The 226,957-nt window shown below is 64.0% G+C and carries 198 protein-coding genes, 1 pseudogene and 2 riboswitches (2 of these 201 only partly in view); of the genes and pseudogenes, 99 read left to right on the forward strand and 100 right to left on the reverse strand.

Annotated elements, in window-relative coordinates:
* The 9 genes from AC1PPK_RS06070 to AC1PPK_RS06110 form a co-directional block, all read left to right on the forward strand.
* Positions 1-92 carry the 3' end of a chemotaxis protein CheA gene (locus AC1PPK_RS06070; RefSeq protein ID WP_481116940.1) on the forward strand. It extends 2,104 nt beyond the left edge of the window, so only the last 92 of its 2,196 coding nucleotides appear in the window; its start codon lies off the left edge, out of view; the stop codon is at positions 90-92.
* A gap of 27 nt (positions 93-119) precedes the next feature.
* A complete protein-coding gene (locus tag AC1PPK_RS06075; RefSeq protein ID WP_481116941.1) occupies positions 120-2,852 on the forward strand; it encodes a methyl-accepting chemotaxis protein in 2,733 nt (910 codons plus the stop codon).
* 20 nt (positions 2,853-2,872) lie between these two features.
* Positions 2,873-3,445 carry a chemotaxis protein CheW gene (locus AC1PPK_RS06080; RefSeq protein WP_481116942.1) on the forward strand — a complete coding sequence of 191 codons (573 nt, stop codon included), beginning with the start codon at positions 2,873-2,875 and terminating at the stop codon, positions 3,443-3,445.
* Positions 3,446-3,464: 19 nt separating this feature from the next.
* A complete protein-coding gene (locus tag AC1PPK_RS06085) occupies positions 3,465-4,055 on the forward strand; it encodes a chemotaxis protein CheD (protein WP_481116943.1) in 591 nt (196 codons plus the stop codon).
* A gap of 41 nt (positions 4,056-4,096) precedes the next feature.
* On the forward strand, positions 4,097-4,903 hold the full coding sequence (locus AC1PPK_RS06090; protein ID WP_481116944.1) for a CheR family methyltransferase: 807 nt from the start codon (positions 4,097-4,099) through the stop codon (positions 4,901-4,903).
* A complete protein-coding gene (locus AC1PPK_RS06095) occupies positions 4,900-5,403 on the forward strand; it encodes a chemotaxis protein CheD (protein WP_481116945.1) in 504 nt (167 codons plus the stop codon). Before AC1PPK_RS06090 ends, AC1PPK_RS06095 begins: the two co-directional genes overlap by 4 nt.
* A complete protein-coding gene (locus AC1PPK_RS06100; RefSeq protein WP_481116946.1) occupies positions 5,400-6,500 on the forward strand; it encodes a protein-glutamate methylesterase/protein-glutamine glutaminase in 1,101 nt (366 codons plus the stop codon). The genes AC1PPK_RS06095 and AC1PPK_RS06100 overlap by 4 nt, the downstream gene beginning before the upstream one ends.
* Positions 6,501-6,740: 240 nt before the next feature.
* Entirely contained in the window at positions 6,741-10,565 is a 3,825-nt protein-coding gene (locus tag AC1PPK_RS06105; RefSeq protein WP_481116947.1) for a PAS domain S-box protein, read from the forward strand.
* Positions 10,562-10,711 (forward strand): hypothetical protein, encoded by a 150-nt coding sequence (locus AC1PPK_RS06110; protein ID WP_481116948.1) that lies wholly within the window; start codon positions 10,562-10,564, stop codon positions 10,709-10,711. Before AC1PPK_RS06105 ends, AC1PPK_RS06110 begins: the two co-directional genes overlap by 4 nt.
* Before the next feature lie 50 nt (positions 10,712-10,761).
* Here the strand turns inward: AC1PPK_RS06110 and htpX are convergent, their stop codons facing one another.
* The 3 genes from htpX to def all read right to left on the reverse strand — a co-directional run bounded on the left by htpX (position 10,762) and on the right by def (position 13,211).
* Positions 10,762-11,613, reverse strand: a complete 852-nt coding sequence (gene htpX, locus AC1PPK_RS06115; RefSeq protein ID WP_481116949.1) for a zinc metalloprotease HtpX — start codon at positions 11,611-11,613, stop codon at positions 10,762-10,764.
* Between the two features lie 174 nt (positions 11,614-11,787).
* Complete coding sequence (fmt, locus tag AC1PPK_RS06120; RefSeq protein WP_481116950.1) at positions 11,788-12,708, reverse strand: methionyl-tRNA formyltransferase; 921 nt, start codon at positions 12,706-12,708, stop codon at positions 11,788-11,790.
* Complete coding sequence (def, locus tag AC1PPK_RS06125; RefSeq protein WP_481116951.1) at positions 12,708-13,211, reverse strand: peptide deformylase; 504 nt, start codon at positions 13,209-13,211, stop codon at positions 12,708-12,710. Before def ends, fmt begins: the two co-directional genes overlap by 1 nt.
* Before the next feature lie 143 nt (positions 13,212-13,354).
* Here def and AC1PPK_RS06130 point away from each other — a divergent pair, with 143 nt between their 5' ends.
* From AC1PPK_RS06130 to AC1PPK_RS06145, 4 genes are all read left to right on the forward strand, one after another.
* Complete coding sequence (locus AC1PPK_RS06130) at positions 13,355-14,452, forward strand: LysM peptidoglycan-binding domain-containing protein (protein WP_481116952.1); 1,098 nt, start codon at positions 13,355-13,357, stop codon at positions 14,450-14,452.
* 13 nt (positions 14,453-14,465) lie between these two features.
* Positions 14,466-15,554 (forward strand): DNA-processing protein DprA, encoded by a 1,089-nt coding sequence (gene dprA / locus AC1PPK_RS06135; protein WP_481116953.1) that lies wholly within the window; start codon positions 14,466-14,468, stop codon positions 15,552-15,554.
* 29 nt (positions 15,555-15,583) lie between these two features.
* The gene (locus AC1PPK_RS06140; RefSeq protein ID WP_481116954.1) at positions 15,584-16,060 is read left to right on the forward strand and encodes a Smg family protein; all 477 of its coding nucleotides are present in this window, start codon (positions 15,584-15,586) and stop codon (positions 16,058-16,060) included.
* A gap of 150 nt (positions 16,061-16,210) precedes the next feature.
* The gene (locus tag AC1PPK_RS06145; protein ID WP_481116955.1) at positions 16,211-18,736 is read left to right on the forward strand and encodes a DNA topoisomerase III; all 2,526 of its coding nucleotides are present in this window, start codon (positions 16,211-16,213) and stop codon (positions 18,734-18,736) included.
* A gap of 121 nt (positions 18,737-18,857) precedes the next feature.
* Here the strand turns inward: AC1PPK_RS06145 and AC1PPK_RS06150 are convergent, their stop codons facing one another.
* Entirely contained in the window at positions 18,858-19,715 is an 858-nt protein-coding gene (locus tag AC1PPK_RS06150) for an HDOD domain-containing protein (protein WP_481116956.1), read from the reverse strand.
* A gap of 154 nt (positions 19,716-19,869) precedes the next feature.
* Between AC1PPK_RS06150 and AC1PPK_RS06155 the strand changes: the two genes are divergently transcribed.
* The 4 genes from AC1PPK_RS06155 (at position 19,870) to AC1PPK_RS06170 (ending at position 28,979) form a co-directional block, all read left to right on the forward strand.
* Positions 19,870-20,382, forward strand: a complete 513-nt coding sequence (locus AC1PPK_RS06155) for a hypothetical protein (protein ID WP_481116957.1) — start codon at positions 19,870-19,872, stop codon at positions 20,380-20,382.
* 71 nt (positions 20,383-20,453) lie between these two features.
* Positions 20,454-22,424 (forward strand): DUF1631 family protein, encoded by a 1,971-nt coding sequence (locus AC1PPK_RS06160; protein WP_481116958.1) that lies wholly within the window; start codon positions 20,454-20,456, stop codon positions 22,422-22,424.
* Positions 22,425-22,525: 101 nt separating this feature from the next.
* On the forward strand, positions 22,526-28,045 hold the full coding sequence (uvrA, locus tag AC1PPK_RS06165; RefSeq protein WP_481116959.1) for an excinuclease ABC subunit UvrA: 5,520 nt from the start codon (positions 22,526-22,528) through the stop codon (positions 28,043-28,045).
* A gap of 4 nt (positions 28,046-28,049) precedes the next feature.
* Entirely contained in the window at positions 28,050-28,979 is a 930-nt protein-coding gene (locus AC1PPK_RS06170; RefSeq protein ID WP_481116960.1) for a LysR family transcriptional regulator, read from the forward strand.
* A gap of 97 nt (positions 28,980-29,076) precedes the next feature.
* On the opposite strand, the gene AC1PPK_RS06175 is transcribed toward AC1PPK_RS06170, so the two are convergent.
* Positions 29,077-30,330, reverse strand: a complete 1,254-nt coding sequence (locus AC1PPK_RS06175) for a Bcr/CflA family multidrug efflux MFS transporter (protein WP_481116961.1) — start codon at positions 30,328-30,330, stop codon at positions 29,077-29,079.
* A gap of 202 nt (positions 30,331-30,532) precedes the next feature.
* Positions 30,533-30,621, forward strand: a riboswitch (cyclic di-GMP riboswitch).
* A 78-nt stretch (positions 30,622-30,699) separates the two neighbouring features.
* Here AC1PPK_RS06175 and AC1PPK_RS06180 point away from each other — a divergent pair.
* Positions 30,700-33,075 (forward strand): S53 family peptidase, encoded by a 2,376-nt coding sequence (locus AC1PPK_RS06180; protein ID WP_481116962.1) that lies wholly within the window; start codon positions 30,700-30,702, stop codon positions 33,073-33,075.
* A 384-nt stretch (positions 33,076-33,459) separates the two neighbouring features.
* On the opposite strand, the gene AC1PPK_RS06185 is transcribed toward AC1PPK_RS06180, so the two are convergent.
* From AC1PPK_RS06185 to AC1PPK_RS06210, 6 genes are all read right to left on the reverse strand, one after another.
* Positions 33,460-35,898 carry an ABC transporter substrate binding protein gene (locus AC1PPK_RS06185; protein WP_481116963.1) on the reverse strand — a complete coding sequence of 813 codons (2,439 nt, stop codon included), beginning with the start codon at positions 35,896-35,898 and terminating at the stop codon, positions 33,460-33,462.
* Positions 35,899-35,973: 75 nt separating this feature from the next.
* Positions 35,974-37,143 carry an ABC transporter permease gene (locus AC1PPK_RS06190; RefSeq protein WP_481116964.1) on the reverse strand — a complete coding sequence of 390 codons (1,170 nt, stop codon included), beginning with the start codon at positions 37,141-37,143 and terminating at the stop codon, positions 35,974-35,976.
* Positions 37,140-38,294, reverse strand: a complete 1,155-nt coding sequence (locus AC1PPK_RS06195; protein ID WP_481116965.1) for an ABC transporter permease — start codon at positions 38,292-38,294, stop codon at positions 37,140-37,142. Before AC1PPK_RS06195 ends, AC1PPK_RS06190 begins: the two co-directional genes overlap by 4 nt.
* Complete coding sequence (locus AC1PPK_RS06200) at positions 38,291-40,249, reverse strand: ATP-binding cassette domain-containing protein (RefSeq protein ID WP_481116966.1); 1,959 nt, start codon at positions 40,247-40,249, stop codon at positions 38,291-38,293. Before AC1PPK_RS06200 ends, AC1PPK_RS06195 begins: the two co-directional genes overlap by 4 nt.
* A gap of 8 nt (positions 40,250-40,257) precedes the next feature.
* Positions 40,258-41,325, reverse strand: a complete 1,068-nt coding sequence (locus AC1PPK_RS06205; protein WP_481116967.1) for an HlyD family secretion protein — start codon at positions 41,323-41,325, stop codon at positions 40,258-40,260.
* A gap of 12 nt (positions 41,326-41,337) precedes the next feature.
* Positions 41,338-42,678, reverse strand: a complete 1,341-nt coding sequence (locus tag AC1PPK_RS06210) for a TolC family protein (RefSeq protein WP_481116968.1) — start codon at positions 42,676-42,678, stop codon at positions 41,338-41,340.
* Between the two features lie 136 nt (positions 42,679-42,814).
* Here AC1PPK_RS06210 and AC1PPK_RS06215 point away from each other — a divergent pair, with 136 nt between their 5' ends.
* Entirely contained in the window at positions 42,815-43,348 is a 534-nt protein-coding gene (locus tag AC1PPK_RS06215) for a M48 metallopeptidase family protein (protein WP_481116969.1), read from the forward strand.
* A gap of 64 nt (positions 43,349-43,412) precedes the next feature.
* Here the strand turns inward: AC1PPK_RS06215 and AC1PPK_RS06220 are convergent, their stop codons facing one another.
* The 9 genes from AC1PPK_RS06220 to AC1PPK_RS06260 all read right to left on the reverse strand — a co-directional run bounded on the left by AC1PPK_RS06220 (position 43,413) and on the right by AC1PPK_RS06260 (position 51,053).
* Positions 43,413-44,492, reverse strand: coding sequence for a ComEA family DNA-binding protein (locus tag AC1PPK_RS06220; protein ID WP_481116970.1), 1,080 nt, complete (start codon positions 44,490-44,492; stop codon positions 43,413-43,415).
* 169 nt (positions 44,493-44,661) lie between these two features.
* Entirely contained in the window at positions 44,662-46,116 is a 1,455-nt protein-coding gene (gene rng / locus AC1PPK_RS06225) for a ribonuclease G (protein WP_481116971.1), read from the reverse strand.
* 160 nt (positions 46,117-46,276) lie between these two features.
* Positions 46,277-46,876: a Maf family protein gene (locus AC1PPK_RS06230; RefSeq protein WP_481116972.1), complete on the reverse strand. Its 600-nt coding sequence runs from the start codon at positions 46,874-46,876 to the stop codon at positions 46,277-46,279.
* Between the two features lie 4 nt (positions 46,877-46,880).
* On the reverse strand, positions 46,881-47,351 hold the full coding sequence (gene rlmH / locus AC1PPK_RS06235; protein ID WP_481116973.1) for a 23S rRNA (pseudouridine(1915)-N(3))-methyltransferase RlmH: 471 nt from the start codon (positions 47,349-47,351) through the stop codon (positions 46,881-46,883).
* Positions 47,352-47,397: 46 nt separating this feature from the next.
* The gene (gene rsfS, locus AC1PPK_RS06240; RefSeq protein ID WP_481116974.1) at positions 47,398-47,775 is read right to left on the reverse strand and encodes a ribosome silencing factor; all 378 of its coding nucleotides are present in this window, start codon (positions 47,773-47,775) and stop codon (positions 47,398-47,400) included.
* Between the two features lie 4 nt (positions 47,776-47,779).
* Positions 47,780-48,433 (reverse strand): nicotinate-nucleotide adenylyltransferase, encoded by a 654-nt coding sequence (gene nadD / locus AC1PPK_RS06245; protein ID WP_481116975.1) that lies wholly within the window; start codon positions 48,431-48,433, stop codon positions 47,780-47,782.
* A complete protein-coding gene (locus AC1PPK_RS06250) occupies positions 48,420-49,193 on the reverse strand; it encodes a BPSS1780 family membrane protein (protein WP_481116976.1) in 774 nt (257 codons plus the stop codon). The genes nadD and AC1PPK_RS06250 overlap by 14 nt, the downstream gene beginning before the upstream one ends.
* Before the next feature lie 4 nt (positions 49,194-49,197).
* Positions 49,198-49,998: a BPSS1780 family membrane protein gene (locus AC1PPK_RS06255; protein WP_481116977.1), complete on the reverse strand. Its 801-nt coding sequence runs from the start codon at positions 49,996-49,998 to the stop codon at positions 49,198-49,200.
* Positions 49,999-50,105: 107 nt separating this feature from the next.
* Positions 50,106-51,053, reverse strand: coding sequence for a homoserine kinase (locus tag AC1PPK_RS06260; RefSeq protein WP_481116978.1), 948 nt, complete (start codon positions 51,051-51,053; stop codon positions 50,106-50,108).
* Positions 51,054-51,192: 139 nt separating this feature from the next.
* Here AC1PPK_RS06260 and AC1PPK_RS06265 point away from each other — a divergent pair, with 139 nt between their 5' ends.
* A complete protein-coding gene (locus AC1PPK_RS06265; RefSeq protein ID WP_481116979.1) occupies positions 51,193-53,190 on the forward strand; it encodes a UvrD-helicase domain-containing protein in 1,998 nt (665 codons plus the stop codon).
* A 17-nt stretch (positions 53,191-53,207) separates the two neighbouring features.
* Here the strand turns inward: AC1PPK_RS06265 and AC1PPK_RS06270 are convergent, their stop codons facing one another.
* The 8 genes from AC1PPK_RS06270 to AC1PPK_RS06305 all read right to left on the reverse strand — a co-directional run bounded on the left by AC1PPK_RS06270 (position 53,208) and on the right by AC1PPK_RS06305 (position 60,233).
* Positions 53,208-53,687 carry a NuoB/complex I 20 kDa subunit family protein gene (locus tag AC1PPK_RS06270; protein ID WP_481116980.1) on the reverse strand — a complete coding sequence of 160 codons (480 nt, stop codon included), beginning with the start codon at positions 53,685-53,687 and terminating at the stop codon, positions 53,208-53,210.
* Positions 53,688-53,726: 39 nt separating this feature from the next.
* On the reverse strand, positions 53,727-54,617 hold the full coding sequence (locus tag AC1PPK_RS06275; protein ID WP_481116981.1) for an AraC family transcriptional regulator: 891 nt from the start codon (positions 54,615-54,617) through the stop codon (positions 53,727-53,729).
* An 89-nt stretch (positions 54,618-54,706) separates the two neighbouring features.
* The gene (locus tag AC1PPK_RS06280) at positions 54,707-56,407 is read right to left on the reverse strand and encodes a DUF6765 family protein (RefSeq protein WP_481116982.1); all 1,701 of its coding nucleotides are present in this window, start codon (positions 56,405-56,407) and stop codon (positions 54,707-54,709) included.
* A gap of 276 nt (positions 56,408-56,683) precedes the next feature.
* Entirely contained in the window at positions 56,684-57,682 is a 999-nt protein-coding gene (locus AC1PPK_RS06285; RefSeq protein WP_481116983.1) for a PEP-CTERM sorting domain-containing protein, read from the reverse strand.
* Between the two features lie 249 nt (positions 57,683-57,931).
* A complete protein-coding gene (locus tag AC1PPK_RS06290) occupies positions 57,932-58,594 on the reverse strand; it encodes a DUF799 domain-containing protein (RefSeq protein WP_481116984.1) in 663 nt (220 codons plus the stop codon).
* 37 nt (positions 58,595-58,631) lie between these two features.
* On the reverse strand, positions 58,632-59,015 hold the full coding sequence (locus tag AC1PPK_RS06295; RefSeq protein ID WP_481116985.1) for a DUF4810 domain-containing protein: 384 nt from the start codon (positions 59,013-59,015) through the stop codon (positions 58,632-58,634).
* A complete protein-coding gene (locus AC1PPK_RS06300) occupies positions 59,012-59,686 on the reverse strand; it encodes a CsgG/HfaB family protein (RefSeq protein ID WP_481116986.1) in 675 nt (224 codons plus the stop codon). The genes AC1PPK_RS06295 and AC1PPK_RS06300 overlap by 4 nt, the downstream gene beginning before the upstream one ends.
* A gap of 94 nt (positions 59,687-59,780) precedes the next feature.
* Positions 59,781-60,233 (reverse strand): hypothetical protein, encoded by a 453-nt coding sequence (locus AC1PPK_RS06305; protein ID WP_481116987.1) that lies wholly within the window; start codon positions 60,231-60,233, stop codon positions 59,781-59,783.
* A gap of 581 nt (positions 60,234-60,814) precedes the next feature.
* Here AC1PPK_RS06305 and AC1PPK_RS06310 point away from each other — a divergent pair.
* Positions 60,815-61,096: a hypothetical protein gene (locus AC1PPK_RS06310; RefSeq protein ID WP_481116988.1), complete on the forward strand. Its 282-nt coding sequence runs from the start codon at positions 60,815-60,817 to the stop codon at positions 61,094-61,096.
* Positions 61,097-61,181: 85 nt separating this feature from the next.
* Here AC1PPK_RS06310 and AC1PPK_RS06315 read toward each other — a convergent pair whose 3' ends face one another.
* The 22 genes from AC1PPK_RS06315 to ubiU all read right to left on the reverse strand — a co-directional run bounded on the left by AC1PPK_RS06315 (position 61,182) and on the right by ubiU (position 83,501).
* Positions 61,182-61,664, reverse strand: coding sequence for a YfbM family protein (locus AC1PPK_RS06315; RefSeq protein ID WP_481116989.1), 483 nt, complete (start codon positions 61,662-61,664; stop codon positions 61,182-61,184).
* Positions 61,665-61,680: 16 nt separating this feature from the next.
* Entirely contained in the window at positions 61,681-62,073 is a 393-nt protein-coding gene (locus AC1PPK_RS06320; RefSeq protein WP_481116990.1) for a hypothetical protein, read from the reverse strand.
* Positions 62,074-63,003: 930 nt separating this feature from the next.
* Positions 63,004-65,313: a PhnD/SsuA/transferrin family substrate-binding protein gene (locus tag AC1PPK_RS06325; RefSeq protein ID WP_481116991.1), complete on the reverse strand. Its 2,310-nt coding sequence runs from the start codon at positions 65,311-65,313 to the stop codon at positions 63,004-63,006.
* Positions 65,314-66,068: 755 nt separating this feature from the next.
* The gene (locus AC1PPK_RS06330) at positions 66,069-66,605 is read right to left on the reverse strand and encodes a lipocalin family protein (RefSeq protein ID WP_481116992.1); all 537 of its coding nucleotides are present in this window, start codon (positions 66,603-66,605) and stop codon (positions 66,069-66,071) included.
* An 821-nt stretch (positions 66,606-67,426) separates the two neighbouring features.
* Positions 67,427-68,584, reverse strand: a complete 1,158-nt coding sequence (locus AC1PPK_RS06335) for an ABC transporter substrate-binding protein (protein WP_481116993.1) — start codon at positions 68,582-68,584, stop codon at positions 67,427-67,429.
* Between the two features lie 128 nt (positions 68,585-68,712).
* Positions 68,713-69,939 carry a hypothetical protein gene (locus AC1PPK_RS06340; RefSeq protein WP_481116994.1) on the reverse strand — a complete coding sequence of 409 codons (1,227 nt, stop codon included), beginning with the start codon at positions 69,937-69,939 and terminating at the stop codon, positions 68,713-68,715.
* A 10-nt stretch (positions 69,940-69,949) separates the two neighbouring features.
* Entirely contained in the window at positions 69,950-70,714 is a 765-nt protein-coding gene (locus AC1PPK_RS06345; RefSeq protein WP_481116995.1) for a hypothetical protein, read from the reverse strand.
* A gap of 18 nt (positions 70,715-70,732) precedes the next feature.
* On the reverse strand, positions 70,733-71,242 hold the full coding sequence (locus AC1PPK_RS06350; protein ID WP_481116996.1) for a hypothetical protein: 510 nt from the start codon (positions 71,240-71,242) through the stop codon (positions 70,733-70,735).
* The gene (locus tag AC1PPK_RS06355) at positions 71,239-71,517 is read right to left on the reverse strand and encodes a DnaJ domain-containing protein (protein ID WP_481116997.1); all 279 of its coding nucleotides are present in this window, start codon (positions 71,515-71,517) and stop codon (positions 71,239-71,241) included. The genes AC1PPK_RS06350 and AC1PPK_RS06355 overlap by 4 nt, the downstream gene beginning before the upstream one ends.
* Before the next feature lie 5 nt (positions 71,518-71,522).
* Positions 71,523-72,380 carry a methylenetetrahydrofolate reductase [NAD(P)H] gene (metF, locus tag AC1PPK_RS06360; RefSeq protein WP_481116998.1) on the reverse strand — a complete coding sequence of 286 codons (858 nt, stop codon included), beginning with the start codon at positions 72,378-72,380 and terminating at the stop codon, positions 71,523-71,525.
* Positions 72,381-72,427: 47 nt separating this feature from the next.
* The gene (gene ahcY / locus AC1PPK_RS06365; RefSeq protein ID WP_481116999.1) at positions 72,428-73,840 is read right to left on the reverse strand and encodes an adenosylhomocysteinase; all 1,413 of its coding nucleotides are present in this window, start codon (positions 73,838-73,840) and stop codon (positions 72,428-72,430) included.
* Between the two features lie 101 nt (positions 73,841-73,941).
* A riboswitch (S-adenosyl-L-homocysteine riboswitch) is annotated at positions 73,942-74,049 on the reverse strand.
* Between the two features lie 85 nt (positions 74,050-74,134).
* A complete protein-coding gene (gene dsbD, locus AC1PPK_RS06370) occupies positions 74,135-75,961 on the reverse strand; it encodes a protein-disulfide reductase DsbD (RefSeq protein WP_481117000.1) in 1,827 nt (608 codons plus the stop codon).
* 87 nt (positions 75,962-76,048) lie between these two features.
* Positions 76,049-76,384, reverse strand: a complete 336-nt coding sequence (gene cutA, locus AC1PPK_RS06375; RefSeq protein WP_481117001.1) for a divalent-cation tolerance protein CutA — start codon at positions 76,382-76,384, stop codon at positions 76,049-76,051.
* A gap of 7 nt (positions 76,385-76,391) precedes the next feature.
* Positions 76,392-77,192 carry an ABC transporter permease gene (locus AC1PPK_RS06380; protein WP_481117002.1) on the reverse strand — a complete coding sequence of 267 codons (801 nt, stop codon included), beginning with the start codon at positions 77,190-77,192 and terminating at the stop codon, positions 76,392-76,394.
* 6 nt (positions 77,193-77,198) lie between these two features.
* Entirely contained in the window at positions 77,199-78,155 is a 957-nt protein-coding gene (locus AC1PPK_RS06385; protein WP_481117003.1) for an ATP-binding cassette domain-containing protein, read from the reverse strand.
* On the reverse strand, positions 78,155-78,763 hold the full coding sequence (locus AC1PPK_RS06390; RefSeq protein WP_481117004.1) for a glutathione S-transferase: 609 nt from the start codon (positions 78,761-78,763) through the stop codon (positions 78,155-78,157). The genes AC1PPK_RS06385 and AC1PPK_RS06390 overlap by 1 nt, the downstream gene beginning before the upstream one ends.
* Before the next feature lie 13 nt (positions 78,764-78,776).
* Entirely contained in the window at positions 78,777-79,415 is a 639-nt protein-coding gene (locus AC1PPK_RS06395; protein ID WP_481117005.1) for an alpha/beta hydrolase, read from the reverse strand.
* A gap of 2 nt (positions 79,416-79,417) precedes the next feature.
* Complete coding sequence (locus AC1PPK_RS06400; protein WP_481117006.1) at positions 79,418-79,726, reverse strand: (2Fe-2S) ferredoxin domain-containing protein; 309 nt, start codon at positions 79,724-79,726, stop codon at positions 79,418-79,420.
* A gap of 94 nt (positions 79,727-79,820) precedes the next feature.
* The gene (locus AC1PPK_RS06405; RefSeq protein ID WP_481117007.1) at positions 79,821-80,900 is read right to left on the reverse strand and encodes a VanZ family protein; all 1,080 of its coding nucleotides are present in this window, start codon (positions 80,898-80,900) and stop codon (positions 79,821-79,823) included.
* A 108-nt stretch (positions 80,901-81,008) separates the two neighbouring features.
* Positions 81,009-81,479, reverse strand: coding sequence for a ubiquinone anaerobic biosynthesis accessory factor UbiT (ubiT, locus tag AC1PPK_RS06410; protein ID WP_481117008.1), 471 nt, complete (start codon positions 81,477-81,479; stop codon positions 81,009-81,011).
* Positions 81,480-81,498: 19 nt separating this feature from the next.
* Positions 81,499-82,404, reverse strand: a complete 906-nt coding sequence (locus tag AC1PPK_RS06415) for a U32 family peptidase (RefSeq protein ID WP_481117009.1) — start codon at positions 82,402-82,404, stop codon at positions 81,499-81,501.
* Between the two features lie 83 nt (positions 82,405-82,487).
* Positions 82,488-83,501: a ubiquinone anaerobic biosynthesis protein UbiU gene (ubiU, locus tag AC1PPK_RS06420; RefSeq protein WP_481117010.1), complete on the reverse strand. Its 1,014-nt coding sequence runs from the start codon at positions 83,499-83,501 to the stop codon at positions 82,488-82,490.
* A 312-nt stretch (positions 83,502-83,813) separates the two neighbouring features.
* Here ubiU and AC1PPK_RS06425 point away from each other — a divergent pair, with 312 nt between their 5' ends.
* The 4 genes from AC1PPK_RS06425 (at position 83,814) to AC1PPK_RS06440 (ending at position 89,746) form a co-directional block, all read left to right on the forward strand.
* Positions 83,814-86,732 (forward strand): EAL domain-containing protein, encoded by a 2,919-nt coding sequence (locus tag AC1PPK_RS06425; RefSeq protein WP_481117011.1) that lies wholly within the window; start codon positions 83,814-83,816, stop codon positions 86,730-86,732.
* A 90-nt stretch (positions 86,733-86,822) separates the two neighbouring features.
* Positions 86,823-88,331, forward strand: a complete 1,509-nt coding sequence (locus tag AC1PPK_RS06430; RefSeq protein WP_481117012.1) for a high affinity choline transporter 1 — start codon at positions 86,823-86,825, stop codon at positions 88,329-88,331.
* 90 nt (positions 88,332-88,421) lie between these two features.
* Entirely contained in the window at positions 88,422-89,051 is a 630-nt protein-coding gene (locus tag AC1PPK_RS06435; protein WP_481117013.1) for a flavin prenyltransferase UbiX, read from the forward strand.
* A 92-nt stretch (positions 89,052-89,143) separates the two neighbouring features.
* Entirely contained in the window at positions 89,144-89,746 is a 603-nt protein-coding gene (locus AC1PPK_RS06440; protein ID WP_481117014.1) for an LON peptidase substrate-binding domain-containing protein, read from the forward strand.
* Positions 89,747-89,779: 33 nt separating this feature from the next.
* Here the strand turns inward: AC1PPK_RS06440 and mutY are convergent, their stop codons facing one another.
* Positions 89,780-90,835 (reverse strand): A/G-specific adenine glycosylase, encoded by a 1,056-nt coding sequence (gene mutY / locus AC1PPK_RS06445; protein WP_481117015.1) that lies wholly within the window; start codon positions 90,833-90,835, stop codon positions 89,780-89,782.
* A gap of 101 nt (positions 90,836-90,936) precedes the next feature.
* Here mutY and AC1PPK_RS06450 point away from each other — a divergent pair, with 101 nt between their 5' ends.
* The 5 genes from AC1PPK_RS06450 (at position 90,937) to AC1PPK_RS06470 (ending at position 94,010) form a co-directional block, all read left to right on the forward strand.
* A complete protein-coding gene (locus tag AC1PPK_RS06450; protein ID WP_481117016.1) occupies positions 90,937-91,428 on the forward strand; it encodes a flavin reductase family protein in 492 nt (163 codons plus the stop codon).
* 3 nt (positions 91,429-91,431) lie between these two features.
* Positions 91,432-92,229, forward strand: coding sequence for an alpha/beta fold hydrolase (locus AC1PPK_RS06455; protein WP_481117017.1), 798 nt, complete (start codon positions 91,432-91,434; stop codon positions 92,227-92,229).
* Between the two features lie 20 nt (positions 92,230-92,249).
* Positions 92,250-92,621, forward strand: a complete 372-nt coding sequence (locus AC1PPK_RS06460) for a diacylglycerol kinase (RefSeq protein ID WP_481117018.1) — start codon at positions 92,250-92,252, stop codon at positions 92,619-92,621.
* Positions 92,622-92,636: 15 nt separating this feature from the next.
* On the forward strand, positions 92,637-92,840 hold the full coding sequence (locus tag AC1PPK_RS06465; protein ID WP_481117019.1) for a hypothetical protein: 204 nt from the start codon (positions 92,637-92,639) through the stop codon (positions 92,838-92,840).
* Positions 92,841-93,002: 162 nt separating this feature from the next.
* The gene (locus AC1PPK_RS06470; protein WP_481117020.1) at positions 93,003-94,010 is read left to right on the forward strand and encodes a nucleoid-associated protein; all 1,008 of its coding nucleotides are present in this window, start codon (positions 93,003-93,005) and stop codon (positions 94,008-94,010) included.
* Between the two features lie 3 nt (positions 94,011-94,013).
* On the opposite strand, the gene AC1PPK_RS06475 is transcribed toward AC1PPK_RS06470, so the two are convergent.
* The 3 genes from AC1PPK_RS06475 to AC1PPK_RS06485 form a co-directional block, all read right to left on the reverse strand.
* Positions 94,014-94,712, reverse strand: coding sequence for a PepSY-associated TM helix domain-containing protein (locus AC1PPK_RS06475; RefSeq protein ID WP_481117021.1), 699 nt, complete (start codon positions 94,710-94,712; stop codon positions 94,014-94,016).
* A gap of 10 nt (positions 94,713-94,722) precedes the next feature.
* Positions 94,723-96,834, reverse strand: a complete 2,112-nt coding sequence (locus AC1PPK_RS06480; protein ID WP_481117022.1) for a TonB-dependent receptor — start codon at positions 96,832-96,834, stop codon at positions 94,723-94,725.
* Between the two features lie 288 nt (positions 96,835-97,122).
* Positions 97,123-98,160 carry an RNA methyltransferase gene (locus AC1PPK_RS06485; protein WP_481117023.1) on the reverse strand — a complete coding sequence of 346 codons (1,038 nt, stop codon included), beginning with the start codon at positions 98,158-98,160 and terminating at the stop codon, positions 97,123-97,125.
* 174 nt (positions 98,161-98,334) lie between these two features.
* Between AC1PPK_RS06485 and AC1PPK_RS06490 the strand changes: the two genes are divergently transcribed.
* The 3 genes from AC1PPK_RS06490 (at position 98,335) to AC1PPK_RS06500 (ending at position 100,316) form a co-directional block, all read left to right on the forward strand.
* Positions 98,335-98,748, forward strand: a complete 414-nt coding sequence (locus AC1PPK_RS06490; protein WP_481117024.1) for a VOC family protein — start codon at positions 98,335-98,337, stop codon at positions 98,746-98,748.
* 39 nt (positions 98,749-98,787) lie between these two features.
* On the forward strand, positions 98,788-99,189 hold the full coding sequence (gene arfB / locus AC1PPK_RS06495; protein ID WP_481117025.1) for an alternative ribosome rescue aminoacyl-tRNA hydrolase ArfB: 402 nt from the start codon (positions 98,788-98,790) through the stop codon (positions 99,187-99,189).
* Between the two features lie 257 nt (positions 99,190-99,446).
* Positions 99,447-100,316, forward strand: coding sequence for a PA4780 family RIO1-like protein kinase (locus AC1PPK_RS06500; RefSeq protein WP_481117026.1), 870 nt, complete (start codon positions 99,447-99,449; stop codon positions 100,314-100,316).
* 19 nt (positions 100,317-100,335) lie between these two features.
* On the opposite strand, the gene AC1PPK_RS06505 is transcribed toward AC1PPK_RS06500, so the two are convergent.
* From AC1PPK_RS06505 to AC1PPK_RS06575, 15 genes are all read right to left on the reverse strand, one after another.
* Positions 100,336-101,199, reverse strand: coding sequence for a Dyp-type peroxidase (locus tag AC1PPK_RS06505; protein WP_481117027.1), 864 nt, complete (start codon positions 101,197-101,199; stop codon positions 100,336-100,338).
* 59 nt (positions 101,200-101,258) lie between these two features.
* Positions 101,259-101,861 carry a methionine biosynthesis protein MetW gene (gene metW, locus AC1PPK_RS06510; RefSeq protein ID WP_481117028.1) on the reverse strand — a complete coding sequence of 201 codons (603 nt, stop codon included), beginning with the start codon at positions 101,859-101,861 and terminating at the stop codon, positions 101,259-101,261.
* Positions 101,862-101,864: 3 nt separating this feature from the next.
* A complete protein-coding gene (gene metX, locus AC1PPK_RS06515) occupies positions 101,865-102,989 on the reverse strand; it encodes a homoserine O-succinyltransferase MetX (RefSeq protein WP_481117029.1) in 1,125 nt (374 codons plus the stop codon).
* Positions 102,990-103,163: 174 nt separating this feature from the next.
* Positions 103,164-104,885: a phosphoenolpyruvate--protein phosphotransferase gene (gene ptsP, locus AC1PPK_RS06520; RefSeq protein WP_481117030.1), complete on the reverse strand. Its 1,722-nt coding sequence runs from the start codon at positions 104,883-104,885 to the stop codon at positions 103,164-103,166.
* Positions 104,886-104,949: 64 nt separating this feature from the next.
* Positions 104,950-105,219, reverse strand: a complete 270-nt coding sequence (locus AC1PPK_RS06525; protein ID WP_481117031.1) for an HPr family phosphocarrier protein — start codon at positions 105,217-105,219, stop codon at positions 104,950-104,952.
* Between the two features lie 60 nt (positions 105,220-105,279).
* Positions 105,280-105,663, reverse strand: a complete 384-nt coding sequence (locus tag AC1PPK_RS06530) for a PTS sugar transporter subunit IIA (protein ID WP_481117032.1) — start codon at positions 105,661-105,663, stop codon at positions 105,280-105,282.
* 121 nt (positions 105,664-105,784) lie between these two features.
* On the reverse strand, positions 105,785-106,837 hold the full coding sequence (locus tag AC1PPK_RS06535) for an FAD:protein FMN transferase (protein WP_481117033.1): 1,053 nt from the start codon (positions 106,835-106,837) through the stop codon (positions 105,785-105,787).
* On the reverse strand, positions 106,828-107,769 hold the full coding sequence (gene gshB / locus AC1PPK_RS06540; protein WP_481117034.1) for a glutathione synthase: 942 nt from the start codon (positions 107,767-107,769) through the stop codon (positions 106,828-106,830). Before gshB ends, AC1PPK_RS06535 begins: the two co-directional genes overlap by 10 nt.
* A gap of 39 nt (positions 107,770-107,808) precedes the next feature.
* A complete protein-coding gene (gene gshA / locus AC1PPK_RS06545; RefSeq protein WP_481117035.1) occupies positions 107,809-109,107 on the reverse strand; it encodes a glutamate--cysteine ligase in 1,299 nt (432 codons plus the stop codon).
* Positions 109,108-109,204: 97 nt separating this feature from the next.
* Entirely contained in the window at positions 109,205-110,473 is a 1,269-nt protein-coding gene (locus tag AC1PPK_RS06550) for an Eco57I restriction-modification methylase domain-containing protein (RefSeq protein ID WP_481118187.1), read from the reverse strand.
* A 34-nt stretch (positions 110,474-110,507) separates the two neighbouring features.
* Complete coding sequence (gene hemW, locus AC1PPK_RS06555; RefSeq protein ID WP_481117036.1) at positions 110,508-111,731, reverse strand: radical SAM family heme chaperone HemW; 1,224 nt, start codon at positions 111,729-111,731, stop codon at positions 110,508-110,510.
* Positions 111,732-111,756: 25 nt separating this feature from the next.
* A complete protein-coding gene (gene rdgB, locus AC1PPK_RS06560; protein ID WP_481117037.1) occupies positions 111,757-112,350 on the reverse strand; it encodes an RdgB/HAM1 family non-canonical purine NTP pyrophosphatase in 594 nt (197 codons plus the stop codon).
* 22 nt (positions 112,351-112,372) lie between these two features.
* Positions 112,373-113,119 (reverse strand): ribonuclease PH, encoded by a 747-nt coding sequence (rph, locus tag AC1PPK_RS06565; protein ID WP_481117038.1) that lies wholly within the window; start codon positions 113,117-113,119, stop codon positions 112,373-112,375.
* Complete coding sequence (locus tag AC1PPK_RS06570; RefSeq protein ID WP_481117039.1) at positions 113,116-114,024, reverse strand: PP2C family protein-serine/threonine phosphatase; 909 nt, start codon at positions 114,022-114,024, stop codon at positions 113,116-113,118. The genes rph and AC1PPK_RS06570 overlap by 4 nt, the downstream gene beginning before the upstream one ends.
* On the reverse strand, positions 114,021-114,971 hold the full coding sequence (locus AC1PPK_RS06575) for a serine/threonine protein kinase (protein WP_481117040.1): 951 nt from the start codon (positions 114,969-114,971) through the stop codon (positions 114,021-114,023). The genes AC1PPK_RS06570 and AC1PPK_RS06575 overlap by 4 nt, the downstream gene beginning before the upstream one ends.
* Before the next feature lie 86 nt (positions 114,972-115,057).
* Between AC1PPK_RS06575 and AC1PPK_RS06580 the strand changes: the two genes are divergently transcribed.
* From AC1PPK_RS06580 to AC1PPK_RS06605, 6 genes are read left to right on the forward strand one after another with little or no spacing between them, the layout of a single operon-like run.
* Positions 115,058-115,924 (forward strand): YicC/YloC family endoribonuclease, encoded by an 867-nt coding sequence (locus AC1PPK_RS06580; protein WP_481117041.1) that lies wholly within the window; start codon positions 115,058-115,060, stop codon positions 115,922-115,924.
* A gap of 9 nt (positions 115,925-115,933) precedes the next feature.
* Positions 115,934-116,548, forward strand: coding sequence for a guanylate kinase (gene gmk, locus AC1PPK_RS06585; protein WP_481117042.1), 615 nt, complete (start codon positions 115,934-115,936; stop codon positions 116,546-116,548).
* A 1-nt stretch (position 116,549) separates the two neighbouring features.
* Positions 116,550-116,765 (forward strand): DNA-directed RNA polymerase subunit omega, encoded by a 216-nt coding sequence (gene rpoZ / locus AC1PPK_RS06590; protein WP_079434420.1) that lies wholly within the window; start codon positions 116,550-116,552, stop codon positions 116,763-116,765.
* A gap of 26 nt (positions 116,766-116,791) precedes the next feature.
* On the forward strand, positions 116,792-119,002 hold the full coding sequence (locus tag AC1PPK_RS06595) for a RelA/SpoT family protein (protein ID WP_481117043.1): 2,211 nt from the start codon (positions 116,792-116,794) through the stop codon (positions 119,000-119,002).
* 39 nt (positions 119,003-119,041) lie between these two features.
* Entirely contained in the window at positions 119,042-119,230 is a 189-nt protein-coding gene (locus AC1PPK_RS06600) for a DUF3460 family protein (RefSeq protein ID WP_481117044.1), read from the forward strand.
* 7 nt (positions 119,231-119,237) lie between these two features.
* The gene (locus AC1PPK_RS06605; RefSeq protein WP_481117045.1) at positions 119,238-120,641 is read left to right on the forward strand and encodes an exonuclease domain-containing protein; all 1,404 of its coding nucleotides are present in this window, start codon (positions 119,238-119,240) and stop codon (positions 120,639-120,641) included.
* A gap of 131 nt (positions 120,642-120,772) precedes the next feature.
* On the opposite strand, the gene lysA is transcribed toward AC1PPK_RS06605, so the two are convergent.
* A complete protein-coding gene (lysA, locus tag AC1PPK_RS06610) occupies positions 120,773-122,035 on the reverse strand; it encodes a diaminopimelate decarboxylase (RefSeq protein WP_481117046.1) in 1,263 nt (420 codons plus the stop codon).
* Positions 122,032-122,220 carry an LPS translocon maturation chaperone LptM gene (gene lptM, locus AC1PPK_RS06615; protein ID WP_481117047.1) on the reverse strand — a complete coding sequence of 63 codons (189 nt, stop codon included), beginning with the start codon at positions 122,218-122,220 and terminating at the stop codon, positions 122,032-122,034. Before lptM ends, lysA begins: the two co-directional genes overlap by 4 nt.
* 47 nt (positions 122,221-122,267) lie before the next feature.
* Between lptM and cyaY the strand changes: the two genes are divergently transcribed.
* On the forward strand, positions 122,268-122,588 hold the full coding sequence (cyaY, locus tag AC1PPK_RS06620) for an iron donor protein CyaY (RefSeq protein WP_481117048.1): 321 nt from the start codon (positions 122,268-122,270) through the stop codon (positions 122,586-122,588).
* Positions 122,589-122,605: 17 nt separating this feature from the next.
* On the opposite strand, the pseudogene AC1PPK_RS06625 reads toward cyaY, so the two are convergent.
* A pseudogene (locus tag AC1PPK_RS06625) lies at positions 122,606-124,889 on the reverse strand (penicillin-binding protein 1A).
* A gap of 175 nt (positions 124,890-125,064) precedes the next feature.
* Between AC1PPK_RS06625 and AC1PPK_RS06630 the strand changes: the two are divergent.
* The 11 genes from AC1PPK_RS06630 to AC1PPK_RS06680 all read left to right on the forward strand — a co-directional run bounded on the left by AC1PPK_RS06630 (position 125,065) and on the right by AC1PPK_RS06680 (position 141,368).
* Positions 125,065-126,141 (forward strand): pilus assembly protein PilM, encoded by a 1,077-nt coding sequence (locus AC1PPK_RS06630; RefSeq protein WP_481117049.1) that lies wholly within the window; start codon positions 125,065-125,067, stop codon positions 126,139-126,141.
* On the forward strand, positions 126,138-126,746 hold the full coding sequence (locus tag AC1PPK_RS06635; protein ID WP_481117050.1) for a PilN domain-containing protein: 609 nt from the start codon (positions 126,138-126,140) through the stop codon (positions 126,744-126,746). Before AC1PPK_RS06630 ends, AC1PPK_RS06635 begins: the two co-directional genes overlap by 4 nt.
* 32 nt (positions 126,747-126,778) lie before the next feature.
* Complete coding sequence (locus AC1PPK_RS06640; protein ID WP_481117051.1) at positions 126,779-127,417, forward strand: type IV pilus inner membrane component PilO; 639 nt, start codon at positions 126,779-126,781, stop codon at positions 127,415-127,417.
* A gap of 5 nt (positions 127,418-127,422) precedes the next feature.
* Positions 127,423-127,950, forward strand: coding sequence for a pilus assembly protein PilP (locus AC1PPK_RS06645; RefSeq protein WP_481117052.1), 528 nt, complete (start codon positions 127,423-127,425; stop codon positions 127,948-127,950).
* 2 nt (positions 127,951-127,952) lie between these two features.
* Positions 127,953-130,133, forward strand: coding sequence for a type IV pilus secretin PilQ (locus AC1PPK_RS06650; protein ID WP_481118188.1), 2,181 nt, complete (start codon positions 127,953-127,955; stop codon positions 130,131-130,133).
* Positions 130,134-130,156: 23 nt separating this feature from the next.
* Positions 130,157-132,211, forward strand: a complete 2,055-nt coding sequence (locus AC1PPK_RS06655; RefSeq protein ID WP_481117053.1) for an autotransporter outer membrane beta-barrel domain-containing protein — start codon at positions 130,157-130,159, stop codon at positions 132,209-132,211.
* Positions 132,212-132,259: 48 nt separating this feature from the next.
* Positions 132,260-132,787, forward strand: coding sequence for a shikimate kinase (locus AC1PPK_RS06660; protein ID WP_481117054.1), 528 nt, complete (start codon positions 132,260-132,262; stop codon positions 132,785-132,787).
* On the forward strand, positions 132,775-133,854 hold the full coding sequence (gene aroB, locus AC1PPK_RS06665; RefSeq protein ID WP_481117055.1) for a 3-dehydroquinate synthase: 1,080 nt from the start codon (positions 132,775-132,777) through the stop codon (positions 133,852-133,854). The genes AC1PPK_RS06660 and aroB overlap by 13 nt, the downstream gene beginning before the upstream one ends.
* Before the next feature lie 11 nt (positions 133,855-133,865).
* The gene (locus AC1PPK_RS06670) at positions 133,866-134,990 is read left to right on the forward strand and encodes a deoxyguanosinetriphosphate triphosphohydrolase (RefSeq protein WP_481118189.1); all 1,125 of its coding nucleotides are present in this window, start codon (positions 133,866-133,868) and stop codon (positions 134,988-134,990) included.
* A 235-nt stretch (positions 134,991-135,225) separates the two neighbouring features.
* Positions 135,226-139,902, forward strand: coding sequence for a glutamate synthase-related protein (locus tag AC1PPK_RS06675; RefSeq protein WP_481117056.1), 4,677 nt, complete (start codon positions 135,226-135,228; stop codon positions 139,900-139,902).
* A 2-nt stretch (positions 139,903-139,904) separates the two neighbouring features.
* Complete coding sequence (locus AC1PPK_RS06680; RefSeq protein WP_481117057.1) at positions 139,905-141,368, forward strand: glutamate synthase subunit beta; 1,464 nt, start codon at positions 139,905-139,907, stop codon at positions 141,366-141,368.
* A 134-nt stretch (positions 141,369-141,502) separates the two neighbouring features.
* Here the strand turns inward: AC1PPK_RS06680 and AC1PPK_RS06685 are convergent, their stop codons facing one another.
* Together AC1PPK_RS06685 and AC1PPK_RS06690 are read right to left on the reverse strand one after the other, a co-directional pair.
* Entirely contained in the window at positions 141,503-142,702 is a 1,200-nt protein-coding gene (locus tag AC1PPK_RS06685; protein WP_481117058.1) for an acetate/propionate family kinase, read from the reverse strand.
* Entirely contained in the window at positions 142,699-144,108 is a 1,410-nt protein-coding gene (locus tag AC1PPK_RS06690; protein WP_481117059.1) for a bifunctional enoyl-CoA hydratase/phosphate acetyltransferase, read from the reverse strand. The genes AC1PPK_RS06685 and AC1PPK_RS06690 overlap by 4 nt, the downstream gene beginning before the upstream one ends.
* A gap of 203 nt (positions 144,109-144,311) precedes the next feature.
* Between AC1PPK_RS06690 and glmU the strand changes: the two genes are divergently transcribed.
* Both glmU and glmS read left to right on the forward strand, forming a co-directional pair.
* Positions 144,312-145,676, forward strand: coding sequence for a bifunctional UDP-N-acetylglucosamine diphosphorylase/glucosamine-1-phosphate N-acetyltransferase GlmU (glmU, locus tag AC1PPK_RS06695; RefSeq protein WP_481117060.1), 1,365 nt, complete (start codon positions 144,312-144,314; stop codon positions 145,674-145,676).
* Positions 145,677-145,736: 60 nt separating this feature from the next.
* Complete coding sequence (gene glmS / locus AC1PPK_RS06700; protein WP_481117061.1) at positions 145,737-147,575, forward strand: glutamine--fructose-6-phosphate transaminase (isomerizing); 1,839 nt, start codon at positions 145,737-145,739, stop codon at positions 147,573-147,575.
* 95 nt (positions 147,576-147,670) lie between these two features.
* Here glmS and AC1PPK_RS06705 read toward each other — a convergent pair whose 3' ends face one another.
* The 6 genes from AC1PPK_RS06705 to AC1PPK_RS06730 form a co-directional block, all read right to left on the reverse strand.
* Positions 147,671-147,811 carry a hypothetical protein gene (locus AC1PPK_RS06705; RefSeq protein ID WP_481117062.1) on the reverse strand — a complete coding sequence of 47 codons (141 nt, stop codon included), beginning with the start codon at positions 147,809-147,811 and terminating at the stop codon, positions 147,671-147,673.
* A gap of 159 nt (positions 147,812-147,970) precedes the next feature.
* Positions 147,971-149,965, reverse strand: coding sequence for a hypothetical protein (locus tag AC1PPK_RS06710; RefSeq protein WP_481117063.1), 1,995 nt, complete (start codon positions 149,963-149,965; stop codon positions 147,971-147,973).
* Between the two features lie 125 nt (positions 149,966-150,090).
* Positions 150,091-150,705, reverse strand: coding sequence for a hypothetical protein (locus tag AC1PPK_RS06715; RefSeq protein ID WP_481117064.1), 615 nt, complete (start codon positions 150,703-150,705; stop codon positions 150,091-150,093).
* Positions 150,706-151,095: 390 nt separating this feature from the next.
* Complete coding sequence (locus tag AC1PPK_RS06720) at positions 151,096-151,581, reverse strand: hypothetical protein (RefSeq protein WP_481117065.1); 486 nt, start codon at positions 151,579-151,581, stop codon at positions 151,096-151,098.
* Between the two features lie 9 nt (positions 151,582-151,590).
* Positions 151,591-152,715, reverse strand: a complete 1,125-nt coding sequence (locus AC1PPK_RS06725) for a hypothetical protein (RefSeq protein WP_481117066.1) — start codon at positions 152,713-152,715, stop codon at positions 151,591-151,593.
* Positions 152,716-153,231: 516 nt separating this feature from the next.
* Positions 153,232-153,630: a helix-turn-helix domain-containing protein gene (locus AC1PPK_RS06730; protein ID WP_481117067.1), complete on the reverse strand. Its 399-nt coding sequence runs from the start codon at positions 153,628-153,630 to the stop codon at positions 153,232-153,234.
* A gap of 72 nt (positions 153,631-153,702) precedes the next feature.
* Here AC1PPK_RS06730 and AC1PPK_RS06735 point away from each other — a divergent pair, with 72 nt between their 5' ends.
* The 5 genes from AC1PPK_RS06735 (at position 153,703) to AC1PPK_RS06755 (ending at position 160,525) form a co-directional block, all read left to right on the forward strand.
* Positions 153,703-153,993 carry a DNA-binding protein gene (locus AC1PPK_RS06735; protein ID WP_481118190.1) on the forward strand — a complete coding sequence of 97 codons (291 nt, stop codon included), beginning with the start codon at positions 153,703-153,705 and terminating at the stop codon, positions 153,991-153,993.
* Between the two features lie 187 nt (positions 153,994-154,180).
* Positions 154,181-155,167: a PDDEXK family nuclease gene (locus AC1PPK_RS06740; RefSeq protein WP_481117068.1), complete on the forward strand. Its 987-nt coding sequence runs from the start codon at positions 154,181-154,183 to the stop codon at positions 155,165-155,167.
* A 9-nt stretch (positions 155,168-155,176) separates the two neighbouring features.
* Entirely contained in the window at positions 155,177-157,315 is a 2,139-nt protein-coding gene (locus AC1PPK_RS06745) for a hypothetical protein (RefSeq protein WP_481117069.1), read from the forward strand.
* Positions 157,312-158,763, forward strand: a complete 1,452-nt coding sequence (locus AC1PPK_RS06750; RefSeq protein WP_481117070.1) for an ATP-binding protein — start codon at positions 157,312-157,314, stop codon at positions 158,761-158,763. The genes AC1PPK_RS06745 and AC1PPK_RS06750 overlap by 4 nt, the downstream gene beginning before the upstream one ends.
* On the forward strand, positions 158,747-160,525 hold the full coding sequence (locus AC1PPK_RS06755) for a TnsD family Tn7-like transposition protein (RefSeq protein WP_481117071.1): 1,779 nt from the start codon (positions 158,747-158,749) through the stop codon (positions 160,523-160,525). Before AC1PPK_RS06750 ends, AC1PPK_RS06755 begins: the two co-directional genes overlap by 17 nt.
* Here AC1PPK_RS06755 and AC1PPK_RS06760 read toward each other — a convergent pair.
* Both AC1PPK_RS06760 and AC1PPK_RS06765 read right to left on the reverse strand, forming a co-directional pair.
* Positions 160,452-161,594 carry a TniQ family protein gene (locus tag AC1PPK_RS06760; protein ID WP_481117072.1) on the reverse strand — a complete coding sequence of 381 codons (1,143 nt, stop codon included), beginning with the start codon at positions 161,592-161,594 and terminating at the stop codon, positions 160,452-160,454. The two genes, AC1PPK_RS06755 and AC1PPK_RS06760, sit on opposite strands and share 74 nt — an antisense overlap.
* On the reverse strand, positions 161,591-161,950 hold the full coding sequence (locus AC1PPK_RS06765; RefSeq protein ID WP_481117073.1) for a helix-turn-helix domain-containing protein: 360 nt from the start codon (positions 161,948-161,950) through the stop codon (positions 161,591-161,593). The genes AC1PPK_RS06760 and AC1PPK_RS06765 overlap by 4 nt, the downstream gene beginning before the upstream one ends.
* Positions 161,951-162,058: 108 nt before the next feature.
* Here AC1PPK_RS06765 and AC1PPK_RS06770 point away from each other — a divergent pair, with 108 nt between their 5' ends.
* Positions 162,059-162,763, forward strand: a complete 705-nt coding sequence (locus AC1PPK_RS06770) for a hypothetical protein (protein WP_481117074.1) — start codon at positions 162,059-162,061, stop codon at positions 162,761-162,763.
* A 120-nt stretch (positions 162,764-162,883) separates the two neighbouring features.
* Here the strand turns inward: AC1PPK_RS06770 and AC1PPK_RS06775 are convergent, their stop codons facing one another.
* The 5 genes from AC1PPK_RS06775 to AC1PPK_RS06795 form a co-directional block, all read right to left on the reverse strand.
* Positions 162,884-164,779, reverse strand: a complete 1,896-nt coding sequence (locus AC1PPK_RS06775) for a heavy metal translocating P-type ATPase (RefSeq protein WP_481117075.1) — start codon at positions 164,777-164,779, stop codon at positions 162,884-162,886.
* Between the two features lie 26 nt (positions 164,780-164,805).
* A complete protein-coding gene (locus AC1PPK_RS06780; protein WP_481117076.1) occupies positions 164,806-168,045 on the reverse strand; it encodes a CusA/CzcA family heavy metal efflux RND transporter in 3,240 nt (1,079 codons plus the stop codon).
* Complete coding sequence (locus AC1PPK_RS06785; protein ID WP_481117077.1) at positions 168,042-169,205, reverse strand: efflux RND transporter periplasmic adaptor subunit; 1,164 nt, start codon at positions 169,203-169,205, stop codon at positions 168,042-168,044. Before AC1PPK_RS06785 ends, AC1PPK_RS06780 begins: the two co-directional genes overlap by 4 nt.
* Positions 169,202-170,503 carry a TolC family protein gene (locus tag AC1PPK_RS06790; RefSeq protein WP_481117078.1) on the reverse strand — a complete coding sequence of 434 codons (1,302 nt, stop codon included), beginning with the start codon at positions 170,501-170,503 and terminating at the stop codon, positions 169,202-169,204. Before AC1PPK_RS06790 ends, AC1PPK_RS06785 begins: the two co-directional genes overlap by 4 nt.
* Positions 170,504-170,598: 95 nt before the next feature.
* Positions 170,599-170,976: a hypothetical protein gene (locus AC1PPK_RS06795; RefSeq protein WP_481117079.1), complete on the reverse strand. Its 378-nt coding sequence runs from the start codon at positions 170,974-170,976 to the stop codon at positions 170,599-170,601.
* A gap of 106 nt (positions 170,977-171,082) precedes the next feature.
* Here AC1PPK_RS06795 and AC1PPK_RS06800 point away from each other — a divergent pair, with 106 nt between their 5' ends.
* Positions 171,083-171,352, forward strand: coding sequence for a metal-sensing transcriptional repressor (locus tag AC1PPK_RS06800; RefSeq protein ID WP_481118191.1), 270 nt, complete (start codon positions 171,083-171,085; stop codon positions 171,350-171,352).
* 268 nt (positions 171,353-171,620) lie between these two features.
* Here AC1PPK_RS06800 and AC1PPK_RS06805 read toward each other — a convergent pair whose 3' ends face one another.
* Together AC1PPK_RS06805 and AC1PPK_RS06810 are read right to left on the reverse strand one after the other, a co-directional pair.
* A complete protein-coding gene (locus AC1PPK_RS06805; RefSeq protein ID WP_481117080.1) occupies positions 171,621-172,487 on the reverse strand; it encodes a hypothetical protein in 867 nt (288 codons plus the stop codon).
* Between the two features lie 300 nt (positions 172,488-172,787).
* On the reverse strand, positions 172,788-173,252 hold the full coding sequence (locus tag AC1PPK_RS06810) for a hypothetical protein (RefSeq protein ID WP_481117081.1): 465 nt from the start codon (positions 173,250-173,252) through the stop codon (positions 172,788-172,790).
* A gap of 74 nt (positions 173,253-173,326) precedes the next feature.
* Here AC1PPK_RS06810 and AC1PPK_RS06815 point away from each other — a divergent pair, with 74 nt between their 5' ends.
* Positions 173,327-173,536, forward strand: a complete 210-nt coding sequence (locus tag AC1PPK_RS06815) for an efflux RND transporter permease subunit (protein ID WP_481117082.1) — start codon at positions 173,327-173,329, stop codon at positions 173,534-173,536.
* 111 nt (positions 173,537-173,647) lie between these two features.
* The gene (locus tag AC1PPK_RS06820; protein ID WP_481117083.1) at positions 173,648-173,941 is read left to right on the forward strand and encodes a CNNM domain-containing protein; all 294 of its coding nucleotides are present in this window, start codon (positions 173,648-173,650) and stop codon (positions 173,939-173,941) included.
* A 58-nt stretch (positions 173,942-173,999) separates the two neighbouring features.
* On the opposite strand, the gene AC1PPK_RS06825 is transcribed toward AC1PPK_RS06820, so the two are convergent.
* On the reverse strand, positions 174,000-175,094 hold the full coding sequence (locus tag AC1PPK_RS06825; RefSeq protein WP_481117084.1) for an IS5 family transposase: 1,095 nt from the start codon (positions 175,092-175,094) through the stop codon (positions 174,000-174,002).
* 43 nt (positions 175,095-175,137) lie between these two features.
* Here AC1PPK_RS06825 and AC1PPK_RS06830 point away from each other — a divergent pair, with 43 nt between their 5' ends.
* Entirely contained in the window at positions 175,138-176,286 is a 1,149-nt protein-coding gene (locus AC1PPK_RS06830; RefSeq protein WP_481117085.1) for a hemolysin family protein, read from the forward strand.
* A 6-nt stretch (positions 176,287-176,292) separates the two neighbouring features.
* Here AC1PPK_RS06830 and AC1PPK_RS06835 read toward each other — a convergent pair whose 3' ends face one another.
* Entirely contained in the window at positions 176,293-177,336 is a 1,044-nt protein-coding gene (locus AC1PPK_RS06835) for a DMT family transporter (RefSeq protein WP_481117086.1), read from the reverse strand.
* Between the two features lie 113 nt (positions 177,337-177,449).
* Between AC1PPK_RS06835 and AC1PPK_RS06840 the strand changes: the two genes are divergently transcribed.
* From AC1PPK_RS06840 to AC1PPK_RS06885, 10 genes are all read left to right on the forward strand, one after another.
* Positions 177,450-178,388 carry a chromate resistance protein ChrB domain-containing protein gene (locus tag AC1PPK_RS06840; RefSeq protein ID WP_481117087.1) on the forward strand — a complete coding sequence of 313 codons (939 nt, stop codon included), beginning with the start codon at positions 177,450-177,452 and terminating at the stop codon, positions 178,386-178,388.
* Positions 178,385-179,755, forward strand: a complete 1,371-nt coding sequence (gene chrA, locus AC1PPK_RS06845) for a chromate efflux transporter (protein WP_481117088.1) — start codon at positions 178,385-178,387, stop codon at positions 179,753-179,755. The genes AC1PPK_RS06840 and chrA overlap by 4 nt, the downstream gene beginning before the upstream one ends.
* 390 nt (positions 179,756-180,145) lie before the next feature.
* Positions 180,146-180,601 (forward strand): chromate resistance protein ChrB domain-containing protein, encoded by a 456-nt coding sequence (locus tag AC1PPK_RS06850; RefSeq protein ID WP_481117089.1) that lies wholly within the window; start codon positions 180,146-180,148, stop codon positions 180,599-180,601.
* On the forward strand, positions 180,598-181,815 hold the full coding sequence (locus AC1PPK_RS06855) for an MFS transporter (protein ID WP_481117090.1): 1,218 nt from the start codon (positions 180,598-180,600) through the stop codon (positions 181,813-181,815). The genes AC1PPK_RS06850 and AC1PPK_RS06855 overlap by 4 nt, the downstream gene beginning before the upstream one ends.
* 917 nt (positions 181,816-182,732) lie before the next feature.
* Entirely contained in the window at positions 182,733-183,971 is a 1,239-nt protein-coding gene (locus AC1PPK_RS06860; protein ID WP_481117091.1) for a hypothetical protein, read from the forward strand.
* A 6-nt stretch (positions 183,972-183,977) separates the two neighbouring features.
* Positions 183,978-184,409, forward strand: a complete 432-nt coding sequence (locus AC1PPK_RS06865; RefSeq protein WP_481117092.1) for a hypothetical protein — start codon at positions 183,978-183,980, stop codon at positions 184,407-184,409.
* Positions 184,410-184,450: 41 nt separating this feature from the next.
* Positions 184,451-186,727 (forward strand): ATP-binding protein, encoded by a 2,277-nt coding sequence (locus AC1PPK_RS06870; protein WP_481117093.1) that lies wholly within the window; start codon positions 184,451-184,453, stop codon positions 186,725-186,727.
* Between the two features lie 40 nt (positions 186,728-186,767).
* Positions 186,768-188,987 carry an OsmC domain/YcaO domain-containing protein gene (locus tag AC1PPK_RS06875; RefSeq protein WP_481117094.1) on the forward strand — a complete coding sequence of 740 codons (2,220 nt, stop codon included), beginning with the start codon at positions 186,768-186,770 and terminating at the stop codon, positions 188,985-188,987.
* Between the two features lie 504 nt (positions 188,988-189,491).
* Positions 189,492-190,031, forward strand: a complete 540-nt coding sequence (locus AC1PPK_RS06880; RefSeq protein ID WP_481117095.1) for a J domain-containing protein — start codon at positions 189,492-189,494, stop codon at positions 190,029-190,031.
* An 8-nt stretch (positions 190,032-190,039) separates the two neighbouring features.
* On the forward strand, positions 190,040-190,357 hold the full coding sequence (locus AC1PPK_RS06885) for a hypothetical protein (protein ID WP_481117096.1): 318 nt from the start codon (positions 190,040-190,042) through the stop codon (positions 190,355-190,357).
* 91 nt (positions 190,358-190,448) lie between these two features.
* Here the strand turns inward: AC1PPK_RS06885 and AC1PPK_RS06890 are convergent, their stop codons facing one another.
* Complete coding sequence (locus AC1PPK_RS06890) at positions 190,449-191,432, reverse strand: SLAC1 anion channel family protein (protein WP_481117097.1); 984 nt, start codon at positions 191,430-191,432, stop codon at positions 190,449-190,451.
* A 176-nt stretch (positions 191,433-191,608) separates the two neighbouring features.
* On the opposite strand from AC1PPK_RS06890, the gene AC1PPK_RS06895 reads away from it, so the two are divergent.
* Positions 191,609-192,580 carry a GlxA family transcriptional regulator gene (locus AC1PPK_RS06895; RefSeq protein ID WP_481117098.1) on the forward strand — a complete coding sequence of 324 codons (972 nt, stop codon included), beginning with the start codon at positions 191,609-191,611 and terminating at the stop codon, positions 192,578-192,580.
* A gap of 176 nt (positions 192,581-192,756) precedes the next feature.
* Here the strand turns inward: AC1PPK_RS06895 and AC1PPK_RS06900 are convergent, their stop codons facing one another.
* A complete protein-coding gene (locus AC1PPK_RS06900; RefSeq protein WP_481117099.1) occupies positions 192,757-193,176 on the reverse strand; it encodes a DUF2917 domain-containing protein in 420 nt (139 codons plus the stop codon).
* 150 nt (positions 193,177-193,326) lie between these two features.
* Between AC1PPK_RS06900 and AC1PPK_RS06905 the strand changes: the two genes are divergently transcribed.
* Positions 193,327-194,775: an aminotransferase-like domain-containing protein gene (locus AC1PPK_RS06905; RefSeq protein ID WP_481117100.1), complete on the forward strand. Its 1,449-nt coding sequence runs from the start codon at positions 193,327-193,329 to the stop codon at positions 194,773-194,775.
* Here the strand turns inward: AC1PPK_RS06905 and AC1PPK_RS06910 are convergent.
* Positions 194,772-195,035, reverse strand: coding sequence for a hypothetical protein (locus AC1PPK_RS06910; RefSeq protein WP_481117101.1), 264 nt, complete (start codon positions 195,033-195,035; stop codon positions 194,772-194,774). The two genes, AC1PPK_RS06905 and AC1PPK_RS06910, sit on opposite strands and share 4 nt — an antisense overlap.
* 211 nt (positions 195,036-195,246) lie before the next feature.
* Between AC1PPK_RS06910 and AC1PPK_RS06915 the strand changes: the two genes are divergently transcribed.
* Positions 195,247-195,393 (forward strand): hypothetical protein, encoded by a 147-nt coding sequence (locus AC1PPK_RS06915; RefSeq protein ID WP_481117102.1) that lies wholly within the window; start codon positions 195,247-195,249, stop codon positions 195,391-195,393.
* Positions 195,394-195,419: 26 nt separating this feature from the next.
* Positions 195,420-196,616, forward strand: a complete 1,197-nt coding sequence (locus tag AC1PPK_RS06920; protein WP_481117103.1) for an ATP-binding response regulator — start codon at positions 195,420-195,422, stop codon at positions 196,614-196,616.
* An 18-nt stretch (positions 196,617-196,634) separates the two neighbouring features.
* Here AC1PPK_RS06920 and AC1PPK_RS06925 read toward each other — a convergent pair whose 3' ends face one another.
* Entirely contained in the window at positions 196,635-197,543 is a 909-nt protein-coding gene (locus AC1PPK_RS06925) for a hypothetical protein (RefSeq protein ID WP_481117104.1), read from the reverse strand.
* A 460-nt stretch (positions 197,544-198,003) separates the two neighbouring features.
* Between AC1PPK_RS06925 and AC1PPK_RS06930 the strand changes: the two genes are divergently transcribed.
* The 3 genes from AC1PPK_RS06930 to AC1PPK_RS06940 are packed head-to-tail and all read left to right on the forward strand — an operon-like array spanning position 198,004 to position 200,752.
* Positions 198,004-198,822, forward strand: a complete 819-nt coding sequence (locus AC1PPK_RS06930; protein ID WP_481117105.1) for a class II glutamine amidotransferase — start codon at positions 198,004-198,006, stop codon at positions 198,820-198,822.
* A 33-nt stretch (positions 198,823-198,855) separates the two neighbouring features.
* Positions 198,856-200,166, forward strand: coding sequence for a sulfite dehydrogenase (gene soxC, locus AC1PPK_RS06935; protein ID WP_481117106.1), 1,311 nt, complete (start codon positions 198,856-198,858; stop codon positions 200,164-200,166).
* Positions 200,159-200,752 (forward strand): c-type cytochrome, encoded by a 594-nt coding sequence (locus AC1PPK_RS06940; protein WP_481117107.1) that lies wholly within the window; start codon positions 200,159-200,161, stop codon positions 200,750-200,752. The genes soxC and AC1PPK_RS06940 overlap by 8 nt, the downstream gene beginning before the upstream one ends.
* Before the next feature lie 99 nt (positions 200,753-200,851).
* Here AC1PPK_RS06940 and ftrA read toward each other — a convergent pair whose 3' ends face one another.
* Complete coding sequence (ftrA, locus tag AC1PPK_RS06945) at positions 200,852-201,847, reverse strand: transcriptional regulator FtrA (RefSeq protein ID WP_481117108.1); 996 nt, start codon at positions 201,845-201,847, stop codon at positions 200,852-200,854.
* 141 nt (positions 201,848-201,988) lie between these two features.
* On the opposite strand from ftrA, the gene AC1PPK_RS06950 reads away from it, so the two are divergent.
* Complete coding sequence (locus AC1PPK_RS06950; RefSeq protein WP_481117109.1) at positions 201,989-204,418, forward strand: TonB-dependent receptor plug domain-containing protein; 2,430 nt, start codon at positions 201,989-201,991, stop codon at positions 204,416-204,418.
* Positions 204,419-204,446: 28 nt separating this feature from the next.
* Positions 204,447-205,775 (forward strand): aminotransferase class V-fold PLP-dependent enzyme, encoded by a 1,329-nt coding sequence (locus AC1PPK_RS06955; RefSeq protein WP_481117110.1) that lies wholly within the window; start codon positions 204,447-204,449, stop codon positions 205,773-205,775.
* A gap of 99 nt (positions 205,776-205,874) precedes the next feature.
* Here AC1PPK_RS06955 and fghA read toward each other — a convergent pair whose 3' ends face one another.
* Both fghA and AC1PPK_RS06965 read right to left on the reverse strand, forming a co-directional pair.
* Positions 205,875-206,723 (reverse strand): S-formylglutathione hydrolase, encoded by an 849-nt coding sequence (fghA, locus tag AC1PPK_RS06960; RefSeq protein ID WP_481117111.1) that lies wholly within the window; start codon positions 206,721-206,723, stop codon positions 205,875-205,877.
* A gap of 65 nt (positions 206,724-206,788) precedes the next feature.
* The gene (locus AC1PPK_RS06965; protein ID WP_481117112.1) at positions 206,789-207,907 is read right to left on the reverse strand and encodes an S-(hydroxymethyl)glutathione dehydrogenase/class III alcohol dehydrogenase; all 1,119 of its coding nucleotides are present in this window, start codon (positions 207,905-207,907) and stop codon (positions 206,789-206,791) included.
* Positions 207,908-208,030: 123 nt separating this feature from the next.
* Here AC1PPK_RS06965 and AC1PPK_RS06970 point away from each other — a divergent pair, with 123 nt between their 5' ends.
* The 6 genes from AC1PPK_RS06970 to AC1PPK_RS06995 all read left to right on the forward strand — a co-directional run bounded on the left by AC1PPK_RS06970 (position 208,031) and on the right by AC1PPK_RS06995 (position 215,867).
* A complete protein-coding gene (locus AC1PPK_RS06970) occupies positions 208,031-208,933 on the forward strand; it encodes a LysR family transcriptional regulator (RefSeq protein WP_481117113.1) in 903 nt (300 codons plus the stop codon).
* A gap of 221 nt (positions 208,934-209,154) precedes the next feature.
* Positions 209,155-210,324 (forward strand): sensor histidine kinase, encoded by a 1,170-nt coding sequence (locus AC1PPK_RS06975; RefSeq protein WP_481117114.1) that lies wholly within the window; start codon positions 209,155-209,157, stop codon positions 210,322-210,324.
* Complete coding sequence (locus AC1PPK_RS06980) at positions 210,321-210,953, forward strand: response regulator (RefSeq protein ID WP_481117115.1); 633 nt, start codon at positions 210,321-210,323, stop codon at positions 210,951-210,953. The genes AC1PPK_RS06975 and AC1PPK_RS06980 overlap by 4 nt, the downstream gene beginning before the upstream one ends.
* A gap of 260 nt (positions 210,954-211,213) precedes the next feature.
* Positions 211,214-212,836 (forward strand): methyl-accepting chemotaxis protein, encoded by a 1,623-nt coding sequence (locus tag AC1PPK_RS06985; protein WP_481117116.1) that lies wholly within the window; start codon positions 211,214-211,216, stop codon positions 212,834-212,836.
* Positions 212,837-212,898: 62 nt separating this feature from the next.
* Positions 212,899-213,669 carry an oxygen-binding di-iron domain-containing protein gene (locus tag AC1PPK_RS06990; RefSeq protein ID WP_481117117.1) on the forward strand — a complete coding sequence of 257 codons (771 nt, stop codon included), beginning with the start codon at positions 212,899-212,901 and terminating at the stop codon, positions 213,667-213,669.
* The gene (locus AC1PPK_RS06995; RefSeq protein ID WP_481117118.1) at positions 213,666-215,867 is read left to right on the forward strand and encodes a putative bifunctional diguanylate cyclase/phosphodiesterase; all 2,202 of its coding nucleotides are present in this window, start codon (positions 213,666-213,668) and stop codon (positions 215,865-215,867) included. Before AC1PPK_RS06990 ends, AC1PPK_RS06995 begins: the two co-directional genes overlap by 4 nt.
* Positions 215,868-215,888: 21 nt before the next feature.
* On the opposite strand, the gene AC1PPK_RS07000 is transcribed toward AC1PPK_RS06995, so the two are convergent.
* Complete coding sequence (locus AC1PPK_RS07000) at positions 215,889-216,824, reverse strand: LysR family transcriptional regulator (RefSeq protein WP_481117119.1); 936 nt, start codon at positions 216,822-216,824, stop codon at positions 215,889-215,891.
* A gap of 123 nt (positions 216,825-216,947) precedes the next feature.
* Between AC1PPK_RS07000 and uraH the strand changes: the two genes are divergently transcribed.
* The 4 genes from uraH to puuE are packed head-to-tail and all read left to right on the forward strand — an operon-like array spanning position 216,948 to position 220,041.
* Entirely contained in the window at positions 216,948-217,298 is a 351-nt protein-coding gene (uraH, locus tag AC1PPK_RS07005; RefSeq protein ID WP_481117120.1) for a hydroxyisourate hydrolase, read from the forward strand.
* 40 nt (positions 217,299-217,338) lie between these two features.
* Positions 217,339-218,532 (forward strand): urate hydroxylase PuuD, encoded by a 1,194-nt coding sequence (locus AC1PPK_RS07010; RefSeq protein WP_481117121.1) that lies wholly within the window; start codon positions 217,339-217,341, stop codon positions 218,530-218,532.
* Positions 218,533-218,575: 43 nt separating this feature from the next.
* A complete protein-coding gene (uraD, locus tag AC1PPK_RS07015) occupies positions 218,576-219,091 on the forward strand; it encodes a 2-oxo-4-hydroxy-4-carboxy-5-ureidoimidazoline decarboxylase (RefSeq protein ID WP_481117122.1) in 516 nt (171 codons plus the stop codon).
* 17 nt (positions 219,092-219,108) lie between these two features.
* Positions 219,109-220,041 carry an allantoinase PuuE gene (puuE, locus tag AC1PPK_RS07020; protein WP_481117123.1) on the forward strand — a complete coding sequence of 311 codons (933 nt, stop codon included), beginning with the start codon at positions 219,109-219,111 and terminating at the stop codon, positions 220,039-220,041.
* 27 nt (positions 220,042-220,068) lie between these two features.
* Here the strand turns inward: puuE and AC1PPK_RS07025 are convergent, their stop codons facing one another.
* Entirely contained in the window at positions 220,069-220,731 is a 663-nt protein-coding gene (locus AC1PPK_RS07025; protein WP_481117124.1) for a GntR family transcriptional regulator, read from the reverse strand.
* Between the two features lie 286 nt (positions 220,732-221,017).
* Here AC1PPK_RS07025 and AC1PPK_RS07030 point away from each other — a divergent pair, with 286 nt between their 5' ends.
* The 7 genes from AC1PPK_RS07030 to AC1PPK_RS07060 form a co-directional block, all read left to right on the forward strand.
* Positions 221,018-222,382, forward strand: coding sequence for a C4-dicarboxylate transporter DctA (locus AC1PPK_RS07030; protein ID WP_481117125.1), 1,365 nt, complete (start codon positions 221,018-221,020; stop codon positions 222,380-222,382).
* A gap of 126 nt (positions 222,383-222,508) precedes the next feature.
* A complete protein-coding gene (gene alc / locus AC1PPK_RS07035; protein WP_481117126.1) occupies positions 222,509-223,552 on the forward strand; it encodes an allantoicase in 1,044 nt (347 codons plus the stop codon).
* Positions 223,553-223,561: 9 nt separating this feature from the next.
* A complete protein-coding gene (locus tag AC1PPK_RS07040) occupies positions 223,562-224,062 on the forward strand; it encodes an ureidoglycolate lyase (protein WP_481117127.1) in 501 nt (166 codons plus the stop codon).
* A 10-nt stretch (positions 224,063-224,072) separates the two neighbouring features.
* Positions 224,073-224,855, forward strand: a complete 783-nt coding sequence (locus AC1PPK_RS07045; RefSeq protein WP_481117128.1) for a class II aldolase/adducin family protein — start codon at positions 224,073-224,075, stop codon at positions 224,853-224,855.
* 56 nt (positions 224,856-224,911) lie between these two features.
* The gene (locus AC1PPK_RS07050; protein ID WP_481117129.1) at positions 224,912-225,103 is read left to right on the forward strand and encodes a 4-oxalocrotonate tautomerase; all 192 of its coding nucleotides are present in this window, start codon (positions 224,912-224,914) and stop codon (positions 225,101-225,103) included.
* Between the two features lie 870 nt (positions 225,104-225,973).
* The gene (locus AC1PPK_RS07055; protein WP_481117130.1) at positions 225,974-226,294 is read left to right on the forward strand and encodes a hypothetical protein; all 321 of its coding nucleotides are present in this window, start codon (positions 225,974-225,976) and stop codon (positions 226,292-226,294) included.
* Positions 226,295-226,603: 309 nt separating this feature from the next.
* A protein-coding gene (locus tag AC1PPK_RS07060) for a winged helix-turn-helix domain-containing protein (protein ID WP_481117131.1) crosses the window boundary here: on the forward strand, positions 226,604-226,957 show its 5' portion. Its footprint extends 3 nt past the window's final position; 354 of the gene's 357 nt are visible here — the first part of the coding sequence; it begins with the start codon at positions 226,604-226,606; the stop codon falls past the right edge of the window.

Raw genomic sequence — 226,957 nt, forward strand, 5'->3', positions numbered from 1 at the left:
TGGCCCTGATCCTCGATATTTCTGCCCTCATCAAGATTTCGGGGCAGGCCGAGCAGCGTCTGCTGGCCCGCCCCGAGCAACGTAGCGCCTGACCTTGCTGTCCTACCCGGAGATTCATCATGTTCAATAACCTAAAAATAGGTGTTCGTCTGGGGATCGGCTTTGCCGTCGTCCTGCTGATGCTGGTGGCGATTTCGATCGTGTCGATCACGCGTATCAACGAACTCAATGACGGGATCGACGATCTGGCAGAAGGTCGCTTGCCCAAGATCGTGCTGGCCGACGAACTGAAGTACAACCTGCAGCTCGTTGGTCGTTCCGTCCGGAACATGATCCTCACGACGGACAAGAGTCTTGAAAAGCAGAACCTCGAGGCCATCGTCAAACTGCGTCAACGCAACGGCGAGATCATCGAACAGCTCACGCCCTTGGTTAGCAGCGAAAAGGGCAAGGCATTGTTGGCCAAGGTGGCGGAGACGCGTGCCCGCTACAATCCGATAACGGATCGAACACTGCAGCTTGCGGATACTTCGTCGCCCCAGTACAACCAGGAAAAGGCTGTTCAGATGTTGTTCGGCGAGTATAAGGATGCCGCTGAAGCCTACATCAGCGCCTTGTCCGATTTCGGTGGTTTCCAGATCGAGGCTGCCAAGAAGTCTGGCCAGCACGCGGTGGATCTGGCCCAGTCGTCACGGACACTGGTGATAACGCTTGCGCTGATTGCGGTCCTGCTGGCTGCAGGTGTTGCGCTGTGGCTGACCCGAAGCATTACCCGCCCGGTTGGCCAAGTGGTGGATGCCGCCAAGAAGATGGCGGTCGGCGATTTCAACTTCACGCTGAAGAGCGATGCAAAGGATGAGGTCGGTCAGGTGGTTCAGGCGGTCGGGGCAATCCAGCAATCGGTCCAGGCCATGGCTTCCGACGCTTCGATGCTGTCCAAGGCCGCGGTGGAAGGCCGTCTGGCTACTCGTGCGGATGCGAGCCAGCACCAGGGTGATTTCCGCAAGATCGTGGAAGGCGTCAACAACACCCTCGACGCGGTGATCGGGCCGCTGAACGTGGCCGCCAACTACGTGGATCGCATCTCCAAGGGCGACATCCCGGCGAAGATCACCGATAACTACAACGGCGACTTCAACACCATCAAGAACAACCTGAACACCTGCATCGAGGCGGTGAACAAGCTGGTGGCCGATGCGGGCGTGCTGTCCAAGGCCGCGGTGGAGGGCCGTCTGGCCACCCGTGCGGATGCGAGCCAGCACCAGGGTGATTTCCGCAGGATCGTGGAAGGCGTCAACAATACCCTTGACGCGGTGATCGGGCCGCTGAACGTGGCCGCCAACTATGTGGATCGCATCTCCAAGGGCGACATCCCGCCGAAGATCACCGACAACTACAACGGCGACTTCAACACCATCAAGAACAACCTGAACACCTGCATCGAGGCGGTGAACAAGCTGGTGGCCGATGCGGGCGTGCTGTCCAAGGCTGCAGTGGAGGGCCGTCTGGCCACTCGTGCGGATGCGAGCCAGCATCAGGGGGATTTCCGCAGGATCGTGGAAGGCGTCAACAACACCCTCGATGCGGTGATCGGGCCGCTGAACGTGGCCGCCAACTACGTGGATCGCATCTCCAAGGGCGACATCCCGCCGAAAATCACCGACAGCTATAACGGCGACTTCAACACCATCAAGAACAACCTGAACACCTGCATCGAGGCGGTGAACAAGCTGGTGGCCGACGCCAACACGTTGTCTGCGGCTGCGATTGCCGGACGCCTGGAAACCCGTGCGGAAGCCGGTCAGCACCAGGGTGATTTCCGCAAGATCGTGGATGGCGTGAATGGCACGCTGGATGCCATCGTCGGGCCGATCAACGAAGTGCGCCGCATCATGAGCGCGATCGAGCAGGGCGATCTGACCCAGAATATCGCGCATGACTACCAGGGCGATTTCAAGGCGCTCAAGGAGGCGGTGAACAACACCGTCAGCAAGCTCTCCGACACCATCACCCAGGTGCGTACTGCCGCCGATGCGCTGACCAACGCGTCCGGCCAGGTCTCGGCAACTGCCCAGTCCCTGTCCCAGTCGTCGTCCGAACAGGCTGCCAGCGTGGAAGAGTCGTCCGCGTCCGTCGAGCAGATGTCGGCCTCGATCAAACAGAACGCCGATAACGCCAAGGTCACCGACAACCTGGCCTCGAAGACTGCAGTGGAAGCCACCGAGGGCGGCGATGCAGTGAAGAACACCGTCGATGCGATGAAGAAGATTGCCCAGAAGATAGGCATCATCGACGACATCGCCTACCAGACCAACCTGCTGGCTCTCAACGCTGCTATCGAGGCGGCGCGTGCCGGTGAGCACGGCAAGGGTTTCGCCGTCGTGGCAGCGGAGGTGCGCAAGCTGGCCGAGCGTTCGCAGGTCGCGGCGCAGGAAATCGGTGGGCTGGCGGGTGATTCCGTCGGCCTGGCCGAGCGTGCCGGTCAACTGCTTGATGAGATCGTGCCGTCTATCCGTAAGACGTCCGATCTGGTGCAGGAGATCGCCTCCGCGTCCCAGGAGCAATCGTCCGGTGTCGCCCAGATCAACAACGCGATGAACCAGCTCAATCAGGCTACGCAGCAGAATGCGTCGGCGTCCGAAGAACTGGCCGCCACTGCGGAAGAACTGGGTGGCCAGGCCGAGCAACTGCAGCAGCTGATGCAGTTCTTCACGATCGATGAGCGCAATATGGGCCGGATTCTGGCCGCGGCACCGTCGGCAGCTTTGGGGCGTGCCACCGTCAGCAAGGCCCGGACGCCGGCCAAGGTAGCGGGCTTCGCGTTCAACGAAGGCGACTTCGAGAAGTTCTGAACGGCGAAAGGAGCTAGAGCATGACCACGCTGCCCACGCCGGCGGCCGTCGCCGGGGCCAAGGCCCCGGCGGTGGTCGAAACCAGTCCGGCCCAGTACCTGACCTTCCTGCTCGGCGGCGAGATGTTTGCCGTCGGCATCCTCAATATCAAGGAGATCATCGAATACGGTACGGTCACCGAGATCCCGATGGTGCCGCCCTTCATCCGCGGGGTCATCAACCTGCGCGGCGCGGTGGTGCCGGTGATCGACCTGGCCAGCCGCTTCGGCGGCAAGCGCTCCGAGGTGTCGCGACGGACCTGCATCGTCATCATCGAACTGACCGAGAACGATGAGCGCCAGGACGTTGGCGTGGTGGTCGATGCGGTATCCGAGGTACTGGAGATCCCGGCCTCGGAGATCGAGCCGCCGCCGTCCTTTGGAGCCAAGATCCGCGCCGACTTCATCAAGGGGATGGGCAAGGTGAATGGCAAGTTCGTCATCATCCTGGAGGTTGAGAAAGTCCTCTCGGTCGATGAGATCGCCACGCTGGCCCGTGTCACTTCGGATGGTGGCGCGGCCGACCTGGTGGGGGGAAGTACGCCGTCGGCTTGAGCGCTGCGGGGTGAGGACGATGGATTACGCCAGCCTACCGGCGCGGGAGATCGAGCGCCTGGCGCGCAATGTGGCGCCCGGTGCCTGGGCGGTAGAGCGGGAGCGGCCGCTGGCGACTCTGTTAGGGTCCTGTGTGGCGGTCTGCCTGTTCGATCCGCAAACGCGTATCGGCGGCATCAACCACTTCATGTTGCCCAACCTGCAGCGTAGCGCCCATGGCGAGGTGGATGCGCTGCTGGCGGGGGACTATGCGATGGAAGCTCTGCTCAACGCGCTGCTGGTCCAGGGGGCCCGCAAGGCACGCCTGCAGGCCAAGGCTTTCGGCGGTGGTACCATCATCGAAACCTCTGGTCAGTCCTTGGCCATCGGTCAGCGCAACGCGCGCTTTGCGCGGGACTGGTTAAAGCGGGAAGGCATTCCGCTGCTGGCATCGGATTTTCTCGGCCCTTGGTCGCGCAAACTGCTGTTCCTGCCAAGTAACGGGGATGCCTGGTGCAAGCGCATCGTCACGTCCCACGCGACCGCCGAGGTGATCGCTCGGGAAGAACAGGCTTATGCAGCCACATTGAACAAGCCCGCCGAGCCGGATAACAACGTCGAACTGTTTTGAGGATCGCCATGGAGCGGGTTCGCACCCCTGTCGGGAGCCCCATGGGTTCCGCCATCACCAACGAGGAATTTGCGCTGTTTCAGCGGCTGATCTACAAGATCGCTGGCATCAGCCTTTCCGATGCGAAGAAGGTGCTGCTGGTTGGCCGCTTGTCCAAGCGCCTGAAGCACCACAACTTCGACACCTTTTCCCAGTATTACCGGCTGCTCAGCTCCGGCCAGCATCCGGAGGAACTGCAGGTCATGGTGGATCTGCTGACCACCAACGAAACCTATTTCTTCCGCGAGCCGGGCCACTTCGCCTTCCTGAAGAACGAGGTGATCCGCGCCCGTCGTCCCGCCGGGACCTTTCGCGTATGGAGCGCCGCCTGCTCCACCGGCGAGGAGGTGTATACGTTGGCGATGCTGCTGGCCGATTCGCTGCCGCAGTCCCCGTGGGAGGTGGTGGGCTCGGACATCAGCACCCAGGTGCTGGCCAAGGCCGCCGCTGCGCATTATCCGCTCGACCGGAACGAGGGCATCCCGCCCGAGTTCCTGACCCGCTACTGCCTGAAAGGCGTGCGCAGCCAGAGCGGGACCTTTCTGATCACCCCCGAGCTCAAACGTCACACGCACTTCCGGCAGGTCAACCTGACCCTGCCGGTGCCGGCCGACATCGGCGAGTTCGATGTGATCTTCCTGCGTAACGTGATGATTTATTTCGACATGGACACCAAGCGTAAAGTCGTTGCCAACCTGTTGCCGCGCCTCAAGTTGGGGGGCTATCTGTTCATCGGCCATTCCGAGACGCTCAACGGCATCCAGCAGGGGCTGGACCTGGTGAAGGCGACGATCTATCGCAAGCCATGATCGAGTGCGGTGACGATATCCGGGAGGTCTTCCTGCAGCCCGGTGGATTCTTCTTCGGTGGTGGCCGCACGCGTATCTCGACGCTGCTCGGTTCCTGCGTGTCCATCACCCTGTGGCATCCGCTGCGCCTGATCGGCGGCATGTGCCATTACATGCTGCCGAGTCGTGGGTGGACCGACGGGAAAGCGCTGGATGGGCGCTACGCGGACGAGGCGCTGGCTCTCTTCGACCACGAAGTGATGAAGGCGGGCAGTCGGCCGGTGGATTACCAAGTGAAGGTCTTCGGCGGCGGCAACATGTTGAACCACGATGCCGCTCGACCTGCGGTCATGGACATCGCCCGTCGCAATGTGGACGCGGCGGATGCGCTACTGGTAAAGCATGGCTATCGCCCGAACGTCACCCATTGCGGGGGGACGGGGCACCGCAAGCTAATCTTCGACCTGTGGACCGGTCATGTGTGGCTGGCCCATCGTCCCATCGACGAGGTGAGCCCATGAGATCCCGCCCGATTCGCGTGATGATCGTCGACGATTCGGCGATCGTGCGCCAGGTCGCCAGCGAGGCGATCAATGCCCAGCCCGACATGACCGTACTAGCCACCGCGGTCGACCCCCTGTTCGCCATCGATAAGATGCGCAAGGAATGGCCCGACGTGGTCGTCCTCGACATCGAGATGCCGCGCATGGACGGCCTGACCTTTCTGCGCAAGCTGATGGCCGAGCGGCCGACGCCGGTGGTGATCTGCTCGACGCTGGTGGAGAGCGGCGCCAAGGCCAGTTTCGAGGCGCTCTCTGCCGGAGCGGTCGGCTTGGTGACCAAGCCCAAGGTCGGCCTCAAGCAGTTTCTGCAGGACGAGAGCGATAGCCTGGTGGCTGCCGTCCGTGCGGCGGCAAGTGCCCGCCTGCATCCGGCCAAGGCCAAGGCCAGGATCACGCCGGCGGCGGAGGTGGCGCCACGCCCGAAGCTGACCCTCGGCGATCTGCCGCGTGGGCCGCGTCTGGCGTCCGGCGGTGACCGGACGCGCATTGTGGCCATCGGTACGTCCACTGGTGGAACGTTGGCGCTGGAGGCCGTGCTGACAGCGCTGCCCGAGGAGGTGCCGGGTATCGTGGTGGTGCAGCATATGCCGGCCGGTTTCACCGAGATGTTCGCCCGCCGCCTCAACGGCTTGTGCCGCATTCAGGTGCGCGAGGCACGCCATGGCGACCGCATCGAATCCGGGCTGGCGCTGATCGCACCGGGTGGGCGCCACCTGCAGGTGGCGCGGGATGGCAATGGCTATTTCGTCGGCGTCATGGATGGCCCGTTGATCAATCGGCACAAGCCGTCCGTGGACGTGCTTTTCCGTTCGGTGGCTCGGGTCGCCGGCGGTAACGCGTTGGGGATCATCATGACCGGCATGGGTGATGACGGTGCCCTCGGTCTGAAGGAGATGCGGGATGCGGGGGCGGCGACGATCGCCGAGGCCGAAGAAACCTGTGTCGTTTTCGGCATGCCGAAGGAAGCCATCCTGCGTGGTGCCGCCGGGAGCGTGCTGCCTCTGCATGACATCCCGGGCGGGCTGTTGGCCTGGAGCCATGGGAAAGCGGGTTGAGTCAGGCCAGATGCACAGATCTGTGGCAATGCTTCATGTTAATGTCAGCGTCCTGATCTCGTTTGTCCTGTGCCGTCCTCGCTGTTTGGCAGCCGCGCTGGGCCGGCTTTAACCCGCGACCGTAGAGGGTCCTGTTTCATCATGTGCCTGCAGCCGGAGACATCGAGTTCCCAAACTGTTCCCGCAGACTCTCCGACGCCAGCGGACAGGGGGCGTCCGGGCCCCTTGCTCGAGGCCCTTGTGCGTACCCTGCCGGACCTCGTCTGGCTGAAGGATCCGGAGGGCGTGTATCTGGCCTGCAATTCGCGCTTTGAGCTGTTTTTCGGCGCTAGAGAGGCAGACATCATTGGGCGCAGGGACCACGATTTTGTGCCACAGGAGTTGGCCGAGGTCTTTCGCCGGAACGATCAGGCGGCCATGGCGGCGACGGAGCCTGTACGTAACGAAGAGACTGTTACCTTTGCGTCAGACGGTCACCAGGAGACACTGGAGACCATCAAGACGCCTATGTACGACCAAGATGGGCGGCTGATCGGTGTGCTTGGGGTTGCCCGCGACATCACAGCGGGCAAGCGAGTCGAAGCCGGCTTGCGGCGGGCCAACCGGGCCTTGCTGATGGTCAGCGAATGCAATCAGGCTGTCGCGCGGGCTATCGATGAGCATGCGCTGTTGCAGGATGTCTGCCGTTTGATGGTGGAGTTCGGTGGTTACCGAATGGTCTGGGTCGGCCATCCGGAACACGATGTACGCCGGCAGGTACGGCCGGTGGCCCAGTTCGGCTGTATCGAAGGTTATTTCGACTCGGTCTTCGTTTCATGGTGCGATGGCGAGGACGGTGCAGGGCCCACCGGTACGGCAGTTCGCAACAGACTCCCGCAGGTGTGTCGCGACATCCTGAGCGATCCACGCTTCGAACGTTGGCGGGAGGCGGCGGTACGCAACGGCTACGCATCTTCCTGCGCGCTTCCCTTGCTGGATGCCGATGGACATTGCTTTGGTGTCCTCAGCGTCTATTCAAGCGAGGCCGATGCTTTTGTTGAAGAGGAAATGCGTCTGCTATCCGACCTCGGGGGCGATCTGGCCTTCGGCATCCGCGCTCTGCGCGACCGGGCGGCAGGCGAGGAGGCTCAGCGTCGCCAGGTGGCCGCTGAGCGCCAGTTGCGCCATTTGGTGGAGGCCAGTCCAACCATCCTTTATGCGATGCGGCGGGAGGCTGGGCGCTGGGTGTCGGCGATGGTCGGCGACAACATTCAGCGTATCTTCGGCTACATGCCGGAGGAAGTGCTGGAGCCGGGCTGGTGGCAGGCCGGGCTGCATCCCGATGACCGCGAGGCTGCGAAGGCTGCCTGGCGTAGTCTTCGGGTTGGTGGGCAACTGGGCCTCGAGTACCGCTTTGCCCATCGGGACGGGCGCTATTTCTGGGTGCGCGACGAGTTGCGTATGGCCGGCAGTGATGCAGAGGATGGAGAGGAAATCGTCGGCTCGTGGACCGATGTGACAGTCCGCAAGCAGGGCGAGATCTACCTGGAGACCCAGCGCCATATTCTGGAAATGGTGGCGTCCGGCGCTGCGCTGCGCAATACGCTGGAAACCCTGGCTCTCGGTGTGGAGGCACAACTGCCTGACGTGAGGGTGTCGATCCTCTTGCTCGACGCGAATGGCGTCCACTTACGCCATGGCGCTGCGCCCAATCTACCCGATGGTTACAACCGCGCCGTGGATGGTGTGCCCATCGGAGAGGCCGTGGGCTCCTGCGGGACCGCGGCGTGGCGGCGCAGTCCGGTGATAGTCAGGGACATCGCCACCGCCCCCCTCTGGAAGGATTATCGCGAGCTGGCCGCTGAATATGGTCTGGTGGCGTGCTGGTTGACACCGATTTTCAGTCGTGAGGGCGTGGTGCTTGGGACTTTTGCGCTGTACCCGGACAGCACGTTGGGGCCGGCCGAACGTCATCTTCAGCAGGTGGCCCTGGCGACCGACCTGGCGGCAATTGCTGTTGCCCGCCACCGGGAAGAGTCCGCCTTGCGGGAGAGCGAGGCACGTTTCCGTCAGTTGTTTGAAGTGGCGCCTTTGCCGCTCAGCCTTGTCAATCGCGAGGGGCGGATCATCGATATCAATCGCCGCTTCGTGGAGAGCTTCGGTTACAGCCGCCGGGAAATTCCCGATGCGGAGTGCTGGTGGCAGCTGGCCTATCCCGATCCGGATTATCGGGCTTGGGGGCGGAGTTCTTGGCAGGCTGCCGTCAGTCAGGCTCGTGCAGCAGGACGTCCTGTCGAGCCACGGGAATTCCGCGTCACCTGCAAATCCGGCGAGCAGCGGACCTTGTTGGTGTCGGGGTCGGACGTGGGCGATTTCTTCATGACGACCTTTTTCGATATCACCGAGCTGCGCGAGCGGGATGCCCAACTGGCCGTCTATCACCACCATCTTGAGGATCTGGTGGCCGAGCGCACCGAGCAGCTGGCCGAGGCCCGTCGGCGCGCCGAGTCCGCCAGTCAGGCGAAGAGCGCATTCCTGGCCAACATGAGCCACGAGATCCGCACGCCGATGAATGCCATCCTCGGCTTGGCCCGCCTGCTGGAGCGCAGCCCCCTCGATGCGCCCCAGCGCGACCGTCTGAACAAGATCCGTCATGCGGGGGCACATCTGCTGTCGATCATCAACGACATTCTCGACATCTCGAAGATCGAGGCCGGCAAGCTGTTGCTTGAGTCCATCGACTTCTCTCCGGAAGCCCTGTTCAATCAGGCTCATTCCCTGATCCACGAACGCCTCGCCGCCAAGCATCTGAGTTTTCATTCCGATACGGACGGCCTGCCGCCGGTGCTGCGGGGTGATGTGACTCGCTTGCGCCAGGCATTGCTCAACTATCTCGGCAACGCGGTGAAGTTTACCGAGCGGGGTGGGGTCAGTCTCACGGCCAGAATTCTGGAGGAGGGGGAACAGGACATGCTGGTCCGCTTCGAGGTGAGTGACAGCGGTATCGGCATTGCGCCCGACCAGTTGTCACGCCTCTTCCAGTCTTTCGAGCAGGCCGATGCATCGACTACCCGCAAGTACGGAGGCACTGGTCTTGGCTTGGCTCTGACCCGCCATCTGGCGGCCTTGATGGGAGGCGAAGCCGGGGTGGAAAGTCGCCTGGGGCAGGGAAGCTCTTTCTGGTTTACTGCACGCCTGCAAACCCGGCCGGGGATCAGTCTGCCCGTCGTGGGCGGTGATGCACGGACTGATCTGCTAGCCGAAGATGTGCCTGCGCTGCAGGGGCGGAGAGTCCTGCTGGTCGAGGACAATCAGCTCAACCAGGAAGTGGCGGTGGACATGCTGGACGATCTGGGGCTGGTCGTGGAGTGCGCCGAAAACGGTCAGCAGGCCGTGGCGTGCGTGCAAAGCGGCGATTACGATCTGGTGCTGATGGACATGCAGATGCCGGTTATGGATGGGTTGGAGGCCACCCGTACCATCCGTGCCCTGCCTGACCAGGACGCTTTGCCTATCGTCGCCATGACCGCCAACGCCTTTGAGGAAGACCAGGATGCGTGCCGGATGGCGGGTATGAACGATTTCCTGGCCAAGCCAGTGGAGCCGGAAGACCTGCGTCGCGTGCTGCTCAAATGGTTGGTGCAGGGAGGTGCGGATACCTTGCCTGAGCCCGTGCTGCCCCCTGTTTCCGACGCTACGTCCGATGCGTGGGCCACTCGCCTGCAAGGTATTGCCGGACTCGACGCAGAGAGGGGAGTGAGGCTGGTGCGTGGCAAGTGGCCAACCTATGGACGGCTGCTTGGCATCTTCGCCAGCAACCATGGTGATGCGGCCGATCGCCTCAATGCTTGTCTGGCTGCTGGTGATCTGGCGGCCATCGCACACCTATCCCATACCTTGAAGGGGGCTGCGGGTAACGTGGGCGCAGTGGATGTCTTCGCGCTGGCCGACAGAATCTCTCGGACCGTGCGCAGCGGCAATGTGGATGCGCTGGCAGACCAGTTGGTGACGCTGGGACAGGTGTTGCCGCCGTTGGTCGGTGCAGTCCGCCGCGCCCTTGAGGGGGCTACGTCGGGGCACTCATGAGCATGCCGTTGAAAAGCGCGCCCTGCCAGTGGATGGATTGTTTCGAAGCCGGCTTTGCCATGGTGGACGGCCGGCATCGCAACCGTGGCCCTGATCAACGCGCCGTCATTGCCACGGCCACGCGGATTCCGGTAATACCGCAATGATCGTGGAGAGGCCGATCTCGATGACATCCGCGAGGCATTGAGAGGAAGCCTCAGCGGCGGCCGGCCATCGCTCGCAGGCGGGAAACCCGTTCCTCGGTGGCCGGGTGGGTGCTGAACAGCCCGGCAAGGCCGCGGCCCGACAGGGGGTTCATGATCATCATCTGGCCGGTTTCCGGGTGGGCCTCGGCAGTCGGCATCGGGATGCCGCGGGCGAAGGCGTCGATCTTCATCAGCGCGTCGGCCAGGGCGTGCGGGTCGCCCGAGATTTCTGCGCCGCCACGGTCGGCCTCGAACTCGCGGGCGCGGGAGATCGCCATCTGGATCACGCTGGCTGCCAGTGGGGCGAGAAGGGCCACCGCGATGGAGGCGAGCGGGTTGGCCGGGCGGCCTTCAGAGTCTCGGCCACTGAAGAACATTGCGAAGTTGGCCAGCGCCGAGATCGCCCCGGCCATTGTGGCCGAGATCGTCGAAATCAGGATGTCCCGGTGCTTCACGTGGGTCAGCTCGTGGGCCATCACGCCGCGCAGTTCACGCTGGCTGAGCATCTGCAGGATGCCGGTGGTGGCCGCTACCGCGGCGTGCTCGGGGTTGCGACCGGTGGCGAAGGCGTTCGGCTGGTCCTCGTGGATGATGTAGACGCGCGGCATCGGCAGCTGGGCGCGGCCGGCCAGTTCGCGGACCATGCCGTAGAGGTAGGGGGAGCTGGTTTCGTCCACTTCCTGTGCGTTGTACATGCGCAGGACCATCTTGTCGGAGAACCAGTAGGAGAACAGGTTCATTGCGCCGCCGAAGACCAGCGCGAGCACCATCCCCGACTTGCCGCCGATGAGGCCGCCGATCACGCCGAACAGCGCGATGATGGCTGCCATCAGGATGGATGTCTTGAGCCAGTTGCCGAGCATTGGGTGTAACCGTCCTTTCGGGATTGATTGGGAAACGCTGGTTAGATGGGGCTGCACACCAAAAATTCAAGAATTTTTAAATGCTTGCGTAAAAACCTGTAAGCGGGAGCGGCATGCTGAATGAAAAAGGCCCGCGTTGGACGCGGGCCTTTGGGGAGGTTGCTGCAGCGCTGTTTAGTCGAAGCGGCTGCTTACTGTAATAGCCGTGCCGCGCACGAAGTCGGCCGCTGCCAAGCGCTTGCCACCGGGTTTCTGCAGTTCGGTGATGCACAGCGCGCCCTCCCCGCAGGCGACGATCACACCGGCGCCTTCGGCCAGCAGTACTTCGCCGGGGGCGCCGCTGGCGTCGATGGCACGGGCGCGCCACAGCTTGATCGGTGTGCCCTGGTAGGTGCCCAGCGCGCCGGGGAAGGGGTTGAAGGCGCGGATGGCGCGTTCGATCTCGGTGGCCGGGCGGGTCCAGTCCACGGTGGCCTCGGCCTTGCCGATCTTGGCCGCGTAGGTGACCCCGTCGGCCGGTTGCGGCGTGGCCGTAAGGCCATCGGGCAGGGCCCGCAGGGCATCGACGATCAGCTCGGCGCCGAGACCGGCCAGGCGGTCGTGCAGGCTGCCCGTGGTGTCGTCGGACTCGATGGCCGTGCTGCGCTTGAGTAGCATCGGGCCGGTGTCGAGGCCGGCATCCATCTGCATGATGGTGATGCCGGTTTCCGCGTCGCCGGCTTCGATGGCCCGGTGGATCGGTGCGGCGCCGCGCCAGCGAGGCAGTAGCGAGGCATGGATGTTGAGGCAGCCGTAGCGCGGCAAGTCGAGCACCGCCTGGGGCAGGATGATGCCGTAGGCGGCTACCACCAGCACGTCGACGCCGGCTTCGGCCAGTGGTGCCTGCTGTTCCGGCGTGCGCAGCTTTTCCGGCTGATGCACCGGGATGCCGGCGTCGACGGCGACCTGTTTGACCGGACTGGGTTGCAGCTGCATGCCACGCCCTGCGGGGCGGTCCGGCTGGGTCAGGACCAGCGGTACTTCGAAACCGGCAGCGAGGATGGCTTGCAGCGCGGCAGCGGCGAATTCGGGGGTTCCGGCGAAGGCGACTTTCATCAGGCGGTGATCCGGGCTTTTTTGGCCAGCTTGCCCTTGATGCGGGTCTGCTTGAGCTGGGACAGGTATTCGACGAAGACCTTGCCTTCCAGGTGGTCCAACTCGTGCTGGATGCACACCGCGAGAAGGCCATCGGCCTCCATCTCGAAGGTCTCGCCCTTCTGGTTGAGGGCACGTACCTTGACCCGTTCGGCACGGACGACCTTGTCGTAGATGCCGGGGACGGACAGGCAGCCTTCCTCGCCGAGGTGCTCGCCGGAGCGTTCGAGGATCTCCGGGTTGATCAGCGCCAGCAGCTCGGACTTGTCTTCCGAGACATCGATGACGACGACCCGCTTATGGACGTCCACCTGGGTGGCGGCCAGACCAATGCCGGGGGCCTCGTACATGGTTTCCGCCATGTTGGCGATCAGCCGGCGGATTTCGTCGTTCACTTCGCGTACCGGGGTGGCACGGGTATGCAGACGAGGATCGGGATAACGGAGAATGGGTAGCAGGGCCATAAATATTGCCGGATGAAGACTTTACGTGCAGAATTTTGAGCCAAATCTACGATGCTCGCATCTTGCAAGGCGGGTATCGGCTCCGCAACACAGGCAGCCCTTTGCCGGGTGGTGCCTGTTCGCCGAAAGCGAGTGCTCTTCCGATGATCCGCATTATATCCGCCCTCCTGATCGGCGTCGCAGCCCTGGTGCCCGCGGCTGCCGGTGCAGCAAGTCCCATCCGCCTGGCCGACGACGCGCCGGACAGCCACGTCGTGGTGCCCGGCGATACCCTGTGGGGCATCTCCGGCAAGTTCCTCAAGGAGCCCTGGCGCTGGCCCGAGGTGTGGCGCCTGAACCGGGAACAGATCCGCAACCCGCATCTCATCTATCCGGGCCAGATCATCGTCCTCGACCGCAGCGGTCCGACCCTCAAATTTGGCAAGCGTGTCAGTGGCCCCATCGATCGCCCGCTGTACGAAAAGCGTTTCCCGCAAGTCTATTCCCAACCGGATCAGGCTGCGATCCAGAGTATTCCACTCCGTGCCATCGCCCCCTTCCTGACCGAGCCAGTGGTGGTGTCCGACAAGGACGACGCGACCGCCGGCGTGTTGGTCGCCACCCAGGAAGGACGTGTTTTCACCGGGGCCGGCGATACGATCTTCGCTACGCGCATCACGCCGGATGTCAAGACCTGGAATGTGTACCGCAAGGCCAAGCCCTTGAAGGATCCGATAAGCGGAGAGGTCCTCGGCTATGAGGCCGCTCACCTCGGGGTGGCGCGGGTGAGCGCTGACCCGGACGAAGGCCCGCAGGAGTCCGTCGAAGGAAAGTCGGATGTCATGGTGCCGACCAGCCTTCTGGTGTTGAGTGCCAAGCAGGAAATCGGCAAGGGTGATCGTTTGCTGCCGGCGGGACGCCCTGAGCTGCCCAGCTATGTGCCCCATGCTCCGGACGAGGACGTGCGCGGACATGTGGTGTCCATTTATAACGGCGTGACTGAAACCGGCCGCTATAACGTGGTGTCGATCAGCCTCGGCAAGCGCGATGGCATGGAGGTCGGCCATGTGCTGGCGCTGCACCGCAATCGCGGAGAAGCCGTTTACCGGGAGGATAACGTAGGGCCTGCCCAGCGGTTCCGCCTGCCGGAGCAGCGCTATGGGCTGGTCTTCGTGTTCCGAGTCTTCGACCGGCTGTCCTATGCGCTGGTGATGGACAGCAAGGGGCCGGTCGCCGTTGCCGACAGCGCCCGCAAGCCCTGAGTGTCGAAGCATCTTGCCGGCCGCCCATCCCCTCTCCGGCTGGCTGCGTCTGACTCTCACGCCGGGCCTGGGCCCGGCGAGCCAGCGCCAGCTGCTGGCGGCCTTCGGGCTACCGGAGGCCATTTATTCCGCTACGCCGGGGGCGCTGGCGGCCGTTGTCGGTGAGCCCACGAGCCGCTTGCTGCTTGAGCACGATGCCAGCAGGGCGGTGGATACCGCGCTGGCCTGGCTGGCCGAGTCCGGCAATACCGTACTGACCCTTGGTGACGCAGCCTATCCGGCAGCATTGCTGGAAATTCCCGACCCGCCGGTGCTGCTCTACGTCAAGGGCGAAGCCGGTCTGCTGAGTTGCCCGTCCATTGCGGTGGTCGGCGCCCGCAATGCCACACCCCAGGGGGAGGCCAACGCGGAAGCTTTTTCCGCGGCATTGTCTGCCACTGGACTGTGTATCGTCAGTGGCCTGGCGTTGGGCATCGACGCGGCTGCCCACCGGGGCGGCCTGGCGGGAGACGGACGTACGGTGGCAGTGATCGGCACTGGCGCCGATCGCATCTATCCGGCCCGCAACGCGGCGCTGGCCCGGCGAATTGCCGAGGTGGGCGCCATCGTCAGCGAGTTTCCCCTCGGCAGCGGTCCGTTGGCCCACCATTTTCCGCGCCGTAACAGGTTGATTGCCGGTCTGTCCCGTGGCGTGCTGGTGGTCGAGGCGGCGGTGAAGAGCGGTTCGCTGATCACTGCACGCTTGGCCGGTGACTGCGGCCGGGAGGTCTTTGCGATTCCCGGCTCCATCCACTCGCCACTGTCCCGAGGTTGCCATCGCCTGATCCGCGACGGTGCCAAGCTCGTCGAATCTGCCAATGACATACTTGAGGAGCTGCGCTTGCCTGAGCGGGAAGTGGCGCCGCAGCAAGCCTCCAGCCCGGTCGAGGGCGGCGGAGACGAAGGCCACGTGCTCACGGCGCTGGGGCATGACCCGGTGGATATCGAGACTCTTGTGCACCGCACCAGCTTGACGCCGGAGGCGCTCTACGCCATTCTGCTTACGCTGGAACTCGACGGACGGGTCTCCCGCCTGCCCGGAGGGCGCCTCCAGCGCCTCTGAAAAACCACCGGCCTCAGGCCCTACGCGCCATGTTCGATATCCTCGTGTACCTCTTCGAGAACTACGTCCACGCCGACGCATGCCCCGAACCCGCGCAGCTGGCCCGAAAGCTGACGGCCGCCGGTTTCGAGGAAGAAGAAATCACCGACGCCCTGGAATGGTTGTCCGGCCTGCGCCAGCTGTCTGATGGCGAGCGTCCGGCCCAGTGTGCCCGTGCCGGTTCCTTGCGCATCTACGCTGACGACGAGCTGGTTCGTCTGGGCGTGGAGTGTCGCGGCTTCCTGCTCTTCCTTGAGAATGCCGGCATTCTCGACGCGGAGTGCAGGGAAGTGATCATCGAGCGAGCCCTGGCTCTCGATGATCCGGAAATCGAGCTGGAGAACCTCAAGGTCATCGTGCTGATGGTGTTGTGGCAGCAGGATCGCCCGATCAATGGCCTGATCCTCGACGAGCTGCTCAATGAAGGGCTCGAGGACGAAGAGCCGGCTGCATTCCCGGTGCATTGAGCGGCCCGGCTTGCACGCCCGGCGCAGGCTTCCGTATGATGCGCCGCTCCTCCAACAACCTGAATCAGGCGCCATGTTGCGCACTACAGGCATGAGCCGGCCGGCCGCCCCCACGGCGAGGACCGGAGTGAGCAGCACGAAGGTACTCCAATGAGCAAGCAGCTGATCATCGCGGAAAAGCCCTCGGTCGCGGCGGACATCGCCCGCGCCCTAGGTGGTTTCACCAAGGAAAAGGACTATTTCGAGTCGGAGCACTACGTGCTCTCCTCGGCGGTCGGCCATCTGCTCGAACTCACGGTACCCGCCGAATTCGAAGTCAAGCGCGGCAAGTGGTCCTTCGCTCACCTGCCGGTCATCCCGCCCCATTTCGCCCTCAATCCGATCGAGAAGACCGAGGACCGCCTCAAGCTGCTGACCCGTCTGATCAAGCGCAAGGACGTCACGGGCCTGATCAATGCCTGTGATGCGGGCCGCGAAGGGGAGCTGATCTTCAGCTTCATTGTGCAGCACTCGGGCTCGGCCAAGCCGGTGCAGCGCCTGTGGCTGCAGTCGATGACCGCCGGCGCGATCCGCGACGGTTTCGCCCAGCTGCGGGCCGCTGCCGACGTGGAAGGTCTGCGTGAAGCGGCTGTGTGCCGTGCCGAGAGCGACTGGCTGATCGGCATCAACGGCACCCGCGCGATGACCGCCTTCAACTCCAAGACAGGCGGCTTCCACCTGACCACGGTCGGGCGCGTACAGACCCCGACGCTAGCCATTGTCGTCGAGCGTGAGGAGAAGATCCGCGCCTTCAGGCCTACCGACTACTGGGAGTTGGAGGCCAGCTTCGGCTGCCAGGCCGGAGCCTACGCCGGCCGCTGGTTTGACGAGGGTTTCAAGAAGCCAGAGGAAAGCACGCCGCTCGCTGAGCACGCCACGGCCTTCCGTCTGTGGGACAAGGCCCGCGCCGAAGCCATCAAGGCCAAGTGTGAGGGCAAGGTCGGCACCGTCGAGGAAGAGTCCAAGCCGACCACCCAGCTGTCGCCGCTGCTGTTCGACCTTACCTCCCTGCAGCGCGAGGCCAACGGCCGTTTCGGCTTCTCGGCACGCACCACGTTGCAGCTGGCCCAGGCCCTGTACGAAAAACACAAGGTCCTGACCTACCCGCGGACCGACGCCCGCGCATTGCCGGAAGACTACGTCGGCCAGGTCAAGGGCATCCTCGGAGGCCTGCCGGACGCCTACGCGCCGTTTGCCAATGAGATCGTCAAGCACGGCTGGGCCAAGCCCAACAAGCGCATCTTCAACAACGCCAAGATCTCCGACCACTTCGCGATCATCCCCACCGGCACGGCGCCCAAGAGCCTGTCCGAGGCCGAGGCGAAGATCTACGACCTGGTGACCCGGCGCTTCCTGGCGGTGTTCTACCCGGCCGCCGAGTACCGCGTGACCACCCGCATCACCCGCGTCGCAGGCGAGGCCTTCAAGACCGAGGGCAAGATCCTCGTCAATCCGGGCTGGCTCGCCATCTACGGCAAGTCCGCGGCGGTAGCGAGTGATGAAGAGGGCGGCGGTACGCCGCAGCTGGTGGCCGTCGAGCCCGGCGAGAAGGTCAGCACCGACGAGATCCTGGTCAAGGCACTGGTCACCAAGCCGCCCGCACGCTTCAACGAAGCCACGTTGCTGTCGGCGATGGAAGGTGCCGGCAAGATGGTGGACGACGAGGAGCTGCGCGCCGCGATGGCCGGCCGTGGTCTCGGTACGCCGGCGACCCGCGCACAAATCATTGAAAACCTGATCGGCGAGACCTACATGCTGCGGGACGGCAAGGAGCTGATCCCGACTGCCAAGGCCTTCTCGCTGATTACGCTGCTGCGCGGCCTCGGTACCAACGAGCTGACCTCGCCGGAACTTACCGGAGAGTGGGAGCACAAGCTGGCGCAGATGGAGCGCGGGGCGCTGTCGCGGGCCGAGTTCATGGAGCACATCCAGGCCATGACCCGCGACATCGTCGAGCGCGCCAAGCGCTACGAGTCCGACACCGTGCCCGGTGACTTCGCCACGCTGCAGACGCCATGCCCCAAGTGTGGCGGCCAGGTGAAGGAGAACTACAAGAAGTTCTCCTGCCAGAGCTGCGACTGGAGTGCCTGGAAGATCGTCGCCGGCCGCCAGTTCGAGATCCCCGAGATCGAGGCCCTGCTGTCCACCGGCCGGGTCGGTCCGCTGCTGGGCTTCCGCAACAAGATGGGGCGTCTGTTCAACGCCGAGATCCGTCTCAACGACGACAAGCAGCCGGAATTCGATTTCGGTCAGCCGAAGGAAGACGAAGCCGCCGAGGCGGTGGATTTCTCCGGCCAGGACTCTCTGGGCTTGTGCCCGAAATGCAGTGCCCAGGTGTATGAGCACGGGTTGTCCTACGTGTGCAGCAAATCGGTGGGGCCGGAGAAATCCTGCGATTTCCGTTCCGGCAAGATCATCCTGCAGCAGCCGATCGAGCGCGAGCAGATGCAGAAGCTGCTCGACACAGGGCGCACCGACCTGCTACGCGGCTTCGTATCGAGCCGCACCAAGCGCAAGTTCTCTGCCTTCCTGGTGCGCGGTGATGATGGCAAGGTCGGCTTCGAGTTCGAGAAGAAGGAACCCAAGGCTGCGGCCGCCAAGAAGCCGTCCGCCCGCAAGAAGGCCGAAGCCGAGTAAGCTCGAGCCTGCTCCAGAAAAATGCCCGCCAAAACATGGCGGGCATTTTTTTCGTGCCGAGGGGACGAGGATTTCGAGTTTGCCGATGGCGCGTGCTCATCGGCCCCTTTAGGGGGCTTCGTTAGGCCAGCGCCGCGGCGACGATTTCGCGGAACTCGTCCAGGTCGTGGTCTGCCGTGCCGAGGAAGGTACGGGCATCTTCGAAGGCGCGTTGGTTCACGTTCTGGGCGGTGCCGCTGAGCTCGGCAATGATGCATTCGGCGAGCTGGGTGACGGCGATCAGCGCCAGCGCATGCGATGGCAGTTCTTCTTCCGGAAGGATGTAGCGTTCCGGATTGTGGTGGTGCTGGATCGCCGATGCGATCTTTGGTGGCAGGCCCCAGTTGCGGGCCAGCAGCCAGCCGACCACCGCGTGGTCGCTGTGAAAGTGCGCCCGCTCCAGCGCGACCAGATGATCCCCATGCTCGCCGGCGCGTGCATAGAGTTCGGCATAAGTGGAAAAGTGCTGCATCAGTACCGGCACGGCGGCGTTCTGGAACAGTCCATAGGTGTAGGCATCCTCCGGCGGGATGCCCACATGCTTGCGTGCCAGCAGGCCGGCGCACAGGGCCCGGGAGGCTGCCATGTCCCAGAAATGCTGCAGGAAGTCGGCCGGCAGGCCGTCGACCGAGCTGCGCAGTGCGGCGGCGACTACGATGTTCAGGACGTTGCTGGTGCCGAGGCGGTTGATGGCTTGTTGTACGCTCTTGACCTGCGCGGCAGAGCCGAACATCGGGGAGTTGGCGAGCTTGACCGCCATTGCCGACATGCCGACGTCGGACGAGATGATGCGGGCCAGGATCTTGAAATTCGGTTCGTCCTTGCGGGCCTCCCGCAGTACCTCGGTGACCACGGCTGGGCAGGCGGGAATGCGGATTGCGGCCAGATCGGCCGCCAGTTGTTCGCTGCTGGGGAGTGAAGCTTGAGTGGCGCTTGTCATGATCGGATACTGACTGCGGGCTTGTTTGATAAATTTATTAAAAATTATAATTTTATTATTTTAAAATGAAAATGCCGATAGGCAATTGCTGCTTTGCCGCATGTGTGACTATTACACACTCATGCAGTGAAGGTGATCGGCCGGAGCAGGAAAAATGGCACGCAGATCCCTTTTGCTGACGGGGTTGGCGGGAGTCGCGGTGGTGGTGTCCCAAGTGCATCTGGCCTACGTCTTGGGTGATCGTCATCCCAACATCATTTGCTTGCAACTCAGCTTCAGCGCAGAGCGCTACTGGGGGATCCTGGGCGCATGGGGGACTGATGGACTGCAGGCTTACCGCAGACATTTTGCCGCGGATTTCGTCCATCTGTGCATCTATGCGCTGTTCGGTCATGTGCTGGCAACACGCGGCGGTCTTTTTCCGGACCGCAACACCCGCGCGTCCAGCAGGCTGGCATGCCTGCTGCCATTGGCGGCGCTGTTCGATCTGGCGGAAAACCTGCTGCAACTCCGACTGCTGGCTGGTCCTTTCGGTGTACCGAGTGTGATCATTCCCCTGTCGGGCTTATGCTCATCCGTGAAGTGGACGCTCGTTCTGGTGTTTGCCGTCTGGGTGGGAAAGCGTCTGCTCGATAAATATGGGCTGGCAGGGCGTCCTTCACGCTGAAGATTTCGGCAATTTTCCCGATAAGCCCACTTATCGCTAAGATCCGCCAACATAATACGACCCCGATGGCCATGGCGCATCCTTTCCCCACCGACGACAAATCGACCTCGATGGCAGCAGCATTGCTGGCCGACTGTCGGGCGCGTTTCCTGAGAACGCTCCGCCAGGCGGCAAGCGAGGTCATTCGTCATCAGGTCTGGCTCGACGAGTTGGCCAAGGCGGCGGGCGAGTGTTTCGACGAGTTGTCCGGCAGTAAGGAACGGCAGGGCTTCGAGCAGATGCGGAGTCTGACTGCCTCAAGCATCAGTCTGGTCCACGACGACGATATGGATTACTCGGTCGAGTTGATGAACCTCGATCAGCGCTTGCGGGATGGCTGCGAGCGGGAACTGGCGGCCCTGCACCTGCGCATGCGCATTCTGTTGTCCGGGACCGATGCTGTGCTGCACAAGGAATCGCCGGTTGGTACCGAGAGCGTGTGCCGTGCGTTGCGGGCGTTAAAGGAAGCCGAGCGCCTCAGTGCGGCGGAGGCAATGATGATCCTCGAGCGCCTTGAGGAGCCGCTGCAACGTCATCTGTGCGCGTTCTACCGGGATCTCGAGCGGGACCTGGCGGCGGCGGGCGTCAACTCCAGTTACCGGATCGTCACGCCGTCCCGCTCCGCCCTGGGGCCTGGCAACGAACGTGCGGACGAGGTGGCTGCGCCTCTGCCGATCGACCCCGTGGATGCGCTGCGTCTGTCCGTGCTGGCCCGGCGTGATATGGCGCCCGGCGTGGCCCATCTGGATCCGACACTGGCCTCTGCCCTGCTGGAGCGTATCGAGGCCTGGCTCAGTGAACGCCAGAACTACGGCAACGGTGTGCCCCAGTCCCTCGGGACGAGCGAACTTGGTGCCTTGTTGGCACCGGCGAAAGCCGCGTCGGTCGAGGTCGTGGAGACCGTATTCAATTATGTGGCCGCGTCGCCGGCGTTGCCGGCAACGATCCGCATGATCCTGGCTCAGTTGCGCGTAACAATGCTGCGCCTGGCCCTGCGCAGTGAGTCCTTGCTCGCCGCGGAGCGTCATCCCGCACTGCGTCTGGTGGATCTGATCGCCAATGTCGGCCGTACGCTGCCCCAGGATTGTCCTGCCGACTTGCCTGTGTGTCGTGGGCTGCTGCTGGTCGTGCGGCCGCTGCTGCGAGTGCCCCGCATCGAGGACCGGGATTTCCAGGTTGCCCTGTCCGGGGTGGAGGTCCTGCTGAGATCCCGCCAGAAGGGTGCCGTGGCCCGTGCTGCTGCCCTCAAGGACGAGGCTGAACGCCTGGAGCGGCGTGAAGTGGCTCTGCATCAGGCCAGTCGGGCGATCTACCTGCTGATCGGGCATCGCGCGGAGCCGGTGGTGCGGGCATTCATCGAGGGGTACTGGGTGCATGTGCTGGCCAAGGCCGCCTATCGTTACGGCACCGGCAGCACCCAGTGGACGTCGCGGGTGCAGACAGCCCATCGGCTGTTGGTCAGCGCGATGCCTGAGCCGGACGAGGTGGCCCGCCAACAATTGATGGTCCAGTTGCCAGCGCTGATGCGCTCGTTGGAGGAGGGGCTGGCGTGGATCGGCCTGTCTCCGGAGCACATCCGCGAGGGGTTGGCACCTTGCATCGAGTTGCATGCCGCGCTGATCTCCGGACGGCCCGGCCCAGAGCCCCGTTACCGCCGGCCGTCGATGCCGGTTCTCGGTCCGGTGGGAGAACGGCCGGATTTCCGGATCCTGAGGCACAAGCAGTATTTCGATGGTGAATTGTCCTTGTCCGCCGAGTGGGCCGAACTGGAAGTGGGCAACTGCGTCGCCGTTGGACTACCGAACGGTGGCCAGATGCGGGGCTTCGTCGGCTTGATCGGCCCGGCCCGCCAGTTGATCCTGATCGCCGATGGCGACGGCAGCGAGGTGCTGGCCGTGACTGCCCGCGCGCTGGCCCAGCAGGCTACTTCGCCGCAGACCCAGTTGTTTCGAGATCGATCGATCGTGGACGAAGCGGCGACCGACAGGTTGGTCAATCCCTGACGGCTTGCGCACCGCTGTGCGGGGAACCGACGGCGCTGCGGCAGGTCTCCCAAGAGGCCCTACAATGAGGGCTGCCTGCCTCTTCTCCGACCCCGCTGCCCATGTGCTCCGACCCCGCCTGCCCGGCCGATCACGGTCCTGCTGACGCCGACGCCATCCGTATTCGCGGCGCCCGCCAGAACAACCTGAAGAACCTGTCCCTCGACATCCCTCACAACGAGCTGGTGGTAGTCACCGGGGTGTCCGGTTCCGGCAAGAGTTCGCTGGTCTTCGACACCCTCTACGCCGAGGGCCAGCGCCGCTACGTGGAGACCTTTTCCCCGTACGCGCGGCAGTTCCTCGACCGCATGGACAAGCCGCAGGTGGACCGCATCGAAGGCGTGCCGCCGGCCATCGCCATCGACCAGACCAACCCGGTGCGCACCTCCCGCTCGACGGTCGGTACGATGACCGAGCTGGCCGACCACTTCAAGCTGCTCTACGCCCGCGCCGCCAAGCTGCACTGCCGCCGCTGCGGCAAGCCGGTGAGCCGCGACACGCCGGCGACGATCTTTGCCGACCTGGCGGCCCGCGCCGCGGCGGCCGGTGACCCGCGCCTGGTGGTGAGCTTCCCGGTCACCGTGCCGGCCAGCTTCAGCGACGAGGAGATCGCCGGCCTGCTCGCCCAGCAGGGCTACACCCGCATCCACGCACGCAATGGCGAACAGCTCGACGTGGTGCAGGACCGCTTCCGCCTTGGCAACGCCGAGCACGCCCGCGTGATGGAGGCGCTGGAGATCGGCCTGCGCGCCGGCCACGGCCGCCTCAGCGTGCATGCGCTGGGCGACGACGGCGAGACGCGCTGGAAATTCAGCTCCGGCCTGCACTGCGCCGACTGTGACATCGCCTATTCCGACCCGACGCCGAGCCTGTTCTCCTTCAACTCGCCGATCGGCGCCTGCGACACCTGCCGCGGCTTCGGGCGGGTCATCGGCGTCGACTTCGCGCTGGTCATCCCGGACGAATCCAAAACCCTCGCCGAAGGTGCGGTGAAGCCCTGGCAGAGCCCGAGCTTCAAGGAGTGCCAGGATGACCTGACCAAGATGGCCAAAAAGTACGGCGTGCCGATGGACGTGCCGGTGCGCGAGCTGTCGCCGGAACATCGCCACTGGTTGCTTGAGGGCGACGACAAATGGAAGAGCTGGGATTCGTCCTGGCCGCGCCTGTGGTACGGGGTGCGCCATTTCTTCGACTGGCTGGAGAGCAAGGCCTACAAGATGCACATCCGGGTGTTGCTGTCCCGCTACCGCAGCTACACCGAATGCCCGGCCTGCCACGGCGCCCGCCTCAAGCCGGACGCGCTGCTGTGGCGGCTGCCGGCCGCCGCCGGCGAGTGGGCGATCCACGAACTGCTGGCCCATCCGGTGGACGAGATCGTCCCCTTCGTCGCCGGGCTCACGCTGCCGGCGCCGCTCGACGAGGCCACCGAGCTGCTGCTCGGCGAGATCAAGGGCCGCCTCAAGTATCTGCAGGACGTCGGCCTCGGCTACCTGACCCTCGACCGGCAGTCGCGCACCCTGTCCGGCGGCGAGGTGCAGCGCATCAACCTGACCACCGCGCTGGGCACCTCGCTGGTGAATACCCTGTTCGTCCTCGACGAGCCGTCCGTCGGCCTGCATCCGCGCGACATCAACCGCATCCTTGGGGTGATGGAGCGCCTGCGCGACGCCGGCAACTCGCTGGTGGTGGTGGAGCACGACCCGCAGCTGATGCTGGCCGCCGACCGCCTCCTCGACATCGGCCCCGGCCCCGGCGAGCGCGGTGGCGAGATCGTCGCCTATGGCCCGCCGGTGAGCGTCGCCAACGACCCGGCCTCGCTGACCGGCGCCTACTTGGCCGGCCGCAAGCGCGTCGATGCGCGCCGCGTGCCGCGGCAGGTAGAGGCCGATGCGCCGCGCCTGACGCTGCTCGGTGCCCGCCAGCACAACCTGCAGGGTGTGGACCTGGCGATTCCGCTGCAGCGTTTGGTCGGCATTACCGGCGTGTCCGGCTCGGGCAAGTCCACGCTGATCCAGGACGTGCTGTTCCCGGCGCTGGCCAAGCACTTCGGCCAGCCCGCCGAACCGCCCGGCGCCTTTGAAGGCTTCGCTGGCGTCGAGGCGATCAAGGGCGTGGTGATGGTGGACCAGTCGCCGATCGGCAAGAGCGCGCGCTCCAACCCGGTCAGCTACGTGGGCGCCTGGGACGCCATCCGCAAACTCTTCGCCAACCTGGAGGAGGCCAAGGAGCGCGGCTACACGCCGGGCACCTTCAGCTTCAACTCCGGCACCGGGCGCTGCCCAACCTGCACCGGCTCGGGCTTCGAGCACGTGGAGATGCAGTTCCTGTCGGATGTTTACCTGCGCTGTCCGGACTGCGACGGCAAGCGCTACCGGCCGGAGATCCTGGCCCTCAACTGGCGCGGCAAGAGCGTTGCCGACGTGCTGGAGATGACCGTCTCAGAAGCGCTGGCCTTTTTCGCCGACCAAAAGGCGGTGCTCGCCGCGCTGGCCCCGCTGGCCGACGTGGGGCTGGAGTACGTGCGCCTCGGCCAGCCGGTGCCGACCCTGTCCGGGGGTGAGGCCCAGCGCCTCAAGCTGGCCGGCTACCTGGCCGAGGCGGCGCAACTGGCCGCCAAGAAGTCGAGAAAGGCCGCCGGCGACGCCGCCGACGAGCCCGGCCTGCTGTTCCTGTTCGACGAGCCCACCACCGGCCTGCACTTCGAGGACGTGGCGCGCCTGCTGTCGGCCTTCGAGAAGCTCCTCGACGCCGGCCATTCGCTGGTGGTCATCGAGCACAACCTGGACGTGATCGCCGCCGCCGACTGGTTGATCGACCTCGGCCCGGAAGGCGGCAGCGGCGGCGGCCTGATCGTCGCCGAGGGCACGCCGGCCGAGCTGATCGCCACGCCGGCCTCCCACACCGGCAAGGCGCTGGCCGATTACGCCGCCCAGCTGTCGGCGATGCAGGCCGCGCCGGTGGTGGCCGAACCGGCGCCGCGTTACCGGGCGGTGGTGCCGAAGGCGATCACCATCCGCCACGCCCGCCACCACAACCTGAAGAACGTCAGCCTGGACATCCCCCGCGACCAGTTCACGGTGATCACCGGCCTGTCCGGCTCCGGCAAGTCCACGCTGGCCTTCGACATCGTCTTCGGCGAGGGTCAGCGGCGCTACCTGGAGTCCCTCAACGCCTACGCCCGCCAGTTCGCGCAGCCGTCGGCACGGCCGGAGGTGGATGCGATCTTCGGCATTCCGCCGACGGTGGCCATCGAGCAGCGGGTCAGCCGCGGCGGGCGCAAGAGCACGGTGGGCACTCTCACCGAGATCCAGCCTTTCCTGCGCCTGCTCTACGTGAAGCTGGGCACCCAGTACTGCCCGGATTGCGACGTGCCGGTCACGCCGCAGAGCTTCGAGGCCATCGTCGCGCAGATCCAGCGCGACTTCCAGGGCCGTTCCGTCGAGCTGCTGGCGCCGCTGATCATCAACCGCAAGGGCTTGTACACCGACCTCGCCAAGTGGGCGCGGGGCAAGGGCTTCGAGCAGCTGCGCGTCGACAGCGACTACCTGCCGACCAAGAAGTGGCCGCGCCTCGACCGCTACAAGGAGCACAACATCGAGCTGCCGGTGGGCATGGTGCTGGTCGGTCCGGACACCGAAACCGCGCTGCGCGAATACGTGGCGGCGGCGCTGGAGCATGGCAAGGGCGTCCTCAAGCTGCTGCCGCTCGGCGAGCCGGGCGCGCTGCTGACCACCCTGTCCACGCTGCGCGCCTGCCCGGATTGCGGCACCAGCTTCCCCGAGCCCGATCCGCGCCTGTTCTCCTACAATGCCAAGCACGGCTGGTGCCCGGACTGCTACGGGACGGGCATCAAGATCGCCGGCAAGGTGGAGAATCCGGACGACCTCGACATGGGCGAGTTGGAAGCCGACAGCGACGAGGCCTGCCCGAGTTGCCACGGCGCCCGCCTCAACCCGGTGGCCCGCGCGGTGCGCTTCCGCGACCTGGGCTTGCACGAGCTGGCCTCGCTGGCGGTGGGCAAAGTGGCGGACTTCTTCGACGGCCTGCAGCTGGCCCGCCGGGAGGCCGACATCGGCCGCGACCTGGTCGGCGAGATCCGCGGCCGGTTGGACTTCCTGGAGAAGGTCGGGCTCGGCTATCTGGCCCTCGACCGCGCCGCGCCAACCCTGTCCGGCGGCGAGGCACAGCGCATCCGCCTGGCGGCCCAGCTCGGCTCCAACCTCACCGGGGTGTGCTACATCCTGGACGAGCCGACCATCGGCCTGCACCCGCGCGACAACCAGCTGCTGCTCGACACGCTGGAAGCCCTGCGCGGCCGCGGCAACACCCTGCTGGTGGTGGAGCACGACGAGGACACCATCCGCCGCGCCGACCACGTCATCGACATCGGCCCCGGCGCAGGCGTGCGCGGCGGGCGCATCATCGCCGAAGGCAAGCTGGCCGACCTGATGGCGGCGCCGGAATCGGCTACCGGGCGCTGTTTCCGCCAGCCGCTGGTGCACCCGCTGGCGCCGCGTCGTGCGGTGGCCGACGAGCAGCCGGCGCTGGTGGTGCGCGACGCCAGCCTGCACAACCTGAAGAACGTGTCGGCCCGTGTGCCCCTCGGCCGCCTGACGGTGGTGACCGGCGTGTCCGGTTCCGGCAAGTCCACCTTCGCCCGCGACGTGCTGCACGCGAGCCTGGCGGCGGGGGCGGCGGTGGGCTGCGCCGAGCTGGCCGGCCGCGAGCTGGTCGGCCGCGTGCTGGAAGTGGACCAGACGCCGATCGGCAAGACGCCGCGCTCCTGCCCGGCCACCTACATCGGTTTCTGGGACGCCATCCGCAAGCTGTTCGCCGAGACCACCGAGGCGAAGATGCGCGGCTGGAACGCCTCGCGCTTCTCCTTCAACACCGGTGCCGGCCGCTGCCCGGTGTGCGAGGGGCAGGGCCAGATCACCATCGAGATGAACTTCCTGCCCGACGTGAAGATGCCCTGCGAGGCCTGCGGCGGCGCCCGCTTCAACCCGGAAACCCTGACCGTGCAGTGGAAGGGCAAGACGGTGGCCGACCTGCTGCACATGGCGGTGGAGGACGCGGTGGACTTCTTCGCTGCGCACCCGTCCATCGCCCACCCGCTGCGCCTGCTGCAGGATGTGGGCCTCGGCTACCTGACCCTCGGCCAGCCCAGCCCGACCCTGTCCGGCGGCGAGGCCCAGCGCATCAAGCTGGTCTCCGAGCTGGCCAAGGTGCGCGGCCGTGCCGGCGAGTCGGCGGCTGGCCCCGGCCGGCCGCTGCCGCCGGAGAAGCACACCCTCTACGTGCTCGATGAGCCCACCGTCGGTCTGCACATGGCCGACGTGGAAAAGCTGATCCACGTCTTGCATCGCCTCGCCGATGCCGGCCACACGGTGCTGGTCATCGAGCACGACCTGGACCTGATGGCCGAGGCGGACTGGATCGTGGACCTCGGGCCGGAAGGCGGCGACGGCGGTGGCGAGATCGTCGCCGAAGGGCCGCCGGAGGCGGTGGTGCAGGTGGCGCGCTCCCACACCGGGTGCATCCTCGGCGAGTTTCTGGCGGCGCGCCGCGGCGAGGCTGCCTGAGGCGATGAACTCCGACGACCTGCGGCTGTTCGCGCGCATCGTCAAGGCCGGCAGCATCTCGCGGGCGGCCCTTGAAACCGGAGTCGACCAGTCCACGCTGAGTCGGCGTCTGGCTGCGCTGGAAGGCGAACTGGGGACGCGCCTGCTGCACCGCAGTGGACGCGGCGTGCTGCCGACCGAAAGGGGCGAGAAGCTGCTCGAATACGCCGGGTCGGTCGGCCGCCTGCTCGACGAGGCCGGTGCAGCGATGCAGCACGGTGACGGGCGCGGCCCGAGCCAGCTGCACATCGCCGCTCAGCCGACCCTCGCCAGCCTGCTCTTCGCGCCGCTGGCCCGGCTGCTGGGGGCGCGCTATCCCCACACCCGCCTGCGCTTCGTGGAAGGGCTGGCCGACCAGTTGCTCGACAAGCTGGCTGGCGGGGACGTGGACCTGGCTTTGATCTATCTGCCGGAACAGGGTGTTGTGCAGGCCGACGTATTACTCAGCGAAGGGCTGCGCCTGGTCTTGCCAGCCGACCACCCGCTGGCTGGCGAGGCCTTGCTGGTGCCCACGCTGCGCGATATTCCGTTGATCCTGCCGAGCACCCACCATGGCCTGCGCCGGCTGGTGGAGTCACTGGCGGAACGCCATGGCTTTGCGCTGAGGATCGCAGTGGAGCTGGACGGCTCCATCGCCCTCATCAAGCGGATGGTGCTGGAAGGCTGCGGCGCCACCCTGCTGCCGGAGGCGGCTGTTCGCGACGAGATCGCCGCCGGCCTGCTGAAAAGCTGCCGGCTCATCGACCCGGAGGTCAGCCGGCAGGTCGGCCTGGTGCTGGCGCGCAACCGGGTCGTGCCGGACGGCCTGTGGGACATCGTCCGGCTGATCAAGGACGAGGTGGTCCGCCTCGTCGAATCCGGCGAGTGGCCGGATGCCAGGCTTGAACGCGGCTAGTCCCTGTTCTTTCTCTTGCGTGTGGCAAATGTTGGGGGCAGTGAACTATGGGGGTGAATTCACTCGCCCCTACAAAAAAGGGATAGTAAGGAGTTCCTCAGGCGGCGCTTGAGTGGGACGCTTCGGCCGTGCTGGCGTGATGGTGGTCGTGGTGGGCAACCAGCACACGATGCACCGCCCAAGCGCCGATGCCGCACAGGGCCATCACTATCGCCAGCGGCCGCCCGCTGCCGTCGTGGAGCAGCCCGACCAGTGCGCCAGCAAGGGTCGCGAAGAAGAACTGCAGCGCGCTGGCCAGGGCCGCCGCGGTGCCGGCCTGTTGCCCGTGGGTGGCCAGCGCCGAGGCGGTGGCGTTGGGGATGATGAAGCCGAGGCTGCTCACGAAGCAGAAGAAGGCGCCGACGAACCATGGCAGCGAGATCTGCCCGGTGAAGGCCAGCCCGGCGAGCAGCAGTCCGGTCAGCAGCGGCACCCACAGCGCGCGGCGCAGCAGCAGGGTTGCCGGGTAGCGCTTCAACAGATGGGCGTTGAGCTGGCTGGCGGCGATCAGGCCGAAGGCATTGGAGCCGAAGAACCAGCCATAGTCCTGCGGTGCGACGCCATACAGGTCGATGAGGACGAAGGGCGAGCCGGCGACGTAGGCGAACATGCCCGACATGGCCAGGCCGCCACCCAGCGCGTAACCGAGGAAGGCCCGGTTGGCGAGCAGGCGGCCGTAGTTGCTGAGCACCGTGCCAAGCTGCAGCGGTGGCTCGTGGCGGGTGTCGTGGCTTTCTGCCAGCCCCGCGCGGATGGCCAGCAGGCATGCCGCCCCGAACGCCGCCAGCACGACGAAGATGCTGCGCCAGTCGGCAAGTCCGAGCAGTGCGCCGCCGATCAGCGGGGCGAGGATGGGTGCCAGGCCCATCACAAGCATCAGCAGCGAGAAGGCCCGCGCGGAATCCCGCGCCGAGCAGCGATCGCGGACGATGGCGCTGGGGATGATGATGCCGGCGCAGCCGCCGAGGCCCTGCACGAAGCGCCAGCCAATCAAGGCCGGGATGCTCGTTGCGCAGGCGGCGCCGATTGCCGCCACGGTGTAGATGATGAGCCCGACGTAGAGCGGCTTCTTGCGGCCAAAGCGGTCGCTGAGGGGGCCGTAGAACAGCTGGCCGAGGGTCAGTCCGATGAAGAAGGCGGCCAGGGTCAGCTCGACGCTGCCCGGCTGCCCGCCCAGGCTGCGCTCGATCTGCGGGAAGCTGGGCAGGTACATGTCGATGGACAGCGGGCCGATGGCGGTCAGCACGCCGAGCAGGACCAACCAGGGCGGCAGACCGAGCCGGGAGTCAGAGGAATTGGATATTGTTGTCATGATGGGGGCCGCGGGTTGGGGATTGCAGTATGGGCGAGCAGCAGACTCCGTTCATGGCGCTGAGCGCATAGCCGCTATGCGGTGTGACCGATGATGGTCTTGGGAGGGTGGAGATCCTGAATGTCGTAATGCCGAATCACGATCCCGTGGCTTTCGGATTTGGCTCGGGAAGACTAAGATGCAGATCGTCCAGTCAGAATGACGGGATGAAGGGCAAACTCATCAAAAGATGAGGACGCAAAACTTCCGGCCTAAAGCGCGTCGGCGTGCCATGGCAGCGGGGTTGCCGGCACATCGAGCAGCCGTGTTCCAACGATCTGTTCGATGCTGTCGTCAGCGAGGCCCTGAAATAACCCAGGAGTCAGGGCCATGAAGATCGTTCTCCCGCACAGTCAAATCCAGGTATGTCGGCTTCCCATCGCCGCGGCGGTTGTCGCTTCGGCGCTTGTCAGCGGGTGTGGAGGCGGAGGTGGCTCGGAGGCGTCGGCGCCGCAAACGGCGGCTCCCCTGGCGTCCGCCAGTACGAGTCTCCAGATGGATCTGGCCGCGCTGCCGGCTGATATAGCGACAAAAACTGTTGAACCTGCGTTCTACCTTGCCCCCACGCCGATCGACGAGCCGAATGAGGCCGATCTGGCTGGCGATGGCGCTTCGACGCAGGTGTATCCCCATTACCAGTCTGTCCCGAGCGAACTTCGGGCCCTGTCCTCGCGAAATCTCACCCCGCAGGCAATAGCTGCATTTCGTCGCGTTCAGGCCAGTGGAATCCAGTACGTACAGGATGCGGCGGGCGTCGCTCCAATGGCCACCAGCAGCAGTGTCGTCACCTACTCGCCGGCGCAGATCCGTGCCGCGTACGGCATGCCGGCCTTGCCAACCGCCGGCAGCACGCTCACGGCGACACAAACTGCACAAATGGGGGCGGGACAGACGATCTACATCGTTGCGGCGTATCACGACCCGAACGTTGCTGCGGAACTCGCTGCTTTCAATGCCAAGTTCGCCCTCCCGGCCTGCACTAGCAAGGCGATTGCAACCAGTGCCAGTCTTCCACTCGCCACGGCCAGTTCCAGTGCTTGTGAGTTCTCCGTGGTCTATGCCAATACCAGTGGTGGCATGAATGGCACGCCGCCGGGCTATAACTCGAGCTGGGCGACCGAAATCGCCCTCGATGTGCAATGGGCCCACGCTACCGCCCCCATGGCGCGCATCGTTCTGATCGAAGCTCCGGATGCCACGACGAACAGCCTGCTTGCGGCGATCAAGCTCGCCAATGCGATGGGGCCCGGTGTCGTTTCGATGAGCTTCGGCTCCAAGGAAGGTAGCTGGACCGCTTCCGTCGATAGCGCTTTCAACGGCAGTAACATGACCTACTTGGCGGCTACCGGTGACTCCGGCGTGGGCGTATCCTGGCCCGCTGTCTCCACCAAGGTGCTGGCGGTAGGTGGCACGAGCCTGCGCTACAGCGGCAGCGGCGCGCGTAGTGAAGTGAGCTGGTCGGGCACGGGGGGAGGCACGAGTGCCTATATGGCGGTTCCCGGCTATCAGACCACCAGTGTGCCGGGTCTGGGCTCCGTCAGCCGGCGAACCGTCGCCGACGTGGCCTTCAATGCAGACCCGACTACCGGTCAATACGTCGCCATCCTGTCCCCCGGCAGTAGTACCGCCAGCTGGTTCAGTGCCGGCGGCACAAGTTTGGCCACGCCCCAGTGGGCAGGGCTGATTGCGGTGGCGAACGCGTCGCGTATCAGCGCGAGCAAATCCGTCCTCGGCCTCCCGCATTCGATTCTGTATACCCAGATTGCAACTGTTCCCGGCTCCTATGCCGCCTCGTTTGCCGATATCACTCAGGGCACCAACGGTAGTTGTGCGACCTGTGCAGCCCATACAGGCTATGACACCCTATCGGGGCTGGGAACGCCCAACGTTGGCAATCTGATTACCCAGCTCACGAGCACGACCAATCTGCCCAGTGCTCCGACTGTCACTCCGGCCAGTATTTCGGGTTCAGCGGGAACACCCTTGACGTTTACGGTGGCTGTCAATGCCGCCAATGCGGTCAGCTATGCGTTGAGTGGCGCTCCCAGCGGTATGAGCATCAGCACCAGTGGCGTCGTCAGCTGGGCCAGTCCTGTCGCAGGTTCTTATACGGTCACGGTGACGGCCACCGACAAGATCAGCGGCTTGAGCGGACAAGGGGCCTACACGATCACCATTGCCGCCAAGGCACCGCTCGTCACGGGCGGCACGATTTCCGGCAAGCCTAACGTGGCCCTGTCGTTCCCGCTCGTGGTCACCAGCCTCAACCCCGTGAGCTACAGTCTGAGCGGCGCGCCCACGGGCATGACGGTCAGCAGCAGCGGAATCGTCAGCTGGCTGAAACCCGTTGCTGGTAGTTACACCGTCATCGCGACGGTCAAGGATTCGAAGACTGGCCTGACAGGCCAGGCGAGCTACAGCATTCAGATCAGTTCGGCGGGGCCGCTCATTACCGCTACACCGATTACTGGCGTGGCTGGCAAGAAGCTCACTGGCTCCATTGCCTTCTCCGATCCTGGTGCCAGCAGTATCACCATCACCGTCTCCAATGCACCTCTCGGCATGCAGTTTTCTGTCAGTGGTCAGACGCTGCAGTATGTTTGGCTCTTCCCGCTTACCGGTAGCTATTCGCTGAGTTTGCGTGCCATTGACTCCGCTGGACTCAGTACCCAAGTCAGCATCCCGCTCACCGTAACCGCCAAGTAGGCGGAGACTTCGGAGGCAAGCCATGGGTCCCCTCAAAGTTGTCCTTGCAACAGGCCTCTTCGCTGCAGCCGCGGCACTCTACGCTGCGGACGCCCCTCCAACTCAGGTGGCTACTCCTCCGCATCAGCTCATTCCAGTTCCGCCACCGGCGAGTGTGCCTGCCGAGCAGGCTGGTACCGAGGCCGGGGCACGCAAGCCAGAGGCTGCCAGGGCGGTGATGGATCCGCGTCAGCACCGTGCCGGCAACTCCGCCAAGCGCTCATGTCGGCATACGGCATCATCCCGCTCCCACGGTGGTTCAAAGGCTGGAGCAACAAAATAGCGAAGGGAGTCTTGGCCAGTTGCCTGGAGCCCCGTCTTGTCGTGCTTGCCGTAGTCTAGGCCTTACGGCCTTTTCAGGCGGACTGTGAACCAGAAGGTGCTGCCTTCGCCCAGCGTGCTGCTCACGCCGGTTTCGCCGTCCATCAGGCGGGCCAGTTTGCGGTTGATGGCAAGGCCGAGGCCGGTGCCGCCGTGGCGGCGCGTGAAGGAGCCGTCGGCCTGTTCGAAGCTGAGGAAGATACGCTGCTGGTCCTCTGGCTTCACGCCGATACCGGAATCCTGCACCTCGAAGCGCAGCAGCAGGCCTCTGGCGTCTTCCCGTAGTACGCGCCCATGCACCGCGACAAAACCCTGCTCGGTGAACTTGGCGGCATTGCTGACGTAGTTGATCAGCATTTGGCTGATGCGCTGCGGGTCGCCCTTCAGCTGGGCGGGCAGGCCGGTGAGGTCCGCCGTGTAGTTCAGACCACGGGCACGCAGATCGGCGCCGGTGGCGTCTGCGACCCGGTGGGCGATGTCGTCGGTAGCGAACGGCTTCTCGTCTATCTGCATGCGTTCCGCGTCGAGCGCGGCGAGGTCGAGCAAGTCGTCGAGAATCTGGTGGAGGCCGCCAGCGGCCTTCAGGACTCGTTCCAGGCGGTCCCGCTGAGCGGCATCGTCGTTCTTGTCCCGCAGGATTCGAGTGAAGCCGAGGATGGCGTTGAGCGGCGTGTGGATCTCGTGGCTCAGGTTGGCCAGGAAGGTGCTCTTTGCCCGGTTGGCGCTTTCGGCCAGATCTTTGGCGCCCTGCAGTTCGGTAGTGCGCAGGCTGACCTGGGCTTCCAGGTGTTGGCGGTGCAGCTCCAGCTCGCTCAACATCTGGACCCTCTCGGTCTGATCCACGAACTGGATCAGCAGGTGCCTTTCGTTATTGAGGTGTACCGGCAGGATCAGGCAGTCGGCCCAGATCTCGCGACCGAAGGAGGTCATTATGTGGATCTGGCGCTGCTGGCGGGTGTCGGTCTGCAGCGCGCGCAGGCAGTCATCGTGGATGCCGCTGGCGTGCCAGGCATGGATGCTGTGGAAGCTCTGGGCCAGCAGTTGTTCCCGGCTGGTGCCGATCAGGCGGGCGTAGCTTTCGTTGGCCATCACGCAGGGGCCGGTGTCCCGATAGACGCCGATGGGTACCGGCGAGACCTGCAACACCGTATCGGTGACAGTAATGGCCTCGCGCAGGCCGTTTTCGGCGCGGCGGCGTTCGGCGACCTCGCCGATGAGGTGGGTGTTGGCGTCGGCCAGTTCGGCGGTGCGTTCGCGTACACGGGCTTCGAGCAGGCTGCGCTCCTCGGCCAGTTCGGCGAGAGCCTGGCGGCGCTGGCTGGCAATGCGCACCAGCGCGACGATCAGCAGACCTTGCAGTACCACGACGACGATGGCCGCGACGATCTGGCCGCGATGGAGTGCCCACAGGCTGGTTGGGGCGTCGATGATCTCGGCGCCTTCGGGCAGGGCGCTGGTCGGGATGTCGAAGCGTTGCAGCGTGGGGTAGTCGAATACATCGCGGGCCGGGGAGCTCATCGTCACCGGGATGTCCGATGCCTTGCGTCCGTTGAGGACCTGGCGCGCCAGGCGGGCGGCCTCGCGGCCCTGGTCGAGGCCGTTGAGCACGTGGCCGCCGAGCACGCCGGTGCCCAGATGAAAGTCCCAGAAAGTGTAGACCGGCACCGGACTGGCGGCGGCCACCAGGCGGCCGTTTTCCTCCGGTGTCAGTGCGCGCCCTTCGCCGCGATCGCTGGTCTGCCCGGCGAGGAAGACCAGCGCGTCCGATGGCAGGGACTGTAGGCGCTCGCGGATGGTCTGCATCGACGCATCCTTCAGCACACTGACCTGGAAGTGCGCCTTGTAGCGGGGCAGGATACTGCTCTCGGCTTCGCTGGCGCTGCGTGCGCTGCTCGGATCGCCGGTGGACAGGATAAAGACCAGCTGGCGCGTGGCCGGCTGGACCTTCAGCGCCAGCTCCACGGTGGCGCCGATGTCGATTTCCTCGTTTACGCCGGTGATGTTGCTGATGCCTTTCAGCGCCTCGGGGCGGAAGTGGTTGAAGCCGCAGAACACGATGGGCAGGTTGGGAAACAGGCGTTCCCGGTAGCGGATTGCGAAGTCGAAGGCGTCGTTGTCGGAGACGATCAGCAGGTCGTGCCGGTAGCCACGGTACTTGATCGCCATCGCGTCGGCGAGGAGGTCCATGCGGGCGGGGTCGGGGAAGCGGCGGGCGTCCAGGTATTCGACCGACAGCTCCACTTGGCGCGTGTCGTCGGCGAGTTCTTCGCGGATCCCTTTTTCGATCGCATCGCTCCACGCATAGCCAGGGTGGTAGGAGTTGAGGTACAGCACATGAGGTGGTGGCACCCCGTTTTCTGCCCAGGCCAGACTCTGTAGCAGGCAGAGGGCGATGCAGGCCAGCAGATACATGCTGCGGGCTAGCAGGGTGCTGCTGGCGGACGGATTCGACGAGGCGGGCATGACGGAGGCTGTTCTTGTTATGGAACAGGACTCTACGCCATTCCGTAGCGGAAGGTGCGGCCTAGGCCGCCACGTTCAGCCGAACTGACGGTCGAAGCGGCGCATGCCGGCGGCGAAGACGACGACGCCCAGCCCGGCCATCGCCAGTACCGAATCCCACAGCAGATCCATGCCGACGCCTTTCAGCAGGATGCCGTAAGCGGCGTCGAGGAAGTAGTGCAGTGGCGAGATCCAGGCCAGCCCGCGCATCCACGGGGGCATTGCCTCAATGGGCGTCCACGCGCCGGAGAGCAGCAGCATCGGCATCAGGATCACCACTGTCAGCATGCCCACCTGGGCCAGATTGCGGGCCACGGTGGCGGCCAGCAGGCCGAGGCCGGCGGTGGTGAACACGTAGAGGGCGGTGATCAGGAAAAAGGTGACGAGGCTGCCGCGCATCGGCAGCTGGAACAGCGGGCCGAGCACGCCGAACAGCGCGATGGCGCTGCCGGCGAGGATCACCAGGGTCATCGCCACGACCTTCGGGAAGAGGATCTGGAAGGACGTCAGCGGGGTGACCATCAGCTGCTCGATGGTGCCGCGCTCCTTCTCGCGGACCATCGCCGCGGCCGGCAGCAGGATCGAGAACAGGGTGACGACGGTGAGCAGCTCGGAGATGCCCATGAACCAGGCGTCGTTCTGGTTGGGGTTGTACCACACGCGGGTGTCGGCCTCGACCAGCGGGCCGGCGAAGCCGCCGGCCGCGGCCAGCCCTTCCCGCTGGGCGGCGGCTTCGAGGGCGTACTTGCCGACGATCTGCGCGCCGTAGCTGGAGGCGAGGAAGCCGAGTACCGAGTTGGAGGTGTCCACCTGCAGCTGTACCGACACCTGTTCGCCGCGCTGCAGGCGTTCCTGGAAGCGCGGTGGGATGTCGAGCACGGCCATCACGTCGCCGTCGTCGAGGCGGCGGATCGCCTGGCGGGCGTCGGCCACGCTGCCGGCGGGCTGGAAGTAGGGCGGCTGGAAGCGGCTCGCCAGCTCCCGCGAGGCGAAGCTGTAGTCGGTGTCGAGGGTGGCGATGGCGGCGTTCTTGAGCTGCATGCTGACCCCGGAGGCGGCCAGGTAGATGTCGCCGGTGAAGCTGTACAGGAAGAACACCATCAGGGCCACGTCGCGGAACAGTTGCAGCAGCTCCTTCTGCGTCATCACCCGCAGGCGGCGCAGGCCGGGCACCGACAGGAGTCCGCCGTTCATCATCTGTTTCATGATTTCGGCCTCTTGGTGAACAGCAGGTAGCCCAGTCCGAACAAGCCCACCGCGTAGGCGGCCAATACCAGTACCTCCAGCCATAGGGCGTGCCAGCTCACTGCCTTCAGGAAGCAGCCGACGACGATGTTGGTGTAGTACATCGGCGGCAGCGCGTGGGCCAGCATCGATGCCGCCGGCGACAGGGAAGGCAGTGGCAGCAGCACGCCGGAGTAGAGCACCGCCGGGATGATGCTGACGATGCTGGCGACGATCATCGCTGCCACCTGGGTCTGCACCAGCATCGAGATCACCAGCCCGATGCCGGTGGTGCAGATCACGTAGAGCACCGTGGCGAAGGCGAAGAACAGCGGGTCGCCCTTGAACGGCGCGCCGAACAGCCAGGTGGCGAGCAGCCACAGGAACATTGCGTTGGCGATGGAAATCGCCACGTAGGGCGCCAGCTTGCCGAGCAGGAATTCGCCCGGCGACACGGTGGACGAGTAGATGTTGAAGATCGAGCCGGACTCCTTCTCGCGCACCACGCCGACGGCGGTCAGGAAGGGGGGCGACAGCATCATGATCAGCATGATCAGCTTGGGTGCCAGCGACCAGATGCTTTTCACGCTCTGGTTGTACAGATAGCGCACCTCCAGCTTGACCGGCTGGACCCGCTGGCGCGCCTCGGCGAGCGGAATTCCGCGTACGCGGGACAGGGCGTGGGCCATGTTGTCGAGGCTCACTGCGCTGTTGATGGCCGCCACGTAGCCCATGCTGGTCTGGGTGCGTTCCGGGAAGGTGCCGTCGATCAGCACCTGCACCGGCGCCGGTTCGCCGCGGCCCAGGCGTTCGTCGAAGCGCGGCGGGATCACCAGCACCATGCGCACCTTGTTGTCGGCGAGCAGCGCGTCCACGCCATGTTCGTCGGCAGCGTAGCCCTGGAAGGCAAAGTAGCGCGACGAGATGAAGCGGTAGGCGTAGTCGCGGCTGGCGGCTGTCTTGTCGTAATCCACCACCGCGAAGGGCAGGTTTTCCACGTCCAGGGTCAGGCCGAAGCCGAACAGCAGCATCAGCATGGCTGGCACGACGAAGGCCAGCGCGAAGAACAGGCGGTCGCGGATGATCTCGCGCCATTCCTTCCAGGCCAGGGCAAGGATGCGTTGGCCGTTCATGGTGAGCTCCGTCCGGCGTCTTCCAGCGCGGTGATGCGCTGCACGAAGACGTCTTCCATCGACAGCGGGCGCAGGCCCACCGACTGCACTGCGATGCCGGCTTTGTCGAGCAGGGCCGGCAGGCGCTCCCGGTCGACATCGGCATCCCGCGACAGCAGGTGCACGGCCCGCCCGTGCAGCGCCACGTTGGTGAAGCCAGCCTCGCGCAGGGCATTCTGGGCCGGAACGGGTCGGTCGACGCGCAGTTCCAGCAGTTGGCCGGCACTGCTTACCAGCTCCTGCTTCATAGTCTCCGGCGAGGCGTCGGCGACGACGCGGCCGGCGAACATCAGGGCCAGGTGGTCGCAGTGCTCGGCCTCGCTCATGTAGTGGGTGGTCACCAGGATCGCCACGCCTTCGCGCCGCGACAGGTGAAACAAGATGTCCCAGAACATGCGCCGGCCGATCGGATCGACGCCCGAGGTGGGTTCGTCGAGGAACAGCACGCGCGGCTCATGGACCAGCGCGCAGCCGAGGGCCAGGCGCTGGCGCAGGCCCATCGGCAGGCGGCCGGCAGCATCGTTCTCGAAACCGGCCAGCCCGGCCATGCCGATCACCCAGTCGCCGCGCTGGCGCGCCTGGCGGTCATCGAGGCCGTAGATGCCGGCGTACAGGCGGATGTTCTCGACCACCGACAGGTCGTGGTACAGGGAGAAGGCCTGGCTCATGTAGCCGATGCGCTCCTTGATCGCCAGCCCGGCGTTGCGCATGTCGGCACCGGCGACGCGGCCGGCACCCGACGAGGGCTTGAGGATGCCGGTGAGCATCTTGATCACCGTGGTCTTGCCGGCCCCGTTGGCGCCGAGCAGGCCGAAGATTTCGCCTTGCGGCACCGCGAAGCTCACCGAGTCGGCGGCGCGGAAGTCGCCGAAGACGCGGGTCAGGCCCGTGGCTTCGATGGCCAGCGTCGAGGTCGGTGCGGCGGCGGGTGCGTCGGCTGGCAGGCTGGTGTCGAGTCGGGCACCGCGCTGGCGCAGCATGGCGACGAAGACGTCCTCCAGCTCGGGTTCGCGGGCGAACCAGTCGGTGACTTGGATTGCGGTGCCGGCGGGGGCGGACGTGGCGAGGCAGGCGTCGACTGCCGTGCGCGCCTGTGTTGCATCCAGCCCTTCGGCAAACACCCGCAGCCAGGCGCCCATGGCTTCGGTCTGCGGGAACTGCGCTTTCAGGCGCGGCAGCGCGTCGGCCTGGGGTTCGGCGCGGAACAGGGCGAGGGTGCCGGGTACGCGGGCGATCAGTTCGGCCGGCGTGCCTTCACCCATCACTTTGCCCTCGTGGAACAGGGACACCCGGTGGAAACGGTCGGCCTCGTCCAGGTAGGCGGTAGACACCAGCGCGGTGATGCCTTTGTCTTCCAGCAGCTTGCCGAGGATGGCCCAGAAATCGCGCCGCGACACCGGATCGACGCCGGTGGTCGGTTCGTCGAGGATCACCAGGTCGGGTTCGTGGATCAGCGTGCATACCAGCCCGAGCTTCTGCTTCATGCCGCCGGACAGCTGGCGCATCGGGCGGGCGCGGAAGGCGTCGAGGCGGGTCATGCCGAGCAGCATGTCCTTGCGCGTGGCCAGTTCGGTGCTTGGCACGCCGCGCAGGCGGCCGAAGAAATCCACGTTCTCCTCGATGGATAGGTCGGGGTAGAGGTTGAGGCCGAGTCCCTGGGGCAGGAAGCCGATGCGCTGTTTGACCTGTTCGGCGCTCCGCTCGGAATCGATGACCGTGCCGAAGACTTCCACCGTGCCGCCGTCGTGGGCCAGCACGCCGGCCACGGCCTTCATCAGGCTGGACTTGCCGGCCCCGTCGGCGCCGACCAGGCCGTAGATCTCGCCGCGCTGCACCGTCAGCGCCAGGCCGTCGGCGGCCACGCGCTTGCCGTAGCGCTTGATGAAGCCTTCGACGCGGATCGCCGGGGCGGACATGGTGAGCGTTACCAGCGCGGGGCCTGCCAGGGCACGCCGTCCCGCCAGCGGATCACCGCGTCGGCGGGCACGCCCGGGGTCAGGCGGTGGTCGGGGTTGGCGTCGAAGTAGAGCTTCACCGCGTAGGTCAGCTTGACCCGCTCGTCGGGGGTCTGCACTTCCTTCGGCGTGAATTCGGCCTGGGAGGCGATGTAGCGGGTGGTGGCTGCAAAGGTCTGGCCCGGGAAGGCGTCGGTATAAACTTGGGCCGGCAGGCTGAGGCGCAGCTGGCCGATCTGCTTTTCCGGTACGTAGACCTTGAGGTAGAGCTTGTCGAGGTCCACCAGGTCGAAGATCGGTGTGCCGGCGGCGACCATTTCGCCGGCCTCGCGCAGACGGGTGAGGATCACGCCGCCGGTGGGGGCGCGCAGGGTGAGGTCGTCCACCAGGCTGGCGACTTCCTTGGCTGCCGCCTCAGCCTGGCGCAGGCCGGCTTCCAGTGCGGCGACATCGTTCTCGCGGGCCTTCACCTTGTCGTGGCCGAGGCGGGCGGAGCTGAGGCTCTGCTCGGCCTGGCGCAGGTCGGCGGCGGACGCGGTGTGGGCGAGGCGCATCTGCTCGGCGCGGCGCGGTTCGACGGTGCCGCGCTCGGCCAGCTCGTCGAAGCGTCTGGCGTCCTTTGCTGCCTGGGCTTCGGCAGCGCGGGCCTTGGCGAGCACGGCGTCGGCGCTGGCCTCCGCCAACGGCACCTCGCGGCGGGCGATGGCCAGCTGGGCGCGGGCGGCCTGCAGCTGGGCGGCGACGGTGGCGACGGCCGCGTCGGCCTGCTGCTGCCTGGCGGCGAGTTGGGTGTCTTCGAGTTGGGCCAGTACCTGTCCGGCCTGCACCGCGTCGCCCTCGCGGACCTTCAGCACGGCGATGCGCCCGGCCAGCTTGCTGGCCACCGTCGTGTGGTCGCCCTCGATGCGGCCATTGGCCTGGATGAGCCCTTCCGGCAGGTCACCGCTGCCGGCGAAGCGCTGCCAGGCCCAGACGCCGCCGCCGACGACGGCCACGGCGACGAGGCCGATCAGGAGGTTCTTCTTGTCGAATCGCATGGTTGGCTCCCGTCACAGCTCGCCGACGGCTTTCTTGAGCCGGAGTCGGGCGAGGTGGAGATCGTAATGGGCGTTGAGGTGGTTACTGTCGGTGAGGCTGCGCAGCGCTTCCGCGTCGAGGACCTCGGTGTGGGTGCCGACGCCGTTGCGGTAGCGGTCGCGGGCGACCCTCAGGTTCTCATCGGCCTGGGCCAGCGCTGTGCGGGTGGTGGCCAGGCGCTCGTCGGCTTCGCCGACGGCCAGCCATTCCTTGCGGACTTCGAGTGCGATCAGGCTGGCCGCGTCGTCCTGGCGTTCGCGGGCGGCGCGGGCGCGGGCCGTGGCAGCATCGGCGCGGCGGCGCTGCACGCCGCCGTCGAAGACGTCCCACTGCACGCCGACCATCAGCTGGGCGATGTCCTGGTTGACCCGGTAGCGGTTGTCCTCGTGCATCACGGCGGCCTTGATACCCACCTGCGGACGGGTGCCGGCACGCTCCATCTCTGCTTCGTGGTCGGTGGCCTCGGCATGGGCGCCGAGCAGCGCGATCTCCGGGCGCAGGTTGCGGGCGCGGGCTTCGAGGGCGGCGATGTCTGGCCGACCGGGCATGTCGCTGGCGGGTTCGACGACGTCTACCGGGCTGTCGAGCGGGCGGCCGAGCAGGCGGTTGTAGGCGGCGGCGGAGAGTTCGGCGGCATTGTGGGCCTGGGTCCGGCGCTGGCGGGCGTCGGCCTGGGCGACGGCCACCGACAGGATGTCGTTGCGGGCCACCAGGCCTTGTTTGCCGAGTTCGGCCACGTCAGCGGCGTGGGCATCGAGGGCGGCCAGGTGGCGTTCCGCCGCGGCCAGCGCGCTGCGCGCGCGCAGGACGTTCAGGTAGGTTTCGGCGACGTCGAGCTTGACGGCCTGCTCGCTGCGTGTGCGTTCGAAGCCGCTGGCCTGCACGCCGGCTTCGGCGGCATTCACCGCCGCGCTGATACGCCCTCCGGTATAGACCGGTAGTGTGGCCTGCAGCGCGTGGGTCGCGTAGTTGCGCTCTGACAGCGGCATCTGGTTGGGTAGGGTGATACCGGGGATGGATGGCAGGCCGATCAGTGCGGCGGGTTCCCGGCTCAGCATCGTGTAGCTGGAGCTGGCGGTGGCCTTCGGTAGCGCCAGTCCGCGGGCGGCTTCGCGGGTAGCGTGGGCTGCGTCGGCATCCGCATCGGCGGCGCGCAGGCGGGCATCCACGGACAGGGCCTGGCGCCAGGCGTCGGCCAGGGTTTCGGCCGACCAGGCCGGCAGCGTGGTGGCGAGGAGAGCCGCCAGCAATGCGGGCCGTATCAGGCGCTGCAGGCCTGTGACAGCTCCGACGTGGGAATGGGGAGCCTTCATCGAATCCTCCACCGGGCAATTAATGACTCATCGGTCAGTAAATTACGCCGATCGGATATGCTCGGCATTGCGGAAGATCAAAGTGACTCAGCGTCAACCGCTAGAATCGGGTCCTTCCGTTTCGTTTGCGTTGCCGATGTCCACTTCCCTGTCCCTCAAATACCTTTTCGGTTACCCCGAACATCTGGTCGGCCAGGTGCGTGAGCTGCTGGAAGAGCGCCGCCTCGGCCCGCTGCTGCTGAAGAAATACCCTCAGTCCCACGGCGTGCGCAACGACACGGCCCTCTACGAATACGTGATGGAGCTGAAGGCGCGCCATCTGCGCAACGCGGAGCCCCTCAGCAAGGTGGCTTTCGACGGCAAGTTGCAGACCATCCACAATGCGCTGGGCACGCACACCACGGTGGCGCGGGTGCAGGGCGGCAAGCTCAAGACCAAGCGGGAGATCCGGGTCGCCAACTTGTTCCGTGAGGCGCCGCCGGAATTCCTGCGGATGATTGTGGTGCACGAACTGGCCCACCTGAAGGAGCGCCAGCACGACAAAGCCTTCTACCAGCTATGCTGCCGCATGGAGCCGGATTACCACCAGTTCGAGTTCGACGTGCGGACCTGGCTGTGCTGGCTGGATGCCACCGGCGACGGTGTATGGGCACCGGGCATGCGTCCCTGAAATGAAGAAGGCCCGGTGTCGGAGTGATCCGGACCGGGCCTCGCGGTACTTGCTGAAGCGCGGCTTACAGGCTCAGGTGGCCCTTCAGCTTGTCGAGCAGCTTGGCGCCGATCCCCTTGACCGTCAGCAGTTCGTCGATGGTCTTGAAGGGGCGGGCAGCGACGATCGCGGCGGCGGCGGTCTTCGACAGGCCCTTCAGCGCGGCCAGTTCGGCCTTGCCGGCGGTGTTGATGGAAACACGGCTGGCGGCGTCGGCCGGTGCAGTCTTGGCGGCCGATTTCGTGGAGGTCTTGGTTGCGGTTTTCGATGTGGCCTTGCGCTCGGCCTTCGGCTGCGCGGCGGGTTTGGCCTCAAGGGGCTGGGGCGCAGCAGTGGGTTCCGCGTCGGCGGTCCAGCTGACCGGCAGCGAGAAGTTGGCGAAGTCGCGGGTCGCGTAGCCGGTGGCGGTCCACTCGCGTAGCAGCAGCGCAACGTGCCAGGTGCCGACGGGGCGGGCGGCCAACGGCAGGGTCAGGTCGATGTCTTGCCAGCTGCGCTGGCCGGCCAGGGAGCCCAGATTGGCGGCAGCCAGCTGGGTGCCATCGGGGGTGCCGGCTGCGTAGGGGGCGGCCAGGGCCCACAGTTCGAGGGACAGGGTGCCGCTCAGATTGTCGCTGGAGCGGGGATTTTCGAGGCTTTCCACACGCATGCCGACGCTCTGTTCGCCAAGGCTGAAGCCGGAGGCGCCGGCCAGGCGCGGCTGCACGAAGCTTTCCGCGCGTGGGAAGTTGGCGAAATCCTGGACTGCATCGAACTGGCCGTCGCGACCGCTGGCGAGGACCAGCACCATGCTGTGTTCGGCATGGCCGGCGGGTGGCAGGGCCGCGGTGAAGGCGCTGACCCAGCTCTGGTCTCGGCTGTCGAGATGGCCGACCGGCAGTTCGGCGATCTTGGTGGCGCGGACCGGCTCACCTGCGAAGGGCGTCTCGCAGGCCCACAGCTGCAGTGCCCATTCCTGGTCGGCGGTCGCATCGGGATTGCCGACCAGCAGCTCTGCGTCGAGGCGGACGTTGTCGCCGTCGAAGGCGTAGCCGTGATTGAAACCGATGCGCACGGCACCAGCATGCTGGCCGGTGGTGGCCTGGAGGATGTTCTGGGTATGCATTGCAAGTGGTCCTGCCTGTATCGAGGCGCCGGATTTTGAAGGCGCCTTGATGGCAGCGTCAATCGCTGGCCGATTGAATATTTCGATGCACCGACGAGGGGCAGAAAACGGCCGCAGGCCGCGCCAGATGTAGGATGCGCTACATCGGTGCGGCGGTGGGGCGTCGTCGTCAGAGCAGCACGATGTCGAACTGTTCCTGGCCGTAGCTGGCTTCGGGATGCAGGGAAATGGCCTTGCCGATGAAGTCCGACAGCATGCCCAGCGCCTGGGATTCTTCCTCCAGGAACAGGTCGATGACGTTCGGTGCAGCGAGCACGCGGAACTCCCGGGCGTTGAACTGGCGTGCTTCGCGCAGCAGTTCGCGGAGGATCTCGTAGGCCACGGTGCGGGCGGTCTTCACCTCGCCCCGCCCGTTGCAGGTCGGACAGGGCTCGCACAGCAGGTGGGCGAGGGACTCGCGGGTGCGCTTGCGGGTCATCTCTACCAGGCCGAGGGTGGTGAAACCGTTCACCGTCATCTTGGTGTGGTCGCGGGCCAGCGCCTTGCGGAACTCTTCGAGTACCGCGGTGCGGTGCTCGGGGCTCTCCATGTCGATGAAGTCGACGATGATGATCCCGCCCAGGTTACGCAGGCGCAGCTGGCGGGCGATGGCCTGGGCCGCCTCGAGGTTGGTCTTGAAGATGGTGTCGTCGAAGTTGCGTGCGCCGACGAAGCCGCCGGTGTTTACGTCGATGGTGGTCATCGCTTCGGTCTGGTCGATGATCAGGTAGCCACCGGACTTGAGTTCGACGCGCCGTGCCAGGGCCTTCTCGATCTCTGCCTCGACACCGTGCAGGTCGAACAGCGGGCGCTCGCCGGTGTAGTGGTCGAGCAGCGGCAGCACTTGCGGCATGTACTCGGTGGCGAAACCGGTCAGCTTCTGGAAGTTCTCGCGGGAGTCGGCAACGATCCGCGTGGTGGCGTCGGTGACCAGGTCGCGCAGCACCCGCTGGGCCAGGTTGAGATCCTGGTACAGCACCGTGGGCGGGCGGGCGCCGACGCTGCGGTTCTTGATCTCGGCCCACAGTTTGCGCAGGTAGGCGATGTCGGCAGCGAGTTCCTCGTCGCTGGCGTTCTCGGCCATCGTGCGGACGATGTAGCCGCCGGTCTCATCCTTCGGCAGCAGGCGCGTGACACGTTCGCGCAGGGCTTCACGGCCGGCTTCGTCGCCGATCCGCTGGGAGATGCCGATGTGCTTGTCCTGGGGCAGGTAGACCAGCATCCGGCCGGCGATGGAGATCTGCGTGGACAGGCGTGCGCCCTTGGTGCCGAGAGGGTCCTTCAGCACCTGGACGATCAGGTTCTGCCCTTCCGACAGGATGCGTTCGATAGGGCGTGGCGCGTCGCCGTGGTGGCGGTCGGCCCAGATGTCGGCCACGTGCAGGAAAGCGGTGCGTTCGAGACCGACGTCCATGAACGCCGACTGCATGCCGGGCAGTACGCGTACGACGCGGCCCAGATATATGTTGCCGACGATGCCGCGGCTCGCCGTGCGTTCGACGTGGACTTCCTGCACGACGCCCTGCTGCATGAGGGCGACGCGGGTTTCTTGGGGGGTGAAATTGATCAGGTATTCGTCAGACATGATGCGGGAAGCAAACGGTGATGGGCGATGGCACATCGCGCGGATGTGCCATCGCCGATCGCCGCTCGTCCGGCATCGGCTGCGCGGGGCGTACCGCGCCAGCTAGCGTGTGATAGTCCTCTCCTCCGATAGGCGACCGGCTCTTGATGGCCGGCGTCAGTCAGAGAGGATAGCCGAATTCCTGCAACAGGGCGGCAGTCTCGAACAGCGGCAGGCCCATGATGCCGGTGTAGCTGCCGCGGATTTCCTCGATGAAGAGCGCTGCACGGCCCTGGATGCCGTAGGCGCCGGCCTTGTCGGCGGCTTCGCCGCTGGCCACGTAGCGGCGGATCTCCTGTTCGTCGACGGCGCGGAAGCGTACCTCGCTGACCGACAGGCGCTGGGCGAAGCGTTGGCCGTCGCCGACCACCACCGCAGTGAGGACCTGATGGCTGCGGCCGGACAGAGAACGCAGTATGTCCACCGCGTGCTCTGCGTTGTCCGGCTTGCCGATGATCGCCCCGTCCAGTTCCAGTGTAGTGTCGGCGGCCAGCAGCAGGCGTGGCGGCAGGCTGCGCCAGGCGATGCGCTTGATGCCACCGACGGCCTTGGCCATGGCGACCCGCTGTACGTAGGTGAAGGCGTCCTCGCCCGGCAGCGCGTCCTCGTTCACGTCCGCGTCGGCCCGCGTCCCAGTGCGGAACAGCAAGGGCTCGAAACGGACGTGGATCTGCTTGAGCAGTTCGCGGCGACGGGGGCTGTTGGAGGCGAGGTAGATCACGACATCATTCCCGGTGGTACGGATGGTTCTTCGACAGGCTCCAGGCCCGGTACAGGGCTTCGGACAGCATGACCCGCACCATGGCATGGGGCAGGGTCAGGCTGGACAGACGCATCGTCTCGTGGGCGGTAGCCTTCAGGGCTGGGTCGAGGCCGTCCGGCCCGCCAATGATCAGTGCCACATCGTCGCCGACGTCCTGCCAGCGCTCCAGGCGCTTGGCGAGGGCCTTGGTGGTCAGGTCCTCGCCGCGTTCGTCGAGGATCAGGCGCCGGCAGCGCGGCGGCAGGGCCGCCTCGATGCGTGCCGCCTCGAGGGCCATCATGGCTTCCACGGTCTTGCCGGTGGTGCGGGGTTCAGCCTTTACTTCGACGAGCTGCAGCGGCAGTTCGCGCGGCATGCGCTTGGCGAAGTCGTCGAAGGCAGTGTCGACCCAGGCCGGCATGCGCGTGCCGACCGCGACGATCAGGAGTTTCATGGTGCAGGGGGCGGCGCTGGTTGCGCCGCGGGTCGTGCGGAAGGGCTCAGGCGGCGCGCGCAGCGGCGCTACCGGGGCGTGACGGGCGTGACGGGCGTGCCGGAGTGCCGGACCACAGTTCTTCGAGGTTGTAGTAAGCACGGACGGCCGGTTGCATCACGTGCACCACGATGTCGCCCAGATCCACCAGCACCCATTCGCCGGAGTCCTCGCCTTCCACGCTGACCACTGTGAGTCCTGCTTCGCGGGCCTTGTCGGCCACGTTGCGGGCGAGGGAGCGGGTCTGCCGGTTGGAGTCGCCGCTGGCAATGATCACCCGGTCGAAGAGCGAGGTGAGGCGCGTGGTGTCGATGACCTGGATGTCCTTGCCCTTGATGTCCTCGAGGGCGGAGACGACGAGTTGTTCGAACTGGGTGATTTCCATTGATTCAGATGTAGAGTTGGTGCAAGGAAATATAGTCAACAACGGCCGGCGGGAGCAAATAGCGCAGGCTCTGGCCGGTGCTGCGACGGGCGCGGATGTCGGTGGCGGAGATCGCCAGAGGCGTCATCGCGAACTGAACCAGCGAGCCGGCCGGGCGGCCTTCGAGAGCGTCCAGCGTGCCGTGGCGGCGGTGCGTGAGCTCGGCCAGTTCCGGCGCCATGCGTGCGCTGTCGAGGCTGTAGCCGGGGCGGTTGGCGACGGCCACGTGGGCGAAGTCGAAAAGTTCGTGCCAGCGCTTCCAAGTGGGCAGGCCGAGCAGCGCATCGACGCCGAGCAGCAGCACCAGCGGCCGCTTCGGGCCCAGCTCGGCGCGCAGGCGTTCGAGGGTCAGGATCGTGAAGCTGGCCTGGGTGGCTTCCACTTCCGCCGGGTCCACCTCGAAGGCCGGGTTGTCCGCGGTGGCCAGCCGGGCCATTGCCAGCCGGTCTGCGGCACTGGCGCCGGGGGCGTCCCGGTGCGGCGGCTGGCCGGCGGGAATGAAGCGCACCCTCTCCAGGCCGAGGGCTTCGCGGGCCGTTTCGGCGAGGCGCAGGTGGCCGTAGTGGATGGGGTCGAAAGTGCCGCCGAAAAGCCCGAGGGCGTGTTCAACTGGCATCATCAGGACCGATATGGTCGAAGACATCCAGCGCGTTGGCGTAGAAGCTGGCGAAGACCACGGGAATGAAGACGATCGGGAAGGCCAGTGCCGGCAACAGGCTCAGCAGCGGCGAGACCAGTTCGAGCACGCTGACCAGCACGCCGGCGACCAGCGCCACACCCATCAGGCCCAGCCCGAAGCTCAGGAAGGCGCGCCAGTTGCGCAGGCAGGCGACGAAGCTGAAGAACAGAGCCTTGCTGGCCGGGATGCGACCCCAGCCGGCCAGCAGCGGCGCAAACCAGTAGGCCATCATCAGTGGCGTGGAACCGGCGGTGCTGACCAGCAGCGCAATGAGGAAGGAGGGGTCGTCAAGGGTTTCTCCCCAGCTGGTCTTGCCCATCACGGCCTTGAACAGTTTGCTGTTCACCTCGGCATCGAACAGGGTGCTGAGGCCGAGCACGATCAGGGAACCGATGAAGTAGATGCCGCCGATCTTGACCTGCTCCTGCAGGTTCTGGCGGAAGCCGGAGACGAGGATGTCGGGGCCGGCCCTGCGCCGTTCGGCAATAGCCTTGCAGCCGTTGAAGATGCCCAGCGACAGGGCCGGCATCACGAGGAACATGATGACCTGGCCAATGAGGGGAATCGCGGCGACCAGCAGCAGCATCAGTGAACTGCCAAAGACCAGGAAGGTGACCAGCGCCGGGTTGCGCCGCCACAGCGCAAAGCCATCGACGATCCAGGCCCAGCCGCGCTGGGCCGGCAAGGTGCGCGCTTGCATTCGTTCAGTCCGCCTCTGTCGGTGCCGCGGTGGCGTGCGGCGAGATCAGCGCCACGTCGCCGAAGACGTCCTGATAGGACGCGTACAGCGTGCCGGCCAGCACCGGGACAAGGACCAGTACACCGAGAGCTGCAGGAATCATGGCGACCCAGATCAGCACGTAGATAAGCACGCCCAGCACCACGAAGGCGCCGAAGTTGCCGAAGCATGCTGACAGGGACAGCTTCATCGCATCCAGCGGCGGGGTGTCGCGCAGCACCACCAGCGGGGCGGCGAACCACAGGGCGGTGATCAGCAGCACCCACAGCACCGAGAACACGATGCTGCCGAGCAGCACGCCGCTGACCAGGCCCATGCCCATGCCGGCCAGTGCGCCGAGGATGTAGCCGGTGAGCAGCGCGCCGCCGCCGATCAGTACCGATATGAAGCCGGCGATCAGGCCACCGAGCAGGTAGAACACGCCGACCAGCGACAGGTTGCCGGCATGTACCTTGAGGCCGGCGAACAGATGTTCGATGCGCAGCGCCTTGCCCTGGGCCAGTGCATGGCAGCCCAGCACCATGCCGGCGACCATCACAGGGAAGCCGATCAGCACCACCGCCCAGCCGAGCAGCGGTACCAGGCCCAGCACGAACAGCATGATGATGAAGATCACGCTGATGGCGACCCATACCCCAGGATTGCGCGCGAAATAGAACCATCCGGCCTTCAGCCAGACCAGGCTCTCAAAGGGCGAAACATGGCGCGGGCGCGGATGGCGCGCGGCGTTGTGGGGATGGTGTGCCGGGGCAGCCGGTTCGGTCATTGTCGGGCGAGGGAAACGGAGTGGAAAATCAGGATGTTGCGCTGCGACGAGATGCTAGCCCAAATCCCCCACCTAGTTCAAACCGGCAAAACCCTAGTGGCACGTTTTCAGGTCGGCAGAGCGGGCAGACCATCGGCATGAGCGCGCAGCTGCAGGATGCGCCGGTACTCGCCCGGGTCCTTCACCAGCACCATCTCGCCGGGGCGCGGCAGGTGGAAATCTTCCAGCCGCGACAGCCAGAAGCGCAGCGCGGCGGCGCGCAGCACGGCCGGCCAGGCGTTCCGCTCGGCGGCGGTGAAGGGGCGGGACTCGGCATAGCTGGCAAGCAGCGCGGCGGCGCGGGCCGCATCGAGCTGGCCATCGGCATCTGCGCACCAGTCGTTGACGGTCACCGCCACGTCAAACAGCAGCGCATCTACGCCGGCGAAGTAGAAGTCGATGACGCCGCCGACGAAGTTGCCGTCCCACAGCACGTTGTCGCGGAACAGGTCGGCATGGATCACCCCCTGCGGCAGGGCCCGCAGGTCGAAGCCGGTCTGGAAGGCCAACTCAGCATCGAGTTCGGCCTGCTCGTCGGCGGGCAGATGGGCACCCACGCGTGCCGCGCAGTCACGCCGCCATTCGGCACCACGTGGGTTGGTCTGCTTGCGTCCGAAGGACTGTCCGGCCAGGTGCAGGCCGGCCAGCATCGCGCCGATGCGTGCGCAGTGGGCGACGCTGGGCGCCATCTCCGACTTGCCGGCCAGGCGCGTGACCAGCACTGCCGGCTTGCCGGACAGGGTGCCCAGGTATTCGTTGTCCCGGTTGGCGATCGGCGCCGGTACCGGCAGGCCGTGGCGGGCCAGGTGGGCCATCAGGTGCAGGTAGAAGGGCAGCTCGGCGCGCGGCATCGTCTCGAACAGCGTCAGCACATAGCGGCCGAGGCTGGTGGTGACGAAGAAGTTGCTGTTCTGCACGCCGGCGGAAATCCCCTGCAGGACATCCAGGCGGCCGATGGCATAGTTCCGCAGCCAGACCGCGAGGTCGGCGTCGGTGACGGAAGTGAAGACAGACATGATGGGAGGGAGCTTACAACACGTGTCGCATCCCTGTGGTGGCGAATCCGGTTCGATGAATTCGCCCCTGCGCAAAGGATGGGTGGCTGCTGCGCGGTAGAATGCGCTCCCTGCTTCACCCGATGTCCGCAGCGCCGCCATGTCCCTTCTCCTCAACGCCCCGCAACGTGAAGCCATCCATTACCTGGACGGGCCTTGCTTGGTGCTGGCCGGCGCCGGCTCCGGCAAGACGCGGGTTATCACCCAGAAGATCGCCTACCTGATCAGCGACTGCGGCTTCAACCCGCACAACATCGCGGCCATCACCTTCACCAACAAGGCTGCCAAGGAGATGCTGGAGCGCATCGAGAAGCTGATGGGTGGGCGCGCCGTCAAGGGCCTCACGGTGTGCACCTTCCACGCCCTTGGCGTGCGCATCGTGCGCCAGGAAGCCGCGCTGCTCGGCCTCAAGCCGCAGTTCTCCATCCTCGACGCGTCGGACACCACGCAGATCATCGCCGAGATGACCGCCAGCACCGACAAGAACCGCGCCAAGGCACTGCAGTGGCAGATCTCCAGCTGGAAGAATGCCCTCATCGAGCCCCACGAGGCAGCTCACCTGGCCAATGACGAGCTCTCGTCCGCCGCTGCGCTGCTCTACATGGAATACGACAAGACCCTGCGCGCCTACCAGGGCGTGGACTTCGATGACCTCATCCGCCTGCCGGTCAAGCTCTTCGAGGAGCATCCCGAGGTGCGCGAGCGCTGGCAGAACAAGCTGCGCTACCTGCTGGTCGATGAATACCAGGACACCAACCGCGCCCAGTACCGGCTGATCAAGCTGCTCACCGGCGTGCGAGCGGCCTTCACCGCGGTGGGCGACGACGACCAGGCCATCTACGCCTGGCGTGGCGCCGACGTGGAGAACCTGCGTCAGCTGCCGGTCGATTTCCCCAAGTTGAAGGTCATCAAGCTGGAGCAGAACTACCGCTCCACGACGCGCATCCTGCACGCCGCCAACACCGTCATCGCCAACAACGAAAAGCTCTTCGACAAGAAGCTGTGGTCCGAGCACGGCGCCGGCGACCCGGTGAACGTGGTGGCCTACCAGACCCCCGAGCACGAGGCCGAGGCGGTGGTGATGAAACTCTCCGCCCACAAATTCGAGAACCGCACCCACTTCAAGGACTACGCGATCCTCTACCGCGGCAATCATCAAGCCCGCCTGTTCGAGCAGCAGCTGCGCAACCACAAGATTCCCTACGCCATCTCGGGCGGGCGCAGCTTCTTCGAGAACGCCGAAATCAAGGACCTGTGCGCCTACCTGCGCCTGATCGCCAACGAGGACGACGACCTGTCCTTCATCCGCTCGATCACCGTGCCGCGCCGTGGCGTCGGCGCCGCCTCCATCGAAGCCCTCAGCCGCTACGCCTCCAACCGCAACATCAGCCTGTTCACCGCGGCCTTCGAGGAGGGCGTTTCCGAGCATGTGAATACGCGCCAGCTCGAGACCGTGCGGGAGTTCTGCCACTTCATCAACCGCATGGCCCACCGGGCACCGCGGGAGCCGGCCGGCCAGGTCATCGGCGACATGCTCAAGGCCATCAACTACGAAGCCTGGCTGTACGAAAGTTGTGAGCCCCGCGAAGCCGAGACCAAGTGGAGCAATGTCAGCGACTTCACCGGCTGGCTCGGCCGCAAGGGCGAAGAAGACGGCAAGACGCTGTCGGACATGATCCAGACCATCAGCCTGATCACCATGCTCGACAAGGATGACGAGGAGCTCGACCAGGTCCAGTTGGCCACGCTGCACGCCTCCAAGGGCCTGGAGTTCAAGCATGTCTTCCTGGTCGGCGTCGAGGAAGGGCTGCTGCCCCACCAGTCGTCCATCGACGAAGACAAGATCGAGGAAGAGCGCCGCCTGATGTATGTGGGCATCACCCGCGCCCAGCGCAGCCTGACCATCAGCTACTGCGAACGCCGCAAGGCCGGCCGCGACGTGCGCACCTGCGACCCGTCGCGCTTCATCGACGAGATGGGCGCCGAAGGCATCAAGCGCAGCGACCGCAAGAACCCCGAACCGGTCAGCAAGGAAGACGCGCGGGCGCGGATTGCCAACCTGCGCGCCATGCTTGGCAAGCCGCCTGGGGGCGGCTAGGCCCGTTCGGCACTGGGTCAGCGCTGGATTAACGCCGGACGTCGGCGCATCTTGTTCTGCAACTGCATCAGTCCGTACAACAGCGCCTCGGCGGTGGGCGGGCAGCCGGGCACGTAGATGTCCACCGGCACGATGCGGTCGCAGCCGCGCACCACCGAATAGGAATAGTGGTAATAGCCGCCGCCGTTGGCGCACGAGCCCATTGAGATCACGTAACGCGGCTCGGCCATCTGGTCGTACACCTTGCGCAGTGCCGGCGCCATTTTGTTGGTCAGCGTCCCGGCCACGATCATCAGGTCGGACTGCCGCGGGCTGGCCCGTGGCAGCACGCCGAAGCGATCCATGTCATAGCGCGCCGAGGCGGCGTGGATCATCTCCACCGCACAGCAGGCCAGGCCGAAGGTCAGGAACCACAGGCTGTCGCTGCGGACCATGTCGAACAGGGCATCGGCGCGGGTCAGCAGGTAACCGTCGCCGTGTAGGGTGGGGGCATGCATTGCGGATCTCCTTTCGGGGAAGAACAAATGCATGCCACTCTAGGGACGGACGAAGACCCTTTCTTGTACGGAATCGACATCCTCCGGCAGAAACAGCGTGCGGAAATCCGGCTGACCGATGCGGTACAGCCAGAAGCCCGGATCGTCGCCGGCCGACGACTGCACCAGCGTGCGCGGTGAATAGCCAGTGAGCGCCGCGAAATCCCGGTCCATGTGGGCCTGGTCGTAATAGCCGAACTCCTGCGCGACCCGCGCCACATGGCCGCGCCGCCCGGCGCCCGCAAACAACTTCGGCAACGCGAAGCCGAAGCGCGCCACCCGCCGCAGATCCCGCAGATTGGCACCATAGGCCCGGTTGAGGCGCCGCTCGAACTGGCGCAAACCGACCGACAGCGCCGCCGCCTGCATCTCGGCCGGCTCGAACAATCTCACCATCGAGCCCGTCTCGTGCTGAGCCTGCTGGACGTTGCGCCCGACGCGTAGCGCGCGGCGCACCAGATCCTGCAGGTGGGCCACCCAGCGGGCCGGATGTTTCTCCTCGTCGATGCGATCGAGCATGCGCCTGACATCAGCCGGCGGAAACACCTCGTCCAGCGCAAACGTCCGGTCACGCAACTCCGCCACGCTCGGCCCCAGCGCCTCCGCCAGCAGGCCCGGGCGGAACAGCATCGACACGAACACCCCGCCCGCCTCGATCTCGGTAAAGCGCGGCGTCAGGCACGGACCAGCGATTACCGCACGAGGATAACGATGCAAGCGCTTGCCCGCCGCATCCGTCCGCCAACCGCCACCCCGCGCGAACAGGATCAGCGCCGGACTCAGTGCCGCCGGAATGCGCGACAGGCAACCGGCAGGGAAACCGACCACCAGCGTCGGATAGATCCACGGGGCCAGTGTGGGGTGGGGCGGGACGATCAGCTGGGAGTGCATTGTCGGATGAGCGGGCTGGCTCGCACGCGCTGCATGCCACCGGACTCCGGAAAGAGCGTGGCGGCGGAGCCGGCGGTGGAAGGACTCAGTTAGACCGCCTGGATGAGCCAGTCGTTGAAGTGAGGATTGTTCGGGTCCGGCTCCCAGACCTGCAGCTTGGTGCTATCGCCGAACTGGTTGTCCTCGAGCTTGAGCACGTGATCGTCATTCACCCAGATCGACAGATGGCGGGGCTGTTTCGGAGCTCCAGCACCGATGTTCGTGGAGCTCATCGACAGACGGAAGGAATAAGGCTTGTCACTGCTGCGGGCGAAACCGTCCTTCACGCTGAGGTATTTGCCGATGCGCGCGTTGTGGAAGGTGAACAGATCGTCGCCGTCGTCGTTCTTTCCGGCGTATTTGGGTGTCCAGTGGACTTCGGGCGTGGCATGCTTGCGGTCGTACAACTGGATGGGCGTGCCGCTCTCCCGGCTGTCGTTCTCCACCTCGACGACGGCCTCCTTCTCGTTCATGCGCGGTGCGATGAAACAGGTCTTGTCCAGGATGTGCTTCAACTCTGCGGCCCCCACGAAGGGCACGGTGCCGAGCAGACGGCCCAGCTTGTGCTCACCCAGGTAGGTGTCCACGAAGTCGAGGTGCTGTAGCGCGGCTCCATGCCACGCCGCGTATGCGCTGCCGCTGATGGACTGACTCCTGTCCAGCAGCGCCTCGGCCTCTTCCTGGTACTGGGCTTCCTGGTAGTCCGGCGGCGCCGCTTTCAGCAGGGCGTGCTCGAACCGCTGGCCATTGAGTCTTTCCCGCCAGTTCTCGCAACGCTCGTCTGTCCAGTCCGACAGAATGTAGGCCGTACGCTCGCCAACGCTCTCGCCCTTCGGCCGCAGGCGGATGATCTCGTCCACCGTGGCGAAGACCGCGCCGGAAACACCGAGCCTGCTTAGCAGCGCATCGTCGGACAGGCCGTAGCTGTATTCCGTGCCGGTCCGGATGCAGTACAGCGCATGGGCCATTTCCCGGAAGGCCCGGCTGTACTGGGTGGGGTTGTCGCGGGTGATCGTCTTGTCCGACCAGCGCGGCTGGTACAGGAAGGTGATCCACGGGTAATCCGGCAAGTGGCCCATACGGCCATGCCCCGTGAAGTTGAGCGAGTTGTAGTTGCCTGATCCGCTGGTCTTGTCGAAAAAGCCCACCTCGATGTTGATGATGTTCCCGCCCTTGTCGTAGTACTGCCCATCGTTGTGCACGTCATTCACATGCCAGGCCGCCGAGCCGCAAAAGTGCTGGTGCGCGAAGGTGTCGATCAGCACATGCATGCGGATGCCGATCATCTTCAGATCGTGCGAATGATTCCTGAGCGTGTCCTCAACCATCGCCACCGCGAGCGGGCTGCCGGGCAGGCACATGGACTGGAACTGCAGCTGGGCCAGCTCGTCGTTGTAGTTCCACGCGCCATAGACGGACGAATCGGACTGAGGACCCTTGTAGGGCACCGCGTAATGGGGGCCGATATTGCCGGGCAGGAAATGGAAGGCCGTCCACATCCGCCGGTGGCGGGCGATCTTGTTCGGATTCCAGTCGTTGGCCGAGCCCACCGCCGTTTCCTCGTGGGGATCGCTGGACAGGGTCGGCAATACCGTGGCGATCGTCTCGATATCGGCTGTCTTGATCTGCCGGATCGGCGTCGCGTCATCGATGTACTGCGCGGCATGCGCGATCGATGTGGCGTCGGTGGTGTTGTAACCTGCAACGACGGCCGCTACGTAGGTGGCGTAGTAGTGGAAATCGATATCCATGGATTGCCTCGCTGAAATCTTATTTGGGGGGACGGCACACGTGCCGCAGCCCTCACGAGAGGCGCGTGGCGAGACGTTTGCCGAAATCGTGTCTGCGCTTTAATGTACACGAATGGAATGTTAGCAAACGCCGTTGGGATTACGAGATTGGAATATTCTGGTGTCGGGGGAGTGGGAGCGAGCGACTCTTCAGCCGCCATCCGATGATGGAAAAAGCGATGTCAAAAGGGCTTTCGTGCCGGGCGCTGGATGTCCGGCGCGAATCATTGCAATTTCTCAGGCCCTTTGACGACGGGCCAGCATTGCCCCGATGATGCTGAGGCCGAGCAGGCTGAGTGTTGTCGGTTCGGGGACGTGTCCGCACCGGTTACCACATTCAGAGCCGGCACCGACGAGTGGCGCCACATCGTCGATCGCGCCATTGACGAAGATCGAGCCGTACCAGTCCGGATTCGTGATGTCGTGGGACTGGGTGTAGTCGAGCAGGGTGAGTTGGCCGCACCCTGCAACCAGCGCGATCCCTGTACCTGTTACCGCGCCCTGGTCGAAGTCACAGGTGAATTGAGTGTTGCTGGTCTTGAGACCCGATCCGTCGGTGGCGCTCATCGTCCCGGTATGGCCATCTCCAAACATCGTGATCATGTTGGTGAACGGATCGAAGATCAGGCCGTGGGCGGGTGTCACTCCTGAATAGAGACGCGATGTGGTACCGGTGGATAGATCGATCGTACCCAGGTTCCCGCCGCCATTCGGGCTCCCATTTACATAAAAGACGGAACTGCCCATGCCGAAGGCGATCTGCGTGACGCCGCCGTCGTCACCGATGATGGTGGTGGGCGTATTGCCCGTTCCGATGGGCACCGACAGCGTATTCAGCCTCCCGCCGAAATCGCTGGTGTAAACCTTGTTGCCATTCGGATCGAGGGTGAGGTGATAGGACGGTGTACCAGTGAATTGGGTATTCAGTACCGCGCCGCTGGCTTTGCTAACCTCGTAGACATTGCCGGAACCCTGGCCACCGATCAGCAGATTGCCGGTGGGCCCGAAAATGATGCCATCGGCGCCGTTGGTGGAGGCAATGTTCGTATTATTGGTGAGGTTATAGTTGTTTGTCGTGGTGCTGTAATTGAAATCGATACTCCAGACGTTCTGCCCTCCATTATAGGTGGTGTAAAACAGCGTCCCCGAGAAGAGGGTTGCTTCCGCATTTACCGCCCCCGCCACCAGCACCAGCGAAAGAGCGCCACGCAGCGTTCTGGCAAGAATTCTGCTCATGTCTTCCTCCTTTGGTTTTGTCGCGCTGCAAGAAGCTGCGACTGAACTCACCAAGCAAGAAGCAGGCTGATGCGATTAGATGATTAATTAATCAGAAATTTCCTGCCGATGGGGGCGAAAGCTTGAAGTGGCGTGTAAAGCCCTTCGACATCGATACTCTGCAATGCCTTTCGCTGATCTTTCGCATTTCTTGCGGGGAGCTTGCTGTTGGCTTCGCGGAGCGCCCCGCCTAATTGCCCCATCCGGCCCTCAAGGCGTCGGCGAGCCGTCCTTCAGATACTTGGGGGAGCGGGGGCCATAAAGAATCCCATTAGGCTGCCCGGCAGAGAGCAGACGGCTGCTGGTGATGCCGGCAATGGCGTGCCCCCGATTGGAGAGCGTGTCGCCAATCTGGGAAATGATGGCCTTGACCAGCAAACCGACAATGCCGCCGCCGGAATTATTGTCGGTTTCGCTGGTGGACGCCGTTGCGCTGCCTTCCCACAGGGTTGCCCCGGAACGCAGATCCACCAGCTTGCCGCTTGCCGTCACCCTCGTCTCGCTCGACACCACCATGTAGGACGTGCCGTATTGCTTGACGTTGATATACAGCGCCGCATCCGCGCCGAATATCTGGCGCAGCTTGCTGATGGAAATCTCATGGATGTCGGCCGGTGCTGTCATGCCGTTCTGCCGGAAGGCCTCGTCGACCAGCGTTACCGGGAGCACGTAATAGCCCGACTCGGCCAGCGGGAGCGTCGTCTGCGACCACATGCTGTAGGTTGCACCGATATCCGGCGAACCATTGAGGGGCGGAAGGACGAGGATGGAGGCCGGACGGCTCTGCTGGAAAGCCGAGTAGTCGTATTTCTTGCCTTGCGTCGCGCAGCCGCCCAGCAGCAAGGCGGCGGCCAGCAGGGTGGTCCATTTCATGGCGTATTTCGCTTTCATCGTGTGCCTCGACGGACCGTCAGGGGGAGACCTTCTTCAGCAGGAAATCCATGAACGCCGTGCTTTCAGGGAATTGCTGTTTCTCTGCTTCGAGGTTCTGTTTCATGCGATCGGTGCGCCCGCTCTGGCCGTACAGCATCGCCAGATGAGCCTGAAAGCCGGGCGGCAGGGGCTTGCCCTGGGCCGCGGCTTTTTCACGCGTCGCCTCCAGGGCCTGGATCTGATCCTCCGGCCCCTTTTCTCCCTTGAAATAGGTATAGATCTGGGGCTGATAGTCGCCCCAGTAATAGACGGACTGCGGACGGTTGGCACAGCCCGTCGTCAGCGCGGCGCACAGCACCGCCGAGGCCAGCAAACCACTTCTGCAAATGCGATACATGGCGAGGGTGTCGGCGCGAATCAATTGGCGGGGCGCCACGCGCCGCTTTCGATGCCGCCCACGAGGCTGTCCACTGCCTCGCGTATCGCCAGATCGAGCACCTTGCCGTTGAGGGTCGAGTCATAACTGGCCGTGCCGCCGAAACCGATCACCTCCCGGTTGGACAGGCTGTATTCGCCGGCGCCCTGGGCCGAATAAACGACCTCGGCGGTCTGCACATCCACCACATTCAGAGTCACCTTGGCATAGGCGATCTGCTGCTTGCCGCGCCCCAGGATGCCGAACAACTGGTGATCGCCGACTTCCTTCCGGCCGAATTCGGTGACGTCGCCGGTTACGACGAAACGCGCACCCTTCAAGGTCTGCGTCGTCTTGCTCAACGCCGCCTCCTGCTTGATCTCGCTCATGTTGTCGCGATCCAGCACATTGAAGCGGTTGCTCTGCTGGAGATGCCCGATCAGGATCGTCTTGGCCTGGCTGCCGAGACGGTCCACTCCATCGGTGAAAATACCGCGCATGAACGTGGAGCGATTGTCGAACTTGCCCACGGAAATGGGATTGCGCACACCGCTATAAGGCCGCGCCGCCGACGCGGATTTCGCCACGGCGAGACTGCGGGAATCTTCGGTCGCACAGCCGCTCAGCATGCCGATGGTACCGACCAGAATAATTGCGGGAGCAAGGATGCGTTTCATGTTTCTCTTCTCGGAGTCGATGGGGATGTTGTCGGCATCATTGTATGTTTCCGTAATGATCCGGTCTGTGAATCTGGGCACAGGGGGCAGCCATTCACGGCCGAATGGGTTGTGTCCGTCGGCGATGCGCCAGTCTGCGTATCGCCACCACGGTCAGCCCGAACACTCCCGCATACACACAGAACCAATGCAATGCCCCCAGCGATACCTGCCCCTGAAAGGGATTGGCGGAACTGAATGGCGCCAGAGGCCGGATATCCTCGTGCATCAGGCCATCCAGCACGATGTGGGTATAGCCGCCGAGTACGGCACCGACCACAACGGGCAACACGGTGAGCGACTTCCAGCCGAACAGATTCGGAATGAAGCGAATCTTGGCGGCCACTTTCTGCAAGCCGATGAACAAGGCCACCGTCAGCGCTATCGCGACGGACACTCCAACGAAGGTATGGAAAAGGCGGTGCAGCGGATACTGGTGGGTGAGCATGTAATACAGCGGCTCGACATCCACGACCACATTGGCCGCGCAGAAGGCGAGAAAGCTCATGCGGCGTGGCGCCAGTGCATGCAGGGCAGCGCCGGGGCCGAAGTGGAATGGTGTGAATGGCATCCTCTCACCCTTGCATTACATATGACGCTGAATTGATGGTGGGGCGAATTATGTCAAAACGGTTGCCGCGCCGTGAGTGCTTGGTTCCTTGATCTCCGGGCCGGTATCGGGACTGTCCTTGGGCGAGCGGCCCACATCTTGCTGCTGCGTTCTTGACGCCATGTCGCAGCCCGGCCGATACTCCGCGCGTCGCTGAGACAACAGCGATACGGGTTTGGCGACCTGGATCAACGAAGGCAGACATTCCAGCCGCATTGCGGCCTTTTTCGTCTGCAACACCCTTGGTGCGTCCTGATCAATGGCGGGCCGGGTGGGGAGGGCTTCGGCCCTGCCGGTGCCTTCGTTCCGGTTCGCCAACCCCGCTTTGGCCCGCCCCCCGTTTGGCGACGGAGGGCGGATTCAGTCCGCAACGAAGGAGTCCCCATCATGACCATTTCAGTCCTGGCGTGCTTACGCTTGCACGCGACTATTCCACCAAGCGCATCTGCCGACGCGCTTCCAATCCGGAGGTGCGGGCAATGAGCACGCCACTGCATTTTCCCGCCACCAGCAGTCCGTTGTACCGCCTCGACGATGAAACCGATGCGATGGCCCTGACCGACCAGATGTCAGCCCGCCTCGCACAGTTGCAGGCCTTGCTGGCGATGACCTACGGCGATGCCGGCGACGCGTTCCGGCGGATGGCGCAGAGCCACAGGGATGACTACCTGTGGGCCTGCTACATGATCGCGGGAGAAGTCCGCGAACTGGGTGATGCGCTGCTGGTTCAGAGACGCAGGGAGGCGGGGGCCAACGCTTGATGCTGTCTCGCGCCGAATGCCTGGCGGCACTCGGCGCGAGATTTCGATACGTTCGCGCGCGTTTATGCCGACAGTTCAGAAATGTTCAGTTGATGAATAGAATTGCGGCCAATTCTTTATTGGCAGCCGTTTCATAAAAGCGCTTAGCTTCAAGAAAATTATCTGTAATGTAGTTCAAGGCGCTATCGCCATCCTCCCAAATCCTGGGGTAGATATCGGCGTTACTCAACGCGGCTGGATCAAATCTATTTCGAAAGTCTGTTTCCGATATTTGGCCAAGTGCAGTCGCCACTTCTTTTACATCGGACGCAGACATTCCCCTGGCCGGGCCGTAACCAACATCCTCTTCGCCGATCGGTACGCCTCCCATGATGACTTGGGCAAGCGGTCCTGCCCCGCCGTACTGCTCTCCTGTAAGCATAAAATGGATTCCGTGCCACGCTTTATCGAGATCCACAGTTTCAGATGCGCGCGTTTCATAGAGGACCATCGGAACTGACTCAGGATTGGCGTATAGCGAATCCAGTTCGGTTTGGGGCAACGCTAGCAAATTTCCAATCATTGACATGGGGGTTCTCCAGGTATCAACGGTTACGGTCGACGGCTACTACATTCGCAGACTTGCTCGACGTCTTCCCCCGCCCCTTCCTCTCCGACCTTTTCTTCAACCCCAGCGCCGCCAGTTCGTCCGAATCCGGGCCGTAGATCGCCTTGACCTGGCTTTTCACGCCGAGGATCAGTTCGTGGAATTCGTGCTGGGCGGCGATGAGGGCGTCGCGGGTGGCGGCGTGGGTGTTGCGGGCGTGGAGTTCGGCTTCGTGGGCGGCGTTCAGGCGTTCATAGGCGGCGCTGACGGCGGGGAAGCTGTAGTCGTCCTTGTAGGGCTGGTAGTGGGGGATGCCTTTGAGGGCGCGGTAGGTGTCTTCGTCAGCCCTGAGATGTTGCGGCGACATGCGGACTTTGGTGGGATTGGTCATGGCGTGTGTGCGGTGGGCAAGAGGCTGGAGATGCTGTCTATGCTCGATACACTACGACGGCTTATGCATCTGGGCTGTGACATGACGCACTCGGATGGTCCGAAGCGAGTTCAGCAACCGATGATTAGTATCGTTCCGGACTTGCTCAAGAGCAGGCTTAGCCCGTATTGACGGCGCTCCTTCTGGTGGATGAGGACTTGAACCACGCATTCGAAGAAGGTGTGAACAGTCCGACAAAAGCGAGGCTCTGAGAAAGTAGTTGGGATAGCTCTATCGAAATCAAGAAAGGAGCGTCTGTAAGTTCTGCAATACTTGGTGGTGCAAGGATGAGGCCGCCAGCAAAAAACAAGAAGGAAATCCATCGAGCTGAATTCCTACCTCTTGATATGCCGGTAATGAGATATGCGTGTATGGAAAAAATAAGAACGAGGCCTTTCAGGAAATTGTTAAGAACTACATCCAAGTTCCATCCCGCGTAGATCAGTTGAAGGATCAACGCCAATATCCATGCGAGCCACAGCAGATTGGTCGAAATACGAACGATGCGAGGTTGCTCGATGCTTGGTGAGTTTTTTGTCATTAGCGTAGGCGGGTGAGTTTGTTGATGGGCTGGAAGGCTTGTCCATGCTCGATACACTACGACGGATTATGCATTTGAGCTGTGACATGACGCACTCGGATGGCCCGAAGCGAGTTCAGCGACCGGTGACCGGGCCGCGGGGAGCGAAGACGATTCGTGGTGTGGCGAAGAGGATTTGGAGGGATGCGATAAGTGCTCTGTGTGCCGGAATGCATTCGGGACGATCAGAACGCCTTCACGAGATGGGAGAACTCATCCTTGCCGGCCGATGCAAGAAGTCCAGACCTTGCGTCCAGTCTGATGCCCGTTGTTCGGGATAGGGTAGCCGTACCAATAAGCGGATTAAATGTTCAGTCTTGCTGCTGTGACAACCACTTCAAGAGCTTTGCAAAGAGTAGATCGGGCTCGACCGGCTTGGGGATGAAATCGTTCATGCCAGCCGCGAAGCACTGCGCTTTGTCCTCTACAAAGGCATTGGCCGTCATGGCGAGAATCGGCGTTGTGGCAAAGTTGGGAAGACGGCGAATTTGCCGGGTGGCCTCCAATCCATCCATCTTCGGCATCTGCATATCCATCAATATCAGATCGTAAGCATGTTCCCTGGATTTCTCGACCGCCTCAAGTCCATTCTCGGCCACATCGATCCGTGGCCAGATATCGTTCAATAAATCCAACGCTACTTCGCGATTGACCGGTTCGTCTTCAACCAGAAGAATACGAGATTGTGCATATCCCCTGCGCAGTGCGTCCTCGTCCGATTCTATTGCCGCTGGCTCAATAACTTGCTCATTCAATGTGCCTTTCTTGAGTCGGACGGTAAACCAGAACGTACTACCTACATTAGGTGTGGTCACTACTCCCACATCGCCGCCCATCAGTAAGGCCAGTTTCTTTGTGATCGCCAACCCCAAACCGGTGCCTCCATTCTCCCGAGTGATGGAGTTGTCAGCCTGCTCGAAAACCGAGAACAGTTTTGCCACGTTTTCCGGTGCGATCCCGATGCCCGTGTCCTGCACCTCGAAGCGAACCAGAGCGCTGGTAGGGCCATCGTCAGCCAAAGATGTCCGGATCGTGACGTGGCCAGCCTTGGTAAATTTGACGGCGTTGTTGGCGTAATTAAGGATGGCCTGCTGCAGGCGTGTCGGATCACCCAATAGATGGAGCGGGAGGGGCTGGGTTTCGACACGTAGTTCAAGGTGCTTGGCACGGGCTCGTTCCGTCAACATCGAAATGGTATTCGCAACGATCGCTCTGATATTGACCTCCACCTCTTCGAGGGTGAACTTGCCAGCCTCGATCTTGGATAAGTCCAGAATTGCGTTGATTATTTCCAGCAAATGCCGGCCCGCAATATTGATCTTTTCCAGTCGGCCTCCCTGCTCTGGCGTCACCCCCGCTCGTTGCAATAGATAGACCATCCCCGTGATGGTATTCAACGGCGTGCGGATTTCGTGGCTCATGTTTGCAAGAAATGCGCTCTTTGCAATATTGGCAGTTTCTGCAGCCTGCTTGGCAAGAACAAGTTCGCTTGTCCGTTCTGCAACGATGCGTTCGAGATTCTCGCTGTACCTGATGTGCTCTTTCCTTGTGCGAGCTTGCGAACGAAGTAGGGCTATTAGGAGTAGCAGGGGGATCGTTCCAAGGGAAAGGGATGTCACTGCGATGACGTCCGCGTATTGATGCCACAAATCTTCCAGCGTTATTTTGCGAGGCACATCAAACGGCGGTATGTGCAACGTTCGCATCATTTCATCAATAATCTTGTAGTTGCCAGGAATGGTGAAACCCTCAATCTCGGCGGCCTTGGCCACCTCACCACCATGCGGCAGAGACAAGACTGCGCCGGCGATCTGTCGTGCCAGTTCTTCATCAACCCAAGGCATGGCAGCAAGGGCCCATTCGGGGTACAAATGGGTCGAGAGTCGCATGGGGTATGGAGGAATATCGGATGCTTTGAGGATCGTTATTTTTGTTGGGTCAAGCTTATGTTCCTTTACCATCGCTTCGACAATGCCAGTCCGAACGAATGCAGCATCGGCTTTTCCTGCTAACAGCGCCTCGACGGCATTGTCATGGGGCATGCCGGTTTCAATAAGCGTTGCATCGCGTGGCAGTTCAATGCCTAATTTGAAAAGTTCATTCGCTTGTGCCTGATAGCCGCCAACCGATATGGTGTCCGTCAATGCAATGCGCTTTCCTCGTAAGTCGATCAGATCGCGAATATCGTCTCGACTGGACAGGGTCAGGATGACTCCACCAAAATTTGGCAGAACCATATCTCCATCCCTTCCGACAAGGGTCGCCAAGGGGGAATAGAGCCCTTGTTTATAACTCAACTCAATATAATGTGCCGGCTGTGTCAGAACGATATCTGTATGCTTGGTACGAACCGCTTCACTTAGTTCTTGGTATGTGTATGCCTCAAGAACGATTCTTTGCTTAAGCCCGCGGGCGTTCAAATAATCCACGAGTGGTTGCCATCGCTTGATCGTCTCCGGCTTTGGGCGGAACGCCAGGATGCCGAAATGAATTTCTTCATTTTTTTTCTCTGAAACTTTTATTTCTGCGTTAGAGGTGGCAGAGCTTATGCAGGGAAAACCGAGAAATACGAACCACAGCAGAACAGTGCAGAGTACATAATGTTTCGTTTTTATGGACATGATGACTTATCAAGCAGGGCGCGTCGTTTTCCTACGACCGGACCCGTCTCGATTTTTTGAGCAAATTTTCCACGACGCAAAATGGAGTGCTGTTGGGACGCTATCCATGGCAAAGGTTCTCGAAGATCCTTTCTGGCCATAGGCTGCTATAGCGGTGATTAATGCGGGTTTCATGCCAAGAGAATGTTCTGCGGCAGTCAGGTATTGTTTAAGTGGGCCGCCGCCCGTTAAGCGAATCGCCGTTAAAAGATAGTTATCTTTTATCCTACTATCTCAATCCTCAGGGGCAACCATCTTTACTAAAAGCTACCAAGCTATCGTTAAGCCATTTGATTTAAGTCAACATTACGTCTAGAGGGACCTGGCTTGTTCAGTTGTCAAGGCATGTAAAGGTTTATGCCTTTTGGGTATTTGTCAGCAGCTCTTTTTGATTGCCGAAAGATGGCTCCTGGCCGGAGCATGCTGTTCATGCTCGATGCGCTACGCTGGCTTATGCATTTCGGGCTGTGACATGACGAACCCGGGTGGCCCGAAGTGAGTTCGGCGAGCGGCGATCGGACTTCGTGGGGTGGCGAAGGCGATTCGTGGTGTAACGAAGAGGATTTGGAGGTGTGCGATAAGTGTTCTGCGTGTGCCGATATTTATCCGGGACGCTCAGAACGCCTTCATGAGATGGGGGAAATCATTTCGGGTCGGGCAGAAGCAACTTCTTGGGATGCGAGATGTTTTGCTGTGCTTGCGGTCGGTGGATGGGCTCAAGGCGTGGCGGTTCGCTGGTGATCGACCCAGATCAACTTGTCCGTGGCAAAGCCCAGGGCTTGCGCCTGGGTGAGCAGTTGCTGGCGAACATCGGCTGGGAGCGTCGTGTCGCGGGCCAGAATCCACAGGTAATCGCGATCGGGGCCGGCGACGAGGGACCAGCGATAGTGTTGTTGATCCAGCGCGACCACGTGATAGCCGCCGTAAAAAGGCCCGAAGAACGAGACCTTCAGTGATCCCATGTTCTTGTCGCCAGTGAACAGTGCACGGCCGATGGCTTCTTTCCAGGCCTGGCGCCGGGTGTCGTAGCCGCGATTGATGACCCTGACGCTACCGTCATCCTGCAAGGCGTAGGTGGCATTCACATCGCTCATGCCGCGCTCGAAGGAATGATCGAGCCGGGCGATTTCATACCACTGGCCGAGGTAGCGATCGATGTCGAAAGATGTCACGGGATGCACTCCTTCGGGAGGCATCGTCGAACAGGCAGCCAGTGACAGGGTGATGAGCAGGGTGAGGATGGAGGTACGCATGCTCAACATCATACGGGCCGAGGCATGATGAAGCGTACTACCAGAGCGTTGCTGGTCGGCTCTTGCGTTCCAGCATGGGTTGGCTCGCTGTTAGTGCTGGAGCGCCCAGGCGACGCCTTCTGTCGATGCGTAATGCAAGGCAGCAGTCTGACTCGTGAAACTGGGCTTGAAACGCATGATCCGGGTCGTGGTGGAGGTTCCCCTGCCCGAGTGAATGGACACCGATGCGGCAAAGCCGCCTTCGGAGTTCGGTTTGGTCATGGGGGAGACGCGAAAGCGGCCTACTGCGATGTGTGTGTTTTTGTGCATGGTTTGTTTTTTTGAGATGGCGTTTGCCATACAGGAGAGATTTAAAACGCGGGCAGCTATGAAGCCCCTTGCGTCACGACAAGAGCGGACACGTAGCTCGGAAGTGTGGCGTCACGACACAGCAAACCTGAATGCTTGTGATGTGGGCACGCCGTGCTTTCCGATGCTGAACGCGATGACGCGCTGTGGCTCGGCCGCCGACTTGTTGTCAAGAAGAGGAAGGCTTTGCATCCAGGCGTTCCGTTGAAGCCATGGGGGCCAATACCGGACGCTGCGTATGGATGGGAGAGATACCGCTGCTTGCGCGATAAGCGCTATTGAAATTCACAAGAAGTCCCGGTTGGTGATGGGTTTCTTGGTGAATTGGTGGCGCACCCTACCATGCATTTTCAGGATTCTGCAATAGATTTGTTTCGTGAGTGTGACTTTGGGTCTTTTGCGTACCAGCGATGCTCGAAGGATTCGGCGCGATGGGCCCTGGCTCCCGAGCACCGCTGGTGTCTGCTGCGCGTTCAGCGCATCAGTTTGCCGCCGCTTCCGAGGATGGTGACTTCGGCGAAGTGGGAGCCCTGGCGTTTGCCGGGGCCGAAGTCGATGGTGTAGCCGCCGGTGTCGTAGTTGCGCAGGCTTTCGAGGGCGGTGGTGAGCTTCTCGCGGGTCGGTTGGGGGCCGGCGCGGCGCAGGCCTTCGACGAGGACCTTGGCGGAGATGAAGCCTTCCAGCGTGGTGTAGGTGAGGCCGGCCTTGGGCTGCAGGGGTTTGGGGAGGGCTTCGAATTCGCGCACCAGCGGCAGTGCGGCGTTGCCGGGGTAGGGCATGACCTGGGAGATGGCGATGCCGGTGGCGTCGGGGCCGAGTTCGCTGGCGAGGGCCTTGACCCCGACCACGGAGACGGCGAACAACTGGGCGGCGCTGCCGCCCTGCTTGAGCTTGCGGACGAAGGCGGCGGTGGCCTTGTAGGTGCTGAACATGATCACCGCCTGCGGGGCGGCGGCGCTGATGCTGCGCACGGCAGGGCCAACGTCGAGGCTGTTCTTGTCGAAGGAGCCCTTGGCGGCGATGGTCAGGTTGCGTTTGCGCAGGGCCTTGGTGACGCCGTCCACGCCGGAGATGCCGAGGGTGTCGTTCTGGTAGAAGACGGCGATGCGGGTGACGCCGGTGGTGGTGAGCTGGCGGACGATCTTCTCGGCTTCGTCGCCGTAGCTGGCGCGCACCCAGAAGGTGTAGGGGGAGGTCTGGTTGCGCAGGTCGTCGGAACCGGTGTAGGGGGCGACGGAGGGCACCTTGCGTTCGTCGAGCAGGGGCATCACGGCCCAGTAGTTGGCGGTGCCCATGATGCCGAGGAAGGCCAGCACCTTGTCGTTGTCGAGCTGCTTCTTGACGTTCTGCACCGCGCGTTCAGGCACGTAGGCGTCGTCGTCGCTGACGAGTTCGATCTTCTTGCCGTGGATGCCGCCCTTGCTGTTGATCCACTTGAGGTAGGCCTCGGCACCGTCGCGCAGTTCGGTGCCGAGCTCGGCCAGCGGGCCGCTGAGGGCGGCGCTCTGGCCGATGCGGATGGTGTCGGTTGCGGCGGGGGCTTCGGGGGCGGCGTGTAGCGGGGGGCTGGCAAGCAGCAGGCTGCAGAGCAGGGTGGTCAGGGCGCCAAGGCCCCGGGCGGAAAATCCCATGACAGTCTCCATGGACAAGGTGGCGGAGCCGGTCTGCTGCCGGCTCTCGGTTGTTGGAGGCGCGAGTTTATCCGCAAGCGATGTCCTGCGGATATGGGGGTGTCATGGTTTTGGCGCAATGTCGAGGGTTAGCCGCGTTTTTTCCAGCTGGCGCGGCAGGTGTCCTGCAGGTAGTCGAGGACGTCGCCTTCGTCGTGGTGGTCGAGCTGCATGCGGGCTTCGGGGCCAAGGTCTTCGAGCCACATGCGGCGCACGTCGGCCTGGTATTCGAAGGGGACGACGTGTTCGATGAAGTGGGCGACGGCCTGTTCGTCGAAGCCCCTGTCGCGGAAGTTGTCCCAGATCTGCAGGGCGTCCTTCTTGCGCAGGCTGCGGGCAGGTTCGACACCGGTGGCGACCATCAGCAGTACGCCGCATTGCACGTCGGTGTGGTCGCCCTGGCGGCCGGTGATGTGCTGCCATTCCTCGGCGCGGGCCTTGTCGTGGTGGGTGATTTCGTCGACGGAGCTGGTGTCGAAGAAGAACAGCCCGGAGAAGCGGTCCTGATTGCGGTAGAGCTCGGTGGCGGGGACTTCGCGGATCACCGGCAGCACCTTGGCGATGAAGCGCTCCTTCTCCTTTTCCATCAGGCTGCGCAGGTGGGCGGGGGCGTCCTCCAGCCAGGCGTCGAGGGTCGGGAAGCTGGGGCTGCGTTTCTTGAGGGCGGCTTCGTGCAGCTTCATGAAACGATCAACGCTGAAGAAGCCGGCGGGCTTGCGTTCGCTGAGCAGGATCAGCAGCGCGCTGTTGATCACCGATTCGCAGAACACGTGCCATTCGGTGGCGTCGTCGCGGCTCACGCCGAACTTGCCAGCCAGCCAGTAGGCCAGCTCGATGTGGTGCTGATTCTGCTCGCGGGTGCGCCGTTCGGCGAGGTAGCGGGAGTAGCTGATCGGCGTGACCGAGGTGTATTTGTCGAGAAAGTCCTTCTCGTTCTCGCGCAACACCTCGGGGCCGGCCAGCAGGCGTTCGCTGGGCAGGGCGTGGAGCTTGCGCAGGCGGTCGGCGCCGGCCTTGGAGAGGGCCAGCAGCGTCTTGTCGCGCAGCAGCTGGGTGGCGACGTCCATGCGTTTACCGGATTCCGCTTCGAGGGCCAGGCCGACGAGGGTCACCAGCCGGTTGCGGGCGGCTTCCAGCTCGGGGCGCAGGTTGGCGGTGCCGAAATAGGCGGCCAGTTGCACGATGCCCTTGGCGCCTTCCTTGCGGATGCCGTCCAGGCGGGCGGCATCTACTTGGTGGTTCTTCAGCGCGTGGCGCAGCACCCGTTCGAAATAGGGGCTGGTGTCGACGGTGGCGAGAGCGGTATCGATGGACATGGGTGTCGGATCAGATCGCGGATTCTTCGTCGTCCTCTTCCAGGCGCGGTACGCCCGGTTCGGTTTCGGCGGGCAGGCGGGCGGCTTCGGCAGCGCGCTGGAGGCGGTCCTGGATCTCGATGACCAGCAGCTCGAAGGTGTCCTGGAATTCGTGACGCAGCACCCAGGCGGTTTCCATCCAGTCGCCGTCGGCCACTTCGGAGCGGGACATGCGCACGCGGGCCATTTCGACGGCGTCGCCGATCTCCAGGCCCTGGTCGAGCTCGTCCACGCGCTCGGCGTCCCAGGTGATGGCGGATTTGGGCGCGAAGGCCTTCTCGGCGTCGATCTCCTGTTCGAAGACACCGTGGAAGGCGAGGGCGAGCAGGGAGTCGTAGTGGTCGATGAAGTAATCGGCCAGCAGGCGCACGCCTTCATCGTGCTCGGCGAGGTATTCCAGGACCTCGGCGCAGGACGGGCCGGTGCGGTGCATGACGGCGTTCATGGTGTTGCGCAGGCGTGGCACGTACTTCTCGAGGGGCTCGCCGTACTGGCGCTCGAGGAGGATCGCCTGGACGAACTGTTCGGGGCTGACCAGCAGGTTGATGACCGATTCCTTGCTGGCGTCGAACTCGCGCATGACGGCCAGCACGTCCTTGGGGGCCATCTCGTCGAGCACCGCCACCAGGGCGTGGTCGCCTTCCTGTTCGGCGATGACGGCGAGATTGGCTTCGGCTTCGGCGATTTCGCCGGCCTGGATCAAGGCATGGGTTTGCTTGATGACAAGCTCAGACATGGAGAGAAAACCTTTCGATTAACGGTCGACGGCGTCGAAACCCTGTTCGGACAGCCACTCTTCCCCGGCTTCGCCGAGGTCGTCGCGCTCTTCGTCATCCTCGTCGCTGGCGCTGGGCGCGGCGGCGCGGGCGATGGCGCCGCTGCCGAGCATCCATTCGAGCACTGCGGCAGTGACGAGAAAATCGCAGCCGCCGGCCTGCTTGAGGCTCTGCTCGACGAGCGGCTTGGCCCACGGGGCGAGTTCGAGGGATTCGGTGAGTTCGTCCCAGCTGGGGAAGCTGCCGTCGCCCGGCTCGGTGTGCGAGGCGGCATGCAAGGCCTTCGGCGCACTGAAGCGGAAGGCGCCGTGGAGGGCGGAGGCCACCATTTCGGGGGCGGTGTCGATCATCGAGAGCAGGAAGGGGAATTCGCTGTGCTTCTCGCGGACGCGCTTCTTGAGTACGTCCTTGCCTTCCGAGTCGGAGCGCAGGTCGTCGATTTCACTGGCGTAGCGCTCGAAAATGTCTTCGAAGTAAAACGAGGTCAAGAAATTACCTTTTCAATGTACGAGGCCCACAGGGACGTGGCCTCCTGCAGCGGGTCGTCGATGAGGTTGCGTTGGCGCAGGGCGTCGTAGTCGCGGCGCTTGGCCTCGTCGGCCAGCAGATCATAGGCTGTCTGGATGTCGCGGAAGCGCGCCGCCGCGCCCGGATCGGGGTTGCGGTCCGGGTGGTAGAGGCGCGCCGCCTTGCGGTAGGCAGTCTTGATGACTTCCGCCGAGGCGCTCGGGGCGACGCCGAGGACTTCGTAGGGATCGCGCATGGCGGTCAGCCCTGCTTGTTGTTGACCTGGCCGATGCCCAGCCGTTCGCACAGGGCGATGGTGGGGCCGGCCTGGTTCATGCTGTAAAAGTGCAGGCCGGGGGCGCCGGCTTCGATCAGCTTGGCGCACAGCTCGCTGACCACGTCGAGGCCGAAGGCCTTGATGGACTCGGAATCGTCACCGAAGGCTTCGAACTTGCGGCGCATCCAGCGCGGGATCTCGGCGCCGCAGGCATCGGAGAAGCGCGCCAGCTTGGAGAACGAGACAATCGGCATGATGCCCGGCACGATGGGCACGGTGACGCCGAGGCGTTCGCACTCGGTGCGGAAATGCAGGTAGGCGTCGAGGTTGTAGAAGTACTGGGTGATCGCCGAGTTGGCGCCGGCATCCACCTTGCGCTTGAAGGCCAGCAGGTCGTCCTGCGGCGTGCGCGCCTGGGGGTGGTATTCCGGGTAGGCGGCGACTTCGATGTGGAAGTGCTCGCCGGTTTCGGCACGGATGAATTCCACCAGCTCGTTGGCGTAGCGCAGCTCGCCCGGATCTCCGACGCCGGAGGGCAGGTCGCCGCGCAGCGCGACAATGCGGCGGATGCCTTCGGCCTTGTAGCGCAGCAGGATCTCGCGAACGTGCTCGCGGGTGGAGCCGATGCACGACAGGTGCGGTGCGGCCTGGTGGCCTTCGCGCTGGATCTCGAACACCGTCTCGAAGGTGCGAGCCTGGGTGGAGCCGCCGGCGCCGAAGGTGACCGAGAAGAACTCGGGCTGCAGCACGGCCAGCTGGGCACGGGTGGCGCGCAGCTTCTCGACGCCTTCCAGGGTCTGGGGCGGGAAGAATTCGATGGAGAAGGGTGTGTTGTTCGGCACGGGATATCCTTGCGGGCCCGCCGGCGTACCGGCGGGCAGGGGCCAGCTTAGTAGCGGTAATGCTCGGCCTTGTAGGGGCCGGCGACAGGCACGCCGATGTAGTCGGCCTGGGCCTGGCTCAGCACGGTGAGGTTGGCGCCGATCTTCTTCAAGTGCAGGCGGGCCACCATCTCGTCGAGCTGCTTGGGCAGCACATAGACGCCGACCGGGTATTGCTCGAGCTTGGTGAACAGCTCGATCTGGGCCAGGGTCTGGTTGGCGAAGGAGTTGCTCATCACGAAGCTCGGGTGGCCGGTGGCGCAGCCGAGGTTAACCAGGCGGCCTTCGGCCAGCAGGATGATGCGCTTGCCGTCCGGGAAGATGATGTGGTCGACCTGGGGCTTGATGTTCTCCCACTCGTACTGGCGCAGGCTGGCGACTTCGATCTCGGAGTCGAAGTGGCCGATGTTGCAGACGATGGCGTTGTTCTTCATCGCCTTCATGTGGTCATGGGTGATGACGCCCACGTTGCCGGTGGTGGTGACGAAGATGTCGCCCATCGCGGCGGCGTCTTCCATCGTGACCACGCGGAAGCCTTCCATCGCGGCCTGCAGTGCGCAGATCGGGTCGATCTCGGTGACCCACACGGTGGCGCCGAGGCCGCGCAGGGACTGGGCGCAGCCCTTGCCCACATCGCCGTAGCCGAGCACCACGCCGATCTTGCCGGCGATCATCACGTCGGTGGCGCGCTTGATACCGTCCACCAGGGATTCGCGGCAGCCGTAGAGGTTGTCGAACTTGGACTTGGTGACCGAGTCGTTCACGTTGATCGCCGGGAACTTCAGCTCGCCCTTGGCGTGCATCTGGTACAGGCGATGCACGCCGGTGGTGGTTTCCTCGGTGACGCCCTTCACCTGCGCCAGGCGGGTGGAGTACCAGGTCGGGTCCTGCTGCAGCTTGGCCTTGATGGAGGCGAACAGCACCACGGCTTCTTCGCTGTCCGGGTTGTTCAGCACGGACAGATCCTTCTCGGCACGGGCGCCCAGGTGCAGCAGCAGGGTCGCGTCGCCGCCGTCGTCGAGGATCATGTTGGAGTAGCCGCCATCGGCCCACTCGAAGATGCGGTGGGTGTAGTCCCAGTAATCGGTGAGGGACTCGCCCTTCACGGCGAACACCGGGATGCCCTTTTCGGCGATTGCAGCGGCGGCGTGGTCCTGGGTCGAGAAGATGTTGCAGGAGGCCCAGCGCACTTCGGCGCCGAGGGCCGTCAGCGTCTCGATCAGCACCGCGGTCTGGATGGTCATGTGCAGGGAGCCGGTGATGCGTGCGCCCTTCAGGGGCTGCCTGGCGGCGAATTCCTCGCGGATGGCCATCAGGCCGGGCATTTCGGTTTCCGCGATGCGGATTTCCTTGCGGCCCCAGTCGGCCAGGGACAGGTCGGCAATAACGAAATCGGTGAACTTTTCAGCCACAGCGTTCATGAGAACTCCTCGAACATGTGGCCGGGAAGGGACTACGCGTGGCTCGGGATGATGGCTCACCGCGTCTCCCCGTGCCCGGCACGGGTTTGCAAACAAGCATGGACGGGTGAGCGCGGTTGCAGATACCGGCAGGAGGCCCGCACGGTATCGACATCGAGCCTGGGACGGCGGGCCTTGCACCCGGCAGTCTTGCAGCGCTCCTCGATTCAGGGTGGCGATTATAGCGGATCGACGCTGATTCTCTTGAGAATTTTGCTGCGCATTGCGAGCTGCGATTGGCGCATGGGGCGGCCCTTACAACGCCGCGTCGAGGACTTTGCCGAAGGCTTCCGCTTCCTGGAAGCCGATCACGCGCAGGTTCTGGCGTTCTTCGCCGCCGGCCTTGAAGAAGATGATGCCGGGCGGGCCGAACAGGTTGAAGCGCTTGAGCAGGGCCTTGTCGGCGTCGTTGTTGGCGGTGACGTCGGCCTGCACGAGCTGGAAGCCGGCCAGGCGCTTGGCCACGGCCGGGTCGGCGAAGGTGAAGCGTTCCATCTCCTTGCAGGAGATGCACCAGTCCGCGTAGAAGTCGAGCATCACCGGGCGGGTGGAGGTCTTGAGGAGCTGGTCCAACTCCTCCACCGAGGCGATGCGCTGGAATTTGGTTTCGGCTGCGGCTGCGGCGGGGGCGCCGGCGGCCTGGGCGCGCAGGATGGCGAGGGGCTGCAGCGGATCGCGGGAGCCGGCCATGGCACCGATGAACAGCGCCGCGCCGGCGATCAGCGCGAGTACGCCGAAACCCTTCCAGAAGCGCTGCCAGCCGCTGGCGTGGGGCGGCAGCGGGTCGAGGGCGTGCAGGTAGATCGCCGAGAACACCAGCAGGCCGGCCCAGGCCAGCATCGGCACGACGCTCGGCAGCACCGGCGTGACCAGCCAGATAGCAACGCCCAGCAGCATCACCCCGAAGGCACGCTTGACGCCTTCCATCCACGGGCCGGGCTTGGGCAGCGCGCTGCGCGCCAGCACGCCGACGAGGAGCAGCGGAGCGCCCATGCCGAGGGCCATGATGAACAGCGCGGCGCCGCCGAGCGTGGCGTTGCCGGTCTTGGCGATGTAGAGCAGGGCGCCGGCCAGCGGCGCGGCGACGCAGGGACCGACGATCAGCGCGGACAGGGCGCCCATCAGCAGGATGCCGCCGGGCGAGCCGCCCTGGTGGTTGACGGTGTCGGACAGGCGGCTCTGCAGCGCGATGGGCAGTTGCAGTTCGTAGAAACCGAACATGGAGCCGGCCAGCACGATGAAGATCAGCGAGAAGGCGCCGAGCACCCAGGGATTCTGCAGCGCGGCCGACAGCAGCGTGCCGGACAGCCCGGCGGCGACGCCGGCGGCTGCGTAGGTGAGGGCCATGCCCAGCACGTACAGGCTGGACAGGCCGAAGGCGCGGCCCTTGGTGATCGCATGGCCGTGGCCGACGATGATGCCGGACAGGATCGGGATCATCGGGAACACGCAGGGCGTCAGCGCCAGCAGCAGGCCGAAGCCGAAGAAGCTGGCCAGGATGGTGAGGGTGCTGCCGCCGGACAGCAGGCGGGCGATGCGGCCGGATTCGTCGTGGCTGTCGTCCGCCGGGGCGGTTGCGGCCGGTGCGGCACTGGCGGCGGGCGCGTCGCCTTTGCCCAGTGCGCGGGCCAGGAAGCCGCCGGACCCGCCATCTGCACCGGCTGCGGCGATGGTGAAGCTCTGCTTCTGGGGCGGGTAGCAGATACCCATGTCGGCGCAGCCCTGGCTGCTGACCTCGAGCTCGAAAGGCGGCTTGCCGGCGACGATGGGCACTGGCACGACCAGCTCGTGGCGGTAGATCTCCACCTGCCCGAAGGCGTCGTCCTTCTTCGGCTTGCCGGGCGGGATGGCGGGTTCGCCGAAGGTGACGCCCTCGGCCTGGAACTTGAAGCGGTGGCGGTAGAGGTAGTAGCCGTCGGCGATCTGGAAGCGCACTTCGACGGTGCGGTCGTCCACCGCGCGGGCAGACACGCGGAAAGCCTGTTCGACCGGCAGCGGCTCTTCGGCGGCGCGGGCGAAGTTGCCGAGCAGGGACAGCGTGAACAACAGCAGGGGCAGCAGAAAAGTACGGATTCGGATCATGGCCGGCAGTGTAGGGGCAGCACGGCCGGGCCGCCCCACGAATGGATCAAGAAATGGCGCTTGGGCTGTGAAAGGCGCCCGGGGTGTTCAGGTGACCACCTGCGTTTCGACGGTGACCCAGGCCAGGTAGCCGGGCAGACCGTCAGTGACAGGGACTGCGATCAGCTCGGGAAGTTCGTAGGGATGGGCTTCCTGCACCGCGGCCTGCAGCTCGGCGTAGCGGCTGCGGGTGGTCTTGATCAGCAGCGGTACTTCGCTGGCCGTTTCGACGGCGCCCTGCCAGCGATAGACCGAGGTGCATGGGGCCAGGATGTTCACGCAGGCGGCCAGACGGCGCTCGATCAGCAGCGCGGCAAGGGTGTTGGCTGCGGCGGCGTCGGGCAGGTTGGTGAACACCAGCAAGGTGTCGTCGGGTGTGCTCATGGGGTTCTCACTTCAACAGCCGGCGGCGCGTCAGCGCCAGGGCCAGCCAGAAGGCGGCGACCGTGACGGCGGCCAGCACGCCGACGTGCAGGGCGATGTTGTGCGGCACCTGGCCGAGCAGCAGCGGCCGCGCCAGACTGACCGCGTGGCTCAGGGGCAGGGCGTCGGCAATGCTGCGTACCGCGGCGGGCAGCTGGCTCTGCGGGAAGAACACGCCGGACAGCAGCGTCATCGGCGTGATGAAGAGGGTGAAGTAGTACATGAAGAAGTCGTAGCTTGGCGCTACGGCGGTCATGATCAGGCCAAGGGCGGCGAAGCACAGGCCGCTGAGGAAGATCACCGGGATCGCCGCCAGCGCCAGCGGCGAGGCGGTGAAGCCGAAGGCGGCGATCACCGCAAGGATCGCCGTGCCGGCCAGCGTCGCCTTGCTGGCGGCCCACACCAGCTCGGCGGCGACGATGTCGTCCAGCGCGATCGGGGCGTTCATGATGGCTTCCCAGGTCTTCTGCACGTGCATGCGCGAGAAGCCGGAGTACAGCGTCTCGAAGGTGGCGGCGTTCATTGTGGAATAGCACAGGGTGCCGCCGGCCAGGAAGGCGATGTAGGACACGCCCTCGACCTGCGGCACCAGCATGCCGAGGCCGTAGCCGAGGCCCAGCATGTAGATCACCGGGTCGGCCAGGTTGCCGACGACGGACGGCAGGGCGAGCTTCTTCCAGACCAGGAAGTTGCGCCGCCACACCGCAGCAAAGCGCAGGGACAGGCGTGGCGGAGCAAAGTGGCCGCGACGGCCGGACGGTTTATCCATGGGCGTTCAGTCGCGCAGTTCGCGGCCGGTGAGCTTGAGGAACACGTCCTCCAGGTTGGCCGGGCGGTGGAGGGTGCGCAGGCCGGGCTGGTGGGCAAGGTGGGCCAGCAGCGGGGCTGCGTCGTCGGTATAGCAGAAGGCGGTTTCTCCGCTGATCTCGCAGCGCTTGCTGAAGCTGGCGGCATGGCGGGCGGCCCACGCAGCGGCACCGGAGTCCGGGCCGGCGGACTGGCCGTTGCCGTTCCATTCGCCGAAGACTTCCACCACCTGGGGTTCGATGTGGGCGGCGATGACGTCCCGCGGGCTGCCCTGGGCGAGGAGGCGCCCGGCGTCGAGGATGGCCAGCCGGTGGGCGAGGCGCTCGGCCTCGTCCATGAAGTGGGTCGTCAGCAGGATCGTCGTGCCTTCCGCGGTGAGGCGGCGCAGGCGCTCCCAGATCAGGTGGCGGGCCTGGGGGTCGAGGCCGGTGGTGGGCTCGTCGAGGATCAGCAGTTCGGGCTTGTTGACCAGTGCCCGGGCCAGCGTGAGGCGCCGCTTCATGCCACCGGACAGGGACTGGATGCGTGCGTTGTCCTTGCCCTCCAGGCCGGCGAAGGCCAGCAGCTCGGGGATGCGCGGGCGGATGTCGCTCTCGCGGATGCCGAAATAGCCAGCGAAGACGACCAGGTTCTCGGCGCAGGTGAAGTCCGGGTCGAGGCTGTCGATCTGCGGCACCACGCCGACCCGCATGCGGGCCTCGCGGGCCTGTTCGGGCACCGGTAGCCCGCATAGGCGGATGTCACCGGCGCTGGGGGCGGTGAGGCCCAGCGCGCAGCGCAGCGTGGTGGTCTTGCCGGCGCCGTTGGGGCCGAGCAGCGCGAAACATTCGCCGGGGCGCAGGCTGAGGTTGAGCCCGCGCACCACCTCACGGGCTTCGCTGCCTTCGCCGAAGCGCTTGACGAGTCCGCTGATCTCGAGGGGCATCAGTTCAGCGGCGGCGTGCTGGACACGAAGGACGGCCGGGCGAGGAGTTGCTCGGCCCAGGCGGCCAGCGCCGTGTGGCGGGAACGCCAGTTGAACTCGGCGAGGCGCAGGTCCAGGTAGCCGAGGGCGCAGCCGGCGGCGATGTCGGCGATGCTCAGTGTCTCGTCACCGAGCCCCAGGCGCCGCTCGAGGCGTGTTTCGAGGGCGGCGAGGCCGCGGCGGATCTTGTCGAGTTGGCGCTGGATGTTGGCGTGGTCCTGCTTGGGCAGCGGGCGGCGGCTTTCCAGGAAGGCCGCCACGGCGGCGTCGGTGATGCCGTCGGCGAGGGCCTCGCTCTGGCGTACCGGCAGCGCGGCCAGGCGTTCGGCGGGAATCAGCTCGGGGCCGCCGAGGGTCTCGAGGTATTCTGCGATGACCGGCGAGTCGAACCACTCCTGGCCGTCGTCGGCGACCAGCGCCGGTACCTTGCCGAGGGGGTTGTAGTCGGGCACGTGGGTCTCGGGAACCCATGGGATGTCGACGATCTGTTCGAAGGGCAGGGCCTTTTCGGCCAGGACGACGCGGATCTTGCGTGCGTAGGGGCTGGTGAGGGAAACGACGAGTTTCATTGTTTTTGTGCTGTCAGAGAGGGCGCCATGCCCGTTCGATGATGCTGCGGATGATGTGCAGCTTGCCGTGGAAGAAGTGGTCGGCACCGGGGACGACGACGACCGGAAGCTCCTGCGGTTCGGCCCATTCCATTACGTTGGCGAGGGCGACGGTCTCGTCCCGCTCGCCATGGATGATCAGGCTGTCCTTGGGTACCGGCAGCGTGGTGTAGCTGCGCGCGCCGGTGACTTCGCCAGCGGCGGTGCCGACCAGCACGATGCGGCCGGGCGGCGTGATGCTGTCGGCCAGCCGGGCGGCGACGCGGGTCTGTACGTAGGCGCCGAAGGAGAAGCCGCCGAGGGCCAGCGGTAGGCCGCCCCAGCGGCTCTGGGCCCAGGCGATGACGGCAAGCATGTCCTCGGTCTCGGCGCCGCCGTTGTCATGGGTGCCGACGCTCTTGCCGACGCCGCGGAAGTTGGGACGTAGCGCCGCGTAGCCCAGGTCGCGGAAGGCCCGCGCCAGGGTGTGGGCAACCTTGTTGGTGTTGGCGCCGTGGAACAACGGGTGCGGGTGGCAGACGAGGGCGATGCCGCGGACCTGGTCCGGTGTGTCGATGATCAGTTCGATTGGGCCGTCGGGGCCGTTGATGAGGGCGGTTTCGGTAGCAGCCATGATCAGATCTTCAGGCGTTCGACGATGCGGCCGTGTTGCAGGTGTTCGCTGATGATTTCATCCACGTCGGATTTGTCCACGAAGGTGTACCAGACGTTGTCGGGGTACACCACCAGCACCGGGCCTTCGTCGCAGCGGTCGAGGCAGCCGGCCTTGTTGATGCGTACCTTGCCCTTGCCCTTCAGGCCCAGTGCGGCGATGCGGTCCTTGGCGTAGGTCTGCAACTCGATGGCGCCCTGGGCCGCGCAACAGGTTTCGCCGGGGCCGCGCTGGTTGCAGCAGAAGAAGACGTGGTGCTTGAAGTAGCTCATGGGCGGGTTTCCGGGGGAGCGGTTCTGATTGTTGGAATGTGGTCGCGATTATCGGCCAATCGCCGGTCCTGCGGGAGTCGTGTGAAGCCCGGGATCAGGAGCGGCGGCCTTTGTCGTCCGATGCATTGGGGCCCGTCAGGCCCAGGTAGGCAAAGGCGGCGAAGGGCCACAGGCTGGCCGTGAGCTGGGTAAGACCGTGGAAATTGAGGAAGTTGCCGTGGCGGATCAGTTCCACGTCGCTGGGCAGGAAGGGGTTCTCGGGGGCCAGGTTGACCAGCGCGGTGCCGACCAGCAGCGCCATGCCGGCCAGCATGCCGTGGCTGCGCTTGGGCAGCAGCAGGCATACGCCGAGCAGTGCCGAGCCGGCGGCAAGGCCTATTTGCCCGCCGGGGGTCATCCAGTGGAAGGGTTCGCCGGGGGAGAAGAATGCGGCAGCGGCGAGAGTCTTGGCACCAAGGCCGAGGAGCACCAGCGCGGCCAGAGGCCACGGGCTGAAGCGGCGCATCATGCAACTGGCGGTGAGGCCGACGGCGAGCAACTGGCTGGTGGCGATGGCGGCCTCCACCTTGACGAAGCGGGTCGGGTTGAATTGCAGCGGGGTCGGTAGATCGAACAGGCGGCGCAGGTCGCCGGTGGCGAACAGCAGGCTCTCGGGGGTCAGCAGGGTGAGCAGCCACAGGCCCATCAGTACCAGCCCGATCTCGCCCGCGTGGCCGGGGACGATGCGCCGCTGGCGCCAGCGGGTGAGGCCGCTGTCGGGGGCGAACAGGCGTTCGCCCCAGCGCGCGCCGGCCAGCGCGCCGAGGATGCCACCGATGGTGTTGCAGCCCACGTCCACGTTGGACGAGACACGGGTGGGCAGGAAGTTCTGCAGGGTTTCCACCGACAGGCTCAGGCTGGCGGTGAGCAGGATTGCCAGCAGCACCGCCAGCACGCGGGGCAGGCGGCCCAGGGCGGGCACCAGGGCGAAGCTGAAGGGCACGATGCCGATGACGTTCACCACCAGGTCCACCCAGCTGTAATAGCGCGGCCACGGGGCGGACAGGAATTCGAAGAGCGGCAGGCCGGGGTCCCGCCAGCCGGTGAAAGGATGCAGGCAGGCGTAGACGATCAGTATTCCGATGGCGGCGGCGAAGTAGGCGGCGAGCGGAGAACTGTGGCGTGGCGAAGGCATCGGGCTGGCTGGAGAAGCGCGTCAGGCTTCATTCTAGCCGCGGACAGGGGTTTGGGGCGGCGGACCCCGGGGGATGGCCGGGATGCTGGGCCGCCCGCCGCGGCCGCCTCAGGCCGGCTGGGCCGGAGTGCGCTTGCCGAAGCCGGGGCGGAAGGCCGCGAGGCGTGCCAGTAGCGCATCCCAGTCCACCGCGTCGAGGGTGTTCTTGACCAGCAGGCCGAGGTCTGTCTCGCCTTCCATCAGCAGGCGGCGGCTGAAGAACAGGGTGTCCGGGTCTTCCTCGCGCAGGGCGAGGGCCAGGTAGTCGCGGGTGGTGGCGGAAATGGTCAGATCCGGCTGGCGCGGGTCGAACAGCGGGCGGAAGCCCCGCGCTGTGAAGGTGAAGCGCAGCGCCAGGCCGGCGTCGGTGACCTTCAGCAGCAGGCGCTTGCCGGTCAGGGGCTCCAGCGTGTCGCGCGGCAGGATGCGGTCGAGGGTCAGGTTGAGGCCGCCGACCAGCGCCAGCGTCGGCGGCAGCTGGGGCAGGCGGGCGCCGATGCTGGCAATCGGTTTGGGCAGGGTGAAGGCGGGCAGTTTCATGGTCGGGCGCTCCGGAAGATCAGGCGGTGACGAGTTGTTCGACGCCCGGCCGGCCGTGCCAGAAGCCGTTGCACGGGGCATCCGGCAGTAGCGGGCGGGCGTTGCGCAGGGCCTCGGCGGGGGGCAGCGCACCGGCCAGGGCCTGGCGGAACAGGTCGATGACCTCGGCGGTGTGCTCGCCCTGGGGGCTGATGCGCAGGATGTCGAGGCCGTCGGCCTGCACGGCAGGCAGGTCGCCGAGCAGGGTGTGTACGTGGGCGGACTGGGTCTGGATGCCGTTGAGGGTCAGGAAGGGTTCGCCTTCGCGGGTCTTCAGCGGAATGCCGTCGGCGAACTGCAGGCAGCGGAACTCGCAGGTGTCCTTCTGCAGGTTGTAGTGGCGGGCGGTGAAGCAGCGCGCCGAGAAGGCCAGCGGCAGGCGGCCGTGGGCGAAGATTTCGACTTCCATCGGCTGGCCGAGGCCGCCGCGCAGTTGGGCGATCTGCTGGCGGGACATCTCCGGCGGGGCGACCCAGCGGCTGGCGCCAAGTTCGGCGAACATGCCCAGGGTTGCTGGGTTGAAGATGTTCAGCGTCGGGCCGGCGATCCAGTCGGCCACCGGCGCGTCGCCGCCGGTGAGCAGGCGCACCGCGCCCATGTCGTTGGCCTCGACACGGAAGCGGCCGTTGGTGACGATGCGGCGCAGGGTCTTGAGGTCGGATTCGGATTCCACCAGCACCTGGCTGGACAGCACGACTTCCTTGCCGGCGGCGGCGAGGATTTCGGCTACTTCGAGCCAGTCGCTGAGGCGCAGTTCGTGGCGGCGGGAGCACACCGTCTCGCCGAGATAGACGACATCCAGCGGTGCGTCGGCCATGTCGGCGTAGAAGGCGAGCGTGGCTTGGCGGGGCCAGTAGTAGAGCAGGGGACCGAGGGCGAGTTTCATCGCATTCCAGTAAGACGAAGGGCCGCCCGGGGTTTCGTTGGCCCCTTCCCGGGGCCCGATGCGGAACGGCAGGTTTTGGGGGCTTACTTCCAGGGACGGTAGTAGGCGCCGAGGGTGTGGCTCTGCCCTTCGGACACCTTGTTGAGTTCGGCCATCCAGGCGGCCTCGACGCGGAAGGGGGCGGTGTCGGTTTGCAGGCGGTCGATGGCGGCGCGCCATACCTTAGTAACCTGGGTGACGTAGGCGGGGCTGCGCTGGCGGCCTTCGATCTTGATCGCGCGCACGCCGACGCGGGCCAACTCGGGCAACAGTTCCAGGGTGTTGAGGCTGGTGGGTTCCTCGATGGCGTAGTAGGTCTCGCCATTCACGTCGAAGCGGCCCTTGCAGAGGGTCGGGTAGCCGGCTCGCTCGCCGTCGGCGAAGCGGTCGATGAGGATGCCGTTTAGGCGGGTTTCCATGCCCTTCGGGGTCTGCTCCCAGCGCACATGCTTGCCCGGCGAGCAGGCGCCGTTGCAGTTGGGGGATTCGCCGGTGGCATAGGCCGACAGCGCGCAGCGCCCCTCGACCATCACGCACAGCCCGCCGAAGCCGAAAACCTCGATCTCCACCGGGGTGTTGGCGATCACGTGCTCGACCTGAGCCAGCGACAGCACCCGCGGCAGCACCGCGCGCGAAATACCGAAACGTTCGTAGTAGAAATTGATGGCGTCGTAGCTGGTGGCCGAGCCTTGCACCGAAAGGTGCAGGCGCAGCTGTGGGTGGGTCTTGCGGGCGTATGCCATCAGGCCCGGGTCGGCGAGGATCAGCGCGTCGATGCCGCAGGCGGCGGCGCGGTCGATGGCGCGGGTCCAGCTGGACCAGTTGTCGGTCTGCGGGTAGGTGTTGAGGGCCAGCAGCACCTTGCGGCCACGGTCATGGGCGTAGCGCACGCCGTCGGCCATCGACTTGTCGTCGAAGTTGAGGCCGGTGAAGTTGCGGGCGTTGGTGGCGTCCTTGAAGCCGAGATAGACGCAGTCGGCGCCGTTGTCGATGGCGGTCTTGAGGGCGGGCAAGCTGCCGGCGGGGCAGACCAGTTCGATCGGATGCGGGGGAGTCATGGGTTCCGGGCGGCGAAAAATGACGCCGGCGGACTATAGGCGCGCCCCGGCGCGCAGACCTTGACCGCGGTCAACGGGGCGCCGGGTCGAGGCCGAAGCGGGGGCGGCCATTTGCCAAATGTGTCGGGCGGTTTCGGAACATGGGCATTTTTTGAACGCCGGCGCATACTTGCCTGAGAGGAAAGTTATCGGTTTGGCTTATGACTTCGTCCGTGCCCGTGTCGCGTTGTCGCTTCCTGTTGTTGATCGCCTGCGAGCCCATCGCCGGGGGCTGCCGCCCTGCATGATGTTCATGTCGAAGGGCATGCGCCGATGAGCGGCGCCCGTTTCCTGTCCCTGCGCTGGCGTCTGCTCGGACCCCTGCTGGCCCTGTGGGCGATGGGGATGGGGTTGCTGGTCGGCGTTCTGTACTCGGGGATCGTGGAGCGCTTCCAGATCCTCGTCGAGCAGCGTGCCGAGGCGACTGTGTCGGCTGTCCATGCAGCAGCAGAGACCGCCCGGGATTCCGCCGATCTGCGCCGGCTCGTGTCGGCGTTGGGGGCTGCGCGGGACGTGCAGCGCCTGGTGCTGGCGGCGGGTGAGCCGGGCCGCGTCATCGCCGCCAGTGACCACGACTGGATAGATCTGCCGTTGACGGCGCTGCCCGACCGGGCGCTGGAGGCCAGTCTCGGCAGTGTGCAGGCGTCCCGTCACGGCGTGCGGGTGCTGGATTCGAGCCGCCGCAGCCTGGATGTGTTGGAACCGGTGCCGTTGCTCGGCGCAGGGGGCGATAGCGGCCGCCTGGACGACGGCGTACTGTTCCTGCGCCTCGATGCGGGCAGCCTGTGGCAGGCCGCCGAGGAAACGGCGCTGCACCTGTCCGTCGGGCTGGGGGCGGTGCTGAGCCTGGTGGCGGGCCTGATCTATCTGTTGCTGTCCCGCTACGTGCTGCGTCCGGCCGAGGCCATCCGTGCGGCCCTAGGGCGCCGCCGTGCACCCGGCGGCGAGGATGCCGAGATCCGCATGCCGGTGGTGCGCCGGGACGAACTCGGGGAACTGGCCGAAACCCTCGACGAAACCCTGTCTGCGCTGCGTGCCCGCAACCGTGACATCGAGCGCCTGCAGCGCCTGCACCACGCCTTGTCGGTGACCAACAAGGCGATCGTGCATGCCCGTGATGCGGATGCGCTGTTGCCCCAGGTATGCCGTATCGCGGTCGAATTCGGTGAGCTGGACCTGGCCTGGATCGGCTTCCCTGAGATCGAGGGCGGTGTCCTCAGGCCGGTGGCCATGTACGGCAAGTGCCGCGACGGTGGTACGGATCTGGGCTGTCTGCCCACGCACCGTGTTCCGGCCGAGGTGCTGATCGTCAATGACCCGGCTCTGCCCGGTGTGGTGGAGGCGTGGCCGGACGGCCTTGGGCGCGACAAGGCGGCCGGTTCCTTCGCCCTGTTTCCGATCCGTGACTGCGGCGGGCCGGACGGGGCGCTGGTGCTGTGCAAGGCCGAGAAGCACTTTTTCGACGCGCAGACGGTGGCTCTGCTCGACGAGATGAGCACCGACATCGGCATCGCCCTCCGCAATTACCGTCGCGACGAGACGCTGCGGCTGGCGGCGAAGGTCTTCGAGAACAATTCGGAAGGCATCGTCATCATCGATCCCGAACGGCGGGTGGTGATGACCAACCGGGCCTTCACCGCGCTCACCGGCATTGCCGGGCAGGATGTGCGCGGAAGGCCCCTGGTGCTGTTCGATCCGCAGGTGCATCCGCGCGGCTTCGCCAGCCGCATCCGCGCCGTGGCGCTGCAGGACGGCCTGTGGCAGGGCGAGGTGTGGATACGCCGGGCCAGCGGCGAGAGCTTCCCCGCTGACATGTCGATCAGCGTCGTGCGGGCCCCCGATGGTCCGGCCTTCCACTACGTCGGGGTGTTCTCCGACATCAGCCGGCGCAAGGCCGATGAGGCGCGCATCCGTTTTCTGGCCAACCACGATTTCCTCACCGGCCTGCCATCGCGGGCTGCGCTGCAGCCGACCATGGCGCACGCTGTGGAGGAAGCGAGGCGGGATGGGCGGCGGATCGGGCTGTGCTTCCTGGATCTCGACCGCTTCAAGAATATCAACGACACCCTCGGCCATCACGTCGGCGACCAGTTGCTGGTGGAGGTCGCCCAGCGCTTGACCTCGGTGCTGCGTGAAGGGGAGTGCGTGCTGCGCCACGGTGGCGACGAGTTCGTCGTGGTGGTGCCCGAGCAGGGCGGCCCCGCGGATCTCCAGGCCTCGGGGGAGCGCCTGCTGGCGGCCCTGGATGAACCTTTCCGCCTGGCCGGATGTGAGTTCAGCCTGTCCACCAGTGTCGGCGTGGCGATCTATCCGGATCACGGCGAGGATGCGGAGATCCTGCTCGACCGGGCCGACATGGCGATGTACAAGGCCAAGGAAGAGGGGCGCAACGGCGTGCAGTTCTTCACCGAGAGCATGGCCACCGCGACCAGCGAGCGCTTGTCCATCGAGCACGCGCTGCGCCGGGCGCTGGAGCGTGGCGAGCTGGCGCTGAACTACCAGCCGGTGGTGGCAGTCGACGGCCGGTTGATCGCCGCCGAAGCCCTGCTGCGGTGGACCCACCCGGAACTCGGCAACGTACCGCCGGCTCGCTTCATTCCGTTGGCCGAGGAGAGCGGGCTGATCCTGCCCATCGGCGCGTGGGTGCTCGACACCTTGTGCCGCCAGCTGGCGGCCTGGCGGGCGGAGGGGCGCCGCATGGTGCCGGTGGCGGCCAATATCTCGCCGCTGCAGTTCCGCCGTGCCGATTTCGTCGCCACCGTGGCGGCGGCGCTGGCGCGCCACGGCGTGCCGCCCGAACTGCTGACCCTCGAGGTCACCGAGAGCATGGTGATGGCCGATGTGGAGCAGGCCGCCCACCAGCTCGCCGAGCTGAAGGCGTTGGGCCTGTCGATCGCCATCGACGATTTCGGCACCGGCTACTCGAGCCTGGCTTACCTGCGGCGCTTCCCCCTCGACAAGCTGAAGATCGACCAGTCCTTCGTGCGGGCGATCAATGCCGGGCCGGAAGATAGGGCGATCGTCGCGGCCATCGTCGGGCTCGGCCACAACCTGGGTCTTGGCCTGGTGGCGGAAGGTGTCGAGAGCGCAGCGATGGCCGACACGCTGCTCGATCTGGGTTGCGATTCGCTGCAGGGCTGGCACTTCGGCAAGGCGGAGCCGGCGGAACGCTTCGCCGAGCGTTTGGCATAAGGCGGAAAAGCTACGCCTTCGTGGCTCCCCCGCGGACCCCGCTCGTCCCTATAATCCGCGGATTCGCCAACGCTTTTTCCATTTTTCCCGATGCTGTTCTGGTTCGTCATCGCCTACTGGCTGATCTCTGTGGCCATCGGCCTCATCGCTGCCACGCGGGTCCACAACACCAAGGACTTCGCCGTCGCGGGCCGTCATCTGCCCTTCTACATGGTCACCGCCACGGTGTTCGCCACCTGGTTCGGCTCGGAGACGGTGCTCGGCATTCCGGCGACCTTTCTCAATGAAGGCCTGCATGGCGTGGTCGCCGATCCCTTCGGCTCATCCCTGTGCCTGATCCTGGTCGGGCTATTCTTCGCGGCACCGCTGTACCGCATGAATCTGCTGACCATCGGCGATTTCTACAAGCGGCGCTACGGGCGGACCGCGGAGGTGCTGACCACGCTGGCCATCGTGATCTCCTACCTCGGCTGGGTGGGCGCCCAGATCACCGCCCTCGGGCTGGTTTTCAACGTGGTGTCGGGCGGGGAGGTGAGCCGCCTGGCCGGCATGTGGATTGGTTCCGGCACGATCCTCATCTATACACTGTTCGGTGGCATGTGGGCGGTGGCGATCACCGATTTCCTGCAGATGATCATCATCGTCATCGGCATGCTGTGGATCGGTGGCGAGGTCAGCAGCATGGCCGGGGGCGTCGGGGCGGTCGTCAATCACGCCCTGGGCGAAGGCAAGTTCGCCTTCCTGCCCCCGGCTGACCCGAAAGAAATGATCGCCTTCTTTGCCGCCGCGGTGACCATGATGTTCGGCTCGATCCCGCAGCAGGACGTGTTCCAGCGCGTGCAGTCGGCCAAGTCCGAGAAGATCGCAGTGTGGGGGTCGGTGCTTGGCGGCAGCCTGTATTTCGTGTTCGCCTTTGTGCCGATGTTCCTGGCCTACTCGGCGACGCTGATCTCGCCCGACATGGTGGCGCGCCTGATTTCGTCCGATTCCCAGATGATTCTGCCCGAGCTGGTACTGAGCAAGGCCCCGCTGGTGGCCCAGATCATGTTCTTCGGTGCGCTGCTGTCGGCGATCAAGAGCTGCGCGTCGGCCACCCTGCTGGCGCCGTCGGTGACCTTCACCGAGAACATCCTCAAGCCGGCGCTGCCGCATCTCACCGACCGCAAGCTGCTGTTCTGGATGCGTGTGGTGACTTTCAGCTTCACCGTGCTGGTGACCTTCTATGCGATGTACTCCAAGGCCAGCATCTTCAAGATGGTCGAGAACGCCTACCAGATAACGCTGGTGTCGGCCTTCGTGCCGCTGCTGTGTGGCCTGTACTGGCGACGGGCGACCAATCAGGGGGCGCTGGCGTCCATCTTCTGCGGTATCGGCGTGTGGCTGGCGGTGCTCCTGGCTGGCGGTGATGATCCCTTCGTGCCCGCGCAGCTGGCGGGGCTGGTGGCCAGTGCGTTGGGGATGGTGCTCGGTTCGCTGGTGAAGCAGATGGTCCACCACGACATCCACGTGCATGAGCGCCTGCTCCGGGGGCACTATGCGGCCGAGCCCCACGGCATTGCCCACGAGGGGATCGGTGCTGTGCATAAACATGGCCAGTAGCGGCAGATTCACGCGCCCCGCCGCGCTGGCCGGAACCTTGACCGCGTCTTGCCGTCTGTCGTCTTAACCGTTGCCTGCCAGGATTCCGCCTTGACCTCGTCCGCGCCTTCGCCCAAGACCATCGCCATCGCCCTCACCGGGGCGTCCGGCATGCCCTACGGGCTGCGCCTGGTGGAATGCTTGCTGGCCGCGGGCTGCCGGGTGTGGTTGCTGTATTCGCAAGTGGCGCAGATCGTCGCGAAGCAGGAGATGGATCTTGCCCTGCCGTCCCGGCCGACGGAGGTGGAAGCCCTTCTGAGCGAGCGCTTCGGTGCGGCAGCCGGGCAGTTGCGGGCGTTCGGCCGGGAGGAATGGTTCGCGCCGCCGGCTTCTGGTTCCAACCCGCCGGACGCGATGGTCGTCTGTCCGTGTTCGATGGGCTCGCTGGCGTCAATCGCCGCCGGCCTGGCCGGTAACCTCATCGAGCGGGCTGCTGACGTGGCGATCAAGGAAGGGCGCAAACTGATCCTGGTGCCGCGGGAGACGCCGTTTTCGCCGCTGCACCTGGAGAACATGCTGCGCCTGGCCCGCATGGGCGTGGTGATCCTGCCGGCCAATCCGGGCTTCTATCACCGGCCGCAGACGGTCGGGGATCTGGTGGATTTCGTCGTCGCCCGGGTGCTCGACCAGTTGGCCGTACCCCACGAGCTGATGCCGCGCTGGGGAGAGTGTGATGATTAGGGGCGGATCCACCCGCCCCCGGGGCGGGCCGCTCCGGGGGCGTATGAACTCGCGCCGGCAGGGAGGCCGCGCCGGTTGACAGGAGTGACACCATGTATGACACCGTCGAGATCCCCCTCTTCCCGCTGCATACGGTGCTGTTCCCCGACGGCGTGCTGTCCCTCAAGCTGTTCGAGGTCCGCTACCTGGACATGGCGGCGCGCTGCATGCGGGCCAATGCCCCCTTTGGCGTGTGCCTGATTCAAGAGGGCGGCGAGGTCGGCAATCCGGCTGTGCCCTACGAAACCGGTACGGTGGCGCGCATCACCGATTGGGACATGTCCCAGCCCGGCCTGTTGTTTATCAGCTGCCGGGGGGGAGAACGCTTCCGCATCGTGTCCCGGGACATTCATTCCGACCGCCTGCAGACGGCCCGTGTAGAGGTGATCCTCGAACCGCCGGTGGAGTCGGTCCCGGACGAACTGCATGGCCTGCTACCGTTGCTGCGCGCCATCGTGGCCGACGCCGGCGACGAGATGTTTCCGTCCCCCCACCGTTTCGACGACGCCAGCTGGGTTGGCTACCGTCTCGCGGAGATCCTGCCGATCCCGGTGAAGGCCCGCCAGCGCCTGCTCGAACTGCAGGACCCGCTGTCCCGGCTGGAGATCATCCACGCCTACCTGCAGCAGCATCAGCTGATCGACAGCCGCGATTGAGCCGCGTGGGCGGCGGCTGCAGCCCCGCCGTGGTCATGGTTTGCCGAACAGGTCGTCCTGCACCAGTTGTTCGAGCAGCTTGCGAATCGGTGTCGGCAGGGCGGCGTCGGCGAGGCGGTCGAGGGGCTGCCACAGGCGGCCGTCTTCGGCGACTGTGGGGGTGGGCGGTGTGACTTCGAGGGCTTCGGGCTGCAGCGTCAACGTGAAATGCGTGAACACGTGGCGGAAGGGCGTCAGCGGCGTGCGCTGGCGGACGTCCAGGCCGTAGTGGTGGGCCACCCAGTCGGCGCTGTCGGCGCCTTCGGGCAGTTCCGGCAGGCTCAGCAGACCGCCCCAGATGCCGCTCGGTGGGCGGCGTTCCAGCAATACGGCACCATTGGCGAGGATGGCGGCGAAGCGGCCGCTGCGCTGGGGGCTTTCCTTGCGCGGGCGCGGGGTCGGCAGGTCGGCGACGCGGCCGTCGCGCAGCGCCACGCAGCGTTCGGCCAGCGGACAGCGGGCGCAGGCGGGCCGGCCGCGGGTGCAGATTGTGGCGCCGAGGTCCATCTGGGCCTGGGTATAGACGCCCACGTCCCGTTCCGGCAGCAGGCTTTCCGCCAGTTCCCACAGGCGGTTCTCCACGGGCTTGGCGCCGGGGAAGCCGTCGATGCCGAAGACGCGGGTCAGCACGCGCTTCACGTTGCCGTCGAGGATCGCCGCCCGCGTGCCGTAGGCAAAGGCGCTGATCGCCGCTGCCGTCGAGCGCCCGATGCCCGGCAGCTCGGCGAGCTGCGCCGGATCGGCCGGAAAGACGCCGCCGTGGCGGGCCATCAGGACCTGGGCGCACTTGTGCAGGTTGCGCGCGCGGGCGTAGTAGCCGAGGCCGCTCCACAGGGTCAGCACATCTTCCACCGGCGCCCCGGCGAGGCTGGGCAGATCCGGGAAGCGTTCCAGGAAGCGCGCATAGTAGGGGATGACGGTTTCGACCTGAGTCTGCTGCAGCATGATTTCCGACAGCCATACCCGGTAGGCATCGTCGGTCTGCCAGGGCAGGTCGTGGCGGCCGTGCTGGCGCTGCCAGGCGATCAGGGTTTCCGCAAACGTACTCAATTTCGTAAGCTCTCGACGCTGGCCCGCCGGGCGGCGATAATTTCAGCCCCCCCAACTGGATTGCTGACCGCCGTGATGGCGCGCGGATTACCCGATTTCATATGACCTCTCCCAAGAATGATCCGGCGGTACGCGCCTTTCGCGACACGCTGGGCATGTTTCCCACCGGCGTGACGGTAATTACCGCCCGTGCTCCGAGTGGCGAGCCGATCGGACTCACCGTCAGCTCCTTCAATTCGGTGTCCCTGACGCCGCCGCTGGTGGTGTGGAGCCTGTCCAAACACCTGCCGAGCGTGCCGATCTTCGAAAACGCCGCAGTGTACGCGATCAACATCCTTGCCGATGATCAGCAGGACATCTCCCAGCGCTTCGCCAGCCGCAACGACGACAAGTTCGCCGGCCTCCCCTTCACCGAGGGGTTGGACGGCGTGCCGCTGCTGCCGGGCTGTGTGGCTTGGTTCGAATGCCGCCAGTTCGCCCGCCACGAGGGCGGCGACCATGTGGTGTTCATCGGCGAGGTGGAGCGCTTTGACCGTCAGCTCGACAAGACGCCGCTGGTCTTCCAGGGCGGTGCCTACCGCCGTCTGGCCTGAAGCATGGACGCGCTGCGCTGGATCGAGACCGGCAGCGGGCCCAGCGGGCTGCTTTTCCTGCACGGGGTCAGCGGCGGCGCGGCCGGCGCGCTCGACATCCTGCCGCAGATGACGCCGCCGGGCTGGCGCGGCCTGGCCTGGGACATGCCCGGCTACGGCGCCAGCGCACCGCTGGAACTGGTCAGCTTCGACACCCTGGCCGGTGCGGTGGTGGACCTGCTCGACGAGGCCGGCCTCGACAGCGCGGTGCTGGTCGGCCACAGCATGGGCGGCATGATTGCGCTGCAGACGGCGGTGCGTTTTCCGGAGCGGGTTGCGGGCCTGGTGCTGGCCTGCTGCACACCGGCCTTCGGCGCCGCTTCGGGGGCGCTGCAGAAGGCCTTCATCGATCGTCGCCTGGGGCCCCTGGACGATGGGGTCAGCATGCGCGAACTGGCCATCGAGTTGATTCCGACGATGGTCGGCCCGGGCAGCGAAGCCGAGGTCGTGCATGACGCCGTGGACTTGATGGCGCGGATTCCGCCTGACAGCTACCGGGCCGCGATGCATGCGCTGGTGCGTTTCGACCAGCGGGCGGCCTTGTCCACACTGGGCATGCCGGCGCTGGTGCTGGCTGGCACGCACGACACCGTATCCACGCCGCAGGTGGTGCGCCGCATGGCCGAACGCCTGCCGCTGGCCACCTACCGGGAGCTGGACGCCGGCCACATGGCGCCTTTCGAGGAGCCGGAAGCCTTCGCCGCCGCGGTCCGCGCTTTCCTTGCCGGCCTCGATAACCTGCCTGTCACCGGCGCCCGCTAGGCTTCGATATTTTGCCCGCCATGGAAGAAAGCCCCTTCAAAGGCAAGACCGGCCTGACCCGCGTGTGGAACGCCTTCCACTACTCGATGGCCGGGCTCGGCGCCGCCTACCGTAACGAGGACGCCTTCCGCCAGGAAGTCTGGCTGGCCATCGTCCTGATCCCGCTGGCCTTGTTCCTGCCCGCCAGCAGCATCGGCAAGGCGCTGATGATCGCCAGCGTGCTGTTGGTGATCATCGTCGAGCTGATCAATTCCGGCCTCGAAGCCACCGTGGATCGCATCTCCCTCGAACATCACCACCTGGCCAAGCGCGCCAAGGACATCGGCAGCGCGGCGGTCTTCGTGGCGCTGGTAAATGTGCTGGCAGTGTGGGGGCTTGTGCTGTTCGGCTAAGCAGGAAAAATCGTCATGAGTACCGTGTCCGGTAAGAAGCCCTGCGTCAATTGCACCTGCGCCACCACCGGCTTCTGTCCGCGCGGGGTGGGCGCCAACATCCCGCCTGAGCTGGCGGCACAGAACGGCACGGCGCCGGCGAAGCCGCTGTCCGCCGGCCAGCAGCGCCGGGAGCAACTGCGCCAGCTGCCGGGCAACCGCCGCAGGATGCGTTTCTGACGGATTCCCGGCAGGGGATGTCCTCTGCGGGATGAAGGATGTCCTGTGGGGGAGTCATCTCCCCCCGCGGTCCGCCGAAGGGCGGGTGAATTCGCGTCCACGGGGTCCGTCATCCGCTGCCCGGCATGAGAGAATTCGCTCCCCCTGTTTCCGGAGCCTTCCATGTCCGAGTCCACCCAGGCGATTGCCGACCTCGTCATCCACCGCCTGATCCGTGCCGCCGAAGGCGCGTCCACGGTCGAGTTGCGGCCGGCCTCCAATCCCGTCGACGAACCCGCCGCGCGCCTGATGGAGCGCCTGTGCCGGCATTTCGCCGAGCGGCCGGGCAAGGGCTATGGCTGGTTCGAGAAGGACGAGCGGGCTTTCCCGATGCCGCGTCTGGTGCGCGAGCACGCGGTGGACGGCAGCATGGATTTCGCGACCCTGTCCCGCGAGATGGTGACCCACCTGCAGCAGCGCCTCGACGAGGACAAGATGGATGACGGCGGCTATGTGCTGATCGCCCGCGCCACCATCTTCGGCGCCGACTGCCTGTATGTGGCCCTGCTGCAGGAGACCCTCGGCACGGTGATCGGCGACGGCCTGAGCATCCACGACAGTCCGCACCTGGATTTCGGTGCGCTGCAGGTGGCCGGGCGCATCGACATCAGCGCCTGGCAGAACGGTGCCGAGCGCTACATTGCCTTCCTGAAGGGGCGCGGCGACCTGGCCGGCTGGTTCAAGCGCTTCCTCGGCTGCACCGACGTGGTGATCGCCCTCAAGGAGACCAAGAAGCTGGTCGAGACCCTGAGCCATTTCGCCGACACCCAGCAGCTCGAAACCCGGGAGCGCGACGAACTGCTCGAACGCGCCCACCTGGTGCTGGAGGAGATGGGCGAGAGCGGCGCGGCCCTCGACCTGCAGTCGGTGGCGAGCCAGATCTTCCCCGACGCGCCGCAGAAGCTCAGCGAAACGCTGCAGGACGAAGCCCTCGACCTGGCCAGCGGCTTCGTGCCGGACAAGCGCGCCCTGAAGCCCCTGATCCGCTTCCGGGCCAGCGCGGAGGACTGGAAGCTGGAGTTCGAGCGCAGCGGCCTGCGCTCCGGTGCCGTGCAGTACGACAAGGCCAGCAACACGCTGGTGCTGACCAACGTGCCGGAGAGCCTCAAGAAGCTGCTGCTGGAGGAGTGAGCCTTACACCGACCACATGAACCAGCAGGCGGCGCCAAGGGCGCCGAGGCTGGTGAGTACGGCGGTGGTGCGTAGCGGGTGGAACTGCGTCCACAGCAGCAGGCCGGTGATCGACAGCAGGATCAGGCTGCCGGCGATGGTGTCGGACAGCAGCACCCAGAAGGCGCTGGCGCCGACTGCCATGTGCAGTCGGGTGAGGGTGCCGATCGGCGTGGCGTCCACTTGATCCAGCTTCACGAAGCGGTTGCCGACGAAATACTCGGCGGTCACGCCGCGGGCCGGCGTCTGCAGGCCGACGGTCCAGCGCTCCGGCTGGGTCACGTCCCGGTCGCCCCAGATTACCGCACGGGCCGGCTGGGTTTTCACCTGCGTGACCTGTCCCGCAGCAAATCCAAGCTCATCGCGCAGCCAGCCGGCAAGCTCGTCCGGGTTGGCGAAAGCCCGTGGCAGTTGCAGCTGGACCGTCGTTTGCACGGTCTTCTCCACCGGGATCTTGAGCACCGCCCGGTGGTTGAGCAGGATGCCGGTGGCACCGAACATCAGCCCTAGCGCGGCGCCCCACAGCCCCACGTACAGATGGATCTTGCGCAGCCAGCCGAGGACCACCGCACGCCGGCTGCGTCGCCGCGGGCGGGCGCCGGCGGCGTGCAGCATGGCGGCAGAAGGCTTGCCGTCGAGGATGGCGGTGTCGCTGGAAGGCATCGGGCAGTCCTCAGAAGGCGTAGCGGGCGGTCAGCTGCACGGCGCGCGGGGCGCCCGGCAGGTTCAGGTTGGCGTTGCTGCCGTGGCCGGCGACGGTGTACTTGCGGTCGAACAGGTTCGTCAGGTTGAGCTGCAGGTCGAGGCCCTTGCTGCGGTAATAGGCCATCGCGTCGACAGTGGTGTAGGACGGCAGCGTAACGGTGTTGCCCGGGTTGGCGAAGCGGTCGCCGACGTAGTTCAGGCCAGCGCCGCCGCCGAAGCCGCCGCCGAGGGCCTTGGTCAGCCACAGGTTGGCGCTGTGTTCCGGCGTCAGCGTCGGGCGCTTGCCCTGCACCGCCTGGCCGGCGTCCATGGCGATCGACGACACCATGCGCGCATCCAGCCAGGCGTAGCCGGACCAGACCTGCCAGCCGTGGGGCAGATCGCCGGAGAAGCTCAGCTCGATGCCGTTGGTGCGCTGCACACCGAGGGGCATGAGGACATTCGTGGCCGGATCGGTGGTCTTGATGTTGGTGCGTTCGAGGCGGAAGGCCGAGGCGGTTGCGGACGCGAGGCCGTTGAAGAAGTCGAATTTGGCACCGATCTCCTGGTTGGTGGTTTCTTCCGGGGCGATGCTGGCGTTGTTGGCGGCCAGCGGAAGGCTCTCGCCGGACGGCTGGAAGGACTTGCTCCAGGACGCGTAGTAGGACCGGTCCCCGGTCGGCTGATAGACCAGGCCGGCCCGTGGGCTCAGCGCGCTGTCGGTGCGCTCGAGGTTGGACTGGCCGGCCCGGCGTTCGCGGGTCGTCTGCTGGAAGCGGTCATAGCGCAGGCCGGCGAGGGCCTTCCAGTGCTGGGACAGGGTGGCCAGATCCTGGATGTAGGCGCTGCTCACCGACATGATGCCGACGTTGTTGGTGGACGGCGCGGTGGTCACGTTGAAGGGCAGCACCGGCAGCAGCGGGTTGAACAGCGACACGGTGGCGATATTGTTCTGGGTGCGGAACAGCTGGTCCTTGGTCTGCTGGCTGACCTCGACGCCATACAGCAGCTGGTGGGGCATGCCGGCCAGCGTGGTCTTCTGGACCAGCTCGGTCTGGTTGAAGTAGCCGTCTTCCTGGCGCCGCACGTTGCTGCGGTTGAGGGAGGCGGTCAGGGCCTTCTCATTGACGGAGCCGACCAGGGTGTTATTGCGGTCCAGTGTGTAGTCGTAATACCGGAAGGCGTTGCGCACCGACCAGGCCTCGTCGAAGCGGTGATCCAGCGTGAAGCCGATGGCCGACACGCGGGTCTGCGTGTAGTCCGCATCACGGGCGTTGGCGGCGCCGTAATAGGTGCTGGCAGGCACATTCACTGGCCGGCCCTGGTAGGCCGGAACGCCGAAGTCGGTCAGGCGGCGGTCGGACAGGTATTCGGCCTGGATCAGCAGCTTGGTCTGGCTGCCAAGCTGGAAGGACAGGGACGGCGCGAAGGCTTCGCGCTCCAGGAATTGCATGTCGCGGTAGCTGTCGCCACGCTCGATGGCGCCGGTGACGCGGAAGGCCACGCCGCTGTCGTCGAACTTGCGGGCCAGGTCCACCTCGCCGCGGCGCTGGTTCCAGCTGCCGACCTGCAGGCTGACTTCGCTGCGGTCGATGCCGGGTTTCTTGGTGATGCGGTTGATCAGGCCGCCGGATGAGCCGCGGCCGTACAGCACCGAGGCGGGGCCTTTGACGACTTCCACCTGCTCGATGTTGGACAGGTCGCGGAAGTACATCGCGTCGTCGCGCAGGCCGTCGATGAACTGGTCGGCGATCGCCGAGAAGCCGCGGATCGTCACCTGGTCGCGCTGGCCATCGCCGGTGGACAGGCCGACGCCGGGCACCGACTTCAGCACGTCCTGCAGCGAGTGCACGGCCTGGTCGCGCAGCAGGCTCTGGGGCACCACGTTGACCGTCTGCGGGATGTCGCGCAGCGGCGCGTCGATCTTGGTGGCGCTGGTGGCGGTGGGCGGATTGTAGGTCGGTGGCAGCTCGCGGCCGCCGCTGACCTTGACCGCGGACAAGGTCGGTCCGCCATCGGTTTCGGTAGATTGCTGGGCCCATGTGCCGGAGCTGCACAGGAGAGAAATTGCCAGTGCCAGCGGGCGTCGTTGCAATGCCATGTCGGTTCCTTCGGGACCTGGGATGTGATCCGGCGTGGCTGGCTGGTCGCGTCGTCTGACGGCACTGGCTGGCTGAAAGCCCGGGTGTTAAGCAGGGTAAATATCAGTAAATCTGTGAAAATTGTAAATGATGTTTATTCTCATTTGCAAGTCCGATGGATCCGATTGGTACAGCGCAGGGCGCGCGCCGGCCTGGGGAGAGGGCGCAACGAAGCCACCGTTTTCCGCGTGGGGGCGCGGGAGACGGTGGTTGGGGCAGGGGTGGAGAAAGGTGTTGCGGAGGCGGTATCAGGCCGCCGGTTTGCGCACCATGCGTACCGGCGTTTCACCGGCGATGAGGCGGGCGCGCAGTTGCCCGCAGCCCCCGTCCACGTCCTGGCCGGCGGAGTTGCGCAGCTTGGTGAGAATGCCGCGGCGGTGCAGCTGGCGCGCGATGTCGGCGGCCTTGTCCCAGGCTGGACGGCGGTAGGGCAGGTCGGGCACCGCGTTGTAGGGGATCATGTTCATGATCGCGTACTTGCCGGCCAACAGGCGCACGATGCCGTCGAGTTCTTCCGGCGTGTCGTTGAGCCCGTCGATCAGCGTCCATTGGTACTGGATCGGGTAGCCGGTGGCGCGGGCGTAGGCTTCGCCGAGTTCGACGATCTCGTCCGGCGTTAGCTGTGGCGCCTTGGGCAGCAGCTCGGCGCGCAGGTCGGCACGGGTGGTGTGCAGGGACAGGGCCAGTGCCGGTTTCACCGGGCCTTCCGGCAGGCGCTCGAAGACCCGCGGATCGCCGACCGTCGAGAACACCAGGTTCTTGTGGCCGATGCCGCCCTCGGTGCCGAGGAGCTGGATCGCTTCGAGCACGTTATCCAGATTGTGGGCTGGTTCCCCCATGCCCATGAAGACCACCTTCTTCACATGGCGGCGGGCGCGGGCCAGCACCACCTGCGCAACGATCTCGGCGCTGCCCACCTGGCGCAGCAGGCCGTCGCGGCCGGTCATGCAGAAGCGGCAGCCCACCGCGCAACCGACTTGGCTGGACACGCACAGGCCGTCCCGCGGCAACAGCACGCTTTCCACCGTCTGCTTGTCGGCGAGCTGCACCAGCAGGCGCGCCGAGCCATCTTCGCCGGGATGTTCGGAACGCACTTGGGCCAGTCCGGCGAGCTCTTCGGTGAGCGCCGGCAAGGCGTCCACGATGGCCTGCGGCAGCATCGGGCCGCGCCGCGTGGGGCCGGCGTCCAGCGGCAGGGCGTGGGTCCACGCGCGCAGTACGCGCTGGATGTGCACGGGCTTGGCGCCCAGGTCGGCGAGGCGTTGGCGGAGGTGTTCGATACGCATGAGGGGCGAATGATAGCAACTGGTGCAAGGGGGCGATATCCGCGTTGTCCGCGATCCGTGCGTAGCGGGACATGCGGCCGGGAAATTGTAGTGGACGCCCGTGCGCTCATCGCCTAAACCACCTGCATCGGGCAATGCGCCCGCAACATGCCGGATCGGCGGAAGGAGGCTGCGATGGACGTAAATGCCTATCTTTTTTTCAACGGCCGCTGCGAGGAGGCGGTGCAGTTCTACCAGGCTGCGCTCGGTGCTCAGGTGGATATGCTGATGCGCAACCGGGACAGCCCCGAACCGCCGCCGCCAGGCATGCTGCCACCCGGCTCGGAGGACAAGGTGATGCACTGCAGTTTCCGCATCGGCAACACGCTGGTGATGGCCTCCGACGGCCGCTGCCAGGGCAGCACCCCGTTCCAGGGCTTCGCTTTGTCGATCGCACCGGCTGATCCGGCTGCTGCAGAGGGCGTCTTTACGGCCCTGGCGGAGGGCGGGCAGGTGCAGATGCCCCTCGGCCAGACCTTTTGGTCGCCCTGTTTCGGCATGGTGACGGACCGTTTCGGGATTCAGTGGATGGTCAACGTTGCGCCATGACAGGGCGTTGGGGGCCGCGCATCAGGTACAGTGCCGGCGATGCGCCCTTCTTTCTGCGTGTCCGACGACGAAGTCGAATTCACTGCCATCCGCGCCCAGGGAGCTGGCGGACAGAACGTTAACAAAGTGTCGACGGCGGTACACCTGCGCTTCGACATCGTGGCCTCATCGCTTCCCGATGCCATCAAGGAGCGTCTGCTCAAGCTGGGCGACCAGCGCATCAGCAAGAATGGGGTGGTCATCATCAAGGCCCAGGAATACCGCAGCCTCGACAAGAACCGCGCAGAGGCCTTGAGTCGCCTGCAGGCGCTGATCGATAGCGTCGCTGCGGTGCCGAAGGCGCGGCGGGCTACCAAGCCGACCCGCGGCTCGGTGACCCGCCGGCTGGAGGGCAAGGCCCGCCGCAGTGCCGTCAAGGCCGGCCGGGGGCGTGTCGAATAGGGCTGGATGCGGGATAATCGCAGCCCCACCCTGTATCTGGCGCTTGTACTTTTCTCTTCATTGCGCCCCGGTCCCGTCTTCTTTCCGCATGTGCCGTTCGTTCATTCGGCGGCGCTGTCGGTAGCCTTTTCATGCAGCATCCCGCAGGATCTCCCTATGCAATCCCAGCGCTTCATCCCAGGCCAGAATGCCTCCCTCGAATCCTCCATCGCCACTGAGCTGGCGGCCTGCGCCAAGCTGTACCCGGTGGCCCGCGCATGAGGACGCCGAGCCGAATCGAACCGCTGGTCGCCGACGGTCTGGTGGATAGCGTGCTGCGTCAGTTGATGAGCGGCAAGGAGGCAATGGTTTATGTTGTTCAGTGCGGTGACGAGGTGCGCTGCGCCAAGGTGTACAAGGAGGCCAACAAGCGCGGTTTCCATACCGCCGTGGATTACACCGAGGGCCGCAAGGTGAAGAACAGCCGGCAGGCCCGCGCGATGGCCAAGCGCTCCCGCTATGGCCGTGAGGAGCAGGAGGCTGCCTGGCAGCACGCCGAGGTGGATGCCCTGCGCCGCCTTGCCGCTGCCGGCGTGCGGGTGCCCGAGCCCTACCAGTTCCACGAGGGTGTGCTGCTGATGGAGCTGGTGGCTGACGAGGACGGCGAGCCGGCGCCGCGCCTCAACGATCTGGCGCTGAGCGAGGAGGAAGCGCTCGCCTATCACGCCGCGCTGATCCGCGAGGTGGTGCGCATGCTGTGCGTCGGCATCGTGCACGGCGACCTCTCCGAATACAACGTGCTGGTGGATGCGAACGGCCCGGTGATCATCGATCTGCCTCAGGCGGTGGATGCCGCGGCCAACAACAACGCCAGGCGGATGCTGGAGCGGGACGTGGACAACCTGGCCAGCTACTTCGGCCAGTTCGCCCCGATGTTGCTGGATACCCGCTACGGACCCGAAATCTGGTCCCTCTACGAGACTGGCGCGCTCCATCCGGAAAGCGCCTTGACGGGCCGCTTCGAGGAGGCGGCGCGGGATGTGGACCTGGATGAGGTCATGCAGGTCATTGACGCAGCGAAGGATGAGGATGCCGAACGGCGGGCCCGCCAGGAGGCCGCCCGGCTCGAAGCGCTGGGCGGGGACTGAGCGGGCCGCTTGGCGGCTCTCAGCCTTGCAGGCGGGACAGATCCAGCTTGCCGTCGGAGATCGGCGGGCACCAGAAGTAGCTGCCGGACAGCGGCCGCGTGAAGCGGAACAGCGCGTCCACGATGCCGTCTTCCAGGCCGACCATGCGGCGCATCTGGGCCTGGAAGGCGTCGAGCGTGTGGCCGAAGGCAACGAACATCAGGCCCGCGTCGCGGCCTTCTGCCCACGGCAGGGAGCGGCGCAGTACGAAGGCTTCCGGGCTGAAGCTCTCCTGGGCGGTGCGCTTCACGTGGGCGGACGCAGGGGCGTCGTCGAGTTCCTCGTTGTCGGAACGGCGGCGGCCGATGCAGTCGTCGCGCTCCTCCGGCTGCATCGCCTCGAGGCGGCGGAAATCGTGAATCCAGCGCTGTACGGCGACGAAGCTGGAGCCGTCAGCGGCGATCGCGGCAGCGACTGCGGCTTCGTCGGTGGGGTTCTCCGTGCCATCCTCGTAGCCGCTGAGGTCGCGGCCGCCGTCATGTTTGAAGGCATCCCAGGATTCTTCCAGTTGGAACACCGGGGCGAGGCTTTCCTCGATATGGCGGGCCCGGTGCAGCAGTTCGCCGCAGTCCTCGCCGCGCAGCCACAACCACAGCGCGAAGGGCGTCGAGGGCAGTTCCACGCCGGGGCCGTTGAGCGGCGGGAAGGGCTTTAGGCCGACGACCTTTTTGCCGAGGGCGCTGACCGGCGCGAGGCCGATGCCGGCCACCGTGCGCTCGCCGTCCACGACGGCCTGCAGGGCTGCGAGGCCGGCGGACACGTCGCTGTCGGGCGCAAGGGAAAAGGACAGGTAGCGGGCGAGGGGCGGCAGCGGCTGCAGGATGCCGGCTTGCGGGGTGCTCATGATTCTCTCCGGGTATTGTTCGCTTCGCCGACGATGATAGAGCAATCCCCGTCGGGCCGTCAGCCGCCCGTGGAGCCGTTGCGGCCGAGGCGGTAGAGGGCCACGCTGGCCAGGAAGTTGGGCTCCTCGACGATCACCTTGTCCTCGTCGAAGGCCAGCCGCTCATGGATCGCGATGCCTTCCTGCTCGCACAGGGTCTCGAAGTCGGCAATGGTGAAGAAGCGCACGTTGGGCGTGTCGTACCACTGGTAGGGCAGGTTCTTGGAAACCGGCATGTGGCCGTTGAGGATGGCCTGGCGATGGCGCCAGTAGGCGAAGTTGGGGAAGCTTACCACTGCCTCGTGGCCGACCCGTAGCATCTCCTTGAGGATGCCCTGGGTGTTGCGCATGGCTTGCAGGGACAGGCTCATGATGACGTGGTCGAAGAAGCCGTCGTCGAAGCCGGCGAGGCCCTGCTCCATATCGATCTGGATCACATTGACGCCATTGCGGGCGCAGGCCAGGAGCCGCTCGGGGTCGTTCTCGACACCGTAGCCGCGCACTTGGCGGTGTTCGCTCAGGTGGCGCAGCAGGCTGCCATCGCCGCAGCCCAGGTCGAGAACCCGCTCGCCGGGCTCGATCCAGTTGGCGATCACGTCGTAGTCGTAGCGTTGGAAGCTCATGGCTCAGACCTCGATGTTGTCGATGTAGGCCCGCAGTACGGAGTGGTACTGGGGGTCGTCGAGGAGGAAGGAGTCGTGCCCGGCCGGACAGTCGATCTCGGCGTAGCTGACCCGCCGGTCGCTGTGCATCAGCGCGTAGACGATCTCCCGGCTGCGCGACGGGGCGAAGCGCCAGTCTGTGCTGAAGGACACCACCAGGTAGTCGGCCTTGGCGCGGCCGAGGGCGGCCACCAGGTCGCCGTCGTATTCGAAGGCCGGGTCGTAGTAGTCGAGGGCCTTGGTGGTCAGCAGGTAGGTGTTGGCGTCGAAGAAGCCGGCGAATTTGTCACCCTGATAGCGCAGGTAGGACTCGATCTCGAACTCCACGTCGTAGCTGAATACCGGCTTGTCGTGGCGCAGCGTGCGGCCGAATTTCTGGCCCATCGCGTCGTCCGACAGGTAGGTGATGTGGCCGATCATGCGCGCCAGCGCCAGGCCGCGGGCCGGCACCACGCCGTGCTCGTAGTAGTGGCCGCCGTGGAACTCCGGGTCTTTGAGGATGGCCTGGCGGGCCACTTCGTTGAAGGCGATGTTCTGGGCGGTGAGCTTGGGCGCCGAGGCGATCACCAGCGCGTGGGCGACGCGCTCGGGGTACTGCAGTGTCCATGAAAGTGCCTGCATGCCGCCGAGGCTGCCGCCGACCACCGCGGCGAAGCGTTCGATGCCGAGCTGGTCGGCCAGCCGCGCCTGGGCATCGACCCAGTCTTCGACGGTGACGAAGGGAAAGTCGGCGCCCCAGGGCTTGCCGGTGGCCGGGTTGATCGAGTTGGGGCCCGAGCTGCCGTAACAGCCGCCGAGGTTGTTTACCCCGATCACGAAGAAGCGCCCGGTGTCGAGGGGCTTGCCGGGGCCGACCAGGTTGTCCCACCAACCGACGGCGCCGCTGTCGGCGTCGATGCCGGCCACGTGGTGGGAGCCGGACAGCGCGTGGCAGACCAGCACCGCGTTGCTGCGCGCGGTGTTCAGGGTGCCGTAGGTCTCATAGACCAGGTCATACTCGGCGAGGGCTCCGCCGCTCTTGAGGGGCAGGGGCGTGCTGAAGTGGGCCGTCTGCGGCACCACGATTCCGATGGATTGTTCTTTTGTCATCTCAGTTTCGTCCCGGAAACGAAAAACCCAGCCGGCGAACGGTCGCGGACTGGGCTGCCGTCGCTTTAGCCGTACTTGTAAAGCGCCCGCAAGCTGAAGGATTCAAATCGGCGCTGTGGGGTACAGAGTAGCGCGATGGCCGGCGGCAAGTCAAACCTGCCGCCGGTCGTTGCGTCAGAGCTTTTCGACCGCCTCGCGGACCCGGTCCGGATCATCGAGCTTGAGCAGGCGCTGCACCTTGACCGTCAGGTCGGCGGCGTCGGCGCGCAGGATGGCCTGCTTGACCTCGAGGATCTGTGCCGGATGCATGGAGAACTGGCGCAGGCCCATGCCGATCAAGAGACGGGCACAATCCGGGTCGCCAGCCATTTCGCCACACACCGACACCGGGATGCCGGCCTTCACTCCGGCCTGGATGGTCTGGTGGATCAGGCGCAGGACTGCTGGGTGCAACGGGTTGTAGAGGTGGGCGACGGCTTCGTTGCCGCGGTCGATGGCCAGCGTGTACTGGATCAGGTCATTGGTGCCGATGGACAGGAACTGCAGGCGCTTGGTGAAGGCGCCCAGGCACAGGGCTGCAGCCGGCACCTCGATCATGCCGCCCACCGGCACTGCTTCGTCGAACTTGATCTTGCGTTCGCGCAGCTGGGTCTTGGCCTTTTCGAGCAGGATCAGGGTCTGGTCGATCTCGTTGCTGCTGGCCAGCATCGGGATCAGGATCTTCAGCTTGCCGAAGTGGCTGGCCCGCAGCAGCGCGCGCAGCTGGGTGAGGAACATCTTCGGTTCGGCCAGGCAGTAACGAATCGCCCGCAGGCCGAGGGCCGGGTTGTCCTCCGGCCGGGTGGCGCCTTCGAGTTCCTTGTCGGCGCCCACGTCGAGGGTGCGTACGGTGACCTGCTTGCCGGCCATCGTCTTGACCACCGTCTTGTAGGCCTCGAATTGCTCGTCCTCATCCGGCCAGGTGTCCCGGCTCATGAACAGGAATTCGGTGCGGAACAGGCCGACGCCGTCCGCTTCGACGTTCTTGGCTTGGGTCGCATCGGGCGGCAGCTCGATGTTGGCGAGGATCTGTACTTCTTCGCCGTCGAGGGTGGCCGCGCGCATCGATTTGAGGCGCTTGAGCTTGGAGCGCTCCAGCTCCACTTCGGCCTTGCGCAGGCGGTATTCCTCGAGAACCCGTTCGTCCGGGTCGATGATGACGACGCCGCGGGTGCCGTCGATGATGATCAGCTCATCGTCCTTGACCACGTGGCGGATGTGGCGCAGTGCCACCACCGCCGGGATCGACAGGCTGCGGGCAACGATGGCCGTGTGGCCGGTGGGGCCGCCCGCGTCAGTGATGAAGCCGGCGACCGCGTGGTCCTTGAAGCCGATGGTGTCGGTGGGCGACAGGTCGTGGGCGACGACGATGGTGCCCAGCCCGTCCTTGCGCTTGGGAGGCAGGTGGCCCGGATGGCCGAGCAGGACCTTGACGACCCGCTCCACCACCTGCACCACGTCGGCCTTGCGCTCGCGCAGGTAGGCGTCCTCGATGGCCTCGAACTGTTCGACCAGCTGCTCCATCTGCTGGACCATCGCCCATTCGGCGTTGGCGCGGCGGGTGCGGATCAGGTTGGCTGCCGCATCGACGAGCATCGGATCCTGCAGGATCATGATGTGCATGCCGATGAAGGCATCGACCTCGGACGGCGCGGCGCCGGTGCTGGTCGAGGCTTTCAGGCCGACCAGTTCGGTCTTGACCGTGGCGACCGCGGCGAGCAGGCGTGCCACCTCGGCCTCCACGTGCTTGGGCGCGATCGTGAAATGGGCGACTTCCAGCAGCGCGTGGGACACCAGATGGGCATGGCCGATGGCGATGCCCTGGGAGACGGCGAGTCCGTGGACGGTGAAGCTCATCGCCGCACCCGTGCGGCAGACTGAAGGCTGACCGGACGGGGGCTGAAGGGTGCGGAGCGGCGCGTCATTCGCCTTCCCCGAATTTGTCGGCGATGAGGCCGAGGAGGGCGGACATGGCCTGATCGGCGTCGCGCCCGTCGGTGTCGATGGTGATCGTGCAGCCCTTGGCTGCGGCCAGCATCATCACGCCCATGATGCTCTTGGCGTTGACACGCTTGCCGTTGCGTTCGAGCCAGACGTCGCTTTCATAGGCGCTGGCGGTCTGGGTCAGCTTCGCGGAGGCGCGGGCGTGGAGGCCCAGCTTGTTGATGATTTCGGCGTCCTGACGTGGCATCTCTTTCTTCTTCCTCGATGTGGTTTTGGGCTCTTGTGTCGGGGCCTTCGGTTGCTATCTTTATTTCATATGCACGACGCCTTCACAGGCGCCGGCCACGGCCTTCTTGACCAAAACTTCCATGTTGCGTTCCCGGTAGGTGATGGTCCGCAGCAACATGGGCAGGTTGACGCCGGCCACCCCCTCGATGCGGCCCGGCTCCAGGAGCTTGGCCGCGGTGTTGGCGGGGGTGGCGCCGAGAATGTCGGTCAGGATCAATACCCCGTCTCCACTATCGACCATGTTCAGCAGGCGTCTGGCCAGCGGCAAGACATCGAGCGGATCGTCCTGCCCGGACACGCCGAGTTGCAGCAGTTGTGGCGGACGGCGGTTCATGACGTGGCAGGCGCACTGGATGAGGGCTTCACCCAGGCTGCCATGGGTAATGATGAGGATTCCGATCATTCAGGCCATTCTATCCGATGGGTTCCGCCGGGCAAGACGGAATCCCTGAAGGCTGCTGCAGATGGGGGCCGCTGGCAAGTACGAATCTGTGAAAGGCTGCGTCAGATCAAAGAAGCGAGGCTCAGTCGACGATCCGCGCCGGCTTGATCTTGTCGCCGTACTGCAGACGATCGTTGAGGGCGCGGGTGACTTCCACCTTCCCGTCGGCGTCCACCCGCAACGCGTGGTCGATGCCGAAGCGTTTGGCGTATTCGCGCCATTTATCGCCGCCGAGGTAGACCGGCTTGCTCGCAGCGTCGGACAGTGTGCCGGCATTGGGGCGGGGGGTGACGAGGATGGTGACGGCCTGGGTGCCACGGGCCGGCATGCCGGTACGCGGGTCGAGCAGGTGGCAGTAGCGTACGCCGTCCAGTTCGAAGAAGCGCTGGTAATCGCCGGAGGTGCCAACGGCTTCGCCGTCGCGTAGCGGCAGGGAGGCCAGCGGGCGCGGTTCGCGAGGATGCTGGATGCCGACTCGCCAGGGCTGATCGCCCTTGCTGCCGAGCGCCATGACGTTGCCACCGATGTTGATGAGGGCGTTATTGACACCGTGGGCGTGCAGGATCGCGGCGGCCCGGTCGAGTGCGTAGCCTTTGCCGTAGCCACCCAGGTCGAGCTGCACGGCCGGGTTGCGGCTGCTGACCTTGTTGTCGACGATGGTCAGGTCGGCCATCTGCGGATGGGCCTTGGTGATGGCTGCAAGCTTGGTTGGATCGGGATGGGTCGGTACGAAGGTGTCGGTGTGGAAGCCCCACAGGGCGATCAGCTCGCCGAGGGCTGGGTCGAAGAGTTCGTCGCCCTTGGCGGCGATGGCCTTGGCATCGCTGAGCATGGCGGCCAGCTCAGGCGATACCGGGATGTCCTGCTGGCCGGCGGCGATGGCGCTGTTGAGGGCGGTGAGTTCGGATGGCTCCCACGCGTGGTAGGCCCGGTGCAGGCGGTCGAACTCGCGCAATACCTCGCTAACGGCCGCACGGGAATGTTCTTCGGATGCATCCCAGGTCAGAACCTCCACGCGGGTGCCGAAGACGTAGGACTCCTGCTGGTGGATGCGCTCCCGGCTGCAGCCGGCCAGGAGGCCGGCGGTACAAGCGAGGACCGCAAACCAGCCGGCGATACGCCGTGTCATGCGCATGCGGCCTCCAGGGCGTCGATGACTGCGCCGGGCACGTCGAAGCCCATCTGGGCTGTGATCTCGACCATGCAGGTGGGGCTGGTGACGTTGATCTCAGTGAGGCGGTCGCCGATCACGTCGAGGCCGACGATGAGCAGCCCGCGCGCCCACAGGATGGGGGCCAGGTATTCGGCGATGGCGCGTTCGCCATCGGTCAGCGGCATGGCCACGCCGCGCCCGCCGGCGGCCAGGTTGCCGCGGGTCTCGCCGGCCTTGGGGATGCGGGCGAGGGAATACGGGATGACCTTGCCGCCGATGATCAGCACCCGCTTGTCGCCGCCCGAGATGGCCGGGAGATAGGCCTGGGCCATGATCGTGCGGCGCTCTTCCTGGGTGAGGGTCTCGATGATCACGTTGCGGTTGGGATCGTCGGCGCGAACGCGGAAGATCTGGCTGCCACCCATGCCGTCGAGGGGCTTGAGGATGGTGTCGCCATGGGCGTCGATGAAGGCATTGACGTCGGCCGCGGCGCGGGCCACGCGGGTCGGTGGGATGAACTGGGGAAATTCGAGGATCGCCAGCTTCTCGGAGTGGTCGCGGATCGACTCCGGGTTGTTGAAGATCCGTGCGTCGGCCTTGGCTGCGCTCTCGAGCAACCAGGTGGCGGTGACGTACTCGAAGTCGAAGGGCGGGTCCTGGCGCATCAGTACCGCGTCGTAGGCGGTGAGCGGCAGGCTTTCCTCGGTGCCCGCCACGTACCAGGCGTCGTCGTCGTCGGTCAGCGTCAGGGCCAGGGAGCGGGCGCTGACTGTACCGGCTTCCCACACCAGGTGTTCGCGCTGGATGGCGTGGACTTGGTGGCCGCGGCGGGCGGCAGCCCGCATCATGGCGATGCTGGAGTCCTTGTAGGCCTTGAGCTTGTCGAGGGGGTCGAGGATGAAGGCGAATTTCATGGTCGTGTCGGTATTGGCGGTGTGTTCTTGTCGGGGGGCTCAGGCCGCTTCTGCGGCCAGGATAGCGGGTTCGGTGGCTTCGATCTCGAGGGCGGCGGCGAGCAGGGCCAGGCGGGCCACCACGCCATAGGCGTAGAAACGGTTCGGCGGGGCGTCCGGCCCCAGGCTGCAGTCGGGCAGGCTGCAGGGGGCCTCGAAGGCTAGGTGTTCGAACTGCATGCCGGGGGCGTTGAGGTTCTCGTCGCGGCCGCGTTGGCCATGCACCCGGTAGAAGCCGCCCACCACGTAGTGGTCCATCATGTAGACCACCGGTTCGGCAACGGCGTTGTGGACGGTTTCGACGGTGGGCACGCCTTCCTGGATGATCACGTCGTGGACTGCCAGGCCTTCCTTGACGACGCTCATCTTGTTGCGCTGCTTGCGGTTGAGGCCGATCAGCTCGGCGGCGTCCCTGACCGTCATGACGCCCATGCCGTAGGTGCCGGCGTCGGCCTTGACGATCACGAAGGGCTCGTCGCTGATCCCGTATTCCCTGTACCTGGCGCGGATGCCGTCGAGCATGGCGGCAACCTTGTCGGCCAGCTCCTGCTCGCCGCTGCGGGTGTGAAAGTCCAGTCCGCTGCAGCGGTCCCAAGCCGGGTTGATGCGCCACGGGTCGATGCCGATGGCTGCGCTGAAATCCCGCACGACACGGTCGTAGGCGACGGCGTGGTTGGACTTGCGGCGGGTGTGCCAGCCGGCATGCAGCGGGGGGATCACCCACTGGTCGTGGAGGTTTTCGAGCTGGGCGGGGATGCCCGCGGACAGGTCGTTGTTGAGCAACACCGCGCAGGGGTCGAAGTCCTTCAGGCCGAGGCGGCTGCCGTGGCGTTCCAGGGGCTCCAGCGTGAGGCTGGCGCCGTTGGGCAGCTCGACCACGGTGGGGGCGGTGATCTCCGGCAGCAGGCTGCCGAGGCGCACCTCCAGGCCGGTGAGGCGCAGGATGGACACAAGCTTGGCGACGTTCTGCAGGTAGAACTGGTTGCGGGTGTGGTTTTCCGGGATCAGCAGGATCGACCGGGCGTCGATGCAGATGCGCTCGATGGCGGCCTGGGCGGCCTGCACGCAGAGGGGCAGGAAGGCGTCGTGGAGATTGTTGAAGCCGCCCGGAAACAGGTTGAGGTCTACCGGGGCCAGCTTGAAGCCGGCGTTGCGCAGGTCGGTGGAGCCGTAGAAGGGCGGCAGGTGCTCCTGCCACCGGGCGCGCATCCAGCGCTCGATGGCACAGGCGTTGTCGAGGAAGTGTCGCTCCAGCTCCAGTAGCGGGCCGGTGAGGGCGGTGGTGAGATGGGGAACCATGGGGCCTCGCGGACTGTTCTCAGGGGGGGATGCGTCGGGGAGGTGACGGATGCACGTGCGTCGTCGACCTGCGTGGCCCGCATTTGTTCGCCCGATGTTACACCATCGACTCCAGCGGCTCCGGCGGGGGGACTTCGGCCACGGGGGGCAGGAATACCCGGAAGCTGTCGGGCAGCGGTGCGTTTTCGAGGCTGCGCTGGGAGAACAGGTAGCGCCCGTCGCAGACGAAGCCCAGGTCGGCCCAGTCCACGCCGTTGAGGGCATCACGGAAGGCCGGCAGGTTGACGTCGTGGTACAGCGGGAAGACGCCGAGAATCGCTCCGTCGAAGTTGTTGCACGGGTGCAGGAAGAACGGGTTCGGCTGGCGCGTCTTGGTGTTGACGTAGATCCGCGGTGCGCTGGTTTGCGGGTAGCCGCGCCCCCACTGCCACCAGTTGCTCTCGTCGAAGGGGCGGATGCGCCGGGCGAGCAGGCGTTCCCGGTGTGGCAGCAGCACACCGGGCGCGTTGGAGCCGGGTTCGCACCAGATCATGCGGCGGGTCTCGCCGCTGCGCGCAGTGCGGGAATTGACGAAGTCCCGCGTGCCGGCGGTGTCATTGACGTAGATATCGTCAGCCCCCGACACCGCGCCGACCTTCACACTGGCCACGTCGGCCAGACTGAGGGGGTATTCGCCGCGGGAGAACAGCAGGTGGCCGGCGCATTCGAAGAAGTGGCGGGCCTGCCAGGGCGGCTGTTCGAGGCTGCGGGCCAGATCGTCGCTCTGGCCGATCTGCGCCCAGGCGGTGCGGTGCGACAGGTTGCCGAGTTCGTAGCGCCAGATCAGACAGTTGGGCACCGCGCCGGAAAACACGCGGGCGTCGCCCAGGTCGATGGCGTGGGTGATCGTGCCGTGCTTGAACAACCAGCGGTTGAGCGGGCGGGCGCTGGTGGCCTTGAGGAAGTCGCGCGGCGTGATGAAGATTAGCTCGCCGCTCGGCTGCAGGTGGCGTAGGCACTTCTCGATGAAGAACAGATAAAGGTTGCTGCGTCCGTCGAGGCCGTCCTGGCGCAGCAGAGCTCGCGTGCCCCGGCCGATGTCCTGGTAGCGCACATAGGGCGGGTTGCCGATCACGGTGTCGAACTTTTCGCTCTCCGGGTAGGCGAAGAAGTCCATGTTGCGCGCGCCCTGCGGGCACTGGCGGGGGTCGAACTCGATGCCGATCGCGTTGTGCAGGTGGCGCAGGAAGGCGCCGTCGCCGCAGGATGGCTCAAGCACGCGGCCGGCGTTCTGGCGCAGGCGCAGCATGGCGCGCACGACCTTGTCGGGCGTGAATACCTGGCCGAGGGCCTCGGGGGTCGGCAGGTCGGCGGCGGTCGGAGTCAGGGGCTTGGGGCCGGGCTTGGCAGGCACGGGCGACTCAGGCAGCGAGGAACAGCATCAGCAGTTCGTTGAGGAAGTGGCGGCCCTTGGTGGACGGGCGCAGCGTTTCGTCGTCGATCTCGATCAGCCCTTGCTGGCGGGCCTTCAGCAGACCTTCTTCGGCGGCCTCGAAGGGCAGGCCGGTGCGCTCGGAGAACAGCCGCAGCGGCACGCCCTTGTTGAGACGCAGCGCGTTCATCATGAATTCGAAGGGCAGTTCGTCGGTACCGATATTGCGGCGTTCCTGCACGAAGGCGCCGCTGTCGTGGGCCGCCAGGTAGGCCGCCGGATGCTTGGGGCGGGTTTCGCGCACGATGCCCTCGTGGGACGACAGCTTGCCGTGGGCGCCGGCGCCGATGCCCAGGTAGTCGCCGAAGGTCCAGTAGTTGAGGTTGTGGCGACACTCCCGGTGAGGTTTGGCGAAGGCTGAGGTCTCATAGTGGCCGTAGCCGGCTTCGGCCAGGCGCGCCTCGATGTGGTCCTGCATGTCGGCGGACTGGTCGGGATCGGGCACTTCCGGCGGGTTGGCGGCGAAGGCGGTGTTGGGCTCCAGCGTCAGGTGATAGCAGGACAGGTGCTGGGGGCCGAGGGCCAGCGCGGTGGCGAGGTCTGCTTCCGCTTCGGCGAGGGTCTGGCCGGGCAGTGCATACATCAGGTCGAGATTGACCGCCTCGAAGTGGGTCAGTGCCGCTTCGGCCGCGGCGATGGCGTCGGCGCGGCCGTGGATGCGTCCGAGGGCCTGCAGGTGCCGTTCGTTGAAGCTCTGGATGCCGACCGACAGGCGGTTGACGCCGGCCTGGCGGAAGGCCCGGAAGCGGCCCGAATCGACGGTGCCAGGATTGGCCTCCAGGGTGATTTCGGCCTGCGGGTCGAGCTGCACGCGCATGCGGATCGCGGTGAGCAGTTCGTCCAGTCCGTCGGGGGTGATCAGGCTGGGGGTGCCGCCACCGATGAAGATGGTGTGCACGCGGCGGCCCCAGATCTGCGGCAGCGCGCGTTCCAGGTCGGCTACCAGGGCTGCGATGTAGGCCTGCTCGGGAATGCCCTCGTCCTTCACCGCATGGGAGTTGAAGTCGCAGTACGGACATTTGCGCACGCACCACGGGAAATGCACGTACAGGGACAGGGGCGGCGAGGCGGTGAGGCGGGATTCCCAGCGGCCGTCGACGGATTTCGTTGCGGCGGCCCTGGGGGTGATCGGGATGATCCGGTTTTCGGGCATGGAGCGTGATGCGTGAAGCGGGAGCTCAGCTCTGTTCGGCGCGCAGCTTGTCGAGCAACTGGCGGAAGGCGGAGCCCCGGTGGGACAGGACGTTCTTGAGTTCGTGGGGGATTTCGGCGGCGGTCTGCTCCAGTTCGCTGACGAGGAACAGCGGGTCGTAGCCGAAGCCGCCCTTGCCGCGCGGCGCGGGCAGGATTTCGCCGTGCCATTCGCCGCAGGCGATCAGGGGTTGCGGGTCGTCGGCGTGGCGGACGAGGGCCAGCGCGCAGTAGAAGCGGGCGCGGCGGTCGGCCTGGCCGGCCAGGCGTTCGAGCAGCAACGCGTTGTTGCGCTCGTCGGACTTGGGTTCGCCGGCAAAGCGCGCCGACAGCACGCCCGGTGCTCCGCCCAGCACATCCACGCACAGCCCCGAGTCGTCGGCGAGGGCCGGCAGACCGGTGGCGCGGGACGCGTGGCGGGCCTTGGCGAGGGCGTTCTCGACGAAGCTGGGATGCGGTTCCTCGGCCTCGCTGACGTTGAAGGCCGACTGGGGCAGCACTTCGATGCCGAGCGGGGCGAGCAGGGCGGAGAGTTCCTTGAGTTTGCCGGCGTTGCCGCTGGCCAGGACGAGCTGTTTCATGGCGCCAGATCCTCCGTGGGTTTCAGGCGCCAATGCCGAGCGCCCTTTTCTGTTCGAAGACCAGTTGGGCCACGCCGGCAGCGGCGAGTTCCAGCAGGCTGTCGAGTTCGGCGCGGGAGAAGGGCGTGCCTTCGGCGGTGCCCTGCACTTCGACGAAGCCGCCGCGGCCGGTCATCACCACGTTCATGTCGGTGTCGCAGCCGGAGTCTTCCGGGTAGTCGAGATCGAGTACCGGCACGCCCTTGTAGATGCCGACGGAAATGGCGGCGACGAAGTCGCGCATCGGGTTGGCGGGCAGCTTGCCGGCCTTGACGAGGCCTTCGAGGGCGTCATGGACAGCGATGCAGGCGCCGGTGATGGAGGCGGTGCGGGTGCCGCCGTCGGCCTGCAGCACGTCGCAGTCGATGGTGATCTGGCGTTCGCCAAGGGCTTCCATGTCCACCACGGCGCGCAGGCTGCGGCCGATCAGGCGCTGGATCTCCTGGGTGCGGCCGCTCTGCTTGCCCTTGGCCGCTTCCCGCGGGCTGCGCGTGTGGGTGGAGCGCGGCAGCATGCCGTATTCGGCGGTCAGCCAGCCCTGGCCCTTGCCGCGCAGGAAGGGCGGCGCGCTTTCCTCGACGCTGGCGGTGCACAGCACACGGGTGTCACCGAATTCGATCAGCACCGAGCCTTCGGCGTGGCGCGTGAAGCCGCGGGTGATGCGGATCGGACGAAGGTCGGCGGGAGCCCGGCCGCTGGGGCGGGCGAAGGTGTCGGAGGCAGTGGTCATTTGAATTTATGGATGGCTGCGTTGATTTCGCGGATGGCGCGTTCGATCTCGTCTTCGCTGAGGTCTTCCTGGTCACGCTTGCCGCGCCCGAAGCCTTCCATCTGCGTGGTGACGGCGTCAAAGGGCATGGTGCGGGTAGACACCGTATCGGGGATGTCGCCCGGGTTGTCGTCGTGCCAGGTCATGGCGATCAGGGACATGTTGTCGCATTGGGAACCGCCGAGCTCTTCGGCCTCATTCATGACATGCGGTACGCTTTCCATGACTTTCCCGTCGGAAAGCGCCTTCACCAGCATGTCGGTGTCGAGGGGGCCCCAGACGCCGTCCGAGCACATGGCGATGACATCGCCGTTGCCGAGAGGTGTCCCACGGGAGAACTCGATCTGCGGCGGATGGCTGCCGCCCAGGCAGGAGAAGATGCGGTTGCGGCCCGGATGCACGGCGGCGCTTTCGGCATCCAGCAGGCCCTGGTCGAGCATTAGTTGGACGCGGGAGTGGTCGCGGGTCTGGGCGACCAGGCGGCCCTTGCGGATCAGGTACAGGCGGGAGTCGCCGGCGTGGGCCCAATGGGCGACGCCGTCCTGGATCAGGCAGGCTACGATGGTCGTGCGCGGGATGTCCGACAGGTGTTTGTCGAAGGCGTAATCGAGGATCGCGTGGTGGGCGTTGCTGAGCACCCGCGACAGGAACAGCACCGGGTCGGTGACCTTGGGCTTGGCCTCCTGCTGGAAGGACTGGGCGATGAACTGGACGGAGATCTGTGCCGCCAGCTCGCCGTAGAGGTGCCCGCCCATGCCGTCGGCGAGCAGCATCAGCAGCGCATCCCGCGTGTAGGAGTAGGCGACGCGGTCCTGATTGGTGCGGCGCTTGCCGACCCGGCTCTCCTGGAAAATAGTGAATCTCATGGGCGGCCTATCATTGTTCTTAGTTTTATACCCAGCCCTTCGAGCCAGGATTTCTGTTGCGGGGGGGCTTCCCGATGGCGCTGGGCGAGCACCTTCTGCAGGGCGAAACAGCTCTGCGGTCGTTTCAACGGGTCGAGCTGCAGACACCAGTCGATGGTGGCCAGGAAATGCGGTGAGTATTGTCCGGACCAGGCCTTGGTGGCAGGCACCACGGTGTCGTGCTTGAGGCGCTCGTCGGAGCGTTGCGGCGAGGAGCCGGCCAGGCAGGCGTACATGCTGGCGCCCACGCTGTAGATGTCGCTCCACGGGCCGAGTGCGTCCCGGTTGGTGAATTGCTCCGGCGACGCGAAACCGGGCGTGTACATCGGCTTCAGGATCGGCGTGTCGGACATCAGGGTCTGGCGTGCTGCGCCAAAGTCGAGCAGCACCGGCGTACCGTCGGCGCGCAGGTAGATGTTGGACGGTTTGATGTCCAGGTGCAGCAGCTTGTGCGCATGGACCTCGCGCAGGCCGTTGAGCATGCGCGTGAACACGCCCCGGATGAAGCGTTCGCGGACGTTGCCGCGGTTCTTCTGCACGTAGTCGTGGAGGGTTCGCCCGCGCTCGAACTGCATCACCATGTAGACGGTGCCGTTGGCGCGGAAGAAATTGAGCACCCGCACCACGTTGGGGTGCACCAGCTTGGCCAGCGCCCGGCCTTCCTCGAAGAAACACTTCATGCCGTAGCGGAAGGCGCCCTGATGGGCTTCGGTGACGTGCGGCGTGACTTCGCCCTCTGCCCGCAGCGCGAGGGAGTTGGGCAGGTATTCCTTGATGGCGACCGGCGTCCCGTCCTGATCGTAGGCCAGGTATACGATGGAAAAACCGCCCAGGGACAGCTGCCGCTCGACCCGGTAGTGGTCGAGCTGAAATCCGGACGGCAGGGCGCAGTTTTGTTGAGTGGCCATCAGGCAGGGCGCTACACTTCGTCTTTTGTGGCGGTCGAAGGCGCTAGTTTAGCCTCGCTTCGCCGCGCTATCTCGGGAAAAACACGATGATCCACAGCATGACGGGCTATGCCGTCCAGGCCCGTGACCTGGGCCGCGTCGCCCTGCACCTGGAATTGCGCAGCGTCAATTCCCGCTACCTCGATCTTGCCTTTCGGATCAACGATGATCTGCGGCAGGCTGAGCCCATGCTGCGCGAAGCCATCACCGCCAAGCTGCGGCGGGGCAAGGTCGAATGCCGTTTCAATTTGCAGGCGAAGGATAGCGCACCTCGCGACCTTGCGATCAACAGTGTGCTGCTGGCCCAGCTGAAAGCCGCCCAGGCGGCGGTGCAGGCCGACCTGCCGCAGGCCGCGCCGCTGTCGGTGGCCGAGGTACTGCGCTGGCCCGGCATGCTGGCCGACGACAGCGTGACTTTCGAATCCCTGCAGCCGGAGATCGCGGCAACCATCGCGGCGGCGCTGGACGAGCTCATCGCCACCCGCCGGCGCGAGGGCGAAAAACTCGCCGAGATGATCCGTGGGCGCATCGCCCACATGCGCAGCCTGGTTGCCACGGTGCAGCCTCGGGTGCCGGCGCTGGTCGCCGAGTACCAGGAAAAGCTCGCCACGCGCCTGCGTGACGCAGCGGCGACCCTCGACGACGACCGTATCCGCCTGGAAGTCGGCCTGTTTGCCCAGCGTGTCGATGTGGCGGAAGAGTTGTCCCGCCTGTCCACCCACCTGGATGAAGTCGAGCGCATCCTCAAGGCGGGCGGTGCAGCTGGCAAGCGGCTGGATTTCCTGATGCAGGAGCTCAACCGCGAGGCCAATACCCTCGGCTCCAAGGCCATGGCTGCCGACATGACTGCGATTGCCGTCGAGCTCAAGCTGGCCATCGAGCAGATGCGAGAGCAGGTGCAGAACATCGAGTAAGGAGTGAGCATGCCTGGGACCCTGTTCATCGTCACTGCGCCGTCCGGCGCCGGCAAGACCACCCTCGTCAGCGGCCTGCTGGAGCGTGACCCGCTGGTCAGCCTGTCGGTGTCCTACGCCACGCGTGCGCCGCGTACCGGCGAGGTGAATGGCCAGCACTACAACTTCGTCGATGTGCCGACCTTCCGCGCGCTGCGCGACAAGGGCGAGTTCCTTGAGTGGGCGGAGGTGCACAGCAACTATTACGCGACCTCCAAGACCTGGCTGGAATCCCAGATCAGCTCCGGCAAGGACATCCTGCTGGAGATCGACTGGCAGGGCGCCCAGCAGGTCCGCAAGGTGTTCCCGAAAGCGGTCGGCGTGTTCATCCTGCCGCCGTCGGTGGATGAACTGGAGCGTCGCCTGCGCGGCCGCGGCACCGACAGCGAGGAGGTGATCGCCCGCCGGGTGCTGGCAGCCCGTGGCGAGATGCGCCATGTGGCGGAGTTCGACTACGTTATAATCAATGAAGACTTGACTGCGGCCCTGGACGATCTGGTGGCCGTGGTGCGAGCGTCGCGGCTGCGTTACGCCAACCAGGAGGCGCGCAAGCCGGAGTTTTTTCATTACCTGGAACAGGATTGATATGGCCCGCGTTACCGTCGATGACTGTCTGAAAAGAATCCCCAACCGCTTCCAGCTGACCCTGGCGGCGACCTACCGCGCACGTCAGCTGACGGCCGGCGCCACCCCGCAGGTGGATCTGGACCGCCACGACAAGGACAAGCCCACCGTGATCGCGCTACGTGAAATCGCCGCCGGCAAGGTCGGCACCGAAGTCCTCAACCGCGGCCAGGCCTGAGCGCCTTTCCGCCAGAGAGCAATGCCATGGAATCCGCCGCACCAACTCCGGTCAGTGGTAGCGGCGTTTTCCAGCCCCCCGCTTCCTGTGTCCTGCCGCTCGACTTCGGCAGGCTGAAGAACATCGTCAGCGCCTACCTGCGTCCTGAGGATGTAGGGCGTATCGAGGCTGCCTACCACTTTTCCGCCGATGCACATGAGGGGCAGATGCGGATCAGCGGGGAGCCTTACATCTCCCATCCGGTCGCTGTTGCGGAGATCCTCGCCGGCTGGAACCTGGACGCCCAGGCCCTGTGCGCGGCCCTCCTCCACGATGTGATGGAGGACACCCACATCACCAAGGCCGAGATCGCCGAGCGTTTCGGGCGGACCACGGCCGAACTGGTGGATGGGGTGTCCAAGCTCGACAAGATCGAGTTCCAGTCCCACGAGGAAGCCCAGGCGGAAAACTTCCGCAAGATGCTGCTGGCGATGGCCAGCGACCTGCGGGTGATCCTCATCAAGCTCGCCGATCGCCTGCACAACATGCGCACGCTCGACTGCGTGCGCCCCGACAAGCGGCGCCGCATCGCCCGCGAAACCCAGGAAATCCACGCACCGATCGCCAACCGGCTGGGCCTCAACAGCCTGTACCGCGAGCTGCAGGAACTGGCCTTCAAGCATCGCTACCCGATGCGCTATCGGGTGCTGTCGAAGGCCATCCTGGCGGCTCGGGGTAACCGGCGCGAAGTGGTCGGCAAGATTCTCGTCGCGATCGAGGAACGCCTGCCTCAGTGGGATATCCAGGCCGACGTGCGCGGTCGCGAGAAGCACCTCTACAGCATTTACCGCAAGATGTCGGAGAAGCGACTGACCTTCTCCCAAGTGCTCGACATCTACGGTTTCCGCGTCATCGTGCCCGACGTGCAGACCTGTTACCGCGCCCTCGGCGCGCTGCACGCGCTGTACAAGCCGGTGCCGGGCAAGTTCAAGGACTACATCGCCATCCCCAAGGCGAACGGTTACCAGTCCCTGCATACCACCTTGATCGGCCCCTTCGGCACGCCCGTTGAAGTGCAGATCCGCACCCAGGAGATGAACCACATCGCCGAAAGTGGTGTGGCTTCCCACTGGCTGTACAAGGAAGACGAAAAAACCCTTACCGAGCTGCAGCACAAGACCCACAGCTGGCTGCAGTCGCTGCTCGAACTACAGTCCACGTCCGGTGACTCCAGTGAGTTCCTGGAGCATGTGAAGGTGGACCTGTTCCCGGGCGAGGTGTACGCCTTCACGCCAAAGGGCAAGATCTTCGCGCTGCCGCGCGGCGCCACGGTGGTGGATTTCGCCTACGCGGTGCATACCGACGTCGGCAACCGCTGCGTCGCCGGTCGCATCAATGGCGAGCTGATGCCGCTGCGAACCGAGCTGCACAATGGCGACCAGATCGAGATCATCACCGCTGCCCACGCCAGCCCCAACCCGGCCTGGCTGTCCTACGTGCGGACCGGCAAGGCGCGGGCGCAGATCCGCCATTTCCTCAAGAATGCCCAGCAAGAGGAAGCCTCGACCCTCGGCGAGCGTCTGCTCAACCAGGCCCTGCGCCTGCACGGCCTGACCCTTGGCCAGGTCAGTACTTTTGCGTGGGAGCGCTTCCTGAAGGAATTCACGCTGAACACCCGCAAGGAGCTGATGACCGACATCGGCCTCGGGCGGCGCCTGCCGGCCATCGTCGCACGGCGACTGGCGGAGATTCAGGATATGGAGTCCGGCCGCGCCGATGTCGTCAAGCCCAAGCCCGCCGGGGCGATCCTGATTCGCGGTACCGAAGGCGTCGCGGTCCAGCTGGCGCGTTGCTGCCGGCCGATTCCGGGCGACCCCATCGTCGGCATCATCCGCAAGGGGCAGGGGCTGGAAGTGCACATGCACGACTGTCCGCAGGCCCGCAAGCTGCGCAGCGAGCGGGACCGCTGGATCGACGTGGAGTGGGAAGCCGCCACCGACCGCCTGTTCGACGTGACGCTGCGCCTGCTCACGCAGAACGTGCGTGGCGTGTTGGCCAAGGTCGCCAACGCGATCGCCGAGCAAGATTGCAATATCCAGAACGTCAGTACCGACGGCGATCAGGGTGCCTATTCCACCATCTACATCACGGTGCAGGTGACTCATCGCCTGCATCTCGCCAAGGTCATCCGCGGGATACGAAACATCCCGGAGGTGGTCCGCATCAACCGCCTCAAGGGCGACCAGAAGGGCAGCTGAGGCTGCTAGAATCCACGCCGCTTAAAAAGGGAGATCCACATGGCAGGTTACGAGTCCGAGCACACCAAGTTCATGCGTGAATGGATGGCCAAGCATCCTGAGCAAGTCGAAGAGCAGAAGAAGGGGCGCGCCCTGTGGTGGGACAAGCCGCAGGATCTGGAAACCCAGCGTGAGTACGCGGCCGGCCGCGTCGCCCAGAAGCCCTATCCTTACTCGACCGAAAGCTGAGCGGGCTTTGCTCGCTCCCAAACTTGCTTTCATCGACGTAGAAACCACCGGGGCCAATCCGGTGGAAGACCGGATCACCGAAATCGCGATCCTGCGGGTCGAGAACGGTGAGCTGGTCGAGCGGTGGTCCACCCTGGTCAATCCAGGGCGGGCCATTCCGCCGAACATCCAGAGTCTGGTCGGCATTACCGACGACATGGTAGTGGATGCACCGCCGTTCGCCGAAGTGGCCGAACGGGTCCGCGAGCTTTTTGCGGACTGCATTTTCGTCGCCCATAACGCGCGCTTCGACTATGGCTTCATCAAGAACGAGTTCCAGCGTCTGGGCCAGGCCTTCGATGCGCCGGTGCTGTGTACCGTCAAGCTGTCGCGAGCCCTCTATCCCCAGCATCACCGCCACGGTCTCGACGCCCTGATCGAGCGCCACGGGCTCGTCTGCTCGGCCCGCCATCGCGCCCTTGGCGATACAGAGGCTTTGGTCCAGTTTGTCGGCCAGGTGGCGGGAAGCTTCGAGCGCGAGGTGCTCGATGCGGCGATCGTCAAGGCGATGAAGGCGCCGAACCGGCCTGCCGGCCTGCCCGAAGGGGTGCTTGAAGGTCTGCCCGAGGGGCCGGGCGTCTATCTCTTCTACGGTGAGAACGATGCGCTGCTGTATGTCGGGCGCAGTGTCAGCCTGCGCTCGCGGGTAATGAGCCACTTTGCGGGGGACAAGCTGAAGGGCCGCGAGGCCAAGATCATCCAGCAGGTCCGTCGTGTGGACTGGCGAGTGACTGCCGGCGAACTGGGAGCGCTGCTGCTCGAATCGCATCTGGTCCGTACCGAGAGGCCGGCCGAGAATCGCCAGCCGGCGGATGCCGCCGCGGTCTTTGGCCTGCGTTTCGACGCGGCCCGCCGGCCTGGCCCGGTGTTGCAGCGCGAATCCCTGAACGGCGGCGATCCGGCGGGCTGGGAGAATCTCTACGGGACTTTCCGGACCAAGAAGGAGGCCGACAACGCGTTGCGGGAATTGGCCAGCCTCTACAAGCTGTGCCCGCGCCGCATCGGCACCGAGGCGTGGAGCGAAGGGCCTTGCCTTGCGCATCAGGCGCGCCGCTGTGCGGGCGTGTGTGCCGGTAAGGAGAGCCCTGCGCAGCACGACGAGCGTCTGCTGAAGGTGCTCGAAAGCCTGCGCCTGCGGCGTTGGCCGTGGTCCGGTCCGGTGGTGGTGCGCGAACATCACGCCGATACCGGACGTAGCGCCGCGCACGTGGTGGACCAGTGGTGTCTGCTCGGCAGCGTCGATGATGAGGCGGCTCTGGCGGGCCTGCGGGCAGCCTTGCCGCAGCGCCGTTTCGATCCCGATATCTACCGCATCCTCGTCCGCTGGCTGGAGACGCCCGCGGGGCGCGCGACTGTCACGCCGCTGGACTGAGGTGCATCAAGGCGCGGTTTTGCCCGAGCCGGGCTGCTGTGGCTCGGGACATTTCCTGCTTCGCATCTTCTGGCGGAAAAACCGACTCCTCCGTGGGGCGAATGAGCGCGCCCCGTGGAGGTCGGTGCAGCTCAGGGCAGCGGGCGTTCGCCGGCGAGCAGGTGGGCGAGGGTTTCCCGATCGCGGATGACGTGCACTTCCGTACCATCCACCAGGATCTCGGCGGCACGTGGGCGAGTGTTGTAGTTGGAGCTCATCGTCATGCCGTAGGCGCCGGCCGACAGGATGGCCAGCAGGTCGCCTGTTTCCACCGACAAGTCGCGGTCGTGGCCGAGGAAGTCGCCGCTCTCGCAGATCGGACCGACCACTTCGTAGCGGGTTGCGGGAACGGCGCGCGGCGCTACTGCGACGATCTCGTGGTAGGCGTCGTACAGTGCGGGGCGGGCCAGGTCGTTCATCGCCGCATCGATGATCGCGAAGTTCTTCTCAACGCCGGGTTTCAGGTATTCGATGCGGGTCAGCAGCAGGCCGGCGTTGCCGACCAGCGAGCGGCCCGGTTCGAAACACAGGGCTTCGTTACGGCCGGCAAAGCGTTCCAGCAGGGGTTTGAGGTATTCGGTCGGCGTCGGCGGTTCCTCGTCGCGGTAGCGGATGCCAAGGCCGCCGCCCAGGTCGATGTGGTCGAGCTTGATGCCTTCGCGGGCGAGCTGGTCCACCAGGCCGAGGATCTTGTCTGCCGCTTCGGCCATCGGGGCCGGATCGAGAAGCTGGGAGCCGATGTGGCAGTCGATGCCGCTGATCTCGATGTTCGGCAGTCTGGCGGCCTTGCGGTAGAGGTCGAGGGCTTCGGTGAAGGCCACGCCGAACTTGTTGCTGCGCAGGCCGGTGGAAATGTACGGGTGGGTGTTCGGATTGACGTCCGGATTGACGCGGAAGGCGATCGGCGCACGCTTGTCGAGGCTGGCAGCTACTTCATTCAGACGGTCCAGTTCGGCGGCGGATTCGACGTTGAAACAGCCGATCCCCGACTCCAGCGCGTAACGCATTTCGGCGATGCTTTTGCCGACGCCCGAGAAGATCACCTTGCCGGGGTCGCCACCGGCGGCCAGGACGCGGGCCAGCTCACCGCCGGACACGATGTCGAAACCGGCGCCCAGCTTGGCAAACACCGACAGGATGCCTAGGCTGGAGTTGGCCTTGACCGCGTAGCAGACGAGCGCCTTGCGCATGCCGAGGGCCTGCTGGTAGGCCGCGAAGGCAGAAATCAGCGCGGCGCGGGAATACACATAGGTCGGGGTGCCGAAGCGCTCGGCGATGTCGGCGAGGGCGACCCCTTCGAGGGTCAGGCCGGCGGGGCCGGCGGCGAGCGTCGGCACGGGCAGTGCGGTGGTCATTTGACTGAATCCTGGGGAGCGGGTTTGTTATGATCGCCGCCCGGCGCCGGGGTGGCGTCGGCGGGCTGCGGCGCCGGCTTGCTGGCGGGCTTGGGAACTTGCGGGATGTACAGCGGCCCCTTGATGCCGCAGCCGGCTAGGACGAGTAGGCCGCAGGTCGCGGCGGCAATGGCGATGGTTCGCATGGGTTCCGCGCAAAAACGGCAATGTTAACAGAACAATGGAGGGGTCGATGGACGAAGCGGATTTCAACGCCTTGGCGGATGCCGAGCTGGAGCGCCTGGAGGGCCTGCTGGAGGCTTGTGAGCTGGATTTCGACTACGAGGTGAAGCCGGGTGGGGTCTTCGAGCTGGAGTTCGACAACGGCAGCAAGATCATCGTCAACCGGCACAGCGCGGCGCGGGAGATCTGGCTGGCCGCCAAGTCGGGCGGTTTTCACTTCCGTCCTGATGGCGGGCGCTGGCTGGGCACGCGGGATGGGGCGGATTTCTATGCCGTGTTGTCTCGTTGCATGTCCGAGCAGGCTGGCGAGCCGGTCAACCTGAAGGGCTGACCGGCTCCCGGGCTCCACTAGTTGGTGTTGCGCGGGGCCTCTTCCGCCGGCGGGCTGGTGGGCTCCTGCGGGGTTTCCACCGGCGCAGCCGGCAGGTTCTCCTTGTAGATCAGCTCTTCGGTGGCGCTGCCTTCCGGCTGGATGCGGATCAGGCCGTCCGGCGGGGTTGGGTAGCTCTCGGGCACGCCGTCGAGGGCTTTGCGCATGTAATTGATCCACATCGGCAGTGCGGCTGCACCGCCGGTCTCCCCGCTGCCCAGCTTGCGCGGCTGGTCGAAACCGATCCACGCCACGGCGACGACGGTCGGCTGGTAACCGCAGAACCAAGCGTCCACGTACTCGTTGGTGGTGCCAGTCTTACCGGCCAGATCGCCGCGCTTGAGGACCAAGGCCTTGGCGGCGGTGCCGCGGCGGACCACGTCCTTCAGCATCGAGTCCATCAGGTAGGCATTGCGTTCGTCGATGGCCCGCTCGGCGGTTTCTCCCGCCACCGGCGGGTCGACCCGTGCCAGCACTTTGCCGGTTTCGTCCTGGATTTCCTTCACCAGGTAGGGCTCGACGCGGTAACCGCCGTTGGCGAAGACCGAGTAGCCGCGCAGCATCTGCCACGGCGTGACTGAGCCGGCGCCGAGGGCCATGGTCAGGTAGGCCGGATGGCGCTCGGCGTCGAAGCCGAACTTGGTGACGTAGTCCTGGGCGTAGCGCGGGCCGATGGATTTCAGCAGGCGGATCGACACCATGTTCTTGGAGCGCGCCAGTGCGGAGCGCAGGGACATCGGTCCGTCGTACTTGCCGTCGTAGTTCTTCGGCTCCCAGGCCTGGCTGCCGGTATCGCCGGCGGGGAAGGAGATCGGCGAGTCATCGACGATGCTGTTGGGGCCGTAGCCCTTCTCGAAGGCGGCCGAATAGATGAAGGGCTTGAAGCTGGAGCCGGGCTGGCGCCACGCCTGCGTGACATGGTTGAACTTGTTGCGGTTGAAATCGAAGCCGCCGACCAGCGCGCGGATGGCGCCGGTGTGTGGGTCGGCCGCGGTCAGGGCGCCTTCGACCTCCGGTAGCTGGCTGATTTCCCAGTGGTTGTCTGACGTGCACCACGCGGATGATGGCGCCGGGGCGGATGCGTTTGTTGGGGGGGGCCTTCTCGCTCAGCATCGCCGCGGCGAAGCGCAGGCCGTCACCGCTGATACGGAAGGTCTCGCCGTAACGGTAGGCCGTGACTGCGCCATTGCCCGCCTGGGTTACGATGGCTGCCTGGAGGTCGTCATAATCAGGCGTCTCGGCCAGGACTTCGTCCAGGCCCTCGGTCTGCTCTCCGCCCATCCGGGCCGGATCCACATAGCCCTCGACGCCCCGGTAGCCATGGCGGCGGTCATAGTCCATGACGCCGCGGCGCAGCGCCCGGTAGGCCGCATCCTGCTCGGCCTTGTTGATCGTCGTGATGACCTTGATGCCGCGGGTGTAGGCCTCTTCCTTGAACTGCTCGTAGGCGATCTGGCGGGCCATTTCCGCTACATAGTCGGCGCTGCTGCCGACGTCGCCAGGCCCGGTCACGACCTTCAGCGGAGCGTTGACGGCTTGCTGGTGCTCCGTTTCGGAGATAAAGCCCAGTTCGGTCATGCGGCGCAGTACGTATTGCTGACGCAGGGCTGCACGCTTCGGATTGACGACTGGATTGTAGGCGGACGGGGCTTTCGGGAGGCCCGCGAGCATGGCTGCCTCTGGAACGTTAAGGTCGTGGATGGATTTACCGAAATAGGTCTGAGCGGCAACTGCGAAACCGTAGGCACGGCGGCCGAGGTAGATCTGATTGATATAGACCTCAAGGATCTGGTCCTTGGTGAGGTTCTGCTCGATCTTGAACGCCAGCAGGATTTCGTAAAGTTTGCGCGAGTAGGTCTTCTCGCGGGTCAGGAAGAAGTTCCGGGCCACCTGCATTGTGATCGTCGAGGAGCCCTGGCGTTTGCTGCCAGTGACAAGGTTGGCGCCCGCCGCGCGCAGCACGCCAGTGAAATCGACCCCGGAGTGCTGGTAGAAGCGGTCGTCCTCGGCGGCCAGAATGGCGTGTTTGAGAACGGGCGGTACATCCTGGATGTGGATGAAGGCACGACGCTCTTCGCCGTACTCGCCGATCAGAATCCCGTCAGCCGTGTAGACGCGCAGCGGAATCTTGGGGTGGTAGTCGGTCAGTGCTTCCAGCGACGGGAGGGTCGGCCAGGCGAAGGCGACGGCCAGGGCGAGGATGGCGAGGCCAATGGCCAGCAGGCCGAGAAGTGCGATGAAGGGGTAGAGTACCCAGCGCATGACGGGAGCAGGGAGCAGAGTAAAGTGCTGCATTATACGAGGAGGCCCGATTTGTCGCCTGATATGCAATCCGGTATTCTCCCAGGCCTTACCTTTACACTTGTCATGGTTGTTGTTAGGATCTCAAGTAGTTTGTTGGTATTGCACCTAACATAAAGAAATTTCAGGATTTTTTGTGATCGACCTCTCCTTTTTGAACCCCCGGGCACGCCCTTTGATCGGTGTCGACATCTCGTCTTCGTCGGTCAAAATGGTGGAGTTGTCCGCCGTCTCGGGCGGTGGTTATCGGGTCGAGCGGTACGCCGTCGAAGCGCTTCCGCGGGAGGCCGTATCCGATGGAAACATCGTCAATCTGGAGGCTGTGTCCGATGCTATCCGGCGTGGCTGGCGTCGGCTCGGAACAGCGACCCGTTTCGTGGCGCTTGCCCTCCCGGCGTCGGCGGTCATCACCAAGAAAATTATCCTGCCCGCGGGACTGCGCGACCAGGAGTTGGAAGTGCAGGTCGAGTCGGAAGCCAATCAGTACATTCCCTTTGCGCTCGATGAGGTGAATCTCGACTTTCAGGTCATCGGTCCGGCAGCTTCCAGTGCGGATGAGGACGAGGTGTTGATCGCTGCGTCCCGCAAGGAGAAGGTTGAAGACAGGGTCGCTGCAGCGGAAGCTGCCGGCCTCAAGGCGCTGGTGATGGACGTCGAGTCCTACGCGTCGCTGGCTGCCTTCGAACTGGTTCAGGAGCAGTTGCCCGACCGCGGGGAAGACAAAATCATCGCGCTGGTGGATGCCGGCGCCAACGTGATGAATGTGTCAGTGCTGCGCAATGGCAACCAGGTGTACGCCCGTGAGCAGGCCTTCGGCGGTTTCTTGCTCACCCAGGACATCATGCGCCACTTTGGGATGTCCCTTGAAGAGGCCGAAAGTGGCAAGCGTACCGGTTCGTTGCCCGAGAGCTATGAGTCCGATCTTCTGCGCCCGTTCATGGACGCCATGGCATTGGAAGTATCGCGGGCGCTGCAGTTCTTTTTCACCTCCACCCAGTTCAATCAGGTAGACCATATCGTCCTTGCCGGCGGTTGTGCCGTCATCCCCGGGCTCGCGGAAACCGTCGCGGGCCGTACTCAGGTGGATACCCTGGTGGCCAACCCGTTTGCGAACATGAGCCTTGGTTCAAAGGTTCGGCCGAAGAATCTCGCGGCGGATGCCCCTGCCTTGCTGGTTGCCTGTGGTCTGGCCTTGCGGAGGTTTGATTTGTGATCCGTATCAACCTGCTTCCCCACCGGGAAGAGAAGCGCAAGGCGCGCCGGCAACAATTCGCGCTGTTTTCCGCCTTTGTGGCGGTGGTAGGGCTTGTGGTGTGGTTCATCGGTCATACGATCCTGGCGGGGTATGTGGATGGTCAGGACGCAAAGAACGTCTTTCTCAAGCAGGAAATCGCCGCGCTTGACAAGGAGATCGTGGAAATCAAGGGTTTGCGGGAACAGGCTGAGGCGTTGCTGTCCCGAAAGCAGGTCATCGAGTCGTTGCAGACCAATCGTACGGAAACTGTCCAGTTGTTCAACGAACTGGTCCGTCAGATGCCTGAAGGCGTTTATCTAAAGTCACTTAAGCAGTCCGGCTCCAAGATCAATTTGATCGGCTATGCCCAGTCGAATGCGCGGGTATCCACCCTGATGCGTAATCTCGAGGCTTCGCCTTATCTCGAGCGCGCTGATCTGGTCGAGGTCAAGGCGGCGGTTCTGAATACCCGTCGCGTCAGTGAATTCAATCTCAATGTGAGCATCGAGCGCACTAAGGCGGAGGACTCTGGCAAGCCGAAGGCTGGCGGCGGGGTCAGCAATCCTGCGGGAGGCAAGCCATGAGTCCAAGGGAGTCGATAGAGAAGCTCCGGACGATGGATGTCCAGACCCTGATGCGGGATTTCCAGGGGTTGGATCCCAATGATCCCGGGCAGTGGCCGCTGCTGCCCCGGTTGGCGACGTTGCTGGCGATTTTTCTCGTTATCGTCGTCGGTGGCTGGTGGTTCGACTGGAGCGATCAGCTGACCACGCTGGATAGCAAGGAAAAGGAAGAAATTACGCTCAAGGATGATTGGTTGTTGAAGAAGCGCCAGGCTGTCAATCTTCCTGAATACCGTCGTCAATTGGCGGAGATCGACCGTCAGTTTGGTGCTTTATTGAAGCAGTTGCCGAATCGCTCCGAGATCGAGTCCTTGTTGGCGGACATCAATCAGGCCGGTCTGGGGCGTGGACTGCAGTTTGAATTGTTCAAGCCAGGTGCCGAGAGCTTGAAGGATTTTTATGCAGAGTTGCCGATTTCCGTGCGGGTGACCGGCGGTTATCACGACCTCGGCGAATTTGTCAGTGACGTGGCGCAGATGCCGCGGATCGTGACCTTGAACGACATCGCCATCGAAACGCTCAAGGAAGGCAACCTCAAGTTTGATGCGACTGCGATGACATATCGTTACCTGGATGACGAGGAAGTCTCGGCCCTGCGCAAGGAAAAGGCCAAGGAAAAGGCGCGTAAGTGACGATCATGCGACTGACTCTGATAGTGCCTCTGCTTCTTTCGGTACTGCTGGCCGGGTGCGGTGACAAACAGCAGGATTTGCGTGACTGGATGGCCGAGGTGTCGAAAGACCTCAAGCCCAATCTGAAGCCCCTGCCACCGATCCGCCAGGCATCCGTTGTGAATTATCAAGGCAGTGGCCTGCTTGATCCGTTCAAGCAGGCCAAGCTTGAACCGGACAAGAAGTCGGGCTTTGTGCCGGATGCAAACCGGCGACGGGAGCCCCTTGAAGCGTATCCGCTCGAATCGCTCAAGATGGTTGGCGTCATGATGAGAAAAGGTCAGGCCCATGCCATCATCGCTGTCGACAAGACGCTGCATCAGGTCAAGGTCGGCAATTATCTTGGGCAGAATTACGGAAAGATCACGGGCATCAGTGAATCCGCGGTGACCTTGAAAGAACTTGTCGAGGATGTGGGCGGTGAATGGACCGAGCGCATCAGCACGCTCCAGTTGCAGGAGCAGGCGCAGGCGCCTCAGGAGGCGAAGAAATGAAAATGAGACCTTGTGGGGTCAGGTTGGGCGCATGGGTGGTGGCTGCGTGTCTTGGCGGGCTGGTGCTTCCTGTGTCCGTGCTGGCCCAGGTCCCGCAGGCGGCGGACGTCGTGTCGGCAGGCAACCGGATTGAGAAGATCATGGCCGTGGAGCAAGGGGGCAACATTGTCCTCAAGCTCACCCTTGCCAGGCCGCTGGCTGCCTTGCCGGCAAGTTTCAGTGTGGCGAGTCCAGCACGCATTGCGTTCGATTTCCCGGATACGGCCAATGGCTTGGGGCGCAATAGCCAGACGCTCAATGCCGGCGATTTGCGGAGTGTGAACGTCGTGCAGGTTGGGGACCGGACCCGCTTGGTCTTGAACCTGTCCCGGGTCTACCCTTATGAGACGCGTCAGGATGGGAACGATCTCCTGATCACACTGGCGGCTGGACAGGTCCGCGAGGCGACGAGCCAGCTTGCTCAGCGGAGTACCCAGTTTGCCCCGGCCGCCGTGGGGCAGTCGGAGCGGCACGCCATTCGCGATATCAATTTCCGGCGTGGCAAGGACGGTGAGGGGCGGCTGGTGGTCGATCTGTCTGACCCGAATGCCGGTATCGATATTCGGCAACAGGGCGAGGACCTGATCGTCGATTTTCTGAAGACGGATGTGCCGGAACAATTGCGTCGGAAGCTGGATGTGGTGGATTTTGGTACCCCGGTGTCCACTGTGCTGACCAAGACCCAGGGCGGGAATGTACGCATGACGGTGACGCCGCGTGGGCTCTGGGAGCATAACGCTTACCAGAGCGACAGTCAGTTCGTGCTTGAAGTGAAGCCTGTCAAGGAGGATCCCAACAAGCTGACGCAAGGCGCGGGCAAGGGCCGCTTCTCCGGCGAGAAGCTGTCCCTGAACTTCCAGAACATCGACGTGCGTTCCGTGCTGCAGGTCATCGCGGATTTCACGAATTTCAACATCATCACCAGTGACTCCGTGCAGGGCAACCTGACTCTGCGCCTCAAGGACGTGCCGTGGGATCAGGCCCTCGACATCATCCTGCAGGCGCGGGGGCTGGACATGCGCAAGAACGGCAACGTGATCTGGATCGCGCCGCGGGACGAGTTGGCAGCCCGCGAAAAGCTCGACCTGGAAGCCAAGGCTCAGGTCGGTGATTTGGAGCCACTGAGGACCGAGAGTTTTCAGATCAACTACCACAAGGCGAAGAGTGTTGCCGAGTTTCTGAAGAGTAAGGACCAGTCCGTGCTTTCCAAGCGGGGTAGCGTTCTGCCAGACGAGCGCAGCAACAAGATTTTCGTCAATGATGTGGCGTCCCGGCTTGAGGACATTCGTCGCCTGATCGCCGAAGTGGATGTCGAGGTGCGTCAGGTCCTGATCGAAGCGCAGATCGTCGAGGCCACAGATACGTTTGCAAGCAACTTGGGGGTACGTCTCGGTTTTGGGGCCAAGACCGGTGGTCAGATTGGAACGACCACGGGGGGGGTTCCGGTTTTCCGGAATACTCTTGGGACGGGTAATCTGTCTTCAATCGGCTACCAGGCCGGCCAGATTACGACGGTTCCTGATTACACCAACGGGTTGGGTGTGAATCTGCCGGCGTCGTCAATCAACAATAAGTCTGCGGGCGCGTTCTCGTTTGCATTGTGGAACAGCGCGGCAACCCGTTACATTGATCTCGAAGTCTCGGCGCTGGAAGCAGACGGGCGTGGCAAGGTCGTGTCCCGCCCGCGGGTGATGACGGCCGACAAGGCGGAGGCGATTATCGAGCAGGGTTCGGAAGTGCCGTATCAAACCCAGTCCGGGGGAACTGCCTTCCCGACCGTCAGCTTCAAGAAGGCCAACCTGACCTTGAAGGTGAAGCCGCAGATCACGCCGGATGGCAAGGTGATGATGGCACTTGAGGTCAATAAGGATCAGCCGCGTTACGACCAGCCGGTTGCCGGTGGCAACGTGCCGATCGACACCAAGCACGTCAAGACCGAAGTGGTGGTCGAGAACGGTGGCACGGTCGTCATCGGCGGGATCTACATTCAGGAAATCGGCAACAATACGACGAAGATCCCGTTGCTGGGGGATGTGCCGGTTCTCGGCTATCTGTTCCGGAATACAGAGCGCAAGGACAACAAGACTGAGTTGCTCGTGTTCATTACGCCTCGAATCATCAACGATCAGCTCGGTCTGCGCTGACCTTCATTAATACGGGAATTTCTATGCATAACGTCAGTGCCTTGGGCCGTTTGTCATCACAAGGTCGTTTCTTTGCCCTGAGTGTCATTGCGCTGGCCATCGCAGGCTGCGGTGGTGGAGGTGGTGGTTCGAGTGGCAGTTCTGGCTGTCCGGGGGGGTTCCTCACCTGTTCGTCCGGCGGCAGCGGCTCTACTGCGACGGATGGCACGATCACCCTGTCCCTCACCGATGCCACATCGGGAGCAAGCAGTAATACGCTGTCAGCGGGTAAGCCGCTGACGGTCAAGGCTGTGGTGAAGGATGCCAATGGTGCAGTGGTTCCCAATGCAGTTGTTACTTTTGCGACAGACTCGGCGCTAGGCGTTTTCGATCCCGCTTCAGGTTCGGCTTTGAGTAACAGCAGTGGTGTCGCATCGGTGAACCTGCAGGCGGCAAGTCTGGCTTCCAGCGGAGCGGCAACGCTGACGGCTACGGCGAGCGTTGGCGGGAAGTCACTGACGCAGACGGTTGGATATGCCGTCAGCCCTGGGGTAGTGGCGCTGTCCAATCTGACAGCTAATTCCACCTCGCTGAGCGCTTATGGAAGTACGTCAGTCTCCGTTCAGGTTTTGGTAAATGGAGTTCCTGCGACTTCGTCGCAGGCGGTGACTTTCTCGTCTGCTTGTGATACTGCAGGCAAGGCGTCGATTACACACAGCGTATCATCGGTTAACGGGGTGGCGACGGCAACCTATACCGATAAGGGGTGTGCGGGGACTGATGCGATCACTGCGTCTGTGCAAGGGGCTTCCAGTTCGATTTCCCTGCAGATCGCGGCACCTCAGGCATCGAATGTCAGTTTCGTATCTTCGTCACCGTCGTCCATCGTGCTGGCCGGGACCGGCGGAGCGGGCTTGTCGTCCGACTCCATTGTCACCTTCAAACTGGTTGACAGCACGAATAGTCCGATTGCTGGTAGAACTGTTAACTTCGACTTGTCGACGCGTGTTGGTGGCATAAAGTTGAACGGCCAGTCCTCCGGCACTGCGCAGGGTACGACACAGGCTGATGGCACTGTCAGCGTTACGGTGACAGCAGGTACCGTGCCTACTCCGGTGTGGGTGACGGCGGTGCTGGCTGACAATTCGGCGATCAAGAGCCAGTCGCCCAATCTGACGATCTCCACTGGACGTCCGACCCAGGATCGTTTTTCTCTGGCGGTCGAGACCTTCAATATCGAGGGCTGGCGTCAGGATGGGATAACTACGCATGCGACTGCTTATGCATTTGACCGTTTAGGTAACCCGGTTCCGGACGGCACGGTCATCAATTTCATCAGTGAAGGGGCAGGTATCGGTGCCTCTTGCACGACAACGTCTGCTTCGTGTTCCGTGACGTTCACCAGCGGAGAATACCGGCCGCGCAATGACTCGGAGCCTTCCGGTTCTGTTACGAACGGACGAGTCACCATCCTTGCCTACGCGACGGGCGAGGAGAGTTTTGACGACAGCAACGCCAACAACATCTACGATGCAGGTGAGGCCTTCCGTGATCTCGGCAATGCCTTTGTCGATAACAATGAGGATCGGGTAAGGCAGGCTGGTGAGTCCGAGATTGCCTTTGGCAAGTCAGGGGCATGCCCCGCCTATCCTGCTGACGGACGTTATGACAATGCGCCCTATAGTGCCGGAAGCTGTGACGGTGTCTGGGGGCAGGCGCATGTACGCCGGGTCAATCTGGTCGTCTTGTCCAGCTACGTTATCGGTACGGTTTCGCCCTCCACGTTTACTATGCCGGGTTGTACGGGTTCCTTTACTTTCCGGCTGTCCGATGAAAATAATAATCCGATGCCGGCGACCGCGACGCTGTCCATGGATTCGGCTGTGACTTACAAAAATGATACGGGTGATACGGTCAAGGCTTCAGTGTCCGTGTCTTCCGGCTCCTCTTCCGTTCCCAATACGAGTGCTGCCGGTGGTACCTTCCATACCTTCACGGTAGAGGGTTCGAAGTGCCAGACGAAGCCTGTTGGAACCGCTACCCTCACGGTCACGTCACCGAGCGGTAGTACGAGTAGCCGGACCATCACTATTAACTGACATGCGTTTTGGGGAGTAAAAGTCTTTCCCCGACTGCAAAGGAAGGGAATGGATTTTCCACGTTGTATTGTTCTGATTGGCATGCCCGGTTCCGGTAAGACCACAGTGGGTCGGGAGCTTGCCAAGCGGCTTGGCCTTCGTTTTGTCGACAGTGATCACGAAATCGAGGCCCGAACGGGGGTCAAGATCCCGACCATTTTCGAGATCGAGGGCGAAGATGGTTTCCGGCGCAGGGAGACGCAGACCCTGGATGAACTGACCACGGAGTCGGACATGGTGCTTGCTACCGGTGGCGGTGCCGTGATCAATCCCATCAATCGTGCCCTGCTTTCCGAGCGGGGCGTGGTCGTTTATCTCAATGTTCCGCCCCACGTTCTGTGGGAGCGCACCCGTCACGACAAGACGCGTCCCCTGCTGCAGGTGCCGGATCCCAAAGGGCGCCTTCAGCAGTTATATGTGGTCCGCGACCCGCTGTACCGCGAGGTTGCTCACATCACTGTCGAAGGCGGGCGTGGAACGCCGCATGCGATGGTGCGTCTGATCGAAAAGGAATTGCAGGACTTATGCGCACACTGAACGTCGAACTGGCCGACCGCAGCTATCCCATCCGGATCGGCGGGGGATTGCTGGCAGATCCCGAGCTGGTATTGCCCTTTGTGAAATCGCGCCGTGTGGCAGTGATCACCAACAATGTGGTCGGCCCCCTGTACCTGCGTGCTTTTGCGGACGGGCTGAAAGCCCGCGGGCTGACAGTCACCGAGATCGTGCTGCCGGACGGTGAGGCGCACAAGGACTGGGAGACGCTCAACACGATTTTCGATGGCCTGCTGTCGAGCCGCTGCGATCGCGGAACGACGCTGATCGCTCTCGGTGGCGGCGTGGTTGGTGACATGGTCGGCTTTGCCGCGGCAACCTACCAGCGCGGCGTACCCTTCCTCCAGGTGCCGACTACGCTGCTGTCTCAGGTGGACTCGTCTGTCGGTGGTAAGACGGCAATCAATCACCCCCTAGGCAAGAACATGATCGGCGCCTTCTACCAGCCGCGTATGGTGCTCGCCGATACCTCAGTCCTTAACACACTACCGGAGCGTGAGCTGAAGGCGGGATTGGCCGAGGTCATCAAGTATGGGTTGATCCGGGACCTGCCTTTCCTGGAGTGGATCGAGGAAAACCTTGAGCGTCTGCTCGCCCGCGATGCCGAGGCGCTAGCCGAGGCGGTCGAGCGTTCGTGCCGCAACAAGGCGGAAGTCGTCGCCGCCGATGAGACCGAGCAGGGGGTGCGCGCTACGCTCAATCTGGGGCACACCTTCGGCCATGCCATCGAAACCGGGTTGGGATACGGCGTCTGGCTGCATGGCGAGGCCGTGGCGGCAGGGGCGATCATGGCCGCCGACCTGTCCCGGCGTCTAGGCTGGCTGTCCGATGCGGACGTCGAACGGGTCAGGTCCATTCACGAGCGCGCCGGCCTGCCGGTCAAGGGGGCGCCGCTGGGAGCGGACCGCTATCTCGAGATGATGGCCCACGACAAGAAGGTGGCGGACGGAACCCTGCGGCTGGTATTGCTGAAGGCGATAGGGGAGGCGGTGATCACTGCCGAGGCCAGCCAGGCCGACATCCGCGCTTCCATCGAGGCCTGTTGCTGAGTACCCCGCCGATGGCCGAACTGGCGCCCTATGCCGTCGTCGAGGCGAATTCCCGTGGTCGTCGGGTGGCCGAGTCGCCACCGGTGGCGCGCGGCGAGTTCCAGCGCGATCGCGACCGCATCGTGCACTGCACTGCCTTCCGGCGCCTGGAGTACAAGACCCAGGTCTTCGTCAATCACGAAGGCGACCTGTTCCGCACCCGGCTGACCCACAGCATCGAAGTCGCGCAGATCACCCGCTCCATCGCGCGGGCGCTGCGCCTCAACGAGGATCTGGCCGAGGCGGTGGCTTTGGCGCATGACCTCGGCCATACGCCCTTCGGTCACGCCGGGCAGGATGCGCTGCATGCCTGCATGAAGGACTTCGGCGGCTTCGAGCACAATCTGCAGTCCCTGCGGACGGTGGATGTGCTTGAGGAAAGCTACGCCGAGTTCAATGGCCTCAACCTAATGCACGAGACCCGTGAAGGGATCCTCAAGCACTGCTCGTTGAAAAATGCCGCACTGCTCGGCGACATCGGGCAGCGCTTCATCGATGGGCGCCAGCCCTCGCTGGAGGCGCAGTTGGCCAATCTGGCCGACGAGATCGCCTACAACAACCACGACGTGGACGACGGCCTGCGTTCCGGGCTGATCACCCTCGAGCAACTCGACGCGGTGCCGATCTTCCGTCGCAACCGGGAGGCGGTCGAGGCGGCCTATCCTGGCTTGGCCGGGCGGCGGCTGATCCATGAAACCATCCGCCGCATGATCAACATGATGGCGGTGGATCTCATCGAGCAGACCCGCGCCAATACCGCCGCGGCCGGTGTCGTCTCCCTCGACGACGTGCACGCGGCCCCGCGTCTGGTGGCCTACAGCGACGGCATGTTGCCCGAGTTGCGCGTTCTCAAGACCTTCCTGCGCGAAGGCCTGTATCACCACTTCCAGGTCCTGCGCATGACCGACAAGGCCCGGCGCATCATCCAGGATCTCTTCGGGGCATTCATGAATGATCCCCGCCTGCTCCCGCCGCAATACCAGCAGATGGCCCGCAACGACAAGCCGCGGGCGATCGCCGATTATGTCGCTGGAATGACGGACCGATATGCGATGCGTGAACACCGGCGCTTGTTTGCGGTCGGTGAGATTCACTAAGCCCCGCAAGCGCTTGCGGCGGCGCAAAAAAATCCTTGAAAACAGGGCTCTTGGAGCGGTATATTCGACCCTCGCCCAATGTGTTTGAACGGTCTCCTCGTCGGGATCGAACGTAGCCGGCTGGCCGCGTGTCGCCGGCTTTTTCACGGTTCGGACGGGGCGATTTCCCGCAGTTTGAAGGTCCGGCGCGGTGCGCTACGCGGCGCCGGTGTGTGTTGTGTCGAGGAAAAACAAGATGGATCTTCCCCTGGAGCAGGGTCTTTACGACCCCGCCAACGAACATGACGCCTGTGGTGTCGGCTTCATTGCACATATCAAGGGCAACAAGACGCATGAGATCGTAAATCAGGGTCTCGAAATTCTGAAGAATCTGGACCACCGGGGTGCCGTGGGTGCCGACCCGTTGCAGGGTGACGGCGCCGGTATCCTGATCCAGATTCCGGATACGCTGTTCCGCGAAGAAATGGCCAAGCAGGGCGTCACCCTGCCGCAGGCCGGCGACTACGGTGTCGGCATGGTCTTCCTGCCGAAGGAGCACGCCTCCCGTCTCGCCTGCGAGGACGAAATCGAGCGCGCCACCCGCGCCGAAGGTCAGGTCGTGCTCGGCTGGCGTGATGTGCCGACCGATCCGGCCATGCCGATGTCCCCGACCGTCAAGGCCAAGGAGCCGGTGATCCGCCAGGTCTTCATCGGCCGCGGGCCCGACGTGATGGTCACCGACGCCCTTGAGCGCAAGCTGTACGTGATCCGTCGCCGCGCCGCCAATGCCATCGCCGCCCTCAAGCTGAAGCACTCCAAGGAGTTCTACACGCCGTCCATGTCGGCGCGTACGATCAACTACAAGGGTCTGCTGCTTGCCGACCAGGTCGGCCAGTACTACCTCGACCTGCAGGACGCGCGCTGTGTCTCCGCGCTGGCCCTGGTCCACCAGCGCTTCTCGACCAACACCTTCCCGACCTGGCACCTTGCCCACCCGTTCCGTTACATCGCCCACAACGGCGAAATCAACACGGTGCGTGGCAACTACAACTGGATGCGTGCCCGCGAGAAGGGTACCCAGTCCCCGCTGCTCGGCGAAGACCTGCAGAAGCTGTGGCCGCTGATCTACCCGGGTCAGTCCGACTCCGCAGCCTTCGACAACGCGCTCGAGCTGCTGGTGATGAGCGGCTATTCCCTGGCCCACGCGATGATGATGATGATTCCCGAAGCCTGGGAATCCCACACGCTGATGGACCAGAAGCGCCGTGCTTTCTACGAATACCACGCAGCCATGATGGAGCCGTGGGACGGCCCCGCCGCGGTGGCCTTCACCGACGGCCGCCAGATCGGTGCGACGCTCGACCGTAACGGCCTGCGTCCGGCCCGCTACTTGGTCACCGACGACGATTACGTCGTGATGGCCTCCGAATCCGGCGTGCTGCCGATTCCCGACGAGAAGATCGTCAAGAAGTGGCGTCTGCAGCCGGGCAAGATGTTCCTGATCGACATGGAGCAGGGCCGCATCATCGACGACAAGGAAATCAAGGAATCCCTTGCCGCCGCCAAGCCCTACCAGGAATGGCTGTCCCGCATCAACATCAAGCTCGACACCTGTGCCGCGCCCGAGAGCGTAGCCGCACCGGAGTGCGCTGCTTCCCTGCTGGACCGTCAGCAGGCATTCGGCTTCACTCAGGAAGACGTCAAGTTCATCCTCGAGCCGATGGCCAAGACCGGCGAAGAGGGCACCGGCTCCATGGGCAACGACAGCCCGCTGGCCGTGCTGTCTGCCAAAGCCAAGCCGATCTTCAGCTACTTCCGTCAGCTGTTCGCCCAGGTGACCAATCCGCCGATCGACCCGATCCGCGAACAACTGGTCATGTCCTTGGTGAGCTTCGTCGGCCCGCGCCCGAACCTGCTCGGCATCAACGAGATCAATCCCCCGTACCGCCTGGAAGTCACCCAGCCGGTGCTGACCTTCGCCGACATGGCGAAGCTGCGCGAGATCGCCCGTTACACCGAGAACAAGTTCCGCTCCGCCGAACTGGACATCTGCTACCCGCTGGCCTGGGGCAAGGAAGGCGTCGAAGCACGCCTGGCTTCCCTGTGTGCAGAAGCTGAGAACGCGGTGCTGGAAGGCTCCAACATCCTGATCGTGTCCGACCGCAAGGTCAGTGCCGAGCAGGTCGCGATCCCGGCCCTGCTGGCCACCTCCGCCATTCACCAGCACTTGGTGACCAAGGGTCTGCGTACCCGCACCGGCTTGGTGGTCGAAACCGGCTCCGCCCGCGAGACCCACCACTTCGCCGTGCTGGCCGGCTATGGCGCCGAGGCGGTGCACCCCTACCTGGCCCTCGAAACCCTCACCGAGATGGCCCACGGTGATGCCGAGACCGCCGAGAAGTACGTCAAGCACTTCATCAAGGCCGTCGGCAAGGGCCTCATGAAGGTCATGTCCAAGATGGGCATCTCGACCTTCATGTCCTACACCGGCGCCCAGATCTTCGAAGCCATCGGCCTCAAGAAGACGCTGGTCGAGAAGTACTTCACCGGTACTGCTTCCCAGGTGGAAGGCATCGGCGTGTTCGAGGTGATGGAAGAAGCCATCCGCCTGCACCAGGCTGCCTTCAGTGCCGACCCGGTGCTGGCCAACGCCCTTGATGCCGGTGGTGAATACGCCTTCCGCATCCGTGGCGATGAGCACATGTGGACGCCGGACGCGATCGCCAAGCTGCAGCACTCCACCCGCAGCGGCAAGTTCGACACCTACAAGGAATACGCCAAGATCATCAACGATCAGGGCAAGCGCCACATGACGCTGCGCGGCCTGTTCGAACTCAAGTCCGTCGGTGCTCCGGTGCCGCTGGAAGAGGTCGAGTCCGCCAAGGAAATCGTCAAGCGCTTCGCCACTGGCGCGATGTCCCTCGGCTCCATCTCCACCGAAGCCCACACGACGCTGGCGATCGCCATGAACCGCATCGGCGGCAAGTCGAACACCGGCGAGGGCGGCGAGGATCCGAAGCGCTTCATCCCGATCTCCAAGCCCACCAAGCTGTCCGAGCTGATCGGCGCCAGCCGTATCGAGCGTGACATCGAGCTGAAGGTTGGCGACAGCCTGCGTTCCTCGATCAAGCAGGTTGCTTCCGGCCGTTTCGGCGTGACCACCGAGTACCTGGTCAATGCCGACCAGATCCAGATCAAGATGGCCCAGGGCGCCAAGCCCGGCGAAGGTGGTCAGCTGCCCGGCCACAAGGTCTCCGAGTACATAGGCTTCCTGCGCCACTCCGTGCCGGGCGTCGGTCTGATCTCGCCCCCGCCGCACCACGACATCTACTCCATCGAGGATCTGGCCCAGCTGATCCACGACCTGAAGAACACCAACCCGGCGGCCGACATCTCCGTCAAGCTGGTGTCCGAAGTGGGCGTCGGTACCGTGGCCGCGGGCGTTGCCAAGGCCAAGGCCGACCACGTGGTGATCGCCGGTCACGACGGTGGTACCGGTGCGTCGCCGCTGTCCTCCATCAAGTACGCCGGTTCCCCGTGGGAACTGGGCCTCGCTGAAACCCAGCAGACCCTGGTCCTCAACCGTCTGCGCAGCCGTATCCGCGTGCAGGTGGATGGCCAGATCAAGACCGGTCGCGACGTCGTCATCGGCGCGCTGCTGGGTGCCGACGAATTCGGCTTCGCTACCGCGCCGCTGGTCGTCGAAGGCTGCATCATGATGCGCAAGTGCCACCTCAACACCTGTCCGGTAGGTGTGGCCACGCAGGATCCGACGCTGCGCAAGCGCTTCTCCGGTCAGCCGGAGCACGTGGTCAACTACTTCTTCTTCGTTGCCGAGGAAGTGCGCGAGCTGATGGCCCAGATGGGCATCCGCAAGTTCGACGACCTGATCGGCCGTGCCGACCTGCTGGACATGCGTGCCGGCATCGAGCACTGGAAGGCCCGCGGCCTGGATTACAGCCGCATCTTCCACCTGCCGAATGTGCCCGCCGAAGTGCCGCGCCTGCACACCGAAGTCCAGGACCACAACCTGGTCAAGGCCCTCGACAACCGACTCATAGAGCTGGCCGAGCCGGCCCTCGAGAACGGCGAGAAGGTCTCCTTCGAAGTCCCGGTGCGCAACATCAACCGTACCGTTGGCGCCATGCTGTCCGGCCGCTTCGCGGCCAAGTACGGTCACGCCGGCCTGCCGGACGACACCGTGCATATCCGCCTCAACGGCACTGCCGGCCAGAGTTTCGGGGCCTTCCTCTCCCGAGGTCTGACCCTCGAACTGGTTGGTGAAGGCAACGACTATGTCGGCAAGGGCCTGTCCGGTGGCCGCATCGTCGTGCGCCCGGCGCCAGGCTTCAAGTGTGACACGCCGAGCAACATCATCATCGGCAACACCGTGCTGTACGGTGCGACCGAGGGCGAGGCCTACTTTGCCGGTGTTGGCGGTGAGCGTTTCGCGGTGCGTAACTCCGGCGCGACCACGGTCGTCGAAGGCGTGGGCGACCACGGCTGCGAATACATGACCGGCGGCACCGTCGTGGTGCTCGGCATGACCGGCCGCAACTTCGCTGCAGGCATGTCCGGTGGCGTCGCCTACGTGCTCGACGAGGACGGCACTTTCGAAGGCCGCTGCAACATGGCCCAGGTGGCCCTGGAGCCGATCGAGGAAGAATTCGCCGCCCGTCAGGGTTCCGAGGCCGGCGACGACCTCGAAGGCCATGGCCGCGTCGACGTGCGTCACCTAGGCATGGCCGATGAAGCCCTGCTCAAGATGCTGATCGAACGTCACGCCACCTACACCGGCAGCGAGCGCGCCAAGTCCATCCTGGCCGACTGGGCAGCCTACCGCTGCAAGTTCGTCAAGGTGATGCCGCACGAATACCGTCGCGCGTTGGCCGAGATGGCCGCGCAACAACAGAAAGAACTGGAGGCCGCGTAACAATGGGCAAGCCAACTGGATTTCTCGAGTACCAGCGTCTTTCCGAGGCCTACGCCCCGGTCGAGCAGCGTCTCAAGCACTACAAGGAATTCGTCGATCACCTGAGCGACGAGGATGCGGCCAAGCAGGGCGCACGCTGCATGGATTGCGGTATTCCGTTCTGCAACAACGGCTGCCCGGTGAACAACATCATTCCCGACTGGAATGACCTGGTTTATCGCGGCAACTGGAAGGAAGCGATCGAAGTCCTGCACTCTACCAACAACTTCCCGGATTTCACCGGCCGGATCTGCCCCGCACCTTGCGAAGCGGCCTGTACGCTGAACATCAACACGGAAGCGGTGGGGATCAAGTCGATCGAGCACGCGATCATCGACAAGGCTTGGGAAAACGGCTGGGTCACGGCCCAGCCCGCCTCCACCAAGACCGGCAAGAAGGTCGCCGTCGTTGGCTCCGGCCCCGCCGGCCTGGCTGCGGCCCAGCAGCTGGCCCGCGTCGGCCACGATGTGACCGTCTTCGAGAAGAGCTCCCGCATCGGTGGCCTGCTGCGCTACGGCATCCCAGACTTCAAGCTGGACAAGGCCACCATCGACCGTCGCGTCGAGCAACTGGAAGCTGAAGGCGTCACCTTCCGCACCAAGGTCTGCGTCGGCGTGAAGCCGGGCGTCACCGGCATCAACGATGACGCCGTCGAAGTGGTCTCCGCCGAGCAGCTCAAGTCCGAGTTCGACGCGGTGATCCTCGCCGCTGGTTCCGAAGTGCCGCGCGATCTGCCGGTTCCGGGCCGCGAGCTGGCTGGTGTCCACTTCGCGCTGGAATTCCTGATTCCGCAGAACAAGGAAGTGGCGGGCGACGATAAGAACCCGATCTCCGCGACCGGTAAGAACGTCATCGTGATCGGCGGTGGCGACACCGGTTCCGACTGCGTGGGCACCTCCAACCGTCACGGCGCCACGTCCGTGACCCAGTTCGAAGTGATGCCCGAGCCGCCGAAGGAAGAGAACCGTCCGCTGATCTGGCCGTATTGGCCGATCAAGCTGCGCACCTCTTCCTCCCATGAGGAAGGCTGCTCCCGCGAGTTCGCCGTGTCCACCAAGGAGTTCATCGGCGAGAACGGCAAGGTCAAGGCCCTGCGTACCGTCGAACTCGAATGGAAGGACGGCAAGCCGAGCGAAGTGCCGGGTTCCGAGCGCGAACTGCCTGCTGATCTGGTGCTGTTCGCGATGGGTTTCACCAACCCGGTGGCGTCCCTGCTTGAAGCCTTCGGCGTCGACAAGGATGGCCGTGGCAATGCCAAGGCCACCACCGACGGTGATGGCTGCTACGCCACCAACGTGCCGAAGGTCTTCGCCGCCGGCGACGTGCGCCGTGGCCAGTCCTTGGTCGTGTGGGCGATCCGCGAAGGCCGTCAGGCCGCCCGCGAGGTCGACACTTTTCTGATGGGCAGTAGCGTCCTGCCGCGCTGATCTGCGAGGCATCAAGCAAAAAGCCCGGGGTGACCCGGGCTTTTGCGTTTCTGGGGAGTGCTTCCCTGCAGGAGAGGATTCTCCCCTACGGGGGGAGCCCGGCAGAGGGGCTCCCCCGTCCCAATATCGCTGCTTCAGTGCAGCCCCAGCAGATTCACCGTATGGTGGCCGATCATCCATTCCTCGTTGGTCGGCACCACCAGCACTTCTACTTTGCTGTCCTTGGCGTGGATGCGTGTGGCGTGGCGCTGGTTGGCTGCGGGGTAGAGGCGCAGGCCGGTCCATTCCAGCCATTCAGCGATACGTGTGCGCACCGGCGTCGCGTGTTCGCCAATGCCACCGGTGAACACCAGCGCATCCAGCCCACCGGCAGCCATCGACAGGTGGCCGATCATGCAGGCGGCACGGTAGCAGAACAGCTCGATGGCTTCCTTCGCCGATGCTTCGTCAGAGTCGAGCAGGGTCCGCATGTCCTGGCTGATGCCGGACACACCGAGCAGGCCGGACTGCTTGTAGAACAGGTTGCTGAGGGACTTGGCGTCCATGCCCTTCTGTTCGATCAGGTGCAGGATGACACCGGGGTCGAGGGCGCCGGTGCGGGTGCCCATCATCAGGCCATCCACTGCGGTGAAGCCCATGCTGGTGTCGCGGCTGACGCCGTCGCGTAGAGCGCACATGCTGGCGCCGTTGCCCAGGTGGGCGACGATGATCGGGCCGCCGGCCTTTTCCTCGCCGAGCAGGTCGGGCAGCTGGCGGGACACGAACTCGTAGGACAGGCCGTGGAAGCCGTAACGCTTGACGCCCTCGTTGTAGAGCGCGCGGGGTAGCGGGAAGCGCGATGCCACCGGTAGGCGGGTGCGGTGGAAGGCGGTGTCGAAGCAGCCGACCTGCCGCACCTCGGGCATCAGCGTGAACAGCGACTTGATAGCCCGCAGGTTGTGCGGTTGGTGCAGTGGCGCCAGCGGGATCAGGGTTTCCAGCTCGCCGACCACGTCAGGCGTCAGCACAACGGGAGCGCCATAGTGGTCGCCGCCGTGCACGATGCGGTGACCGGCAGCGATGATGTCCACGCCGGGGGTGTGGCGGTTGATCCACTCGAAGAGGAATTCCAGCGCCAGGCGGTGCTGGCCGTTCTGGTCGGTGCCATCCGGCACCGTCAGGCCTTCGGCGAAGCGCTCGCCGGTGCTGCTGTCCACCGCGTGCATCAACGGCTCGGCGCCGATGCCTTCTACCTGGCCGGACAGGCGTGGCCGGTCGGCCAGCTCGGGGATCATCGGGAAGAGGGCGAACTTCAGGCTCGACGAGCCGGCGTTGAGGATGAGGATGGCTTTCACAGGCGAACTCCCTGGCGGCGTTTATGGGCCATCAGCTGGGCGATGGCGCAGGAGGCGGTACGAGTTTCAGCAGTATCGGCACGGCTGGTCAGTACGATGGGCACGCGGGCGCCCAGCACCACGCCGGCCATCAGTGCGTCGGCGAGGTACTCGAGCTGCTTGGCAACCATGTTGCCGGACTCCAGGTCGGGCACCACCAGGATGTCGGCCTGGCCGGCCACCGCGGAGCGGATGCCCTTGGTCTTGGCGGCCACCAGCGATACCGCGTTGTCGAAGGCCAGCGGGCCGTCGAGCAGGCCACCCTTGATCTGGCCGCGGTCGGCCATCTTGCACAGGGCGGCAGCGTCGAGGGTGGAGCGGATCTTGACGTTGACCGTTTCGACGGCGGACAGGATTGCCACCTTGGGTTCCGGCACGCCCATCATGATCGCCAGTTCGATGGCGTTCTGGATGATGTGCACCTTGTCGTCGAGGGTCGGCTCGATGTTGATTGCCGCGTCGGTGATCAGCAGCGGGCGCGGGTAGGTTGGCACGTCGGCCATGAAGACGTGGGAAATACGTCGCGACGTACGCAGGCCGGTATCCTTGGCGACGACCTCGCTCATCAGTTCGTCGGTGTGCAGCGAGCCCTTCATCAGAGCCTCGACCTCGCCGCAGCGTGCGAGGCGCACTGCGAGTTCGGCGGAAGCGTGGCTGTGGGGCGCGTCGACGATACGCACGCCGCGCAGGTCGAGGCCCTCCTGCTCGGCCACTTCGCGGATCTTGGCTTCCGGGCCGACCAGCACCGGAATCACCAGGCCGGCGTCTCGCGCCTGCAACGGGCCGCGCAGGGATTCGGTGTCGCAGGGGTGGGCCACCGCGATGGGGATCGGCTCCAGGCCTTTGGTCAGCGCCAGTGCATGCAGGTAGCGCTGCTGACGGTCGGAAATGGTGATTTCTGGCATCGCGACACGCAGGCGCTTGATTTTCTCGGTGGGCGCCATCACCTCGGCGGTGCCGTCGATGACCTTTAGCCCGTCCTGGTTCATGCACTGGCAGTCGAGCAGCAGGTGGTGGTTGTGTTCGAAGCGCTGGGTGCAGGTGATGGTGACGGTCAGCGTGTCGCCGATGGTGATCGGCCGCCAGAACTTGAGGGTCTGGCCGACGTACACGGTGCCGGGGCCGGGGAACTCGGTGCCGAGAATGGATGAGATCAGCACGCTGCCCCACATGGAATGCCCGACCACCTCGCGGAACTGGCTGGAGCGGGCGAACTCCGGGTCCACATGGGTCGGATTCACGTCTCCCGACATTACCGCGAAGAGATGGATGTCTTCCGGGCGCAACGTGCGTACCAACTGGGCGGAGTCGCCCACGGCAATTTCGTCAAACGTCCGGTTCTGGATGAAATCACGAGCGTCGATCATGGCGATATCCTGTTTTGCGTTGCAGCACTGTGATTCTATCGAATAGCGATCAAGGAACTTTAGTATTAGATCAAAGGAATGTTGCGTCGCGTCAGCATGGCGTCTCGAGCGAGCTTGCAAGCGAGAACTGCGCCTCGAAGCAGCAAAATCGAGCATGCTAGAATCCGCCTCAACCCCCATTCAAACTGCATTCAGGGATATCCATGGAAGTGATCGTTCTCGCCGCCGGACAAGGCAAGCGCATGCGTTCGGTGTTGCCCAAGGTACTGCAGCCGTTGGCCGCCAAACCGATGCTGGCGCATGTGCTGGATACCGCGCGGGCGCTGGAGGCGCGGCGCATCGTGGTGGTGTACGGCCACGGCGGCGAGGTGGTGCGTGAGGTGCTCGACGCACCCGACTTGGCCTGGGCCAGGCAGGACCCGCCCCAGGGTACCGGCCACGCGGTGCAGCAGGCCATGCCGCTGGTCGAGGACGGAGACGTTGCGCTGATCCTCTACGGCGACGTGCCGCTGATCGGCGTGCCGACGCTGCAGCGCCTGATGCAGGCTGCCGGCGCCGAACGCCTGGCCCTGCTCACCGTCACGATGGACGATCCCACCGGCTACGGCCGCATCCTGCGCAACGCGGCCGGGCAGGTCACCCGTATCGTGGAAGAGAAGGATGCCGCGGCCGACGAGCGCGCCGTCCGCGAAGTGAACACCGGCATCCTCGTTGCTCCCGTCGCGCGCCTGCGCCACTGGCTGGCCAACCTCAAGAACGACAACGCCCAAGGCGAGTATTACCTCACCGACATCATCGCGATGGCCGTTACCGACGGCCTCGAAGTCGTCACCACGCAGCCCGATGCATTTGAGGAAACCCTTGGCGTCAATAACAAGACCCAGCTCGCCGAGCTCGAGCGGATCTACCAGCGCGGCATCGCCCGCCGTCTCACCGATGACGGCGTCACCGTCATTGACCCGGCCCGCCTCGACGTGCGTGGCGAGCTGATCTGCGGCCGCGACGTGGAGATCGACATCAACTGCATCTTCGAAGGCCGTGTCGAGCTTGGCGACGGCGTACGTATCGGTGCCAACTGTATCGTCCGGAACGCGAAGATCGGCGCCGGTACCAGGATCGCCGCCTTCTCGCAGATCGAGGACACCGAGATGGGCGAGGCCTGCATCATCGGCCCCTACGCGCGTACCCGCCCGGGCACCGTGCTCGGCAAGGACGTGCACCTGGGCAACTTCGTCGAGGTGAAGAATAGCGTGATCGCCGACCACTCCAAGGCCAACCACCTGGCCTACGTCGGCGACGCCGACATCGGCCAGCGGGTCAACGTCGGCGCCGGTACCATCACCTGCAATTACGATGGTGCCAACAAGTTCCGCACCATCATAGAGGACGACGTCTTCATCGGTTCCGACACCCAGCTGGTCGCGCCGGTCCGTGTCGGCCGCGGTGCCACCCTCGGCGCCGGCACCACGCTGTCGAAGGATGCGCCGGCCGAGCAGCTCACCGTGTCGCGGGCCAGGCAGCTGTCGATCCCCGGCTGGAAGCGCCCGGTCAAGATCAAGAAGGCCTGATGCCGTCCCTCATTTCCGGTCCGGCCGTGCAGGCCGGACAACTCTGAAAGGTTCCCGATCATGTGTGGCATCGTCACCGCCATCGCCCGTCGCAACATCGTTCCCGTCCTGCTCGAAGGCCTGCGCAAGCTCGAATACCGCGGCTACGACTCCGCCGGCCTGGCCGTCCTCAAGCAGAATGGCACCCCCACGCTGCAGCGCCTGCGCGCGGTCGGCCGTGTCGCCGAACTGGCCGCCCAGGCCGACGCCACCGGTCTCACCGCCGAGATCGGCATTGCCCACACCCGCTGGGCCACCCACGGCGTGCCCTGCGAGCGCAACGCCCATCCGCACATCTCCGGCGGGCTCGCCGTGGTGCATAACGGCATCATCGAGAACTTCGAAGAGCTGCGCGATGGTCTGCGCGCCAAGGGCTACGCCTTCACGTCAGAGACCGACACCGAAGCCATCGCCCACCTGCTGCACGACAAGTTGAAGACCATTCCCGACCTGTTCGACGCGGTGCGCGCCACGCTGGCCGAGCTGGTCGGCGCCTACGCCATCGGCGTCGTCAGCGAGCTCGACCAGGGCCGCGCAATAGTCGCCCGCAAGGGCTCACCGTTGCTGTTGGGCATCGGTGAGGACGGCCACTATGCCGCTTCCGATACCGCCGCGCTGCTGCAGGTCACCCGCAAGGTGGTGTATCTCGAGGACGGCGACGTGGCCGAACTGCGTCTTGATGGCTACCGCGTCACGCGCCAGGACGGCACCCCGGTGGATCGCCCGGTACATATCTCCAGCCTGTCTGCCGATGCGGTTGAGCTCGGCAAGTACCGCCACTACATGCAGAAGGAAATCTTCGAGCAGCCCCAGGCCCTCGCCAACACGCTGGAGATCATCGCCGGCGGCGGCAGCGTGTCGCCGCAGCTGTTCGGCAGCGACGCGGTGGACGTCTTCGCCGCCACCCGCCGCGTGCTGATCCTCGCCTGCGGCACCAGCTACCACGCCGGCCTGGTGGCCCGTTACTGGCTCGAAGCCATTGCCAAGCTGCCGTGCTCCGTCGAGATCGCCAGCGAATACCGCTACCGCGAATCCGTGCCCGACCCCGAAACCCTGGTGGTCGTCATCTCCCAATCCGGCGAGACCGCCGACACCCTGGCCGCCCTCAAGTTCGCCAAGGGCCTGGGCATGACCAAGACCCTGGCGATCTGCAACGTGCCCGAGTCCGCCATCGTCCGTGAGGCCGCACTGCGTTTCATCACCCGTGCCGGCCCGGAGATTGGCGTCGCCTCCACCAAGGCCTTCACCACCCAGCTGGCCGCGCTAGCCCTGCTGACGCTGGCTCTCGCCAAAGTCAATAACCGCCTCTCCGAAGCCGACGAAGCCAGCCACCTGGCCCTGCTGCGCCACTTGCCGGTGGCCGTCGCCAAGGTCGTTGAACTGGAACCCGAGATCGAGCGCTGGGCCCAGCGTTTTGCCAGCAAGAATCACGCGCTCTTCCTCGGCCGCGGCATGCACTACCCGATCGCCCTGGAAGGTGCCCTCAAGCTCAAGGAAATCTCCTACATCCACGCCGAGGCCTACCCGGCCGGAGAACTCAAGCATGGCCCGCTGGCCCTGGTGGACAAGGAGATGCCGGTCATCGCCGTCGCCCCCAACGACAGCCTCCTTGAAAAGCTCAAGTCCAACCTGCAGGAAGTCCGCGCCCGCGGCGGCGAGCTCTACGTGTTTGCCGACGTTGGCTGCGAGATCGCCGAATCGGAAGGCGTGCACATCCTGCACCTGCCCGAACACTACGGCCTGCTGTCCCCCATCCTCCACGTCGTGCCGCTGCAACTGCTCAGCTACCACGCCGCGCTGGTGAAGGGCACCGATGTGGACAAGCCGCGTAATCTGGCCAAGTCGGTGACGGTGGAGTAAGGGGTGTTTCCTTCTTCTGACTGGAGCAAATAAAGTCAGTCGGATCCGAATAAAGTTCGTCGGACTCTGAGCGAAGAGAGGGGGCCGTTGGCCCCCTACTTTTTGGGTTGGCGCGCGTGTGAAGTGGTCATACTGGAGGGCATGCGAGACTGCTGCTTTTCGGCCTTGCGGTCCTTGGTCGCGACGATATCGCCGTCCAAAAGCAGCCGCTCAACATTCGAATTCAGTAGCAGCATTTGGCATTCCGAGTGTCCTAACTCGTCGTCAGTCGCACCATTCCTTGGTTGGTGCATCGGCACGAGCTCTTCTCAAACTGCTGCGACCAGAGAAACCGCCGGATTTAGCGGTGATGCCTGCTGCTGGCGTCAGGTTATGCACCGCTCCCGCAGCGATCTCTAGCCCTCCGGGGGACTCGAACCATCGAGCCCGCCAGGCACGGCGACGCCAGTATCCCTGACAACTACCGCGTCCTGCTGAAAGAACGCGGCTGCCGCCGTGTCCGTGAAACGCCAATCCGGCCCGCCGCGTGCCCGAGCGTCATCAACGAAACGGCGAAGGCGAAACGCCTGGTCGGCGGACTCGATACCCTCGATCTTCTGGGCCAGGGCGGTAGCTCTCGCGTCGTCGATGTGGATCAGCGACGTGAGCAGATCAATGCTTTGGTTGCATTCGTAGTTCGCGCCCTTGGCCATCGAGAGGAAGTCAATGACGCGAGCGGGCGTGTCTGCATAGATCCGGTCGATCTCGGCAACCATGTCGATCAGGATGTGGTCCCAGGTGGAGAAGACGAACCCGGAGTCGTCGTCATCGTGAAGCAGCGAGAGCGCCATCGCGTCATGGTCAATGATGTGCGGGCTTTGGAACGCGTCCTTGCGGAGCGCGACACGCTTGCGCAATCCCGCGTCGAGATGCGAGTACCTCAGCGTCCGGATGCCATGTTCATCTAGCAGGGATGTGAGCCGGTTTTCTGCGGTTCGCAAGTCGCTCGTCGGCCCGAACCCAAAATATTTCAGGAACTCCTCCAGGGTTGGCGGAGCTTCTCCAGCGGCCGTCATGATGTCCTTCATGCGTGCGTAGTGACTTAGGTACGCATTGCGTGACCCGACCAGAACGTCACGGGCTTCGACGGGCAGGTTCTCGTAGGTCGCGACGAAGTCCTTCGCCTTGAGCCCGTGACTGGCCATTTCGTTGAGGTAGAACGATGGCACCACGATCTCGAAATTGTGTTCCTCGCAGAGCATGCGCAGCTTCTCAGCGGCGATGCCAAATCTTGATCTCACGCAGCGGAAGGCCAGCCCGCACAGCATGGGCATCGCCACACTGGCGTCGAGCACCATCGTGATAGCGGTTCGCCGTCCAAAGGCCCGATAAATATCGAAGGTGTTGGTCGAGAAGATCCGGTCGATGGCTTTGCCGTACTGGTCGAATCTGGCGATGCCGGTCTTGGAGAGGTCATCATAAAGCTCGGACTTCTTGCTCTTTAGCTCCTTTTCGGCGACGAACGCTGCCAGTGCATCCGCGTGGACGCTCCGCTCTTCGAGAGGCTTGTCCCGCACAATCAGCTCCAGGGCAAGCGCCAGCAGCCTCTGGGCGTCATCGGCCTTCAAGCCGTACTTGCGCTCCAAGAGCTTGAGGTCTGCCGACGCGGACTGGAGGTACTCTTCCTCCGCAGCCTTGGCCTTTTCTAACTCTTGAGCTGACAGTGACAACTGGCCGTTGACATCGACGATTCGGCCGTCGGCTCGCATGCGTCCGATGGACTGCGTGATGTCGTCGACCACCGCCGGGTAAGGCAACAGCAACGCCACAGCCGCTATCGCGCGGTCTTTAGATGTTGGCCCGTTCTTCAGCATCCATGCGGTGACATTGGCCTCGACGATATTGACTCGCAGTTCCTTGGCCTCGGGAGAAAACATCAAGAGCGTGCTGAGTGCGATCTCCTTCGCTGTCGCCTGCAGCTTTCCGTCGACGCTCATGCCGAGCAGTTCGTAGGCCCGATGGATGACGCCGGACTGGGATAGGGTCGTGCTGATGGCATTGAGGTCGTAGATGGTGACGACCACATCGCCGCGGTTTACATGCTTCTTGGTCTGGAACTCCGTCTGCTCTACCGGCGAGATCGGGCGGTTCGTGATGTAGATGAAATGGCTCTTGCCCGCGCTCTTGGTCAGCCTAGACTCGTCGTTCACCTTCGTCAGCCAGTCCTTACGGACGCTCAGCTGGATGCGCAAGTCCTTGAGCGAGCAGGTGACGTCGCGGCCCCCATCCCCCGTGCCATCGACGACACTCAGATCCTTGTAGCCATGCACACTAAGGAATAGCAGGGCAATGTCGTAGAAGCCCTTTTCCTCCCGCGTCTGAATTGCGCGCTTCAACGTTGGAACGATCATTGATCAGCCTTTTTTTGTACCGTCTTAGCTACTTGGAAGTGGAGGAGGCTAAGGTCGATGCCTGAGACAGGCAGGATGCCTCCATGCTTCCACATCATCGATCTTTGCTTTAACTGATCCTGATATCAAGACCGGCATCGTCGAATCGTGACTAAAAGCTCGGCTAGCTCATTTGCCGGGTAGCCAAAGATAGTGCGGCTTCCGATCTTAGGGTTGTCTGATCGAACTGAAAACGCATCGTTTTGCAGCGTGAACTTCGTGTCGTACCCGACGAAAAACCGTTCCGCATCTTCCTCGATCAGGAAATCTTGACGCTCTCCCCGCCATGACAAGCAGAGCGCTATGCTGTCACATGCATCCAGTACCCAGGCGTCGCCATCCTCTGTGGAGAAGAGGACGCACTGATTGAGGGCAACTGCATGGCTTCGGCCTGACGCTGCCAAGCCCAGGATGTAATCGACTTCCTTCTGAAAATTCACGCGTGCCGGCGCGACAAGATCTGCTTGGACAGTTTCGCCGGCTGCTACGCGCTGTGCCGACATTCTCTGGCACCACGTGACATGCCCCCAGTGGTTGAAGCCATGAGCCCGCGCAATGCGGTCCTGAGCCTCTGCCAACTTGATGTTCTGGACGCGCTTGGCTTTTTTCGCAGCCTGCTTGAGTTTTTCGACAAAGATGTCTGACGCGGGAAAGAACCGCATGATGATCTCCTCATCCAATGCGGAAAGCACGGTGCCCACAGCCGAGTCCGCAGAATGGGATCTCATGAAGGTGATGATCGTCCTGTCCAGGTTCGCCGAGGTGGGCAGCAGGCGTCGATCAACGCCTGAGGAATTCTACCTCACAAAAAGACAAGAAGAGGCCTGTCTGCGTCTTGCAGGGCTTATGCTGAACTTGCCCCGCTCCGGCTTCAGGCGCTCATCTAAGCAGTGCAAGCCAGCTTCAACCCACTAGGGCTGCCGAGTCATCAGTTAGCCGTCGCCTTTGGGGTAGGAGGAGCCTGTCCGAAAACGATTGCACCTCAGCCAGTGCAGCCTGGAAGCCGGCTGTTCCAGGCTGGGAGCGGCCTCTGGCGTTAATGAGCGACATGCCGTAATAACGCCAACTCCAATGAGTACCAAATTTCCAAATTACGCAGCTTCGCCGGTACCGTAGCCAGGTGAATTCAAACGCTCTTCCACGTCGTACGTGAAATCCAGGTCCTGCTGAATCGGCTCTTCGTCGGGGTGCTTACTGTTCCAGATCATCTCATCGATCTTCAGGTGCACTGCATCCCCGACCATTTGCTGCCGGCGGTCAGCGAGGGACCACAGCATCTGCGGGCGAGTCGCATCCTCCATATCAACCCACAGCACCATCTGCCTGCCATCGCGCGTTCTGTTGCGCAGCGCATGGTTTGCGCGATAGGACAAGCCCGTCTTGGGATCAACACGATATTCGGCACGTGCGGCATCGGCCAATTGGGCTGCGAATAGCTCACGCGCGGTCTTTGGCTTCGGAAGTATGGCTCCCTGGCTGATCGCCCAGTCGGCAACTTTTTCCATGTCGACGACCTTCTCTCCAGTTTCCTGCTTGTACCGATTGATCAGTGCTTGCAACTGCTGATTTTTGGTCATGCTGCTTCCTTAGCTTAAGCCCACGGGAGCGACATCGCCCCAGCCATCCACAACCGCACTGGGCAATACGCGATCGCGAATCTTCGCCAGATGAGACCGGAACAGATCATACCTGCCCGTTTTGAATTGAATCTGTCCAGCCACGAGGGCCGGGTGCACGCCGAGCACCTTCGCCAGTCCCAGAAAGTCACGCTCCGGAAAGATGGGCGCTTTGCGTTTGATGAAACTGTCAATGCGTGCGTTAGGTGCACAAAATTCAGATGCGGCCGCATTGGCCAACTTCTCTTCTTCGTCGATGACATCCCCATTGAGATCAACATCGAGCGAGGGCTCCGCCTTGCCGTGCCCGAGCAAAACGTGTTCCAGTTCGTGGCGAAGCACAAACCAGAAGTTGTCCATTCGATCGTACCTCATTGTCATGCCGATGACGGGCGAGTGCTCGTCCAGCCAAAGGCAGACGCCGTCGATTTTGGACGACTTGAGCGCCTCCACGACGACAAATCGGATACCGCACTCCTGCAAGATGCGTGGCACATGCCGTGCCTCTTCGGGAGCACTGAGCAAGGCCCGGAGCCTAGGGAGTGCGGCGCGTGCAGCGGACTCCCGATACTTGGGTACCAGTAGCTCTTTGGCGATCTGTCGAACCCGGTACAGCCAAGCCAGCTGCGCCGCCGACGCTTGTTCGCCAGCAGAGGTTTTCTTGGCCGCATGCGGCGTGCGTGCGATCTGGCTCGGGTTTTGACCGTCGAAAAATGCGCAGAGTGCCTGATCTACGGCATCCAAGTCGCGGATGTTATCGGCCTTGATCCATTGGCGCTTGATCAGCTCGGCCACAGGCAGTTCGGCGAACACCCTGGCCCGTTCGGCGCGCACCGGATTGGGAATTGTGACGATGCGTGCTTTGGCTAAATCAAGGTTGCGCTGAAGCTCAAGAAACCGCTCTGCGGGTATGCCAAACACTTCCTCCAGAGAGATCGCCACCTCCGGTGTGACTGCCTTCTTGCTGGAGATCAGCTTACTGATGCCCGTTTCTTCGACTTCAAGCACAGCGGCAAGGATGCGGTTGTTCCACCCGCGTTCGGTAAGCAGCGCCTCGATGAGCTGACCAGGGGTGCGGTATAGGGTCTTTTCCATTTGTTTGCGATGCTACTTAAACTTGCACCAAATCGCAAACTCAAATTTCGAAAAAAGATGCAGCGATGCCTGCGCGACATGATCGGCCGGCACGTTAGGGTGCCTAAGCCGTCAAGTCCGCTTTTGCGAAGCGGTCATTCACGAAGTGCAGCGTCACCTTCTGCTCCGACCGAGTTGCGGCCATCTCGGCACGCAGGGCCCGACCAACGGGTGTAACAGTCCGTGGGCCAAGAGACGGCTTGGCGCGGCAACGCATAATTCGCCAGCCTGGGATGCGAACGGATCGACCGGCACGGCTTTAAGACCAAGACCAAGGCCTGTCTGGCGGTGTTCCCTGGATTGAAGGTTGCTGCAACCTACGCCGCCATTCAACCCACCATTCGGAAGCATCTTCCAGCTTGGCCACCATTCCCCAGTTCAGAAAAAGGGATGTGATTGACGCAATCGGCGCTGTATCCGGTTTGACCGCCACAACCGCGGTCCAGTAGGTCGGGGGTGGGTTTGTTTGCGGTGTCTTTAATCGTTTGGGTAGATCGCGAGAGGCCGAGAGGCCTGCAATGTGGCGAAGGAATCGTAGAAGCGCCAGGCTAAGTCAAGGCTTGCCTCAAGGGATAGCTTTTCTTGCTTGGCTTTTGCTTGGCGCTGTACTTCGGCGAATGCGACCTTGAAGCGTTCCCGGTCGATGCCGGAGGGTGATGCTCGAAAGCCCGTGAGCACGTACCGCACGTCGATTCCGATCGCCTCCATTGCTGCCAGGGTCTCTGCGGCGGGTGAGCTGCGTCCGCTTTCATACTTGACGATGCTGAGCCGAACGCCCCCTATCAGGTCGGCCAGAGCTTGCTGGCTGAGACGGAGGCGTTGCCGTTCCTCAAACAACCGCTCTCCGATTTGTTGACGGATTTCGAGGTTTCTCATATTCTGAGATCAGTATATTTATAGAAACTATTGACCGTCAATAGTTATTTTCATTCAATTTTGATCAAACCCATGTCAATAGCGCCAAGCCAGTCCGCACTGGATGCCGTCAAGCGGCAGTTCTATGAGGAAGGGGTGTCAGTCGTGGATTGGGCCCGTCAGCGTGGGTTTGATGTTCATTTGGTCTACAGCGTGCTGTCGGGGCGCAGCCGAGCGAGCCGCGGAGAAAGCCATCGAATTGCCGTGGCCCTTGGCCTCAAGTCGTCAAGGCCGCCCTCGCTGGCGATAGGTGGAGCGGACACCGTGATGCCGCCGCCGGAGGGTTTGGCTGCGGCAACGGCAGGTGGCGGGAGGCATTCATGACGATCTGATGCCCCGCACAAACAAAAACGCCGCGGGCTGGCAGGCCGGCGGCGTTTCGTACCGAGGAAGACCCTCAGATTTCTTTCTTACGGTGGTTGAAATCTACTCGCGCCTCCAGTGTGCGTCAAGGGCCTTCCTTTCCCTATCGAGTTTTCAGGCCGGCGATCCCGGTCGGAAAGGAACTGGCATGCCCAAAGCCATCAAACTGACCCTGGCGCGCCTGTATGAAATCCTGCGTCGTCAGGATCCACCCCAATGGGGCAAGCAGTACGACCCCGCGATTCGCGCTACGCGGGAGGAAGCCCCCTCCAGGAGTCGGCCAGCACAAGTCTGGTCGGAACGCTTGGACCGCTACTGCCATACCTTGTCTCTGGTCGAGCAAAAGGTCCTGTTGCTGGCGCTGTTCAATCCGCTGCTCTTTGAACTCCAGGAGCAACGGATGCTCGCCACGGAATCAAAGCCACATCCGCTGGCAGGCCACAGTCTGGCCACGGGTCTTGAACTACCGGGTCTGCGCGGCACGATTGATGTGTGCGAGCGCCTGGACATGATCGATCGGCTCCCGTGGATTTTCATTGACCACCCGGATGGTACCGACCGGGTTCCTGTGCCAGCGCCTTTCATAGGCGATTTCCTGTTGTTCCTGATGGACGATCATGGCCCCTATTGCGTGAACTGGACGGTCAAGGCTTCGGAGGAGGAGTTTCAGCGTCGCCCGCTGGGTCGCCGCCCGGCCCGCCGTGCCGAGGTGCAGGAGGCGGCGGTACGTGCCCGGCACGCCATCGAGGAACGCTACTACCTGGACGCGGGCATCCCCACCGTCCGCATCGTGGACTCCGATATCCCTGAGCTGTTTGCGCAGAACCTCCGAAGCCTGATCTTGGTGCAACACCGCGCCGCTGGGGTCGATGCCGCGATCTACGCAGAGGTCTGTGATCGCTTGCGAGCGTCGTTGCAAACGGAACAGCCCCCTCTCGAAATCCTGCTCTCCGTCATGCATCGACACGACCTGGACTTGGAGACCGCCAAAGCCCTGTTTTTCCAGGCGCTTTGGCGACGCGACGTACGCCCGGAGTTGATGGAGGAGGTCATCTTCGTTGACCGCCCATTGCGGCCGGAGCGCCAGGATCCGCTCCAGGTCTACGCGAACTGGTTTGCGCGGCTGCAGGCATGAGGAGCGGCCATGCGAACCGGTACTCAGTTATGTGCCCCTGAGGGCTTTGAGGCCCTTTGCAAGGGCGTACGGTATCACCTGCTCCGCAGCGACCCGGCCCGACAGCGCGTTTTGCTGGTGGAGTTCCAGCGCAAACGTCAACGCAGTGGTGAAGGCCAAAGGAGTAGTGCCGACATCGGCTCCAAAGGGGGCGCATCCGAGGGGCATTCGGGTGTCTCTGATCAGGGCGCGGGTGGAACATATGCCAGCTACCGGCCTGTTCTCCACTTCCTGTCTCGACATCGTTTCGAGCAGGCCCTGGAGCGGGGGCTGATTTTCGCGTGCGAAACCCAGGACGAGCTTCCCCCTTGGCTATCCGGCGTGACCGTCGTAGAACTCCAGGCGTACGCAGAACTACGGGTAGGCCAGAAGCGCAGCCACGCTGCGCGTATCGACCAGATTTTGGTGCATCTATGGCCGCTGGTGCAGAACCTGGACCAGATTCTGGGTGCCGAGTCTCCCGACACCCTCATCAATGCGCACGCGAGAGCGTGCAAGCCGCCACAGCATGAAACGCGCTTTCGGACGGCGTTCTATGCCTACGTGTGCTTCGGTTGCAGTCGGTGGGCCCTGCACTATCCGGTGCATCACATTGGTCATTGGGATCGGATGGGGCGCGAGCGGAAGTTTGGCCGTCCATCAAGGCTGAAGGGCGCCCACCATGGCCACGGTTCCAACGACCAGGAGATGATTGATCGGATTCTGGAGGGGTACCGCAAGTATGCCGGCCCAGGGCAGCACCTGCGCACGATCTATCGGCGGACCCTGCGCACCGTGTTCGGCTGTGTGGTGCAAACCGACCCCCAGGGTAGAAAGTCCTTCGTACACCCCGCCGGCAGGGCCTTTCCAACCTTTGGTCAGTTCGCCTACCGGGTCGGCCAAGCCTTTCCGCTGGAGGTGCGCCAAGTCTATAAGTATGGCCATACCCGGGTCAGGACCCGGTTACAGCATTCGCTCGGTCGCTTTGCCGAGAGCGTGGGCAACCTCATGGAACGGACCGAGCAGGATGCCTATTGTTGTGATCAGGTGGCCAAAGGTTACCTGCCAGGCAGCCACCAGCCGACACTCTGGGTTGTGCGCACGCGCTGCATCGCATCCGGGATGATTGTCGGGATTGGGTTCTCCATAGGGGGAGAGGCGGCGTCAGCGTATCGCCAGGCCAAGTTCTGCGAAGCCATCGATAAGGTGAAGTACTGCAGCTTGTTCGGCGTGCTGGTCAAGGAGGGTGACTGGCCGAGCCTCGGGGTGTCACCCCATGTAATCCATGACCGAGGTCCTGGCGCTACAGCCAAAGCCGAATCGACCGATCCTGTTCTACGACCCGTCATCAAGGAGTCGGCGCCCAGTTACGCGGGGCAATCCAAGGCGTCCATCGAGACCACCCACCCGAAGGCGGTCAAGCTCGAAGGTAAACCCCACTATGTGGAGACGCGTCTCTCGATAGCCCAATTGGCGGCCCAGGAGATCATCAGGACGATCGCCGACAACCACAGTATCGATGTGACGGACCGGCTCAACAACGATGCAGTCGAAGTCGGTGTGTTTCCGACCCCTGTTGCTTTCTGGAACTACCTGGATCGCCGAGGACGCAACCACGCCGTCTCAATGCGCTTCGAAGAGGCCGTCCGGGCATACCTGACACCCATTGAGCTGACCGTTCAGGACGACGCGGTGTACTTCAAGGAAATGCGCTTTGACTCCGCCGCGCTACAACGGTCGGGCGCGTTGCAGAAGGCACACACCTGCGGAACGTATCGGCTGGGTGGCTACATGTTGGATATCTGCGTGCGCCACCTGTGGGTGGAGGTGGGAGCGGATCTGGTCGAGGTGGATGCGATGCTGGCCATCCGGGATGGGGAGGAACAACTCTACATCTCGGTGGTGGAGCTGGAGCAGCTTGAGCGCCTGCGGCGCGACGGGAAACTGGAGCTCCAATCCCACCGGCTTGCTGCGCGAGCCGAGTACGAGGCTGCATTCGAGCTGCATGCAGGGCAGGCGTTCGACCAGGGGGTCGTCAAGGGGGGAAGGAACAAGAGATCGAAGGCCGCCTCAGTGGAAGAGCGCAGGCAGATCATGCAATACCTGCGAGCGGAAGGAGGAAAGCGATGAGTGCTGCTTCAACTGCAAACGGGTGGCTGCATTGGTTTGATCGGCTGGATACCGACGATGCGATTCGGAAGGCGGCATACCGCGCGGTGACGCCGGTCAAAGGTCTACAGGCCTTGCCCGTTGAGAGGGCCTGCAGCGCTTTGGACGCAGCATGGAGCGAGGTCTTCGTCCCCGGACCTCGCCACATCGAAATCTTGCGCATGCTGGTGGACCAAGCGAAGGAATACTCCTTGTCGGTGTATCCGACGCTGAGGGATTACAACCGGCGGCGCAGCGGCGAGATCGAGACCGTTCGGGAGCCCTACCCGATTCGCTGCCTGACGGGGCTGGCCGGTGTCAGCAAGTCTTCCCTCATGCAGGCACTCGTCCGTATCTGCCAGGTCACCCCAGATAGCCAATTCGTTACGGACTCGCAGCGGCTGACGGTCCATCCGGCTCGACGCATTTCCATACAGGCGCATCTCTCGGTGCGGGCGCTGCTCAAGAGCCTCGCGAATCCTGTGGCGGTCGCCGGTCGCACGATGGGCGATGTGAGTGTCCTGCTCGCACATGTCCGGGACTGGTTTCAGGCGACGGGTACTGCGCTGCTCATCGTCGATGAGATGCAGTTCTACACGCAAAGCGGCAAGGCAAGCACCAAGACGGCGCAGCTCATCATGACCCTGGCGAGTCCTGGCATTCCGCTTGTCTATGCGGCCAACTACTCCTTGGTCAAGAAGCTGCTCGAACGTCCCCATGAGGAGAAAGATCGTCTTCTCGCGCATCCGATCGTGCTTGAGCCACCGGATGCTGACTCGGAGATTTGGCGCACGGTGGTGGGTGAGTACCTTGCTGTTGCACCCGAGCACTTTTATCTGGAGGTGTCTGCTCACGCCCACGAGCTGCACCGGCTGACCGCCGGATTGTTCCGGATCTTGCGGCAACTGCTGCTGGAGGCCTATCGGGTGGCCGTCGGGCGGAGAGCGCGCGCCGTCACCATGGATGACGTCAGGCAGGCCTATCGTAGCGCTGCATTCAGTAGTCATCGCAAGGATGTGGAGGACTTGGCGTCTCTGGCCGTGTCCGGCTTGATTGCCCAGCAGCGTGCCGATCTGGTGTGCCCCTTTGCACCGGTCAGAGGGCTCCAGCGACCGATGCTCCATGGCCGAGTAGCCGGTAATGTCGAAACCGGCACCATCCCCCCGGTGGCGATGCTGGAAAGCACCCTGAGTATCGACGCCCAGAAGACCCTCCGGGCATTACGTCAGGCAGCCGACCATCCGCTACGGTCGAACGATGCGGCCAAGGTGACGCCCTTGCCCCGTCGTTCCACCATATCCGCTCAGACCTTGCGCGAAGGTGCAGAGCTGTTGAGGGGTACCTTGGCCAAGCCTAAACCGTCCTCTGCCAAGAGGGCGTCACCCTCCAGCGAACCCCCAACGGGACGGGATCGTGTCGAGACAAGCTGAGATTTTCGAGTCGAAGGTTGGCCTGGCGCCATTGCCTGACGAGACGCTGTTCAGCTGGTGCAGCCGCTACCACCGGCTGGCCGCCAATGGACTTGATCGCACGACTTGTCTCCAACTCTTCGGGCATGCGTGCATTGGCTCGGCTCATGACTTTCCGGGCCGGATCGATGCGCTGGTGGCTCGAAGCAAAGGATCCTTGGGAAGCGCAGAGCAAGTTATCCGGGATCGGACGTTGTTGCCTTTCTACTGGCCTTTCAAGCCTTCTGATCTGGCAAGGCAATCCGTGGCAGCCATGAGGGGTAATGGCATTGCGCATCTGAAATACCGGATGGGTCTGCTGACCAGTGGGCTCGGAGCTGCGCATCCCTTGAAGACCTGTCCTGAATGTATGCAGGCCGATCTGGAGGGGCACGGTTGGGCGTACTGGCGCCGGGCCCATCAGCTCCCCGGTGTGTGGGTGTGTCCCAGCCACGGCATTCCTTTGCGGGTATCCCATCTGAAGCTGGATCAGGTGGCGCGATTTGCCTGGGCGCTCCCTGTGTCTGCCTGTGGCCAAGAGGTCGTGTTTCTGGACCACGCTGCTGGCAAATCTACCCAAGGCGGCTGGTTGCGCCGGCTGGCAGCCCAGGGCCTCGCGCTCGTAGGCATGAGCCCGGGGCGCTTTGCAGACCCCGTTCGGATTGCTCAGGCTTTCCGGTTTCGCATGGAGGGTATCGGAATGCTCCACGCTAGCGGCCGTGTCCGCTGGCGCGAGGTCGAGCCTCGGTTGCTCCAGTTGGCAACGAACCTGGCTTGTCTTCCTGAGGCGCGTCAGGATGCCGACCTGGGTTTGCTTCAAGGACAACTCGCCCGTCTTCTGTCTGCACGCTCCCTGGCACATCCTCTGCGATATCTGACTTGGATCACCGCTTGGTTTGACGGGATCGACGATTTCGAACAAGCCTACGAGAGCAGCGGGATGGCCACAGACCAAGCATGTGCAACCGCAGCTTCCCGTCGGGCGACCTGCGATGCGGCGACCCAGGGGCAGGTTCCGGAGGAGATCCTGACGTCCCTTCGGGACGGCAACCTTAGTATGACTGCGGCTGCGCGGCAGTTGGGGGTCAGCTATGCGACGCTCGCAGCATGGGCATGTCGTGTCGCGATTGAGCCGCCAAGACGGCCCAAGAAACTTGATGCCCCGTCGTGGAGCCTGGCTCTTGGAATGCTCAGGAATGGCGCCGAGAAGCAGGCGGTTGCAGACGCTGCCAAGGTGTCGGTACTGACCGTGACCAGGATTCTGCGCACGGTTCCAGGGCTTCAGGAGGAATGGCATCGCGTTCGTCAAGAAAGTCGCCGGATGGCGGCCAGGGCCGCCTGGGCGAAGGTGGCAGCGCTAAACCTTCATCTTGGCGTCAAGAGGCTCCGGCGGCTTGAGCCGGCTGCTTACGCATGGCTCTACCGCAACGACCACGATTGGCTCAAGGCATCGCTTGAGCGTGTGGTAACCGTTCACGGAGCGAATCACGCCGCTGTGCGGATGGAGCGATCGGATGCGCGGATGGCCGATGCGCTGCGCAGCGTCGCTCTGTCCTGCAGCAGGGAAGCACCGCGACGGTTGTTTGACGAGTTGAAACGGGCACTCCCTGCACTACGCAAGGCCATCCACAGCCCGGAGCAATGGCCTCTGACCGTTGAGGCGCTGACGGTCAGCCTACGTTGTCATAGGCCCGCGCATCCGCTTCTGGATCCAGCAGGTGCAGATGAGCAAGCCGAGCGGTGAGCGTGTCGGGCGACCTCAGCTCTTGGGCTGCGCTAAACCTGTTTCGCAGCAGACTCTCAACGTCCTCCATGCCGGCACCAAACGTTCTGCAGGCCTGTTGGAGCCCAGCTCCTGCAAGAAAGGCGCCGAGAGCCTGGGTGGCGGCATCGACTGCATTGCCGTGGGCGGCAATCCGCCGATTTGTCAGGTCCAAGGTGGTCAACGCCTCTTCTGCACTGTCGAACAGTACGGTAAGAATGGCTGCGCAAGCCAGGGCTGGGTAAGCGACGTGCCGATCAATGCAGGCACCGTCGATCTTCCTGATGTATGTCAGTGCCTGCTTGGATGCCACCTCCGGCATATGCCGCTTCAGCCAGCTTTGCGGGAAGTGCTCCAGGATCAGATCGCTGGTGACAGGGCGCTTTCCCACTTCTCCTATCCGCAAGTCGAGGGCGTGGCAGCGTTCGCGAACAGCGTCGCTCCAGGCCCGCACGTGAACGGGCTCTGGTCGGTGAAGCCATCCGAGCAAGATGCCCTGCAGACGGTGAATCGCAGACGACGCCAGTTCGCTCTGAAGGTCGATCTCGGAGACGGTCAGGTGACTAAGGGCGGGCTGGCGCTTGGGCTCCGATATCACCGATTCCTCCGCCAGGATGCCAAGGGGGATATGGTGGGTTGGACACCAGTCGATGCCATTGATCTGGTGTCGCCGCCGCCAGTAGGCAAAACCATGGTCGCCATGGTCAATCTGGGCGCATCTCGGGCACCACCGGCGCCCGCCCGCAGAGGCACCGAGGCCGTAGATATAAGCCAAATGCCGTCGATGGTTTGCCTCACGCTCGGAGCCCGCGTGAGGGGACACCGGGTACAGAACGGGGATCATCGAGTGCTTGGCCGTGAAGTCAGCTATGCGTGCGCCGCAAGCTTGGGCGACCAGCCAAAGGGCAGGGACATTGTCATCGCTCGGGAACGCCTTCCTGATCGACTGGGTGGCCCAGGTGATGGACGGGATTGCGTTGAGGCGTGCAAATCGGCCAAGCACGCCGATGGCCAGTTCGTCGTCGAGGGGAATCGGCAGATTTTGAATCACGACGTACTCCGGTCTTGCAGCGGGGGCGTTTTGAACAAACCGAGGCTTCGAATGACGGTAGCCAGCGCCCGGGCATGTGCGGGCGTTCCATCCCAGACATCCTTCAGCGCATCCATCAGCTCATCATTGCCTGCAACGGCTTCGCGAGATACGCCGCCGACGGCCAGTGATACATAAGTGCATAAATCTAGGGCGAGCTTTGATGAGGCGGATGTCCTGCCGGACAAGATCCGGCTGATCTGAGACTGGCTGGCACCGATGGCTTTGGATATCTCTTCTTGGGTGATGCAGAACTTCTTGATACGAAGAGCAGCCAATGCGATGGCGGCGTCGGGTGCGGATGTCGGCATATGCATAAAAATGCATTAATGCATGATGGTTCGTCAACGTAAGTCTAGTGGCGGACTGGCGTTGGCGCGGAACGGCATGGGTGGCTATCGAGCGGATAACAACGGAGACGACTGATGAAGAATCGACATTTCGAACTGCTACGCACAAAGATGCGGGATTTTCACCGCCACCATCCGTGGCGACTGCGCGACGGGCTGTTCATTCCCCACGCCTACACGGAGCCACGTTCACTCTCGTCCTGGGACGATGTTGGCTTCATCTTGAACGGACGTCGCGTGATGGTCTGGTGGCAGCATCCGCGTTCCAAGTTCAGCGATGAGATCGCCAAGCGGGCACAGCAGGAGGCGGGGGTGATGCCGGATGAGCCGCTGTTCCGTGACGAGGAAAGATTCGGGAAACGCGTCGGCCGTTCGAGAAAGCAGGTCGTGGTGCACAGGACCCAATGGTGCTCGGAAGCGCTGAGAGCGTACTTCGACCGAGTCAATGCGATTGAGCAGCGATTGTGGCTCGAAGGGATCGACTACACCGTTGGTGTGAGTATGACGATGAGGCGTTACCGCTGGGGAGTCGGGATGGAGTTGTGTGCCCCTCTGGAAGTATGTGGTGTGGATGGCGTTCGCCGCCTTGCCTCTCTGGCAAGGCGGTTCGCCAAGCGGGAAGTGACGGTCGAGGAGGCTTTTCCGGGCTATCGGTACGACCGAGATATGTGGCTGAACGAGGCCCGAGATCGAGACCGCTCCGTGAGGCTACTGAATCAAATGACCGCCAGTGAGCAGAGCCTTCTGCAGGTCGGTACGTTATTAGGTTGTACATCGTGAAGCAGCCAAACTGCCATGCCCATTTTCCGGATACACACCATCAAGGGCATGGCCATGACTGATCTGGGGCGTACTCAGGCTCCCCTCTGACGGCAACTATACGGGGAACTGCTCGAGCGTTTACGCACCGCGAATGCGAACCCGTAGCAGTTTGACTGAATTGATGAAGACCAGAACATCAGGTCCTAAGTGGATGATGGCCGCTTCGATAGGGCCGATCCATCCCAGGAGCGCAGCAGTGATACCCAGGATGTGCACGACACCAACGCCTACGAAGAGATTTTCCTGGATGGTGCGATAGGCACGGCGGGCAATAGCCCTCGCCGCCGCGATCTTTTCGAGGTCATCCGTCATCAATGCGATGTCCGCCGCTTCGAGCGCAGCCTGACTACCGCTGCCACCCATTGCAATGCCTACGTTGGCACGTGCGAGCGCAGGTGCATCATTGATCCCGTCACCAACCATCGCCACCCGGTATCCTTGTGCCGTCAAATCTCCGATCGCCTTGACCTTGTCCTCGGGCATCAGGTTCGCTTGAACTTCATCGACACCCGCATCGCGGGCGACGGCCTGGGCCGTGGCTTGGTTATCCCCGGTCAGCATCACAATACGCTTGATGCCTGTGGCCCTCAGTTCGGCCAGCGTCTCGCGAACGCCTGGGCGCAAGGCGTCCGCAATGAAGATCACGCCAGTAAATACGCCGTCAATAGCTATGTGCACCGGAGTACGGCCACCGTCTTCTATAGTCGAGTTGAGCGCCACGCCGTTCTCCTGGAGCAGGTCCGCGTTCCCGACCAGGATGATCCGTCCTTCGACCGTCGCTTTGACGCCGCGTCCCGGGAACTGCTGAAAACTGTCGGGTTCGGAGATCACGGCACCTTGCTGGACGGCTGCTTCAACGACCGCCTTGGCCAGCGGATGCGCTGAGCGTCGGTCGGCAGCCGCTGCCAAGCGCAGCAATTCCTTTTCATCAGTCTCGGAATTGTTCGGCTGCACCCGCACGACTCGTGGTCGATTGGCGGTCAGTGTTCCTGTCTTGTCAAAGACCATGACATCGACCTTGGCAAGCGCTTCAAGATAAATGCCTCCCTTGATCAAGATGCCTGTACGAGCGGCGCGGGCGATAGCCGCGATCATGACGAGCGGTGTAGCCAGCCCCAACTCCGCAGGGGACGTGAAGATCAGCAAGGTGACGATGGTGCGAACATCGTGCGTCACCGCGTAAACGCCGATCAGGAACACCAGCACAACAGGGATGAGCCATGCAGCGACCTTGTCAGCGAGTTTCTGGATTGGCGCCTGTTCCGACTCGGCGCTTTCGACGAGGGCAATGATCCGTGAAAACGTCGTGTCGCTGCCGAGTCTCTCGGTGCGGATATCCAGGGCTCCGGAATCCAGCAGTGTCCCGGCGAACACTTGGGAGTCGATGCCTTTCTCCTTGGGAATGCTCTCACCGGTGATGGGCGCTTCGTTGACCGCGCCTTGTCCGCCAACAACCCGGCCGTCGACCGGAATTTTCTCTCCAGGACGGACCAGAACAATGTCGCCCGCCTTGAGCTCACTGATGGTGACATGCTGATCGCCACTGCTTTTACGCACCAAGGCAACTTGCGGCACGGAGCCGATCAGGGCCTTGATGGATGCGCGGGCCCGATCCGTATTGAGATCCGCGATGAACTCGGCAATCAGAATGATGACCATCAGAACGGCACCCGCGACCGTCTCACCACCAAATACGGCAACCAATGTCGCGATCGTGACGAAGAGTTCCGTGCCGATCTTCCGTTCCCAGAACAGGTCCTGCAGGCCGGCTTTTACCAACGGATACAGACCCAGTGCCACTGCTGCCCACAGTAACTCAATGGGCGCTAGACCTTGCCAGAACAGCAAGGCGACCAAGCCAGTCACAACAATACGGGCGACCTCGGACCAGCGCTCATGGGTCATCAAACCCGAAAAACTTGGCCAGCCGGAAACTTCTTTTCCGGGTGGCGAATACGTCGTTGCCTTATCCATTCCATTTCACTCCCAGGTTTGGGCCTTCAACTGGCTTGTTCAACTTGATCGCTTAGAGGTTGATGGCGCCGGGCGTTTCGCCGCAGAACCATCCCGGCAAACGCCGGCAGGACAAACAAGGTCAGGATGGTCGCGGTCACCAGACCACCGATGACGACGGTCGCCAAGGGTCTCTGGACTTCTGCCCCGGTGCCGGTCGCGATGGCCATCGGGACAAAGCCCAATGAAGCGACACTGGCCGTCATCAACACCGGCCGTACGCGCTCCATGGCGCCATGGATGACAGCACTGTCCGGATCACTCCCGCTGGCCAGATGCTTCTTGATAGCCGCAATCAGTACGAGACCGTTCAGCACGGCAACCCCGGATACCGCGATGAAGCCCACGGCCGCCGAAATGGAGAAGGGAATACCTCGGGCCAGCAAGGCGAATACACCACCCGCAAGCGCCAGAGGTATGGCGGTCATCACTGCAGCGGTCAGCAAGGCATTACCGATCGCCATATAGAGCGCGGCTGCGATCAGGATGAAGCAGGCGGGAACAATCACGGCCAGACGCTTGGTTGCCGCCTGCAGGTTCTGGAACTGCCCCCCCCATTCGATCCATGCTCCGGACGGCAGTTTGACCTCGTTTGCAATGGCCACCTGCGCATCGTCCACGTAACTTCCCAGGTCACGGCCGACGACGTTCGCCTCGATGTAGACTCGCCGCTTGCCATTGTCCCGGCTGACTTCGTTCAACCCCTGGGTGAATCGGAACTCGACGAGTTGGCGTAGCGGCACCGAGGCACGGGCCTTTCCTTCCACGGCAGGCAGCATCACCGGCAGGGCTCCCAACGCATCCAGGTTGTTGCGTTCGTTACCTGGAAGGCGGATCACGATATCGAAGCGGCGATCACCCTCGAACACCTGGCCAGCCGAGCGCCCCGCCAAAGCAGTTGCCACCGTATCTGCGACTTCCTTGATGGAGAGACCATACTGTGCGATGGCTGCCCGATTGAACGCGATGTCGAAGGTGGGAAAGCCACTCGTTTGTGCGACCCGCACATCGGAGGCCCCAGGCGTCTTACGCAGTACAGCTGCGATACGCTGGGCGGTGACGGAAAGTTGGTCCAGGTCATCGCCGTAGAGCTTCACTGCCACATCACTGCGCACACCACCGATGAGCTCGTTGAAGCGCATTTCAATGGGCTGAGTCACATCGTAGTTGTTTCCGACCAGTGACGCTGTCTTCTCGCGAATGCGTTCAATAACCTGCTCCTTGGTCGTGACACCTTCCGGCCATTCATCCTTGGGTTTGAGAATGATGTAGTTATCGGACGCGTTTGGAGGCATCGGGTCGGCGGCCAGGCTTGCCGTCCCCGCTTTTGAATAGACTGTTTTGACCTCCGGCAAGCTCAGTACAGCGCGCTCCAGTGGAAGATCAATGGCAACCGACTGCTCAATTGACGTAGAGGGGATCCGGACCGATGACAAATTCAGATTTTGTTCATCGAGGGTTGGCATGAACTCCCGGCCGACAAAGGCGAATGCAACGACGCCAACGACCAAGACACCCAGCCCAGCAATGATGAACGGAACAGGTTTGACGACCGCACGACGCAACCAGGGCTCATAGCGCTGTTTGACCGTCATAATCGCCTTCACCTCTTTCTCGACCAACGGACCGCTCATCAATACGGCGATCATGGCGGGGACGAAAGTCAGCGAAAGAACAAAGGCGGAGGCCAGCGCCAGCATGAGAGTGATGACCATCGGCGAGAACATCTTGCCTTCGACCCCCTGAAAGGTCAGGCAAGGCAGGAACACCAGGAAGATCACGAGTTGGCCGAAGATGGTCGGCCGCAACATTTCCCGCGAAGAGGCGATGACCTCATCCAGTCGTTCGCTGAGAGTCAGATTTCGACGGAGGTGGTGCTGCCGCTCGGCCAGGCGACGCAAAGCATTTTCGACGATGATCACGGCGCCATCGACAATCAACCCGAAGTCCAGAGCGCCCAGACTCATCAGATTGCCCGAGATGCGCAAGGAGTTCATTCCGATCGCACTCATCAACAGCGATAGCGGGATGACCAACCCTGTGATCACGGCCGCGCGCCAGTTCCCCAGCATATAAAAGAGAATGGCAACGACAAGCAACGCGCCTTCGGTCAGGTTGCGAGCGACGGTTTCGATTGTCGCCACGACGAGCTGGGAACGGTCCAGCGTCGGCACGATGACAATGCCTTCGGGAAGGGTCTTGGAGATGTGCTGCAATTTGTCGACGACGGCTTGAGCAACCGTGCGGCTATTGGCACCAACAAGCATCAGGGCACTGCCGACCACGGTCTCGTAGCCATCCCGGCTGGCTGCGCCGGTCCGCAACTCGCCTCCCACGGTGACCTTGGCCACTTGGCCAACCGTGACAGGCACCCCGTGCCGATTGGCGACAACCGCGCGGGTAATCTCATCCACGGTACGGATCCGTCCGTCGGCCCGGACAAGATAAGATTCCCCCGCACGACGGATATAGTTGGCCCCAACCGAAACGTTGGCTTCCTCAAGTGCCTTGACCAACTCCGGGTAGGAAATGCCATACGAAGCCAGCTTGGCAGCATCTGGCTCGACCACATATTCCTTGACGTATCCGCCCAGCGAATCTACGTCGGCAACTCCTGGCGTGGTACGCAGTTGTGGTCTCACAACCCAGTCCTGGACCGTACGCAGATAAGCAAGCCGGGATAACTCGTCGGTCAGTCGCTCCCCTTGTTCCGTGAGAAAGCTGCCGTCGCTTTGCCATCCTGCTTGCCCATCCTTGCGCGGCGCCCCTTTCCCTTCTGGATGCGCGTATTCGACGCTGTAGTGGACAACCTCGCCCAACCCGGTCGATACAGGGCCCATCTGCGGCTGGGCCCCATCAGGCAAATCTGGAAGTGCCCGCGCGAGGCGTTCCGTGACCTGCTGACGCATGAAATAGAGATCCGCATCTTCCTTGAAGATGGCCGTGACCTGGCTGAAGCCATTGCGGGAGAAGGAACGTGTGTACTCAACCCCGTTCAGCCCCGCCAAAGCCGTCTCAATCGGATAAGTCACGCGCTTCTCGACCTCGACGGGGCTCAGGGTCGGCACGACGGTGTTGATTTGTACCTGCTTGTTCGTAATGTCGGGGGTGACGTCGATAGGCAGCAGATTGAGTTGCCAGGCGCCGATAGCGGCGACCACGGCGGTCAGGACAAGGATCAGCCAGCGCAAGCGGACCGATCCAGTCAGGATTCCATCGATCATCATTCCTCCTTCGCGCTCTTGATCATGTCGGCCTTGATCAGAAAGGCATTTCGGGTGGCGACAGGGATACCGGCTTCGACACCGGAGACAATTTGTGCCATTCCGCCGCTGCGGTTGCCTACCAGAACAGGCTGCGGTCGGAAACCTTCCTGCGTCCGTACAAACAGCACGTCCCGTCCATCAACGTTCTGAACGGCATCCTCCGGAACGGCAAAGCCACCGCCGCTCCCTTTGCCATGCAGTCGAACCTGAACGCCTTCGCCAATGACCAAGCTCCGGTCTGAAGTGATGGGCGTTAGGACGACGGTTGCAGCCCTTGTGGCGCCACTGACGGTCGGCGTAATGGAATGGACGACAGCATCGATTGGCGCGCCGCGGGCCAGCAGGATGGACGCCTTGTCACCGACGGTAATGCGCCCGCTATCGGCCGCGGTCACCGCGGCTTCGATCTGCACCGCACCGTAGCCCGCCACGCGGAAAAGTTCGGCCTGTGGCTGGATATAGCTGCCGAGCATGGCGCTTGCCGCCGTCACCTTGCCGCCAATCGGGCTGACGACAGCGACCGAGCGTCCGTCTTCAGTAAGATGGGCTGCACGAGCGACTGAGGAGGCGCGTTGCACTTCAGCTTCTGCGACCGCCAGGGCCGACTGCGCAGCTTCCATTTCTTGACGGGGGGTAACCCCTTGCTCGAACAAGCCGGCTTCCCGGGTATAGGCCTTGCGGGCAAGCTCGGCTTTGGCAATGGCGACGCGGCGGTCACTGAACATCGTGGCCGCCTCTTGGCTATCGACCACAGCCAACACGTCACCGGCCTTGACCGTATCACCCAGCCGTCGATTGACTCGGGTGAGGGTGCCCGCAGCACGGGCAACCACGGTCGCCTCTGCATTGGGAAGTGCAGTCACTGTCGCCGGGGCCAGAACGTCGGCAACAATGCTTCCGGCCAGCACAGGCTCGACCACGATATTGGCGGCGGTGAGGTACTCGGCGGGGATCTTGATTTCCGGGGTTCCCGGTTCGGCAGCGACCACAGGTGCCGCTGTCGGCGGGGAGACATCCTTTGGCTTTACCATCCATGCAGCGCCAAACCCAAGCAGAGCTGCAAAGCTGGCTGCGGTGCCGACGACACGCCAAGTGGTTGGCAGAGGTTTTTGTTCTGTCATTTCAAATCTCCAAAGGCGATACGTCCATCGACGATTGACAGCAAGGCAAGTGCACGGACACGCGCCAAGCGAGCATCGATGGTGAGGAGTCTTGCGTCGGTCAAGGCGCGACGAATGGTTAGCACTTCAAGCAGGGAAGTCTTACCCGCGTCGTAGCCGATGCGTCCGAGCCGGTAGGCTTCGGCGGCAGTGCTTTCTCCCTGCAAAGCAGCTTCGACACGCTGCTCGGCTGCCTCCAGTTGCGCTGTGGCTGCACGCCGCGCAGCTGCAGCCTCAAGGCGTGCGGCTTCCAGACGGGCATCGGCAGCCATGACGCGCTCACGCGCCGCTGCGATGCCATTACGGTTGCGGTCGAACACTGGGATGGCTGCAGAGATACCGACGACCAGTGCGTTGTCGTTGGTCCAGCCGAATTTGCGCATGCCGGCACTCAAGCCGATATCTGGAATCCAGCGCTTTTCTTCGACACCGACCTGTGCCGCCAAGGCTTGGCGTTCCGCCATCGCGCTGACCACGGCAGGCGCCTCCACCGGATTCTCATGGGCGTCGAGGCGATAGGTCGTCGCTTTGGCAAGGAACGGATGTTCGATGGCGGTGTAGGCCTCCTTGATGCCGCCCAAGGTAGAGAGATGCTCCAGCGCCTCGGTTGTATCCGCTATTGCCGCCTGTACCGCGGCTTGCGCCGCTGCGACACTGGATTGGGCCTGGACGACACGCAACTCAGCCTCTCTGCCTGTTTTAACCAACGCCTGGGCAATGCGTAAATCATCCTTGGCCCGGACGAACTCCTCTGCAGCCAGTCCCTTACGCACCTGCATGGCCTCTGCGGTCGCATAGGCCACTGCCAACTGTGCCGAAAAGGTGATTTGTGCCTGGTGACTGCGCGCCTGTGCAGCCGCAAAACTCTGATCTCCAGCTTCGATGCGGGCGCCGCGTTTGCCACCGATCTCGACAGGCTGCGTTATGGAATAGGTGTCCTGGCGCTGGCTACCCCCGTCGCTTTGTGGCCCGCCGATATTTTCGTAGACAGCATTGAGGCTCGGATTTAGCCAAGCGCGTGCTTGACGTGCCTCGGCGCCAGCAGCACGAACATTGGCAGCTTGTTCGAGCAACACCGGGGCACTCGCCAGCGACTGATTGAGTAGGTCGGCGTAGCGCGGCGCACTGGCAGCCGACGCCGACGGTGCAGTCAAGGTGATGAAGAGGGATAGGACCAGCGTACTAACGCCGCATCCGTAGGAAATGCCGGACAGCCCGCCGCGGCAAGCGACGGCCGTCCGCCTGTGCATGTGTTGCATGAAACCCCCTGCGTAATTGACATGAAAATGGCAATCTGGCGGGGCATCACCGCTCTATCGATGCAGATAGTGCGGTTGACCGATGCTTGCCCGCCTCAGGCGGGCATGTGAGGGGGACGCAAAGGTGGTCTGATCGTGCGGGATACGAGCGTCTCGTGCTTGAAAAGAGGGGGCGCCCGAGGAAAATCGATGGATGAAACCCCCGCCGACGCCGGAATCAAGGCATAGATCCCGAATCCATGGTCGTAGTTGAGGAGATGTTGCGTTGATACTGGAGTGTCGTCTTCGTGAGCATCATCGCCATCATCATCATCGTGATGATGCGCCACATGATCAACATGCTCGGAAAAGTGCTTGAAAGAAAAAGAACCCCCCTGACTTCCCTGAAGCGCATGCACGAAGCCGAACGCCGCGGAGGCGCTCACTTGAAGCGGCAGTACGATGGCCAACAGGATCAGAAAGACTTTTTTCATGTCCGGGTGCATGTTGCACGGTATCGAAAGTGTGCCGTGGTCCGAGATACTGCACAGCTTACGTTTCAGCTATTATATCCTCCCCCCCAGGATTTTAGGGATCAAAATGTCTACACATAGTTCTCATCCCGCCGTCGTCAAGCGATTGAGAAGGGCCGAGGGGCACCTGAGAAGCATCACCGCCATGCTGGAAGATGGCCGCTCTTGTGTCGAAATTGCCCAGCAGCTTCAGGCCGTCGAGAGTGCCATCCACATGGCCAAGAAGGCGCTGGTGCACGATCACATCGATCACTGCCTCGAGGATGCGCTGCAGCTGGGGAGCCAGGACGCCACAAAGAGCATTGAAGAGTTCAAGGCGATCACCCGATTTCTATAGCTCGGCCTCTTCAAGTCTTCGTGATTCAAGCGACCTCTTGCTTGCGTCGATTACTAGCCGGCTGCGACTCTGGGTGGATCGGTTCGACCGTCGGTAACAGCCTCGTGATTCTCGCGTCTGAAGCGAAAAGGGGAGGTGCCGAGTCGCTGCAGCAGCGACTCGGCTTGCCAACGAGTCCGGATTTTGCTTGGCTTTGCAACAATCCCTTGCCATCTATCCGAACCATAATGCTCACCGGGGCCCAGACAGCCCCAGCAAGGCGATCCCTTCAACAGGCTTGGGGAGTGGAAGTTTCACGTCCAAAACTCCTGTCGAATGCGGCAGAAAGTGTAATGCTGCCGATCTCCCGCGAAGTGTATGCCTGGCGAAGCTGAACGTCATTTTCTCCGTGCCGCACATTTGTCTTGAATCGTGCCGTACGGCGAGCTCCAGGCACATCAAGGAGCTTTGCCGGGGCGCTCTTCATCTGGCATACCCTAAAGCCTGCACGCAGCGCCTGCTTATTAATCCAGATGTCGTCTGCCATCGGACAGACATGCCGATAGCCATCACCTGCACCCTTCAGGGCTGATAAAAATTCCGGAGGGTAGATTACCCCTCCAACGCCCGTCACAAAGTTTGAATAGGAGGGCACGCTCTGATCACATAGCGGCCAAGACGCATAGGGAGCAAAGCCACTGCCTCGAAGCACTATCTTGCGAGCCCGCGAGCAGTGGATGATTTCAGGGCGCGCAGTCCACGCTGAAACCAGATCAAGCAAGAGATTCCCGTCGTAAAAAACGTCGTCATCTATTGTGACGACTGGATGGGTGAAGTACTCATGGAGGGCCAGATAGGGTTGCAGCTTCGTATGAGGCCCCACGTCCTCACAGCGAAGTATCTCAAGCCCTCTCGAAGCAAGGCGCACCAGGGGCGGCGGCAATGGCCGACTCAAATCGGCATCAGAGAGAAACAAGATAATCCGGCGGGGCTTAACGGGACCGGAGCACACGCTTTCGATGGCAGCGAACGCACGTGAAACTCGGCTCGAGTGTGATGTGAGTGTTAAATCGAAACCCGACCGAGCGTCAACAATAGACGGCGAAAAGAGTAGGTTGTGAAGATAGGACTCAACGAAGAGCAGATAGTTTTTCATGTCCGAGAACACCGTCGGGCATGGCCGGCCTTGTCAACACAAGACTACGCCTCTCGCGGCGTAGCGACTGCTCATGCCAAACAAAACCCTTTCGGATCGACGAGCGATTCGAAGGCCATGTAGATCAGGGACCCGGAGGACAGACGCCTGCTACCAACTTGACTGATAAATCGTCTGTTCTCCTGGCGCGATCGCAGTCTGTGAAGGACACAAACGATTGATGGTGCGTCCCAAGACTGCAAACTCGACACGATGGGTTAAGCAATTTCCTGGAAAAAGCTTAACAATGCGTCGAAGCGCTCAAGAGTGGAGTTTTGGAGGGCGATCAAGACCATCCAGCCACCCTGTAGGGATGTCCAGATCCTGAGCCCACGGCAACTCCAAAGACAGAGATGGCGGCACATCACACTTCACACTAACAAGCAAAGCAGGTGAAAAAAACGCCCCATCTTCACTGAGATGCTTCAAGGAGTCTTTTGAATCATCCTGATGGGCTCCACCATCATGCCCGGTGTGATGATGAGCTTTGGAGAAAAAGTGCAACCCTGCGTCTTCAAGGCCAATCTGCTGTTCGAATCCAATGCTGTAGCCGGCATGCGCCAAGGCCTGCCAGCATAGGCAGAAAGCAAGAAGGATGGACGTGCGCAGACGCTGCATTGCTTGAGTATAAGCTACGCCGCCCTGAGCGTGGAAGCCGACGGGAGCGGTTATCGGCATGGCTCTGGAGGATGTGTCACCCGGAACGGCGTGATGATGGTTGCCCATATTCAGCACCAGGTGGGGGACGAGGGCGTGCGCGATGCACGCGAGGCCGTCATTCGCGGTTCGGAGGAACGCTGGTGCCCATCCTGATGACCGCCTTGGCAGCCGGGCTGGCGCTGGTGCCGCTCGCCTTGGCGGCAGGTCAGCCGGGCAGTGAAATCCAGTCGCCCATGGCGGTCGTGATTCTATGCGGCCTGGCCAGTTCGACGCTGCTCAACATGGTTGTCGTGCCGGCGCTTTATCTTCGTTTCGGTCAAATCCCCAGGATGTTGAGAGGCGTGGCGTAATTTCCTAGTGGCATGTGGCGGAAGCGGCCTGATTCGATGGGGCAGGCCGCTTCTGCTAGCATGCATTCTCTTTAACTCAAAGAAAGGCATCGGGCACGACGTGTCCGCGGTATGGCGAGTAGCCTGGTTCTTATTGTTGTTGCTCTATTACTTGTTCTTCTCAACGGTTTTTTCGTTGCAGCTGAGTTCGGGCTGGTCAAGCTCCGGCAAACGCGCGTCAAAGCGATTGCCAAATCGCACGGTTGGCGGGGTCGAATCCTTGCCAAAGTGCATCAGGACCTGGAGGCGTACCTTTCCGCCTGCCAGCTAGCAGCCCGATGCAAAACCCAAAGAACCCACGTCAGCAGTAGCCCTCGCCATCCGACTTCTCATGACTTCATTCCCGGAATTGGTTTCCCATTCTAGTTTTAATGCCTATCGAATGAGCCGGGGAATGGGTTTTCCCCCGATTCCGGGTGCCGCATCATGCCGCGCCCCCCGCGGTCTGCAATTTCGCAATCCGCAGCAGGTTGTACGCCGCCGCCGACAGGTAGGCGGCGATCTGGGTTTTCGCCTCGCCGATGAAACGGGTCTTTCTCATTCCACCCACCGTCTTCAGCCAGCCGAAGATCTCCTCGATCCGCTTTCGTTTCCGCTGGCTGATCTTGTAACCCTCGGTGCGGGTTGTCCGCCCGTCGAGCCCTGGTGTCTTGCGTCCTTCGATACGGGCGATGTGCGGCTTGATGTTGTGCTCGCGCAGATGCTGGACGAAGTCCTTCACGTGGTAGCCCTTGTCGGCCCCCAGGGTCTTGGGATGAATCCGGCGGCGCCGGGCGCGGGTCAGCAGTTGGCGGGCGGCCTGATGTTCGGCCAGTGTCGCGTCGGTGATCAGCAAATCGACGCACAGGCCGCTGCGGTTCTCCATGAGGGCGTGGCCGCCGTAGCTGAGCTTGGCCGGCTGGCCATTGCCCTTGCGCATAAGCTTCGCGTCGGGGTCGGTGGTGCTCCGGTGAGTGGCGTTGGAACGTTTCTCGCCCTTGAAATCCACCATCCCAGTGCCGTCACCACCGGACTTGGGCGGCTCATCGTCGTCCTTGCGCTTGAAGCTCTTGAAGGACGCCCAGGCCTCGATCAGCGTGCCATCCACCGTGAAGTGATCAGACGACAGCAGCCTGTTCTTGCGGGCCAGGCGCACCACCTCGTCGAAGAAGCGGCGGGCGATGTCGGTCTCCACCAGGCGCTCGCGCAGGCGGCTGAAGTTGGACTGATCCAGCCCGCCCGATTCGAGGTCCAGATCAAGGAACCAGCGGAACAGCAGGTTGTAATCGAGCTGTTCGCAGAACTGCCGATCCGAGCGAACCGAGTAGAAGGCGATCAGCAATTGCGCCTTGAGCAGGCGCTCCGGTGGGATCGAAGGGCGCCCTGTATTGGCGTAAAGGCCATCGAGCTCGGCAGAAATAGCCGACAGCGCCGAGTCGGCCAGTTTCTTCACCGGCCGCAACGGATGATCGGCCGGAATCCGGGATTCGACCGAGAAGTAGTGAAACATCGAAGACTGGGGATCGACTTCGCCGCGCATCGTTGCTGTGCCTGGGGTTCGGGGATACGGCTAGGACAGGCGGGTGGTCAGAACGTTCACTGGGTTCTGCATCAACCTGCTAGGCATTACCCTCGCTTCACTGGGACTGGGTTGGGTCGGTGAGCCGGCGTTCGCCGATGTGCTGACACCCATTCTGACGGCCGTCGGTATCGACAATGAGCACCTCATTCATGCCATTGCCTTCTTCTCGGCCTTCTTCATTATTTCCTATCTGCATATCGTGGTTGGCGAGCTGGCACCCAAATCCATGGCGATTCGGGTTTCCGAGCAGGTCGGTCTATGGACGGCGCCCGCCTTGTATGCCTTTTACTGGGCGATGTATCCGGCCATCTGGGTGCTGAACCACAGTGCCAACTGGGTGTTGCGCAAGGTGAATCTGGATGTGGCCCATGGTCACGACAGTCATTATTCTGCCGAAGAACTCAAGCTTATCCTGCGCTCTTCCCGCGCCGACCAAGGGTTTTCTCAGGACGAATGGCGGGTGTTGGCACAGGCGCTCGATTTTCGGGATTTGGACGTTGCGGACCTCATGCGCCCGTTTCAGGAGGCCGTCACGCTCAGTGAGCGCGACCCGCTTGAGGCAAGCCTGGAGAAAATTGCCCAACACCGCTACAGCCGTTATCCCTATCTCGATGCAGACGGTCACATCAAGGGCGTTGTCCACCTGAAAGACGTCTTCATTGCCCTGCAGAAGTCGTCGGCGCTTGAAAGCCTGGACAAACTGGTGCGTCCGGCCCAGGTTGTCTCTCCGAGATTGCCGGTGATGGAACTGTTTCGACGTTTCCGCCAGGGCTCGCCACATTTTGCAGTCGTTGCTTTTGAGAACGCGGACCCCTTGGGCTATGTGACCCTGGATAACCTCCTGGGAGCCCTGGTGGGCGAAATCCGGGACGAATTCCGTCAGGCGCAGAACGAGTGGTCACGACTCGATGATGGCTCGCTCATCGGTAAGGGTAGTTTGCCCCTCTTCACGCTGGAGCGCGCCTTGGGTATCGACATAGAGGAGGCCGGTGTGGATTCCATCGGCGGGCTCATCATGCAGCAACTGGGCGACCTCCCTGAAGAAGGCCGGCGCATTCAGTTTCCACTGTTCGATACTGTCGTGAAAAAAATGAACGGCCCCCGGATTGTGCTGGTTCGCGTCATCCCGCACGGTGAGGCGCAGCAGTAATTCGCGTTAGTGATGGTGTCCCTGGTGATGGGCATCGGGGAAATGGGCATGCGTGTGCACCATCGGCTCATGCCGATGCGGATGTGTGTGTTTGGTGTCCACAGGAACCGGAGTGTCATGCGGGTGCTGGTGGTGCTCATCATGGACATGTTCGTGGCTGTGCTCCAGCGCCTCGTGGGCGTGGGCGTGCTCATGCCTTTCGGTCAGATGGAGCCAGATTCCCAGTGCCATCAAGGCGCCGGCGAGCAGCAGCGGGAGGGTGACCGGCTCCCCGCCCAGTACGGCAAGGAGGGCACCGAAAAACGGCGCGACAGAGAAATACGCGCCAGCCCGGGCGGTCCCCAGATGGCGCATGCCGACCACGAAGAGAACGAGGCTGATGCCATAGGCCAACAGGCCGACCAGCAAGGCGGCCGGGATTGACCACAGACCGGGAATTTCCGCACCCAACAGTAGCCCCAGCCCCAAGTTGACGCTGCCGGCCACCGAGCCCTTGACGGCGGCAATCCAGGTTGCGTCGGCCAGCGCCACTTTGCGCGTCAGATTGTTGTCGACGGCCCAGCACAGGCACGCACCGAGAATGGCCAGCGCTGGCCAGGCACCCGCAAACCGCGCGTCACCCGGCCAGCTCAGGATGACTGCGCCGCCGGCAATTGCAATCATGCCGAGGGCGATGCGCCGGTCGAAGTTCTCCTTGAAAACCACCCAGGCCAGCAGTGCGGTCAGCACGCCTTCGGCATTGAGCAGGAGTGCGGCCCCCGATGCCGGCATGCCGGTCAGCCCATACATCAGCAGGGCTGGCCCGACGACCCCTCCAGTTAGCACGGCGGCGGCAAACCAGCCGGCCTCGTGGCGCGAGAGCGAAACAGGCTGCGCATGGCTCACCAGGCGGTACAGGCTCAAACCCAGCCCGGAGCCCAGATATAACAGCCCGGCGAGCATCAAGGGGCTGGCAGCCTGAAGCAGCCACTTGGCAATGGGTGCGCTGACACCAAACAGCAATGCCGCGACGAGCGCGGCAACAACGCCCGGACTAAAGCGAGAACTCATGGAGGTGGGGACGAAAGTAATGGGCAGATTGTGGCACGCACTCACCGCTCGAACATTATGTGTACCTTAAGAACGAATTTGTAGAAATATCTACTTAGATGTAGAGTGTATTCATGACTACCTGGATTGCACTCATCACCAGCCTGCCCACCGAGAACGCCACCGCCCGCATGCGGGCCTGGCGCAACCTCAAGGCGTCAGGCGCTGCGGTCTTGCGGGATGGTGTCTATCTGATGCCGGAACGCGAGGATTGCCGCGGCACGCTGGATACCGTTGCCACGGATATCCGTGCGGCAGAAGGAACGGCACTGCTTGTTCGCATGGAAGAACCCAGCGACGGCAATTTCATCGCCTTGTTCGACCGCAGCGCCGACTTTGCCGCGCTGTTGGGAGATATTGCCGCCGCACGAAACGGACTGAGTCCGGATACGGCGAACGACGCGCTGAAGCAAGTCCGCAAGCTGCGCAAGACCTTCGTCAACCTGGCGGCCATCGACTTCTTCCCGGGCGAAGCCCAGAAGCAGGCCGATGAAGCCCTGCAAGAGCTCGAACGACGGGCGGCCTGGGCCCTGTCTCCGGACGAGCCGCATGCTGCCGAGCACCCCATCACCCGCTTGAACATTCAGGACTACCAAGGCCGTCTGTGGGCGACACGCCAGCGCCCGTGGGTCGACCGACTGGCCAGCGCCTGGCTGATTCGCCGCTTCATCGACCCGCAGGCCACCATCCGGTGGCTGCCGTCGCCCGGCGATTGTCCCGCGGATGCACTGGGATTCGATTTCGACGGTGCCGCTTTCACCCATGTTGGCGCCCGCGTGAGTTTCGAGGTCCTGCTCGCCAGCTTTGGCCTCGAAAATCCGGCGTTGCTGCGCCTCGGTGCCCTGGTCCACTTTCTCGATGTCGGTGGCGTGCAGCCACCTGAGGCGGCCGGCATCGAAAGCGCCCTGGCCGGCCTGCGCGACACCATCCGCGATGACGACCAGCTGCTCGGGCTGGCCGCTCACCTCTTCGATGGGCTCATGGCCTCCTTTGAGAAAGGCCCGAAATCATGAACACGACCCTGACAGCAAAAGCAAAATCCGAAACACACGACGAGGACCAACCCGCCCAGGTCAGCTTCTGGCAGGCCTTCCTGTTCTGGCTGAAACTCGGCTTCATCAGCTTTGGTGGCCCAGCCGGGCAGATTGCCATCATGCACCAGGAGCTGGTGGAACGCCGGCGCTGGATTTCGGAACGGCGCTTCCTGCACGCACTCAACTACTGCATGGTGCTTCCCGGTCCGGAGGCGCAGCAGCTGGCCACCTACATCGGCTGGTTGATGCACCGGACGTGGGGAGGCATCGTGGCTGGTGCACTCTTTGTGTTGCCGTCGCTGTTCATCCTCATTGGTCTGTCCTGGGTGTACATCGCCTTCGGCGAGATGCCGCTGGTGGCCGGCCTCTTCTATGGCATCAAGCCGGCGGTGACCGCCATCGTCGTCCAGGCGGCGCACCGAATCGGCTCCCGCGCCCTGAAGAACAACGCGCTGTGGGCGATTGCCGCGGCGTCCTTCGTTGCCATCTTCGCGCTCAACGTACCGTTCCCGGCCATCGTCGCCGTGGCGGCTGCCATCGGCTACTTCGGTGGTCGCATCGCGCCGGACAAGTTCAAGGCTGGCGGCGGGCATGGCAAGGCGGACAAGTCCTTTGGCCGGGCCCTCATTGACGACGACACGCCGACACCGGAGCACGCGTTGTTCGCCTGGAGCAAGATGGTCAAGGTCGCGCTGTTGGGCGGCCTGCTGTGGCTGGTGCCGATGGGACTATTGACCGCCGGCTACGGCTGGGACCATACCCTGACGCAGATGGGCTGGTTCTTCACCAAGGCAGCACTGCTGACCTTCGGTGGCGCGTATGCCGTACTGCCCTATGTTTATCAGGGCGCAGTCGGTGGCTATGGCTGGCTGACGCCAACCCAGATGATCGACGGTCTGGCGCTGGGCGAAACCACACCGGGACCGCTCATCATGGTGGTCACCTTCGTCGGCTTCGTCGGCGGCTATGTCAAGGCCGTGTTTGGTCCGGAAAGCCTGTTCCTGGCCGGTGCTGTAGCGGCCACGTTGGTCACTTGGTTCACCTTCCTGCCATCCTTCGTCTTCATCCTGATGGGCGGCCCCTTCATCGAGACGACCCACAACGACCTGAAGTTCACCGCACCGCTGACCGCCATCACCGCGGCAGTGGTCGGCGTCATCCTCAACCTGGCCCTGTTCTTCGGCTACCACGTGCTGTGGCCGAAGGGTTTTGGCGGCGCATTCGAGTGGGTGTCGGCACTGATTGCGTTGGGCGCCGCGATTGCGCTGTTCCGCTTCAAGGCGGATGTCATCCATGTAATTGCCGGCTCCGCGGTTATCGGCTTTCTGGTGAAGACGTTCATCTGAGCCGCAACATGCGAGCGACCCATTGGCTCTTCATGGTGGTGGCCCTGGCTGTAGCCATCAATGCTGCAGCCACTGACCCAGGCTGGGTATGGCTGCGGGGCAATGCCATCAGGCATGCCTTCTCCAACCAGGATTTCGGGGACGGTATTCACTTTGCCAACCAGTTCATGGCGGGTGGGGAATTACGAGGCATGAACATGGGCAAACCTACCAAAGGCCATTGGCGGGTGAGCACGAGTGAGCTCTGTTGGCAATGGATGCAAACCAAGGAACCTGAGGAGTGCTACCGGGTTCTCCGAAAGGGACAGGATATTCGTTTGTTCCTGGATGACCAGGAAGTGCTTTCTGGGAGCTTGACGCCTTTACCCTCCATCAGTACGAGGTGCCCCGATGAAATGGATTACCCGCGAACGGCCCAAGATCGACCGCATCGCCTGCCCCTGGCTGGTCAGCCGCTTTGTCGATGAAGACCCGGAGTTCCTCTACGTGCCCGCCGGTGACGTGCTGCGAATTGCGGCCGAAACCGGGGCGATTCCCTACGATGTGCCCAACGTCGAACTGGGACACCATGGCGATCAGTGCAGCTTCGATGCCTTCATGGCCAAGTACGCGCTCCAGGATTCGGCGCTCGACAAACTGGCGCTCATCGTGCGCGGAGCCGACTGCGGGCAACCAGAGTTGGCCAAGGAAGCAGCCGGCTTGCTGGCCATCTCCAAGGGCCTGTCGCTGAACTTCGCTGATGACCACGAGATGTTGGCCCACGGCATGGTCATCTACGATGCGCTCTACGCGTGGTGCGGCGATACGCCATTGAAGAAGGTCGGCCGGTTTCTGGGGCTCAAGTGATTGGTCGTTTGTTGTTGCCGGAGGGCGTTGACCTCATAGTCCTGCCCCTCCTGGTGGGCAAGGCGCTGAGGGCGTTTGCCGATGGTTATGTGGCGGTTCTGTTGCCGGCCTACCTGCTGGCACTTGGCTTCGGGACACTGGATGTCGGCGTCCTGAGCACCGCAACCTTGCTCGGGTCGGCATTCGCCACCCTGGCGGTTGGTGCCTGGGGCCATCATTTCCATCACCGGCGTCTGCTGCTGGGCGCTGCACTGCTAATGCTCGGCACCGGGCTTTCCTTCGCCAGCCTGTCAGCGTTCTGGCCGCTGCTCCTGGTCGCTTTCATTGGCACTCTGAATCCCAGCTCCGGGGATGTCAGCGTGTTTCTGCCGCTCGAACATGCTCGGTTAGCTGAGTCCAGCGACGGTGCCGCGCGAACCGTCGTGTTTGCGCGCTATTCCTTGCTGGGTGCGCTGTTTGCTGCGCTGGGTGCGCTGGCATCTGGGGTTCCGCAACTGCTGGTAGCGATCTTGGGTATCGAACAGTTGGCGGCATTCCGGGGGATGTTCCTGGTCTATGGGCTGGTTGGTGGCGTGGTTTGGTTGCTGTATTGCAGGATGCCGGCGCCTGAACATGAAGTCGAGGCGCAGCCACCGCAGCCGCTCGGTGAATCGAAGGGCACCGTTGTCCGCTTGGCACTACTGTTTTCACTGGACTCTTTTGCGGGCGGCCTAGCCATCAATGCCTTGATGGCGCTTTGGTTTTTTCAGCGCTTCGACCTTTCCCTGCTGGCCGCCGGTAGCTTTTTCTTCTGGGCTGGGCTGTTGTCCGCCGTGTCTCAGCTCATTGCGCCGAAGGTAGCCGAACGCATCGGCTTGGTGAATACCATGGTGTTCACTCATATCCCGGCCAGCATCTGCCTCATCGTGGTGGCCTTTGTACCAAATCTCGAACTGGCGTTTGCCCTGCTGTTCATGCGGGCTTTGTTGTCGCAGATGGATGTGCCGGTGCGTAGTGCCTTCGTGATGGAGGTGGTGACACCCGGGGAGCGTGCGGCGGCGGCAAGCTTTACGGCTGTTCCGCGCAGCCTGGCCTCTGCCATCAGCCCGACGATAGGTGGAGCTCTATTTGCAGCAGGTTGGCTTGCAGCACCTTTGGTCGCTTGCGGGGTTTTGAAGATTGGCTACGACCTGATGCTCTGGAAGGCATTTCGACAGCACGACCAGAACGCTTGAAGTTCAACTGTTCTGCGGCTTATGTTGGGTATGGGCATCCCCTGCGGAACATTTGGTGATCATCGGGTGTAACGTTGCTCTCGTCGAGCACATCCGCGCGATCCATGCCGAACCGGGCGGCTGGTTTGGTCGGACTGGCCCTTGCAGCACCGACTGACTTTGTTTGTCGGTGTGAAACTTGAGACGACAAACTGGCTACGCCCGACGGACTTTAAGGCGCGGCTTAACGTCTTATGGGTCAATGACTTGACAGCGGTGCTCTCGACTGACTTTATTTGTTCCAGTCACTTCACATGGCGAGAAACTTTTGCTCAATGAAAGACGTTTCCTTCATATGAGGGGGGCGATCTTTCAAATGCAAGAGAGCATCGGCGGTATGATTAAATTATTCGCCCATATGGAGAAATGATTTCGTCATTCCATCGAGCTGTTTTGTCGAATCGTCAGCGCACTTTTTCATATTTTCTGTAGTTTTCGTGATGTGAAAAGAGAAGTCGTCCATATGAAAAAGGGGATCTGTCATCTGATGGATCCCTTTTTTCATATGCAGAAAATGATTTGTTGTGCCATCACCGAATTGTCAGGCAATGGCCTTGCAGAGCCGCTATAGGTTCCATATTTTTATTTTTTTACCGCTGGTGAATTGTTCTGAATGATTTTTTCGCCTGTTTCCAGGCGAGGGCAAGGGGTGAGGCGGGCGTGAAGTAGGCGTCACCGTTCAGACTGTTAAATTTTGGGTGATTACGTGAAATGAATCGGCTTGCGTTGTCCGGGCAAGCTCAGTCTGGCTAAGATAAAGTCATTGAAAGAGGCGGTAGCTCGCAGTGAGCGTCTGTTCCTCCTGCTTCATCCGGTGCCCTTTTATGGTGGCTTGGTCGTTCATCATGCGTCGTGCGCTAGCCAGGCTCATAGCCGTGATGGCAGGTATCGTGCCATCTCTCCATGCTCACGCTCAGGACTCAGCCTTCCAGGCCGTGGCTTCGGCCGTGGAGTTCAAAGGCTTTGGCACCCTGGGGATCGCGCGCTCGGACAGCAACGATGCCGAGTTCGTGCGCGATCTGTCCCAGCCGCGCGGGGTGACGAAGCACTGGACCACCCGCAATGATTCCGTGGTGGGCCTGCAGATGAATGCGCACCTCGGGCCGCAGACCGAAGGCGTTCTGCAGGTGATCAGCCGCTACCGCCCCGAGGGGACCCACACGCCGGAAGTGTCCTGGGCCTTTCTGCGCCACGAGTTCTCTCCCGACCTGCAGGTCCGTGTCGGCCGACTGGCGCCGGAAATCTATATGCTGGCCGACTCGCGGCTGGTCGGTTACTCGAACATCGCCATTCGTCCTCCGGCGGATTTCTATGGCTCCCTGGTCTTCGCCTATTTCGATGGTGCGGATGTCATGGTGAGCTCTGCCGTTGGGGATGGGGTGCTGCGTGGAAAGCTATATGGAGGGCGCTCGCCGGAAAGAACAGGATTTTACGACCCGGTGACTTGGGACATCAGGGGGGCGCAGCTGTTCGGCGGCTATCTGGATTATCTGAAGGGGCCATGGCAATTGAGGGCCACTCACATGGAGGCAAAATTCTCGGCTTCCGAGCTGCCCTTGAATTATCTGGCCAATCTCTGGATTGGCTCGATCCCGGCGCTGGCGCCGCTCAAGCAGATTGCGCCTGTCGATATCACCGGCCTGCTCCCCGAGCTCAGTACCGTTAATACCCGCTCCCGTTTCGACTCCGTAGGCCTCGTCTACGACAAAGGTGCGCTGCAGCTTCAAGGGATGATCGGACGCATCAAGCATCAAACCGAATCCTACGAGGACAGCCGGGCGGCCTTTGTGCTCGGCGCTTATCGTCTGGGCGTGCTCACGCCCTACATGGGCTATTCCTGGGTGAGGAGCTCCCCGAGCAAGGTCACGACAATCCCGGCTGGTCCGTTTGGCCCCGCGTTGAATGCGTTCGGGAAGCAGATCGTCGCGGCAACCCATCTGGATCAGCATACGGCGACACTGGGGGTACGCTGGGACTTCCGGCCAAACTGGGCCTTGAAGTTCCAGGCGGACGTCATTCGTGGCAGCACCAATTCGACATTCCTGTTCCGCGGTCCGAATGTCCAGTGGGATGGGCATATGAATGTATTCAGTGCTGCACTGGATTTTGCCTACTGATCGATCATGGCGAAGCTGCGTACGCTCCTGTTCGCGCTGCTGGCCCTGCTGGCACCCACGTCCGTGCTGGCGGAGGTGGTGGTGGTGGTCGGGGCCGGCAGTGGTATCAAGTCGTTGACGCAGGACGAGGTCATCAACATCTTTCTCGGCCGCTACCGCAAGCTGCCGTCTGGCATCCTCGCCAGGCCTTATGACCTTCCTGCTGGTGATGAGCTGCGCACGGTTTTCTACCGTAAGTTGGTGGACAAGAATCCGGCGGAAATAAGCGCCTATTGGGCGCGCCTCTATTTCTCCGGCAAGGCGAAGCCGCCCGAAGTGAGCTCCTCCGTACAGGAAATGATCAAGGCCGTGGCGACGGTCGAGGGTGCGATCGGCTATGTTGAACGCCGGCAGGTCGATGAGCGGGTACGGATCGTTCTGCCCCTGGGGAATCCATGAGTGCTCCCGACATAGTGGAACAGGATGCGTCGCAACCTGTGATGTCCGGTTTCAGGAACCGTGGCATTGCCGCGCATGCTGCGGGCGTGACGGTCGTCGCCTTCCTCGTCGCCGCCATCGTCTCGATGGCCTATACCGCCCATGTGACCGGTGAGCGGGCGACCAGCACCATCGAGGCCCGCCTCGAAAGTCTGCTGGGGACAGTGGAAAGCGCGCTGAAAGTGGTGTGCTACGTGCAGGACCGTGAATTGGCCAAGGAAGTTGCCCTGGGCTTGATGAGCAATCCGGAAGTGCTCGGCGTGGTCATCCGCAGCGATGCCGAGGTCCTGGCGCAACTCGAGCGGGGGGGCAGTCGCCGCTCAGCGGCCAGTCGTGTCAAACCCATTACCCGGCGCATCGGATCGCCCTTCAGCAGGGACAAAACGATCGGTGAAATCACCTTGCAGGCGGATGGGCAGGTCGTTGCCGCACTGCGTGACTCCGATATCCGCCTGGCACTGCAGCAGCTGGCGCTGCAATTGCTATTCGTCTTGCTGGTCATCGTGGTGGCTTTCGGGCATTTCTTCATTCGCCCGATGCTCAAGATTTCGTCGGAACTGAAACGCAGGACGCCCGGGGACAGAAAACACCTCTCGGTTCCACAGGGGCATACGGGCACCGAACTGGGCCAGTTGGTTGCCGACATCAATGCCTTGTCGGACCGGCTGGCCGATGCAATGGACGAGTCGGAGCGGGCACGCAAGCTGGCGGAGGCGGCTTCGGAAGCCAAAGGCGTCTTCCTGGCCAACATGAGTCACGAGATCCGGACGCCGATGAATGCCGTGCTCGGGCTGGCCCGCATCGGGGCGCGGGACAGCCAGGAGGCGCGTGGGCGGGATCATTTCAAGCGCATCCTGACGGCGGGGGAGCATCTGCTGGGCGTGCTCAACGATATTCTGGATTTCTCGCGCATCGAGGCCGGCAAGCTCGACATCGACGCGGCGCCGATCTGCCTGTCCGCCCTGATCGCCGAGACGGCCGAACTCGTGCGGCCCCGTTGCCAGGAAAAGGGGCTCCATCTGGCCCTCGATGCCGCACAGAACCTGCCCGCCTGGATTCAGGGGGATGCGCTGCGGATACGGCAGATCCTGGTGAACCTGCTTTCCAATGCGGTCAAGTTCACCGCCCGGGGGCGTGTGTCACTGGCGGTGCGGGTCGAGGGGGGCGACTTGTTGTTCGAGGTTGCCGATGAAGGCATCGGTATGAGCTCAGAGGAGCTTGAGCGCATCTTTCTGCCTTTTGAGCAGGCCAACAACCAGACCACCCGCAACTTTGGCGGAACGGGGCTGGGGCTGGCGATTTCGATGCGTCTGGCGTGCCTGATGGGCGGTGGAATCGAGGTGCACAGCACGGTTGGGCAGGGCAGTTGCTTCAGCCTGCGTCTGCCCCTGGTCGAGGCCGCGGCGCCTGCATCCTGCTCCGACTGCCCGGATCAGGCCTTGCCCGCAGCGAAGCGGCTGGCAGGCCTGCGGGTGCTGGCTGCCGAGGACGTCGAGCTCAACCGCGTGGTGCTTGAGGATCTGCTGCTGCATGAAGGTGCGTATTGCCGCTTTGCCGAGAACGGCCGACAGGCCGTCGAATGCATCAAGCAGCAGCCCGACGCTTACGACGTGGTGTTGATGGACATCCAGATGCCGGAGATGGATGGCTACGAGGCGACCCGCATGGTCCGAGCGCTGGCCCCCGGCCTGCCGGTGATTGGCCTGACCGCCCACGTGGTGCAGCGGGAGCAGGAGCGCTGTCTGGCGGCGGGTATGGTGGCTCATGTGGCCAAGCCGATCGAGCCGGACCGCCTGGTGGCGGCGATCCGGCAGGTTGTCGATTTCCGTCTGATCGACCCGCGCACGGCCCCGCCGCAGGGCGGCCTGGCCGGGGAGCTGGCGGTGGCGCAGGCCGGTCTCTCGGGCCCTGCCGGTGCAGGCGTGCTCGACTGGACCGCTCTGCGGCAGCGCTTCGCCGGCCGACCAGCTCTGATTGACAAGCTGTTGCGCCGGGCGGTGGACGATTTTGGCGGGATGCCGGCCGCGCTACGGCGGTTGGGCGCCGAGGCGAACTTTGCCGAACTCCAGTTCACTGCCCACTGCCTGAGCGGGGTCAGCGGCAATCTGTCCGCCACCTCCTGCCAGGAACTGGCGATGTGCCTGGAGCGCGCCGCCAGAGAGGCCAGCCCCGAGTGCCGGCAACTGGCCGGGCAACTGGCCGATGCATTCGACGCCCTGCTGCTGGAGATCCAGGCCAATCTCGACCACACGGGTTTCCCACCGGGAAAACCGCGATAATGGCGGCCATTCGTTTTGAACGCCATCTCGGAATTCCCCCATGGAAATCAAGGTCAATTTTCTCGACAAGCTTCGTCTCGAGGCCAAGTTCGATGACTTCACGGTAATCGCCGACCAGCCCATCCGCTATAAGGGCGATGGCTCGGCGCCGGGGCCGTTCGATTACTTTCTGGCGTCCTCGGCCTTGTGTGCGGCCTATTTCGTGAAGCTGTACTGCGAAACCCGCAACATTCCCACCGAGAACATCCGCCTGTCGCAGAACAACATCGTCGATCCCGAAAACCGTTATCAGCAGATCTTCAAGATCCAGGTCGAACTGCCGGCGGATATTTCCGCCAAGGACCGTTTGGGCATCCTGCGCTCCATCGACCGCTGTACGGTCAAGAAGGTGGTGCAGACCGGGCCGGAGTTCGTCATCGAGGAAGTGGAGAATCTGGATGCCGACGCGCAGGCCTTGCTGACGCTGAAACCGGATTCGCAGGCCAGCACCTATATTCTGGGCAAGGATCTGCCGCTGGAGCAGACCATCGCCAATATGTCGGGCTTTCTGGCGGGCCTGGGCATCAAGATCGAAATCGCCTCGTGGCGCAATCTGGTCCCCAATGTGTGGTCGCTGCATATCCGCGACGCCCATTCGCCGATGTGTTTCACCAATGGCAAGGGCGCGACCAAGGAAAGTGCTTTGGCATCGGCGCTGGGCGAATATATCGAACGCCTCAATTGCAATCATTTCTACAACGACCAGTTCTGGGGCGAAGACATCGCCAATGCGGATTTCGTGCATTACCCGGACGAGCGCTGGTTCAAGCCGGGCAAGAAGGACGCGTTACCCGAGGGCCTGCTCGACGATTACTGCCTTGAGATTTACAACCCGGACGGCGAGCTGCGCGCGTCGCACCTCTACGACACCAACTCCGGCAATGTGCAGCGTGGCATCTGTGCGCTGCCCTATGTGCGCCAGTCGGACGGCGAGGTGGTGTATTTCCCGACCAACCTGATCGATAACCTGTTCCTCAGCAATGGCATGAGCGCCGGCAATACGCTGGCCGAAGCCCAGGTGCAATGCCTGTCAGAAATCTTCGAGCGGGCGGTCAAACGGGAAATCCTGGAAGGTGAGATCGCACTGCCCGATGTGCCGCAGGGCGTGCTGGCGAAATACCCGGGCATCGTGGCTGGCATCAAGGGTCTGGAAGATCAGGGTTTCCCGGTGCTGGTGAAGGATGCGTCGTTGGGCGGTGAATTCCCGGTGATGTGCGTCACGTTGATGAACCCGCGTACCGGTGGCGTATTTGCGTCCTTCGGTGCACACCCGAGTTTCGAGGTTGCGCTGGAGCGCAGCCTGACCGAATTGCTGCAGGGGCGCAGTTTCGAGGGCCTCAACGATTTGCCGCGGCCGACTTTCGAAAGCAATGCCGTCACCGAGCCGAATAATTTCGTCGAGCACTTCATCGATTCCAGCGGCGTGGTGTCGTGGCGCTTTTTCAGCGCCAAGGCCGATTACGAATTTGTCGAGTGGGATTTTTCCGGCCATGGCGAAAACTCCAATGCCATGGAGGCCGCAACCCTGTTCGGCATTCTCGAGGAGATGGGCAAGGAAGTGTACATGGCGGTCTATGACCAACTCGGCGCAACCGCCTGTCGCATCCTGGTGCCGGATTATTCGGAAGTCTATCCGGTGGAAGATCTGGTCTGGGACAACACCAACAAGGCACTGCTGTTCCGCGAGGACATCCTGAATCTGCATCGCCTCGACAATGTCCGCCTGCAGGCGCTGCTCGACCGGCTGGAGGACAGCCAGCTCGACGATTACACCGACATCATCACCTTGATCGGCATCGAGTTCGACGAGAATACGGAATGGGGCCAGTTGACCATTCTGGAATTGAAGCTGCTGATCAATCTCGCCCTGAAGCAATTCGAAGCGGCGAAGGAGTTGGTGGAGGCCTTCCTGCAATACAACGAGAATACGGTCGAGCGCGGCTTGTTCTACCAGGCCCTGAACGTGGTGCTGGAGGTGGTGCTGGACGACGAGCTGGAGCTGGACGATTACGAGGCCAATTTCCGCCGCATGTTTGGCAACCCGCGCATGGACGCGGCGATGGGCTCGGTGGACGGCAGCGTGCGCTTCCACGGTCTGGCGCCGACGAGCATGAAACTGGAAGGGCTCGACCGGCACCAGCGCCTGATCGACAGCTACCGGAAACTGCACGCGGCGCGAGCCAAGGTGGCGGCTGCGTCCCGCAAAGGGTTGGAATCCTGATAGGGAAGAATCTTTTTGTCCTGTGAAAATAGTTTTTTTTCGTGTGCTCGATTGATTCGGCCACGCCACCGGCGCTTTTTTCCATGCGACCAGGGCCTATGGTGACGTGAAAAAAATGATTCCGTCGCTCCACGGAATTTTCCTGTGGTGTGAAAAAAGATGTTTGCCATATGAAAAAAAGGGTTTGTCACATGACAAATCCTTTTTTTCATATGGAGGAATGAATTTGTGGCGCCACGGAATCTCCCGCTTCCGCCGGCCGAATTCCACCGGCGGATACGCGATCAGATCGAGTCCGCCGTGTAAGCCCGCCGGCGCAGGCTGTGCTTGGTGCGCTATTTGCAACCCCGTTGGAAACAGCGTTCAAACGGGCGATTTTTGTCGTGTTTCCTTCAATTCAAGCCACATACCCGGCCATCTCCTGCCGCCCATCGGACAGACGCCACCCTCACGGCGGCGCGCGCCCCTGCCCGGATCACGCGGGCAAGGCCCCGGAGGCAAGGCATGCCTGACACGTATTCCGCCGCCGGAGACGAGGAATGGGTCATCTGGAACGGGGGGCTCGGCCTCGTCACCACCGCCACACTCGGCCGCGTCGCGCCAGGCAGCAATGGCCGCCAGGCATGGCTGGACGATCCCTTCGACATGGTCGGGCCGTTCAGCCTCGATGAACTCGAGACCCACGGCCGGATCGCTTTTGCGGCCTGCATCGTCATGTCGCGCCAGCGCTGGCAGGAAGACCAGGCGGAATTGCGCGAGGAATCGATCCACCTGCGCCGCGCCGCCCAGCAGCGCATGGACGAAGAGTTCGCGCGCCTCTCCGGCCGGCAGAGCCGCCATCACGGCATGCGCCAACCCGGGGACGAGCGGAAACACCGCGAGGCACTGAACCTGCCGGCCGACGGAAAACTCGACCGCGGCCAGGTCAATGCCGCCTTCAGAAAGCTCGCCCAGAAAGCCCATCCCGACGCTGGCGGCAGCCACGAACAATTCGTACGCATCACGAAAGCACGCTCGGCCTTGCTCGAAACGATCAACAGGTGAATGCAGCCATGACCCAGATCATCGAATTTCCCATTCCGAATAACCCGCGCAATCACGACTACGATGCCGATATTGAGGAAATACTGGCCCCCATCCCGGCAAAGAACCGGGAAAAGCTGCGCTTCGAGCTGATCAAGACGATCGACAGCTACGACACCTATTTCACCCAATGGTCCTTGAGCTTGCCGGAGCAGTGCGATGAAACGCTCAAGAAGCAGATCTATGATCTCGCGCACCAGGAGCATGGCCGGAAAATACGCATGCTGAAGGACATCATGCTGCTCAAAGCACGGCTGCTGGTTTCCGAATACCACAAGTCCAGGTGAATGGCGGCGTGCTGGCTGATTTTGTGCTGGGGGATAAGGGCCGGTAATCGGCCGAAGCGGACGGTGATAGATCTGTTTGCCGTACGATTTCTCAACCTCGGAACAAGCGTCCGGTGAACAAGTGATGCAGTGTCCGCAACAAGATCGCACCGATAGCAACGCTGATCAGTGCCAGTACCAGGGCGGCAATGAGCATGGTCGGCCAACTGCCCTTGGCCAGAGCATATTTCAGGGCCGCGTTGCCGAGAGCTGCCATCGGGAAGCTGGAGGCCCACCATGACAGACCGAACGTGGTCGAGCGTCGAAACACCTTGAAGAACAGCACGACGAATAGAGCCAGACCGAAATAGAACAGCAGCGCAGCAAACATGTCAACGTGGCCAACCAGATTGGTATAAGCGAGAAATCCCACCTCAAATGGCGCAGTCAGAATGAGTAAGGAGGGACGCAGTGGTACGGGCAGCGGATCATGGTGTATCAAGCGTGACATGATCAGCGTGAAAAAGGCGAGCGCCAGCACAGTGCCGACTGCTGTGGCAAACAGATTGATTTCTGGCGCCCAGGTAAACGGCATGGAGCCACCGGCTACCGTGACGTCGAGTGCCGCCACACCAGGGATCAACCACACGGGCGCAGCGTGGGCCGGATCCTGTTTTACCGACAAGAGACGTGACATCACGATATAGCCAAGCATCAGCGTAGTCATGGTGCCGGCAATCCATACGATCTGCCCCAAAGTCGTGTTAAACGGCGACAGAACCGCGGACAGCATCAACAAGGCAATATTGAAGGTTCCGAAGAAGTTGCCGCTGATTGGATGGATGAATTCGCTGGCTACCGCGTCCGGGTACTTGATCCACTTCGCCAGATAAGACAGTCCGATAAGCATGAAAGCCACCACCGCCAGTAAACCGATGGCGTCGCCGATCATGGCGTCACTGCCAAACGCTTTATGCGCCAAACGCCAGGCAAGCGAAAGGCCAGCCAGTCCCATGACCGAAGCAAACAGATTGATCGGCACATGCTTGACCGACAACGGTTTCGTTTCATTCAGCGTTTCTACTAAGGTATTCACGGATTATTCCTCCTCCATTGATTGACTCTGTACGAACGACTGGAACGGCCTATCCCCGTGGACCGATTGTATGGACACTTATGTTTGTCTTAAAGTGACAAAAGACAGCAATTCAAGCCAAGTGCGCGTGCTATATGGTCAGGTGCAACGTGCCGCCGATGGAAACAGGATCTCTCATGCGTATCGTTATTTTGGTTTTTCCCGGAGTGCAATTACTCGACGTAATCGGACCACTTGACGTATTTCATGAGGCTCAAAGGCTATTGGGGCGGCCGGTATATCAGCTCGACATCGTGGCGTTGGCACCCGGGCCGGTGAGCGGCTCCAGCGGGGTACAACTTCTGCCTGGCAGTACCATCAGTGAGGAACAGGCGCCCATCGATACTCTCCTGGTAGCGGGCAGTCCCGAGATCGATTGTGCCTTGGCCGAACACCCGCACGCCGTTCAGTGGTTGCAGCAGCAGGCCAGGAAGGTGCGTAGGTTGGGTTCGGTCTGTACCGGGACGTTTGCGCTTGCGACAGCGGGGCTACTAGACGGCCACAAGGCAACCACGCATTGGAACTCAACAGCTCAGTTGGCCACGAACTATCCCTGTATTGAGGTGGTGCCCGACTCCATCTACGTGAAGGATGGCAGCCTGTACACCTCAGCCGGGGTGACGGCTGGCATGGATCTGGCGCTCGCGCTGGTAGAGGAGGACCTCGGGCGTGAGCTGGCGCTGCGGGTAGCGCGCGAGTTAGTGATGTTCTTCAAGCGGCCAGGCGGGCAGTCGCAATTCAGCACCCATCTTTCGGCGCAGATGTCGGAACGTTCGCTCATTCGAGACATTCAGGTCTGGGTCGTCGACCATCTTGGGGATGAACTATCGCTTGAGCGACTGGCGCTGCTCGCCAATATGAGCCCCCGCAATTTCTCGCGTATCTTCAAAAAGGAAACACAAACCACACCGGCAGCGTTCGTCGAGGGAGCACGGATCGAAGCGGCTAGGCGCATGCTGGAGGATAGTGCGTTGCCATTGAAGCGGGTGGCTGACAATTGCGGTTTCGGCGACATGAATAATTTGCGCCGTGCCTTTCTGCGTCGCCTCGGCGTCAGTCCTAGCGACTATCGACGACGGTTCCAGAAAGATGTACCCGAAGACGAATGACGCTCCATTTCGGTCGGAGGGAATGTCTAGAAATCTTGTGTAAAACAGCTACGGTCCATCACATTGTGAAAGTCGGCTTCGGCCGAGGTCCAGCCGCTGATCCGACGGGCTCTTTCTCGGCCTGATGCGGTGGCTGGACTTCGGTTACATGTAGGGCCATCAACGCATGCTTTCCGTCAGTCCGACCGCCCGCCCAAGGGCTTTATCGCGGCAATCCCTCGCAGCGTGGGCCGCCTCTTACGCCCACGGAACCCGCAACCTTCAGGCCGAACCGTGGCCATGCCGGTATTCGGCAACAAGGAGAGGGCCGGCCAGGCCAGGTTCTTGATGGCGCGGTCGATCAAGCCAGCCAGGCTGAATGCCTCCAACTGAAGGCGTATGGTCGCCTGCTTGCCCATGGGTTCGATGAGGGCCAGGCCGTCGTTTTCCAGCCGGCGCTCCTGGCCGGGTTCCAGGACGCAGTCCGTGGCTTCTCCGGCTACCGTCAGCCAGGCGGTGCCGGTCAGGCAGCGGACCACGGCGCCCTTGCCCTTGATCAGCCTCAGGGGTTGGTTTTCCTGAAGCAGCAGTTCGGTGTTTTCTAGGTTTAGACGCATGGCTCGTTTCCCCGGCTTTCTTTCGGAAAAGTCTAGGCGCGCGCATCGTGGCGATACAGCTACAAAACGGTTAAATTGACACCGATACAGATGCCTGCATCGGCAACTGTGCTGGTGCTGGCGCTTATCAACTGTGCCGTTGGATATTCCATGAGCAAGGAAATGCTGCGTTACGAACAGTTGGCCGAAGAACTGGGAGGCCTCATTGCCACCGGTACTCTGCGTCCGGGGGAGCGTCTGCCGTCGGTGCGGCGTCTCTCCGAAGAGCAGCGGCTGTCGGTCTCCACGGTAGTCCAGGCTTTGCGCCGGCTGGAGGACCGGGGGCTGGTGGAGGCCCGTCCCCAATCGGGCTTTTTCGTGCGCCACCGGGGCCTGCCTTGTTCCGAACCCAGCGCTCGTACCACCCCGGATTCGGCGGTGGCGGTGGACGTCACCCAGCGTCTGTGGCAGGTGCTCCAGGCCAGCATGCAGCCCGGGGTGGCGCCCCTGGCGGCGGCCTTGCCGGCGCCGTCGCTGCTGCCCATCGCGGCCCTGCACCGGCTCTACAGCGGGGTCGCCCGCCGCCATCCGGACCTGCTGGCCGGTAGCAGCCATGCCTTCATGGAGGCGCCGGCCCTGGTGCGCCAGTTGGTGCGTCGCTCCCTGGCCTGGGGCGGCCCGCTGGACGCCGCCGAGATCGTCATCACCAATTCCTGCACCGAGGCCCTGGGGCTCTGCCTGCGGGTGGCGACCCAGCCCGGCGATACGGTGGCCGTCGAGTCGCCGGCCTACTACCTCATGCTGCAGCTGCTGGAGAGCCTGGGCCTGAAGGCGCTGGAGATCCCCACCGATCCCCGCACCGGCTTGTCCATCGAGGCCTTCGACCTGGCTACCCGGCAGGGGAAGGTCGCCGCCTGCCTGCTGGTGCCCAACGCCAGCAATCCCCTGGGCTGCATCATGCCGGACGAGCACAAGCGGCGCCTGGCCCGCCTGGCGGCGGAACGGGGTGTGGCGGTGATCGAGGACGACCTCTACGGCGACCTATTCTTCGGCCAGCAGCGGCCTTGGCCGATCAAGGCCTTCGACCAGACCGGCAACGTCATGCTGTGCTCGTCCTTTTCCAAGAGCCTGACGCCGGCCCTGCGCATCGGTTTTGTGGCGGCGGGGCGCTACCGGTCCCAGGTGGCGCTCCAGAAGACCATCTCCAGCGGCGCCACCAACCCCATCACCCAGCATGTCCTGGGCGAGTATCTGGAATCCGGTGGGTATGACCGCCATCTGCGGACCCTGCGCCGCGCCTACGAGCAGCAGGTCGAGGCCATGCGGGCGGCGGTGACCCGCCATTTCCCGGCCAGCACCCGGCTTACCCAACCCCAGGGTGGTTTCGTCCTGTGGGTGGAACTGCCGGAGGATGTGGATGCGACCGCCCTTCATGCAAAGGCACTGGCCGAGGGCGTGGCCTTCGTCCCCGGAGAGCTGTTCTCCGCCAGCGGTATGTACCGCAACTGCCTGCGCCTCAACTGCGGCAACCCCCATACTCCGGAGATCGAAGATGCCGTGCGGCGCCTGGGAAAACTGATAAGGGAAGGCGACACGCGGGAGGATGAACAGGCGGCCTAGCGTCGTTGCTGGCTGCGTAGGGTTTCCTGTTTCTGATGACGTGCTGGCTCACGCCCCTTCACGCCATTCGCCTCCATCAACTCGCGGAGCGCCTCCGCATCCAGCGCGCTCCACAGATGCCCGCAGGACAGGCAGGCGCGGAAGGGATGGCGGCCGTTGAGTCCGACGGAGTGGCGCAGCGCGAGCAGGCGGAGGCCCTTCGGAAAGAAGCGCTCGGCGCGGCCGTCGTCGTTGCGGTTGGAGTAGATGCTGCCGTCCACCAGCGTCGTCGAGCTGCAGGCCGGACTCCGATCCGATCGGGTCCGTTTCCCATGCTTCCGTTCGCTGTTTCCGGAGCCGGTTGCCAAGTCGGTCTGTAGGCGCTGTATTTCGGCCCGCAGGAGCAGCGCCCGGGGGAAGGTGCCACCTGTGAATGGGTCGAGGACATCACGGAGCGCAAGGTGGCCAGCAGATCGACAGGCTGTGCGCCCCTTGCTCTACGAACAGGATCTCGAGGCTGGGCAGTGCTTCGACGCGCCGACATTGCATGCCCGAATCGGCGGTACACTGTTTAACGAACTGGCCGTCTGCATGACGGAGCTGGACTTCAAGGGCTCCCGCCAGTTGCTTGAGCCTTAGGGGACCTGGGAGAAAGACCTGCCGAAATGAGCACCAAGCCGCTGATCCTGATCGTCGATGACGCGCCGAGCAATGTGCAGGTGCTGGCCCACATCCTGTCCGACCGCTGCAAGGTCAGCTTCGCGCTGTCCGGCGAACAGGCGCTGGAGTTCATCCGCCATAACCGGCCCGAGCTGATCCTCCTCGATGTGCAGATGCCCGGCATGGACGGCTACGAAGTCCTGCGTCATCTGAAGGGCGATCCGGCCACCCGCGACATCCCGGTCATCTTCGTGACGGCGATGAACGACTCGGCCAGCGAATCCGCGGCCCTCGCCGCCGGCGCGATGGACTTCATCCACAAACCGATCAACCCGGATGTCGTGCGCGCGCGGGTGGACGTGCAACTGGCCCTGCGCGCCAAGGAAGTGGCCCTGCGGTTGTACAACGACAACCTGGAGGAGCTCGTCGCCGAGCGTACCCAGGCGCTCCGCAAGGCTCAGCTGGCGGCCGAGGCAGCCAGCGTCGCCAAGACCCATTTCCTCGGTAACATGTCCCATGAGCTGCGCACGCCGCTGCATCAGCTGTCGGCGATGATCCATCTGCTGCAACGCACTGAGCTGTCGGACAAGCAGAAGAGCTTGGCAGACAAGATGGTGCCCATCCACAAGCGGCTCATCGATCTGGTGGATGGGATTCTCAAGGTGACCGAGCTGGAGGCGCGGACCATTGTGCTGCGAGAGGAGCCGTTCGATGCCCGCTCCGTGGTGGAGGAGGTCGTCGCGGACAGCCAGGGGCGGGTGGTGGCCAAGCAACTGCAGCTCATCGCGGACACGGATGCCCTGCGCGGTCTCACGGTGATCGGTGACGCGGCAAACCTGCGTCTCGCGCTGCAGTGCTATCTCGGCAATGCCATCACCTTCACCGAGAAGGGCTCGGTCTGCGTCGTTGCCATGCGGGAGGTGGAAGCCGGCGACGCTGTGGGTGAGGCGGCCGAACTCACGCTGCGTTTCGAAGTGCGGGATACGGGGATCGGAATTCCGGCAGAGGCCGCGCCGCGGCTGTTCAGCATTTTCGAGCAGGTGGACAACTCGCCGACGCGGCGCTTTGGCGGCACGGGTATCGGCCTCGTCACGGTGAAGAAGCTCGCCGAGGCGATGGGCGGCAGCGCCGGCTGTTCGAGCGAGGAAGGCCGCGGCAGCACGTTCTGGTTCACGATCCGTGTCCGGCAGGCGCCGGCTTAGCCAAGTGCTCCGCGGCCGTCAGCCGGTCGGCCGTTGGGCGCGTCGCAGGCTGAGGTACTCGCGGGCGGCGGTGAGCAGCAGCGCGGTGGTGTGGACCACCCAGTCTCCGCGGGTCTTCTTCCAGTTCCGCCAGCCGTCCGGCAGGTGTTTGTCCCGGAACATCGCGACGAGGTCGTCCAGGTCCACGGCCGGGTCGCCGTCGATCTCCCGGCGGCCGGGCTGGTTGGCCAGGAAGGCAAAGAGCAGGCCGAACTCGCCCGCCGCGCCGACCAGGTTGTCCTCGCCGAGCAGGCGGGTCAGCTTCTCTTCCATCCGCCGATGGGCGGCATCCTGATCGTCGGCGCCGCCGAACAGCGTGTGCCACAGCCGGCTGCCGGCACTTTCCGCGAGATCCAGCAGGTCTGAGGCGAGCAGCCGGGCCACGTGGCTGCCGAGCACCTTGGCGGCCGGGTCTCGCATCAGGTTGGTGGCGATGAAGTGTCCCACGTCCGTGCGGCGGATCCAGCCGTCCCGGGCCAGGGCAGCGAGGCGTACAAAGGCGTCGGGATCGAAGCGGCCCGAGCCGGGCGTGGCCGGATCGCCCATCAGGATACCGCTGTGGCCCGGATGGGCGCCCTGGGAGCCGGGGAAGCCCAGGAAGAACAGCCCGGCGGGCACCGGCCGGCCAATGTGCCCGCTGCCGTCGTCCATGCTGGCATGGTTGCCGGCGGCGAACAGCACCAGCAGGTCGCCCAGGTTGCCGCCGCCGCTGTTGCCAAGGATGCGCAGATCCTCCAGGCGTGCCAACGGGGCATCCGCCCCGTTGCATACGGGCAGGACGCCCTCTGCGACGAGGCTGCCGACGAAGGGGCAGGTGGCCTGCCGTTCCGCCAGGCGTCGTTTGGTGTCGTCATCGAGCATGACGGGGTGGGTGCTGGGTTCGCCCATGATGTGCGCTCCGCAAGAGGCCGCCCGCCGGGGCGGGGAATGGCCGGACTCTCAGCCTAGTTGCCGGCCGGCGGGCCGGCAAGGGTGGATGCGGCTGTGCCGATTCCAGCAGCGCTGCCGGCCGGGCTGCCCCGATTGCAGCATCCGGCGGTGCGCCTTTGGGCTGGCTGGCCGTGCGGCGCGGAGGCTGTGAGGGTGCCGTCCGCCGCACCGCGCGGGGCGGGGCGGGGAATAGCCTCGGGCGGTGGGGCAGGGCGATGCGCCCTGGCGTGGATTTTGCGCTGACGACGGGCTGTATCCCGTCAGCCAGAACAAGATCAGGTCTCCGTCCATGATGTCTCGCGTCCGCTGCTTTCCGTTCCGCCGTCTCGCCGCCACGCGGCGTGCCGGGCCTGGTCGAACGGGCCTGCGCCCGCGCCGGGACGCATCCTGAACGCCAGGCCGCGCCGGAAACGATCCCATGTGCCAACTGCTTGGCCTCAACAGCAACCTGCCCACCGACATCTGCTTCTCCTTCACCGGCTTCCGGGCCCGCGGCGGGGAGACGGACAAGCACGCCGACGGCTGGGGCATCGCCTTCTTCGAGGAGGGCGGCGTGCGCGTGCTGCATGATCCGCAGCCGGCCTGCTCGTCGCGGCTGGCGGCGCTGGTGGCGGATCATCCGCTGCACGCCACCACCGTCATCGCCCACATCCGCAAGGCCACTATCGGCGCGGTCCGCCTGGAGAACACCCATCCCTTCTCGCGGGAGCAGTGGGGCCGGCAGTGGGTGTTCGCCCACAACGGCACGCTGCTCGACTTCGCGCCAGTGATCGAGGGCCGCTTCCGGCCGGCCGGCACCACCGACAGCGAACTCGCCTTCTGCTGGCTGATGGAAGGCCTGCAGCGCCGCTTCGGCGACAGCCCGCCGGAGCGTCTGGCGCTCTTCGAATGGCTGCGCGGGGTGGCCATCGCGCTGACCCGCTTCGGCGTCATCAACTTCCTGCTGTCCGACGGTGAGCTGCTGTTCGCCCACAGCTCCACGCGCCTCAGCCACGTGACGCGCCAGGCGCCCTTTGGCGACGTGCAGCTGGTGGATGCCGATCTCAGCGTCAACCTCGGCGACCGCCTCGATCCGGCGAGCCGTACCGTCATCGTCGCCACCGTGCCGCTCACCGCCAACGAGCACTGGGTGCCGATGCCGGCCGGCAGCCTGTGGTGCTTCCAGGCCGGCGAGCTGGTGGCGATGGCCCCGACGCGGGCCGGCAAGGCTCCGCTGGCCACCGACGACTGCGTGTAAGCCTTTCTTCCGACGACTCTCCCGCGAGGTTCCATGCCCCCCTATCTGCCGCCGCCCGGCCTCGACGCCGGTGCTGACCTGGTTGCCGACAAGAGTGCCAAGCCGCCTGGCCGCCGCCGTTTCCTGCAGGGTAGTGCGGCGCTGGCCGGTGGGGCCGTCGCCGCCACGCTGGCCGGCTCCGCCCGCGCCGCCGGCGAAGCCCTGCCGGTGCCGGCGTGGACGCGCAGCCAGGGGCGGCCGGCGGCCAATCCCTACGGCCAGCCGTCGGGCTTCGAGGGGCGGGTGATCCGCCGCGTCCGCGAGGGCGCCCAGCCGACCTTCCCCACCGCGGCGTCGAGCCTGACGCCGCTGGCCGACATCTTCGGCACCATCACCCCCAACGGGCTGGTCTTCGAGCGCCACCACGCCGGTATCCCGGACATCGACCCGGAGCAGCACCGGCTGGTGATCCACGGCCTGGTGCAGCGGCCGCTGTCCTTCAGCCTCAACGATCTGCTGCGTTTCCCGGCGGTGTCCCGCGTGCATTTCCTCGAATGCGCCGGCAACAGCGGCAGCGAATGGCGTCCGGCGCGCAAGCTCACCGTGCAGTCCCTGCATGGCCTGCTCAGTTGTTGCGAATGGACCGGCGTGTCCCTTGGCACGCTGCTGCAGGAGGTCGGCGTGGCGCCGGAGGCCAAATGGCTGCTCGCCGAAGGGGCCGACGCGGCGGCGATGACGCGCAGCGTGCCCCTCGACAAGGCCCTCGACGACGCGCTGATCGTCTATGCCCAGAACGGCGAGATGCTGCGCCCGGAGCAGGGCTACCCGCTGCGCCTGCTGCTGCCGGGCTGGGAGGGCAATATCAGCGTCAAGTGGCTGCGCCGCCTCAAGCTCGGCACTGAGCCGTGGCAGAGCCGCCAGGAAACCTCCAAGTACACCGACCTGCTGCCGGACGGCACGTCGCGCCAGTTCTCCTTCGTGCTCGACGTGAAGTCGGTGATCACCGGGCCGTCCGGCGGGCAGACCCTGAAGAGCCGCGGCCGCCAGCAGATCACCGGCCTGGCCTGGTCCGGCCACGGGCGCATCCGCCGCGTGGACGTGTCCATCGACGGCGGGCGCAACTGGGAAGAGGCGGTGCTGCAGACGCCGGTGCTCGACCGCGCGCTGACCCGTTTCAGCCTGCCCTGGCAGTGGGACGGCGGCCCGGCGGTGCTGCAGAGTCGGGCGGTGGACAGCCACGGCAACGTGCAGCCGACCCGCAGCCAGCTGATCGCCGCTCGCGGCACCGAGTCCGCCTACCACTACAACGGCATTCAGAGCTGGCAGGTGCTGCCGAGTGGGGAGGTGCACAATGTCCATGTTTGAACGCAAACCGCTGGTGGCGCTGCTTGGTGCGCTGGCGTTGTCGGCCGTGCTGTCCGCCTGCCACAGCTTGCCCGCGGGAAGCGGTCAGCCTCTCGGCGTCGGCACGCCGGTGAACGCCGCCCAGCTGGCGGCCTGGGATATCGACATCGACGCGGACGGCCGCGGCCTGCCGCCCGGCAGCGGGACGGTGGCCGCCGGCCAGCGCATCTACGAGACCCGCTGCATCGCCTGCCATGGCGCTGGCGGCCAGAACGGCATTGCCGACCGCCTGGCCGGCGGGCAGGGCAGCCTCGCCACCAAGACGCCGGTGCGCACGGTCGGCAGCTTCTGGCCCTACGCCACCACCCTGTTCGACTACGTGCGGCGGGCGATGCCCTTCGACAGCCCCCAGTCCCTGGCGCCGGACGAGGTGTATGCGGTGAGCGCCTACGTGCTGCATCTCAACGGCCTGCTGCCGGCCGACGGGCGCCTCGATGCGGCCAGCCTGCCGCGCATCGTGATGCCCAATCGGGACGGCTTCAAGGTGGACGACCGTCCGGACGTGGTCGGCACCCGCTGCATGAAGGACTGCACGCCGGGCTCCTGAGGTCCCGGCTGCTGCCTGGGCCCGCTTCTCGTGCGGGCCGGGCTGCAGCGTTGTGGCGGCGCTGCGCGGCCCGCAGCAGCGGGCGGCTTTGAAGGAATCTCAGGCGGCGGCGCCTTCCGCCCCATCGCCCTGGGTTTGCAGGAAGGCGCGGCGGTAGCTTGATGGGCTGACCCGCGCGACGCGCCGGAAGTGGTGGCGGAAAGATTCCTCCGAGCCGAAGCCGGCCCGTTCGCAGATCGCCGCGATCGGCACGTGGGGCGTTTCCAGCAGCTGCTTGGCCAGCGCCACCCTTTCCTGCAGCAGCCATTCGTAGGGTGACAGGCCGGTGGATTCGCGGAACTGGCGCTGCAGCGTGCGTGGGCTCATGGCCGCCCGGTCGGCCAGCGAGGCCACCGTATGCGGGCGGTCCAGGTGCTGGCGGATCCAGTCGATCAGGCGCGACAGACGGCCGGACTCGTCGGCCGGCAGCGGCCGCGACACGAACTGGGCCTGCCCACCTTCCCGGTGCGGCGGCACGATCAGGCGTTGGGCGACCCGGTTGGCCACGCGGCTGCCGTAATCCCGCGCCACCAGGTACAGCATCATGTCCAGTCCGGCCGCCGAGCCCGCCGAGGTGAGGATCTGGCCGGCATCCACATACAGGGAGTCGGCCTCGACCTGGATTGTCGGGAAGCGCCGCTTCATCTTGTCCGTGAAGCGCCAATGGGTGGTGGCCCGCTTGCCGTCCAAGAGGCCCGACCAGGCCAGCACGAAAGCCCCCGAGCAGATCGAGCAGATGCGCGTGCCGCGCGTGTAGGCGGCGCGCAGCCGGTCCTGCAGTGCGTCGGGCGGCGGCTCGTCCGGGTCGCGCCAGCCGGGGATGATGATGGTATGGGCCTGGTCGAGGATCTCTAGCCCGTTGGGTGCTTCGAAACGGATGCCGCCGCTGGCGCGCAGGGTGCCACCCTCGGCCGAGCAGACCGCGAAGCGATACCAATCCACGTCCAGTTCGGGACGTTGCAGATCGAATATTTCGGTGACGCAGCCGAATTCGAAAGCGCCCAGCCGATCATAGGCGACGGACACGACAAGCTTGTTTTTATCTTTTATTTTCATATGGATATGAGTAAGGCAATGGCGCAATGTTGAGGTTGATTGTCCGTTCCTCCAATGCCATGCAGGAATCCTGCCAGGGATAATTTCGACTCGTTTTTGTCACTCCCGACCGAATATCCGTCAGCACTCCAAGAGGAATCAATGAGCCCCAGCCTCCGTCCCACGACCGCCCTGCTGACCCTTTTGTCATCCGGCTACGCGCTGGCCCAGACTCCGGCCGCCGATCCGGCCCAGTCCTTCGACACCGTCATCATCACCGGCACCCGCCAGGCCGGCCTGAAGGCCGCTGACAGCCCGGCACCGATCCAGATCCTCGATGCCGCCACGCTGAAGCGCGGCGGCCAGCCCGACCTGCTCCAGGCCCTCACGCAGAACGTGCCGGCGTTTACCTCTGACGCCAAGGGCGGCGACGCCGCGGCGCTGACCACCGCCGCCCGCCTGCGCGGCCTCAATCCCAACCACACGCTGATCCTCATCAACGGCAAGCGTCGCCACGGCACCTCCAACGTCAATGTCACCGGCGGGGCCTTCTCCGGCGGAGCGTCGGCCGACCTGAGCCTGATCCCGCTGTCCGCCATCGACCACATCGAGGTGCTGCAGGACGGCGCCGCCGCCCAGTACGGTTCCGACGCCATTGCCGGCGTCATCAACATCATCCTCAAGCGCAACGACCAGGGCGGCACCGTCAGCTTCGGCGGCGGCCAGTACTACGACGGCGACGGCACCAGCGGCAACCTGTCCGCCAACATCGGCCTCAAGCCCCACGAGGACGCCTTCCTGAACCTCAGTGTCGAGACCAAGTACCACGGCCACAGCGACCGCAGCGATCTCGACGCGCGCTTCGTGCCGCCCTACCTGACCGCCGCCAACGCCAACGTGAAGAACGCGGCGGGCTATCCCTACGTGAACCGGACCTTCGGCGATGCGGCCGTGCGCCAGACCATCCTGTCCGCCAACGGTGGTATCGACCTGTCCGGCGGCACTGAGCTGTACGGCTTCGCCACCTATGGCGCCAAGCACGCCGAGGCGATCCAGAACTACCGCGGCACCTCCACCGCGCCGGGCGTCTATCCCCTCGGCTTCAGCCCGGTCGAAGTCCACGACGAAGAAGATTTCGCCTTCACCGTCGGCGTGAAGGGCGAGGCGCTGGCCGGCTGGCGCTACGACCTGGCCACCACCTACGGGCGCGACTACGCGTCGGTGGGCAATATCGACTCGCTGAACGTGCAGTTGTGGAAGGACACCGGCAGCACCCAGAGCCGCTTCTACGAGGGCTATCTGAAGGCCAACCAGACCACCACCAACCTGGATTTCAGCCGCGACTTCAACGTGGGCTGGGCCTCGCCGCTCAACGTGGCCTTCGGCGCCGAGCACCGGGTGGATGAATACGCCATCGGTGCCGGCGAGCCGGCCTCCATCTATCGCGGCGGCGCGGCGGCCTTCCCTGGCTACACCGCGTCCGACGCCGGCAACCACAAGCGGCGCAGCAATGCGCTGTACGTGGACGTGGCCGGTTCGCCGATCGACAAGCTGAAGCTCGACGCCGCGCTGCGCACCGAGCGTTACAGCGACTTCGGTAGCGCCACCGTCGGCAAGCTGACTGGCCGCTACGATGTGGCGCCGAGCTTCGCGGTGCGCGGTACGGTCAGCAATGGCTTCCGCGCGCCGACGCTGGCCGAGCAGAGCTATTCGGCCACCTCGGTGTCGCCGACCACCGCCTCGGTGATCCTGCCGACCTCGGCCGCCGCCGCGCGCCTGCTCGGCATCGACGAGCTGAAGGCCGAGAAGTCGCGCAACTTCAGCATCGGCATCGTCACCAAGCCGGCGCCCAAGGTGACCGCCACGCTGGACGTCTACCAGATCAACATCAAGGACCGCATCCTGCAGAGCGGCACGCTGTACGGCATCCTCAATGGCGCGGTGCGTGCCGACGCGGTCAATGCGGCCATCGTCGCCAACGGCAACAGCATCCCGGCCGGCCTGTCGTCCACCGGCGTGGTGGTTTTCTCGAACGCCGGCGACACCCGCAACACCGGTGCCGACGCGGTGCTTACCTACGCCGACGACTACGGTAGCTTCGGCCGGGTGGACTGGAGTCTGGGTGCCAATATTAACCAGGTGAAGGTCACCAAGGTGAAGGGCGCGCCGAGTCAGCTCAACGGTCAGCAGTTCCTCGACAAGACGGCGATCAGCTACATCGAGGATTCGTCGCCCGCTTTCCGCATCAATCTGGGCGCCCTGTGGCGCAAGAACGACTGGACGGTGAACCTGCGCGAGAACGTCTTCGGCCCGTCGTCCTATTACACCTCGGTGAACAACGTCACCTATTACGAGAACCGCACCGGCACCAAGTTCATCACCGACCTGGATGTGACCCGGCAGATCACCAAGGCCTGGGCCGTGACGGTGGGCGCCAACAACCTCTTCAACGTCTATCCGGACAAGCTCAACAGCGACTACCGCCAGGCCCTCAATGCCCTCGGCCGGCAGAACGTGGCCCAGTACGCGTCCTTCTCGCCGATCGGCATCAACGGCGGCTACTACTACTTCAAGGCCAACTACCGCTTCTGAGCGCGCGCCCATTCACGGAGTCTCCGACATGAATCCCCAACTCTCCCGCCGGGCCCTGCTGAAGGGCTCCCTCGGCCTGGCCGTGGCCGCCGCTGCCACGCTGCGCGGCGCGCCGGCCCTGGCCCAGTCGGCGTCCGTCCCCGTCGCCCTGCCCGCGCTGCCGGGCGGCGATGCGCCGACGCTGGCCCGCAACGAGGCCTACTGGGCGCAGATCGCCGCGCTGTATCGCCAGTCGCCGGATTTCGTCAATCTGGAGCACGGCTTCTACGGCATCATGGCGCGCCCGGTGCTGGTCGAACTGCAGCGCAACATCGAGCGCCTCAACGAGCGCAATTCCTATTTCCTGCGCCAGGAGTACGGCCGCGAGACGGACGCCGTGCGCGGCCGCATCGCTGCGCTGCTCGGCGTGCAGGCCGACGAGATCGCGCTGACCCGGGGCGCTACCGAGGCCCTGCAGAACCTGATCACCAACTACCGTGGTCTCCAGCCCGGCGACACGGTGATGTACGCCGACCTGGACTACGACAGCGCCCAGAGCGTCTTCGACTACCTGCCGGAGCGGCGCGGCGTGAAGGTGGCGCGCATCGTGCTGCCGGAGCCGGCCACCGAGGCCGGCATTGTCGATGCCTACGCCAAGGGGCTGGCCGCCAATCCGGGCACGCGCTTGTTACTGCTGACCCACATCAACCACAAGACCGGGCTGATCCTGCCGGTGGCGGAGATCACCCGCCTGGCCAAGGCTCGTGGGGCGGACGTGATCCTCGACGCGGCCCATTCGTGGGGCCACATCGACTTCCGTCTGCCGGAACTGGGCGGCGTCGATTTCGCCGCCTTCAACCTGCACAAGTGGGTTGGCGCGCCCCTCGGTGTGGGCTTCCTGTACATCCGCAAGAGCCGCCTCGACGACATCGCGCCGCACTTGAGTGCAGCCGGGGAGGGCACCGGCGATATCCGCGCGCGGGTCCATACGGGCACCACGGCCACCGCGAACGTGCTGACGGTGCCGGCCGCGCTGGACTTCCAGGCCGCCATGGGCGTGCCCAACAAGGAGGCCCGCCTGCGCTACCTGCGCGACTACTGGGTGGAGCGGGTGCGCGACGTGAAGGGCGTGCAGATCCTGACGCCGGACGCGCCGCGCCTGCACGGGGCGATCAGTGCGCTGCGCATTGGTGGGCGAAGCAGCCTGGCCGACAGCCAGGCCCTGGCACGGCGCCTGCGCGAGCAGTACGGCATCTTCACGGTGGCCCGCGGCGGGCTGGCGTCGGGTGCGGTGGTGCGCGTCACGCCGGCCATCTTCACCCGCCCGGCCGATCTGGACCGGCTGGTGACAGCGGTGAAGGAGATTGCCCGCGGTTGAGCGGGCCTGGAGGTGCATACCCGGCCAGGAGCGAAGTCATCCGTTCCTGACCGAGCGAGGGGCAGGGCCGTTGGCAGGACTCATGTCCTGCTCCTGCCGTCAGCCGCGCAGCGCCGCCGCGTGGTGGCGCAGGTGGTCCTCGATGAAGCTGGCGATGAAGTAGTAGCTGTGGTCGTAGCCCTGTTGGCGACGCAGGTTCAGAGGATGGCTGACGGCCGCGCAGGCACGGGCGAGGGCGTCCGGCTTGAGCTGTCCGGCGAGGAAGCTGTCGGCCTCGCCCTGGTCCACCAGCAGCGGCAGGCGCTCGCCGGCGGAGGCGATCAGTTCGCAGGCGTCCCATTCGCGCCAGCTTTCCCGGTCTTCGCCGAGGTAGCGGGACAAGGCCTTGTGGCCCCATGGGCAGTCCATCGGGTTGCTGATCGGCGCGAAGGCCGACACCGACAGGTAGCGGCCGGGGTTGCGCAGCGCGCACACCAGCGCGCCGTGCCCGCCCATGGAATGGCCGGAGACGCCGCGGCGCGGACTCACCGGCAGGTGCGCCTCGACGAGGGCCGGCAGCTCGTGCACCACGTAGTCGTGCATGCGGTAGTGGTCTTTCCACGGGGCCTGGGTGGCGTTCACGTAGAAGCCGGCGCCGTGTCCGAAATCCCACGCGCCGTCCGGGTCGCCGGGCACCTCCGCGCCGCGCGGGCTGGTGTCGGGGGCGACGATGGCGATACCCAGCTCGGCGGCAACCCGGTGGGCGCCGGCCTTCTGCATGAAGTTCTCGTCCGTGCAGGTGAGGCCGGACAGCCAGTACAGCACCGGCACCGGGCCGTACTCGGCCTGCGGCGGAAGGAATACGGCGAAAGTCATGTTGCAGCCGGTGCTGGTGGCGGCATGCCGGTAACGGCGATGCCAGCCGCCGAAGCTGCGGTTCTCGGAAACGAGGGTGAGGGGAGAAGTCATGGGGCGGGCTCCCGGCGAGCCCGGCGGGCGGGCCCGGATGCGCCCGCCCGCCGGGCCGCGCCGCTTTACTTGTCGAAGTGGATGACGGTGCGGATGCTCTTGCCTTCGTGCATCAGATCGAAGGCCTTGTTGATGTCCTCGAGGCCCATCGTGTGGGTGATGAAGGTGTCGAGGGGAATCTCGCCGCGCTGGGCCTTTTCCACGTAGCCCGGCAGCTCGGAGCGGCCGCGCACGCCGCCGAAGGCGGAGCCGCGCCAGACGCGGCCGGTGACCAGCTGGAAGGGGCGGGTGGAGATCTCTTCGCCAGCGCCGGCGACGCCGATGATGATGGATTCGCCCCAGCCCTTGTGGCAGCACTCCAGCGCCGAGCGCATGACCTTGGTGTTGCCGATGCACTCGAAGGAGTAATCGACGCCGCCATCGGTGAGGTCGACGATGACTTCCTGGATCGGCTTGTCGTAGTCGAGCGGGTTGATGCAGTCGGTGGCGCCGAGTTGCTTGGCGATCTCGAACTTGGCCGGGTTCACGTCGATGGCGACGATGCGCGAGGCCTTGGCCATCACCGCGCCGATCACCGCCGACAGGCCGATGCCGCCGAGGCCGAAGATCGCCACGGTGGCGCCCGGCTCGACCTTGGCGGTGTTCATCACCGCGCCGATGCCGGTGGTCACACCACAGCCGAGCAGGCACACCTTCTCGAGTGGGGCGTCCTTGCTGATCTTGGCCACCGAGATTTCCGGCAGCACGGTGTATTCGGAGAAGGTGGAGGTGCCCATGTAGTGGAAGATGGGCTTGCCGTCCTTGCTGAAGCGGGTGGTGCCGTCGGGCATCAGGCCCTTGCCCTGGGTGGCGCGGATGGCTTGGCACAGGTTGGTCTTGCCGGACAGGCAGAACTTGCACTTGCCGCATTCGGGCGTGTACAGCGGGATCACGTGGTCGCCGACGGCCACCGAAGTGACGCCTTCGCCGATCGCCTCGACGATGCCGCCGCCCTCGTGGCCGAGGATGGTCGGGAAGATGCCTTCCGGATCGGCGCCGGACAGCGTGAAGGCGTCGGTGTGGCAGACGCCGGTGGCGACGATGCGCACCAGCACCTCGCCGGCCTTCGGCGGGGCCACGTCCACTTCGGTGATTTCGAGGGGCTGCTTGGCGGCCCAGGCGACGGCGGCGCGGGATTTGATCATCGGTGTCTCCGGTGGAAGGCTGAAGGAAAGACAGAAGTGTAATTTATGGGCTGCTGGCGGATAATCCGGTGCTTCGTAAAAACATTGTTGCTGTTTGGCAATAATAGATCGTAGCGTGCCGTCATGAGCCGTTGGGAAGGGCTGGAAGAATTCGTGGCCGTCGCCGAGACCGGCGGCTTTTCGGCGGCGGCGCGCCGCCTGGGCTTGTCGGCATCCCACGTGAGCCGCCAGGTGCAGCGCCTCGAGGAGCGCATGCAGACCCGCCTGTTCCACCGCAGCACGCGGCTGGTGCGCCTCACCGAGGCCGGGCAGGCCTTCTTCCAGCACTGCCGCCAGCTGCAGGACGGCTTCGACGAGGCATTCCGCTCGGTGCTCGACCTGGAGCAGAGCCCCAAGGGCTTGCTGCGCATCACCAGCTCGGCGGTATACGGCGAGCGTTACATCGTGCCGCTGATCAACGAGCTGGTCGCCGAGCATTCGCAGCTGCAGGTCGAGATCGAACTCGACAACACGCCCCGCGACCTGGTGCAGGAAGGCTACGACATCGCGATTCGCCTCGGCCGCCTGAGCGACTCCCGGTTGGTGGCGGTGCGCCTGGCGCCGCGGGTGATGTACGTGTGTGCGTCGCCCGCCTACCTGGCCCGCCACGGTACGCCGACAAGCCTCGCCGACCTGGAGCGCCATAACTGCCTGCTCGGCATCTCCGACAACTGGTTGTTCCAGGTGGACGGCCGCGAGCTGTCCCAGCGGGTGAGCGGCAACTGGCGCTGCAACAGTGGCGTGGCAGTGCTCGATGCGGCCCTGTGCGGCATTGGGGTGTGCCAGCTGCCCGATTACTACGTGTTGCCGCACCTGCACAGCGGCGCGCTAGTGGCGCTGCTGCCGGATCACCAGTTGCACAGCGCGGCCCACGGCGTGTGGGCGCTGATCCCGCCGCGGCGCAATCTGTCGCCGAAGGTGCGCATTGTCGTCGAGCGCCTGCGCCAGCGCCTCGCCGCGCGGCCGGAATACGCTGCCGCCGACTGACGGGGTATCGGCCGGAGAGCCACGGCCGGCGGCCTTCTCCACCGATGTACGCGGGACCGTGGTGGAGTACCGCAAGGTGCTCCAGGGCTTGTGTTAGCCTGCATCGAAACAATGGATGCCCGGCCTGCTGCTGAGGCCTGGCCGCGCGGGATGGACGGTCCGGTCTGGTGGCCCGGGTGCATGACCATCGAGTCCCGGGCAGCCGGACCTTTTCGAAGCGCATGGACGTATTCGCGAACATCAACCTCTCCATCGCCGTGGCGATGACCTTGCTGAGCCTGTCGACGGCGGGTGGCGCCTGCGCCGTCATCGCCAAAGTCCGCCGTGCCAAGGAGGAGATGCGCCTCAGCAAGGAGTTTTTCCAGAGCACCTTCGATGCGGCGGCGGTCGGCATGGCGGTGGCCGACTTCGACGGGCGCTACATGAAGGTCAACCAGGCCATGTGCGAGTTTGTCGGTTATTCCGAGGCCGAACTGCTGGGCATGTCCTACCACGACATCACCCATCCCGACGATCTGGAGGACAACGTCAGCGCGCGGGCACTGATGCTCGATGGCAAGCTGCCCAAGTTCCAGATGGAAAAGCGCTACGTGCGCAGGGATGGCCGCGTGGTGTGGGCGCTGATGGTGGTGTCCGAGATCCTCGACAAGAACGGCCGGATGATTGCGTCGGCGGGGCAGATGCTCGACATCGACTCCCAGAAGCAGGCCGAGCAAGCCCTGCTCGAATCCCGGCGGCAGTTGCGCGAGCTGTCCCACCACCAGAAGACCCTGCTGGAGCAGGAGCGCAAGCACATCGCCCGCGAGATCCACGACGAACTGGGCCAGCGCCTGACCGCTTTGAAGATGGACATCTCCCTGCTGCGCATCGGCTTCGGCCACAATCCCGAGCTGTTCCGCATGGCCGAGCGCATGCGCGAACTGGCCGAGGGCACCATCGATGTGGTGCGCCAGATCGCCAGCAACCTGCGTCCGGCAGCCCTCGACCTGGGCCTGGTGCCGGCCATCGAATGGTTGCTCGACGATTTGCAGCGGCGCTCCGAGATCTGCTGCCGCCTGTATGTGGGCGACGACGAACTGACGATGGACGAGGCCCGCGCGACGGTGGTGTTCCGCCTCGTGCAGGAGTCCCTGACCAATATCGCCCGCCATGCCCGCGCCCGCCACGTGGAGGTGTCGCTGAAGCGGGAGAACGAACGCCTGCGCCTGAATGTCTCCGACGACGGCTGCGGCTTCGACCCGCAGGCCGCCGACAAGCTGCGCAGCTTCGGCCTGCTCGGCATGCGCGAGAGGGTGCTGGCCCTTGAGGGAACGCTGGTCCTCGACAGCAGCCCGGGGCGGGGCACGACGGTGTCCATCGAGCTGCCGCTAGTGGCCGGGAGGGGCTCATGATCAGGCTGATGATCGCCGACGACCACGCCATTGTGCGCAGCGGCCTCAAGCAGATCATCGCGACGACCATCGACATTGCGGTGGTGGCCGAGGCGACCCGCGGCGAGGACATATTCGAGCAGTTGCAGCGTCTGTCGGTGGACCTGCTGCTGCTCGACATGTCGATGCCTGGTCTGGCCGGGCTGGACCTCATCGGCCGCCTGCAGATCGACTATCCGCGGCTGCCCCTGCTTGTCCTGTCGATGCACAACGAGGGGCAGATCGTGGCCCGCACGTTGCGTGCTGGCGCCAGTGGCTACATCACCAAGGACAGCGAGCCCGAGGTTTTGCTGGAAGGGATCCGCAAGGTCGCCCATGGAGGCCGATTCATCGACCCGGCCCTGGTGGACCTGATGGCTATCGATCGCGGCCCTGCTCATTCCCTGGCCCACGAGACCCTGTCCGAGCGGGAGCGTCAGGTGCTCGAAGGCATCGCCAGCGGCCTCCCTCTCGGCGGGATCGCAGACCAGCTGCACCTCAGCCCGAAGACCGTCAGCACCCACAAGATGCGCCTGATGGAAAAACTGCAGGTGGACAACAACGCCGACCTGATCCGCTATGCAATCCGCCACGGTCTGACTGTCGCTTGATGCGGGCGGGAGAGCTGCCTTCGGGGCTGCCGAGGAGACCACTGGTGAGTCAAGGTTTTCTGCGCATGTTTCAGGAAAACCTGACATACACCCTCATGAAAGATTGCTATCGTCGGGCGCGAGGCCATCGAATTAATGGCTGACGTGAATGCCGGACGTCATACAAAAAATATAGCCCGTGCATCCTGCACAACAGCACGCGCCTCCCCGGTTACCGAGCCGTCAGATCGGCCGGAGGGCATACACACCAAAGGCAACCCGTGAAGGTCAATCTGCCTGTTTCACAGACCGAAGTGCCGTTTCCGACGGGGCGCTACCTGGTCTCCAAAACCGATCTGAAAGGCATCGTCACCCACGCCAACGATGCATTCGTCCACATCAGCGGCTTTCAACGCGACGAACTGCTCGGACGTTCCCACAATCTGGTCCGCCATCCGGACATGCCGCCGGAGGCTTTTGCCGACCTGTGGCGCACGGTGCAGAGTGGCCTGCCGTGGCACGGCGTGGTCAAGAACCGCTGCAAGAACGGCGATTACTATTGGGTCCGGGCGTTCGTCGTGCCGGTCCGCAAGAATGGCCAGACCGTGGGCTACATGTCGGTGCGCACCGAGCCCGCCCGTGACGAGGTACGCGCTGCCGAGCAACTGTATGCCCAGGTCCGGGACAGCAAGGCACGCTTTCCAAGCGTCAATCCCGGCTTGTTGGGGCGCTTTTCCTTCAAGACCCGCTTGTGGGCCATAATGGGTTCCATGTCCATGTTGTCGGCAGGGATCCTGGTGGCGAGTACAACCGGCGAGCTGACGCCAGCGCGTACCGCCTTCGTCGGTACGTCAGCGGCGTTGTCCGTCCTCGTTTCGATTTTCGTCGGGGTCTATTTTTCGCTGCGCGTCGATCGTCCGCTGGCGAGGGTTGCCCGCTTCTTCGACCAGATCGCCGAGGGCAACCTGACCAACGACGTGGATGTCCGCCGCCGCGACGAAACGGGCCTGCTGTTCTGCCAGCTGGGGGGTATGCAGGCACACCTGCTGGCGATGCTCGACGACATCGCCACTGCGGCTGGTGCCATCGAGGTCCGCTGCCTGCAGCTCGACCGGCAGATGGGGCAGGTCGGCGACAAGTCGCTCCAGCAGTACGACAGCGCCAAGAGCGTGGCCGCGGCCACCGAGGAGCTCAGTGTGTCGGTGCGCGAGGTGGCTGGCAGCGCAGGGGATACCTCTGCCGCCGCCCAGCGTGCCCAGCAACTGATCGTCGACGGCAACGCGCGGATCGGCGAGACGGTGCACATGACGCGCCGCGTGGTCGAGGCTGTGAGCCGATCGGGCGACACAATCCACACCTTGTCCGAGGCAATCCGCAAGATCGGTCACATCACCCAGGTCATCGGCGACGTGGCCGGCCAGACCAACCTGCTGGCCCTCAATGCGGCCATCGAGGCAGCGCGGGCCGGCGAACAGGGCCGCGGTTTCGCGGTGGTGGCCGACGAGGTGCGTACGCTGGCCGAGCGGACCGCCGCCAACTCCCGCGATATCGCCGCCACCGTGGCGGCGATCCAGTCCGTCACTGCCGAGGCGGTGGAGGCGATGGCTGTCGCCCGCGCGGAGGTCGAGGCGACCATTGCCTCCCTCGACGATGGGGCTGCCAGCCTGGGCGGCGTGACCCGGGCCGCCGACGAGGTGACGGGCATGTCTCGCAGCATTTCCGCCGCCACCGTGGAACAGACCCAGGCCAGCGAGGAGGTGGCCCGCAACATGGAACGCATCACCCAGCTCGTCGACGACAACCTGCAGGCGTCCCGCGACGCCAAGCGGGCGGCGGGCGAACTCCTCGCCACGTCGGGAAACCTCAAGGCCATGATTGGCGAGTTCAGAATTCACAAGGCGTGAAGACGGCGAATCCCTCGCCATACTCCGCCTGCGACAAGTACAGAAGGATCTTAGGAAGCAGCATGCGCAACATCCCCTTGTTCAATACTGACGATCACAAATTCATCCTCCTGAATGAGAGCGAGCCGGGCGAAGAGGACGGCGTCCGTTCCAACCAGTACCTGGTCGTCCATGGCGACGACGGTGTGCTGCTCGATCCGGGCGGTTTCGGCGTGATGCCGCGCGTGCTGTCCGAGTTGCTGCGCTACGTGAGCCCGGACCGGCTGAAGGCGATCATGCTGTCCCACCAGGATCCCGATATCGTCGGCGGCCTGGCCACCTGGCTGGAGATCTCCGAGGCGCCGGTGTATGTGTCGAGCATCTGGATGCGCTTCCTGCCGCACTACGGCATCTCGTCGATGCGCCGCTTCATCGGGGTACCCGATGAGGGCATGCCGGTCGAGCTGGCCGAAGGTTTCCGGCTGGAGCTGGTGCCGGCGCACTTTCTGCACTCGGAAGGGCAGATCAACGTCTACGACCCGATCTCGAAAGTGCTGTTCACCGGCGACATCGGGGCGGCGATGATGCCCGACGGCGAAGATGAGCCCTATGTGGATGACTTCGCCAGCCACATGCAGTACATCGATGGTTTCCACCGCCGCTACATGGCATCCAACAAGGCGGCGCGCCTGTGGGTGGATGCGGTGTCGAAGCTCGACATCGACTTCATCGCACCCCAGCACGGCCCGATCTACCGGGGCGCCGCGGTGCCGGCCTTCCTCGACTGGTTCCGCGAATTGGAATGCGGCGTGGACCTGATGGTGGAGGCCGGGCGTTTCCGGAGAGTCACGTGAATCTGAGACCCAACCCATTGCTGGTCGTCCCGCAACGCCAGGAGGGCATGCGTCAGCGGGTGCTGGAAAGCTTCGCGGCCCTGTTCGAGAGCCAGACGCGCAGCAGCCTGTTTGCCGCCAGCATCACGGAGCTGACGCAGAGCGTGCGGGCGGAGATCCTGCAGGGGCTGCAGGCTTCCCTCGGGCAGATCGAAGGCCTGCCGATGAGCGAGGCCCAGCGTACCGACCTGACCCGTGGCCTGGACCGGGCGGTGGCTCGCTGCGAGCGCCTCGACAAGACCCTCGAACTGCTGGTCGGCGAGCGCCGCCGGCAGCTCAGCAACAACTCCCGCGACCTGCAGCAGGTCATGCTGGAGTTCAACCGGGTCTCCAAGGACCTGGCCGGTACGCTGATCGAGAAGGACCTGCTCGAACGCCAGAGCCGGGTGCTGGAAACCATCGTGCTGTCCCACGAGAAGGTGACTCAGTGGAAGGCCTTCGTGCAGGAGGTACTGCTCGGTTTCCACGCCTTCTTCCCCTTCGACGTCTTCTTCATCGCCTTCTCCGAAGACAACGCGTTGTCCCTGTACATCTACTACATGGGCGAGTACCCGGAGGAGGTGAAGACCTCGGCTCGCCACAAGCTGTCGCGGGACATGATCGAGCACCTCCAACTGCCGGCCGACGTGCCGCTGGACATCGAGGAATTCCAGGTCGTCCGTAACCGCAACCGCAGGGCCGTCGACGCCAACAACATCCGCATGATCACCGTGCCGGTGCCGGACATGGATTCGTCCAACCTGTCCGGGCTGCTCGGCATCGCATACGCATCCCTCGACAAGCTGACGCCGCAGGAAAGCAGCGTGATCCACTCCATCCTCGCCGTGATGGTGATGGTGGTCGGGTCCAGCAAGGCCCTCAGCCGCACGCTGTCGGAGCTCGAATACTATTCGACCCATGATCCGCTGACCGGCCTGCACAACCGGCGCTACTTCAACGAGATGCTCGGCTACGAGATCGGCCGTTCGGAGCGCCATACGCACGAGTTCTCGATCCTGATGCTCGACCTGGACGACTTCAAGGACGTCAACGACACTTATGGCCATCCGCGTGGCGACGCGGTGCTGCAGCAGGTCGCCGAGAAGATGCGCGCGGTGATGCGGCGCGGTGACCTGGCCACCCGCATCGGCGGTGACGAATTCGCGATCATCCTCGTCGAGACCGGCTTGGACGGCGCGATGGTGGTGGCCGAAAAGCTGCGCACCGAACTGCGCCAGATGAGCTTCGAGGGCGATGACGGCAAGATCTTCCACGTCACCACCTCGATCGGCGTGGTGTCCTATCCGAAGGACGCCAACAGCCTCACCGACCTGATGGCCGGCGTGGACATCGGCCTGTACCGCGCCAAGGAACTCGGCAAGGACGCCATTGGTACCTTCGAGTCGGTGAAGGATAGGGTCCATGCCAGCCGCCAGACCCGGGACTACGCTGAGAAACTGCGCCTGTCCCTGCGCGAGAAGCGCGTGGTGCCGTACTTCCAGACCATCTTCGATTGCCGCACCGGCCAGCCCTTCGCCTACGAGACGCTGGCCCGCATCATCGAGCCCAACGGCACCACGCTGTCGGCCGGTGCCTTCATCGAGACCATCGAGAAATACGGTCTCGGCCGCGACCTCGACCGTACCATCATCGAGCAGGCCTTCGCCGCCGCCCGCGAGCGCCTGGACACCCCCGGCACGCCGCCGTTCCGCCTGTTCATCAACCTGTCGGCGCAGGAGATCCAGGGCCGCGGCATCCTCGGCTACGCCGAGATGCTGTGCGCGCAGCTGGACATTCCGCCCAATGTCATTGTCTTCGAGATCCTCGAACGGGATGCCATCGGCGACATGACCCACATGCGCAAATTCCTAAGCGACCTGCGCAAGAAGGGTTTCCTGTTCGCGCTGGACGATTTCGGCAGCGGCTACAACTCCTTCCATTACCTGCGCGAGCTGACCTTCGACTACGTGAAGATCGACGGCGCCTTCGTGAAGAACATCGTCAAGTCGAAGGTGGACCGCACCCTGGTCCGCAACCTCACGCGCCTGTGTCAGGAACTCGGCATCCTCACCATCGCCGAGTTCGTCGAATCGGAAGAGATCCTCGAAGAGCTGCGCGGCATGGGCGTGGATTACGCCCAGGGTTTCCACCTGGGCATGCCGGTCTCGAAGATGGCCTGACGCCGCCCGCCGGGCGGCGCCTCAACTGCCCGGCTTGATCTGCTTGCCGCAGTCGGCGAGCAGGCGGCGTATCCAGCGGTGAGCCGGCGACAGGTGGTTGCGCTCGTGCCACAGCTGGTAGAAGCGCATCGCCGGAAAGGGGATCGGCGAGGGCAGGATCACCAGCGGCAGCAGGTCGGCATAGAACTGCGCGAAATGCCGCGTGGTAGTGAACACCAGATCGCTGTGCTGCAGCAGGTAGGGCGCCATCGTGAAGGACTGCACCACCACCCGTTCGTCCCGGTTCAGGCGGTGCGTCGCCAGCACCGTGTCGATGACGCCGCGCTGGCTCATCGAATAGGGCATCGGCACCACATGCACCGCCCGCTGGTAGTCGTCGGCGGTGAATCCCTTGTGGGCCAGTGGATGGCCCGCCCCCACCAGGCACACGATCTCGTCCTCCAGCAGCATCGACAGGTGCATGCGGTGCGGCGGCTCCGGCCAGTTGCCGATCACCACGTCCAGATCCCCCTCGGCGAGGGAGCGCTCGAAATCGAAGTTCGGCCCCAGCGACTGCAGGCTCAGGCGCAGGTGCGGGGCTTCCTTGCGGATCCGCTCGACCACGCTTGAAATGAACATCGGGGCCAGGTAGTCCGGCGCGCCGACGCGGAATTCGTAACGGCTGGTCTGCGGCTCGAAGGATTCCGGCGCGAAGGTCATCCGGTCGATCTCCGCCAGCGCGCCCTTGGCGTGGGACAGCAGCGCCAGCGCCCGCTCGGTGGGCACCATGCCGCTTTTCTCCCGTACCAGCAGCGGGTCGCCGAGGATCGTGCGGAGGCGCTTCAGGGCCAGGCTCACCGCCGGCTGGGACTGGTTCAGGCGTAGCGCCGTACGCGATACGCTGCGCTCGGTGATCAGCAGGCAGAAGATCCGCAGCAGATAGGTGTCGAGCTGGTCGTCGCTTCGTCGGGTGCTCATGGAGATGGGGGTAGGAAGATATTGAAAAGTATATATAGCTTATAAGCTCATATCCATTTCCTTAATCCAAGCCCGCTCTAAACTGCACAGCACATCCCCACACCAACAACCGGAGACACAAGCATGGGACGCCTTACCACTCACGTGCTGGACACCGCCAACGGCAAGCCGGGTACCGGCATCGCAGTGACCCTCTACCGCCTGGACGGCGGCCGCCGCGAGATCCACCGCGCCGTCACCAACCATGACGGCCGCTGCGACAGCCCGCTGCTCGACGGCGAGGCCTTCGAGCGCGGCAGCTACGAGCTTGTCTTCGCCGCCGGCGACTACTTCCGTGCCCAGGGCCAGGCCCTGCCGGAACCCCTGTTCGTGGATGAAGTGGTGCTGCGTTTCGGCATCGCCGACCCGACCCAGCACTACCACGTGCCGCTGCTGGTGTCCCCGTGGAGCTACTCCACCTACCGCGGCAGCTGAGCCCGGACCCGCTCCGTTTCGCACGAGAGACTGAAGAAACATGGAAACCTATCTCCTCGACTGGGCCAACCTGCTGCTGCGCTGGCTCCACCTGATCACCGGCATCGCCTGGATCGGCGCGTCGTTCTACTTCGTGATGCTCGACAACTCCCTGCGTCCGCCGAAGAAACCCGAGGACGCCAAGCGCGGCGTGTTCGGCGAGCTGTGGGCGGTGCATGGCGGCGGCTTCTACTGCAGCCAGAAATTCCTCACCGGTCCGCAAGGCGAGCCTCTGACCCACGACCTTCACTGGTCCAAGTGGGAGGCCTACACCACCTGGCTGTCGGGTATGAGCCTGCTGGCGGTGGTGTACTGGATCGGCGCGTCCAGCTACCTGATCGACGCCAAGGTCATGGCGCTGACCCCGCCCGCCGCGGTCGGCATCTCCATCGCCTTCCTGGCCGCCGGCTGGGTGGTGTATGACCTGCTGTGCCGCAATCTGATGGGCCGCGACGGCCTGCTGGCGGTGCTGCTGTTCGGCTTCGTGGTGCTGGCCGACTGGCTGCTGCATCACTTGTTCTCGGCCCGTGGCGCCTACATGCATGTCGGCGCGATGCTCGGCACGATGATGGTCGCCAACGTGTTCATCCACATCATCCCCGGCCAGAAGCGCATGGTCGAGCAGATCCGCGCCGGCCAGCCGGTGGATCCGCGCCCGGGCCAGATCGGCAAGCAGCGCTCGGTGCACAACACCTATTTCACGCTGCCGGTGCTGTTCGTGATGATCAGCAACCACTACCCGATGACCTATTCCCACCCCAACGGCTGGCTGGTGCTGGTGGTCATGATGCTGGCCGGCGTGCTGATCCGTCAGTTCTTCGTGCTGCGCCACCGGGGCCAGGTGAAGTGGTGGCTGCCCGCCGCCGGTGTCGCGTTGCTGGTCCTGCTGATGGTGCTGATGGCGCCCGCCCCGGTGAAGAGCGATGGCGAGAAGGTGAGTTTTTCTGCCGTCAAGCATGTGGTCGATACCCGCTGCATCGCCTGCCATGCCGAGCATCCGACCCAGGCCGGTTTTGCCCAGCCGCCGAAGGGCGTGGTGCTGCAGAGCGCCGAAGGCATCGGTCAGCACGCCGCCAAGATGGCCGAGACGGTGGCCAGCGGCTACATGCCCCTCGGCAACCTGACGGGCATTACCGACGCCGAGCGCCAGCTGATCGCCCGCTGGTACGCCCAGGGCGCCAGGCTCGCCGACTGAGATCCCGCCCCCGACCCCAGCACGACCTTGAGGACTTGAAAAAATGAATGCGCCCATCTCCGTCGCCGCCCTGTCGGCGCTGCCGCGGGACGAGTTCGTCGCCCGCCTGGCCGATATCTTCGAACATTCCCCGTGGATTCCCGAGCGGGCCTGGGCGGCCCGTCCCTTTGCCGACGTCGATGCGCTGCACATCGCGATGCTGGCGGTGCTTGATGCCGCGAGCGAGGACGAAAAACTCGGCCTGATCTGCGCCCACCCGGAACTGGCCGGCAAGGAAGCCGCCGCCGGCACGCTGACGGTGGCATCCACCGGCGAGCAGCGCGGCGCTGGCCTTGACCAGTGCCGCGCCGACGAACTGGCCCGCCTGCGTAAGCTGAATGCCGCTTACCGGGAACGTTTCGGCTTTCCCTTCGTCATCGCGGTGAAGGGCCTGTCCCGCTACCAGATCCTGGACGCGGTCGAAGCCCGCCTCGCCAACGACGCGGCCACCGAGTTCCGCACCTGCCTCGAGCAGATCGGCCGCATCGCCCGTTTCCGCCTCGACGCGCTGCTCGGCTGAGCGCAAGGAGTCCCGCCATGAGCAAGATCGATCCCGCCTATCCCCGCGACCTGATCGGCTACGGCCGCAAGCCGCCCTTCGCCGACTGGCCGGGCCAGGCCCGGGTGGCCGTCCAGTTCGTCCTCAACTACGAGGAGGGCGGCGAGAACTGCGTACTGCACGGCGACCCCGGCAGCGAGCAGTTCCTGTCCGAACTGTTCAATCCGGCCAGCTACCCGGACCGCCACCTGTCGGTGGAGGGTGTCTATGAGTACGGCTCCCGCGTCGGCGTGTGGCGCTTCCTGCGCGAATTCGAACGGCGCGGCCTGCCGATGACCGTCTTCGGCGTGGCTATGGCGCTGCAACGCCACCCCGAACTCACCGCCGCCTTCAAGGAGCTCGGCCACGAGATCGCCTGCCACGGATGGCGCTGGATCCACTACCAGAACGTGGATGAGGCCACAGAACGCGAGCACATGAGGATTGGGATGCAGATCATCGAGCAGCTCACCGGCGAGCGGCCGCTGGGCTGGTACACCGGGCGGGACTCCCCCAACACGCGGCGCCTGGTGGCCGATTACGGCGGCTTCCTGTACGACTCGGACTACTACGGCGACGACCTGCCGTTCTGGTCCGAGGTGCAGAAGAGCGACGGCAGCACCGCGCCGCAGCTGATCGTGCCCTACACCCTCGACACCAATGACATGCGCTTCTCGCTGCCGCAGGGCTTCTCCCACGGCGACGAGTTCTTCGAGTACCTGCGCGATGCTTTCGACGTGATGTACGAAGAAGGGGACGAGCGGCCGGCGATGCTGAGCGTCGGCATGCACTGCCGCCTGCTCGGCCGACCGGGGCGTTTCCGTGCACTGCAGCGTTTCCTCGACCATATTGAAAAACATGATCGGGTGTGGGTGTGTCGGCGCGTGGATATCGCCCGCCACTGGATCGAGAAGCATCCTTTCCAGCCCTGAGGCGTGGCTGGCGCCCGACGCCGGGGCTCAGGCGATGATGCCCCACCAGCGCAGGGTCTGCCGGAAATGGTCGCGCACGGCCGCCGCGGCGGCGTTCTCGTCGCCGCCGGCCACCGCGTCGAGGATGGCCAGGTGTTCGCCCATGGCCGGGATGATGCGGTCGGGCAGGAGCGGGCGGGAATGCTGCATGACGGAGATCCGGTCCCGGTTGCGGGCGTAGATCTCGCGGGCGCTGTCGTTGCCGAGGGCTTCGGACAGGGCGGTGTGGAGCTCCCAGTCCACCTGCATGGCCTCGTTTTGCAGTGCGGGGGTGATGCCTTCGCGGGCGGCGTCGAGAACCCGCTGGTGGCTCTCACGCAAGCCATCGAGCCGGTTGCCGGCGCCCGTGCGGACCAGCTCCCGGGCGCCCTCCTGGTCGAGGATGGTGCGCAGGTGGAAGCAGTCGCGGATCAGCGCCGGGGTGGCTTCCATGACCGCCACGCCGCGCTTGGGCAGCACGCGGACCAGGGCCAGGGATTCGGCCCGTTTGACGGCCTCGCGCACCGGTGCCATGGGCATGTCGAGGGTGCGCATCAGGTCGGGCATGGAGAGGAATTGCCCGGCACGCAGCGCACCGCCGATGAGCAGCGTCCGCAGAGCAAGAAAGGCCTTGTCGGCCATCAGCAGGCCTTCGGCGTCCGGCATGTTCATGAGCGTTCCCTCTGGGTGGGCGCCGATTCTCACACCATGCGCTGCCGTGGGCAAATGTCGGGTGGTATTGGAGCGTTTTTTTAGAAGAAATTTTTATTGGTATATCTCTGAGCTTGTAACTAACATTTTACAAAATATGTTTGTAGGCATCTGTGCGGGCCGCAATACCAGGCGGCTTTGGCATCGATGGCCAAGGATGGACGGGGGACGATCGCTTCCGTCGTCACCGCGGCACCCGAACGGCCGCCCCTGGGGGCCTTCTTTCATCCGGCTCAAGAGGTAAACCATGCACAAGCGTTTTTACAAGACTCTGTTCGGGCAGGTGGTCATTGCCCTCATCCTGGGGATCGCCGTCGGCGCCCTGTGGCCCGACTTCGCCACCAAGCTGAAGCCCCTCGGCGACGGCTTCATCAAGCTGATCAAGGCGATCATTGCCCCGCTGGTGTTCTGCGTGGTGGTCCATGGCATCTGCAGCACCGGCGATCTCAAGAAGGTCGGGCGCGTCGGGGTCAAGGCGCTGCTGTACTTCGAGGTCGTCACCACCTTTGCGCTGGCTCTCGGCGTGCTGCTGGCCTATGTGCTGCAACCCGGCGCGGGAATGAACGTGGATCCCCACAACCTCGACGGATCGGCGTTGGCGGGTTACGCGGAGAAGGCCGCCCAAGCCACCAGCACGGTGGATTTCCTGCTCAGGATCATCCCGACCACCTTCGCCGATGCCTTCGCCAAGGGCGACATACTGCAGGTCCTGCTGCTTGCCATCCTGTTCGGCTGTGCGGTGGCGGCCCTCGGCGAGCGCGGTCGGCCGGTCACCCATGCGATCGACAGTCTGGCCCATGTGTTCTTCAAGATAATCGGCTACATCGTCAAGCTGGCGCCGCTGGGTGTGCTGGGCGCGATCGCCTTCACGGTGGGCAAGTACGGTATCGGTTCGCTCAAGCAGCTGGGCATGCTGGTGGCTCTGTTCTACGTGAATTGCGCGATCTTCGTGGTGGTCGTGCTTGGAACCATCCTGCGTCTGGCGGGCTTCGACATCTTCAAGCTGCTGCGCTACCTGCGGGAGGAACTGCTGGTGGTGCTGGGCACCGCCTCGTCGGATGCGGTGCTGCCACAGGTCATGCGCAAGCTTGAACTCATGGGCATCAAGAACTCGACGGTCGGCCTGGTGATTCCCACCGGCTATTCCTTCAACCTGGACGGCTTCTCCATCTACCTGACCCTGGCCGCGGTCTTCATCGCCCAGGCCACCAACACGCCGCTGTCGTTGACGGACCTGCTGACCATCCTGGCCATTTCCCTGGTGACCTCCAAGGGCGCGCACGGCGTACCGGGCTCCGCCATCGTGATCCTTGCCGCCACGCTGTCGGCGGTGCCGGCGATCCCGGCCATCGGCCTGGTGCTGGTGCTGTCGGTGGATTGGTTCATGGGCATGGCGCGGGCGCTTACCAACATGATCGGCAACTGCGTCGCCACCGTCGTGATCGGCGTGTGGGAGAAGGACATCGACCGGGCGCGGGCGAAGGGCGTGCTGGACGGGACGATCCCGGTGGACCTCAACGCGACCACCCCGGACGGCCTCGTCGAGGAGCGTGAAGCCCTTGCCAGCACCGGCCCGCTGGCCGCGCAGCAGGAGCTGGCGTCCCGCGGCTGATTGGAATGGCCAGGAAGGCGCCAGTCCGGCGCCCCGGCCTGTTTTTCGTAAAACCGGAAGCTGACGCCCTTGCCGGGCAGATCGCTTCCACGCATCCCCAGCCCAAACTCAAAGGAGACCCATCCCATGGCCAGCCACACCCCCGGCGCCCCCGTTTTTGCCGCTCCCGCCGACCTGCCCGACTGGGCGCTGCGTTCGGTGGACCTCGCCAACCCGCGCCTGGGCGCGCAGGCGCTGTACGCCTCCGACGACTTCTTCGCCGAAGTGTCGCGCATGCTCAACCCGGAACCGGCCCAGTTCGTGCCGGGCAAGTTCGATACCAACGGCAAGTGGATGGACGGCTGGGAATCTCGCCGCAAGCGCGTCGCCGGCCACGACTGGGCGCTGGTCAAGCTCGGCGTGAAGGGCGTGATCCGTGGCTTCGATGTGGATACCAGCCACTTCACCGGCAACTACCCGCCGGCGGTGTCCATCGAGGCCACCGTGTCGGGCACTGACGACGTGGAGAGCCTGAAGGCCGCCAGCTGGACCGAGATCCTGCCGGCCACGCCCCTCGGCCCCAACAGCCACCATATCCTCGAATGCGCCAGCGACGCGGCATGGACCCACCTGCGCGTCAACATCTTCCCGGACGGCGGCATCGCCCGCCTGCGCGTCTATGGCCGCCCGGTCGGCGCGCTGGAGAGCCTGACCGGCGACGAGACCATCGACCTGGTGGCAATGGAGAACGGCGGCCGCGCGGTGTCTTGGAACGACGCCAGCTTCGGCTCCACCGTCGCCGCGCTGCTGCTGCCCGGCCGTGGCCAGAACATGGGCGACGGCTGGGAAACCCGCCGCCGCCGCGAACCGGGCAACGACTGGTGCGTGCTCGAACTGGGCGCCGCCGGCACGGTCGAAAGGATCGAAGTGGACACCGCCTTCTTCAAGGGCAACTTCCCGGACCGCTGCTCGATCCAGGCGGCCTTCGTGAGCGGTGGCACCGACCGTTCCATCACCACCCAGAGCCTGTTCTGGCAGACCCTGCTGCCCGAGCAGAAGCTGACGATGGACGCGGTGCATACCTTCACCGAACAGATCGCCAAGCTCGGGCCGATCACCCATGTGCGCTTCAACATCTTCCCCGACGGTGGCGTGTCGCGCCTGCGCCTGTGGGGCAAGGTGGCCAAGTAAGGAGCGGTCATGAACAGCCTCAGTCTGAACCCGCAGCCGCTCACCCGCGAAGCCTTCGCCCCCTTCGGCGAAGTCATCGAAGCGAGCGACGCGGTGCGCCATTTCACCATCAACGCCGGCAACACCGAGCGCTACCACGACCTTGCCCACATCGAGGCCGGCCCGGATGGCAAGGTGATCGTCTCCATCTTCCGCGGCCAGCCGCGCACGCTGCCTTTCCGCGTCGAGATGATGGAGCGCCACCCGCTGGCCAGCCAGGCCTTCATCCCGATGTCCGGCAAGCCCTACCTGGTGGTGGTGGCGCCGGCCGGCGCGGCGCCGAAGGCGGAAGACCTGCGGGTCTTCCTGGCCCGCGGCGACCAGGGCGTCAACTACGCCACCGGCGTGTGGCACCACCCGCTGCTGGCGCTGGAGACGGTGTGCGACTTCCTGGTCGTGGACCGCAGCGGCAGCGCGCCCAACTGCGACGAGATCGTCCTCGATCCCGGCGCGGTGATCCCGGCCCTGTAAGGAGACGGCCATGTCCACCGACGCTGTCAGCGACGCCTATGCCCGGCGGCCCCCGGCCTGCGGCGAGGAAGAGTGGCAGGCGCGGGTGGACGTGGCCGCCTGCTACCGCCTGGTCGCCCGCAATGGCTGGGACGACCTGGTCTACACGCACATCTCCCGGCGCCTGCCCGGGCGCGACGACGCCTTCCTGATCAACCGCTTCGGGCTGGGCTTCGAGGAGGTCAGCGCGTCCAACCTGCTGGTGGTGGACTTCGCCGGCCAGGTGCTGGCCGGGGAGGGCGTTGCCAGCCCGGCGGGCTTCGCGATTCACTCCGCCGTGCACCGCGCCCGGCCGGATGCCCATTGCGTGTTGCACCTGCATACCCGCGCCGGCATCGCCGTGTCTACGCTGGCCGACGGCCTCTTGTCCCTGTCCCAGCCGGCGCTGCGCTTCTGGCGCGACATTGGCATCCACGACTACGGTGGCCTCGTCTTCGATGCCCCCGAACTGGCCCGCTTGGTCGCCGCCCTCGGGCGCCACCCGGCGCTGCTGCTGCGCAACCACGGCACCCTGACCTGCGGGCGGACGGTGGCCGAGGCCTATGTGCTGATGCACACCCTGGAGCAGGCCTGCGAGATCCAGCTCGCCGCGATGGCCGCCGCGCCCGACGCCACCTGCCGGGTGATGCCGTCGGAGGCCGCGCTGGCCCGTAGCCACCGCCAGCTCACCGCCGACCCGGCGCCGGAAGGTGCGCTCGAATGGCCGATGCTGCTGCGTCGCTTGATGCGGGACGATCCGTCGTTTGCGGCTTGAGCTTCTGTTTCGCTGCTGGTGCTTTTTCCTCTTCTGTTTTCCGAAAGAACTCTTCCATGCCGACTTTTCATATCGAGCTCTTCGAGGGGCGCACGCCGGCCGAGAAGCGTGAGCTTGCCGAGGTTCTGACCCGTGAGACTTGCCGGGTGCTCGGTTGCGAGCCGTCGGCGGTGGACATCCTGTTTGTCGATGTGAAGCGGGAGAATTGGGCGACGGGTGGGGTGTCGTGGTCGGAGAGGGGCGGCTGAGCGCCTGGGTTTTTTTTTTGCCCTGGGCCCGCTGCTGGTTTTCTCCCCCTCCCGGCTGGTGGCGGGCCGCTTTTTGGTTTTTTGCTGTGTCGGTTTTGTGTGCTCTTTTCTGGGCGGCTTTCCTTTTATTGGCATGGATTGGCCGGGACTCGCCCCGGCGGGCGACCTTCTTCTTTGCGTCGCCAAAGAAGAAGGCAAGAAAGGCGACCCGTGCTTCACCGGTCGTCCGCGTTGCGGACGACTTCCCTGCGCTGCTCGCAGCACGCGGCCGGCGCGGAACTCGTCGGCTTCGCCTCCTCAAACAGCCGCGCCGGACTTCCCCGCCTGCTGCTGTGCGGATCAAAGGTTCAGGACGGGCTTTGGGTGGGCACCGAGCCTTTGCTGGGGCTTGGGTTGGCTACTGGGTCATGTGTGAAAACTGAGATAGGTGGCTGCGGTGACTATTCAGGCAGTTGCGGTGAGAAAGCTCAGTTTTCTCCTCCGCTTGACGCTCTCCCGATGCCCGGCCGATACTCCGCCGCGTCGCTGAAACAACAGCGACCGGGTTTAGCAGCCCGGCAAACGAAGGCGGACCGAGCCGCGCCGCGGCTTTTTTTCGTCCGTCACGCCCGTGGTGCGCCTTGATCAATGGCGGGCCGGGTGGGGAGGCTTCGGCCTGCCGGTCCCTTCGTTCCGGTCTGCTAACCCTGCTTTGGCCCGCCCCCCGTTTAGCAGCGAGGGGTGGAACAGTCCGTTAACGAAGGAGTTCCATTCCATGGCAATTCACGCCCCGGCGTGCGCATGGCCGCACCCGTCTGCTTTTCCGCTTCGAGAGTACTTCCGTCGATTCCGGTTTCGTTCCACGCATGCCTCCGGCGGGAGGGCTTGCGCATGACGACGCAGATGCACTTTCCCGCTTCTTCCTCGCCGCTCTATCGGCTGGCCGACGACGTCAGCGTGCTGACGCTGATCGATCAGATGTCGGCCCGGCAGGCCCAGCTGCAGGCCTTGCTGGCCATGACCTGCGGCGCCCAGGCCGACGCCTTCCGGCGCCTGAGTCCGTCCTACCAGGACAACTACCTGTGGGCCTGCTCCATGCTGGCGGAGGAACTGCGCGAACTCGGCGAGGCCTTGCAGGCGCGCGGGGTGGCGTGGCGCGAGGGCTCCCGCCCGCTGCACGAAAATGGAAAGCAATTGTCCGATGACGGATGATCGCTTTCCGTTTTTCGGATGCAGCCATCGAAAGTTCGGATTGCGAGGTGCGATGTTCGGACTCGGAGACCGAAGTTTCGACGAAATCATCCGAAGTTTCGATCTCCGGGTCCGAAACTTCGGTGGTTGGGGTCGAAGTTTCGGTCATCGAGTTCGAAGTTTCGGCGGATGAGCTCGAACTTTCGGGTTCCGAGATCGAAAGTTGGAAAGTAACTATCCGTTTTCGCAGGTCCAGGGTTGAAAGTGCAGGGGCTGCGACCTTGTGAGGGTCAGCCATGGAAAGCGGCGCGGTAAGGTAAGCTCCCGCTCATGAGCTCCACCTCGCTTTCATCCATCCGCATCCGCCCACGCATCTACATCGGGAAGGACATCGCGCTCGGCCCCGGCAAGATCGACCTGCTGGAGAAAGTCGGCGAGATGCGTTCCATTTCCGCCGCCGCGCGGGCGCTGGGCATTCCCTACAAGAGGGCCTGGCTACTCGTTGATTCCCTCAATCAGGGCTTTGGTCGTCCGGTTGTTGACACTGCGACAGGCGGAAAAGGCGGAGGCGGTGCCCGCCTGACACCGCTCGGCCAGGCGTTGGTCGAGCGTTATGCCGCCTTGGAACAACGCATCAACGCGGCTTCGGAGAGCGAACTGCAGGCTTTGCTCGCGCTCGCGGAT

The sequence above is a fragment of the Zoogloea sp. JDB1 genome (assembly GCF_056724025.1).

Bases quoted from the DNA above. Each gene is read 5' to 3' on its own strand.
- AC1PPK_RS06075 (WP_481116941.1), top strand. From the start codon at position 120: ATGTTCAATAACCTAAAAATAGGTGTTCGTCTGGGGATCGGCTTTGCC.
- AC1PPK_RS06080 (WP_481116942.1), top strand. From the start codon at position 2,873: ATGACCACGCTGCCCACGCCGGCGGCCGTCGCCGGGGCCAAGGCCCCG.
- AC1PPK_RS06085 (WP_481116943.1), top strand. From the start codon at position 3,465: ATGGATTACGCCAGCCTACCGGCGCGGGAGATCGAGCGCCTGGCGCGC.
- AC1PPK_RS06090 (WP_481116944.1), top strand. From the start codon at position 4,097: ATGGGTTCCGCCATCACCAACGAGGAATTTGCGCTGTTTCAGCGGCTG.
- AC1PPK_RS06095 (WP_481116945.1), top strand. From the start codon at position 4,900: ATGATCGAGTGCGGTGACGATATCCGGGAGGTCTTCCTGCAGCCCGGT.
- AC1PPK_RS06100 (WP_481116946.1), top strand. From the start codon at position 5,400: ATGAGATCCCGCCCGATTCGCGTGATGATCGTCGACGATTCGGCGATC.
- AC1PPK_RS06110 (WP_481116948.1), top strand. From the start codon at position 10,562: ATGAGCATGCCGTTGAAAAGCGCGCCCTGCCAGTGGATGGATTGTTTC.
- htpX (WP_481116949.1), bottom strand. From the start codon at position 11,613: ATGCTCGGCAACTGGCTCAAGACATCCATCCTGATGGCAGCCATCATC.
- fmt (WP_481116950.1), bottom strand. From the start codon at position 12,708: ATGAAAGTCGCCTTCGCCGGAACCCCCGAATTCGCCGCTGCCGCGCTG.
- def (WP_481116951.1), bottom strand. From the start codon at position 13,211: ATGGCCCTGCTACCCATTCTCCGTTATCCCGATCCTCGTCTGCATACC.
- AC1PPK_RS06130 (WP_481116952.1), top strand. From the start codon at position 13,355: ATGATCCGCATTATATCCGCCCTCCTGATCGGCGTCGCAGCCCTGGTG.
- AC1PPK_RS06140 (WP_481116954.1), top strand. From the start codon at position 15,584: ATGTTCGATATCCTCGTGTACCTCTTCGAGAACTACGTCCACGCCGAC.
- AC1PPK_RS06145 (WP_481116955.1), top strand. From the start codon at position 16,211: ATGAGCAAGCAGCTGATCATCGCGGAAAAGCCCTCGGTCGCGGCGGAC.
- AC1PPK_RS06150 (WP_481116956.1), bottom strand. From the start codon at position 19,715: ATGACAAGCGCCACTCAAGCTTCACTCCCCAGCAGCGAACAACTGGCG.
- AC1PPK_RS06155 (WP_481116957.1), top strand. From the start codon at position 19,870: ATGGCACGCAGATCCCTTTTGCTGACGGGGTTGGCGGGAGTCGCGGTG.
- AC1PPK_RS06160 (WP_481116958.1), top strand. From the start codon at position 20,454: ATGGCGCATCCTTTCCCCACCGACGACAAATCGACCTCGATGGCAGCA.
- uvrA (WP_481116959.1), top strand. From the start codon at position 22,526: ATGTGCTCCGACCCCGCCTGCCCGGCCGATCACGGTCCTGCTGACGCC.
- AC1PPK_RS06170 (WP_481116960.1), top strand. From the start codon at position 28,050: ATGAACTCCGACGACCTGCGGCTGTTCGCGCGCATCGTCAAGGCCGGC.
- AC1PPK_RS06175 (WP_481116961.1), bottom strand. From the start codon at position 30,330: ATGACAACAATATCCAATTCCTCTGACTCCCGGCTCGGTCTGCCGCCC.
- AC1PPK_RS06180 (WP_481116962.1), top strand. From the start codon at position 30,700: ATGAAGATCGTTCTCCCGCACAGTCAAATCCAGGTATGTCGGCTTCCC.
- AC1PPK_RS06185 (WP_481116963.1), bottom strand. From the start codon at position 35,898: ATGCCCGCCTCGTCGAATCCGTCCGCCAGCAGCACCCTGCTAGCCCGC.
- AC1PPK_RS06190 (WP_481116964.1), bottom strand. From the start codon at position 37,143: ATGAAACAGATGATGAACGGCGGACTCCTGTCGGTGCCCGGCCTGCGC.
- AC1PPK_RS06195 (WP_481116965.1), bottom strand. From the start codon at position 38,294: ATGAACGGCCAACGCATCCTTGCCCTGGCCTGGAAGGAATGGCGCGAG.
- AC1PPK_RS06200 (WP_481116966.1), bottom strand. From the start codon at position 40,249: ATGTCCGCCCCGGCGATCCGCGTCGAAGGCTTCATCAAGCGCTACGGC.
- AC1PPK_RS06205 (WP_481116967.1), bottom strand. From the start codon at position 41,325: ATGCGATTCGACAAGAAGAACCTCCTGATCGGCCTCGTCGCCGTGGCC.
- AC1PPK_RS06210 (WP_481116968.1), bottom strand. From the start codon at position 42,678: ATGAAGGCTCCCCATTCCCACGTCGGAGCTGTCACAGGCCTGCAGCGC.
- AC1PPK_RS06215 (WP_481116969.1), top strand. From the start codon at position 42,815: ATGTCCACTTCCCTGTCCCTCAAATACCTTTTCGGTTACCCCGAACAT.
- AC1PPK_RS06220 (WP_481116970.1), bottom strand. From the start codon at position 44,492: ATGCATACCCAGAACATCCTCCAGGCCACCACCGGCCAGCATGCTGGT.
- rng (WP_481116971.1), bottom strand. From the start codon at position 46,116: ATGTCTGACGAATACCTGATCAATTTCACCCCCCAAGAAACCCGCGTC.
- rlmH (WP_481116973.1), bottom strand. From the start codon at position 47,351: ATGAAACTCCTGATCGTCGCGGTCGGCACGCGCATGCCGGCCTGGGTC.
- rsfS (WP_481116974.1), bottom strand. From the start codon at position 47,775: ATGGAAATCACCCAGTTCGAACAACTCGTCGTCTCCGCCCTCGAGGAC.
- nadD (WP_481116975.1), bottom strand. From the start codon at position 48,433: ATGATGCCAGTTGAACACGCCCTCGGGCTTTTCGGCGGCACTTTCGAC.
- AC1PPK_RS06250 (WP_481116976.1), bottom strand. From the start codon at position 49,193: ATGCAAGCGCGCACCTTGCCGGCCCAGCGCGGCTGGGCCTGGATCGTC.
- AC1PPK_RS06255 (WP_481116977.1), bottom strand. From the start codon at position 49,998: ATGACCGAACCGGCTGCCCCGGCACACCATCCCCACAACGCCGCGCGC.
- AC1PPK_RS06260 (WP_481116978.1), bottom strand. From the start codon at position 51,053: ATGTCTGTCTTCACTTCCGTCACCGACGCCGACCTCGCGGTCTGGCTG.
- AC1PPK_RS06265 (WP_481116979.1), top strand. From the start codon at position 51,193: ATGTCCCTTCTCCTCAACGCCCCGCAACGTGAAGCCATCCATTACCTG.
- AC1PPK_RS06270 (WP_481116980.1), bottom strand. From the start codon at position 53,687: ATGCATGCCCCCACCCTACACGGCGACGGTTACCTGCTGACCCGCGCC.
- AC1PPK_RS06275 (WP_481116981.1), bottom strand. From the start codon at position 54,617: ATGCACTCCCAGCTGATCGTCCCGCCCCACCCCACACTGGCCCCGTGG.
- AC1PPK_RS06280 (WP_481116982.1), bottom strand. From the start codon at position 56,407: ATGGATATCGATTTCCACTACTACGCCACCTACGTAGCGGCCGTCGTT.
- AC1PPK_RS06285 (WP_481116983.1), bottom strand. From the start codon at position 57,682: ATGAGCAGAATTCTTGCCAGAACGCTGCGTGGCGCTCTTTCGCTGGTG.
- AC1PPK_RS06290 (WP_481116984.1), bottom strand. From the start codon at position 58,594: ATGAAATGGACCACCCTGCTGGCCGCCGCCTTGCTGCTGGGCGGCTGC.
- AC1PPK_RS06300 (WP_481116986.1), bottom strand. From the start codon at position 59,686: ATGAAACGCATCCTTGCTCCCGCAATTATTCTGGTCGGTACCATCGGC.
- AC1PPK_RS06305 (WP_481116987.1), bottom strand. From the start codon at position 60,233: ATGAGCTTTCTCGCCTTCTGCGCGGCCAATGTGGTCGTGGATGTCGAG.
- AC1PPK_RS06310 (WP_481116988.1), top strand. From the start codon at position 60,815: ATGAGCACGCCACTGCATTTTCCCGCCACCAGCAGTCCGTTGTACCGC.
- AC1PPK_RS06315 (WP_481116989.1), bottom strand. From the start codon at position 61,664: ATGTCAATGATTGGAAATTTGCTAGCGTTGCCCCAAACCGAACTGGAT.
- AC1PPK_RS06320 (WP_481116990.1), bottom strand. From the start codon at position 62,073: ATGACCAATCCCACCAAAGTCCGCATGTCGCCGCAACATCTCAGGGCT.
- AC1PPK_RS06325 (WP_481116991.1), bottom strand. From the start codon at position 65,313: ATGTCCATAAAAACGAAACATTATGTACTCTGCACTGTTCTGCTGTGG.
- AC1PPK_RS06330 (WP_481116992.1), bottom strand. From the start codon at position 66,605: ATGCGTACCTCCATCCTCACCCTGCTCATCACCCTGTCACTGGCTGCC.
- AC1PPK_RS06335 (WP_481116993.1), bottom strand. From the start codon at position 68,584: ATGGGATTTTCCGCCCGGGGCCTTGGCGCCCTGACCACCCTGCTCTGC.
- AC1PPK_RS06340 (WP_481116994.1), bottom strand. From the start codon at position 69,939: ATGTCCATCGATACCGCTCTCGCCACCGTCGACACCAGCCCCTATTTC.
- AC1PPK_RS06345 (WP_481116995.1), bottom strand. From the start codon at position 70,714: ATGTCTGAGCTTGTCATCAAGCAAACCCATGCCTTGATCCAGGCCGGC.
- AC1PPK_RS06355 (WP_481116997.1), bottom strand. From the start codon at position 71,517: ATGCGCGATCCCTACGAAGTCCTCGGCGTCGCCCCGAGCGCCTCGGCG.
- ahcY (WP_481116999.1), bottom strand. From the start codon at position 73,840: ATGAACGCTGTGGCTGAAAAGTTCACCGATTTCGTTATTGCCGACCTG.
- dsbD (WP_481117000.1), bottom strand. From the start codon at position 75,961: ATGATCCGAATCCGTACTTTTCTGCTGCCCCTGCTGTTGTTCACGCTG.
- cutA (WP_481117001.1), bottom strand. From the start codon at position 76,384: ATGAGCACACCCGACGACACCTTGCTGGTGTTCACCAACCTGCCCGAC.
- AC1PPK_RS06380 (WP_481117002.1), bottom strand. From the start codon at position 77,192: ATGGATAAACCGTCCGGCCGTCGCGGCCACTTTGCTCCGCCACGCCTG.
- AC1PPK_RS06385 (WP_481117003.1), bottom strand. From the start codon at position 78,155: ATGCCCCTCGAGATCAGCGGACTCGTCAAGCGCTTCGGCGAAGGCAGC.
- AC1PPK_RS06390 (WP_481117004.1), bottom strand. From the start codon at position 78,763: ATGAAACTCGTCGTTTCCCTCACCAGCCCCTACGCACGCAAGATCCGC.
- AC1PPK_RS06395 (WP_481117005.1), bottom strand. From the start codon at position 79,415: ATGGCTGCTACCGAAACCGCCCTCATCAACGGCCCCGACGGCCCAATC.
- AC1PPK_RS06400 (WP_481117006.1), bottom strand. From the start codon at position 79,726: ATGAGCTACTTCAAGCACCACGTCTTCTTCTGCTGCAACCAGCGCGGC.
- AC1PPK_RS06405 (WP_481117007.1), bottom strand. From the start codon at position 80,900: ATGCCTTCGCCACGCCACAGTTCTCCGCTCGCCGCCTACTTCGCCGCC.
- ubiT (WP_481117008.1), bottom strand. From the start codon at position 81,479: ATGAAACTGCCCGCCTTCACCCTGCCCAAACCGATTGCCAGCATCGGC.
- AC1PPK_RS06415 (WP_481117009.1), bottom strand. From the start codon at position 82,404: ATGAAACTCGCCCTCGGTCCCCTGCTCTACTACTGGCCCCGCCAAGCC.
- ubiU (WP_481117010.1), bottom strand. From the start codon at position 83,501: ATGACTCCCCCGCATCCGATCGAACTGGTCTGCCCCGCCGGCAGCTTG.
- AC1PPK_RS06425 (WP_481117011.1), top strand. From the start codon at position 83,814: ATGAGCGGCGCCCGTTTCCTGTCCCTGCGCTGGCGTCTGCTCGGACCC.
- AC1PPK_RS06430 (WP_481117012.1), top strand. From the start codon at position 86,823: ATGCTGTTCTGGTTCGTCATCGCCTACTGGCTGATCTCTGTGGCCATC.
- AC1PPK_RS06440 (WP_481117014.1), top strand. From the start codon at position 89,144: ATGTATGACACCGTCGAGATCCCCCTCTTCCCGCTGCATACGGTGCTG.
- AC1PPK_RS06450 (WP_481117016.1), top strand. From the start codon at position 90,937: ATGACCTCTCCCAAGAATGATCCGGCGGTACGCGCCTTTCGCGACACG.
- AC1PPK_RS06455 (WP_481117017.1), top strand. From the start codon at position 91,432: ATGGACGCGCTGCGCTGGATCGAGACCGGCAGCGGGCCCAGCGGGCTG.
- AC1PPK_RS06460 (WP_481117018.1), top strand. From the start codon at position 92,250: ATGGAAGAAAGCCCCTTCAAAGGCAAGACCGGCCTGACCCGCGTGTGG.
- AC1PPK_RS06465 (WP_481117019.1), top strand. From the start codon at position 92,637: ATGAGTACCGTGTCCGGTAAGAAGCCCTGCGTCAATTGCACCTGCGCC.
- AC1PPK_RS06470 (WP_481117020.1), top strand. From the start codon at position 93,003: ATGTCCGAGTCCACCCAGGCGATTGCCGACCTCGTCATCCACCGCCTG.
- AC1PPK_RS06475 (WP_481117021.1), bottom strand. From the start codon at position 94,712: ATGCCTTCCAGCGACACCGCCATCCTCGACGGCAAGCCTTCTGCCGCC.
- AC1PPK_RS06480 (WP_481117022.1), bottom strand. From the start codon at position 96,834: ATGGCATTGCAACGACGCCCGCTGGCACTGGCAATTTCTCTCCTGTGC.
- AC1PPK_RS06485 (WP_481117023.1), bottom strand. From the start codon at position 98,160: ATGCGTATCGAACACCTCCGCCAACGCCTCGCCGACCTGGGCGCCAAG.
- AC1PPK_RS06490 (WP_481117024.1), top strand. From the start codon at position 98,335: ATGGACGTAAATGCCTATCTTTTTTTCAACGGCCGCTGCGAGGAGGCG.
- arfB (WP_481117025.1), top strand. From the start codon at position 98,788: ATGCGCCCTTCTTTCTGCGTGTCCGACGACGAAGTCGAATTCACTGCC.
- AC1PPK_RS06500 (WP_481117026.1), top strand. From the start codon at position 99,447: ATGAGGACGCCGAGCCGAATCGAACCGCTGGTCGCCGACGGTCTGGTG.
- AC1PPK_RS06505 (WP_481117027.1), bottom strand. From the start codon at position 101,199: ATGAGCACCCCGCAAGCCGGCATCCTGCAGCCGCTGCCGCCCCTCGCC.
- metW (WP_481117028.1), bottom strand. From the start codon at position 101,861: ATGAGCTTCCAACGCTACGACTACGACGTGATCGCCAACTGGATCGAG.
- metX (WP_481117029.1), bottom strand. From the start codon at position 102,989: ATGACAAAAGAACAATCCATCGGAATCGTGGTGCCGCAGACGGCCCAC.
- ptsP (WP_481117030.1), bottom strand. From the start codon at position 104,885: ATGAGCTTCACCGTCCACGGACTCGCCGTCTCCCAGGGCATCGCCATC.
- AC1PPK_RS06525 (WP_481117031.1), bottom strand. From the start codon at position 105,219: ATGCCACGTCAGGACGCCGAAATCATCAACAAGCTGGGCCTCCACGCC.
- AC1PPK_RS06530 (WP_481117032.1), bottom strand. From the start codon at position 105,663: ATGATCGGAATCCTCATCATTACCCATGGCAGCCTGGGTGAAGCCCTC.
- AC1PPK_RS06535 (WP_481117033.1), bottom strand. From the start codon at position 106,837: ATGCGCATGACACGGCGTATCGCCGGCTGGTTTGCGGTCCTCGCTTGT.
- gshB (WP_481117034.1), bottom strand. From the start codon at position 107,769: ATGAAATTCGCCTTCATCCTCGACCCCCTCGACAAGCTCAAGGCCTAC.
- gshA (WP_481117035.1), bottom strand. From the start codon at position 109,107: ATGGTTCCCCATCTCACCACCGCCCTCACCGGCCCGCTACTGGAGCTG.
- hemW (WP_481117036.1), bottom strand. From the start codon at position 111,731: ATGCCCGAAAACCGGATCATCCCGATCACCCCCAGGGCCGCCGCAACG.
- rdgB (WP_481117037.1), bottom strand. From the start codon at position 112,350: ATGAAACAGCTCGTCCTGGCCAGCGGCAACGCCGGCAAACTCAAGGAA.
- rph (WP_481117038.1), bottom strand. From the start codon at position 113,119: ATGACCACTGCCTCCGACACCTTCGCCCGCCCCAGCGGCCGGGCTCCC.
- AC1PPK_RS06570 (WP_481117039.1), bottom strand. From the start codon at position 114,024: ATGAGATTCACTATTTTCCAGGAGAGCCGGGTCGGCAAGCGCCGCACC.
- AC1PPK_RS06575 (WP_481117040.1), bottom strand. From the start codon at position 114,971: ATGGCCACTCAACAAAACTGCGCCCTGCCGTCCGGATTTCAGCTCGAC.
- AC1PPK_RS06580 (WP_481117041.1), top strand. From the start codon at position 115,058: ATGATCCACAGCATGACGGGCTATGCCGTCCAGGCCCGTGACCTGGGC.
- gmk (WP_481117042.1), top strand. From the start codon at position 115,934: ATGCCTGGGACCCTGTTCATCGTCACTGCGCCGTCCGGCGCCGGCAAG.
- rpoZ (WP_079434420.1), top strand. From the start codon at position 116,550: ATGGCCCGCGTTACCGTCGATGACTGTCTGAAAAGAATCCCCAACCGC.
- AC1PPK_RS06595 (WP_481117043.1), top strand. From the start codon at position 116,792: ATGGAATCCGCCGCACCAACTCCGGTCAGTGGTAGCGGCGTTTTCCAG.
- AC1PPK_RS06600 (WP_481117044.1), top strand. From the start codon at position 119,042: ATGGCAGGTTACGAGTCCGAGCACACCAAGTTCATGCGTGAATGGATG.
- lysA (WP_481117046.1), bottom strand. From the start codon at position 122,035: ATGACCACCGCACTGCCCGTGCCGACGCTCGCCGCCGGCCCCGCCGGC.
- lptM (WP_481117047.1), bottom strand. From the start codon at position 122,220: ATGCGAACCATCGCCATTGCCGCCGCGACCTGCGGCCTACTCGTCCTA.
- cyaY (WP_481117048.1), top strand. From the start codon at position 122,268: ATGGACGAAGCGGATTTCAACGCCTTGGCGGATGCCGAGCTGGAGCGC.
- AC1PPK_RS06640 (WP_481117051.1), top strand. From the start codon at position 126,779: ATGGATGTCCAGACCCTGATGCGGGATTTCCAGGGGTTGGATCCCAAT.
- AC1PPK_RS06645 (WP_481117052.1), top strand. From the start codon at position 127,423: ATGCGACTGACTCTGATAGTGCCTCTGCTTCTTTCGGTACTGCTGGCC.
- AC1PPK_RS06650 (WP_481118188.1), top strand. From the start codon at position 127,953: ATGAGACCTTGTGGGGTCAGGTTGGGCGCATGGGTGGTGGCTGCGTGT.
- AC1PPK_RS06655 (WP_481117053.1), top strand. From the start codon at position 130,157: ATGCATAACGTCAGTGCCTTGGGCCGTTTGTCATCACAAGGTCGTTTC.
- AC1PPK_RS06660 (WP_481117054.1), top strand. From the start codon at position 132,260: ATGGATTTTCCACGTTGTATTGTTCTGATTGGCATGCCCGGTTCCGGT.
- aroB (WP_481117055.1), top strand. From the start codon at position 132,775: ATGCGCACACTGAACGTCGAACTGGCCGACCGCAGCTATCCCATCCGG.
- AC1PPK_RS06670 (WP_481118189.1), top strand. From the start codon at position 133,866: ATGGCCGAACTGGCGCCCTATGCCGTCGTCGAGGCGAATTCCCGTGGT.
- AC1PPK_RS06675 (WP_481117056.1), top strand. From the start codon at position 135,226: ATGGATCTTCCCCTGGAGCAGGGTCTTTACGACCCCGCCAACGAACAT.
- AC1PPK_RS06680 (WP_481117057.1), top strand. From the start codon at position 139,905: ATGGGCAAGCCAACTGGATTTCTCGAGTACCAGCGTCTTTCCGAGGCC.
- AC1PPK_RS06690 (WP_481117059.1), bottom strand. From the start codon at position 144,108: ATGATCGACGCTCGTGATTTCATCCAGAACCGGACGTTTGACGAAATT.
- glmU (WP_481117060.1), top strand. From the start codon at position 144,312: ATGGAAGTGATCGTTCTCGCCGCCGGACAAGGCAAGCGCATGCGTTCG.
- glmS (WP_481117061.1), top strand. From the start codon at position 145,737: ATGTGTGGCATCGTCACCGCCATCGCCCGTCGCAACATCGTTCCCGTC.
- AC1PPK_RS06705 (WP_481117062.1), bottom strand. From the start codon at position 147,811: ATGCTGCTACTGAATTCGAATGTTGAGCGGCTGCTTTTGGACGGCGAT.
- AC1PPK_RS06710 (WP_481117063.1), bottom strand. From the start codon at position 149,965: ATGATCGTTCCAACGTTGAAGCGCGCAATTCAGACGCGGGAGGAAAAG.
- AC1PPK_RS06720 (WP_481117065.1), bottom strand. From the start codon at position 151,581: ATGACCAAAAATCAGCAGTTGCAAGCACTGATCAATCGGTACAAGCAG.
- AC1PPK_RS06725 (WP_481117066.1), bottom strand. From the start codon at position 152,715: ATGGAAAAGACCCTATACCGCACCCCTGGTCAGCTCATCGAGGCGCTG.
- AC1PPK_RS06730 (WP_481117067.1), bottom strand. From the start codon at position 153,630: ATGAGAAACCTCGAAATCCGTCAACAAATCGGAGAGCGGTTGTTTGAG.
- AC1PPK_RS06735 (WP_481118190.1), top strand. From the start codon at position 153,703: ATGTCAATAGCGCCAAGCCAGTCCGCACTGGATGCCGTCAAGCGGCAG.
- AC1PPK_RS06740 (WP_481117068.1), top strand. From the start codon at position 154,181: ATGCCCAAAGCCATCAAACTGACCCTGGCGCGCCTGTATGAAATCCTG.
- AC1PPK_RS06745 (WP_481117069.1), top strand. From the start codon at position 155,177: ATGCGAACCGGTACTCAGTTATGTGCCCCTGAGGGCTTTGAGGCCCTT.
- AC1PPK_RS06750 (WP_481117070.1), top strand. From the start codon at position 157,312: ATGAGTGCTGCTTCAACTGCAAACGGGTGGCTGCATTGGTTTGATCGG.
- AC1PPK_RS06765 (WP_481117073.1), bottom strand. From the start codon at position 161,950: ATGCATATGCCGACATCCGCACCCGACGCCGCCATCGCATTGGCTGCT.
- AC1PPK_RS06770 (WP_481117074.1), top strand. From the start codon at position 162,059: ATGAAGAATCGACATTTCGAACTGCTACGCACAAAGATGCGGGATTTT.
- AC1PPK_RS06775 (WP_481117075.1), bottom strand. From the start codon at position 164,779: ATGGATAAGGCAACGACGTATTCGCCACCCGGAAAAGAAGTTTCCGGC.
- AC1PPK_RS06780 (WP_481117076.1), bottom strand. From the start codon at position 168,045: ATGATGATCGATGGAATCCTGACTGGATCGGTCCGCTTGCGCTGGCTG.
- AC1PPK_RS06785 (WP_481117077.1), bottom strand. From the start codon at position 169,205: ATGACAGAACAAAAACCTCTGCCAACCACTTGGCGTGTCGTCGGCACC.
- AC1PPK_RS06790 (WP_481117078.1), bottom strand. From the start codon at position 170,503: ATGCAACACATGCACAGGCGGACGGCCGTCGCTTGCCGCGGCGGGCTG.
- AC1PPK_RS06795 (WP_481117079.1), bottom strand. From the start codon at position 170,976: ATGAAAAAAGTCTTTCTGATCCTGTTGGCCATCGTACTGCCGCTTCAA.
- AC1PPK_RS06800 (WP_481118191.1), top strand. From the start codon at position 171,083: ATGTCTACACATAGTTCTCATCCCGCCGTCGTCAAGCGATTGAGAAGG.
- AC1PPK_RS06805 (WP_481117080.1), bottom strand. From the start codon at position 172,487: ATGAAAAACTATCTGCTCTTCGTTGAGTCCTATCTTCACAACCTACTC.
- AC1PPK_RS06810 (WP_481117081.1), bottom strand. From the start codon at position 173,252: ATGGGCAACCATCATCACGCCGTTCCGGGTGACACATCCTCCAGAGCC.
- AC1PPK_RS06820 (WP_481117083.1), top strand. From the start codon at position 173,648: ATGGCGAGTAGCCTGGTTCTTATTGTTGTTGCTCTATTACTTGTTCTT.
- AC1PPK_RS06825 (WP_481117084.1), bottom strand. From the start codon at position 175,094: ATGCGCGGCGAAGTCGATCCCCAGTCTTCGATGTTTCACTACTTCTCG.
- AC1PPK_RS06835 (WP_481117086.1), bottom strand. From the start codon at position 177,336: ATGAGTTCTCGCTTTAGTCCGGGCGTTGTTGCCGCGCTCGTCGCGGCA.
- AC1PPK_RS06840 (WP_481117087.1), top strand. From the start codon at position 177,450: ATGACTACCTGGATTGCACTCATCACCAGCCTGCCCACCGAGAACGCC.
- chrA (WP_481117088.1), top strand. From the start codon at position 178,385: ATGAACACGACCCTGACAGCAAAAGCAAAATCCGAAACACACGACGAG.
- AC1PPK_RS06850 (WP_481117089.1), top strand. From the start codon at position 180,146: ATGAAATGGATTACCCGCGAACGGCCCAAGATCGACCGCATCGCCTGC.
- AC1PPK_RS06860 (WP_481117091.1), top strand. From the start codon at position 182,733: ATGGCAGGTATCGTGCCATCTCTCCATGCTCACGCTCAGGACTCAGCC.
- AC1PPK_RS06865 (WP_481117092.1), top strand. From the start codon at position 183,978: ATGGCGAAGCTGCGTACGCTCCTGTTCGCGCTGCTGGCCCTGCTGGCA.
- AC1PPK_RS06870 (WP_481117093.1), top strand. From the start codon at position 184,451: ATGTCCGGTTTCAGGAACCGTGGCATTGCCGCGCATGCTGCGGGCGTG.
- AC1PPK_RS06875 (WP_481117094.1), top strand. From the start codon at position 186,768: ATGGAAATCAAGGTCAATTTTCTCGACAAGCTTCGTCTCGAGGCCAAG.
- AC1PPK_RS06880 (WP_481117095.1), top strand. From the start codon at position 189,492: ATGCCTGACACGTATTCCGCCGCCGGAGACGAGGAATGGGTCATCTGG.
- AC1PPK_RS06885 (WP_481117096.1), top strand. From the start codon at position 190,040: ATGACCCAGATCATCGAATTTCCCATTCCGAATAACCCGCGCAATCAC.
- AC1PPK_RS06895 (WP_481117098.1), top strand. From the start codon at position 191,609: ATGCGTATCGTTATTTTGGTTTTTCCCGGAGTGCAATTACTCGACGTA.
- AC1PPK_RS06900 (WP_481117099.1), bottom strand. From the start codon at position 193,176: ATGCGTCTAAACCTAGAAAACACCGAACTGCTGCTTCAGGAAAACCAA.
- AC1PPK_RS06905 (WP_481117100.1), top strand. From the start codon at position 193,327: ATGAGCAAGGAAATGCTGCGTTACGAACAGTTGGCCGAAGAACTGGGA.
- AC1PPK_RS06920 (WP_481117103.1), top strand. From the start codon at position 195,420: ATGAGCACCAAGCCGCTGATCCTGATCGTCGATGACGCGCCGAGCAAT.
- AC1PPK_RS06925 (WP_481117104.1), bottom strand. From the start codon at position 197,543: ATGGGCGAACCCAGCACCCACCCCGTCATGCTCGATGACGACACCAAA.
- AC1PPK_RS06930 (WP_481117105.1), top strand. From the start codon at position 198,004: ATGTGCCAACTGCTTGGCCTCAACAGCAACCTGCCCACCGACATCTGC.
- soxC (WP_481117106.1), top strand. From the start codon at position 198,856: ATGCCCCCCTATCTGCCGCCGCCCGGCCTCGACGCCGGTGCTGACCTG.
- AC1PPK_RS06940 (WP_481117107.1), top strand. From the start codon at position 200,159: ATGTTTGAACGCAAACCGCTGGTGGCGCTGCTTGGTGCGCTGGCGTTG.
- ftrA (WP_481117108.1), bottom strand. From the start codon at position 201,847: ATGAAAATAAAAGATAAAAACAAGCTTGTCGTGTCCGTCGCCTATGAT.
- AC1PPK_RS06950 (WP_481117109.1), top strand. From the start codon at position 201,989: ATGAGCCCCAGCCTCCGTCCCACGACCGCCCTGCTGACCCTTTTGTCA.
- AC1PPK_RS06955 (WP_481117110.1), top strand. From the start codon at position 204,447: ATGAATCCCCAACTCTCCCGCCGGGCCCTGCTGAAGGGCTCCCTCGGC.
- fghA (WP_481117111.1), bottom strand. From the start codon at position 206,723: ATGACTTCTCCCCTCACCCTCGTTTCCGAGAACCGCAGCTTCGGCGGC.
- AC1PPK_RS06965 (WP_481117112.1), bottom strand. From the start codon at position 207,907: ATGATCAAATCCCGCGCCGCCGTCGCCTGGGCCGCCAAGCAGCCCCTC.
- AC1PPK_RS06970 (WP_481117113.1), top strand. From the start codon at position 208,031: ATGAGCCGTTGGGAAGGGCTGGAAGAATTCGTGGCCGTCGCCGAGACC.
- AC1PPK_RS06975 (WP_481117114.1), top strand. From the start codon at position 209,155: ATGGACGTATTCGCGAACATCAACCTCTCCATCGCCGTGGCGATGACC.
- AC1PPK_RS06980 (WP_481117115.1), top strand. From the start codon at position 210,321: ATGATCAGGCTGATGATCGCCGACGACCACGCCATTGTGCGCAGCGGC.
- AC1PPK_RS06990 (WP_481117117.1), top strand. From the start codon at position 212,899: ATGCGCAACATCCCCTTGTTCAATACTGACGATCACAAATTCATCCTC.
- AC1PPK_RS07000 (WP_481117119.1), bottom strand. From the start codon at position 216,824: ATGAGCACCCGACGAAGCGACGACCAGCTCGACACCTATCTGCTGCGG.
- uraH (WP_481117120.1), top strand. From the start codon at position 216,948: ATGGGACGCCTTACCACTCACGTGCTGGACACCGCCAACGGCAAGCCG.
- AC1PPK_RS07010 (WP_481117121.1), top strand. From the start codon at position 217,339: ATGGAAACCTATCTCCTCGACTGGGCCAACCTGCTGCTGCGCTGGCTC.
- uraD (WP_481117122.1), top strand. From the start codon at position 218,576: ATGAATGCGCCCATCTCCGTCGCCGCCCTGTCGGCGCTGCCGCGGGAC.
- puuE (WP_481117123.1), top strand. From the start codon at position 219,109: ATGAGCAAGATCGATCCCGCCTATCCCCGCGACCTGATCGGCTACGGC.
- AC1PPK_RS07025 (WP_481117124.1), bottom strand. From the start codon at position 220,731: ATGAACATGCCGGACGCCGAAGGCCTGCTGATGGCCGACAAGGCCTTT.
- AC1PPK_RS07030 (WP_481117125.1), top strand. From the start codon at position 221,018: ATGCACAAGCGTTTTTACAAGACTCTGTTCGGGCAGGTGGTCATTGCC.
- alc (WP_481117126.1), top strand. From the start codon at position 222,509: ATGGCCAGCCACACCCCCGGCGCCCCCGTTTTTGCCGCTCCCGCCGAC.
- AC1PPK_RS07040 (WP_481117127.1), top strand. From the start codon at position 223,562: ATGAACAGCCTCAGTCTGAACCCGCAGCCGCTCACCCGCGAAGCCTTC.
- AC1PPK_RS07045 (WP_481117128.1), top strand. From the start codon at position 224,073: ATGTCCACCGACGCTGTCAGCGACGCCTATGCCCGGCGGCCCCCGGCC.
- AC1PPK_RS07050 (WP_481117129.1), top strand. From the start codon at position 224,912: ATGCCGACTTTTCATATCGAGCTCTTCGAGGGGCGCACGCCGGCCGAG.
- AC1PPK_RS07055 (WP_481117130.1), top strand. From the start codon at position 225,974: ATGACGACGCAGATGCACTTTCCCGCTTCTTCCTCGCCGCTCTATCGG.